The 230,686-nt window shown below is 68.7% G+C and carries 207 protein-coding genes, 11 tRNA genes and 8 pseudogenes (2 of these 226 only partly in view); 114 read left to right on the top strand and 112 right to left on the bottom strand.

Going from position 1 to position 230,686, the window contains the following annotated elements:
- From EV382_RS14500 to EV382_RS14480, 5 genes are all read right to left on the bottom strand, one after another.
- Positions 1-165, bottom strand: partial view of an ABC transporter ATP-binding protein gene (locus tag EV382_RS14500; RefSeq protein ID WP_130402296.1) — the 5' end (the start) only. It extends 573 nt beyond the left edge of the window; the window shows 165 of its 738 coding nt (coding positions 1-165); the start codon lies at positions 163-165; its stop codon lies beyond the left edge, outside the window.
- The gene (locus tag EV382_RS14495) at positions 141-782 is read right to left on the bottom strand and encodes an ABC transporter permease (RefSeq protein ID WP_244236687.1); all 642 of its coding nucleotides are present in this window, start codon (positions 780-782) and stop codon (positions 141-143) included. The genes EV382_RS14500 and EV382_RS14495 overlap by 25 nt, the downstream gene beginning before the upstream one ends.
- 191 nt (positions 783-973) lie before the next feature.
- Complete coding sequence (locus tag EV382_RS14490; RefSeq protein ID WP_130402292.1) at positions 974-2,038, bottom strand: ABC transporter substrate-binding protein; 1,065 nt, start codon at positions 2,036-2,038, stop codon at positions 974-976.
- Entirely contained in the window at positions 2,039-2,551 is a 513-nt protein-coding gene (locus tag EV382_RS14485) for a flavin reductase family protein (RefSeq protein ID WP_130402290.1), read from the bottom strand. It abuts the gene before it with no gap.
- A 357-nt stretch (positions 2,552-2,908) separates the two neighbouring features.
- Positions 2,909-3,232: a hypothetical protein gene (locus EV382_RS14480; RefSeq protein WP_130402288.1), complete on the bottom strand. Its 324-nt coding sequence runs from the start codon at positions 3,230-3,232 to the stop codon at positions 2,909-2,911.
- Between the two features lie 104 nt (positions 3,233-3,336).
- Between EV382_RS14480 and EV382_RS14475 the strand changes: the two genes are divergently transcribed.
- The 3 genes from EV382_RS14475 to EV382_RS14465 all read left to right on the top strand — a co-directional run bounded on the left by EV382_RS14475 (position 3,337) and on the right by EV382_RS14465 (position 5,045).
- Positions 3,337-3,771, top strand: a complete 435-nt coding sequence (locus EV382_RS14475; protein WP_130402286.1) for an RrF2 family transcriptional regulator — start codon at positions 3,337-3,339, stop codon at positions 3,769-3,771.
- Between the two features lie 11 nt (positions 3,772-3,782).
- Positions 3,783-4,736: a sulfite exporter TauE/SafE family protein gene (locus EV382_RS14470; protein WP_130408813.1), complete on the top strand. Its 954-nt coding sequence runs from the start codon at positions 3,783-3,785 to the stop codon at positions 4,734-4,736.
- A gap of 99 nt (positions 4,737-4,835) precedes the next feature.
- Complete coding sequence (locus EV382_RS14465; RefSeq protein ID WP_130402284.1) at positions 4,836-5,045, top strand: hypothetical protein; 210 nt, start codon at positions 4,836-4,838, stop codon at positions 5,043-5,045.
- Positions 5,046-5,324: 279 nt separating this feature from the next.
- On the opposite strand, the gene EV382_RS14455 is transcribed toward EV382_RS14465, so the two are convergent.
- Complete coding sequence (locus EV382_RS14455; RefSeq protein ID WP_130402282.1) at positions 5,325-6,245, bottom strand: NmrA family NAD(P)-binding protein; 921 nt, start codon at positions 6,243-6,245, stop codon at positions 5,325-5,327.
- 105 nt (positions 6,246-6,350) lie between these two features.
- Here EV382_RS14455 and EV382_RS14450 point away from each other — a divergent pair, with 105 nt between their 5' ends.
- Positions 6,351-6,917 carry a TetR/AcrR family transcriptional regulator gene (locus EV382_RS14450; protein WP_130402280.1) on the top strand — a complete coding sequence of 189 codons (567 nt, stop codon included), beginning with the start codon at positions 6,351-6,353 and terminating at the stop codon, positions 6,915-6,917.
- Between the two features lie 131 nt (positions 6,918-7,048).
- On the opposite strand, the pseudogene EV382_RS33970 reads toward EV382_RS14450, so the two are convergent.
- A pseudogene (locus EV382_RS33970) lies at positions 7,049-7,294 on the bottom strand (aldo/keto reductase); the annotation flags it as partial.
- Between the two features lie 35 nt (positions 7,295-7,329).
- Here EV382_RS33970 and EV382_RS14440 point away from each other — a divergent pair.
- Positions 7,330-8,295, top strand: a complete 966-nt coding sequence (locus EV382_RS14440; RefSeq protein ID WP_130402278.1) for a hypothetical protein — start codon at positions 7,330-7,332, stop codon at positions 8,293-8,295.
- A gap of 380 nt (positions 8,296-8,675) precedes the next feature.
- Here the strand turns inward: EV382_RS14440 and EV382_RS14435 are convergent, their stop codons facing one another.
- Positions 8,676-10,193: a recombinase family protein gene (locus EV382_RS14435; RefSeq protein ID WP_279636474.1), complete on the bottom strand. Its 1,518-nt coding sequence runs from the start codon at positions 10,191-10,193 to the stop codon at positions 8,676-8,678.
- 778 nt (positions 10,194-10,971) lie between these two features.
- Here EV382_RS14435 and EV382_RS14430 point away from each other — a divergent pair.
- The 6 genes from EV382_RS14430 to EV382_RS33130 all read left to right on the top strand — a co-directional run bounded on the left by EV382_RS14430 (position 10,972) and on the right by EV382_RS33130 (position 18,738).
- Positions 10,972-11,436 carry a winged helix-turn-helix domain-containing protein gene (locus tag EV382_RS14430; RefSeq protein ID WP_244236577.1) on the top strand — a complete coding sequence of 155 codons (465 nt, stop codon included), beginning with the start codon at positions 10,972-10,974 and terminating at the stop codon, positions 11,434-11,436.
- Complete coding sequence (locus EV382_RS14425) at positions 11,415-12,023, top strand: transposase (RefSeq protein WP_130400751.1); 609 nt, start codon at positions 11,415-11,417, stop codon at positions 12,021-12,023. The genes EV382_RS14430 and EV382_RS14425 overlap by 22 nt, the downstream gene beginning before the upstream one ends.
- Positions 12,024-12,058: 35 nt before the next feature.
- Positions 12,059-14,218, top strand: a complete 2,160-nt coding sequence (locus EV382_RS14420; RefSeq protein WP_279636535.1) for a tellurite resistance TerB family protein — start codon at positions 12,059-12,061, stop codon at positions 14,216-14,218.
- Positions 14,215-15,657, top strand: a complete 1,443-nt coding sequence (locus EV382_RS14415; RefSeq protein WP_130402272.1) for an ATP-binding protein — start codon at positions 14,215-14,217, stop codon at positions 15,655-15,657. Before EV382_RS14420 ends, EV382_RS14415 begins: the two co-directional genes overlap by 4 nt.
- Positions 15,658-15,739: 82 nt before the next feature.
- Positions 15,740-17,659 (top strand): DEAD/DEAH box helicase, encoded by a 1,920-nt coding sequence (locus tag EV382_RS14410; RefSeq protein WP_208758416.1) that lies wholly within the window; start codon positions 15,740-15,742, stop codon positions 17,657-17,659.
- Entirely contained in the window at positions 17,656-18,738 is a 1,083-nt protein-coding gene (locus EV382_RS33130; protein WP_208758415.1) for a 3'-5' exonuclease, read from the top strand. Before EV382_RS14410 ends, EV382_RS33130 begins: the two co-directional genes overlap by 4 nt.
- A gap of 1,100 nt (positions 18,739-19,838) precedes the next feature.
- Here EV382_RS33130 and EV382_RS14400 read toward each other — a convergent pair.
- The 4 genes from EV382_RS14400 to EV382_RS14385 form a co-directional block, all read right to left on the bottom strand.
- Positions 19,839-21,725: a UvrD-helicase domain-containing protein gene (locus tag EV382_RS14400; RefSeq protein WP_130402270.1), complete on the bottom strand. Its 1,887-nt coding sequence runs from the start codon at positions 21,723-21,725 to the stop codon at positions 19,839-19,841.
- Entirely contained in the window at positions 21,722-23,914 is a 2,193-nt protein-coding gene (locus EV382_RS14395) for an ATP-dependent endonuclease (protein WP_130402268.1), read from the bottom strand. The genes EV382_RS14400 and EV382_RS14395 overlap by 4 nt, the downstream gene beginning before the upstream one ends.
- 495 nt (positions 23,915-24,409) lie before the next feature.
- Positions 24,410-25,060, bottom strand: coding sequence for a hypothetical protein (locus EV382_RS14390; protein ID WP_130402266.1), 651 nt, complete (start codon positions 25,058-25,060; stop codon positions 24,410-24,412).
- A complete protein-coding gene (locus EV382_RS14385; protein ID WP_208758414.1) occupies positions 25,057-26,244 on the bottom strand; it encodes an AAA family ATPase in 1,188 nt (395 codons plus the stop codon). Before EV382_RS14385 ends, EV382_RS14390 begins: the two co-directional genes overlap by 4 nt.
- Positions 26,245-26,558: 314 nt before the next feature.
- On the opposite strand from EV382_RS14385, the gene EV382_RS14380 reads away from it, so the two are divergent.
- Together EV382_RS14380 and EV382_RS14375 are read left to right on the top strand one after the other, a co-directional pair.
- Positions 26,559-31,010, top strand: a complete 4,452-nt coding sequence (locus tag EV382_RS14380; RefSeq protein ID WP_130402262.1) for an AAA domain-containing protein — start codon at positions 26,559-26,561, stop codon at positions 31,008-31,010.
- Between the two features lie 9 nt (positions 31,011-31,019).
- Complete coding sequence (locus tag EV382_RS14375; protein ID WP_130402260.1) at positions 31,020-31,838, top strand: hypothetical protein; 819 nt, start codon at positions 31,020-31,022, stop codon at positions 31,836-31,838.
- A gap of 345 nt (positions 31,839-32,183) precedes the next feature.
- Here the strand turns inward: EV382_RS14375 and EV382_RS14370 are convergent, their stop codons facing one another.
- A complete protein-coding gene (locus EV382_RS14370; RefSeq protein WP_244236685.1) occupies positions 32,184-32,591 on the bottom strand; it encodes a Fic family protein in 408 nt (135 codons plus the stop codon).
- Between the two features lie 284 nt (positions 32,592-32,875).
- Positions 32,876-33,421 (bottom strand): TetR/AcrR family transcriptional regulator, encoded by a 546-nt coding sequence (locus EV382_RS14365; protein ID WP_130402258.1) that lies wholly within the window; start codon positions 33,419-33,421, stop codon positions 32,876-32,878.
- A 177-nt stretch (positions 33,422-33,598) separates the two neighbouring features.
- Between EV382_RS14365 and EV382_RS14360 the strand changes: the two genes are divergently transcribed.
- The 3 genes from EV382_RS14360 to EV382_RS14350 all read left to right on the top strand — a co-directional run bounded on the left by EV382_RS14360 (position 33,599) and on the right by EV382_RS14350 (position 36,963).
- On the top strand, positions 33,599-34,441 hold the full coding sequence (locus EV382_RS14360) for an SDR family NAD(P)-dependent oxidoreductase (protein WP_130402256.1): 843 nt from the start codon (positions 33,599-33,601) through the stop codon (positions 34,439-34,441).
- Positions 34,442-34,564: 123 nt separating this feature from the next.
- Positions 34,565-35,455 (top strand): SDR family NAD(P)-dependent oxidoreductase, encoded by an 891-nt coding sequence (locus EV382_RS14355; protein ID WP_130402254.1) that lies wholly within the window; start codon positions 34,565-34,567, stop codon positions 35,453-35,455.
- Positions 35,456-35,514: 59 nt separating this feature from the next.
- Complete coding sequence (locus tag EV382_RS14350) at positions 35,515-36,963, top strand: aldehyde dehydrogenase (protein WP_130402252.1); 1,449 nt, start codon at positions 35,515-35,517, stop codon at positions 36,961-36,963.
- Positions 36,964-37,303: 340 nt separating this feature from the next.
- Here the strand turns inward: EV382_RS14350 and EV382_RS14345 are convergent.
- Positions 37,304-37,794: pseudogene (locus tag EV382_RS14345) on the bottom strand (transposase); the annotation flags it as partial.
- Positions 37,795-37,845: 51 nt separating this feature from the next.
- Between EV382_RS14345 and EV382_RS33445 the strand changes: the two are divergent.
- From EV382_RS33445 to EV382_RS14330, 3 genes and pseudogenes are all read left to right on the top strand, one after another.
- Positions 37,846-38,099 (top strand): annotated as a pseudogene (locus tag EV382_RS33445) (IS630 family transposase); the annotation flags it as partial.
- A 305-nt stretch (positions 38,100-38,404) separates the two neighbouring features.
- Positions 38,405-38,734 carry a PIN domain-containing protein gene (locus tag EV382_RS14335; RefSeq protein ID WP_130402250.1) on the top strand — a complete coding sequence of 110 codons (330 nt, stop codon included), beginning with the start codon at positions 38,405-38,407 and terminating at the stop codon, positions 38,732-38,734.
- Positions 38,734-38,931 carry a hypothetical protein gene (locus EV382_RS14330; protein ID WP_130402248.1) on the top strand — a complete coding sequence of 66 codons (198 nt, stop codon included), beginning with the start codon at positions 38,734-38,736 and terminating at the stop codon, positions 38,929-38,931. The genes EV382_RS14335 and EV382_RS14330 overlap by 1 nt, the downstream gene beginning before the upstream one ends.
- 230 nt (positions 38,932-39,161) lie before the next feature.
- Here the strand turns inward: EV382_RS14330 and EV382_RS14325 are convergent, their stop codons facing one another.
- The 3 genes from EV382_RS14325 to EV382_RS14310 all read right to left on the bottom strand — a co-directional run bounded on the left by EV382_RS14325 (position 39,162) and on the right by EV382_RS14310 (position 42,133).
- Complete coding sequence (locus EV382_RS14325) at positions 39,162-39,434, bottom strand: hypothetical protein (RefSeq protein ID WP_130402246.1); 273 nt, start codon at positions 39,432-39,434, stop codon at positions 39,162-39,164.
- A gap of 312 nt (positions 39,435-39,746) precedes the next feature.
- Positions 39,747-40,579, bottom strand: a protein-coding gene (locus EV382_RS14320) for an IS5 family transposase (RefSeq protein ID WP_425271896.1) whose coding sequence is annotated in 2 segments (ribosomal slippage) — positions 39,747-40,237 and positions 40,237-40,579 — 834 coding nt in all. Because the reading frame shifts where the segments join, the coding sequence is not laid out codon by codon here.
- A gap of 174 nt (positions 40,580-40,753) precedes the next feature.
- The gene (locus EV382_RS14310) at positions 40,754-42,133 is read right to left on the bottom strand and encodes an SMI1/KNR4 family protein (RefSeq protein WP_130402244.1); all 1,380 of its coding nucleotides are present in this window, start codon (positions 42,131-42,133) and stop codon (positions 40,754-40,756) included.
- Positions 42,134-42,326: 193 nt separating this feature from the next.
- Here EV382_RS14310 and EV382_RS14305 point away from each other — a divergent pair, with 193 nt between their 5' ends.
- The gene (locus EV382_RS14305; RefSeq protein WP_130402242.1) at positions 42,327-43,364 is read left to right on the top strand and encodes a DUF808 domain-containing protein; all 1,038 of its coding nucleotides are present in this window, start codon (positions 42,327-42,329) and stop codon (positions 43,362-43,364) included.
- A gap of 410 nt (positions 43,365-43,774) precedes the next feature.
- On the opposite strand, the gene EV382_RS33440 is transcribed toward EV382_RS14305, so the two are convergent.
- On the bottom strand, positions 43,775-44,134 hold the full coding sequence (locus EV382_RS33440; protein ID WP_244236684.1) for a recombinase family protein: 360 nt from the start codon (positions 44,132-44,134) through the stop codon (positions 43,775-43,777).
- 71 nt (positions 44,135-44,205) lie between these two features.
- Between EV382_RS33440 and EV382_RS33435 the strand changes: the two genes are divergently transcribed.
- Positions 44,206-44,748 (top strand): hypothetical protein, encoded by a 543-nt coding sequence (locus tag EV382_RS33435; RefSeq protein ID WP_244236683.1) that lies wholly within the window; start codon positions 44,206-44,208, stop codon positions 44,746-44,748.
- Between the two features lie 263 nt (positions 44,749-45,011).
- On the opposite strand, the pseudogene EV382_RS14295 reads toward EV382_RS33435, so the two are convergent.
- Positions 45,012-45,343 (bottom strand): annotated as a pseudogene (locus tag EV382_RS14295) (IS701 family transposase); the annotation flags it as partial.
- Positions 45,344-45,484: 141 nt separating this feature from the next.
- Between EV382_RS14295 and EV382_RS14290 the strand changes: the two are divergent.
- The gene (locus tag EV382_RS14290) at positions 45,485-45,955 is read left to right on the top strand and encodes a hypothetical protein (RefSeq protein WP_130402240.1); all 471 of its coding nucleotides are present in this window, start codon (positions 45,485-45,487) and stop codon (positions 45,953-45,955) included.
- A gap of 68 nt (positions 45,956-46,023) precedes the next feature.
- Here EV382_RS14290 and EV382_RS33125 read toward each other — a convergent pair whose 3' ends face one another.
- Positions 46,024-46,353 (bottom strand): hypothetical protein, encoded by a 330-nt coding sequence (locus EV382_RS33125; RefSeq protein WP_208758413.1) that lies wholly within the window; start codon positions 46,351-46,353, stop codon positions 46,024-46,026.
- Positions 46,354-47,113: 760 nt separating this feature from the next.
- On the opposite strand from EV382_RS33125, the gene EV382_RS33120 reads away from it, so the two are divergent.
- Positions 47,114-47,554 carry a hypothetical protein gene (locus EV382_RS33120; protein ID WP_208758412.1) on the top strand — a complete coding sequence of 147 codons (441 nt, stop codon included), beginning with the start codon at positions 47,114-47,116 and terminating at the stop codon, positions 47,552-47,554.
- On the opposite strand, the gene EV382_RS14275 is transcribed toward EV382_RS33120, so the two are convergent.
- The 3 genes from EV382_RS14275 to EV382_RS14265 all read right to left on the bottom strand — a co-directional run bounded on the left by EV382_RS14275 (position 47,508) and on the right by EV382_RS14265 (position 49,355).
- A complete protein-coding gene (locus tag EV382_RS14275) occupies positions 47,508-48,104 on the bottom strand; it encodes a TetR/AcrR family transcriptional regulator (RefSeq protein ID WP_165435793.1) in 597 nt (198 codons plus the stop codon). The two genes, EV382_RS33120 and EV382_RS14275, sit on opposite strands and share 47 nt — an antisense overlap.
- A gap of 288 nt (positions 48,105-48,392) precedes the next feature.
- On the bottom strand, positions 48,393-48,866 hold the full coding sequence (locus EV382_RS14270; RefSeq protein ID WP_130402236.1) for a hypothetical protein: 474 nt from the start codon (positions 48,864-48,866) through the stop codon (positions 48,393-48,395).
- A gap of 153 nt (positions 48,867-49,019) precedes the next feature.
- Positions 49,020-49,355, bottom strand: a complete 336-nt coding sequence (locus EV382_RS14265; protein ID WP_244236682.1) for a HEAT repeat domain-containing protein — start codon at positions 49,353-49,355, stop codon at positions 49,020-49,022.
- A 52-nt stretch (positions 49,356-49,407) separates the two neighbouring features.
- Here EV382_RS14265 and EV382_RS14260 point away from each other — a divergent pair, with 52 nt between their 5' ends.
- The 3 genes from EV382_RS14260 to EV382_RS14250 all read left to right on the top strand — a co-directional run bounded on the left by EV382_RS14260 (position 49,408) and on the right by EV382_RS14250 (position 52,052).
- Positions 49,408-50,757, top strand: coding sequence for an IS701 family transposase (locus EV382_RS14260; protein ID WP_425271899.1), 1,350 nt, complete (start codon positions 49,408-49,410; stop codon positions 50,755-50,757).
- 575 nt (positions 50,758-51,332) lie between these two features.
- Complete coding sequence (locus tag EV382_RS14255) at positions 51,333-51,686, top strand: PRC-barrel domain-containing protein (protein ID WP_244236681.1); 354 nt, start codon at positions 51,333-51,335, stop codon at positions 51,684-51,686.
- Positions 51,687-51,773: 87 nt separating this feature from the next.
- The gene (locus EV382_RS14250) at positions 51,774-52,052 is read left to right on the top strand and encodes a BON domain-containing protein (protein WP_130402234.1); all 279 of its coding nucleotides are present in this window, start codon (positions 51,774-51,776) and stop codon (positions 52,050-52,052) included.
- Between the two features lie 25 nt (positions 52,053-52,077).
- Here the strand turns inward: EV382_RS14250 and EV382_RS14245 are convergent, their stop codons facing one another.
- From EV382_RS14245 to EV382_RS32725, 9 genes are all read right to left on the bottom strand, one after another.
- Positions 52,078-52,314, bottom strand: a complete 237-nt coding sequence (locus EV382_RS14245) for a hypothetical protein (RefSeq protein WP_130402232.1) — start codon at positions 52,312-52,314, stop codon at positions 52,078-52,080.
- 42 nt (positions 52,315-52,356) lie between these two features.
- Positions 52,357-52,608, bottom strand: a complete 252-nt coding sequence (locus EV382_RS14240; protein ID WP_130402230.1) for a hypothetical protein — start codon at positions 52,606-52,608, stop codon at positions 52,357-52,359.
- A 715-nt stretch (positions 52,609-53,323) separates the two neighbouring features.
- Positions 53,324-54,574: an MFS transporter gene (locus EV382_RS14235; protein ID WP_130402228.1), complete on the bottom strand. Its 1,251-nt coding sequence runs from the start codon at positions 54,572-54,574 to the stop codon at positions 53,324-53,326.
- Positions 54,574-55,992, bottom strand: coding sequence for an FAD-dependent oxidoreductase (locus EV382_RS14230; protein ID WP_130402226.1), 1,419 nt, complete (start codon positions 55,990-55,992; stop codon positions 54,574-54,576). The genes EV382_RS14235 and EV382_RS14230 overlap by 1 nt, the downstream gene beginning before the upstream one ends.
- Positions 55,993-56,069: 77 nt before the next feature.
- Complete coding sequence (locus tag EV382_RS14225; RefSeq protein ID WP_130402224.1) at positions 56,070-56,567, bottom strand: GNAT family N-acetyltransferase; 498 nt, start codon at positions 56,565-56,567, stop codon at positions 56,070-56,072.
- On the bottom strand, positions 56,567-56,893 hold the full coding sequence (locus EV382_RS14220) for an ArsR/SmtB family transcription factor (protein ID WP_425271898.1): 327 nt from the start codon (positions 56,891-56,893) through the stop codon (positions 56,567-56,569). Before EV382_RS14220 ends, EV382_RS14225 begins: the two co-directional genes overlap by 1 nt.
- A 13-nt stretch (positions 56,894-56,906) precedes the next feature.
- Positions 56,907-58,157, bottom strand: coding sequence for a M28 family metallopeptidase (locus EV382_RS14215; RefSeq protein WP_165435792.1), 1,251 nt, complete (start codon positions 58,155-58,157; stop codon positions 56,907-56,909).
- On the bottom strand, positions 58,154-58,414 hold the full coding sequence (locus EV382_RS14210; RefSeq protein ID WP_130402222.1) for a hypothetical protein: 261 nt from the start codon (positions 58,412-58,414) through the stop codon (positions 58,154-58,156). Before EV382_RS14210 ends, EV382_RS14215 begins: the two co-directional genes overlap by 4 nt.
- Before the next feature lie 22 nt (positions 58,415-58,436).
- Positions 58,437-58,586 (bottom strand): hypothetical protein, encoded by a 150-nt coding sequence (locus EV382_RS32725; protein ID WP_165435791.1) that lies wholly within the window; start codon positions 58,584-58,586, stop codon positions 58,437-58,439.
- Positions 58,587-58,670: 84 nt separating this feature from the next.
- Here EV382_RS32725 and EV382_RS14205 point away from each other — a divergent pair, with 84 nt between their 5' ends.
- Positions 58,671-59,048: an ArsR/SmtB family transcription factor gene (locus tag EV382_RS14205; RefSeq protein WP_130402220.1), complete on the top strand. Its 378-nt coding sequence runs from the start codon at positions 58,671-58,673 to the stop codon at positions 59,046-59,048.
- Here the strand turns inward: EV382_RS14205 and EV382_RS14200 are convergent.
- On the bottom strand, positions 59,020-60,129 hold the full coding sequence (locus EV382_RS14200; protein WP_208758411.1) for a flavin-containing monooxygenase: 1,110 nt from the start codon (positions 60,127-60,129) through the stop codon (positions 59,020-59,022). The genes EV382_RS14205 and EV382_RS14200 overlap by 29 nt on opposite strands.
- A gap of 63 nt (positions 60,130-60,192) precedes the next feature.
- Here EV382_RS14200 and EV382_RS14195 point away from each other — a divergent pair, with 63 nt between their 5' ends.
- The 5 genes from EV382_RS14195 to EV382_RS14175 all read left to right on the top strand — a co-directional run bounded on the left by EV382_RS14195 (position 60,193) and on the right by EV382_RS14175 (position 63,680).
- Complete coding sequence (locus tag EV382_RS14195; RefSeq protein WP_130402218.1) at positions 60,193-60,537, top strand: ArsR/SmtB family transcription factor; 345 nt, start codon at positions 60,193-60,195, stop codon at positions 60,535-60,537.
- A 216-nt stretch (positions 60,538-60,753) separates the two neighbouring features.
- Positions 60,754-61,455, top strand: coding sequence for an arsenate reductase/protein-tyrosine-phosphatase family protein (locus EV382_RS14190; RefSeq protein WP_130402216.1), 702 nt, complete (start codon positions 60,754-60,756; stop codon positions 61,453-61,455).
- Positions 61,448-62,110 (top strand): arsenate reductase ArsC, encoded by a 663-nt coding sequence (locus tag EV382_RS33875; RefSeq protein WP_130402214.1) that lies wholly within the window; start codon positions 61,448-61,450, stop codon positions 62,108-62,110. The genes EV382_RS14190 and EV382_RS33875 overlap by 8 nt, the downstream gene beginning before the upstream one ends.
- A 47-nt stretch (positions 62,111-62,157) precedes the next feature.
- Positions 62,158-63,255, top strand: a complete 1,098-nt coding sequence (gene arsB, locus EV382_RS14180; RefSeq protein WP_279636472.1) for an ACR3 family arsenite efflux transporter — start codon at positions 62,158-62,160, stop codon at positions 63,253-63,255.
- Positions 63,256-63,272: 17 nt separating this feature from the next.
- Positions 63,273-63,680, top strand: a complete 408-nt coding sequence (locus EV382_RS14175) for an arsenate reductase ArsC (protein WP_130402210.1) — start codon at positions 63,273-63,275, stop codon at positions 63,678-63,680.
- Positions 63,681-64,118: 438 nt separating this feature from the next.
- Here the strand turns inward: EV382_RS14175 and EV382_RS14170 are convergent.
- A pseudogene (locus tag EV382_RS14170) lies at positions 64,119-64,632 on the bottom strand (transposase); the annotation flags it as partial.
- 430 nt (positions 64,633-65,062) lie between these two features.
- Between EV382_RS14170 and EV382_RS14165 the strand changes: the two are divergent.
- A complete protein-coding gene (locus tag EV382_RS14165; protein ID WP_130402208.1) occupies positions 65,063-67,855 on the top strand; it encodes an AfsR/SARP family transcriptional regulator in 2,793 nt (930 codons plus the stop codon).
- 73 nt (positions 67,856-67,928) lie between these two features.
- On the opposite strand, the gene EV382_RS14160 is transcribed toward EV382_RS14165, so the two are convergent.
- From EV382_RS14160 to EV382_RS14150, 3 genes are all read right to left on the bottom strand, one after another.
- Complete coding sequence (locus EV382_RS14160; RefSeq protein WP_130402206.1) at positions 67,929-68,300, bottom strand: hypothetical protein; 372 nt, start codon at positions 68,298-68,300, stop codon at positions 67,929-67,931.
- A gap of 645 nt (positions 68,301-68,945) precedes the next feature.
- Positions 68,946-69,440: a GNAT family N-acetyltransferase gene (locus EV382_RS14155; protein WP_165435790.1), complete on the bottom strand. Its 495-nt coding sequence runs from the start codon at positions 69,438-69,440 to the stop codon at positions 68,946-68,948.
- Positions 69,441-69,556: 116 nt separating this feature from the next.
- Positions 69,557-71,518 carry a hypothetical protein gene (locus EV382_RS14150; RefSeq protein ID WP_130402202.1) on the bottom strand — a complete coding sequence of 654 codons (1,962 nt, stop codon included), beginning with the start codon at positions 71,516-71,518 and terminating at the stop codon, positions 69,557-69,559.
- A 188-nt stretch (positions 71,519-71,706) separates the two neighbouring features.
- Between EV382_RS14150 and EV382_RS33805 the strand changes: the two genes are divergently transcribed.
- Positions 71,707-71,838, top strand: a complete 132-nt coding sequence (locus tag EV382_RS33805; RefSeq protein WP_279636471.1) for a hypothetical protein — start codon at positions 71,707-71,709, stop codon at positions 71,836-71,838.
- Between the two features lie 112 nt (positions 71,839-71,950).
- Here the strand turns inward: EV382_RS33805 and EV382_RS14145 are convergent, their stop codons facing one another.
- The 6 genes from EV382_RS14145 to EV382_RS14120 all read right to left on the bottom strand — a co-directional run bounded on the left by EV382_RS14145 (position 71,951) and on the right by EV382_RS14120 (position 78,318).
- Positions 71,951-72,451, bottom strand: a complete 501-nt coding sequence (locus EV382_RS14145; RefSeq protein WP_130402200.1) for a MauE/DoxX family redox-associated membrane protein — start codon at positions 72,449-72,451, stop codon at positions 71,951-71,953.
- A gap of 3 nt (positions 72,452-72,454) precedes the next feature.
- The gene (locus EV382_RS14140) at positions 72,455-72,766 is read right to left on the bottom strand and encodes a S24/S26 family peptidase (protein ID WP_130402197.1); all 312 of its coding nucleotides are present in this window, start codon (positions 72,764-72,766) and stop codon (positions 72,455-72,457) included.
- Positions 72,763-74,541 carry an ABC transporter ATP-binding protein gene (locus EV382_RS14135; protein WP_130402195.1) on the bottom strand — a complete coding sequence of 593 codons (1,779 nt, stop codon included), beginning with the start codon at positions 74,539-74,541 and terminating at the stop codon, positions 72,763-72,765. Before EV382_RS14135 ends, EV382_RS14140 begins: the two co-directional genes overlap by 4 nt.
- Before the next feature lie 3 nt (positions 74,542-74,544).
- On the bottom strand, positions 74,545-75,027 hold the full coding sequence (locus tag EV382_RS14130) for a thioredoxin domain-containing protein (protein WP_130402193.1): 483 nt from the start codon (positions 75,025-75,027) through the stop codon (positions 74,545-74,547).
- A 70-nt stretch (positions 75,028-75,097) separates the two neighbouring features.
- Positions 75,098-75,334: a hypothetical protein gene (locus tag EV382_RS14125; protein ID WP_130402191.1), complete on the bottom strand. Its 237-nt coding sequence runs from the start codon at positions 75,332-75,334 to the stop codon at positions 75,098-75,100.
- A 65-nt stretch (positions 75,335-75,399) separates the two neighbouring features.
- Positions 75,400-78,318 (bottom strand): AfsR/SARP family transcriptional regulator, encoded by a 2,919-nt coding sequence (locus EV382_RS14120; protein WP_130402189.1) that lies wholly within the window; start codon positions 78,316-78,318, stop codon positions 75,400-75,402.
- A gap of 344 nt (positions 78,319-78,662) precedes the next feature.
- Here EV382_RS14120 and EV382_RS14115 point away from each other — a divergent pair, with 344 nt between their 5' ends.
- The gene (locus EV382_RS14115) at positions 78,663-79,121 is read left to right on the top strand and encodes a hypothetical protein (RefSeq protein ID WP_130402187.1); all 459 of its coding nucleotides are present in this window, start codon (positions 78,663-78,665) and stop codon (positions 79,119-79,121) included.
- 58 nt (positions 79,122-79,179) lie between these two features.
- On the opposite strand, the gene EV382_RS14110 is transcribed toward EV382_RS14115, so the two are convergent.
- The 3 genes from EV382_RS14110 to EV382_RS14100 all read right to left on the bottom strand — a co-directional run bounded on the left by EV382_RS14110 (position 79,180) and on the right by EV382_RS14100 (position 82,821).
- Positions 79,180-79,764, bottom strand: a complete 585-nt coding sequence (locus tag EV382_RS14110; RefSeq protein ID WP_130402185.1) for a DoxX family membrane protein — start codon at positions 79,762-79,764, stop codon at positions 79,180-79,182.
- Between the two features lie 641 nt (positions 79,765-80,405).
- On the bottom strand, positions 80,406-82,130 hold the full coding sequence (locus EV382_RS14105; RefSeq protein ID WP_244236680.1) for a sensor histidine kinase: 1,725 nt from the start codon (positions 82,128-82,130) through the stop codon (positions 80,406-80,408).
- 100 nt (positions 82,131-82,230) lie between these two features.
- Positions 82,231-82,821, bottom strand: coding sequence for a DoxX family membrane protein (locus EV382_RS14100; protein ID WP_130402183.1), 591 nt, complete (start codon positions 82,819-82,821; stop codon positions 82,231-82,233).
- 233 nt (positions 82,822-83,054) lie between these two features.
- Between EV382_RS14100 and EV382_RS14095 the strand changes: the two genes are divergently transcribed.
- On the top strand, positions 83,055-84,056 hold the full coding sequence (locus tag EV382_RS14095; RefSeq protein ID WP_165435789.1) for a universal stress protein: 1,002 nt from the start codon (positions 83,055-83,057) through the stop codon (positions 84,054-84,056).
- A 195-nt stretch (positions 84,057-84,251) separates the two neighbouring features.
- Here EV382_RS14095 and EV382_RS33965 read toward each other — a convergent pair whose 3' ends face one another.
- The 8 genes and pseudogenes from EV382_RS33965 to EV382_RS14050 all read right to left on the bottom strand — a co-directional run.
- Positions 84,252-85,769, bottom strand: a complete 1,518-nt coding sequence (locus tag EV382_RS33965) for an Acg family FMN-binding oxidoreductase (protein WP_425271897.1) — start codon at positions 85,767-85,769, stop codon at positions 84,252-84,254.
- Between the two features lie 60 nt (positions 85,770-85,829).
- Entirely contained in the window at positions 85,830-88,067 is a 2,238-nt protein-coding gene (gene pflB / locus EV382_RS14080) for a formate C-acetyltransferase (RefSeq protein ID WP_130402179.1), read from the bottom strand.
- Positions 88,068-88,289: 222 nt separating this feature from the next.
- Complete coding sequence (gene ppdK, locus EV382_RS14075; protein ID WP_130402177.1) at positions 88,290-90,947, bottom strand: pyruvate, phosphate dikinase; 2,658 nt, start codon at positions 90,945-90,947, stop codon at positions 88,290-88,292.
- Between the two features lie 276 nt (positions 90,948-91,223).
- The gene (locus EV382_RS14070; protein ID WP_130402175.1) at positions 91,224-93,626 is read right to left on the bottom strand and encodes a phosphoketolase family protein; all 2,403 of its coding nucleotides are present in this window, start codon (positions 93,624-93,626) and stop codon (positions 91,224-91,226) included.
- A gap of 114 nt (positions 93,627-93,740) precedes the next feature.
- A complete protein-coding gene (locus EV382_RS14065) occupies positions 93,741-94,187 on the bottom strand; it encodes a nitroreductase/quinone reductase family protein (RefSeq protein ID WP_130402173.1) in 447 nt (148 codons plus the stop codon).
- 26 nt (positions 94,188-94,213) lie between these two features.
- The gene (locus EV382_RS14060) at positions 94,214-95,314 is read right to left on the bottom strand and encodes an Acg family FMN-binding oxidoreductase (RefSeq protein ID WP_130402171.1); all 1,101 of its coding nucleotides are present in this window, start codon (positions 95,312-95,314) and stop codon (positions 94,214-94,216) included.
- A 44-nt stretch (positions 95,315-95,358) separates the two neighbouring features.
- On the bottom strand, positions 95,359-97,923 hold the full coding sequence (gene adhE / locus EV382_RS14055; RefSeq protein WP_130402169.1) for a bifunctional acetaldehyde-CoA/alcohol dehydrogenase: 2,565 nt from the start codon (positions 97,921-97,923) through the stop codon (positions 95,359-95,361).
- A 319-nt stretch (positions 97,924-98,242) separates the two neighbouring features.
- Positions 98,243-98,431: pseudogene (locus EV382_RS14050) on the bottom strand (universal stress protein); the annotation flags it as partial.
- Between the two features lie 160 nt (positions 98,432-98,591).
- Between EV382_RS14050 and EV382_RS14045 the strand changes: the two are divergent.
- Positions 98,592-99,251 carry a response regulator gene (locus tag EV382_RS14045; protein WP_130402167.1) on the top strand — a complete coding sequence of 220 codons (660 nt, stop codon included), beginning with the start codon at positions 98,592-98,594 and terminating at the stop codon, positions 99,249-99,251.
- 30 nt (positions 99,252-99,281) lie between these two features.
- Here the strand turns inward: EV382_RS14045 and EV382_RS14040 are convergent.
- The 4 genes and pseudogenes from EV382_RS14040 to EV382_RS14025 all read right to left on the bottom strand — a co-directional run.
- A pseudogene (locus EV382_RS14040) lies at positions 99,282-99,545 on the bottom strand (IS630 family transposase); the annotation flags it as partial.
- A 104-nt stretch (positions 99,546-99,649) separates the two neighbouring features.
- On the bottom strand, positions 99,650-100,045 hold the full coding sequence (locus EV382_RS14035) for a hypothetical protein (protein WP_130402165.1): 396 nt from the start codon (positions 100,043-100,045) through the stop codon (positions 99,650-99,652).
- A 31-nt stretch (positions 100,046-100,076) separates the two neighbouring features.
- Positions 100,077-102,086 carry a hypothetical protein gene (locus EV382_RS14030; protein ID WP_130402163.1) on the bottom strand — a complete coding sequence of 670 codons (2,010 nt, stop codon included), beginning with the start codon at positions 102,084-102,086 and terminating at the stop codon, positions 100,077-100,079.
- 226 nt (positions 102,087-102,312) lie between these two features.
- Entirely contained in the window at positions 102,313-103,446 is a 1,134-nt protein-coding gene (locus tag EV382_RS14025; protein ID WP_130402161.1) for a DUF1996 domain-containing protein, read from the bottom strand.
- A 424-nt stretch (positions 103,447-103,870) separates the two neighbouring features.
- Between EV382_RS14025 and EV382_RS14020 the strand changes: the two genes are divergently transcribed.
- Together EV382_RS14020 and EV382_RS14015 are read left to right on the top strand one after the other, a co-directional pair.
- Positions 103,871-104,479, top strand: coding sequence for a hypothetical protein (locus EV382_RS14020; protein ID WP_130402159.1), 609 nt, complete (start codon positions 103,871-103,873; stop codon positions 104,477-104,479).
- 219 nt (positions 104,480-104,698) lie between these two features.
- On the top strand, positions 104,699-104,950 hold the full coding sequence (locus EV382_RS14015) for an FCD domain-containing protein (RefSeq protein WP_130402157.1): 252 nt from the start codon (positions 104,699-104,701) through the stop codon (positions 104,948-104,950).
- An 11-nt stretch (positions 104,951-104,961) separates the two neighbouring features.
- Here EV382_RS14015 and EV382_RS14010 read toward each other — a convergent pair whose 3' ends face one another.
- From EV382_RS14010 to EV382_RS14000, 3 genes are all read right to left on the bottom strand, one after another.
- A complete protein-coding gene (locus EV382_RS14010; RefSeq protein ID WP_130402155.1) occupies positions 104,962-105,435 on the bottom strand; it encodes a MerR family transcriptional regulator in 474 nt (157 codons plus the stop codon).
- A gap of 19 nt (positions 105,436-105,454) precedes the next feature.
- On the bottom strand, positions 105,455-106,327 hold the full coding sequence (locus EV382_RS14005; protein WP_130402153.1) for an SDR family NAD(P)-dependent oxidoreductase: 873 nt from the start codon (positions 106,325-106,327) through the stop codon (positions 105,455-105,457).
- A 226-nt stretch (positions 106,328-106,553) separates the two neighbouring features.
- On the bottom strand, positions 106,554-107,210 hold the full coding sequence (locus EV382_RS14000) for a nuclear transport factor 2 family protein (RefSeq protein ID WP_130402151.1): 657 nt from the start codon (positions 107,208-107,210) through the stop codon (positions 106,554-106,556).
- Positions 107,211-107,767: 557 nt separating this feature from the next.
- On the opposite strand from EV382_RS14000, the gene EV382_RS13995 reads away from it, so the two are divergent.
- The 4 genes from EV382_RS13995 (at position 107,768) to EV382_RS13980 (ending at position 111,052) form a co-directional block, all read left to right on the top strand.
- The gene (locus EV382_RS13995; RefSeq protein WP_165435788.1) at positions 107,768-108,403 is read left to right on the top strand and encodes a TetR/AcrR family transcriptional regulator; all 636 of its coding nucleotides are present in this window, start codon (positions 107,768-107,770) and stop codon (positions 108,401-108,403) included.
- A 71-nt stretch (positions 108,404-108,474) separates the two neighbouring features.
- A complete protein-coding gene (locus EV382_RS13990; protein ID WP_130402147.1) occupies positions 108,475-109,212 on the top strand; it encodes a DsbA family oxidoreductase in 738 nt (245 codons plus the stop codon).
- A 22-nt stretch (positions 109,213-109,234) separates the two neighbouring features.
- Positions 109,235-110,218, top strand: a complete 984-nt coding sequence (locus tag EV382_RS13985; RefSeq protein WP_130402145.1) for an NADP-dependent oxidoreductase — start codon at positions 109,235-109,237, stop codon at positions 110,216-110,218.
- A 69-nt stretch (positions 110,219-110,287) separates the two neighbouring features.
- Positions 110,288-111,052, top strand: coding sequence for an SDR family NAD(P)-dependent oxidoreductase (locus EV382_RS13980; protein ID WP_130402143.1), 765 nt, complete (start codon positions 110,288-110,290; stop codon positions 111,050-111,052).
- A 235-nt stretch (positions 111,053-111,287) separates the two neighbouring features.
- On the opposite strand, the gene EV382_RS13975 is transcribed toward EV382_RS13980, so the two are convergent.
- Positions 111,288-112,571, bottom strand: a complete 1,284-nt coding sequence (locus tag EV382_RS13975) for a hypothetical protein (RefSeq protein ID WP_130402141.1) — start codon at positions 112,569-112,571, stop codon at positions 111,288-111,290.
- Between the two features lie 476 nt (positions 112,572-113,047).
- Between EV382_RS13975 and EV382_RS13970 the strand changes: the two genes are divergently transcribed.
- A complete protein-coding gene (locus EV382_RS13970) occupies positions 113,048-114,268 on the top strand; it encodes a COG1361 family protein (protein WP_130402139.1) in 1,221 nt (406 codons plus the stop codon).
- Positions 114,269-114,643: 375 nt separating this feature from the next.
- On the top strand, positions 114,644-114,793 hold the full coding sequence (locus tag EV382_RS33115) for a hypothetical protein (RefSeq protein ID WP_208758409.1): 150 nt from the start codon (positions 114,644-114,646) through the stop codon (positions 114,791-114,793).
- Positions 114,794-114,868: 75 nt separating this feature from the next.
- On the opposite strand, the gene EV382_RS13960 is transcribed toward EV382_RS33115, so the two are convergent.
- Genes EV382_RS13960 through EV382_RS13945 form a run of 4 tightly spaced genes read right to left on the bottom strand, consistent with a single transcriptional unit; the run spans position 114,869 to position 117,431 of the window.
- Positions 114,869-115,072, bottom strand: coding sequence for a hypothetical protein (locus tag EV382_RS13960; RefSeq protein WP_130402137.1), 204 nt, complete (start codon positions 115,070-115,072; stop codon positions 114,869-114,871).
- Positions 115,073-115,124: 52 nt separating this feature from the next.
- On the bottom strand, positions 115,125-115,805 hold the full coding sequence (locus EV382_RS13955; protein ID WP_130402135.1) for a GOLPH3/VPS74 family protein: 681 nt from the start codon (positions 115,803-115,805) through the stop codon (positions 115,125-115,127).
- Positions 115,802-116,521, bottom strand: a complete 720-nt coding sequence (locus tag EV382_RS13950; protein WP_130402133.1) for an ABC transporter permease — start codon at positions 116,519-116,521, stop codon at positions 115,802-115,804. Before EV382_RS13950 ends, EV382_RS13955 begins: the two co-directional genes overlap by 4 nt.
- A 28-nt stretch (positions 116,522-116,549) precedes the next feature.
- On the bottom strand, positions 116,550-117,431 hold the full coding sequence (locus EV382_RS13945; protein ID WP_130402131.1) for an ABC transporter ATP-binding protein: 882 nt from the start codon (positions 117,429-117,431) through the stop codon (positions 116,550-116,552).
- Between the two features lie 107 nt (positions 117,432-117,538).
- On the opposite strand from EV382_RS13945, the gene EV382_RS13940 reads away from it, so the two are divergent.
- From EV382_RS13940 to EV382_RS13850, 19 genes and pseudogenes are all read left to right on the top strand, one after another.
- Positions 117,539-118,681, top strand: a complete 1,143-nt coding sequence (locus EV382_RS13940) for a sensor histidine kinase (protein ID WP_130402129.1) — start codon at positions 117,539-117,541, stop codon at positions 118,679-118,681.
- Positions 118,678-119,280 carry a response regulator transcription factor gene (locus EV382_RS13935; protein ID WP_130402127.1) on the top strand — a complete coding sequence of 201 codons (603 nt, stop codon included), beginning with the start codon at positions 118,678-118,680 and terminating at the stop codon, positions 119,278-119,280. The genes EV382_RS13940 and EV382_RS13935 overlap by 4 nt, the downstream gene beginning before the upstream one ends.
- Positions 119,281-119,446: 166 nt before the next feature.
- Entirely contained in the window at positions 119,447-122,185 is a 2,739-nt protein-coding gene (locus EV382_RS13930; RefSeq protein WP_130402125.1) for a Clp protease N-terminal domain-containing protein, read from the top strand.
- Entirely contained in the window at positions 122,182-122,520 is a 339-nt protein-coding gene (locus EV382_RS13925; protein ID WP_130402123.1) for a CATRA system-associated protein, read from the top strand. Before EV382_RS13930 ends, EV382_RS13925 begins: the two co-directional genes overlap by 4 nt.
- Positions 122,513-123,976: a CATRA conflict system CASPASE/TPR repeat-associated protein gene (locus tag EV382_RS13920; protein WP_130402121.1), complete on the top strand. Its 1,464-nt coding sequence runs from the start codon at positions 122,513-122,515 to the stop codon at positions 123,974-123,976. Before EV382_RS13925 ends, EV382_RS13920 begins: the two co-directional genes overlap by 8 nt.
- On the top strand, positions 123,973-124,812 hold the full coding sequence (locus tag EV382_RS13915; protein ID WP_244236678.1) for an effector-associated domain EAD1-containing protein: 840 nt from the start codon (positions 123,973-123,975) through the stop codon (positions 124,810-124,812). The genes EV382_RS13920 and EV382_RS13915 overlap by 4 nt, the downstream gene beginning before the upstream one ends.
- Positions 124,813-125,062: 250 nt before the next feature.
- Positions 125,063-125,476: a hypothetical protein gene (locus tag EV382_RS32720; protein WP_165435787.1), complete on the top strand. Its 414-nt coding sequence runs from the start codon at positions 125,063-125,065 to the stop codon at positions 125,474-125,476.
- Complete coding sequence (locus tag EV382_RS13905; protein WP_244236677.1) at positions 125,473-126,486, top strand: HesA/MoeB/ThiF family protein; 1,014 nt, start codon at positions 125,473-125,475, stop codon at positions 126,484-126,486. The genes EV382_RS32720 and EV382_RS13905 overlap by 4 nt, the downstream gene beginning before the upstream one ends.
- Before the next feature lie 38 nt (positions 126,487-126,524).
- A complete protein-coding gene (locus EV382_RS13900; protein WP_130402115.1) occupies positions 126,525-128,021 on the top strand; it encodes an effector-associated domain EAD1-containing protein in 1,497 nt (498 codons plus the stop codon).
- Positions 128,021-129,010: a JAB N-terminal domain-containing protein gene (locus tag EV382_RS13895; protein WP_130402113.1), complete on the top strand. Its 990-nt coding sequence runs from the start codon at positions 128,021-128,023 to the stop codon at positions 129,008-129,010. Before EV382_RS13900 ends, EV382_RS13895 begins: the two co-directional genes overlap by 1 nt.
- Complete coding sequence (locus EV382_RS13890; protein ID WP_130402111.1) at positions 129,007-129,861, top strand: hypothetical protein; 855 nt, start codon at positions 129,007-129,009, stop codon at positions 129,859-129,861. The genes EV382_RS13895 and EV382_RS13890 overlap by 4 nt, the downstream gene beginning before the upstream one ends.
- Positions 129,862-129,935: 74 nt before the next feature.
- Positions 129,936-131,915, top strand: coding sequence for an ATP-binding protein (locus EV382_RS13885; protein WP_208758408.1), 1,980 nt, complete (start codon positions 129,936-129,938; stop codon positions 131,913-131,915).
- Positions 131,916-131,920: 5 nt separating this feature from the next.
- A complete protein-coding gene (locus tag EV382_RS13880; protein ID WP_130402107.1) occupies positions 131,921-133,108 on the top strand; it encodes an AAA family ATPase in 1,188 nt (395 codons plus the stop codon).
- Positions 133,101-133,673 (top strand): hypothetical protein, encoded by a 573-nt coding sequence (locus EV382_RS13875; protein WP_130402105.1) that lies wholly within the window; start codon positions 133,101-133,103, stop codon positions 133,671-133,673. Before EV382_RS13880 ends, EV382_RS13875 begins: the two co-directional genes overlap by 8 nt.
- Before the next feature lie 14 nt (positions 133,674-133,687).
- Entirely contained in the window at positions 133,688-135,250 is a 1,563-nt protein-coding gene (locus EV382_RS13870; protein ID WP_244236947.1) for a hypothetical protein, read from the top strand.
- 40 nt (positions 135,251-135,290) lie between these two features.
- Positions 135,291-135,506 (top strand): annotated as a pseudogene (locus EV382_RS13865) (transposase); the annotation flags it as partial.
- A 61-nt stretch (positions 135,507-135,567) separates the two neighbouring features.
- Complete coding sequence (locus tag EV382_RS13860) at positions 135,568-136,272, top strand: hypothetical protein (RefSeq protein ID WP_165435786.1); 705 nt, start codon at positions 135,568-135,570, stop codon at positions 136,270-136,272.
- A 914-nt stretch (positions 136,273-137,186) separates the two neighbouring features.
- The gene (locus EV382_RS13855; protein ID WP_130402099.1) at positions 137,187-138,407 is read left to right on the top strand and encodes a hypothetical protein; all 1,221 of its coding nucleotides are present in this window, start codon (positions 137,187-137,189) and stop codon (positions 138,405-138,407) included.
- Positions 138,407-139,129, top strand: a complete 723-nt coding sequence (locus EV382_RS13850) for a class F sortase (protein WP_208758407.1) — start codon at positions 138,407-138,409, stop codon at positions 139,127-139,129. Before EV382_RS13855 ends, EV382_RS13850 begins: the two co-directional genes overlap by 1 nt.
- 75 nt (positions 139,130-139,204) lie before the next feature.
- On the opposite strand, the gene EV382_RS13845 is transcribed toward EV382_RS13850, so the two are convergent.
- The 4 genes from EV382_RS13845 to EV382_RS13830 form a co-directional block, all read right to left on the bottom strand.
- The gene (locus tag EV382_RS13845) at positions 139,205-139,636 is read right to left on the bottom strand and encodes a DUF4260 family protein (RefSeq protein ID WP_130402097.1); all 432 of its coding nucleotides are present in this window, start codon (positions 139,634-139,636) and stop codon (positions 139,205-139,207) included.
- A 1-nt stretch (position 139,637) separates the two neighbouring features.
- Positions 139,638-139,907 (bottom strand): (4Fe-4S)-binding protein, encoded by a 270-nt coding sequence (locus tag EV382_RS13840; protein WP_130402095.1) that lies wholly within the window; start codon positions 139,905-139,907, stop codon positions 139,638-139,640.
- A 31-nt stretch (positions 139,908-139,938) separates the two neighbouring features.
- Complete coding sequence (locus EV382_RS13835; RefSeq protein WP_130402093.1) at positions 139,939-140,247, bottom strand: GNAT family N-acetyltransferase; 309 nt, start codon at positions 140,245-140,247, stop codon at positions 139,939-139,941.
- A 296-nt stretch (positions 140,248-140,543) separates the two neighbouring features.
- Positions 140,544-140,927 (bottom strand): MerR family transcriptional regulator, encoded by a 384-nt coding sequence (locus EV382_RS13830; RefSeq protein ID WP_130402091.1) that lies wholly within the window; start codon positions 140,925-140,927, stop codon positions 140,544-140,546.
- A gap of 109 nt (positions 140,928-141,036) precedes the next feature.
- Between EV382_RS13830 and EV382_RS13825 the strand changes: the two genes are divergently transcribed.
- Positions 141,037-141,744 carry an SDR family oxidoreductase gene (locus tag EV382_RS13825; protein WP_130402089.1) on the top strand — a complete coding sequence of 236 codons (708 nt, stop codon included), beginning with the start codon at positions 141,037-141,039 and terminating at the stop codon, positions 141,742-141,744.
- Positions 141,745-141,846: 102 nt separating this feature from the next.
- On the opposite strand, the gene EV382_RS13820 is transcribed toward EV382_RS13825, so the two are convergent.
- On the bottom strand, positions 141,847-144,003 hold the full coding sequence (locus EV382_RS13820) for a hypothetical protein (protein ID WP_244236676.1): 2,157 nt from the start codon (positions 144,001-144,003) through the stop codon (positions 141,847-141,849).
- Between the two features lie 227 nt (positions 144,004-144,230).
- The gene (locus EV382_RS13815; protein ID WP_208758406.1) at positions 144,231-145,931 is read right to left on the bottom strand and encodes a carboxylesterase/lipase family protein; all 1,701 of its coding nucleotides are present in this window, start codon (positions 145,929-145,931) and stop codon (positions 144,231-144,233) included.
- A gap of 876 nt (positions 145,932-146,807) precedes the next feature.
- Between EV382_RS13815 and EV382_RS13810 the strand changes: the two genes are divergently transcribed.
- Positions 146,808-149,714, top strand: coding sequence for an immunoglobulin-like domain-containing protein (locus tag EV382_RS13810; protein WP_130402083.1), 2,907 nt, complete (start codon positions 146,808-146,810; stop codon positions 149,712-149,714).
- Between the two features lie 76 nt (positions 149,715-149,790).
- Here the strand turns inward: EV382_RS13810 and EV382_RS13805 are convergent, their stop codons facing one another.
- The gene (locus EV382_RS13805) at positions 149,791-151,476 is read right to left on the bottom strand and encodes a family 43 glycosylhydrolase (protein ID WP_165435785.1); all 1,686 of its coding nucleotides are present in this window, start codon (positions 151,474-151,476) and stop codon (positions 149,791-149,793) included.
- A gap of 704 nt (positions 151,477-152,180) precedes the next feature.
- Between EV382_RS13805 and EV382_RS13800 the strand changes: the two genes are divergently transcribed.
- The 6 genes from EV382_RS13800 (at position 152,181) to EV382_RS13775 (ending at position 156,358) form a co-directional block, all read left to right on the top strand.
- Positions 152,181-152,591 (top strand): hypothetical protein, encoded by a 411-nt coding sequence (locus tag EV382_RS13800; protein ID WP_130402079.1) that lies wholly within the window; start codon positions 152,181-152,183, stop codon positions 152,589-152,591.
- Positions 152,592-153,031: 440 nt separating this feature from the next.
- On the top strand, positions 153,032-153,349 hold the full coding sequence (locus EV382_RS13795; protein WP_130402077.1) for a carbohydrate-binding protein: 318 nt from the start codon (positions 153,032-153,034) through the stop codon (positions 153,347-153,349).
- 169 nt (positions 153,350-153,518) lie between these two features.
- Positions 153,519-153,950: a YbaB/EbfC family nucleoid-associated protein gene (locus EV382_RS13790; RefSeq protein ID WP_130402075.1), complete on the top strand. Its 432-nt coding sequence runs from the start codon at positions 153,519-153,521 to the stop codon at positions 153,948-153,950.
- Complete coding sequence (locus EV382_RS13785) at positions 153,940-154,263, top strand: hypothetical protein (RefSeq protein WP_165435784.1); 324 nt, start codon at positions 153,940-153,942, stop codon at positions 154,261-154,263. The genes EV382_RS13790 and EV382_RS13785 overlap by 11 nt, the downstream gene beginning before the upstream one ends.
- Positions 154,260-156,044, top strand: a complete 1,785-nt coding sequence (locus EV382_RS13780; RefSeq protein ID WP_130402071.1) for a WXG100-like domain-containing protein — start codon at positions 154,260-154,262, stop codon at positions 156,042-156,044. The genes EV382_RS13785 and EV382_RS13780 overlap by 4 nt, the downstream gene beginning before the upstream one ends.
- A 44-nt stretch (positions 156,045-156,088) precedes the next feature.
- The gene (locus EV382_RS13775; protein ID WP_130402069.1) at positions 156,089-156,358 is read left to right on the top strand and encodes a hypothetical protein; all 270 of its coding nucleotides are present in this window, start codon (positions 156,089-156,091) and stop codon (positions 156,356-156,358) included.
- Positions 156,359-156,414: 56 nt separating this feature from the next.
- Here the strand turns inward: EV382_RS13775 and EV382_RS13770 are convergent, their stop codons facing one another.
- A complete protein-coding gene (locus EV382_RS13770; protein ID WP_130402067.1) occupies positions 156,415-157,272 on the bottom strand; it encodes a helix-turn-helix domain-containing protein in 858 nt (285 codons plus the stop codon).
- Positions 157,273-157,437: 165 nt separating this feature from the next.
- Here EV382_RS13770 and EV382_RS13765 point away from each other — a divergent pair, with 165 nt between their 5' ends.
- The 3 genes from EV382_RS13765 (at position 157,438) to EV382_RS13755 (ending at position 161,403) form a co-directional block, all read left to right on the top strand.
- Entirely contained in the window at positions 157,438-158,466 is a 1,029-nt protein-coding gene (locus tag EV382_RS13765) for an aldo/keto reductase (RefSeq protein WP_130402065.1), read from the top strand.
- A gap of 172 nt (positions 158,467-158,638) precedes the next feature.
- Positions 158,639-160,594, top strand: coding sequence for an elongation factor G (locus EV382_RS13760; RefSeq protein ID WP_130402063.1), 1,956 nt, complete (start codon positions 158,639-158,641; stop codon positions 160,592-160,594).
- 86 nt (positions 160,595-160,680) lie between these two features.
- Positions 160,681-161,403, top strand: a complete 723-nt coding sequence (locus EV382_RS13755; RefSeq protein WP_130402061.1) for a class I SAM-dependent methyltransferase — start codon at positions 160,681-160,683, stop codon at positions 161,401-161,403.
- An 85-nt stretch (positions 161,404-161,488) separates the two neighbouring features.
- On the opposite strand, the gene EV382_RS13750 is transcribed toward EV382_RS13755, so the two are convergent.
- Together EV382_RS13750 and EV382_RS13745 are read right to left on the bottom strand one after the other, a co-directional pair.
- The gene (locus tag EV382_RS13750; protein WP_130402059.1) at positions 161,489-161,869 is read right to left on the bottom strand and encodes a transposase; all 381 of its coding nucleotides are present in this window, start codon (positions 161,867-161,869) and stop codon (positions 161,489-161,491) included.
- Positions 161,866-162,768: a DMT family transporter gene (locus EV382_RS13745; protein ID WP_130402057.1), complete on the bottom strand. Its 903-nt coding sequence runs from the start codon at positions 162,766-162,768 to the stop codon at positions 161,866-161,868. The genes EV382_RS13750 and EV382_RS13745 overlap by 4 nt, the downstream gene beginning before the upstream one ends.
- Between EV382_RS13745 and EV382_RS13740 the strand changes: the two genes are divergently transcribed.
- Positions 162,767-164,194 carry an aminotransferase-like domain-containing protein gene (locus tag EV382_RS13740; protein WP_130402055.1) on the top strand — a complete coding sequence of 476 codons (1,428 nt, stop codon included), beginning with the start codon at positions 162,767-162,769 and terminating at the stop codon, positions 164,192-164,194. The genes EV382_RS13745 and EV382_RS13740 overlap by 2 nt on opposite strands.
- Here EV382_RS13740 and EV382_RS13735 read toward each other — a convergent pair.
- The 8 genes from EV382_RS13735 to EV382_RS13695 all read right to left on the bottom strand — a co-directional run bounded on the left by EV382_RS13735 (position 164,181) and on the right by EV382_RS13695 (position 172,498).
- Positions 164,181-165,089: an ATP-grasp domain-containing protein gene (locus tag EV382_RS13735; protein ID WP_130402053.1), complete on the bottom strand. Its 909-nt coding sequence runs from the start codon at positions 165,087-165,089 to the stop codon at positions 164,181-164,183. The two genes, EV382_RS13740 and EV382_RS13735, sit on opposite strands and share 14 nt — an antisense overlap.
- 13 nt (positions 165,090-165,102) lie before the next feature.
- Complete coding sequence (locus EV382_RS13730) at positions 165,103-165,849, bottom strand: SDR family oxidoreductase (RefSeq protein ID WP_244236675.1); 747 nt, start codon at positions 165,847-165,849, stop codon at positions 165,103-165,105.
- A gap of 13 nt (positions 165,850-165,862) precedes the next feature.
- Positions 165,863-166,987 (bottom strand): homoserine O-acetyltransferase MetX, encoded by a 1,125-nt coding sequence (gene metX, locus EV382_RS13725; protein WP_130402051.1) that lies wholly within the window; start codon positions 166,985-166,987, stop codon positions 165,863-165,865.
- Between the two features lie 12 nt (positions 166,988-166,999).
- Positions 167,000-167,977 carry a cysteine synthase A gene (gene cysK / locus EV382_RS13720; protein ID WP_130402049.1) on the bottom strand — a complete coding sequence of 326 codons (978 nt, stop codon included), beginning with the start codon at positions 167,975-167,977 and terminating at the stop codon, positions 167,000-167,002.
- 21 nt (positions 167,978-167,998) lie between these two features.
- A complete protein-coding gene (locus EV382_RS13715; protein WP_130402047.1) occupies positions 167,999-168,808 on the bottom strand; it encodes an arginase family protein in 810 nt (269 codons plus the stop codon).
- The gene (locus EV382_RS13710) at positions 168,808-169,584 is read right to left on the bottom strand and encodes a YqcI/YcgG family protein (RefSeq protein WP_208758405.1); all 777 of its coding nucleotides are present in this window, start codon (positions 169,582-169,584) and stop codon (positions 168,808-168,810) included. The genes EV382_RS13715 and EV382_RS13710 overlap by 1 nt, the downstream gene beginning before the upstream one ends.
- Positions 169,585-170,391: 807 nt before the next feature.
- The gene (locus tag EV382_RS13705) at positions 170,392-171,348 is read right to left on the bottom strand and encodes a hypothetical protein (protein WP_130402043.1); all 957 of its coding nucleotides are present in this window, start codon (positions 171,346-171,348) and stop codon (positions 170,392-170,394) included.
- A gap of 949 nt (positions 171,349-172,297) precedes the next feature.
- Entirely contained in the window at positions 172,298-172,498 is a 201-nt protein-coding gene (locus EV382_RS13695; RefSeq protein WP_130402039.1) for a hypothetical protein, read from the bottom strand.
- A gap of 309 nt (positions 172,499-172,807) precedes the next feature.
- Between EV382_RS13695 and EV382_RS32715 the strand changes: the two genes are divergently transcribed.
- Positions 172,808-172,948: a hypothetical protein gene (locus EV382_RS32715; protein WP_165435783.1), complete on the top strand. Its 141-nt coding sequence runs from the start codon at positions 172,808-172,810 to the stop codon at positions 172,946-172,948.
- 91 nt (positions 172,949-173,039) lie between these two features.
- Here the strand turns inward: EV382_RS32715 and EV382_RS13690 are convergent, their stop codons facing one another.
- Positions 173,040-173,969, bottom strand: coding sequence for an NADP-dependent oxidoreductase (locus tag EV382_RS13690; RefSeq protein ID WP_130402037.1), 930 nt, complete (start codon positions 173,967-173,969; stop codon positions 173,040-173,042).
- Between the two features lie 50 nt (positions 173,970-174,019).
- On the opposite strand from EV382_RS13690, the gene EV382_RS13685 reads away from it, so the two are divergent.
- The 4 genes from EV382_RS13685 (at position 174,020) to EV382_RS13670 (ending at position 178,084) form a co-directional block, all read left to right on the top strand.
- Entirely contained in the window at positions 174,020-174,655 is a 636-nt protein-coding gene (locus tag EV382_RS13685; protein WP_130402035.1) for a TetR/AcrR family transcriptional regulator, read from the top strand.
- A 76-nt stretch (positions 174,656-174,731) separates the two neighbouring features.
- Entirely contained in the window at positions 174,732-176,243 is a 1,512-nt protein-coding gene (locus EV382_RS13680) for a hypothetical protein (RefSeq protein WP_244236673.1), read from the top strand.
- Between the two features lie 105 nt (positions 176,244-176,348).
- A complete protein-coding gene (locus EV382_RS13675) occupies positions 176,349-177,212 on the top strand; it encodes an alpha/beta fold hydrolase (protein ID WP_130402033.1) in 864 nt (287 codons plus the stop codon).
- A gap of 284 nt (positions 177,213-177,496) precedes the next feature.
- Positions 177,497-178,084 (top strand): hypothetical protein, encoded by a 588-nt coding sequence (locus tag EV382_RS13670; RefSeq protein WP_130402031.1) that lies wholly within the window; start codon positions 177,497-177,499, stop codon positions 178,082-178,084.
- 70 nt (positions 178,085-178,154) lie between these two features.
- On the opposite strand, the gene EV382_RS13665 is transcribed toward EV382_RS13670, so the two are convergent.
- The 3 genes from EV382_RS13665 to EV382_RS13655 form a co-directional block, all read right to left on the bottom strand.
- On the bottom strand, positions 178,155-179,363 hold the full coding sequence (locus EV382_RS13665; protein ID WP_130402029.1) for a PucR family transcriptional regulator: 1,209 nt from the start codon (positions 179,361-179,363) through the stop codon (positions 178,155-178,157).
- Positions 179,364-179,526: 163 nt separating this feature from the next.
- On the bottom strand, positions 179,527-180,015 hold the full coding sequence (locus tag EV382_RS13660; RefSeq protein ID WP_130402027.1) for a hypothetical protein: 489 nt from the start codon (positions 180,013-180,015) through the stop codon (positions 179,527-179,529).
- Positions 180,016-180,126: 111 nt separating this feature from the next.
- Positions 180,127-180,315, bottom strand: a complete 189-nt coding sequence (locus tag EV382_RS13655) for a type 1 glutamine amidotransferase family protein (protein ID WP_208758404.1) — start codon at positions 180,313-180,315, stop codon at positions 180,127-180,129.
- A 96-nt stretch (positions 180,316-180,411) separates the two neighbouring features.
- Here EV382_RS13655 and EV382_RS13650 point away from each other — a divergent pair, with 96 nt between their 5' ends.
- The 4 genes from EV382_RS13650 to EV382_RS33420 all read left to right on the top strand — a co-directional run bounded on the left by EV382_RS13650 (position 180,412) and on the right by EV382_RS33420 (position 182,803).
- The gene (locus tag EV382_RS13650) at positions 180,412-180,840 is read left to right on the top strand and encodes a hypothetical protein (protein ID WP_130402026.1); all 429 of its coding nucleotides are present in this window, start codon (positions 180,412-180,414) and stop codon (positions 180,838-180,840) included.
- Positions 180,834-181,061, top strand: a complete 228-nt coding sequence (locus EV382_RS13645) for a helix-turn-helix transcriptional regulator (protein ID WP_130402025.1) — start codon at positions 180,834-180,836, stop codon at positions 181,059-181,061. Before EV382_RS13650 ends, EV382_RS13645 begins: the two co-directional genes overlap by 7 nt.
- The gene (locus tag EV382_RS13640) at positions 181,058-182,035 is read left to right on the top strand and encodes an NAD(P)-dependent alcohol dehydrogenase (protein ID WP_130402024.1); all 978 of its coding nucleotides are present in this window, start codon (positions 181,058-181,060) and stop codon (positions 182,033-182,035) included. The genes EV382_RS13645 and EV382_RS13640 overlap by 4 nt, the downstream gene beginning before the upstream one ends.
- A gap of 147 nt (positions 182,036-182,182) precedes the next feature.
- Positions 182,183-182,803 (top strand): hypothetical protein, encoded by a 621-nt coding sequence (locus EV382_RS33420; protein ID WP_244236672.1) that lies wholly within the window; start codon positions 182,183-182,185, stop codon positions 182,801-182,803.
- Between the two features lie 53 nt (positions 182,804-182,856).
- On the opposite strand, the gene EV382_RS13630 is transcribed toward EV382_RS33420, so the two are convergent.
- The gene (locus tag EV382_RS13630) at positions 182,857-183,564 is read right to left on the bottom strand and encodes a GNAT family N-acetyltransferase (RefSeq protein ID WP_165435781.1); all 708 of its coding nucleotides are present in this window, start codon (positions 183,562-183,564) and stop codon (positions 182,857-182,859) included.
- A 408-nt stretch (positions 183,565-183,972) separates the two neighbouring features.
- On the opposite strand from EV382_RS13630, the gene EV382_RS13625 reads away from it, so the two are divergent.
- The 10 genes from EV382_RS13625 to EV382_RS13575 all read left to right on the top strand — a co-directional run bounded on the left by EV382_RS13625 (position 183,973) and on the right by EV382_RS13575 (position 185,176).
- Positions 183,973-184,045 (top strand) — tRNA-Trp (locus EV382_RS13625).
- Between the two features lie 247 nt (positions 184,046-184,292).
- Positions 184,293-184,366: transfer RNA gene (locus EV382_RS13620), tRNA-Glu, on the top strand.
- Positions 184,367-184,470: 104 nt separating this feature from the next.
- Positions 184,471-184,545, top strand: a tRNA-Met gene (locus tag EV382_RS13610).
- Position 184,546: 1 nt separating this feature from the next.
- Positions 184,547-184,630: transfer RNA gene (locus EV382_RS13605), tRNA-Leu, on the top strand.
- Positions 184,631-184,700: 70 nt separating this feature from the next.
- A tRNA-Ala gene (locus EV382_RS13600) sits at positions 184,701-184,773 on the top strand.
- A 25-nt stretch (positions 184,774-184,798) separates the two neighbouring features.
- A tRNA-Asp gene (locus EV382_RS13595) sits at positions 184,799-184,873 on the top strand.
- 1 nt (position 184,874) lies between these two features.
- Positions 184,875-184,937, top strand: a tRNA-Met gene (locus EV382_RS13590).
- A gap of 9 nt (positions 184,938-184,946) precedes the next feature.
- A tRNA-Val gene (locus EV382_RS13585) sits at positions 184,947-185,018 on the top strand.
- 6 nt (positions 185,019-185,024) lie between these two features.
- A tRNA-Glu gene (locus tag EV382_RS13580) sits at positions 185,025-185,098 on the top strand.
- 1 nt (position 185,099) lies between these two features.
- Positions 185,100-185,176 (top strand) — tRNA-Asn (locus EV382_RS13575).
- A gap of 168 nt (positions 185,177-185,344) precedes the next feature.
- On the opposite strand, the gene EV382_RS13570 is transcribed toward EV382_RS13575, so the two are convergent.
- From EV382_RS13570 to EV382_RS13535, 8 genes are all read right to left on the bottom strand, one after another.
- Complete coding sequence (locus EV382_RS13570; RefSeq protein ID WP_130402021.1) at positions 185,345-186,160, bottom strand: Ig domain-containing protein; 816 nt, start codon at positions 186,158-186,160, stop codon at positions 185,345-185,347.
- A gap of 209 nt (positions 186,161-186,369) precedes the next feature.
- Complete coding sequence (locus EV382_RS13565; protein WP_130402019.1) at positions 186,370-187,617, bottom strand: iron-containing alcohol dehydrogenase; 1,248 nt, start codon at positions 187,615-187,617, stop codon at positions 186,370-186,372.
- A 60-nt stretch (positions 187,618-187,677) separates the two neighbouring features.
- A complete protein-coding gene (locus tag EV382_RS13560; protein WP_130402017.1) occupies positions 187,678-189,138 on the bottom strand; it encodes an NAD-dependent succinate-semialdehyde dehydrogenase in 1,461 nt (486 codons plus the stop codon).
- A 214-nt stretch (positions 189,139-189,352) separates the two neighbouring features.
- Positions 189,353-190,429 carry an ABC transporter ATP-binding protein gene (locus EV382_RS13555; protein ID WP_130402015.1) on the bottom strand — a complete coding sequence of 359 codons (1,077 nt, stop codon included), beginning with the start codon at positions 190,427-190,429 and terminating at the stop codon, positions 189,353-189,355.
- Entirely contained in the window at positions 190,429-191,496 is a 1,068-nt protein-coding gene (locus EV382_RS13550) for an ABC transporter ATP-binding protein (protein WP_130402013.1), read from the bottom strand. Before EV382_RS13550 ends, EV382_RS13555 begins: the two co-directional genes overlap by 1 nt.
- Entirely contained in the window at positions 191,496-192,407 is a 912-nt protein-coding gene (locus EV382_RS13545) for a carbohydrate ABC transporter permease (protein WP_130402011.1), read from the bottom strand. Before EV382_RS13545 ends, EV382_RS13550 begins: the two co-directional genes overlap by 1 nt.
- Entirely contained in the window at positions 192,407-193,273 is an 867-nt protein-coding gene (locus EV382_RS13540) for a carbohydrate ABC transporter permease (protein ID WP_244236671.1), read from the bottom strand. Before EV382_RS13540 ends, EV382_RS13545 begins: the two co-directional genes overlap by 1 nt.
- Before the next feature lie 80 nt (positions 193,274-193,353).
- Positions 193,354-194,739 (bottom strand): extracellular solute-binding protein, encoded by a 1,386-nt coding sequence (locus EV382_RS13535; protein ID WP_244236670.1) that lies wholly within the window; start codon positions 194,737-194,739, stop codon positions 193,354-193,356.
- Positions 194,740-195,005: 266 nt separating this feature from the next.
- Here EV382_RS13535 and EV382_RS13530 point away from each other — a divergent pair, with 266 nt between their 5' ends.
- The 4 genes from EV382_RS13530 to EV382_RS13515 all read left to right on the top strand — a co-directional run bounded on the left by EV382_RS13530 (position 195,006) and on the right by EV382_RS13515 (position 197,905).
- A complete protein-coding gene (locus tag EV382_RS13530; protein ID WP_130402005.1) occupies positions 195,006-195,749 on the top strand; it encodes a GntR family transcriptional regulator in 744 nt (247 codons plus the stop codon).
- 87 nt (positions 195,750-195,836) lie between these two features.
- Positions 195,837-196,406: a DJ-1/PfpI family protein gene (locus EV382_RS13525; RefSeq protein ID WP_130402003.1), complete on the top strand. Its 570-nt coding sequence runs from the start codon at positions 195,837-195,839 to the stop codon at positions 196,404-196,406.
- A 19-nt stretch (positions 196,407-196,425) separates the two neighbouring features.
- Positions 196,426-197,247 carry an alpha/beta fold hydrolase gene (locus EV382_RS13520; RefSeq protein ID WP_130402001.1) on the top strand — a complete coding sequence of 274 codons (822 nt, stop codon included), beginning with the start codon at positions 196,426-196,428 and terminating at the stop codon, positions 197,245-197,247.
- An 82-nt stretch (positions 197,248-197,329) separates the two neighbouring features.
- Positions 197,330-197,905: a dienelactone hydrolase family protein gene (locus EV382_RS13515; protein ID WP_130401999.1), complete on the top strand. Its 576-nt coding sequence runs from the start codon at positions 197,330-197,332 to the stop codon at positions 197,903-197,905.
- 101 nt (positions 197,906-198,006) lie between these two features.
- On the opposite strand, the gene EV382_RS13510 is transcribed toward EV382_RS13515, so the two are convergent.
- From EV382_RS13510 to EV382_RS13500, 3 genes are all read right to left on the bottom strand, one after another.
- Positions 198,007-198,996 (bottom strand): hypothetical protein, encoded by a 990-nt coding sequence (locus EV382_RS13510; RefSeq protein WP_130401997.1) that lies wholly within the window; start codon positions 198,994-198,996, stop codon positions 198,007-198,009.
- Between the two features lie 166 nt (positions 198,997-199,162).
- On the bottom strand, positions 199,163-200,482 hold the full coding sequence (gene tnpB, locus EV382_RS13505) for an IS607 family element RNA-guided endonuclease TnpB (protein ID WP_244236669.1): 1,320 nt from the start codon (positions 200,480-200,482) through the stop codon (positions 199,163-199,165).
- 1 nt (position 200,483) lies between these two features.
- Positions 200,484-201,119, bottom strand: coding sequence for an IS607 family transposase (locus EV382_RS13500; RefSeq protein WP_130401995.1), 636 nt, complete (start codon positions 201,117-201,119; stop codon positions 200,484-200,486).
- 311 nt (positions 201,120-201,430) lie between these two features.
- Here EV382_RS13500 and EV382_RS13495 point away from each other — a divergent pair, with 311 nt between their 5' ends.
- Positions 201,431-201,835: a DUF1062 domain-containing protein gene (locus tag EV382_RS13495; protein WP_130401993.1), complete on the top strand. Its 405-nt coding sequence runs from the start codon at positions 201,431-201,433 to the stop codon at positions 201,833-201,835.
- 227 nt (positions 201,836-202,062) lie between these two features.
- Here the strand turns inward: EV382_RS13495 and EV382_RS13490 are convergent, their stop codons facing one another.
- Positions 202,063-202,782 (bottom strand): VOC family protein, encoded by a 720-nt coding sequence (locus EV382_RS13490; RefSeq protein WP_130401990.1) that lies wholly within the window; start codon positions 202,780-202,782, stop codon positions 202,063-202,065.
- Positions 202,783-202,897: 115 nt separating this feature from the next.
- Complete coding sequence (locus tag EV382_RS13485; protein ID WP_130401988.1) at positions 202,898-204,190, bottom strand: serpin family protein; 1,293 nt, start codon at positions 204,188-204,190, stop codon at positions 202,898-202,900.
- Positions 204,191-204,437: 247 nt separating this feature from the next.
- Between EV382_RS13485 and EV382_RS13480 the strand changes: the two genes are divergently transcribed.
- Both EV382_RS13480 and EV382_RS13475 read left to right on the top strand, forming a co-directional pair.
- Complete coding sequence (locus EV382_RS13480; protein WP_130401986.1) at positions 204,438-204,794, top strand: hypothetical protein; 357 nt, start codon at positions 204,438-204,440, stop codon at positions 204,792-204,794.
- Positions 204,795-205,029: 235 nt separating this feature from the next.
- A complete protein-coding gene (locus EV382_RS13475; RefSeq protein ID WP_130401984.1) occupies positions 205,030-206,919 on the top strand; it encodes a heavy metal translocating P-type ATPase in 1,890 nt (629 codons plus the stop codon).
- Here EV382_RS13475 and fdhF read toward each other — a convergent pair.
- The 5 genes from fdhF to EV382_RS13450 form a co-directional block, all read right to left on the bottom strand.
- Positions 206,891-209,575 (bottom strand): formate dehydrogenase subunit alpha, encoded by a 2,685-nt coding sequence (gene fdhF, locus EV382_RS13470; RefSeq protein WP_244236668.1) that lies wholly within the window; start codon positions 209,573-209,575, stop codon positions 206,891-206,893. The two genes, EV382_RS13475 and fdhF, sit on opposite strands and share 29 nt — an antisense overlap.
- Positions 209,572-211,293, bottom strand: a complete 1,722-nt coding sequence (locus tag EV382_RS13465; protein ID WP_208758402.1) for an NAD(P)H-dependent oxidoreductase subunit E — start codon at positions 211,291-211,293, stop codon at positions 209,572-209,574. The genes fdhF and EV382_RS13465 overlap by 4 nt, the downstream gene beginning before the upstream one ends.
- Before the next feature lie 231 nt (positions 211,294-211,524).
- Positions 211,525-212,310 carry an ABC transporter permease subunit gene (locus EV382_RS13460; RefSeq protein ID WP_130408783.1) on the bottom strand — a complete coding sequence of 262 codons (786 nt, stop codon included), beginning with the start codon at positions 212,308-212,310 and terminating at the stop codon, positions 211,525-211,527.
- A 5-nt stretch (positions 212,311-212,315) separates the two neighbouring features.
- Entirely contained in the window at positions 212,316-213,932 is a 1,617-nt protein-coding gene (locus tag EV382_RS13455; protein ID WP_130401982.1) for a DUF1349 domain-containing protein, read from the bottom strand.
- Positions 213,929-214,888 (bottom strand): ABC transporter ATP-binding protein, encoded by a 960-nt coding sequence (locus EV382_RS13450; protein WP_130401980.1) that lies wholly within the window; start codon positions 214,886-214,888, stop codon positions 213,929-213,931. Before EV382_RS13450 ends, EV382_RS13455 begins: the two co-directional genes overlap by 4 nt.
- A gap of 155 nt (positions 214,889-215,043) precedes the next feature.
- On the opposite strand from EV382_RS13450, the gene EV382_RS13445 reads away from it, so the two are divergent.
- Together EV382_RS13445 and EV382_RS13440 are read left to right on the top strand one after the other, a co-directional pair.
- Positions 215,044-216,318 carry a sensor histidine kinase gene (locus EV382_RS13445; protein WP_130401978.1) on the top strand — a complete coding sequence of 425 codons (1,275 nt, stop codon included), beginning with the start codon at positions 215,044-215,046 and terminating at the stop codon, positions 216,316-216,318.
- Positions 216,315-216,992, top strand: a complete 678-nt coding sequence (locus EV382_RS13440) for a response regulator (RefSeq protein ID WP_130401976.1) — start codon at positions 216,315-216,317, stop codon at positions 216,990-216,992. The genes EV382_RS13445 and EV382_RS13440 overlap by 4 nt, the downstream gene beginning before the upstream one ends.
- Positions 216,993-217,051: 59 nt before the next feature.
- On the opposite strand, the gene zwf is transcribed toward EV382_RS13440, so the two are convergent.
- Positions 217,052-218,545, bottom strand: coding sequence for a glucose-6-phosphate dehydrogenase (gene zwf, locus EV382_RS13435; protein ID WP_130401974.1), 1,494 nt, complete (start codon positions 218,543-218,545; stop codon positions 217,052-217,054).
- A 289-nt stretch (positions 218,546-218,834) separates the two neighbouring features.
- Between zwf and EV382_RS13430 the strand changes: the two genes are divergently transcribed.
- A complete protein-coding gene (locus EV382_RS13430) occupies positions 218,835-220,064 on the top strand; it encodes a trypsin-like serine peptidase (protein ID WP_130401972.1) in 1,230 nt (409 codons plus the stop codon).
- Positions 220,065-220,353: 289 nt separating this feature from the next.
- Here the strand turns inward: EV382_RS13430 and EV382_RS13425 are convergent, their stop codons facing one another.
- Positions 220,354-221,232: a hypothetical protein gene (locus tag EV382_RS13425; RefSeq protein WP_244236667.1), complete on the bottom strand. Its 879-nt coding sequence runs from the start codon at positions 221,230-221,232 to the stop codon at positions 220,354-220,356.
- A 61-nt stretch (positions 221,233-221,293) separates the two neighbouring features.
- Positions 221,294-221,851 (bottom strand): nucleotidyltransferase family protein, encoded by a 558-nt coding sequence (locus EV382_RS13420; protein WP_244236666.1) that lies wholly within the window; start codon positions 221,849-221,851, stop codon positions 221,294-221,296.
- Between the two features lie 141 nt (positions 221,852-221,992).
- Here EV382_RS13420 and EV382_RS13415 point away from each other — a divergent pair, with 141 nt between their 5' ends.
- Both EV382_RS13415 and EV382_RS13405 read left to right on the top strand, forming a co-directional pair.
- Entirely contained in the window at positions 221,993-223,504 is a 1,512-nt protein-coding gene (locus EV382_RS13415) for a hypothetical protein (protein ID WP_130401970.1), read from the top strand.
- Positions 223,505-223,680: 176 nt separating this feature from the next.
- A protein-coding gene (locus tag EV382_RS13405) for an IS5 family transposase (protein WP_425271896.1) occupies positions 223,681-224,513 on the top strand; the annotation gives its coding sequence in 2 pieces (ribosomal slippage) (positions 223,681-224,023 and positions 224,023-224,513; 834 coding nt in all).
- On the opposite strand, the gene EV382_RS13400 is transcribed toward EV382_RS13405, so the two are convergent.
- A complete protein-coding gene (locus EV382_RS13400; protein ID WP_130401968.1) occupies positions 224,482-224,970 on the bottom strand; it encodes a GNAT family N-acetyltransferase in 489 nt (162 codons plus the stop codon). The two genes, EV382_RS13405 and EV382_RS13400, sit on opposite strands and share 32 nt — an antisense overlap.
- A gap of 162 nt (positions 224,971-225,132) precedes the next feature.
- On the opposite strand from EV382_RS13400, the gene EV382_RS32710 reads away from it, so the two are divergent.
- The 7 genes from EV382_RS32710 to EV382_RS33105 all read left to right on the top strand — a co-directional run.
- A tRNA-OTHER gene (locus tag EV382_RS32710) sits at positions 225,133-225,264 on the top strand.
- A gap of 52 nt (positions 225,265-225,316) precedes the next feature.
- The gene (locus tag EV382_RS13390; RefSeq protein WP_130401964.1) at positions 225,317-227,476 is read left to right on the top strand and encodes a TerD family protein; all 2,160 of its coding nucleotides are present in this window, start codon (positions 225,317-225,319) and stop codon (positions 227,474-227,476) included.
- A 386-nt stretch (positions 227,477-227,862) separates the two neighbouring features.
- A complete protein-coding gene (locus tag EV382_RS13385) occupies positions 227,863-228,636 on the top strand; it encodes a hypothetical protein (RefSeq protein WP_208758401.1) in 774 nt (257 codons plus the stop codon).
- Positions 228,637-228,813: 177 nt separating this feature from the next.
- The gene (locus EV382_RS13380) at positions 228,814-229,218 is read left to right on the top strand and encodes a hypothetical protein (protein ID WP_130401960.1); all 405 of its coding nucleotides are present in this window, start codon (positions 228,814-228,816) and stop codon (positions 229,216-229,218) included.
- A gap of 219 nt (positions 229,219-229,437) precedes the next feature.
- A complete protein-coding gene (locus EV382_RS13375; protein ID WP_130401958.1) occupies positions 229,438-230,049 on the top strand; it encodes a TetR/AcrR family transcriptional regulator in 612 nt (203 codons plus the stop codon).
- Complete coding sequence (locus EV382_RS33110) at positions 230,046-230,363, top strand: DUF3159 domain-containing protein (RefSeq protein WP_208758400.1); 318 nt, start codon at positions 230,046-230,048, stop codon at positions 230,361-230,363. Before EV382_RS13375 ends, EV382_RS33110 begins: the two co-directional genes overlap by 4 nt.
- Positions 230,332-230,686, top strand: the 5' portion of a protein-coding gene (locus tag EV382_RS33105; protein WP_208758399.1) for a DUF3159 domain-containing protein. Its footprint extends 41 nt past the window's final position; the window shows 355 of its 396 coding nt (coding positions 1-355); the start codon lies at positions 230,332-230,334; its stop codon lies off the right edge, out of view. The genes EV382_RS33110 and EV382_RS33105 overlap by 32 nt, the downstream gene beginning before the upstream one ends.

Genomic DNA, 230,686 nt, shown 5'->3' with positions numbered 1-230,686 from the left:
CAGGGTGCTCTTGCCCGAGCCGCTGCGTCCCAGCAGCGCGACGAACTCGCCCGTGCCGATCTCCAGGTCGAATCCGTCGAGAACCACCCGATCCCCGAAGCCGCGCGCCAAGCTGTGAACGCGTACGGCGCGGGATGTGGTCAGTCCGCCAGCGTGCGTCGCCACGACAGTGCCCTCCTCTGTGCGAGCCGGACGGCGCCGTCAGACAGCAGCCCGAGCAGCCCGTACAGCACGAGCCCGACGATGATCACGTCGGTCTGGCCGTACTCCCGGGCCAGCTCCATCATGTAGCCGATGCCGCTGGTCGAGTTGATCTGCTCGACGACGACCAGGGACAGCCACGCCCCGACGACCGCGAACCGCATGCCGAGCAGAAAGCCGGGCAGCGCGCCGGGCAGCACGATCCGGCGGATGAACGCCGCCCTCCGTAGTCGCAGCGACTCGCCCAGTTCGACGTACCGGCTGTCGATGGTGCGCAGGCCGTTGTGGGTGTGGATGTAGACGGGGACGAACACGCCCAGCGTGATGGTGATGACCTTCATCTGTTCGCCGATGCCGAACCAGAGGACGAGCAGCGGTAGCAGCGCGAGCGCGGGGATGGCCCGCTTGATCTGGATAGGGCCATCGAGGATGGCCTCGCCCCACCGACTCAGACCAGCGACCAACGCCAATACCGTGCCGAGGACGGTGCCGATGGCGAGCCCCAGGCCGGCCCGTCGAGCTGAGATGGCCAGGTTGTCCTGTAGTCGGCCGTCGGCGATGAGATCGCCCGCCGTGCTCACCACGGTCCAGGGAGCCGACAGGGTACGAGGGTCAATCCAGCCGGCCGCCGAGCCCACGGCCCACACCGTCAAGAGTAGGAAGGGACCGATCGCCGCCCCGAACGGGATGGGGCGGCCGGGCCTCAGGCGACGCCTCGGCCGGCCGGCAGGGATGGCCGCCGTGGGCCGGTAACGGGTGACCGTCGAGGCGGTCATCGGGATCCCACCGCGACGAGAGCGTCCGCGGCGACGGATTCGTACCGCCGGTCATACAGGTCCTCGGCCTTGAGGGGCTTGTTCCCGGTCTCCTTCGCCAGCAGGTCGATGGTCTCCTGGTGCCGGGCGATGGCCTCGGTCCAACTCGCCGGTATGTCGGCCACCCCGCCGTTCTCCACCAGCCACCTGCCGTCGTCGGCGGTCAGGCCCTGATCCTTGACGTAGTAGCGCTCGATCCACTCGTCCGGGTTGGCCTCCCGCCACCGCCAGGCCCGCGCCCACGCCTGCACGTACTCACGGATCGCGGCCGCCTTCGCCGGATCGGCCAGGACGGTGACCGGCACGTACAGGTGTCCGGGGTCGTCCCGCAAGCTGTGTGCGATGGTGGTGGCGCCGTCGCGGCCGTACTTCGTCTCGTAGCGTTTGATCTGCACGCCGCCGATCGGGGCGACGTCGACCTGGCGGCTGGCGAGCGCGGTCGCATACACGTCGCCGGTGCTCGGCAGCTCGACCAGCCGGACGTCGTTCTTGGTCAGTCCGGCCTGCTTCAGGACGCGGAGTACCAGAGCGCCCTGTGCCTGACCCGGGCTGTACGCGACCTTTTTGCCGCGAATGTCCGCGAGGGTGGCGACCGAGACGCCCGGCGCGATGCCAAGCCGGTAGATGGCGTGGTTCAGCGGATCCTGGCGGTACTTCGATGCGACGATTTTGGTGGGGATGTTCGTCCACTGCGAGTGGATGGGCGGGATGTCGGCGACAGCCCCGACATCCAGGGCGTCGGCCCGGAACGCCTCCAGTGTCTGCGGACCACCGCTGATGTTGGCCCACTCCACATCGAAGGTGAACTTCTCGGCCTCGCCGGAGAACTCGATCGCCTTCTGATGCTCCTTGTCGCCCACGACGAGCTTGGTGCCCTTCGGTATCGACTCCGGCAGCGGCGCGCCCGCGGCCAGCGCCGCCCGAGGTGCGTCGTCCCCGGCGCATGCGGTCGCGCCCAGCGTGACCGCGCCCAGCGTGGCGGTCAGGAACGCCCGTCGGTCCAGGATGATTGGCGACTTCACCTACGGCTCCTTCGTGGTTGGGTTCAGGGCGGCGTACTCGCCCATGTGGTACAGCAGGGGTGCGCCCTCGCCGTGGCTCCCGGTCAGCGGCTCGGCCAGCACGATCACGTGATCGCCGGCGAGAACCCGCTGGGTAACCCGGCACAGCAGCCAGGCGACCGGCTCGTGCAGCAGCGGCACGCCATACGGGCCGTACTGCCAGCCGGAGTGCGCGGCGAACCGGTCGATGCCGCTGGTCGCGAAGGTCCGTGCGACGTCCTGCTGGTCCTCACCGAGCAGGTGCACCGCGACGTGTTCCGCGCCCTCGATGGTCGGCCAACTCGACGATGACCGGGCCAGGCAGAACGACACCAACGGCGGACGTAGCGACACCGACGTGAACGAGGTTGCGGTGAACCCCACCGGAGGCTCGCCAGCGGTGGTGATCACCGCAACCGACGCGGCCTGGCGGCGCAGCAGGGCTCGGAACATGGTCGGTTCGACCGGTGCGGGCGGTTTGTCGATGACAGTCATGACGGTCCTCCTGATCGAGAACGACGTGCAGCGGCACCCGGGCAGGGGTCGGCGCAGCGCGCGTCGAGCGGCCAAGGATCGGGACGCGGAGAAGGCTGCCGATCGTCGTCGAGTCGGCGAAGCCACATTGGGGAGGGGCCAGAAATTGGGCGCTCAGCGGCAGCAGCCGCACGAGGCGGTCCAGCCGCGGCAACATCCGCGTGACACCGCGAGCGCGGTGCCATCGAGCGGGGTCTGGTGGCTGGCCATGCGATCGACAGTATCCCAGTAATCCTACCTGTCAAGTAGGAGTTCTACCCGCTGAGACAAGCCAAATACTTCGATGCGTTCAAGCCGATGCCCCACCGTCTGATGTAGTCAGCGCAGACAGTGCTGCGCGGCGTCGCTCTCGGTCAGCCTGCGGTGAGTGCCGGTCAGTCCCCGCGTGCCGAGCACGTCAGCGAAGGGCATGCTTCTGTCTGGTTTTACGAGGGTGCCGCGGCGTACCCCGACGTCGGTGTGGCGGATCAGATAGTTGCTGGTCAGGATTCCGAGCAAGTCCACCAGGCCCTGGTCGAAGCGCGGGTCGATCGCGCTGAACCCGCCGAGGTTAGATGCCCCCGGCGCCCGACGCGCCGTCCTGAGCCTCGGCCGGTTGTGCTGAGTGTCGGGACGGATGGGGGTTGTCGCCGACAACGCCAACTCGTATTCTCGACCAAACCAGTAGGAAATATGGGACAGGTGCGATCACGTGGATCGTCGGGTCCGGTGGTCCGACCTCGGGCCGTGCGGAGGGGAGCCTTGCGATGCACATCTCGGCGCGTGCCGACTACGCCGTGCGGGCGATGGTTACCGCTGCCAGCTACCCCGACGGGCCTGTCAAGGCCGCGAAGTTGGCTGAGGACCAGGACATTCCCTTGAGTTTCCTGCACGGGATTTTGTTGGACCTGCGTCGTGCGGGTCTGATGTTCAGCCAGCGAGGTGGCGGGGGCGGTTACGCCCTCGCGCGTCCCGCGGGCGAGATCAGCGTTGGTGACATCCTCCGCACGTTGCAGGGCTCGCTGAGCACCGTGCGGGGAATGCCGTCACAACAGGTCGCCTACGAAGGCGTCGCCGCTGGCCTGCCCGAGTTGTGGCGGTCCATTGAGGCGGCGATCGCGGAAGTGGTCGATCGCGCCACCCTGACCGATGTGCTCGTCGGACAACGAAGTCCGGTCGACCTGCCACCACCCCCTTCATGACTGCGGTAGAGATGCGAAAACTGCTCCTCCTCGCACTGGTGGGCCTGGGTGCCCAACTTGTCGATGGAAGTCTCGGCATGGCATATGGCGTCACGTCGACAACGTTGCTGCTGGCCATCGGCACCAACCCGGCGGCGGCCTCAGCGACCGTTCACCTCGCCGAGATCGGCACCACCCTGGTCTCTGGCGCGTCGCATTGGCGGTTCGGAAACGTTAACTGGAACGTCGTCTGGAAGATCGGTATCCCCGGCGCGGTCGGTGCCTTCGCCGGTGCCACCTTCCTGTCGAGCTTGTCGACCGAGACCGCCGCGCCGCTGATGTCAATCATCCTGCTGGCGCTCGGGCTGTACATCCTGATCCGCTTCACCGCGTTGGGCCTGCCCAAGGGCAACCTCGGTAAGCCGCTGCGGAAGCGTTTTCTCGCCCCGCTTGGCGTGGTCGCCGGCTTCGTCGACTCCACCGGCGGCGGCGGCTGGGGCCCGGTCGGCACCCCCGCGATCCTGGCCAGCGGTCGACTCGAACCCCGCAAGACCATTGGCTCGATCGACACCAGCGAGTTCCTCGTCGCCGTCGCGGCGAGCATCGGGTTCATCATTGGTATCGGCTCCGAAGGCGTGAATTTCGCCTGGGTTGCCGCGCTGCTGATCGGTGGCATCATCGCCGCGCCGATCGCCGCCTGGCTGGTCCGGCACATTCCGCCGCGCGTCCTCGGCTCGGCCGTCGGCGGCCTCATCATCCTCACCAACACCCGCACCCTGCTCCGCAGCGATTGGATCGACGCGTCCGACAGCGTCCGCTACACCTTCTACGCCGTCATCTACGTCGTCTGGGCCGCCGCCCTGGCGTACTCCATCCGCCAGTACCGGGCAAACCGCGACGAAGAACGACGGATCATCGCCGAGGCCGAAGCAGCAGCCGAGGCTGGTGACAAGCCAAACGAGAAGAGCACCGCCCCGGCCGTGTGAGCCCAGCGCCTACACCACATCAAGTAGAAGTGATCAGTCCCGCCGAACCCTGGCGGGGCTGATCACTAACCGCGATCATCCTCGACAAGCAGCTCGCTGGTGACCCGGACGATCTCGACAGGTACGTGCAGCAGGTGCCCGGGGGCACTCACCGAGAAGGCGATCTACGACGAAGCCCTGCGGCGTGGTCTCATCGACGCGAAGTTGAAGGCAGAGGTCGTCGAGCTGTACGAGCACCGTAACGCCGTTGTGCACCGGTTCTTTCTGACCGGACTGCGATACACCGACCTGGAGCCACAAGGTCCATAACGTCAGAGATGTCACGTTCCGTGAAGACCTGCATCAAGCCCGGACCGGCACCGGACCCGCCGTCATGGCGACCCTGCGTAACACCGCAATCGGCTGGCAGGCACCTACGGCGACACCAACATAGCCCGCGCCAACCGCCGCTCCGACCGCCGATCACACGACTTCATCGACGCGGTGACCAGCAGTTACACCAACACGCAATGGCCCTGGCAACCCTCACCCAACCCGCATCTTGTTCACGCGGTCTGCGACCCTGCGGGACAGATGCGTCCAGTCCTCTCAGTCGCCCAGATTTTGGCGCGTCCACTCTGCGAAGCTCGTGAGTGGAATACCGAGGGCGCGCGCGTACTCTGGGCGGGCAGGTTGCCCGGCCACGTTCATCTGCTCGTGGGAGATGCCGGCCCATGTCGGCATCCCTGCGGCGACCGCTTCCTCCTCGGTCATGTCCGGCGCGCTCAGCTCGGTGCCCAGAGCGTCGGAGAGGATCTTCGCGATTTCCGTCATCGTCAGGTAGTCGCTCGCCAGCTCCAACTCGACCCGGTCGAACCGATCGGGCTCGGCGATGGCCGCGGCGGCCACCGTGCCGATGTCGTCGACCGCGACGAGGGAGAGTGAGGTCTGGGGCTTCAGGACGGTCGCCAGGCCGCCGGCGACGCCACGGGGGAGCAGGTACGCCACCGAGAGCAGGAAATTGTCCATGAAGAAGCCCGGCTTGATGAGCATCCAGTGCGGGAAGCCCGCATCGCGTACGCGGTCCTGGATGCCGGCCTTGGTGGCGTAGTAGGGCTCCATTGCCGCCCAGCGGCCCTCCGCCCACCCGGCGGTCTGGGTGTGCTGCCCGGCGCCGGACACCGACGTGTGCACGAACTGCGGCACCTCCGCCGCCAGCGCGCTCTCGATCAGGTTGACCGCCTGGGCCAGCTCGCCGTCGAAGTCGATCGTGTTGCCGTTCATCGCGGGCATCTGCACCGAGAAGACAGCTCGTGCTCCCTGCGCGGCCCTGATCAGCGAGTCGCGATCCGCGAGGTCGCCGGTGACCAGCTCGGCGCCGAGCGCCTCGACCGTCCTTGCGCGCTCGGTCGCGGGGTCGCGGACCAGCGCCCGGACGGGAACGCCGGCTGCGAGCAGGGCGCGAGCGGTGGCGCCGCCCTGCCTTCCGGTGGCGCCGGTGACCAGGACGGGTGCGGAATCGGTGGACATGAGGCATCTCCTGTCGCAGGACAACATTAAACGGCGGGGGTCGCCGTTTCTGCTCCCGCTAAGATACGGCGGACCCCGCCACTTAGCAAACTTGGAGGTGACGCCATGCCCAGTCAGCGAGCGGACGCCCGGCGCAACTACACGCGCCTGCTTGCCGTGGCCGAGCAGGAGATCGCCGCGCACGGCGCCGACGCCTCTCTGGAGCAGATCGGCCGCATCGCCGGAGTCGGCTCGGCCACCGTGCGCCGGCATTTCCCCAGCCGCCACGCGCTGCTCGACGCGGTGTTTCACGGACTGATCGAGACCCTGGCCGCCCGCGCCCGCGACCTGTCCGATGCACCCGACGCCCGGGCCGCGCTGTTGGAGTGGCTGACCGCCCTCAACGGGTACGTCGCCACCATGCGAGGGCTGGCGATCGCGTTGACCCGCGACTGCGCGGCCGAACCCACCGAGGCGCACGAGCACTGCGCCTCGGCGCGGCTCACCGAGGCAGGTGAACCACTGGTACGTCGCGCCGCCGAGGACGGTGCGGTGGCCCCGGACGTGACAATCAGTGATCTGCTCGCGCTGATCACCGGCATCGCCCTGGCGACCGAGCACCACCCGGATCCCGCCGCCGACGCGAACCGACTCCTCGGCCTGGTATTAGCGGGAGTGAGCCCTGGGCGATGAGGGGCTCGCTGCCCTCGACACGATTGCCGCGTTGAACAGAGCAATGCCCCCGCCGCCCAGAGTTGACCGACCGCGAATGATCGCGGCGGCCGCATGGGTTTCCCCTGCAGGGCAGCCTGGTTGTAGGCGTAGAACCGGACGCCGAGTCGGCGTAGTTCGGGCAGCAGTTCGATCTGGGCCGCGCGACTGAGGGCGTTGTGCAACCCTTGGTAGACCGTTGGACGGATCCACGAGTGTTCTTGCGCGATCGATGCGTATTCGGCGACGTCGGCCGCACTCACGTTACTGAGGCCCAGTTCACCGAACACGCCTTCGAGGTGCAGTTGCTGAGCTGCGGCCAACGTCGCTTCGATCGGCGTGACGGGGTCGCGGTTAATACCCCCCCGGTTGTGCGTCTTGGTTAGACTGAATCGTGCCCCGCAAAAGAGACGTAGAGAGCCGCTCCAAAACGAACTTCTTCCTCATCGGCGCTACGCTGACCATCGGACTTGTTATCGCGACCGCCTCCTGGATGCTCCGCGATAAAGACGAATGGTGGAGCGCGATGCTCACCAACATTGCCGTGGTGGCTCTTTTGCTTGCCCCAGGTGAGTATCTCCTCGCGCGGCTAAGATCTAGCTTCGCGCGAGTCAAGAAGGCTGTCGATCAGGCGCAGGTAACGGCCGACTTCGCCAAGAAGACGGCCGAGGATGCCGCGCGATCACTCGAAGACGTTCGCCAAACGCTGATAGCCCGGCAGCGCAATGAGCACGAATCAGAGCTAGACATCTACCGCAACATGACGCGGGTCCCCTCCCGCGAGACAATGCTGCACGGCCTGCGGCACGCGACCGAATCCTATGTGATCACCTCGGCCGGTGTGAGATCTCCTGTCTGGGAAACCAGCCTTCACTACCGATACCTAGTTGACAAACCATCCGTGCTAGAAGTGCGCCTGGAAACGGACGACGGTGAGGTGATCTCGTCACACCGCTGGCACGACGGCACGTCAGCAGAGGACTTCTACCAAGAGCTTGTCTTGGCGGTCCGACATGCGGGCAGCGACCTCGGAGTGGGCCTGAATGATCCGACGGAGTCAGTTCAGAGCCTGTCCGAGATGCTGATCGAGGTCACGCAACTCCGATCGCAGGAGCTGCTTGGCCATCGATACAGTCTTCGCCTGATCATCGAGAGAATCGACGGATGGTATTACACCGAAGAACACGTCGTTCCGGCAGACGATCTGCACTACACCATTGGTATCGGCCGGCTCGACGAAGTGGACTGGGAAGAGCATTTACGTCTGAAGGGGTGGCGGGGAGCTGGCACCGCCATTGCGTTCGCGCGGCGAATGTACAAAACATCCGAATTGCCTACGCAAAGTGCGAGTGGCAGCTAACGCCGGCTCCTGCTTTGACCAAAGGTGGTGAGTTTCGTGCGCTCAGCGGTGACGAACGCGAGCGATACGGCCTGCCGTTAACGCCAACCGGCTGGAAGTCGCCAGCGTGCAAGGCCACTCTATTCTTGGCTCGTCGACGTGAGATAGGGCCGCCATAAAAGGCTAGCTCCAAGTTGATGGCTGCATGTTCATCTCGGTCAGTCGACGACGGAGCGATCCGGCTGGCAGGCTTCGAGCCCTTGTGGCTGAACTGCTGTTTATGCTTACGAGCGGTGATAGTGGAACAGGCTTGAGCCAATCCAAGCCGTACCGTAATCTATGAGCATGCGCACCCCAGAATGGTGCACATGTGATGCGTACAAGAGTTCGATTCGGACACATTATTTCCACACGAACTGTGATGGTTGTTCGTGTTTTGCGTGATCCCCGTCCCGTTGGGCGGGGATTTTTGCTGTCGTGGCGAGGAAGCTCCCCGCCGGGGTGAGCGGGTAGGTCGCGGTCTCGGCTTCGATGGTCCACGCGTGGTGGTCACACACAATGATCATGTTGTTGGTGAATAAGTAGGCGGCAAGCCTTTCCGGGTCGGGGCTGCGCAGTGCGGGATGGCGACGGTGTAGCCCGCGGTCGTGTCGGATGCGGTCGAGCAGGTGTTCTTCCCGGATGTAGAGGATCTTCGGTTGGGCGGAGGTCCTGGCGCGGGTGCTCGTGTGTCCATGGCGGCAGCGGTAGCCAGGTCGGCCGTGGACCCAGTGGGAGTCCATGATCCGGCCGCACACGCCGCAGCAGATCACTCCGGCCAACAAGTAGCAGCGGGGGATGCCATCGGCTGGGGTCGGCGCGGTATGGATTGCCTGGACGGCGACGAAGTGTTCTTCGCTGACCAGCGGAGTATGCGCGATCTCGCGGGAGATGACCCAGTCAGTGGAGGCGCTCCACCGTTGAATCTCGTGGTGTCGATCGAAGGGCTCCTCGTCAGGGAGGGCATCGCGGTCGGTGCGTTGACGGTTCCAGACCTGCCGGCCGGTGTAACGGGGGTTGGCCAGGATCGCAGCGACGGTGGTGAGCATCCACTGGCGGCCGGTGCGGTGGGGGTTACGCGCTGGGTCGGCGCCGGACGGGCACGGGACGCCGTTGTCGTTGAGGGCGCGGGCGATGCTGGCCACGCTCCGGCCGGCGAGCCGCTGCTCGAAGATCCACCGGACGTGGGGTGCGGTGGCAGGGTCGGGGTCCAAGCGGTGTAGGCGCCGTCCCCAGGCGGCGTGGGCGCGGTTCGGATGGGGGCCGGCGTCGGCGAGCCGGTAGCCGTAGGGTGGCCGGCCGCCGAGGTGTCGGCCCTGCAACTCTGCCTGAGCGCGCATGGCCGCGGTCGTGCGATGCCGGGCTCGGGACACCTCCCGCTGGGAGTGCACGCCGAGCAGGTCCAGCAACGCCAGCTGCCGCGGGTTGTCGAAGTCCACCGGCCCATAGGTTTCCGGCAGCCACAGCTGAACGCCGTGCCGAACGAGGGTAGGGGTCAACTGTTCAAGCTGTTGGCCGTGGAAGGCGCGTTCGTATTCACCGACGACGATCGCGTCGAATCCGCGTGCCGAGTCCGTCACGGCGTCGAGCAGCCGTGACGCCTGCGGCCGGTCCGACCAGGCCACTCGGCGAGAGATGCCCTCGTCGAAGAACTCGACCACGATCCGACCGTGGTCGGCGATCAGGTCGTCAGCGTAGTCACGCTGCCACCGACACGAGGACGCCCGATCCTGAAAGTCAACGGTGGACATCCGTCCATAGAACGCAAAGCGCAGTCCATCCGCGGACGGGGTGAACCGTTGTGGCCGTAACTTGCGCTGCCCGGCGGCCCAGGCCGAAAGAGTGCTCCGTCCCGGTTCTGCCGCCGCCCTCGTCGCCATAGGACCTCCACGGTCGGTGCGTCTACCCCGTCCTGGTTCCCACATCCAGGGTAAGAGGCATCGGACGACCCGTGCCGACCAATCATCCTTTTGGGTGATATCTATCAGATCTAGCTGACCCGGCTGACCGGCAGCGCCAAGCGGTGCAGCGTGACAACGGAGCTAGCCGTCGGCACGATGCTTGCTGGTTCAGCAACGCGGCACCCGCCGGCGGGCGCCGCCGGGAAGGGCGTTAGCTGCGTCTCGCAGGTGCCACTGTGGTTTCCGCGCTTGGCTGGTGAGCCATGCGTTCGCTGCTCCCCCTGGCGTACCCGGCTTACGCCGTCGGCCGATCATCCCTGATCCAACAGTGCCACTTTCCGACCGAAAGTACGGTCCTCGCCACGAAGGGTCACAACCTAGGCTTTGGTCCGCTCTGTTCGGGGGCGCCGCGACCGGGCGGAAAGGTGCGAGGTCGGGCGGGCCAGGTCAGGCGGTCGACACCAGACCTGCGCGGCGACAAGAGTCGCTGGTCATGGGGGAGTGGGGGTTGTGTGGGCATCTTCGACAGGCTCCGACGTATTGCGGCGCAGGATCAGGGATCCGGCCCGGCCGGTCGTGTGGTGGCGGGTCAGCCTGCGCCTGCGTGGCACCAGCCGGCGACACCTAGACAGGTGGCTCCGCCGGTCCGGACCGCGAGCTACAGAGGTTGAAAGGCTGACGTCCGTCGGCGTGTTGGCGTGACCGATGTCGATGGGTTTGGTAGGCCGGGGGTATGAGGTATCCGGCTGGTGGTGGCATGAACGCGGCAGCCCGGGTCCGGCGTGAGAAGGTCCGGATCCAGGCCGCGGCGATGTTCGAGGAGTCCGTACCGACCGCGCAGATCGCTTCTGAGCTGCGGGTTTCGGAGAAGTCGGTGCGTCTGTGGCGGCGACAGTGGACTGCTGGCGGAACGGAGGCTCTGGCGTCGGCCGGGCCGGGCGGCTCGGACTGCAAACTCTCCGTTGAGCAGCGCAAACAGTTGGCCGAGATGCTCGATGAAGGTCCGATCGTGCACGGCTGGGCCGATGCCCGTTGGACTCTCACCCGGGTGGCCGAGGTGATCGAGCGTCGTTTCGGCGTCTCCTACACGCTGCGCGGGGTGTCCTACCTGCTGCATCGCCTCGGGTACAGCCAGCAGGTTCCCACTCGTCGGGCGATCGAACGCGATCCGGAAGCGATCGCCGGCTGGCATCGTGGGCGGTGGCCGTCGGTAAGAGGTTAGCGGCGGCGCAGGGCGCCTGGATCTGCTTCCAGGACGAGGCAGGGCAGGTCATGCGACCGCCGGTGGCCAAGACGTGGGCCCGGCGCGGGCACACGCCGGTGGTCGAGGTCTCCGGCAAGGGCTCCGGCCGGATCTCGATCGCCGGCCTGGTCTGCCTCAAGCCCGGACAGCGAGGCCGGCTGATGTGGCGAACCCGGCTGCACCGCGGTCGCGCCGGGGAGCGCGGCAGCTTCAGCGAGGACGACTACATCGCCTTCCTCGACCAAGCCCACCAGCGCCTGCACGCGCCGATAGTGCTGATCTGGGACAACCTGAACACCCACGTCAGCCGCCGCATGCACACCCTGATCGCCGCCCGGCCGTGGCTGACCGTGATCCGGCTACCCCCCTACGCCCCGGACCTCAACCCCACCGAAGGCGTCTGGCGCTGGATGAAACGCGGCCTGACCAACACCGCCGCCCGAGGCGTCGACCACCTCGCCCAACTGGTCAAACGCCGACTACGCGCTTGTCAGCAACAAACCGATCTCCTCGCCGGCTTCTTCGCCAGCACCGGCATGACCCTCGAACCCGAACCACCGAGATAGCCCGAACCTCGACCTTTCAACCTCTGTAGCAGACGATCTGGGTTCCGGCCGGACAGCCGACGACCGTCGCCGGATATCCGATTCCGGGAGGTTTGATCTATGTCGGCAGGCATCTGACGGCTCCCAATGGCGGGACCGAGCCTGCGCTCATCGACCCGACGCTTCGGATTGACAGGAATCGGCCCGACTGGGACGGGAAGGGGCTGGACTACTGGCCGTCGTACGGCTCGCTCCCTGCGAACAGTAGGGCTGCCTACCTGACGTGGCTAGCCGATGGGCGTCGCTTCGGCGCCGTGCCCATTGGTTACGTCTTTCTTTTCTTCTATGGCCTTGAGCGGCGCGTTCTGGTCGACATGCCGAACGACCGGGCCCTACGTCGAGAGTTACCGGCGATCGCAGCCGAGGTCCGTCGGCTCCTGGGCATCTATGGTGCCAACGGCTCGTTCCGCTCCTACGCTCGCGAATTTCTCGAGGTTCTCGAGTTGATCGGCGCGGCTGAAACCGGCGCCAGCGAAGGACGACCACCTGAGCTCGTGCCTGACCGGTGGCCCATCCCGATGCAGCTACGGCTTGCGTTAGGTGAGTTAGCCGCCAGCGGCACTCCCGTGCCAGCCGAGTGGGCCCGTGCCTGGGCGTGGTACTTGCCGTCGCTTTACCCACGCACCCCGCAGACCCGGTGCCCTGAAGAGTTCGACCGTCTGTTCGCCAGGCGGTACGCGGAACGGTTCAAGGACGGCTTCCGTATCAGGCCGGGTAAGGCGCGAATCGGGGTGACCTACCGGGCGGCCAGTGCGGGTATCGATAGCGCTAGCGTGCAGCTCGACCTGCCTGACGTCGTCGAACTCGCTGGACCGGCCCGCAAGTTGACCGAGCTCGTCGATGCGGTCACTGACGACCTGGACGCCTACAGCCGATGGCTTGGCCGCAACCCAGATGGTCGTGGGTCGCTCGCCGCAGCCGCCGTGCTGCCTTCCGAGCTGCTTGACCAGCAGGCAGGGCAGGTCGGCGTGCTGCGCGCTTGGTGCGACGCGCGTCTCGCAGACGAGCACCATGTTGTCGTCGATGCGCCGGAACTCGTTGCCTTCTGGCCGACTGCTCAGCCCGAGAAGATGACCAAGGCTGAGGCGGTGTCCCTCGCTCAACTCCTTGGGCGTTTCGGCGTCGGCGTGGAGCCAGACGTCCGGCTCGGCGGATCAGCACTGTCGGCCGGACCTGCCGTTATGTTCCGCGTCTCCGCCGATGCCCCGCATACCGCAACGCCCGCCTACACCGCCGCTGCCACCCTGCTGCACCTGGCGGTCGCGGTCAGCGCTTCGGACGGCACCATCAGCGACCAGGAACAGCAGCACCTGACAGCCCACCTCCAAGCCGCGCTGCATCTGACAGCCCCCGAAAGAACCCGCCTGCAGGCGCACCTACGGTGGCTGGCTGTCACCGGCGTCAAGCTCACCGGGCTGAAGAAACGCCTCGATCTGCTTCGGGCAGACCAGCGTGAGAGCATCGGCGACTTCCTGATCACGGTAGCCGCGGCCGACGGAGTCATCTCGCCGGAAGAGGTCACGAGCCTCACGAAGATCTACAAGCTCCTCGCCCTTGACCCGGACCTCATCTACGGTCGCCTCCATCAACAGGTCGCTGGTCCCGCGGCTTTCGCGGTGAATCAACCCCCAGCCGCAATGCCCGTCGTCGTGCGTGCGGCGGGGCCCGCACCAGCGGGATACACGCTGCCGCCCGCAGCGGCAGCTCGCCGGTCATCTGCCTGGGGCAACGGTCAACGAGTACCAGCAGGGGCTTCCGGCGTTGTTCTCGACGAAGACGTCATCGCCGTGAAGCTGGCCGAGACGGCGGCCGTCTCGGCGCTGCTGTCGACCATCTTCACTGACGACGAACCGCCTTCACCGCAGATGGCCGCGATGTCGGCTGCCCCCAATGGTGGGCCGGCAGCTCAGCCCACCACGCAAGCCCTCATTCCCGGTTTGGATGCCGTGCACAGCGAACTCCTGCGGTCCCTGGCGACGCAGCCGACGTGGACCCGCTCGGCGTATGAGGACCTTGCCGAGCGGCACGGCGTGATGCCGGCTGGAGCGTTGGACCTGCTCAACGAGGTCGCCCTGGATGCTGCGGGGGAACCTGTCGCCGAGGGCGACGATGATATTGGGATCAACAACTATGCGCTTCAGGAGCTACTGCGATGAGCGTTACTACCCCCACCGGCCAGGGCGCCCGTATCAGGCCCCGCGAGCGCGACGCGATCATCCAGTCGTTGCGCGCGGGAGTGGTGCCCCGCGCCGGGCAACAGCACGTCCAGGTCGGTCGGGCCGCGGAGGTGCAGGCTCTTGTTGCCGACACCACCCGCATCGCTGACGGTGGGGCCGGCAGTCGTTTTGTGATCGGGGAGTACGGCTCGGGCAAGACGTTCTTCCTGCACCTGATTCGCTCCATCGCGTTGGAGAAGCGTCTGGTCACCGTTCACGCGGACCTGTCGCCCGACCGTCGGCTGCATGCCACCGGCGGGCAAGCACGCAGCCTGTACGCCGAACTGATGCGCAACATGGCCACTCGCGCCAAGCCCGACGGTGGTGCGCTGGCCAGCGTCGTCGAACGGTTCGTGACCCAGGCGCTGACCGAGGCACGCGACACTGGCCAGAATCCACAGGTGGTCATTCGTGTCCGCCTCGACGCGCTCAGCGAGTTGACGGGCGGCTACGACTTCGCCGATGTCATCGCCAAGTACTGGCAGGGCCACGACACCGGCAACGAGCAACTCAAGATCGACGCCGTCAGGTGGCTGCGCGGCGAGTTCTCCACCCGCACCGACGCCCGCAATGCCCTCGGCGTGCGCACGATCGTCGACGACGCGTCCTTCTACGACCACCTCAAGTTGATGTCCCGGTTCGTCCGCCTGGCCGGCTACGACGGCCTGCTCGTCTGCCTCGACGAGATGGTCAACCTGTACAAGCTGGCCAACTCCCAAGCCCGCAACGCCAACTACGAGCAGATCCTGCGCATCCTCAACGACAGCCTGCAAGGAACCGCGTCGGGCCTCGGGTTCCTCTTCGGCGGAACACCCGATTTCCTGCTCGACACCCGCCGCGGCCTCTATTCCTACGCCGCGCTGCAGTCCCGCCTAGCTGAGAACACCTACGCCACCGCCGGGCTCGTCGACTACTCCGGTCCCGTTCTGCGCCTGGCCAACCTGTCACCTGAGGACTTCTACGTCCTGCTGGCCAAGCTGCGTCACGTCTACGCCGCCGGCGATCCGGCGGCCTACCTCCTGCCCGACGAAGCCTTGCATGCCTACATGAACCACTGCGCTTCCCGCATCGGGGACGCCTACTTCCGCACGCCGCGAAACACCATCAAGGGCTTTCTGGATCTGCTTGCGATCCTCGAACAGAACCCTGGACAAGACTGGAGGTCCCTCATCGGCGCGATTCACATCGCCGCCGAGACGGACCCGGACCTGGAACCTCTCGACGACGCCGGCGACCCAACTAGCCAGACCGCCGAGGAACAACACCAAAAACTGTCCGCTTCCACGGGAGGGCACAACTTCTCTCACACACCAGCCGTAACGGTGACCGCCAGCCAACTGCCTCCCGATGACGACGAACTTGCCTCCTTCCGCCTCTGACCCTCAGCAGCAGGTCACGACAACAGCCGAGCCGCGACGCGCTGCCGGCTCATCGTCGGCATATCACCTACTGCATCCGAAAGTGCAGCGGTGGATTCACGATCAAGGCTGGGACCAGCTGCGGGACGCGCAGGAACGCGCCGCTCGACCGATCCTCGCAGGCGACACCGACGTCATCATCGCTGCCGCGACCGCCAGCGGGAAGACGGAAGCAGCCTGGTTGCCAATCTGCTCAGCCATCGCAGCTCGGCGGGACGCGAGCGACGACGTTGCCGGAGTCTGCGCGCTCTACGTCGGGCCACTCAAGGCGCTGATCAACGACCAGTATGAGCGGCTCGCCCACCTGTGCGAACGGTTCGACGTTCCGGTCCACCGGTGGCATGGCGACGTGGCGGGATCGCGCAAGTCGCGCGTTCTGCGCGAGCCGGACGGCATTCTGCTGATCACGCCCGAATCGCTGGAGTCACTGTTCGTAAACCACGGCGACAAGGTCGCTCGCATCCTCGGCGACATCAGCCACGTCGTCATCGACGAGCTGCACGCGTTCATCGGCACCGAACGCGGCGCTCAACTGCAATCGCTGCTGCATCGGGTGGACCTCGTCCTGCGGCGCAGAATCCCGCGGATCGCCTTGTCCGCCACCCTCGGCGACTTCACCGCAGCGGCAGAGTTCCTGCGCGCGGGCCGCGGCGACGCCGTCACCGTGATCGCATCCGACGATGACGCCCGAGAGATACGACTGCAGCTTCGGGGCTACGTCGCCGCCGCCCCGTCCCCCTCCGGTAGGGCGCCCGCCGCACCTCCATCCGGCACCGCCACCGCTGAGTCGGACGACGAGGATGAATCGTGGGACAAGGCTGGGATCGCCGACCACCTCTTCCGTACCCTGCGGGGAAACGACAACCTCGTCTTCGCCAACTCGCGCAGCGCCGTCGAGCTCTATACCGACATGCTCGACCGGCGGTGCAAGAACAACAACGTCCCCAGCGAGTTCCTCCCGCATCACGGCAATCTCTCCAAAGAGTTCCGTGAGCACGTCGAAGCGCGACTCAAAGACCGCACCACGCCAGTCACCGCGATCTGCACGTCGACCCTGGAAATGGGAATCGACATCGGCTCCGTCGACTCGGTGGCCCAGATCGGAGCACCAGCCAGCGTCGCGGGAATGCGGCAGCGGCTCGGCCGCTCCGGACGCCGAGCCGACCAGCCCGCCGTGCTGCGGATGTACGTCTCGAAGCCCGAACTCACCGACCGGACACCCCCCGCCGACACGCTGCGCAGCCAGCTCGTCCAGAGCGTCGCGATGGTCGACCTGCTGCTCGCCAAGTGGTACGAGCCACCGGACACCGCGAGCATGCACCTGTCGACCCTCACCCAACAGATCCTGTCGGTCATCGCCCAACGCGGCGGTGCACAACCTCAGCAGCTCTACGACGCATTGTCCGGACACGGCCCGTTCGCGCGCGTCGACAAGAGCACCTTCATCGCTCTCCTGCGCTGCTTGGGCAAGCAGGACCTGCTCACCCAAGACTCGCAAGGCCTGCTGCTGCCCGGCGGCGTCGGCGACCGCCTCGTCAACCACTACAGCTTCTATACCGCCTTCACAAGCCCAGAAGAGTTCCGCCTCGTCGCGGACGGCCGCACCATCGGATCGCTGCCTGTCGACAACCCGATCACCCCTGGAATGCTGCTGATCTTCAGCGGCCGACGCTGGAAGATCGTCGCGATCGACACAATGCAGAAATTATCGACCTGGTCAGATCCGGTGGTGGCCGCCCCCCGAGCTTCTCAGGAAGCGGCGGCGAAGTCGCCGACGCCGTCCGACAACGCATGCGCACGATCTACACAACAACCGAGATACCCCGCTACCTCGACCGCCAGGCCCAAACACTCCTCCAAGAAGGACGTGCAGCCTTCAACAGGTACGCGCTGGACAGCCACGCGATCCTCGGCTGGGGCAACGACACCCTCCTGTTCCCCTGGCGAGGGGACAAAATCATGAACACCCTCGCCGTAGCCCTCACACGAGAAGGACTAGAGGTCGGCCACGACGGCGTCGCCCTGACCATCCGAGGCACCGACCCTGCCGGGCTATGGGAAACCATCAGGCACCTCGCCGACGAGACGCCACCCGACCCTCCGGTACTCGCCGCAGCGGTGCCGAACAAGGCGTCAGACAAATACGACCAGTACCTGACGGACGATCTGCTCACCATCGCCTACGCAGCGCGGGCCCTCGACGTACCAGAAGCCTGGCACGCGCTGCGGTCGATGGCCGCAATGCCCCGCCCCGAGCAAGCCTCTGTGCTCGCCACCGAGACCATGAACCACGATCGCAGCAACGCACCGCCCACACCCCGCCCCGCACCTGACCGATCAGCAGCACAGCCTGTTATACGGCCGCTGGCTCAGCTCGGACAGACACCCTTCGCGGTCGTCGACCTGGAAACCACCGGCTTCGCCTCACACCGAGGCGACCGGATCATCGAAGTCGCGGTCGTACGACTGTCTCCCGCTGGACAGATCGAACATCGATGGACCACCCTGATCAACCCCGGCCGAGACCCAGGACCCACCCGCGTACACGGCCTCACCGCCGCCGACCTTGCCCTCGCTCCGCGTTTCAGTGACATCGCCGGCGAACTCGCCAACCAGTTGCGCGGCGCCATCGTCGTTGCGCACAACTCACGCTACGACCTCAGCTTCCTCGACGCCGAGTTCCACCAGCTCGGCTACCCCGCCCCGGCCTGGCCCGCACTCTGCACCCTCAGCATGTCCCACCGGTATGGCGGCGGGGCAACCCGCCGACTCGCAGATCTCTGCATTGCCGAAGACATTCCCTTACAAGCAGCGCACTCCGCGCTCGGCGACGCAACGGCCACCGCACAGCTACTCAAGAAGTACCTGAACCGCGCCCGGCAAGCCGGCGTCACCGCCCTCGCCGAACTCGGCTGCCGTCCACTCGAACTCCCTCTCACTTGGACAGCGCCGACCGGCGACGGCGCTACCCTGGCGCGTCCGTCGACTGGCGTCGCCACGGTACGTGCAAGCCCGGCCTCCGCATCAGTCTTGCCGGCGTAGCCGCCCGCGTTCAGACCGCAACCACCGGCGACTCCCGCGCCGACGCATACCTCGACGTACTCGACCGTGCCCTTGCCGACCATGTCCTCAGTCACGCCGAGGTGGCGGCCCTTATCGAAGTGGCCCGGACATGGGGACTCTCCGGCGACCGAGTACACCTCCTCCACCAGCAATACCTCGCCGCTCTGCGTCGCGAAGTGGCGGCAGCCGGAACTCCGGGGCAATTCGCTGACCTGGAAGCGCAGCTACGCGAACTGACCCAAGCCCTAAAATCCGCTGCATCAGCCACCCAGGAATTCCGGCCAGATCCAGTCGGTGGACTTGAACGTCCCCTCTGAGGGCGTGCCACCGCCCGTGACCATCGAATCACCCAAGCCTTGGAGAAGGAGTGGGGCTTGCTCCTTAGATCCGAGGGGCGATCGTAATCAGCGCGTTGGAGGACTCGGGCGGCATTTCCTGAGGAAGCGGTCGCTGTACGAGGCAGTTGGCGCGGGGCTGGGTAGATGTCGAGCGGCCCCGCACGAGCTTGGCGCGCCGCTCCCGCTGCCTCGCGCTACCGACGGCCGCCTGGTCTTGGCAGTGGGCCTCACCTGCTGGCTTCGGCCGGACATGCACACCTCGGAGGAGCGGATCCTGTGCCACACCTACGGCTGCGCTATGGATCAGCACGTGTTGGTTCCTGGCTGGCCATACTCGCTCGTCACGGCGTTCGAAACCCGGTCGCAGCTTTGGGACCGCGTCGTTGGACGTTCAGCGGCTCAGGCCATCGTCATCGCCGGGTAGTGCACAACTTGTGCGGCGGCTCCTCATGGCGGGACAGTGGAGCGTCGGTGACCCCGAAAACCCTCATCGTCGCTGACCTCGGCTACGACACGTCCCGGCCGGCGTACTTGTTGGGAACATACCGGTGCAGGTGCCGGGCCGTATGCGCTCCGTTCGCGTGCTGCGTCGCGTGACCCCGCCCCCACAGCCCCGGCACGAACGGTCGATCACCCCGCCACGGCGGCGAGTTCATCCTCGGCCTTGCTGCCAGCGCCACCCACCGGGACGAGTCTTCGAAACAGGCGCGGACCAGCAGCTACAGGTCTGCGCTGCATCCTCTATGGGATGCTGGGATACGCGCCACGTACGCTGGCGAGGTCGCTCAGAGTCAGTGGTTCGTCTGCTAGGCCGGACACCTTGAGGGACAGAATCGCGGCTTCGACGTTGTCCGCGTAGACGATGACGGCGAGTTCCTCCCGGGCGCGTGAGACGCAGACGTACAGCAAGCGCCGGCTTCGTTCGACGGTGGTGTCTTTGCCGTTCGCCTTGTTCTCGCGGTCAGTTTGCGACAGTGCAGTGAGTCCGAGGAGTTTGTCGTAGGAGTATGCCGGCAGGACTCCTTCGGAGTCGTCCAACAGGACGATGACCCGCGGGAACTCGGCACCTTTCGTCGCGTGTTGCGTCGAGTAAGGCGACTGACGGCTGACATAGCGAAGATAGCCCTGGAGCTCCCGCACGTCGCAGGTCATAAACGCGTCGAGGATTTCTCGGGCCTTTTCGGACAAGACCTGGTCGCCGTGGGGTCCGTCGGGGTCCAGGTAGCGGGCGAGTTGCGGAACCGGGTCGATGAGCTTGGTGTGGTGCGCGAACCGTAGCGTCTTCCCGACAGAGCCGGGGCCGCCGGCGGCGACGAGGTCGCGTAGATCAGTCACGGCTTTGCGCGCGGACGTTAGTCGCTCCCGCACGACACCGGCTCCGGTGAGGTCGTCGCGGATCAGAGCACTGTGCTTGCGCAGGATACGGAGCGTGGCGTGGTCGTTCGAGGGGTCGCACAGGGGAAGGATCACGTTGGCGAACGGCGTGATGGGCCAGGCTGTGCCTTCGATGAACGCGGTGGCCAGTGCGGGCGGGTTCTTCGGGTGGAACGCCGCGTGCAGGTCGGCGAAGCCGAGTCGCCGGGCCGCGAGCTTATGCATGGCGACGAGGATCTTCACACCGTCGGGCCCGTCGGCGGCCCAGGCGTCGTTCGAGGTGCGGTGCGCGAGCCAGCGGCGTACGGCGTCCATGCTGGCGACACGGTCGGCGTCGGTAGGTAGAACAATGAAGTATGCGTCTCCATCTGGGGTGAGGGCATCAGGTCGGCCCGGTGTCTGCTTGTTCCCGTCGGCGCCGGCTCGCACCCGGTTCACGACCTCGAGCACGCGGCGCGAGGAGCGGAAATTTTCGGGCTTGTTGATCAGTGCCCAATCCGGTTCGGCCGGTACCTGGCCGATGCCCGTGGGGTAGATCTGCTGCATCGGGTCGCCGAAGAATCCCAGGCAGAAATCGCTCTTGACGGTTTTGTACGTGTGGATGAGGCTTGCGACGACGTTCGCCTCTGTATCTTGGCTTTCGTCGACGAAGACGATCGGGAAGCGCGTTGCGATGACCTTTGCTAGCAGCGGTTGCTCGATGAGCATCCGCGGAACCATCTTGAGGACATCCGCGTGGCCGATCTGCCCCCTGCCGTAGTCGGGCCCGACGCTATATGTGAACTTGCGGACCGAGCGGAGCGCGGCTAGCTGACGTTGGTAGCGAGTCCAGTCTTGGGTCATCGTGTCACGCTTGGCGGGTGTCTTCGCCTTCTCGATCTTGCCGCTAAGCTCGTCGAGCTTGGCTGTGAGTTGGCGTTTGATCCAGGCACCGATGTCGGACTGGAACGGTGCGATGGCTTCCCAGAGGAAGCTATGAATCGTCGATACATAGACCAGAGGGTCGTCTTGGACATCGCCGTGGATCTCGGCTACGGCGACCTCGGTGTAGGTGATGCAGGCTATCCGCTGGGTGCGCGCTCGGAGCTGGGCACGGCGGGTTGCTGTCACATGAGCGAGCGCCTTGACGAGTGAGGTGGTCTTGCCGGAACCCGCCCCGGCGGTAACGATGAACCCGGCTTTGCCCTTGCTGCCGAGGACGTCGCGGATCCGTCGATCGGCGTCCGTGTCTTGGGCATCGATCCGGCGGGTCATTCACCGACCTCGGCTTCGATCGAAGTCAAGGGTGCGGTTTCGGGCGCGACGACAGTTATCCGGTCTCGTAGCCAGTAGAGACCGTCTGCAATGTACTGCGGCGCAGTCCATTGTTTGTGGTCCTTGGTGATGAGTGCGAGGGCGAAGTCGGTCTTGTCGAACGACTTGACGCGCTTGTGGATTTCCTCGTGTATGCAGTCCAACGTCATCGCCGCTGCTCCCGCAACGCGGAGCCGGAGATCGGCCTGTGCCTCATCCTGGCACCACGCGAGGTTCTCCATGGCGAATGCTTCCTCGAAGGTGCGACCAGCTAAGGCTGCCTGGTGCTCACCCCACGTGATCGGCCGGCGGGTTTGGTATGCGACCCGGATGCATCCCGGAGTGCCGGCAGCGGTCAACGGGGACTTCGTAGCCTCGTCCGCATCGAGAAGCTGATCGATCAGCCGCATACGGGGAATCCATGAGGCCAGGGTTTCGTTGCTCGTAACCGCGCCCGCCTGCGTCGTCATACACGACGACCTAGCTGCAGGCACGTCGGCTGAGTCGGTCGTAGCAGCGGCGGGGTTCGGCCCTCGCACGCTGTCGACGTCGGTGATGACCAGTGCGGGAAGTTCCAGGAAGTTGATCAGTTCCTGGAACTTGTGGGCATAGGCCCCGCCGACCTCAAGGATCGTGAGGTGGCTTGACTGAAGCTCAGGCGCCGCCTTCTGAATGATCAGTGGCAGCAGGAGCCTTTCGACATTGCCCTCGACCAGAATCGCAGCGTCAGCGAAGAACAGGTCGCAGTGAGTCAGCTTCAGGTACTGCCGAAGGAACTGCCTCGTATCGACCTCCGCCGTCTCCCGGAATGTCATCAGATCCTTCACGTCGGTGTGATGGACATTGCCGTCGACGCCGGTCCGCTTGAAGTATCGAATTGGCTCAAACGACTTTTCGTAAATGACGTGAGCGGAGTGTGTTGTGACGATCATTTGAGTGACGAAAGCAGGCTCAACATGGGGAAGGATTTCACGGATTTTACGGATGAACACTTGTTGCAGTTGAGTGTGCAGATGCGCCTCAGGTTCCTCGATGAACACTAGGTGGATTGGGGGCCGTTCACCTTCGGCGTCGATCCATCGATGGTGAAAGTCCAAAACCTCGACGACCATATAGATCAGGTTCTTGAAGCCGAGTCCGTTGTACTGGTCGGGCAGCGTTCGCTCAGCTGCATCCATCGAGCCGTCGGCCGCAGGTAGAGCGTAGTGAACCCGGGCACCGCTGTTGAGGACGCTCTGGGCGTTGAAGGCAGCCTTCACGACCAACCGCGGATGGGCGAAGCCTGGATAGCCGAGGTCGGCAAGCTTGTCCAAGGTCGACTCAAAGACTTTCGCGAAGTGTTCGTTAAGGTGGCGTTCCGAGTCCGCGATTGCCGCGACGGCCGCGAGATCATTCTCCCGCTGTTCGAGATTGCGGGCGTAGAAGCCGCTCAACTTGCGAGACAGGTCTTCGGCTCGACCCCGGCTGTCGCCGTCGACCAGGTGACGCTGAGCGTCAAGGAAGTCAACTTTGATCAACGAGTCGAGCTTGACGCCGAGGCGGCTCGCGTTGCCGGGCGCAGTGTACGGGTCGTATCCCGCAATCGGCTCAAGCCGCTCGTCGCAGTGGCTGGCGTCCAAGATCGCGTATGTGATCTCGTACTCGTGCCGCAGTTCCCGGCTTAGATAGTCAGTCAGCGACCGCGGCCATGGTTCGTAGTTGGAACCCTCTGGGCGTTCGACGGCCAGCGCCCTGTTGCGGTACTCCTCGAAGTTCTCGATGAGGGCCTTGGCGTTCCTGGGCATGTACGAGAGGCGGATCCCCACCAGGCCGGAATCCCAACTCAGATTGGGTAGGAAGTCGACCACGCGGTGCAGGTTGTCATCATCACCGTTCAGGTCGAGCCAAATGTCCAAAACGATGCGCGGAAGTCGCTCGTGGGGATCATCCGAAGCCGCGTCGAACGCGTCGAACTCCGCCCAGCAGTCGGCAGTGAAGTCGTAGAGCCGGAACCGCTCTTTCTCGGCACCAAGGAACAGTCGGAATACTTGGGCGGCCGAGGTCTTCCCACTATTGTTCGCGCCAACGAAAACCGTCGTCTCGGGGTCCAGATCGATCCTGACGTCGCGCAGCCGCCGGAAGTTCTTCACGCGGAACGTCTTGACGTACACGCCGCTCCATTCGCTGCAAGGGCGCGCCGCGAAAGAGCGCGCGTTCAACCGTCAACGTTCAGCCTTCTGCCGAGCGTCACATTCAAAATCCTGCTAGGGCCCCTTATGGCGGCCGGCTTCACCTCCGCTGCCCGGCCCAATCCAGCCAGGCAAGACGTCGTCGCGTTGAAACCAAATGGCCCGAATGTGTCCTAAACGAGTGCGATGCTGGTGAGATCCAATGAGGATCTACCACCAGATGTGGAAACGCCAACACCGATAGTGTCAAGTAGGCGACTGAGCCTAGGGGGCCCTGGAGCCATTGGGCCATCTCGAAGCCCCACTTCTTGTCGTCGCGACAGGCGGCGGAGGCCCACGCCGCCCTCATCGACCAGGCAAGCGGAGGAGGTGTCGACGCGCCAGGACGAAGGCAGAGAGGCCAGCCGACGCCTCGTTGCTGTGCTGTCTGATGCGGGTAATCGGCGCGCCAAGCGAACCGGCGACGAACGACGCTGCCTACAACTGCTTGACCTTGTCGAGGAACGTCTCCCAGCTGGCGCTACGGGCGAACCAGGGGGCCGTCAGCTGACCGAGGGTCACGATCTTCTCGGCGATCGCGATGCTGTCGGCCTCCGTGTAGGTCTGGAACGATGGCCGCGCGCCCGGTGGTGTGACTGCCTTCTTGAGTTCTTCCTTGGCGTTACGGATCTTGCCGACGTCCCGTCCGGCGAACTGGTCCGGGCGGCGCCAGGTAGGGCGGATCGCGTGTACCGCGTCGGGGAACAGGAACCACCACGTCTCCATCTCCCATGCCGGCACGACCGCAAGGACGGGCCACCGCAAGGACCGGTGGCTGTCCTCGATCTTCGTGATCAGCTTCTCGTGCGCTGGCTCCACCTCGTCGGCGTCCTCGTGCATGAGGACCGCGCGGATCGGTGTGTTGACATCTACGGCCCGCAGCAGGGCCGCAGCTTTGCTCGATTGGCTCGGCAGCCGCTGCAAGGGGACGTTACGCACCAGCGACATTGGCTTGCGCAGCGGCTTCAGGGACCCGCGAGGGATGTCGGTGCGCAGCGCGGCCACCAAGATCTGAATCGTCTTGCGGTCGTTGTCGTCTTCGCCGAGGATCACCACTACCGAGCGATGCTCACCCCGCTTCGCCGTCATTCCGGGCAGCCCCCGAGAGCGCCGGAGAACCACAGCTCGCCCAGTCCAAGCTCGCCGTTGAGCTCCTGCTCCATGGCCTTCACGGCCTCCGGGTCGATCGCAGGGATCCTCGACGCGGCATCATCTCCCCGCTCGCACACGATGAGCTCGTCCGGCGTCAGCCGATTCACCAGCGCGGGGGAGTGAGTGGCGATTAGAAACTGCGTGCGGCTGGACGCTTCGCGCAACAGTTCGACGAGCCGGTCAAGGATGTGCGGGTGCAACCCGTGGTCGATCTCTTCGATGCATGTCAGTCGTGGGGGAGACGGATCGTAGAGCAGCGCGAGCAGCGCCAAGGCGCGGATGGATCCATAGGAGGCCTCTTGCAGCGTGGTGGCCCCGGACAGGCCTCGCTCGACCAGGGTGAGGACCGTTCCTTCACCGGCTCCACCGATCGCGGTGAATTCCAGACGGTCGAGACCGGGAATGAACGCACGGGCGTCGCGTTGCAGAGCGTCGAACCGGTCGGCATGTCGCTCGGCAAGGAACGCGAGGAACGCGGCGAGGTTACTCGCGTCGTTGTGCAGACGCTCACTTGCGCGTTCCTGCGACGGGCGGCGCGCGGCAGCGACGTCAACGTCGAACACGCGGAAGCCGGCGAACAGGTTCGCCAGCGCCTCCACCTGCTCGCCGCCGTCCTCGGGGCTGAGCTTCGGCAGTGTGGACAAGCCGAGGGATCCTTCCCGCAGACTCGCGGTGTCTTCCCCACCTTCCGGCTTGTGGAACGTGATTAGGCCACCCTTGACCGTGATGCGTCGGCCAGGGCCAGCGGTCCGTTTGAACGCGAAGCTCTCCGCGCGCCGCAGGTAGTACCGTTCCCTCTCGCTGCGACCTGACTTGAGCTTGTCGGAGGAGAACTCGAGCGTGTAGGTGTCGGTCGCCTTCAAGGAGCTGTTCTTCGTGACCGCAGCCTCAACTTCGATGCTGATCGTCTGCCGAGACCCCTTCGCAGCCCGAAACACCACCCGATCGAACCCTGCCCGGCGGTCGAGCGCCGGTGCCAGGTCGTCACGGGTGGCATCGCCAAGGAACGCGATGACGTCGAGGAAGTTTGACTTCCCCGCGCCGTTCGGGCCAACGAGAACGTTCAGCGCCCTCAGGTGAACCTCGACATCGCGAAGGCTCCGGAAGTTGACTACCTTCAACCGGAGTAGGTATGGGGGACGCCGGACAGCCACGCCCGCAGCGTACCTGGTTGATCACGGTCGAGATGAGCGACGCGCGACCCGCGCAATAGCGCGTCGTCAGCCCTGGGACAAAGATGATCGCCCAACGACGCCTGCCATTGCCGCCGTATCCCATCACCCAAGATCAAGGGTAAGCATCCGAACACCGCCCGGTGAGCCAGGCCAGCGGCATGGACCGGGTGGCTTAACTGGTGTCGTTCATCTGTCACGAGGCTGCGTGCTGTGACTGTTTGCATGCATCCTGTTGGGCTGGGCGAGCCAGAGGAGGCGCAGTGCCGGACCCCGTTTCCCCGACAAGTCCGACCGTCAAACGGCTGACCCAAGGCCTTGTGGCGCACCTGCTTGCGCAGGTCAAGAGCAGTGAACGCCAGGACCGCGATGCTATCGATGACTCGAATGCCTTCTGGTTTCACGCGCCACCTCAGAAAGCGGCGAGGTCCAACGGGCCCGTAGTCATGCAGGTCGCCTACCCCCCACCGCCAGAACCGCCCATGCCCCCGGCGGCGCTCCGAGAATTACTGGACACGACGGACTACAGCAACGCCAGCGCACCTCCGCCGCGACTCCCCGCTCCTGCCGACGAAGACCCAGCTGACTCCGCGACTCAGGATGAGTTGACACGCGACTACGAGAGGTGGCTTGCCGCGTGGACAAAATGGGCCGAGCACGAACGCCGCATGGGGGAGCAGCGTGCGACCTACACCCACCTGGAACGGCTTCAGCGGCAGGTACAGCAGCGTGGCGACACCGAGGAGTTGGTCCTCGGCGTCGGCCTTGTCAGCTCCGGCATTGACGGTCGCTGGGATATCCGCCGTCACGTCCTGATCTGGGGCGCGACGATCGTTGGCGATCCTGCCACCGACACTCTGCAAGTCCACGTCTCTCTCGACGAACGCATGAAGGTCGAGGATCAGGACTTCCTTACCTCTCGAGACGGCTACCGCACCAATGGATCTGGGTCGCCGTGGTACGACGGCGACGTGCAGATACGCCCCTTCTCGCCGGAGGTGGTGAACTGGTTGCAGCGGTGGAAGCGCCGCCGGTGGGATCGTGCGCTGCCGTTCACCGAGGATCCGTGGGGTCCGCCGTCTCATGAAGAGCCAGGCGCTGCACAACTGACACTGGCGCCTGCTCTCTTTCTGCGCCGCCGCAATCGCAAGGGACTCGAACGCGTCTACGACGCCATCGCCGGTAGCCTTCAGGAACCGAGCGTTCCCACGCCCCTCGGGCTCGCGCAGCTCGTGGCCCCCATCGAGCCCACACAACGCCGCGCCTGGCTCACCAACACCCAACATGATCGACCCGTGAACAGCGCGGACCCACTGTTCCCGCTTGCCAGCAACCGAGAGCAACGCAGGGTGCTGGCCAAACTCAGCGACGACACCACCGTCGTCGTGCAGGGTCCTCCTGGCACAGGCAAGACCCACACGATTGCCAACCTCATCTGCGCACTACTCGCAGACGGTCAGCGATTGCTGATCACGAGCCAAAAGGATCAGGCGCTACGAGTGCTCCGCGAGAAGCTACCCGAGGAGGTGAGACGACTGTGCGTGCTCATGACCGGCATGCAACGGACCGAGACCGACGAGCTCGACCGGAGCATCACCGCGCTCTCGGAACTATCCTCGACCGTCACCGCAGACGAACTCGGCCGAGAAATCACCAAGCTTCGTGACCAGCGCTCGGACCTCACCACCGCACTCCAGCAGGCAATCCGTGACCTGCGGATCGTCCGCGAGCAGGAGTACTCGCAGCACCCCCCCTTTGCCCACGGCTACGGTGGCACGCTGGCGCAGATTGTTGAGCAACTCAACGCAGGCCGCGAACAGCACACCTGGATCGAACCGCTACCAGCCGGCGCCCCTGGTGACCCTCCGTTGTCCAACGATCAAGCTCGACAACTGTGGCAGCTACTCACCTTGGCCACGCCACACCGTTCCACGCGTGTCCGACAGCTGATTCCCGGCCCTGACATGGTTCCGCCCCCCGCCGACATCGCGACCATGGTCGCGACCATTACTGAAGCCGAACGGACCCTGGGCCCCGATCGCACCACCACAGCCTGGTCACTGGCAGCCCTCGACGACGCCACGCTGGCGGGGATCCAGCGGCACATCGAGGGCGCCGCCGATGCGCTCGCCACCTGCGGCCTATCCGACACCATCAACGACTGGGACGGCACGGACTGGCGCCGCACTGCTGCCGAAGCGCTCCTGGCAAGGCGCAGCCCGGCCTACTGGGAGGCACTGTTCAACGAGCTACGCGACGTTGAACCTCACGTCCGCGCCCTGGGAACCCTCAACGGTGTCGACATCGACCTCGGCACCATGCCCCTGACCGCAGTGAATCTCACCCGCCTGACCGGCCAAGCAAAGCGCCTGCGAAAGCACCTTTCCAGAGGCGGTCGCCTACGACGCTACTGGCAGACCAAAGCTCAACTCGAAGCCACCGACCTGCTACAAGCCTGCACGGTCGACGGTGCCCCACCTGCCACCGTGGCAGAGCTGACCGCGCTAACCACCCACCTTCAGGCAGAGGCAGCTGTCAGCGCCGTTCTGGAGGCATGGGCACCGGCCGGCGTGCCGACCGTGTACGGGCCGCTACGCCGACGAGTAGCGCACCTCAATGACATCTCGCACAACGCATCAGCGCTCCGTGCCCTCACCACAGCCCGCGACGCCATCGAGCAACTGTTGCGCCGTCACCAGATCCGCTTCGCGATACGCAGCCCCGACCACTGGGACCTTTTAGTCCGCGTCAGCCACAACCGACAGACCATCGCCGCGGCTCGGCACGCAACCGACGTCATGACTGAACTCACCAGCACCATGCAGGCATGGTCCCGCAATCCTGACGTCGCACCCGAAGTCGCCGACATCGCGGCTGCCCTAGCCAGCAGCGATATCGACCGCTACGCCGCCACCCGCACAAACCTCGATCACGCCAGGAACGACAAAGACCTCCAACAGCGCTGCGACGCGTTGCTCAGCATCCTGACCGACGCTCACCCGACGCTTGCTCAACAGATAACCGACAACCTCGACGACCCGACCTGGGCTCAACGCCTCGGCGACATCGAAGCCGCGTGGGCCTGGGGCGTCGCAGCCACCTACTACCAACTCGTCCGGCAGCCGAACGCCGAGCAAATCCACGAACTACAGATCGACGACCTTGAACTGGCACTCAACCGCATCACCGCCGAGCTCGCCGGGAAACAGGCTCTGCGGCATTGCCTGGAACGCATGACCGAACGGCAACGACAGGCCCTCCAGTCCTACAAGACCAACATGGGCAGCTACGGCCGAGGACAGGGCAAAAGCAAGGACCGCTACCTCAAGGCAGCGTTCGATGCAATGAGGGACGCCCAGCAGGCCGTCCCCGCCTGGGTCATGCCGCTGTCAGCCGTGACCGACACCATCCCACCGCAGCACAACACCTTCGACGTCGTCATCGTTGACGAAGCCAGCCAAGCCAGTATCGACAACCTCTTCCTGCTATGGCTGGCACCACGCGTCATCGTCGTCGGTGACGAAAAACAATGCGCCCCCGGGGCCAACTATCGAAACAACGACTCAGACGCCGTTCAAGAGAGTCTGGACCGCCACCTAGCTGACATGCCCATGAACCTCCGCAACGGCTTCCTCCCGAGCTCCAACCTCTACGAACTCCTAGCCTCCCGCTTCTCCGACGTGGTCAGACTCTCCGAACACTTCCGCTGCATGCCTGAAATCATCGGATGGTCCTCCGAGCAGTTCTACGACAAGAGACTCATACCGCTCCGCCAGTTCGGTGCCGACCGCCTCGATCCGCTCCGGGTTGTATACGTCGATGGCGCCGCAGAGGAAGGCCAGAAAGCCACTCTGCGCAATCAGGTCGAGGCGAACACGATCATCGACCATGTCCAGAAAATCATCGACGACCCCATGTGCCGCAACAAGAGCATCGGCATCATCGCCCTGCAGAGCGGCAGACAAACACACACCCTCGAGAAACTACTCAACGACCGCATCGACCGAGCTGACATCCGCCGCCGGCGGATCCGAGTTGGCCAACCACCCGACTTCCAAGGCGACGAACGCGACATCATCCTGCTGTCCATGGTCGTCACCAAAGCCAGGAGAGCACTCACCAGCCGCACTGAACAGCGCCGCTACAACGTCGCAGCCAGCCGCGCCCGCGACCAACTGTGGCTCTTCACCTCCGTGCCCGCTACCAGCCTCAACCCCACAGACCTTCGTCACTCCCTACTGAGCTACATGCTCCACCCCCCAGCGACCCTCACCATCGATCCCGACCTCGACGACATCACCCCCGACACCCGCACCGAACCCTTCACCTGCCTCCTGCAGCAACGTGTCTTCCTGGAACTGCGCCGCCGCGGCTACGCCGTCGTCCCGCACCACCCCGTCGACCAACGCGCCATCGACCTCGTCATCGTCGGCGACAACGGACGACTCGCCGTCGAGTGCGACACACCCACCCGGCCCCGACAACCAGAGCAAGTCCAGCAGGAACTACACCGCGAACGAGAACTACGGCGCGCCGGCTGGCAGTTCATCCGCATCCGCGACAGCGAGTACCTCTACGACCGTGACGCAGCCCTCGAACCGATGTGGCAGCAACTCAAGCAACGAGGCATCGAGCCTCGCTCATTGCCCGCAGCACCCCGTCAGCAACCGCAATGGAGACCCACCACGCTCTCCGACGACGAAGACGAACTCTAGGAGACCCGCGTGCTCGAAGGCATCGACGACAACACCCTTGACGAGATCGCCCGCATCGCCTGCGGCGGCGACGACTACCCCGTCTACCGCCGCGGGGCCGAGCTACCCAAACTTCTTCAACAGGCTGGCTGGGACAACGCCGCCCCATACAACGGAGAACAACGCCGCAACTGGCTCACTAGCCAACTCCTCCAACGGCGCAACACCCCCGGTGCCATCGACGCACTCGTGTGCCGCCTCGCCGACCGACGCGAGTACATCCACCGCAACGAGCCCCTCGCGGCCGCCGAAGTTACCAACCTGCTCAACGGCATCCTGGTCGTAGAAGGGTTCGAGGTTGCCCATAGCCAGGGGCGACCCGCCATCCGCCCGTGTAAACAGCCAGCCGACCAAGAGCAACAGTCACCAGACGTCATGCTCCACGTGACCATGGCCGACCTCGTCCGCGACGCCGACCTCGCCACCATCCTCGACAGCCGACTCAACGAGGCGCGGGTCTGCGACCGCAACGGCGCCTACTCTAGCGCCGTCATCATGCTCGGCAGCCTCCTCGAAGGCGTTCTGCTCGACGCCGTCAAGGCCCGCCTGCCCGGCTCGAGCGAACCACTCAAGAAGTGGAATCTGCACAACCTCCTTCAGACCGCCCACGACAACGAGTGGATTCAAGCCGACGTCCACGGTTTCGCCACCACCCTGCGCGAGTACCGCAACCTTGTTCACCCCAACGCGCAAGTAAATATTGGCCATGCTCCTGACCAAGACACAGTCAGCATGTGCTGGCCCGTGATTAACGCTGCCCTTAACGACTTGGCGGCGACGGCAAGCTAATCGCCACGGCCTCTATATGCTTCTCAACGCGCCACTCAATGGGGACGCGTCTTTGAACCAGGCGCGCGAGCTGGTACGTTAAGCGCATGAACACCCACGCTAAGCGTGGATGCTCTAAATATGTGTTCAGATCCCCCCTCGGACACCAAACTTCGTGGAAAATCACGATAAATAGGACAGGGTGGCTGTCCTATTTGGGATTACTTAGAACCAAATGTGGTAAATCTTGGAAGCGGCTGTCCGGCTAGGATTGGCCGCATCTGTCCAATTCGGTGACAGGAAATGGCGTCTCTTCGGCGCGCAGACGTCGCAGATTCATGGTGGTGAGCGTGCCGGAGTTGCGGCTCACCGTCGGTACGGGTCGATGATTTCCTTTGGGCGCAGCGCGGGGGCTGCGAGGTCGCGCAGTATCGGCGAGGTGAGGTAGAACCTGCCTCGGGTTTCGCCGTGTTGTTCGAGCATGCCTGCCCGGGCGAGGGCGCGAAGGTCGCGGGTTGCTTGGTCGTCGGTGAGGCTCTCATCGCGCTGATAGACAGTGCGGCGCACTCGACCGCCGGTGGCGGCCAGGTAGAGGGCGCTGACCGCCCGCTCGGGTAGCGCCGCGCGTCGGACCCAGGTGTCGAGCAGTTCCCAGAGCTGCGCGGCCTGATCGAGGCGTTGTCGGACCAGTTGGGCTTGTTGGTGATGAGCGCTTAGGCAGAATCGGATCCACCTGCTGGTGTCGTTGTCAGGCTGCCAGGTCGGACCGCCCACCTCGCCGAAGCGCGGGTCGAACTACACGCAAACGCTCCCGACGAAGCCGGTGCACCGGGCCGGTGGAGCTCTCGCGGGTCACAGTGAGGGCATCGAGCTGCGGCTGCGCCGTCGCCTTGGGCGCGATCCCAGGTCGTGTCGCCGCCGCAGGTGCGGCGCTGGCGATTGAGGAAGCGGCCCACCGCAACAACCAAGATCAGCCGTCAATGTGACACCGCCGACCCCTGGTGCCGGAGAAGCGGGATCCCGGACCGAGGCCGAACTTCGGTGGCGGCTCCCGGTTGTCACGACGGGCCGAGGCCGTTGAGGAAGGTCTCCACGACCAGGTCGGCCGCCCGTGGGGGAGCCGTTTCGGGGAAGTGATGGGCGGCGGTCTCCACCAGTTGGTTGAGGACCGCCCGCGCCCAGGCCGGGGAGGTGTCGGGGCGAAGGTAGCCCTCATCGGAAGCGCGTTTGAGGAAGTCATTCAGTCGCTGACTCTGCTGCTGACGTCGTCTGTCGGCGGCGGGATCCGCGCGCATCATGCGGCGCGTGTCGACGGGCCAGTCACGGCTGACCGGAATGATCCCTTCCACGTAGCGGTGCAATGCGACCGCTACCGGAGCCTCCGTAAGCCGCGAGTCGTCGAGGACTCGCTCCGCCGAGTCGAGCTTGGCCTGGAAGACGGCGCTGAGCAGGGCTTCGCGATTGGCGAAGCGGCGGTGAACGGTGGTGCGGTCCACTCCCGCCGCGCTGGCTATGGCGGAGATCGAGGTGCTCGGGTCCTCCGCCAGCAGGCGGGCCCCGGTGCGCAGGACGGCAGCGAGGTTGCGGGCGGCGTCAGCTCTCATGATAGCTCCAAGCGTAACAGTGGTAGTAGATAACCTCACGATCCTCCTCACCGAGGAGCTGTTCGAGTCCGTTAGTGCTACAGTCAAGTCGTGGTTAGGTGAAGATCTACCACGCATATCTCGCGGCACAGGCGGGCTGAATCCGAGTGGGTTCAGTTCTAGACAGAAGGAGGTGCCATGGCACGCACATGGCTGATCACCGGCGGTTCCCAGGGTCTCGGAAAGGCCCTCACCCTGGCAGCACTCGGGGCAGGCGATCGAGTCGCGGTGACCTCGCGCAACCCACATTCGCTGACGGACCTGACTCGGGAATACCCGGAGCGACTCCTGCCCCTGCTGCTGGACGTCACCTCGCCTGAGGCGTGCCGCGACGTGGTCGCGGCGACCGTCGACAAGTTCGGTTCCCTCGACGTGGTGATCAACAATGCCGGTTACGCCGCCAGCAGTTCGGTGGAGGACTTCCCGGAGGATGAGTTCCGGGCACAGGTCGACGCAAACCTGTACGGAACCATCAACGTGACCAGGGCGGCGCTGCCCGTCCTGCGCCGCCAGCGCGCCGGACACATCGTGCAGATCTCGTCCATCGGCGGGCGGGTCGGCGGCACCCCAGGCCTCAGCGCCTACCAGACGGCGAAATTCGGCGTCGAGGGCTTCTCCGAGGTGCTGGCGAACGAGGTCGCCCCGCTGGGCATCAAGGTGACGATCGTCGAGCCGGGCGGCATCCGTACCGGTTGGGCCGCCGGGGCCGCGACCGCCTCCGGCCAGCTCAGCGAGGGCTACGAGCAGACCGTCGGCGCGTGGTTGGAACGGTTCGCGGCCTACGCCGGCAACGAGCCTGGTGACCCGGCCCGGATGGCCAAGGCGATCGTCGACATCCTCGACGTGCCGGAGCCCCCGCGCCGACTGCTGCTCGGTAGCGACGCCCTGGAGATCGCGTTGAACTCGGGCGAGGAGCGCAACACGGAGGCCCGGACGTGGGCCGAGGTCAGCCGTTCCACGGACCACCCGGTTAAGTCCTGACCGCCAGAGCCCGGCGACCTGCGGACTGTTCGTGGCCGAGCATGCGCTCAGGTCGCTTGTCGCGGCTCGGTGTGGAGGGCGCAGCCGTGCCCCGAAATTCCGTGAAAGTGTGGGTGAGACGCAATGACAAAGACACTCTTGGTGACCGGAGCGGGCGGAGGCCTGGGTCGGCACCTGGTCGATGTCGGGCTGCAGGCCGGGCACAACGTGCTTGCGACGGATTTGACCACCGACGTCCTGCCGGTGCCGGACCAACAGCAGGACCGGTTGCGCGTACTCGCCGTCGACGTGACCTCCAGCGCTGACGCACGGACGGCGGTCCAGTACGCGGTCAGCGAGTTCGGCCGCCTCGACGTGCTGGTGAACAGCGCCGGATACCGCAGCGTCGGCTCGATTGAAGACATGCCGGAGGACGAGTTCCGCCGGACCGTCGAGATCAATTTCTTCGGTGCGGTCAACATGGTGCGGGCCGCCCTGCCGGTGTTACGCCCACAGCGCTCCGGCAGCATCGTGAACGTCTCGACGATTGGCGGCCGACGCGCCCAGGCCGGCCTGGCGGCATATCAGGCGGCCAAGTGGGCGCTGGGCGGTTTCACGGAGATCCTCGCACGCGAGGTGGAGACGATCGGCATCCACGCCACCCTGGTCGAGCCGGGCGGCATTCGGACGCCGTGGGCGGCTGCCCCGATGTCCGTGCCGCCCATGCAGGACGAGTACGACGAGACAGTTGGCGCCTTCGTACGGACGTACCGTGACAATCAGGACGTACAGCGCGGCGATCCAGCAAAGATGGCGCGTGTGATCCTGCGGATCACGGAGGAGCCGCAGCCGCCGGTTCGGCTACTCCTGGGCTCGGACGCGGCCTGGCTCGCGCCGCTGATCGCCGAGGCCAGGGCCACGGAGGACGCCGCGTGGCGTGAGGTGAGCCAATCCACGGATCTCGACGGTCTCGGCGACTTCGCCGAGACCTCGGTCGCCAAGATGGTCCGCCCCCCAACTTTCCCAATCAGCTAGGGCGCACGCCCCACCGCCTGATGCCCGATTTCCCTCCCCTCACTAGAAAGACGTGACTGATGATTGTCCGCGACAAGCTCTACATCGGCGGTACCTGGATGACGCCCAGCAGTTCGAAGCTGCTGGAGATCCGCTCCCCGCACGACCAGTCCGTGCTCGGCCAGGTGGCCCAGGCCGCCAACGCCGATGTGGACGCGGCTGTCGCCGCCGCCCGTGCGGCGTTCGACAACGGGCCGTGGCCGCATACGATGCCGGAGGAGCGCCAAGAGGTCATCCGCCGCTACGACGCGTTGCGCGCCGCGCGGGCCGACGATATTGCGGCAGCGATCTCGGCCGAGAACGGATCGGCCGGCTGGTTCACGAAGGCCGGTCAGCCTTTCCTGACCCGGCAGGTCAACGCCTACCTGAAGGCGGCCGAGGAGTTCGGCTGGGAAGAGGTCGTCGAGCCCTCCGATCCCACGGTGGCTTTCGACACCATCGTTCGGCGCGAGGCGATCGGCGTGGTCGCCGCGGTCATCCCGTGGAACTCGCCGTTCTCCGCCGCCACCGCCAAGCTGGTGCCCGCGCTGCTGGCCGGTAACACCGTGGTACTGAAGGTCTCCCCGGAGAACTCGCTGAGCATGATGTTGCTTGCCGACCTCTGGCACGAGGCCGGCCTGCCCGATGGCGTGCTCAGCATTCTGCCGGCGGACCGGGAGACCAGCGAATACCTCGTCTCGCACCCGGACGTTGACAAGATCTCGTTCACTGGGTCGACCCGGGCCGGCCGTCGTATCGCCTCGATCGCCGGGGAGCACCTCAAGCGGGTTGGCCTGGAGTTGGGCGGCAAGTCTGCCGCCATCATCCTGGCCGACGCCGACCTGCCCGCGGTGATGCAGGGGCTGCGCTTCGGTTCCCTGGGCAACAACGGCGAGGCCTGCATCCTGCAGACCCGGATCCTGGCTCCGCGTAGCCGCTATGACGAGGTCGTCGCGGCGCTCAAGGAGATGGTGGAGTCGCTGAAGGTCGGAGATCCGTCCGAGCCGGACACCTTCGTCGGCCCGATGATCCGGCCGGACCAGCAGCAACGCGTGATCGACTACATCAAGCTGGGTATCGCGGAAGGCGCCCGCCTGGTGACCGGTGGCCCCGAGGTGCCCCAGGGCCTGGAGCAGGGCAACTACGTCACCCCGACCGTCTTCGCCGATGTCAAGAACAGCATGCGCATCGCGCAGGAGGAGATTTTCGGCCCGGTCCTGGCTGTGATCGCCTATGACGACGAGGACGAGGCAGTGCGGATCGCCAACGACTCCGACTACGGTCTCTCCGGTGGAATCTGGACTACGAGCCCCGAGCGGGCCCTGGACATAGCCCGCCGGCTGCGTACTGGCACCGTCACAGTGAACGGCTCGCCGATCAGCTTCGACGGCCCGTTCGGCGGTTACAAGGCCAGCGGCCTCGGTCGCGAGTACGGCAAGGTCGGCCTGACCGGCTACGTCGAGCACAAGACGGTCACCCGCCTGCGGTGACAGCCGACGGCGGGCTTTGAATCGCTGGTGCGCCCCGGTCCCCGCCGGCCGCATCCGTGGCGCTCACCACCTGCGCCCCCGCTCGGCCGCAGGCAAGGTGCCCCAACTCCTCGCGACTTTCGTCGGGCAGGAAATCCAGTGCCAGGCCCCGGAGGATATAGCCCAGCGGCGGCGCGCAGGTCTCCTTCGAGGATTAGCCTCGGTCTTTCACTCGAGTGGGAATCCATAGCTGCTGTTCGATGAAGTTGGTTGCGTTTCTGTTGCCGCTTTGTTGGCATGCTGAGGGCCCGGCGCGGGGCCGGGTTCCTCCGTGTTGCTGGTTGGGGCGTGGGTCTCGAAGTCAGCCGGTGGGTCGGGGTAGTGCGGCGAGCTTGTTGAATGCGCTGGTCAGGGCGTCGGTCCAGGGCCAGTTGGCGGCGATGGCGAGTCGTGTCCGGCGGGCGGTGCGGGTGATTCGGGCTGCGACGTGCAGGAGCCGGTAACGCAGCTTCTTGGGCTCGGCTGTGGCCAACTCGCCGTCCAGGAGCAGGTTCTGGGTCCAGGCGAGCAGGTCGATACCGGTCAGGGCGAGTTGCAGCCAGGCCTGGTTGATAGCGAACACCCGGGACGGGAACCGGCCGAAGCCGGTGTTCTTGCCGGTGCGGATGCGGTCTTCGACGCGGGCGTGCGCGCGGTGTCGGGCCTCCAGGTGCTGGATGCTGCCGCCGCCGGGTGGGGTGTCGGTGGCGACGACCTGATGCCGCCAGCCTTCGATGGTGTCGAGGACAGTTGGGCGCCGGGGTGCGGGCGTTCTCAGCGGACCAGGAACCGGATGCCCTCCGGCCAGCCGGCGCCGGTGCCGGTTGGGCACCGGCAGGGCGTTTTCGCCGGCTGCCCGCGAACTGCTTCACCCCGTCCTACGCCTCCTGGGCCAACCCAATCGAGCCCAGTTCGGGCCGAAAGGGACCCTCGTCATCGCCGGCTCGAACCACCCCAACCACCCCGTTCTGACCCGGCGATTGCAGGCATACCTACCCTGGCGCAACGCCAACCTTCGTCACTCCGACGTCCTGGCCGCCCAAGGCCGAGAACGAGCCCGCATCCGCAGCGAACGACAACGACGCCGGGGCCAACCCGCCACTGACTCAACACAGTGAACGTTCGTGGTGACGGCAGGGACTTAGGAGTACCGCTGGGAACCCGCCGAAACCAGGGTCGACCTGCTCAGGGATGAGCCCGGGCTGACCGCAGACCCACGGTGGGACGCGCTGCTTGCCGCGCTCGCGGAGCACCTGCTAGCGCAGGCAGATCTTGCACCGCCCGCATGGGTCGATGCACGTGTTCTGCGCCGGGCATGGTTCCCGGCCGAACTGGCCATCCACCGGGCCGGCGCCCTGGCCTGGGCCCCGGCTGCATTCCGGAAGCACGGTGTGTACCTGTCCGTTCACGACCTGGCCGCGGCGTGAGCGGATCAGACAGCGTCCTCATGGGGCGCGCGGAACTCGAACGCGCGTTCACTCACCTGGGCGACCGGCTTGTCCGCCGCGGAGTCGTCGCTGACATCTTCATTGTCGGTGGTGCCGCGATGGCGCTCGCCTACGACGCGAAACGGGTCACCAGGGACGTCGACGCAATGTTCGTCCCGCACGGAGTCGTCCTCGATGAGGCGCGTGCAGTCGCCGACGAACTGGGCCTGCCGCCGTGGTGGCTCAACGAGCAGGCCAGCGTGTATGTATCCGGCAAGGACGACCCGGGCAAGCGGCGAGTCTTCGACCACCCGGCCTGCGCGTGATGGCTGCCTCTCCGGAGCACATCTTCGCGATGAAAGCGCTCGCGGCGCGAACCCGCGACGTGGACGACCTTCGCGCCCTGGCGGCGCTGGCCAAGGTAACGACGGTGGACGACGCTATACGTCTGTGCGCCGACTTCTACCCCGACGAAGCGATCTCGCCACGAGCATTGGGAGTTATCCGCGAACTTTTCGGATGATTCGGACCCCTGGCAGCGCGGCGGTCAATGTGATCACTTCCGATGGCTCAGGCGCGCTTGCTACCGAAGAACGCGAGCGGCACGGGTTGCCGTCAGCGCCGGTCGACTGAAACCCACCAGGACCCCTGTGGTCGCCCGAGTGAGTTGCCAGCTTCGGGACGATTCGGGGTCCTGGTTGTCTTAGGTCGACACGCGACCGTAGAAGGCGAAGGGCGTCGGTTGAGGGGTGGTCATCCGTCCTCCTCGATCGAGTTGTCCGTGCGATGGTCGTTGACCCGTCTGAGCAGTTTCAGCAGCGCGGCAGCGGCGCCGGGGTGCAGCTCGGGCGGTTGGCGGGGAGCCTCCACGTTGATGAAGTGGGTCGTTGTGCGGCCGTCGATGTTGCCGACCATCCATGAACCGTTGTCTTGCCTCGGCTGGTCAAGTCGCTTGTCCGGTGCCGCGCCCGTTGGCGGGTCGGGCTCCTTGCGTTGCTGATGTTGGTGATCGAAGGGCAGGATCATGCACCTCCGTCCGGTGGTTGACCCGCCCTCGACAGCGGCCGGTACTCCTGCATCGTTCGCTCCTTGGCCTCGCCGAACCTGATGTGAAAGAAGGCGGGCTGGTGTGAGATGCGGGTACTGGCGTCGTGAGTGGCCCGGGTGGCGCTGCAGCTTGATGTGCCGGCGGCTCGCGCCGTGGCGGATAGCTGGGTTGTCATGGGAGAGGCCCTCCGAGGGCTGGGCGTGTGCCGGTTGCTCCGGCGGGCATGAAGAAGCGGCCGGTGCCGTCAGGCACCAGCCGCTGGTTGAGTGGGGCGGAGTTAAGACCGTGTGTCAGTTGGGCTTGTTGCTGGTCAACAGGTTGAGTCGGTCGGCGCGGCGGTAGCAGATGAGAGCGCAGGCCAGGCGCAGGAATCCGAGGTAGTGGGAAGCCTTCCGGTCGTAGCGGCGGACCAGCCGCCGGGACCGGGTGGTCCATTCCAGGCAGCGTTCGATCACGTAGCGGTGCCGGCCGAGCCGCTTCGATGACTCGATGCCCTTGCGGGCGATCCGCGCGGTGATGTTGCGCTCGCGGAGCAGCTCGCGGCATTCGCGGTAGTCGTAGCCCTTGTCGCCGTGCAGCTTGGCCGGTCGTTTCCGGGGCCGGCCGACCGGCTGGCGGATCGGCTGGATGCTGTCGACCATGTCCTCGAGCAGCTTGTGGTCGTTGATGTTGCCGGCAGAGATATCCACATGCAGCGGCAACCCGCCCCGCTCACCGACGACGTGAATTTTGGAGCCGGGCTTGCCCCGGTCGACCGGGCTGGGCCCGGTCAGGTCCCCCTTTTGAGCGCACGAACGTGCATGCTGTCGATACTCGCCCTTGACCAGTCGATCTGCCCGGCGACGCCGAGCACGTCAAGCGTCGCCTGGTGCAGCGCGCTCATCACTCCCGCGGCAACCCATTCGGCGAAGCGGCGGTGAGCGGTACGCCAGTGCACAGGGAACGACCCCGGCAACTTACGCCACGAGCAACCCGACTCCAACACGTACACAATCGCCGCGAGCATCGCCCGGTCATCGGTCCGGCGCCGCCCACCGCCTTGATGCCTTTCCGGGTGCGCTGGCAACAACGGCTGCGCGAGGTGCCACAACGCGTCCGGGCAGTACTTCTCCACGTCACTCACACCAGCTCAACGAATGACCTTGCACCTCAACAACCCCAAACGACACACGGTCTAAGGCTCTGCGGTTGTCAAGCAGTACTCGTCATACGCGGAGCCGCTGGCGCGCGCTGTCCGAGTACCCATCTTGGGTCCGGGCGTCCTTCAGCCCTCGTATCCGCCGGCCATTACCGTTGATCACACCTCGGGGTCGAGTTGGCGTTCGAGGATGGTCTGGGTGATCGAGGGGCGGTCCCAGAGGGCGAGGAGTTCGTTAGCGATGGCCACGATCGGAAGTGGATGTCGGTTGCCGTGCGCCTCGATGGCCGCCGCCGACAGGCTGCGCGGGACGGCGCCGGCATCGAGGAGAACGCGCCACTCCTCCGGCCCGAGTTCCAAATACTCCAGCCCGCTCAGCTTGGCGATCTCCAGCGGGTCGGCGAGCGTGCCGGGGTAGGCGGTGAGCGTCCGCAGGCGAGGCAGCCCGGTGATGGGGCTGAGGCAGAGCGGCTCACCGTCCCAGACGCCGATGCTCAGGACCTCCAGCCCGGGATGGGCGGCGGCCTGGACGCTTGTCAGGCTCCGGATGTTGACCCTGGCCACGGCCGGCGGCTGATCCTCGCGGTGGCTGGCGTGCCAGTTACTGCGCCGATGCATCACCAGGTCGGTGAGGGAGTCGGCGAGCAGGCTGGCGCCGATGTTCTGCTCGTGGTCGACCATGATGATCTGTCCCACGTGTCCGCGCGGGCCTGGTGTCAGGTCGACTGCGATCCGGTCGCCGCCGCCGTTGTCGCCGAAAGCGATCCAGCCGGGCGAGCCGACCACCCCCTGCACCGCGGCGTCAGGCGGGGTGACGACCGCCTCCGTTGCCGCGAACCGCCACGGGCATGGACGGGATGGCGCATCGACGATGCACAGCTCGTCGAGCGGGAAGAGTTCGCAGCCGACCGCACGCGCGACGCGCTCCGCTGCCGCGTAGTCGTCACCCCAGTCCTGCCACCGCCCCCTCGTCACCCGGTAGAGCGCCTTGAGCTCGTCGGGCAACACAACGCCGAGGCGCGCTTCCGCAGCAGCGATCTCCGCCTCGGTAGCGCCGGTAGCGCCGGGGATCCGCTCGCGGAGCGTCTGCTCCAGTAACGCCGGATCCACTGACGAGGCCGGCACCGCCCCGGGCGCCAGGTTGGGAGAGCGGCGCCAGGGCTCTGGGACGGCGCCCTCGACCAGGAGAAGCGAACCCGGGTACGGCCCGATGCCTGCCTCTACGGCGGGGCCGAAAGTGAGCAGGTAGAGCACGGTCCGCCCGGTCGCCGACATCTCCACCACGAACGAGATGCTGTCGAGACCGACGTCGGCCAGCGCGCTCTGCACCCGCTCCACCGCGTCGACCTCGTCCTGCATGTCCTCGACCTGGAAGGCTCGACCGGGCGGCGGGAACCGCGGCGGCAGCGGCAGACTCCACGCACGGTGGCCGATCTGTCCCGCAAGGTAGCCGCCGGGGATGGCGAGGCCCTCCGCGTTACCCGCCCGCAAAAGCCTCAGCAGCGGCTCCCAAGTAGCAAAATCATGGATTGAGGGCAACGCTGGCCTCCCGCCGCTCAGGGATCGTGGTGAAGGTGAGTATCACGGAACCACCACCCTATGGGCGGCTCTCTGTGGGCCAAGCACACCGGCCCTGCACCGCCTGCTGGTCGCGGCGCCCGCTGGCGTGCCGCGCGCAGAGACCTGAGCGAGAATGGGCCAGTTCGAACCGCAACCCTGGAAGGACTCTCCCTTGGCCGGTGGACTCGTAGCCCTGCTGGATGACGTGGCGGTGCTGGCCCGGGCCGCTGCCGCGTCGATCGATGACATCGGGGCGGCCGCCGCGAAGGCCGGCGCCAAGGCTGCGGGTGTCGTCGTCGACGATGCTGCCGTCACGCCGCAGTACGTGCGGAGCCTGGCGGCCGAGCGCGAGTTGCCGATTATCAAGCGCATTGCCGTGGGGTCGCTGCGCAACAAGTTCTTCATCATCCTGCCGGCGGTGCTGCTGCTCAGTCAGTTCGTGCCTTGGCTGCTCACTCCGATCCTCATGCTCGGCGGCGCCTACCTCTGTTATGAAGGCGCGGAGAAGGTGTGGGCCAAGATCGCCCATCACGGTGCCCCCGGCGCGGGCGAGGAGAAGGTGCAGGACGAGACGACACTGGTGTCTGGGGCGGTACGAACCGACCTGATCCTCTCGGCGGAGATCATGGTCATCAGCCTTAACGAGGTGATCGATGAGGCGTTCTGGTCCCGCCTGGTGATCCTGGCTGTCGTCGCCGTCCTCATAACCGTCCTGGTGTACGGCGTGGTGGCCCTGATCGTGAAGATGGACGACGCCGGGCTGCGCCTGTCGCAACGTTCCGGCGCCGTCGCCACGTTCGGCCGCGGTCTGGTGAGGGCGATGCCGGTGGTCCTCACCGTGCTGACGGTGGTCGGCACCGCGGCGATGCTGTGGGTGGGCGGGCACATCCTGCTGCTAGGCACGAACGAGCTGAACCTGCACTTCCTGTACGAGGCCGTGCACCACGTGGAGGTCGCCGCCCACGACGCCACGGGTGTCCTCGGCGGGCTCATCGGCTGGCTCGTCAACACGGTGGCCAGCGCGATCCTCGGGCTGATCGTCGGAGCGCTGGTCGTACTGGTCATGACTCGCACGCTGCACCGCCGCACATCCAAGGCTGCGGCTGCGACTGCGGCGGCCACGACTCGTACTGACGGCACCATCCCCGCGCCGTCAAGCCGTGCAGCTCGGCGTCGCGACGCCCCTGCGGACCGAGCGCAGCGCGGTTGACCGCGAAATCACCGCAACTCGACCACGGGGGTCAGGCGTTCTGGTGCTGAACCCCTTTGGTACTCCAGCCGCACCCGGTGGAGTCGGATGACTGGTCGGCTGTTGCTCACCTGGGTCGCCACCGGTTCGGTTCGAGGCGACCCGACTGGACTCCCCGGGGGAGCCGACGTGCCGTTATCCGGGACGCCCACCTCACGGGCATCGACGCGACCAGCCCTTTCTGGCTGCTGACCTCTTCGGTTTACCCGAAAAGGCCACCACAGCTAGGCTTGCGCGAGTCGGACACGTTAACCCCCACGGGTGGTCTTCACGGTCAGTGAAGCGCTTCGGTGGGGTTGCCGCTGTTCGGCGCTGGTGCGGGACCGCGGATGCCCGGTGCGCCGGCACCCGGGCAGGGATCTCGGTGATGGTCAGTGTTCCGCCGATTGCGCAGGTGACGTGCAGATCGTGCTCGAGTAGTGCGTCTGTGACGGCATGGGGGTCGGTGGCCGGGATGCCGATCCCATTCGGCGAGTTGTGTGATCGCTTTGGTTTCGTGGATGTAGACGTTGCAGGGCGTTGGCCTGCTGGGCGGCGATTAAGTCGTGTTCACTGACCAGCGGTGGATGCGCTATGTCCCGGGAGATCACCCACTGTTGCACCAGGCTCCAGCGGCGTACCTCCGATCGACCGAGGAGATCATCGGCGGCGTCGAGTGGGCCACGGTCGGTGTGTTGCCGGTTCCAGACCTGCCGGCCTGTGTAGCGAGGGTTGGCGAGGATCGCCGCCACCGTGCGTAGCGTCCATCCCGTGCCGCTGCGGTGCGGGTTGCGGCCGGATCGACGCGGGACGGGCAGGGCACATGCCGATCGTTGAGGTCGCGGGCGATTCCGGCGACGCTGAGGCCGGCGAGGCGCTGGGCGAACATCCACTGCACATGCGGTGCAGTGGATGGGCCAGGTTCCAGCCGGTGGGCCATGCGTCCCCATTTGGCGTGTGCCCGGTTCGGGTGCGGGCCCGCGTCGGCCAGCCGGTAGCCGTAGGGCGGTCGGCCACCGAGATGACGGCCTTGCTCGACCACCTGGGCGCGCATCGCCGCCTTGGTCCGAAACCGGGAGCGCTGGACCTCTCGTTTGGAGTGCACACCGAGCAGGGCCAGCAGCGACAGGTGGAACTCGTTGCTGGCGTCGACCGGGCCGTTGAGTTCGGGCAGCCACAGCTGCACGCCGTACAGGTTGAACAGCGGCGCGAGGTCGCGGAACTGGTTGCCGTAGAACGCTCGCCGACGTCGAAGAACTCGGCGACGATTACGCCCCGGCCGTCGATCACGTCCTCGGCGAAGTCACGTTGCCACCGCGCCGACGACAACCGGTCCTGGAACTCCCGCGTCGACATCCGGCCGTAGAACGCGAACGGGATACCCAGCGGCTTTGATGTTGCCTGGTACCGCGTCCGGGGGCGGCCCCGCCGGGGCGGCTGCCGTATCCACCAGCCGAGCAGGTCAGGGCCGTCGAGGTCCGGCGTGTACTGCACCAGGATCTCCCACACCGAGGCTTACGGTCAGCCCTCGGCATGGATGGACAACGATGTAGCGGTTGGGTTGAACTCGGCCACTCACCACATCCGTGGGCGCGGAGGAGGGGTCAAGGCTATTACTCGCGGCGCGGTGCGGGCGGGGTCGTCGCACCAGCGGCGGGGCAGATACAGCTCCCAGTCGATCAGCGTGCGCCCGGCTGGGCTGGTGTAGGCCAGGAACACCCCGAGTTGGCAGTTCTCGTCCGCCCGGCCGTGCCCGAGTACTGACGCTTCGCCCCCGCCGACTTGATGCCCTTCTTCAGGAATCCGGTCTCATTGACGATCAGCACCCCGGCGTCATGGCCGAGGTGCTCGGTGACGTAGGCAAACAGGTCGTCGCGAACAGCGTCCGGGTCCCACGCTGACTTGTTGAGCAGCCGTTGCATCCGGTCCGGTGTCGCATCGCCGGCGGCCTCGGCCAAAGTCCGAGTCCTTGGCGGACCATCGATCGCACCATTGTGGAAGGACGATGCGAAAGTGAGGCATTCCCTGACCATCCGTCCAGTGCATAGCGTCCTCAGCAGGTCGCGGCAAACAACGCCGCAACTCGACGAGGGGAAGCATCTATGCAGAAGCTTATGAGGACGGTCCTGGCGACGTTGATCGTCGCTGCGGGAGTCGTCGCACCTCAGGCCTCGAGCGCCGCAGCCGCGGCGCCGGCCGGCAACATCACCACGAGCCACGTGGCAACCACCAGCACGGTCCCGGCTCCTTCGGCTCCGTTGGCGATCCAGACCGGGGAGTACGAATACAACTGCATCGGAACCGATGGCAGCAGCTTCTGGATCGGCCCTGGAAGGCCGACCACCGACTGTCACGGTAGCTACCTGCAGAAGTACCTCGACGGAAACCTGCTTGCGACCTACAACCTCGCCTACGGCGGCGGAGCAGCACAGAATCCCCCGTGGAACACCGGATGCGTCCTGGCGATCGCCGGCGGGGTTGCGCTCTTCGTCTTCCCTCCGACCGGCGTCGCGGCGTGGGTCACATTGAGCGGCCTGGCGGCCGCTAGCCTTCTCGACTCGTGCGTGGTCTAGCGCGTCGCGCCGGAAATTCGCCGACAAAATGGTGTGAGTGATCCGAGGATCTCCTCGGCGATCTTGGTTCAGATGGATGGTCGTGGATCGCTGCTCCAGTCGGCGATCCACGACCGGAGGTCGGCTTCGAGGGACCGCACCGATTTGTGGACGCCGCGGCGGACCTTCTGGTTGGTGAGGAACCCGAACCAGCGTTCGACCTGGTTGATCCAGGAGGATCCGGTTGGAGTCAATGTGTCGGTCCGGTGCGGGCCCGGCTGCTGCTCATCGATCAGCCCACCGAGAGGTTTGACCAGGACCTGCGACGCCAGCCGCCCACAGTGGACAGGATGCATCCAACTCGTGCGGATCCCGTAGATCTTGACACAAAATAGAGCGAGGTGTTGACTTGTGGTCATGGGCCCGGCTTCAGCAGGAGACCAAGGATCGTTCGCCAGTTCGGATACGGCTGACCGCCAGCTTGTCGTTCCGAGGTGGTATTACGCGATACTCGGACTAATCGCGGGCGTTGCGGTCGTGGCATTTGCGCTTCTGCCGCAGCCGATCGCGGGCCCCTCTCTCGTCGTCGCAGCCCTGCTTGTGGCAGTGACGAGCCGTATCGCGGCGAAAGCCTCGGGAACTCGTCTGCCCATACCGGCCAGCGCTGTCGGCGTCGGTTATCTGGTAGCCCTGGCGGTCGCCCTGGTCGGGTCCTTGGTCGTGGTATGGACCGTGGTGCGTCCTGACGGTCCTTCCTGGCTCGCCTGGATGCTTGGCGCTCTTGTGTTCATGGTCGCACTCAGCGGGACCTGGGCGGCCAGGACGGGGCGTTCGGCATAGGCCTCAGTGGTCCTCGGCCCTAACGGGTCAGCATGCACCAATCGCGTCTGCGAGTGCCCTCTGACCCGAGGATGACGGAACTCTGGAGAGCTCCCATCATCCAAGATCAGCAGCCTCATGATCCCGCTCGCGGTCTCGCCCAAAGATGGGTGAGAATGAGACCGGCCGTGCGGTGACGTCGTCCCTCTGTGGTGCCGCAAGCCTGTAGATCAGCATGATGCTGGGAACCGCGTGCCAGGTGCTTCAAGTTGTTGCCCCGAGCACGAGAGTCAGACCTCTTCGACCTGTTGGTTCCCCTGCACAGCCACCTGATCGAACTCGGCTGCGGGGGAGGGCTTGATGGACCTCATCCACGAACGGTGTGGAGGGATCGACATCGGCAAGGCCGACCTGAAGGCATGTATTCGGGTTCTCACCGCGGGTAAGCGCCGCCGCAAGGAGGTACGCACATTCGTGACCACCACCAACGCGTTGCTGGCGCTGCGGGACTGGCTGACGAGCGAGGGCATCACCATCGTCGGGATGGAAGCCGTGCTCAACGCCCGGCACATGCACAACGTCCCCGGCCGCAAGACCGTTCGGCCGGCAACGACGCGGCTACAAAAGACCCCTCGTCGCCGTCGCCCACACCATCCTCGTCGCCAGCTGGCACATACCCACCAACGACGCCACCCACCACGACCTCGGCATGTCGGTGCAGCGGACCCGACTCACCCGACCGCTACGCCCTCATTCAGGAAGAGCCCGTCGTGCGGAGAAACGCAAGACGATCGCGAGTGATCTGGACGGCGTCATCGATCAGCGAGAGACGAGACCCCGTCTCCATCGCCACGGCAACGAGGCCCACGATGCCGCAGAGGAGGAATTTTGCTTCCACAGTCGGATCGACGTTCGGCGAGATCAAACGCTTCTGCCGAGCCTCTTCGAGGTAGTCGGTAAGCCTGACATACCACCCGGACAAGCGACCGCCGAAGCCCTTGTCGCCGGAAACCTCCTCACCGAGTTTGATCGCCACCCGAGCCAGAGGGCTGTAGAGCACGTTCGTGGTCACGTGCTTGGCAACCCACACGATCGCGTCGATCGGATCGCTGGCGGCACGAGGGGACCCCATGAAGACGCCCCCCGGGTACGCGAGATTGATCACAGCAGACGCCAGCGTCTGCTTGGTAGGGAAGTAATAGGTGACCAACGACTTGGAGGTGCCGGCCAGCTCCGCGATGTGTTGGATGCTCGCCCGCTCGTACCCCGACTCTTCGAAGGCCCGAACCGCGGCCTCAAGGATCTCAGGCGCCGCATTTTCCTCGCGATTGTCACTCAGGCTGATCTCCACCGCTCGCAGAGCGGTATGCCTAGGTGACTCATTCTCGGTGACTCTCATAAATCCCCCGTTCGTCTCCGGTGGAACGAAGTGCGGGCAGGTCCCACGCCTCCACCACGGCGACGCCGTCGATGAGGGCGAATGTATTGATCTTAGGCCCTGGACAAGCGGTCAGGGCAACACCTCCTGGCGCCGCAGCCTCCAATAAGGGGTTTGCCCTGCTCGGATGCGTGGCGAGACCAGCCCATGTGGGCGAGCCTCACGCTGCGTGACCTTCGGGATCCTGGTCGGACTGCCAGGTCACATTGCAGCTACTCGCAACGTGGAGACCAGTCTTAACCGATGGGAGTTCATCGATGATGAGTGCAATTTGATCCGGAGTTCCGCGCCGGCGGGTACCCACGGCGTTGCTCCGGCTTGATCCGGTCCGCCCGGTTCGGTGAGGTCCGCGAGACGCAGCAGCCTGCTCTTCGCCGCAGAGGGCAGCCGGAGGGACCGATCCTCAATCGGTTGCTCCAGCTCCGCGGCGGTGGCGACCCGCAACCCCGCTCGGCGACAATTCTCGCCGCCTGGGACGTCGGCGAACAACAGGGTGATCAGATGAGGATCTCGCTGTTGAGCTGCAGCGACCAGGCCGGCGGCGGAGTTGAGAAGAACGCACAACGGCGTGCCGTCACTGAGCCCCAGACCGATCCGGTAGTAGTTCCGGCCGACTGTTGGTTCCTCGACCGAGGTGGTGACCGCACCACCTGCTCCTCTGATGCTCTCGTACACCGAGGCCAGCCATGTGGCACACACGCCGCCGGGTCGGGGCGCGATGTGGTCGCTCCGGCTCTCAGCAGATCGACGATGGGCACGCAGGCATCGTTCTGTATCACAGCCGTGCCCTAGTACTCCAGTGACACTTCGAGATCTTGCCTGGTGAAGTCAGCGGATCAGACCCGCAGACCGCGCTTGATATAGCTGGTGACGTGCTGGTTTGGTGTCAAGTTGTTCGAGGCCTTTGACGGCCCAGAACCGTAGCGGCTCATCGGCGCCGTGGAGTTGGGCAACGAGGACGGGCAGCGCGTCTTCCGAGCGTGCTTCGCCGATGAGTTCAAGCATCCAGCAGCGTAGGCCGTGGTTGGGTTCGCGGTTGAACTCGGTGATCAGCTCTTCGAGGTGCTGCGCGGCGTGGGGTCGCAGCAGGTGGAATCCGTCTTCCTGCTTTTGCGGGTCGCGGCTGCGCATCAACCGCATGGCGTGCTGGAACTGGTTCGCCACGTCGTCTCCCGTGGGCCGCCGCAAGGGAAGCGCAGCCACCGCGTGATCATCGATGTTTGTGAAGACAACCGACGATCGTGCAGTGGCTGCGGGCCATAGCGTAGACGTTAGTGGGTGGCTGGCGGTGTTCGAGGATGCCGTGCAGCGGATCGCGGGCCGGTTCACCCGGCGTGAACCGCGGCTGGCCGCGCGGGCGTTCGTGACCGGTCTGTTGTCGCAGGCCGAGCGCAAAACGTGCTGGCAGCTGGCGGAGCAGGCCGGTTATCGGCAGCCGGCGCCGTTGCAGCGGTTGCTGCGCACTGCGGTGTGGGACGCCGAGCGGGTCGTCTCCGACGTGCAAGGCCTGCTGGTGGAGCGGCTCGGCGATCCGCAGGGCGTGTTGATCCCGGACGAGACCGGGTTCGTCAAGAAGGGCACCACGTCGGTGGGTGTGCAACGGCAGTACACCGGCACCGCCGGGCGGATCGAGAACAGTCAGGTCGCCGTGTTCCTCGCCTACACCGGTGCCGGCGGCCGGGCGCTGCTGGACCGGCGTCTCTACCTGCCCGAACAGGCGTGGTGCGCCGACGCGTCGCGGCGCATCAGCGCGGGCGTGCCCGACGAGATCAACTTCGCGACCAAACCTCGCCTCGCCCTGGACATGATCGACGCCGCGGTCCGGGCCGGGATACCGGCCGGCTGGGTAGCCGGCGACGAGGTCTACGGCGCCGACCCGGAATTGCGTGCCGGGATCCGCGCCCACGGCCTGGGCTATGTCCTCGCGATCGGCTGCAACGGGCGGGTGACCGTCAACGACGGGCGCACCCGGATCCGCGCCGACGAGGCGGCCGCCCGGCTCACCGCCCGTTGCTGGCAGCGCATGTCCGCCGGGATCGGCGCGAAAGGGCCCCGCGACTACGACTGGGCACAAGTCGTCATCGGCACCTGCGGCAACGAACATCTGCTGATCCGCCGACGCCCAGAAACTGGTGAACTGGCGTTCTACCTGTGCTGGTCACCACGCCAGGTGCCTCTCGCGACGCTGGTCCGGGTCGCCGGCAGCCGATGGGCAGTCGAGGAATGCTTCCAGAGCGCCAAGAACGAGGCCGGCCTGGACCACTACCAGGTCCGTGGTTGGACTGGCTGGCACCGCTTCACCGCACTGGCGATGCTCGCTCTCGCCATCCTCGCGGTCTGCGCCACTACCCAGCCGGCCGAACCCGCCGACCCGACCCGGCCAGCCCGATCACGCGCACCGATCCGGCTTACCCTGCCCGAGATCCGCCGACTGCTCAACACGCTGACCGCCAGAGCAGCGCCCAACGTCCGGCACGCCCTGCATTGGTCTACCTGGCGTCGCGTCCACCAAGCCCGCGCACGGCAAGCCCACTACCAGCGACGACTCCGGCTACCAGTCACCTAGATCGCGAAGTGTCACTGGAGTACTAGGTGTACTCGGTCATGACCTTGTCCGTGCTGTTCCCGAAACCGGATCGTCATGTTGCTGCGGGTGCGGCACGCGCGCCTCCCTTGGCTGCTCAGCGGCCGCGCGCAGTGCGGCGGCCTCCTCTCACTGTCAGTTCAGATATGGGCGTGACGGTTAGCGGCAGCGCTACCGCTGGTTGCCGGCCTCCCGCTACCGCCCGCAGCGCATCGGCCGAACCACCAGTGGATCCGGCTGCGCCGTCCGCGACTCCCGCCGACAATTAGGTCTTCGGAAGCCTTCCGACCAGACATCAGCGCCACGGGAGTGTCCGTCCTAGGCGGAAAGTGCCTGATCCGCTACCCGCACTTTCGGCGGTAGTTGCGGGAGGGCCCGTCAGCCGTCACGAAAGTGGGCAGGAACCGTCATCGTTTCGTCGTCTAGTCCGGGACGTCATACGGGTAGCGCAAAGGGAGCAGACGCTACGGAAGGAGCAGTTCACGCCACACGACATCACGGCGACTCTGGTCAAGCTCGGTGACTCCGGGCAGACGATCGCGGCTGCCGAGCAGGACGTGCGCGGCCGGCACGTCCTCGACGCTGACGGTGACGACCTGGGCAAGGTCGACGACCTGCTGATCGATCGCGAGGAGCACAAGGTGCGGTTCCTGCGAGTCGAGCACGGGGGAGTTCTCGGTATCGGCGCCACCGCCACCTTCATCCCCGTCGAGGCGGTCAGCGACGTCACCGACGACACGGTGCGGGTCGACCTGACCCGGCAGAAGATCGAGCAGGCCCCGACGTACGACCCGGAGGTTGTCGAGGAGATCGGCTACTACGAGGACGTGTACTGGTACTACGGCTATGCGCCGTTCTTCAACGCGAGTGGAATCGCTCCGCCGTACCCGGTGCCCCCGACCCGACGCTGACTTCCGGCTCCCCCCACCCCCGACCGGCCGGTGTTTCGGCGACCGCGCGTGACCGCCGAAACACCGAAGCGACTCTGAGCAGACACCGTGACCTACGTCCCCTGGTTCCTTCCCGACGACCCTCCGCCGCTGTTTCCAACCGCGCCGGCATCGATTGATGCCCGTCTGGCCCTGCGGCTGCTTGAGCTTATGCAGCGGGATCCCCAGCTGCGTCACGAGCGCATCTGCATCGAGGTGCAGAACGGCGTGGTCATCCTGCAGGGCACTGTCACCTGCACCGACGTGAGCAGGGAGGCCAACGCCCGCGCCTGGAGCATTCCGGGGGTGCACGACGTCAACAACCGGCTGTGCCCCCTCAAGGGGTGAACGGCGGTCGCGACGGCGACCCCGCTCAGGCGCACAGGTCACGCCGACGGTAGCCGATGATTCCGGCGACCACCCCTGCTGCGGCGATGCCGGCCATCACCGACGCGGCGGCCCGGTCCGGTGCGGTGGCCGGCACCGCGGCCAGGAGCGCGAACGGGGACAGCGTACGGATCCAGGAGGGCGCGTCGACGGTGTCGGCGATGACCTGCCACATGAACCCGCCAGCGGCCGGAAGAGCGCCGATCGCCGCGACCGCGCGCATTGGCCGTCCGAGCGCCAGGACGGCAGCTCCCAGACACAGCAGCTAACCCTCCACCGTGGCGAGTGCGGGGAAGCCGGCCTGGGCCGCCATGGCTGCGAACTGGGGGTTGCCGGTCAGGAACGTGGTCATGGACTGGGCAATCAAACCCAGGAGCAGGAAGTACGCGCCGATGCCGGCAGACCATGCGGCCAGCGGTCGCATGGTGCGCCGTACCGCGAAGGCCAGCACCGAACCGAGCCACGCGGTACGCGCCGGCCGGCTGTCGGCCGTCGCAAGAATCCCCGCGCTCGGCACCTGCGCGAGCGGGCCGACCGGCTTGCCGTCGTGGATCTGCCCAAGCCCTCCTTCCCGATGACCCGGGCCAGAGACGCGACCTGACCGCCGACCACCGTCAGCTGGTAGGTGACGGGGATTCGGCACGGTATGACACCGTAGGCGCGTCGGGGGTGGGTGGCTGTGCTGGTGTCGGCGGCGATTCCGAACGTCTGGAACGCGCTGCTCCCCAAGCACCTGATCAGGCCCTTGCTTGGTGACCTCCTCAGCGGTGCCAGGGGAGTAGCCAACGCAGCTAGACCTGCGTGAGCTTCAGCGTCGCGATGAGCGTCATTGGCGGTGAGGCAATGGGTCGTGTCGCTCCTCGGACACAGATTTGCAGCATCCCTGCCGTACTTGACGTACTGGTGGTCAAGCTTGCTTGACCACGCGGATCGTATCTTCGCGACAGCCTTGACGGATGCGACGCTCGGCGGCGGTGATCGCCGTGGCTGATGTGAACGTGGCCCCTCCCATCCCACCGTTGACGCCTACCGCGCACAGCCAGGGACGGGCCGGCGGCTAGTACTCCAACGTCACTTGGCCTGTCTGGGGTCTGTGGATCTAACGGAGACCTCTCTGCTGCCCGCGGGTTGACAAGAGAGGTGCCGTTAGCGAGACACGCCCGAGCACGGTGGCGGCGAAGCTCGCCCATCCTCGCTCTGGTGGCAAGGCGCCGGCGTCGTGCGTACACCGTCTAGCTGACAGGGCTGGGTGACCTGGTGGTGCGAATGAGCATGCCGATGGCGGCGAGGGCGCAGCATCCGGCGACGGCGGTGAGCAGGGGTGTGTAGCCGGCGGTGGTGTGCAGGAGGGTGGCGGTGGCGAGGGGTGCGATGGCTTTGGCGATGGTGACGGGTGCGGTGAGTCGGCCGGCGATGGTGGCGTAGGCGGTGGTGCCGTACCGGTCGGTGAGCAGGGCGGGGGTAGCGAGGCTGGTGATACCGAAGCCGAGTCCGAAGCCGACGACGGTGATGACCGCGCCAGTGCGGGTGCCAGCGAGCAGCGGCATGGCGAGCACGGCGGAGGCTTGGATGGCGAAGACTGCGGCGACGATGGTGGTGACGCGCAGGTGTCGGCGGGCGGCGGTGAGGACGAGTCGTCCGGTGACGGACAGGACGCCGAGCAGCCCGGTCATGGTGGCGGCGACGGTGCCGGGGTGCCCGCGGCTGATGAGGTAGCCGATGAGGTGCACGGTCATGGTGCTGGTGGCCGCGCCATGCGCGATCAGGGCCGCGGCGAGGATCCAGAACCGGGCGTCGCGCATCGCGGCCCGGGCGACCGCCCGCCGCTGGGCGTGTCCGGACCGTTCGGTGCCGGTGGGTCCCGCCGTCGCTGCCAGTCGGGGCCGGCGGATGGTGAGCGCGTGCAGCGGCACGGTGACCGCACCGTGGATGGCGGCGAGGACGAGCAGTGCGTCACGCCAGCCGAGGTGGGCGGCCAGGAGGCCGGTCAGGGGCATGAAGATGGTGCTGGCGAACCCGGCGACGATGGTGACGGCGAACAGAGCGGTGGGGCGTCGGTCGGGGGTGAACCAGGCGACGATGACGGCGAAGGCGGGTTCGTAGAGGACCATCGCGCCGGTGATCCCGACGCCGATCATCACCGCGTAGAGCTGTTCGATGGTGTGGACCTGGGACCAGGCGATCAGCAGGGCGGTGGCGGTGATCGAGCCGGTGGTCATCAGCGCGTGTCCGCCGTGGTGGTCGAGCCACCGTCCGACGGGGAGCGCCGCGAGGGCGCCGGCAAGGACACTCGCGGTGAGGGCGCCGGTGACGGCGGTGGTGGAGGTGCCGAGGGTGGCGGCCATCGGGGTGAGCAGGACGGCGTAGGCGTAGTAGAGGGTGCCGTAGCCGATGGTGGAGGTGACGGCGAGGGCGGCGACCATGCGCCACCCGTGATGCCCGCCGACGGCTGCGTCGGCGGGCACCGTGATGATGGTGGGCATCAGCTGGCGCAGCAGCCGCCGGTCTGCGTGTCAGCGGGTGCGGCGTCGAGGGTGAGCAGACTCAAGGGCGCGGCGAGCAGCCCGCCGGAGATGCCGGTGGCCAGACCCCGTCCGGAGCTCTGGACGGCCGGGGCCGGCCCGCAGCAGCTGTCGGCGTTGGCGGACTCGTCCGGGTTGCTGTTGCACACCCCGGTCTCAGGTAGGTCGAGTTGGACGTCGCGGGCAGCGGCCCAGTCGCCGGCGAGGGCGGCGGCGACGGAGCGGACCTGCTCGTAGCCGGTGGCCATGAGGAACGTCGGTGCCCGGCCGTAGGACTTCATCCCGACGGCGTAGTAGCCGACCTCGGGGTGGGTGAGCTCGTTCACGCCGTGCGGGGGCACGGTGCCGCAGGAGTGCTCGTTCGGGTCGATCAGCGGGGCCAGGGCGCGGGTGGCGCCCAGGACCGGGTCAAGGTCCAGGCGCAGCTCCGCGGCGATCGAGTGGTCGGGGCGGAACCCGGTGGCCGCGACGATGCGGTCCACACTGGTCTGCTCCTCGCTGCCGTCGGCGTGGCGCACGAGCACGGTGACCCGGCCGTCGGTGGGGGTGAGGGCGTGCACGGAGAACCCGGTGAGCAGCCGGATCCGGCCGGCGTCGACGTGCGCGCGTAGCCGCGAGCCGAGCGCGCCGCGGGCGGGTAGGGCGTCGGCGTCGCCGCCGCCGTAGGTGCGCGCCGGTGAGGTGGTGCGGATCGCCCAGGTCACGGCGGTGCCCGGATGTTCGGCGGCGAGGTCGGCGAGGGAGAGCAGGGTGTTGGCGGCGGAGTGGCCAGCTCCGACGACGAGGGTGTGCCGGCCGGCGAAGCGGTCCCGGTCGACGCCGAGGACGTCGGGCAGCGCGTGCTCGAGGTGTGCTGCGACGTCGGCCTCACCTCGGGCGGGCAGCCCGGAAGCGCCGAGGACGTTCGGGGTGCCCCAGGTGCCGGAGGCGTCGATGACCGCCCGGGCGAGCACCTCCTGGCCGTCGGCGAGGCGGATCAGGAACGGCGTGGTGTCGCGGCCGGCGGTGCGCAGCCGGTCCAGTCCGACGCGGCTGATCGCCTCGACCCGGGCGCCGTAGCGCAGGTGCGGCTTGAGCTGCGGCACCTCTGCCAGGGGCTGGAGATAGTCGCCGGCCAACTCCGCGCCGGTAGGCAGGGCCTCCAGGTCGGGGGCGACCCACCCGGCGTCGTCGAGGAGCCGGCGGGCGGCCGGATCGATGTTGTAGCGCCAGGGGGAGAACACCCGCACGTGCCCCCACTGCCGCACGGCGGCGCCGGGGACGTCCCCAGCTTCCAGGACGGTGAAGGGCAGGCCGCGCTCGTGCAGGTGCGCGGCGGCGGCCAGGCCGACCGGTCCGGCGCCGACCACCACGACGGGCAAATCGTTCAGGGTGCTCATCAGATATCTCCTCTGTGTCGAGAGTTGTCGAATCAAACAGGTGGACGGCGGCCATGCGCCCGGGGGTGAGGGTCCGGTCAGGTGATGATGGGGCTGCGGCGCTCCAGCAGGATCACGTCACGCCACCGGCCGTGATGGCGGGCGACCCGCTCGCGCACGCCGATGACCCGGAAACCGGCCCGCTCGTGCAGGCGGAGGCTGGCGGTGTTCTCGCCGAAGACACCTGACTGAATCGTCCAGACGCCGGCTGCTTCGGTGGAGGCGATCAGTGCGTCCAGCAGGAGGCGGGCGACGCCGCGGCCTCGGGCGGTGGGGTCGACGTAGACGGAGTGCTCGACCACGCCGGCGTAGACCGCGCGGGCGGAGGTGGGCGAGACGGCGACCCAACCGATCACCGTGCCGTCGCCGCCGACAGCGACGAGGCGGTGCGCGGGGAGTTTGCCGGCGTCAAACTGTGCCCAGGTCGGCGCGGTGGTCTCGAAGCTGGCGTCGCCGCTGTCGAGACCCGCCTGGTAGATCGCCAGGACCTGTCCGGCGTCGCCGGCCGTCATGGGGCGAACGGTGATGTCGGCCATCAGCAGGCTCCGTTCGGATTGGGGGCGGGTCGGCCCATGACGACGTCGGCGGCGGAGGGGAAGCAGTCGACGCAGGCGTCGTTGATGCGGTAGTGCCGGGCGGTGCCGACCGCCTCGACGAGGACGAACCGCACGTCGGTGAGGACCTTCAGGTGCTGCGAGACGGTGGACTGGGCCAGGCCGATGGCGGCGACGACCTCGCCGACGCTCATCGGTCGGGCGTGGCGGGCGAGGTACTCGACGATCTGGACCCGGGTCGGGTCCGCGAGGGCCCGGAACCACGACGCGTACTGCTGCGCGGTGTTCCGGTCGAGCAACTCGCCCACACCCAGCCTCCTTCTATCGTTTATCGCCGATAGGCGATGAAACTGTATCGGGTGCGGAAGCGGCGAGACAGACGGTGGCGACAACGAGGCGGGCGATCGCGTCGAGGGTGTGCGGGTCGACGCGGTCCGGGGTGTCGGCGGGGCTGTGGTAGCCGCCCATGCCGGCGCCGATGCCCACCGCCGCGAGACCGGCGGTGGCGTAGCGGCGGTTGTCGGATGCGACCGGCCCGGCGGCGAGCGCAAGGCCGGTGTGCCGCCCGGCCTGATCGAGTAGGGCGAGCAGCGCGTGGGCCGGTCCGCCGGCCTCGACCGTTGCGGCCTGGTCGAGCAGTCCGGCGCCGTCGACGTTGATGACCAGCGGCCGAACGTCGCCCGCGTGCAGTTGCTGGCTGTGGTGGGCCGAGCCGAGCGCGCCGACCTCCTCGGCGTCGAGCAACGCGACCGCCAGCCCGACCCCCGCAGGGCGGTCGGCGGTCAGGATTCGGGCGGCTTCCAGGATCACGGCGACGCCGCTGGCGTTGTCCGACGCGCCGGGCTGACGCAGGCCGGGATGGTCGCCGACGCCGTCGTAGTGGGCAGTCAGCAACACCTCGATCCCATCCGGCGCCGCCGCCGCGAACCTCGCGTGGATGTTGGTGCCGGTGACGTCGCGGCGGCGCAGCGGGGTGTTCGCGCTGCACCAGCCCTCACCGGTGGTGGCGGCGACGAGCATGGCGTGGTGGGTGCTGGCGTTGAGGGTCAGGATGGGCAGCGGTCCCGGGTCCGGGCCGGCGAGGACTGTGTACTGCCAGCCGTCGGCGTCGACGGCGCGGCTCACCAGCAGACCCGCGGCGCCCTGGGCGGCGCGGGCGGCGTCGAGAGGGTTCACGCCCGTGGGCACTACCAGCCACCGGCCGCTTGGGTCGCCGCTGCCGGCCACGCCCAGCGGGCCGCGCCTGGTCTGAAGGGTGTCGGTTGAGGCCGGGTGGACAGCGACCTCACGGCCGAAGGTCAGCCGCGTCGAGGTCGCATCCTCGCCCCAGACGACGGTCGGCGTCGTGTAGACCTCGGGCACGGCGCGGACCGGGAAGTCGTCAGTGTCGACCGCCGCGCCCAGGCCGCAGAGGTGCGCGACGAGCCAACTGCGGGCGGCGGCACCGCCGGCCGTGCCGACCCGCCGGCCGGTGCAGTCATCCGCGGCGAGAGCGGAGACCGTGGCGGACATCCGCTCGGCTGACACCAGGGGCAGGATCGCGTGCAGGTGGGCGGCCGATTCCGAGCTCATCCGCAGCACCCCTGACCCGTGGTGACGGCTTCGGTCTTCGCCTCGGTGCCGCAGTAGGAGCCGGCCGCTTCGGTGGCCTGCTGGCTGCCGCAGCACAGTCCCGCCGTCGGCGACTGCCCAGCGGGCGGGAGGATCGAGCCGACCGCCTGCGCGGGGCTGCCACAGCAGGAACCGGAGCCGGTCACGGCCAGGGCGGCGCCCGGATCACCGGCGAATCCGCCCGCCGTCGCGGGGCTGGTCTGGGTGTTCTCGCTCATCACACAACCTTTCGATCAGGGGTTACCGGGCGCCGATCAGGGCGTAGGCGTTGTCACGGACTTGGTCGAAGCGCCGCTGCGCCCGCTGCGCCGCCGTGGACACCCGCGCGCAGGAGTCACAGAACCGCGCCCCCGCCTGGGCTTTCGCCGTGCGTCGTGCTGTGCCGAACATGACAATCCCCTTCCACGACGCCTGTCTTGATATCTGTCGAATCAGAGAGTTGCACGCTGCTTAGACACCTGTCAACCTAGAGGCATGTCAAAGCAAGCCGGGTTGCTTCCCGTCATCGACCTCACCGCCGACACGCCGTGCTGCCCGCCGCTGGCGCAGAGCCGGGTGTCGGCGCAGACCGCTGCGGTGCTCGCGCCGGCGTTCAAGGCGCTCGGCGATCCGGTGCGGCTGCAGTTGATGTCGATGATCGCCTCCGCGAAGGGCGGGGAGGCGTGCGTCTGCGACCTGACCCCGGCGTTCGACCTGACTGGTCCGACGATCTCGCACCACCTCAAGACGCTGCGCGAGGCGGGCCTCGTCGACGCCGAACGCCGCGGCACCTGGGTGTACTACCGGGCCCGGCCGGCCGTCCTGCGTCAGCTCGCCGGGCTGCTCAGCGTCGAACCGGCCGCCGTGGCCTGAGGCCTGGCCGGCGACGTGGGCCGGGTAGGCGCTCGGCCAGGGCGGTGGCGACGTGGGTGGCGTCGCGGCCGACGCCGCGCAGGGTGTTCGACGAGAACGAGCGTTGGAACTCCAGCCCCAGGTAGGCCAGCGCGGGGTGGGTGGTGGAGATCCCACCGACGTGTGCGGGCATGCCGTCAGCCGTGAGGGCGCCGAGCGCGGCGAGGTATCCGAGGTCCGGCCGGTAGCCGGTCGCGAAGATCACCGCGTCGACCGGCTCGGACGTGCCGTCGGGCCACCTGACGCCCTCGGGGGTGAAGGCGGTGACCATGTCCCGGCGGTTGAGCAGGCCGCGGGCGATGGCGTCGCGGTAGACGCCGGTGTCGAGCACCGCGGCATGACGGATCAGGCGGGTGAGTACCGCGCGCGGGAGGCGGTCCGCCCCGGTGGCATCCAGCCAGTGGTGCAGGTCCCGGCCTCGGATGCGCTGCGGCACGAATTGGATCGGCGCCCGGGTGGCCAGGGTGACCCGGGCGATCGGCGCCAGTTCGTGGGCGACCTGGACGGCGGAGTTCCCGGCGCCGACCACGATGACCCGTTTGTCGGCGTACGGGTCGGGCCTGCGGTACTGCGCGACGTGCCGCACCTCGCCGGTGTAGTCGCCGAGACCAGGCAGCGCCGGCAGGTGCGGATTTCCGAACGAACCGCTGGCCGCGATGACACCCGCCGCCGCGACCTCGTCACCGCCGTCGGTACGGACCAGGTAACCGCTACCTGGGCGTTGACGCACGGCGGCGACACGGACGCCGGTGCGGATCTCGGCGTCGATGCTGCTCGCGTAGCGGCGCAGGTAGGCGACGACCTCGTCGCGTGTCGGGTACCGCTGCGGATCGCCCCCGTCGAACGCCAGGTCCGGCAAGGCGCTGAAGCGGGCAGGGGAGAACAGCGTCAGGTTGTCGTAGTAGTCCGGCCACGAACCAACCGGCTCGGCGCCTGCCTCCAGGACGACGGGGCGCAGGCCGGCAGCCAGAACGGCCCGCGCGGCGGCCAGGCCGGACTGGCCGCCGCCGACGATGATCACGGGTACTCCAGGGATGGTCACACCTGCATCGTATCGTCGTTTCGTTGAATGACAATATGAAGGTCGTGCGGCAAGGTGGCAGACATGGATGAGCCCACGCCCTCGCAGGTGACCCCGCCCGCGACGGCGACTCCCGCGGGCCCGAGCGGGCTGGCACCGGACACGCAGGAGTTCCTCAAGGCGCTGGGCAGTCCCACCCGCCAGCGGATCATGATGCTGTTCGCCCAGGGCGCCGAGTTGTCCGTCGGGCACGTCGCCGAGCGCGTCGGGATCAGCCAGGCGACCGCGTCGCAGCAGTTGACCCTGCTACGTCGAGGGCGGGTCGTGACCTCGCGGCGTGACGGCAAGACGGTCTACTACCGGGCGGACCGCGACGGCGCCCAGGCAGCGCTGGCTGAGCTGCAGTCCTACCTCAAGACCTGCTGCTAAACCGACCCCTGCCCAATGAGGGGCGGACAACCGCCGACTGACCAACCGTCACCGGCAGCCAGCTGTCGATCAAGGGCACCACCGCCCCCGGGCTGCCCGACAGTTCCGGCCCGAGGCACGGGTCGGCGCAACGGCCGACTGTCCCACGCGCCGCTAGGCGTTTCCCCCCTCACTCCCGTTTGACAGTCGCGCGACCACTCAGTAATCATTGAGTCAATGAATACTGAGCTTGTGTCCCTGCAGGGGCGCGCCCGAATCCACGCCGCGCTCGGCGACCCGGCGCGCCTGGCGATCGTGGACACGCTCACTCTCGGCGACGCCTCCCCCGGAGAGATCGCCCACGACCTTCAGATGCCGACGAACCTGGTCGCCCACCACGTCAAGGTCCTCACGGACGCAGGCCTGGTCGTGCGCGGCCGGTCCGAGGGCGACCGCCGCCGCACCTACCTCCGTCTGCGGCCTGAGGCCCTCACGGCCCTGACCCCGCCACCGCTGGCCCGAGTGGGTCGGGTGGTGTTCGTGTGCACACACAACTCCGCCCGCTCACAGCTCGCCGCCGCCCTCTGGTCCGAGCGCACCCACACCGGCGCTGCGTCGGCCGGGACGCACCCCGCCGACCGGGTCCACCCGCGGGCCGTGGCCGTGGCCCACCGACACGGGCTGGCGCTGGACCCAAGCGCCACGTCCCACGTCGCCGACGTAGTGCGCGACGACGACCTGGTCATCGCGGTCTGCGACAACGCCCACGAGGAACTCACCGCCCCAGTACGCCCCCGACTGCATTGGTCGGTGCCCGACCCGGTGCGCCTGGACACCGACGACGCGTTCGAAGCCGCGTTCGCCGACCTCGCCGCCCGCGTCGCGCGCGTCGCGCCCGTCATCACCCCCGCCATGAGCTCGGGAGACCGCCATGACTGACACCCAAGCCCACCCGCACCCGCAGATGTCGATCGACCAGCAGCTCGCCCTACGCACCGCCGCCACCCGATTGGCCGAGGAGTTCACCGGCGTCTACGGCGCCGAAACCATCGAACGGTTCCTGCACACCAGCTACGACCAGTTCGCCACCACCGGCAGCATCCCGCACTTCCTGCCGCTCCTGGCCGAACGCTTCGCCCGCCAGCGCCTACAGGCCCTCGCCCGCGTCGAGGGACATCACCACGACGGCCGTCCCGTCGCCCTGTTCCTCTGCACGCACAACGCCGGGCGCTCGCAGATGGCGCTGGGATTCTTCACCCACCTCGCCGGAGAGCGGGCGGTGGCCTGGTCCGGCGGCAGCGAACCCGGCATCGAGGTCAACCCGGCGGCGATCGCGGCGATGGCTGAGCGTGGCATCGACATCGCCGCGGAGTTTCCCAAGCCGTGGACCGACGAGGTCATCCGCGCCGCCGACGTCGTCATCACCATGGGCTGCGGCGACGCCTGCCCGGTCTTCCCCGGCACCCGCTACGAGAACTGGGACCTCGACGACCCCGCCGGGCGCGACCTCGCCGACGTCCGGCCGATCCGCGACGACATCGAACGCCGCGTCCGGCGCCTCCTCGACCAACTCCACGTCGCCCGCCCGTCATGACAGACCCGACCCACACCACCAGCGACCGAGAACCGACGGGAGTGCCCGTGAGCACCCGCACCACCCTCCACACCGACCCCGGCGAGAACGCCGTCGTCGGCCGCCTGTCCCGACTCGACCAGTTCCTCCCGGTGTGGATCGGGTTGGCCATGATCGTCGGACTCTTCCTGGGCCGCCTCATCCCGGGCCTGAATAGCGCCCTGGACGCGGTGCAGATCGGCGGGATCTCCCTGCCCATCGCGATCGGCCTGCTGATCATGATGTACCCGGTGTTGGCGAAGGTCCGCTACGACCGGCTCGACACCGTCACCGGCGACCGCCGGCTGCTGATCTCCTCGCTGGTCCTCAACTGGCTCGTCGGCCCCGCCGTAATGTTCGCCCTGGCCTGGATCTTCCTGGCCGACCAACCCGCCTACCGCACCGGGCTGATCATCGTCGGCCTGGCCCGGTGCATCGCCATGGTCATCATTTGGAACGACCTCGCCTGTGGTGATCGGGAGGCCGCCGCCGTCCTGGTCGCCCTCAACTCGGTCTTCCAGGTCGTCGCCTTCGGCGTGCTCGGCTGGTTCTACCTGTCCGTGCTCCCCCAGTGGCTGGGGCTCTCCGGGGCTGAGCTCAACGTGTCAGCGTGGGACATCGCCGGGAACGTGCTCATCTTCCTCGGCATCCCACTGCTCGCCGGCTACCTCACCCGCCGCCTCGGCGAACGCGCCAAGGGCCGCGCCTGGTACGAGGCCCGCTTCCTGCCCCGCATCGGCCCGGCCGCCCTCTACGGGCTGCTGTTCACGATCGTGATCCTGTTCGCCCTGCAAGGCGACGCCATCACCAGCCGACCCCTGGACGTCGTCCGCATCGCCCTGCCCCTGCTTGTGTACTTCGCCCTCATGTGGGCCGGCTCCTATGCCCTCGGACGCGCCATCGGCCTCGGCTACCAACGCACCACCACGCTGGCGTTCACCGCTGCCGGGAACAACTTCGAACTCGCCATCGCCGTGGCGATCGGCACCTTCGGAGTCACCTCCGGCCAAGCCCTAGCCGGGGTCGTCGGCCCGTTGATCGAGGTGCCCGTCCTGGTCGGACTGGTCTACGTCTCGCTGTGGGCGCGCCATCGCTTCTTCACCTCCACGAACTCCGCAACCTCGTAACCCGGAAGGCACCCGCCGTGAGTGACAAACCCAGCGTCCTTTTCGTTTGCGTCCACAACGCTGGCCGTTCGCAGATGGCCGCCGGCTGGCTGCGCCACCTCGCCGGCGACACCGTCGAGGTTCGCTCGGCCGGCTCCGCGCCGGCCGAGACGATCAACCCCGCCGCCGTGCAGGCCATGCGCGAGGTCGGCATCGACATCACCGACCAGACCCCCAAACTCTTGGAGTACGCGACCGCGGAGTCCTCCGACGTCATCGTGACCATGGGCTGCGGCGACACCTGCCCGGTCTTCCCTGGCAAGCGCTACGAGGACTGGAAGCTCGACGACCCCGCCGGCAAGGGTGTCGATGCCGTCCGCCCGATCCGCGATGAGATCCGCGCCCGGGTGCAAATGCTCCTTGTCGACCTCATCCCCGTCCCCTGAGTCATGCTTACTCGCGACTGCCGGGGCGAATTGGCCCGGCCCGCGCACGACACCCGACGGAAATAGTTCAGCTCTGCTGCTCCGGCTGTTGCCGGAGCAGCAGCTTGGCCCGGGTCGGGCCAACAGGAACGCGGGCACGTCGTCGTCGCTCTGCTTTCGAACGAATGTTTCCTTATGTGCGGCGGCGGTGAATCTCGGCTAGGCGCTCTTCGTAGCTTGTCACGCTGCCTCGCCTGAGCCAGTAGACGTTCGGCTGGCGGGCTGTCGCCAGGGCGCAGATCCGGGCTAGGTTCAGCCGCACGAGCTCGATGATGTGGTCGCGAGCCGCGTCGCCGGGGAACAGGAACATGTGCACCTTGGCCTTGAGGAAGGCTTGCAGCTCCAGGTCCGCTTGAGGATGTACTGGTCGCGGCCGAACACGACCCAGCCTTTATCGCCCAACCAGCCGGCGCCGTCCTCATCCGAGGCGACATCCACGCCGAGGACTTCACGTTGGCCGTCGGCGCTGACCCCGACCGCGACGAGCGCGTGGACGTTGACCGTCCGCCCATGCTCGCGGACCTTCATGGTCAACGCGTCCATCCACACGAACGGGTAATGCGCGGCGTCCAGCGGCCGGTTACTTCTCCACCCGACAAGTCGACACCCCGAGCAGGTCACTCGTGGCCACGACTGAGACCAAGGCCTGCTCGGCCCGCCGGCGGTGCGTCAGCAGCCAGTCCGGAAAGTAGCTGCCGTGCCGCAACTTCGGGATGGCCAGGTCGATCGTGCCCGCCCTCGTATCCCACTCCCTCGGCCGATAACCGTTGCGGGAGTTGACCCGCTCCTCGCTGCGCTGCCCGTAACCAGCACCACAGATCGCGTCCGCTTCCGCGGACATCGCCGCCTACGCGAACGTCTTGATCATCGCCTGCAACACATCCGGCGACGCGCCCTCGATCTGCTCGCGCAGGAGGTCAGCAGGGTTCGCACTCTGATGCGGCCATCGCGTTCTCTCTGACCCAGCGTCACTGACAGAAGGGGGTGGAGACGAAGTCGGTTCCGTCGCGGTAGGGCGCCTGGCCGATGCCTGCCGGGTGACCCCGCACGTCGACCTCGATCGTGGTACCGCGTGGGCCCGGGCCGGTCCAGGGGCCGTCCGAACCGAGGTGCGGCTCACCCTGCTCACCGCCATCCTCCGCGCCGGCCCCACCCCCGCCGACCTCACCCGTCCCGCCACGACCATCGGCCTGACCAGACACCCTGACGGGGTCAACCCACGTCCCGAGCCGTGGACCGGGGACGCCGCGTAGCTCATCAACCTTGGACAATCCTTGAACAAGCTTGAATCGCTCCGGCTGACGCGGCCTCCGGACGCTGCGTCCGGGTGAGGAACGGTGTTGATGCCCACAGAATTCGGCCTGCTCGGTGATCTCCAGGCACGGGTGGACGGCCAGCCGCTCGACGTGGGGCACGTCCGTCAGCGCTGCGTTCTGGCCGCGCTGCTCGTCGATGTCAACCAGGTCGTCCAGGTCGGACAACTCATCAACCGGGTGTGGGGCGAGCTCGCCCCGGCGGGGGCCCAGGCCACGCTCTACAGCTACCTGTCCAGGCTGCGCACCTGCCTCACGCTTGCCGACGACATCCAGATCATCCGCCAGTCCGGTGGCTACCTCCTCGCCGCCGACGCCGCCTCGGTGGACCTGCACCGGTTTTACCAACTGGCGGGGCTGGCCCGGGCGACGCCGGACGCCGGTCAGGCCCTACGAATCTTCGAGGAGTCGCTGAACCTCTGGCGCGGCGACCCGCTCACCCCGCTGGACACCCCCTGGGCGAACAGCCTGCGGACCGCCTGGGAGCGCGACCGGGTCGCCGTCGACCGGGACCGGACGGACCTGGCTCTGCGCCACGGTCAGCACGCCGCGCTGGCGCCCTATCTGATGGCGCGCGTCGAGGATCACCCACTCGACGAGCGGCTCGTCGGTCAACTGATGCTCGCGCTGAGCCGCTCCGGTCTACAGGCGGAAGCGCTCGACCAGTACGACCGGCTGCGGTGGCGTCTCGCCGACTCCCTCGGTGTCGACCCGACGCCGGAGCTGCAACGGCTGCACACGGACGTCCTCAAGGGCGACACGGAGCTGCGGGAGCCAGCCGGTGCGATCGCGGCCGGTGAGGCGACTGTTCCCCGCCAACTACCTGCGCCGCCGCCCTACTTCGCTGGCCGCGCCCGCGAACTGGCGGAGCTGACCCGGGTGCTGTCCGTCCGCGACGGTGCCGACCAGACGGTGGCGATGTGCGCCGTCGGCGGGCCCGGCGGCGTCGGCAAGACCTCTCTCGCGCTGCGTTGGGCCCACGACAACCTGACCAGCTTCCCGGACGGCCAGCTGTACGTGAACCTGCGCGGCTTCGACCCGGCCGGCCCGATGGCCCCCGAGGTCGCGCTGCGCGGGTTCCTCGACGGGTTGCGGCTGCCGGCCGCCTCGGTCCCGGCGGACCTGGACGCCCGCGCCGCGCTCTACCGCAGCCTGGTAGCCGGCCGGAAGATGCTGATCCTGCTCGACAACGCGCACGGCATGGAGCAGGTGGTGCCGCTGCTACCGGGTGGTCCCGGCTGTGTCGTGCTGATCACCAGCCGGGTACGGCTCGGCGGGCTGATCACCAACCACGGCGCGCGGTGGTTAGGGTTGGACGTCCTCGACGGCGAGGAAGCCCACGAGCTGCTGGCCCGGCTGCTCAGCCGAGGCCGGACGGACGCCGAGGCGGACAGTCTGCGGGAGATCGTCCGGCGCTGTGGCGGGCTGCCGCTGGCGCTGAGCATCATCGCCGCACGGGCGGTGATGCAGCCGGACCTGCCGCTCGACGCGGTGACCAGGGAACTGCGCGAGGAGGCGACCCGGCTCGACGCGCTGAACGCCGGCGACCTGACCGCCGACCTCCGGGCGGTGTTCGCCGCTTCCCAGCACCGCCTCGCCGCCGCACCGAACCGGCTGTTCCTCCTGCTGGCGCTGGCTCCCGGGCCGGAGATCGGGCTCGCCGCGGCAGCGCGCCTGGCCGATCTGTCGCCGTCCCGGACCCGACTGCTGTTGCAGACGTTGCAGGACCACCACCTGGTCCAGCAGCACCGACCGGAGCGTTACCGCCTCCACGACCTGGTACGCCTGTACGCCGCCGACCGCGCGCACCGCGACCAGCCGCCGGAGCTGCTCGCCGCCGCCCTGCGCCGGCTCGTCGAGCACTACCTGGACACCGCGCGGCGGGCCGCGCGGGTGCTCGACCCGCAACGGGAGCCGGTGGTCGCGGATCCCGCGTCGACCGAGGAGACAGCGGAGGAGTTCACCGGCCAGGACGAGGCGCTGGCCTGGTTCGCACGCGAGCACCCGATGCTGCTCGCCGCCGTGGAGCACACCGCCACGCAGGGGCTCGACCAGCACACCTGGCAGCTGGCGTGGACGCTGGAGACCTTCCTCGACTACCAGGGTCACTGGCGGGACTGGGCGCAGACCCAGCGGTTGGCACTGGATGCGGCCCGGCGACTCCACGACCCCCTGCGGCAGGCACACGCCCACCGCAGCCTGGGCCTCGCCGGCACCCAACTGGGGCTGCTCGACGACGCGTACGACAATCAGCGGCGCGCGCTCGAGCTCTTCGGTGAGCTGGGCGACGAGGGCAGACAGGCGGACATCGCGCGAGGGCTGGGCTGGATCTGCCACCAGCGTGGCCACTGGGCCGAGGCACTCGACTTCAACCAGCAGGCCCTGACGCTCTACCAGCACCTCGACCATCGGCCCGGGCAGGCGATGGCGCTGAACAACCTCGGCTGGCTACACGTGATGCTCGGCGAGCACCGGCGGGCGCTGGCCTTCTGCACCCAGGCGGTTGCGGTCCACCAGGAGATCGGCGACACGAACGCGGAGGCCGGCGCGTGGGACAGTCTCGGCTTCGCCCACCATCACCTCGGGGAGTACGCGCAGGCCGTCCGATGCTACGAACGCGCGCTGGAGCTGGTCCGCGGGTTCCACGAAGGGTTCAACGAGGCAGACATCCTGCGCCATCTGGCCGAGACCCGTCAGGCGGCCGGCGATCCCGACGGCGCCCGGGGCTGCCTGGAGGCGGCGCTGAGCCTGCTGGAGCAGCTCGACCATCCGGCTGTCGAGCAGGTCCGAGGCGACCTCGACCGGCTCGGCGAGGCACCGTAGCGCCGGTGCCCGGACGGACAGGCCGTCCGGGCACCGGCGCCGCGTAGGTCAGCTCGCTGATGGCGTCCGGCCGCTAGACCGCGAACGGCCACCAGGAGAGGCTGCTGTCCTCGTAGTAGTCCTTGTTGCAGACCCCCCAGGTGCCGACCGGGAGGTAGCTGACGCACTCGCCGTATCGGTACAGCGAGCCGCTGCGGTAGTTCTCCCACTCGATGCCCACGCCGCTGTAGGAGTTGGTGTCCCGGCGCAACCACCACTTGTCGCCGTAGGCCTCGAAGCAGGCCTGCATCACCCCGCTGACCGGCTTGCAGGACAGGCCGGACGACGGCGGCGTGCCACGTACGGCGTAGTTCGTCTCGTACGCCGGCGCGGCGCTCGCCGGGGTAGCCATGACGAGGGTCGCCGCGACGGCCGCGGCGGGCATCAGGACGGTCCGTAGCTTCATGGAGCCTCCCAGGTCCGTGTCGCCGTGGTGGCGACGGTGTCGGTGCCGTCGTTGCCGGTCGGCCTCTGCAGCCAGCACCGGCGGTTTCGGCGTTGGGACCACCGTGCCGAGTCGACCGTGAACGGACCTTGGATCCACCTTGGACGCCGGCCTCGCCCCGCCCGCGATGCTCGTCGTATTCGTCTTCATCGAGGGCGGTGCTGCTGCTGGTCGCGCTGATGAGGTGGCGCAGGGTGTCCGGTTCGCAGGAGAGGACGGTGGTCAGGCTGGCGGCGTGGGCGGCGGTGGGCAGATGACGGCCGGCGAGGATGTCCATGGTCACGGTGGTTGCGATGTCTGCCCGGGTGGCGCCTGCGTGTCGATCGTGGCGACGAGGAGTACGTTCAGGCGCCTCGCCGACCCAGCTGCGGTGGGTTGTGGCCGGGCGGGCTGAACCATTTCTGAACGACCAGGGCGAGCACGAAGACACGCTGGGCCCTGCCGTGCTGGCGTCGGCCGGGATCCCGTTACCTGAGAGGCGAATCTCACCTGCAACCCTCTGACCAGGGATTCCTGCTTGGTGAACTCTTCGGCGTGCCCGGAAGCGTCAGAACCGTGGCTCCGCTTCACAGGCCGACGACGTCCGCTCATGCCCATGAGGGTGCGTCATGCAGTGACCCTCCTACCCAAGAGTCGACCCGAATCCGCATACCCGTGCCGACCATAGAACCGCACGGCGCCAGCGTTCCGGTGATGGATCCCGGCGGACAGATAGCCAATCCCTTGGGCCGCAGCCCAATCCTCCGCCGCCTCGAGCAACATCGAACCGATCCCTTGGTTCCGCGCCTCATCCGTTACCACCGTGTGGATCTGCGCCGAGGGCTCAGGCCGCAGGATCTGATGGTCCGGCGGGTCCGGGTTGCGTACCACCTCGACCATGCCGACCAGCCGGCCGGCGACCTCCGCGACCAACACGGCATGCCGTGTCGTGTCCTCGGTCAGCACCGCCGAGAAGTGGCGCACCACCGCTTCCGTCTCCGGTATGCGGTAGACCTGCGGATCTAGGACGAGATGCGCCTCAGCGTTTGACTCACGCATCCGTACGAGCGACCCGACGTCGGCCAGAACTGCCGGTCGCACCGTGATCTTCTCGCCTCCCATCCCTGCGAACCTACGCGATCGCAGTGCGGGTGCGTCGTCCGCCACCGCAGCATTCCGATGCATGGATCTGTCGCTGTTTGAGGGCGCCTGTCGAGAGTTGGCCGAGGAGGAAAGTTCTACCTACGCTGTATCGGGCGGCCTTCCGGGGTCAAGCCGAAGCGCAGGATGGTTTCGCGTTGCGTATCGTCGAGGCCGGCGACCGGCCAGTCTCGCAACGCCCGGAGGGCGAAGCCGTCGCCGCACACCACCGCTCGTAGCAGCTCAGCAGGGTCTTCTTCGCGGGCCAGCATTGCCGCCCAGTGCCGGGCACCCCGCCGGCTGAACGTCGCCAACTCTCGCAGGGCCCGTCGATCGCCCCGCCGTTCGTAGAGCATGGCCAGCCGCCGCCGGACGTAGGTGTCGTTCGAGTTGATTGCGTGGTGCAGCAGTCCCTCAAGGTCGTCGGCTTCGAGTAGGGCGTCCGCGCGGTTCCGGGACGGGCTGCTGAGGTTGAACTTCAGCGTCGGCGTTGGCGGCGACGGAGGTGTTCGAGGAGGCGGCGGCAGAACCCGGGGCGGTTGGCGTGGCGGCACAGACAGCCGGGACTCAGCCTGTTTCGCCCGCTGCGCGAAAGCCGACGCCTGCGGGAAAAGGAGCCGATCGCGGGCCTCTTGCGCCAGTCGGCTGAATTCTTCCCGGCCGAAGTCGGCCTCTGCCAGCGCGGTCCACACCCCTGCGGGGAGCGGCTCGTAGTGCCGCTGGAGGCGGGCGTAATCCAGCAGTGGATCGAACAGCCGGTACCCGGTAGCGCCGGGCAGCGGCGGCGCCAGCGCCCACACGGCGTCTTCCAGCGGAGTTGTCGCCTTCCGTAACGCTGGCTCGAACCAGTCGTCGGTGCTCGGCGGCCGTGTGAGGTAACACGCCGAACAACTCGTTAGCAGGTCACGGGTCAGCGGCGCGCCGCCCGGCACGCCGATGCCGAGCCGAGCCAGATCGATCGCGGCGGTCAGCACGGCACTCGTCTGCCGCTCATGCGCGTTACGCCACAGCCCGAGCGCCCACTTGGCACCCGCGAGTATCTGCGACGGGCTGAAGCCGGTCTGCTGGAGTGCGGCGGCCAGCACCCGGTCGGCGGCGGCGAGACGGGCAGCTTCATCGAGTTCCGCCCCGGTCCAGTCCTCACTGACGTGCACCACAGCGCCAGTCCTTCTGGCGAGTTCCCGGAGTTGCCGGGGCGACTCGGTCTCCGGCTGATGCCACATGGTGACAACAACGATGCGCCGTCCGACCGCTCCGCGCTGGTCGAGCACCGCGAGGGCGGTCTCGGCGAGCTGAGGAGGGTTGTCCGTGAGATCCAGATTATCCAGCCATAGGACGCAGTCTCCAGTCGGCTCGTCCCCGTCGTTCAGTCGTTGGATCTGGCGTCGGTCGCGCAGATCCACAAGAAACCAGTCGCCTAGTTCTCGCGACACCGCCTCCCACGCCGAGCGTGACTTGCCGGTGCACGACCGCCCCACCACGAGGACCGCACCCGATTCTCGCTGCACCGCCGCGCGCAAGGTGCCCAGCAACGCGTCGTCGTGCTCCCGCGTGACATAGGTCGGAGGCAGCTGCGGCTCGCGCTGGCCCTGCATCCATAGCGTCAGCGGCGACGTCGATGGCGGCAGGAACACGGCCGGGTGGACACCCATGTCCACGGCTGTGCGGTCACGCACCAGCGGCCAGGGCGCAGCGCCAGCCGGTCGGACGGGCGTGTCCAGTACCTGGCTCCGCGGCCGTCCCGCCTCCTGCGGCCGATTCGCCGCCCGGGCGGCCTGAAGCAATTCCCGCCACCAGGGCCACAGGCGTTGCGGGCGCTGAGCCCTGCGCTCAGCGATCGGCTGCAGGTACTCGATCAGAAACTTGATGGCAGGCTCACTGCGGGGCACCGACCTGCCGCGGAACCAGTCGCTCAGCGTCTTCTCGTTGAGCGTGATCCCTTGCTCGTCCGCCGCTCTGATCAGCACCTGGCGTCCCGGTAGCCGGGCACCGTCGTACAGGGCTTGCAGTTCCGCGGCGAACCGGACGACCCCGGCCGGCGCCTCCCTGACGATCTTCACGCGGCCGGTTCCTGAACATCAGCGCCGGCTCCGGATCGGATCCGGACTGGATCGAATATCGCCATGCCTGGCCTGCGCATACGTGAACCGTAGCGGAGAGAACCCAACCGGAAAACCTCCCGAAGAGGAGAACAGAAGACGCCAGCCGGCCGGCTTGCTCCCTGTTCCTCCGACTACGGGAGACACCCATGCCCAGCAATACCGGCAACACCCCGAGCACCAGGTGTCAGCTGCTGCTCGCCGCAGTCCGCGGCCTTGCGGCTGGAACGGCCCGCGCGATCGCGGGCTGGGTCATCGAGCAGATCCTCGGCGGGCACTGAGTCGTGCGCGGCGCCGCCCACTCCGGCGGCGCCGCGCGCCTTCAACTCGGCAAGCAGGCCGTTGGGCCACTCTGCACCTCGCGCCGCGGCCACGCCCGAGGCCCCTGCGAGGTCACGTGCGGCTGGCGGCGCCGAACAGGTAGCGCAGCTCGTCCAGCATGACGACCAGCACGCCGACGGCCAGCGCGGCGGCACCGGCCAGGACCGCCTCCCCGGGGCGTACCGCACCGGCCGGCGCGAGCGCGCCGGCGACGGCACAGGCGACGAGGAACGCGTTGCGCCACACGTGGTGCCGGCCCAGGGGCGCGGTGGTGCGGCCGAAGCAGCGGCAGGTGCCGCCGCCGCGCCGCAGGTTGGCGACGATGGCGGCGGTGAAGGTGAGCAGCAGGGCGCCCGAGGCGAGGAACCCGGCCAGCGGGAACACCGCCAGCAGGACCACGGCGGTGAACTCGGTGGCGACCACGGCCGCGGCGAGCGGGCCGGCGGGCCGGTAGCCCATGTCGCGCACGGAGCGCGTGAACTCGCGGTAGGCGTCGCGGCCGGAGACCTTCCCGACCGCCGCCGCCAGCAGGACCGTGCCGAGCAGCACCCGGCACCCGATCTCGACGTACATCTGTCATCGCCTCCCTCTGACCACGCCGAGGACCGCCTCGGGTGGCACCGCGCCGAAATGCCGCGAGTCCTGGCTGTGGGTGTTGTCGCCCCGTACCGTGACGGCGCCGTCCGGTTCGATCCGGTGCACCCGTTTGACCATCCACGTCAGGTCCGCGGCGGGGACGACGTCGCGGGCCCGGAAGACGACGAGGTCACCGACGGCGGGCGCCCGGCCGACGCGGACGATGAGCCGGTCGCCGTCCCGCAGCGTCGGCGCCATGCTCTGCCCGCTCACCACCACCAGGCGCCAGCGGCGGCGCAGCCAGCCGGTCATGTCGCCGCCAGCTGATAGCCGTCCGCCTGCAGGCGGAAGAGCCGGGCGTACTCACCGTCGGCCGCCATCAGCTCGTCGTGCGTGCCCGACTCGACGACGCGCCCGGCGTCCAGCACGACGATGCGCCGCGCGTCGCGCAGGGTGCTGAGCCGGTGGGAGATCAGCAGCCCGGTGCGGCCGTGGCGGATCCGGGTCAGCGAGGCGTGCACGCGGGTCTCGGCGTCCGCGTCGAGCCCGGAGCTGGGTTCGTCCAGGATGAGCAGGTCGGCGTCGGCGCGCATCAGGGACCGGGCGAGCGCGACCCGCTGCCACTGCCCGCCGGAGAGCGTCACGCCGGGCTCGCCGTCCTGGCCGGCGAAGGTGCGGCTGAGCAGCGTGGCGTACCCGTGGGGGAGGGCGCGGAGGCGGTCGTGGATCTCGGCGCGCGCGGCGGCCTCGGCGACCTGCTCGGTCGTGTGCGGCAGTCGGCCGATGCCGACGTTCTCCTCGGCGGTGAGGTCGTAGCACATGAAGTCCTGGAACACCGCGCCCATCCGCCGGCGCACCGTCTCGATCCGCAGCTCGCGCAGGTCCACCCCGTCCCACGTGATCCGGCCGCGGTCCGGGTCGTAGAACCGGCAGAGCAGCTTGACCAGGGTGCTCTTGCCGGCCCCGTTGAGTCCGACGAGCCCGACGGCCTGCCCGGCGGTGATCGTGAGGTCGACGCCCCGCAGGACCCAGGGGCCGTCCTCGTCGTAGCGGAACCACACGTCCTCGAACCTGATCGCGGTGCGCAGCGGCGGCGCCGGCAGGGTCCCGTCGACCAGGTCGGTGGGGCTGTCGAGGACGGCGACGTAGTGCCGGAACAGCCGCATGGCGGCGCCGGCCTCGCCGAGCTGGGCGGCGATGCCGGCCAGGCCGCTGTGCGCCGCGGCGAACGCGGCCAGCAGGAGGGTGAGGTCGCCGAGGCTGAGCCGGCCACGGACCGTGGCGTTCACCGCGAACACCGTCGCGGTGAGGGTCACCGCGGCGCCGGCCAACGCCCAGCACGCCTGCACCGTCGTGGTGTGCCGGGCGGCGGCCAGCTCGATCCCGGCGGCCGAGCGCACCGCGCGGATGAGCCGGTCGTGGAAGAACCGGCCGAGGTGGTAGAGGCGCACCTCCCGGGCGGCGCGCAGGTCGGTCAGCACGGTCTGGAACAGGAACCGGGCCCGGAACAGGCTGGCGCTTTCCTCCACGGCCCGCGCGGTCCGCCGGGACAGTCGCAGTTGGATGAGGAAGTCGGGCACCGCCACGGCGAGCAGGAGCAGACCGGCCGGCGGCCAGAGGGACGTCAGGATCACGGCGAAGCCGCCGATGGTGACGACGTTCTGGGCCGCGTCGACCGCGAACATGACGACCACGTACGGCGCCTGGGTGGCGGCCTGCTGGGCCAGCGCCAGCCGGTCGCGCAGGGCCGGCTGCTCGAACGGGCCCAGCCCGACGAAGGTGTTCAGTTTCCGGTACAGCCGCACGTCGGCGGCGATCGTGATCGCGTTCTGCAGGGCCGTGGTGAAGTATCCGGACACCCGGCTGGCGATCGCCGCCAGCGCGCCCAGGACGGCGATCGCCACGGCGTACCAGGTGGCGGTCGACGGGTCGGCCGAGCGGCCCCCGCCGACCTCGTCAAACAGCAGCTTGGTGAACCACGCGACGCCGATCGGGGGCGCCGCGCCGATGACGACGAGGGCGACCGTGGCGGCGAGCGCCCTGCGGTCCGCGCAGCCCAGTCGCAGGGCGGCTCGCAGCGTGGCCACGTCTCAGGCCAGGACCGGTAGCTGGTGGCTGGAGGTGACGACGACGCCGTCGACGACCGACAGCACGGCGGGGAAGCCCTTGACCCCGAACTCCTTCTCGGCCTGGTCCTCGTTGATGGTCGCCGTGTCGAAGTCGGCCAGGCGGGGCGCCATCTCCACCGTGTCCTCCGGCATGCCGATCATGAACACGAAGGTGTCGTGGCGGTAGCGCCGGGCGTCCGCGGTGAGGGTGTCCAGGATGGTCTGGCACGGTGGACAGGTGGGGGTCAGCATGACCACCGTGCGCCGACCGGCGGTCAGGTCGACGTGCGGGAAGCCGGTGACCTCCAGGCCCGGGGCGGGCAGCACCTCGGGGGCGGCCCCGCCGTCGTGGGCGGTGGCGGTCTGCGTCTCCCGGAGCCGCCGGGCGAGGGCCAGGGTCAGGACGAGGTTGAGCACGGCGACAGCGCCGATCACGGCGATGGCGGCGTAGGCGAAACCCGGCATGGAAACTCCTCAGCGAGTCAGCGGGGGGTGGGGGCCGCGCCGACGGCGCGGCCCCCGAGGATGAGCCAGGTCAGCAGGCGCCGACCTTCTTGGTGTAGCAGATCGGCGACGACGTCGTGACCGAGCACACGCCGGTGCAGGACAGGGTGCTCCGCCGGTAGTAGCGGAAGTACGAACCGCCCGAGCAGTAGCCGTTGGACACCGCGCAGCACGACTGGCCGTGCTCCGGCACGCAGGCGCCGGCCACCTCGCGGCCGAGCACCTTGCTGAGCATCGCGTCGCCGACGCGGTTGATGAGCTTGGTCATGGCAGACCTCCTTGGTGGGTGACTGCCATCACTGTGCTGGGTGCCGCTGCGCGCGCCCTGCGCTCCTACTGCGCGCCGGCTGCGCTCCGCCAACGCGTCAGCGATTCGCGCAGGTCGTCGGCGTACGCGGAGTCGAAGTGCTCGAAGATGTGCAGCGCCTCCTCGCCCAGCGCGACGGCCCGGTCGTGCCTGCCGAGGGTGGCCTGCGCCCGCGCGAGCAGGTGCAGCGAGTTCGCCAGCGGGAACGGCTGCCCGACGCCGCGCAGCATCGCCACCGAGCTCTCCAACTCCACCACCGCCCGGTCCGCGTCGCCCTCCTCGAGGTGCGCCTTGCCGAGCAGCCGCCGGGAGATCGCCTCGCCCCACTCGTGACGCAGCTCGTGGAACGCCAGCACCGTACGCCGCAGCAGCCGCCGTGCCGCCTCGCCGTCGCCGGCCGCGAGGTGCGTCGCGGCCAGCGCCTGCTCGGCCGTGGTCATGCTCATCCGGTCGCCGAGCCGGCGCGCGGCGGCCACCGCCTGCCGAAGCTGCTCCACGGCTGGCGGCCACTGCTCGGCGTGCCGGTGCAGCAGCCCGATGGTCTCCCGCGCGAGCGCCTCGCCCCACAGGTCGCCGTCGTCGACGAAGACCCGCAGGGCCGCGGCGCAGGCCTCCAAGGCGAACGGGGAGGTGAGCCGGTACTGCCCCTGCTGCATGCCGAGGGCCAACAGCACGTGCCCACCGACGCGGCCGACCGGCCAGTGCGTGGCGCACAGCCGCACCATCACCAGCAGTGCGGCGTCCGCCTCCCGCAACCTACCGAGGTGGCGGCAGCACAGCGAGTAGCCCTGCAGGGCGACGAGGCGGTGCACCACCCACCGCCCGCGGCCGGCCCGCTGCGCCGCGCGCAGCAGCGGCACGGCTTCGGCGTGCCGGTTCAGCGACCGGTACGCCGTGCCCAGGTGCAGCCGCAGCGACATCCGGGTCGCCGACGGCAGCTCGGCATGGTGGTCGAGCACGGCGCGCAGACAGTCGACCAGTTCGGGCAGGTGTTGGCTGCGCATCGTCGCGAAGTTGCCCATCGTGCAGGCCAACCGCCCCGCTAGGTCGACGGCGCCCAGCCGCAGCAGGTCCTGCACCGCCGCGACCAGGTTCTCCCGCTCCGCCTCGAACCAGTCGACGGCCTCCCAGGCGTCGAGCGCCGGCCCCGCGTCGGCCACCGGCAGAGCCCCGCAGGGCAGCGACGCGTCGGCCCGCTCGGCGTACGCGTGCAGCCGTGCGTACCAGGCGACGACCTCGTCGACGGGGACCTCGGTGCGTTCCCGGGCGACGAGCCTGACCAGGTCGTGCATGCGTACCCGGCCGCTGGCGTCGTCGGTCAGCAGGTGGGCCCGGCACAGCTGCTCCAGCAGCGGCTCCGTGGTCTCGTCCCACATGCCGAAGCTGCGCAGCGACGTGCGGCTGAGCACCGCGAGCAGCCGCGCGGCGGGCTGCGGCAACCGCTCGAACCCGACGGTGAAGCTGCTGCGCACGTCGAGCCCGTCGAGGGAGAGTTCGTCGAGGCGGCGTCGCTCGTCGCGCAGCCGCTCGCGCAACCGCGCCACGGTCATCGCCTCCCGCTCGGCCAGCCGCACGCCAGCGATTCGCAACGCCAGCGGCAGGCGACCGCACAACTCCACGACGTCGGCGGCGGCCCCGGCCTCCCGGTCGATTCGTTCGCCGCCGGCGAGCCCGGCCAGCAGGTCCAGGCCGTCGTCGATCGGCAGCACGTCGAGCGGGACGACCTCGGCGCCCGCCAGCCCCGGCAGCGCCCCCGTGCTCGTGACGACAGCGCTGCCGCCAGGCGGCAGCAGCGGACGCACCTGCGCCGCGTCCGCCGCGCTGTCCAACATCACCAGCAAGGTCTGGTCGGCGAGCACGGAGCGGTACAGCGCCGCACGCTCCTCGGCTGCCGCCGGGATGGCCTCGCCGGCCACGCCGAGGGCGCGCAGGAACGCGCCGAGCACCGTGCCGGGCTGCGCCGGTTCCGGGGTGTTGCCGCGCAGGTCCGCGTAGAGGCACCCCCCGGGGAAGCGGTGCCGGCTCTCATGGGCCGCGCGCAGCGCCAGCGTGGTCTTGCCCGTTCCCGCGAGCCCGGTCACGACGATCACCTGGGCGACCCCGGCGACCGTCGGGGTGCGCCCCAGCAACGACAGCAGCAGCCCCAGCTCCTTGTCCCGCCCGACGAAGTCACCGGTGACTCCGGGAAGCTGGTTGGGGCGCACCCACCCCCGCGGGGGCGTCTCCTGCTCGCTGCCGAGGATCTCCCGGTGCAGTTGCCGCAGCTCCGGCCCCGGGTCGATGCCGTGCTCCTCCGCCAGCACCCGGACCCCGGCCCGGTACACGGCGAGCGCCTCCGCCTGTCGGCCGCTGCGGTGCAGGGCCACCATCAGCTGGCCGCGCAGCCGCTCCCGCAGGGGTCGGTCGCGGACCAGCGTGGTCAGCTCCGGCACGAGTTCCCGGTGCAGGCCGAGCGAGAGCAGTGCCTCGGCGCGCAGCTCTGTCGCGTGCTCGCGCAGCTCACGAAGCCGATCGCGCTCGTACTCGACGAGCCGCGACCCGACGTCGACGAACGCGTCGTCGCGCCAGCGCGCCAGCGCCCGGTCGAGCAGCTCCACGGCGCGGCGGGCATCGGCGGTGGCCGCGGCGGCCCCTACCTCGGCGGCGAACTCCGCCGAGTCGACGACCGCCACGGGGTTCAGCTGGTAGCCGGGCGAGCGGGTGAGGATCAGCTCCGGCTTCGCGCCGCGGCGGACCGAGGCGACGACCGCCTGGACCCGGTTGCGCGCCCCCGTGGGCGGATCGTACGGCCAGAGCCCGTCGATCAGGCGGTCGACGGAGACGATGCGTCCGTGGTGGGCCGCCAGGCTCGCGACGAGTGCCCGCTCCAGCGGGGCGAGCGACACGGCCACCCCGTCGATGCTCACCTCGATCCGCCCGAGGATGCCGATCCGATACCCGCGCACCGCGCAAAGCTAGCGCGGTCTGCGCCCTTCGTGACCGGACGTCCGGAACCCTCCCGGCGCGGAAAGCGCTTGTCACGACGTTCCGGCCCGAAGATCGTGACCAGAGCCACTGTCGGCCCGGTCGCGGGTGGCCGGTCCGGCGCGGTCACCGCGACGGGACCCTCACGCACCGTGCCGACCGGGTGTCATGCCGGGCCGGCGTCCCGTGTACTGCGGGGGCGGGGTCGTAGCGCGAGCCGTCGTCAGGACGCCGTGCGGATCCGGCGATCTTGGGATTCGTCCATTGTGGGATGATGGCGGCCCGTGCGCGCGGTCTCCGCGCGCCAGAGCAATTGGAGGTACGGGTGCGCGGATCAGCGCGACGACTGGCCGTCTCGATCGTTGCCGCTACCGTCGCGGCGGTGGGGCTCGCCTCGCCCGCCCGGGCGGCGACGAACCCGTTCACCGCGGCGCAGGCGTGCAACAACGACTTCGGTGGCTCGTGGGCGTACGCGAGTGACGGCCACCGGTCGATCAACGCCTCCGACGGCACGAAGGTGGGCGACGTCTACCTGTTGTACAACGGCGCGACCGGCTACAACTGCGTCGTCACCCTCAAGCGGGTGGCCCTCGGCTCGACGACCGGGCTGGCGGCGGGCATCCGGGTGGAGGGCGGTTCCTGGGTGGAGGACTCCGGGAACTACAAGTACTACGCCGCCATCCAGCGCTCCGCCGTCGACAAGTGCGTGATGTACCGCGGCGAGGTCATGTACTTCACCAGTTGGCAAATCGCCGGCCGGTACAGCTGGGGCAACTGCGGCTGAGCCCTGGACACGACCATGCCCGGCCGGTGCACCGGCCGGGCATTTGTGATCGCTTCGGTCAGATCAGCCAGCGGTTCTTCTGCACGAAGGGCAGCTTGGCCCACTGCCGACCCAGGCCCCAGGTGTGCCCGGCGTAGGTCAGGGCCAGCACGACGGCACCGATCGCGTAGACGAAGTGGTAGTCGGTGACCGGGTTGGTGGAGCCGCTCGGCTTGCCTGCGCTGGTGTGCTGGGCGAGCGGCCATTCAGCTGCCCACATCATGGCCATCATGACGCCGGCCGCCGCCGCGGCCAGGCGCATACCGATGCCGAGGAGGAGCGCGAGGCCGATACCGAGCAGGCCGAGCATGAACGCCCAGTTGGCCCAGGCGTCGCCGGCGATGCTGTGGAAGAAGCCCTGCAGCGGTCCCACCTCGACATTGGCCAGGAAACCCTTGGTCGGTGACCCACCGTTGACCCACGACTTCGCCGCAGGCGTCGCGTAGCCAAAGCCGAAGGTCTTGTCCAGGAACGCCCACAGGAAGACGAACCCGGTGGAGATTCGCAGCACGGCGAGGGCCCGGGCGGCGGTCTTGGTGAGCATGGCCCCGGGCGCCTCGACGTGTTCGAGGTGCGCCGCGTGGCGACGGTCGATGGTGGTCATCGTTCCTCCTCCATTGTTTCTTCCGCCCCTGACTCTGCTCCGGTCGACGCTTCGCCGCCCGGGTCGAACCACCCGACTCGCACGGGACCAAAGTCCTGACCGCTCGGCCGAGGTGCGAGGGTGTCACGGCAGCGGTTGCGCGTTCCCGGACACGGCGGCACTCCGTTCGGCGAGATGGCGTTTGATAGGTATGCGGTACAGCAACCTGGTGGCGCTGGGCGGCCCGACGTCGTCGAATCCTTCTGTTGTCGGCCCCCGGCACCACCGACCCGGGGCAGCACGGACAAGCCGGAGTGTCCTTGGGGACCTGAGTTGAGAAGGCTTTATGAGTGGCCGCATCAGCCACCGGCTGGAATGGACGTTCGCCGAGCCTCGGGTGCGGGGCGTCCGAAGCGGCCGGAAGGATCACAGGATGACGTCCCGCACGATGCGCGCCGTGGGTGTGACGAGCTGATTGAGGGCGGCGATGTCGGGCAGGTCGCCCAGAATCGTGGTCACCACGGCCGCGGCCGGCAGCGGAGCCACCAGCGGGCCGGCAGCGGAGCCACCAGCGGGCCGGCGGACTGGAGGCTGGTCCGGCCGACGAGGCGGCGTCGGCTGCGTGCCGCCCTCCGGCGATCGCCCGGATGGGGTAACCGTTCTCAACCGCCGGTCGGGACCCGCCAGGTCAATGTTGTCCCGGTACCTTCGCGTGCGGCGCTTACCTCGAAGCTGCCGCCCAGATCTTGGGCTCGTTCGCCCATGTTGACGACACCGCCGCGGGCGAGGGTCGGGTCGAAGCCTTTGCCGTCGTCCTCGATGCACATGACGACTTCGCCGTCAGCGGCCCGCAACGAGACCCGGGCATTGGTGGCTTCGGCGTGCCGGGCGATGTTCGACAGGGCTTCGCGGAGTACGGCGATCAGTTCGGGCTTGATGTCGTCGGGAATGGCGCTGTCCACCGGTCCGGAGGTGTCCAGGACGGGCCGGAATCCGAGCGTCTCGGCTGCCGTGGCCACCGCCTCGTTCACTTCGGCGCGCAGGGACGGGCCGGTCGGGGTGCGAAGTTCGAAGATTGAGCGGCGGATGTCCCGGATGGTGGCGTCGAGGTCGTCGACGGCGGCGTTGATGCGCTTGGCTACCTCCGGCCTGACGGCCTGGTGCACAGCGCCCTGTAGCTGCATGCCGGTGGCGAACAGCCGCTGAATGACCACGTCGTGCAGGTCCCGGGCGATGCGCTCCCGGTCCTCGAGTAACACGAGCTGCTGACGTTCCTCCTGAGCCCGGACCCGTTCGAGGGCCAGGGCCGCCTGCCCAGCGAAGGTCGACAGCTGTGCGGCGTCCTCGTCGCCGGATGATTGCCCGGGTGGTTGAGCCACGATGAGCACGCCGTGCAGGGTGTCCGGGCCGGCGAGCGGGACGGCCATTGCCGGACCGTCCGGCACCGGCCACGGCCACTCGATGGCGGCACGAAGGTTTTCCACGGCCCGGAACTTCTCCTTCCCGAACGCTGCGGCGGTGGCCGGCTCCACGGGAACGAGCTTGCCAGCGAGTTGGCCGTACGACGGATCGGCGCCGTCGGCCACCTCGATTGAGTATCTGGCGTTGATCTCGTCGTAGAGCATGACCATGACGAGCTGGGAGCCGGACACCTCACGGGCGCGCCGGGCAATCAGCCGTAGCGCCTCGGTGCGCTGGACGGTGCCGAGGAGCACGCTGGTGATCTCAGCGGTGGCGGCGAGCCAGCGTTCGCGGCGCTGGGCCAGTTCGTAGAGCCGGGCGTTGTCGATGGCCACTCCGGCTGCCGCGGCCAGCGCGACGACGATCTCCTCGTCGTCCTGGCTGAACTCGTCGGCGCCCTGTTTCTCGGCGAGGTAGAGGTTGCCGAAGATTTGGTCGCGGGTGCGAACCGGCACGCCGAGGAAGCTGTGCATCGGGGGGTGGTGCGGCGGGAAGCCGTACGAGTCGGGGTGCTTGGTGATGTCGGGCAGCCGCACCGGGCGTGGGTCGGTGATCAGCAGGCCGAGGATTCCGCGGCCGTGCGGCAGGTCACCGATCCCGGCGTGCACCGCCGGGTCGATGCCGTGGGTGATGAAATCGCTCAGGTCGGTGCGATCGGCGCCGAGTACGCCGAGCGCGCCGTAACGGGCGCCGGCGAGTGCGCACGCTGCCCCCACGATGCGCTGCAGGGTGCTGCGCAGGTCCAGATTCGTGCCGATGCCCACGACAGCGTCGAGCAGCGATCGCAGGCGCTCCCGGCTCGTCATCACCTCGCCGACCCGGTCGAGCATCTCCTGCAAGAGTTCGTCGAGCCGGACACGGGAGAGCGGGCTGAGCCCGAGCGACGGCCGTTCGATCCGGTCTTCCGCCGATGGATGGTCCACCATGACGCTGAGACTAGCGCGGACCACGGAACCGGCCGGACGGCCACGTCCGGCCGCGGGGGCGTGGCCGGACGTGGTGTGGCGTTCACAACTGCGCCTGGCGTCAGATGAGCCAGCGGTTCTTCTGGACGATGGGCAAGGAGGCCCACCACCTGCCTAGTCCCCAGGTTTGGCCGGCATAGGTCAGCGCCAGGACGATGCCGGCGAGGCCGTAGATGATGTGGTAATCCACGATCGGGTTGGTCGACCCGCTGGGTTCGCCACCGCTGGTGGTCTTGTCGAGCGGCCACTCGGCGGCCCACATGAGCAGCATCATGAGCGCGCCGCCGCCGGCAGCGAGGCGCATGCCGATGCCCAACGTGAAGGCGAGGCCGATGGCGAGCAGGCCGAGCATGAACGCGCAGTTGGCCCAGGCGTCGCCGGCGATGCCGTGGAAGAAGGTCTGCAGCCAGCCGGGGCCGACCTCGACGCCGGACAGGAAGCCCTTGGTGGGCGAGCCGCCGTTGATCCAGGCCCGTTCCGTGGTGGTGGCGAAGCCCCACCCGAACAGCTTGTCGAAGAACGCCCACAGGAAGACGAAGCCCGTGGCGATGCGCAGCACGGCCAGCGCTCGGGCCGCGGTCTTCGGGAGCATGGCGCCGGGGGCCTCGACGTGCTCCAGTTGAGTGGCGGTGCCCCAGCCGATGGTCCTCATGGTGCCCTCCTTCATCGATGTCTGTGCCTCGAGAATGCACCGGTTCAGGGCGCGCATCCCGAGCCCATCTACCTGATGTGAACGGGACGAAGGTCCCGTCCTGCTGTGCGCCGGGCGGCGTATTCATCGACGGTGGAGCGCGACGTGGCCGGCGGCCGACCGGGACCAACAGCCCGGCCGATGGTGCCCGGAGACCGTGCCACCGGCCGGTGCCGTGGGCCTACCGTGCTGTCATGCGTAGCGACGTGTCGAATCCTCGGAACCCGCCGGTCGTGGTCGCCGTGAACGGCTCGCGCATCGGGCCGGCTCTGGTTGATCTCGCGGCCGCCGAGGCGGCCCTGTACCGAGCCCCGCTGCTCATCGTGCATGTCTGGCCCGGCCGGTACACCGGCGCCTATCGCGGACGTGGGGCCGTGGCGTCACGGGCCGACGCGCAACGGCTGCTCGACTTGTCGGCGCGCCGGGCGCGGTTGCTGCGGGCAGACATACCGGTCACGAGCTACCTCTTCGACGGCGGTGCCGCCTTCGTGCTGACCGAGGCGTCCTGGTCCGCCCGCCTGCTCGTGCTCGGGCACCGAGATGAGTCGTATGCGCGGCCGACGTGGGGCTCGACGACCGCGTACCTGGCACACCACACCGCTTGTCCGCTGATGATCCACGGCGGCGCGGCCCCGTCCCAGGGGCCGGTCGTGGTGGCGGTCTCGGCCCGGCCGGAGGGCAACGCCACGCTCGGATACGCCTTCGCGCGGGCCGCCCTGGTGGGCGCACCACTGGTGGCGATGCACATGTGGACGAGGCCCGGCGCCGTAGACGGAGTTCCGCCCGCTGTTCGCCCAGGAGCGTACGTCGAGGAACGTGCGGCTGCGGAAAAGGCGCTGGCCGAGTCGTTAGACGACTGGACGGCACGCTTTCCCGACGTGGCTGTCGAACGCGTGGTCGTCAATGACTCCGATATGGAGTACGCCGTCGGACGCGCCCTGCGGCGCGGTCGCCTCATGGTGGCCGGAATCGGGCTGAGCGGCAGCTTCGCCGAGCTCCTCTGCAATGCCCGGGAGGCCCGGGCGGGTCTGCGCAGGACGAGCCCGACCATCCTGATCCCACGAATGGGCGTTGCCGCGGACACGGTCGCCACATCGTCGCGGGCGCATGTCCGCAGCGTGCTCGATGCCATCGACACATCCGCCATAACCGGGTCCAAGGGTCCGGGGAACGGTGCACGCGCCGCGACAGTCTGAACGCTGTTTCGGATGGCTGAGGAGCACCGCCCGGTTACCGCGATGGGGTGCCGCGCTGCTGGCTACGGCGGGGCCGGTGGTCCTCCCGCTGCAACGGGACCCCCAGGGTCCACCGCGGCCGGTGCATCAGTCGCACTGTGCTCGACGAAATCTGCGGGCTGGACCCGGTGCCGTTCGAATACCGCCGCCGGTCCGTCAGCTCTGACGGACGACGACGTCGGCGACGTCCCGTCGCGGGGTGGGTCGTCCGGGCGTGCCGTAGCCGATGCGCAGGGCGAGCTGCGGGTATCCGGTCCGGCCGAGGGAGCGCCGTAGCTGGTCGCGGGCGGCCGGTACCTCGATCGGTTGGGAGATCATTGAGGTGGCCAGGCCGGCGTCGGTCGCGGTGAGCAGGACCTTCTGCAGGGCCTGGCCGGCGTTGATCTGGTCCGCCGGCCCGTCGCCGGCCACGCCGAGGACGCCGAGCAGCGGTTCGGGTTCGTGCTCACGGCCGGGCGCGCGGCGCCGGTTGCCGAAAGCCCGTTGCGGCAGCAGGTCGTGCGGCTCGGGCAGGGGTGCGCCAGCGCCTACCGGAACGCCGTCGGACGCGTCGTCGGCCTGGATCCAGCTGATCAGCTCGGCCTGGTACCGGGCGTCGCGGCGCAGCACCCGGTCGGCGCTGCCGGCGATCTCAGCGAAGCCGGCCAGGGCGGTCATGCCGACCAGCAGGTCGAGCCACGCGGATTCGCTGCGCGCGGCGTCGATGAGGCGGATGCGAGCGTCGGCCGGCACGGGATCGGGCCGAAACGGCGCCCGGTTGCTGTGCCGGCGGCCGATGGCAGCGTACAGATCCTGCTCGGTGTAGGTCGGTGGCCTTTCCGGGCCGGGGATGAGTCGGGCGATCACGGCGGATTCGACGGAGTGGGGGCGCGTGTGCACCTCGGCGGGCCGGCTACGCATGGCGAGGGCGAGGCGGGCGTTGTAGGTGGCGGCGCCGCATGCCAGGCGGATCGCCCAGCCGGACCGGTCTGCGACGGCGAGCTGCCGGTCCCGGTCGGCGACGACCTCGATGGTGCCGTCACGCAGTCGGAACAGCCACGGCTGGCTGTTGTGCATCGACGGCGCGCGGATGCCGGCCTCGGCGGCCGCTTGCAGGTCCGCGTCGCGGTAACCGTTCATAGCGGGTCTCCTTCGCGTTGGTCGAGGGGAACGACGACAACCGGGCACGCTGCCTCGGTTGCCACGGTCAGGGGGTACGTCGTCGCGACGCGACGGTCTTCCTCGGACCCAGATCGGCATGCCACGGTCGGCCAGGCGGTGCGCGAACCGCACGGTCGGCGTCAGCCTCCCGGTGCGGGTCACGGCCCGGTAGGTGGCCGGGTCGCCGGACTTGATGTCGAGTAGTACCAGGTCGGTGGCGTCGAGCAGTGCGTCGTCGGTGCGGTCGCCGAGCAGACCGCTGGTGTCCAGGGCGGTGTGCAGCCGCATCTCTTTGCACTGGCGCAGCACCTCGCGGGTGAAGGCGGGCTGTTGCAGCGGTTCGCCGCCGCTGAGGGTGACGCCGCCGTGGGCCACCTTCAGGAAGCGTTCGTAGCGGCGGATCTCGGTGAGCAGGTCGTTGACAGAGGTGGGTCGGCCGAAACGGCGGTACTGGGTGTCGGGGCTGTGGCAGTAGAGGCAGCGCAGCGGGCAGCCGGCCAGGAACGCGACGAACCGGGTGCCCGGCCCGTCCACTCCGAGTGGAGATGTCGAAGGAGTGGAGCGAGCCGGTCACCTGCGCCGTGACGGTGGTCATCACAGCGATCCGTGGAAGGTCCGGGAGATGACGTCGCGCTGCTGATCGGGAGTGAGCTTGACGAAGTTCACCGCGTACCCGGAGACCCGGATGGTCAGCTGCGGGTACTTCTCCGGGTGGACCATGGCGTCTTCGAGCGTCGCCCGGTTCAGCACGTTGACGTTCATGTGGAAGCCGCCGCTGTCGGTGTAGCCGTCGAGCACTCCGGCGAGGTTGGTGATCCGTTCGTCGCGGGCGTGGCCGAGGCCGTCCGGAGCGACGGTGATCGTCAGCGAGATCCCGTCGCGCGCGCGGCGGTACGGCAGCTTGGCGACCGACAGCGCGGCGGCGACCATGCCGTGCCTGTCGCGGCCGTTCATCGGGTTCGCGCCCGGCGCGAACGGCTCACCCGCGCGCCGCCCATCGGGCGTGTTGCCGGTGTGCGTGCCGTAGACCACGTTCGAGGTGATCGTGAGAATCGAGAGCGACGGCTCGGCACCCCGGTAGGTGGGCTGGCGCCGGATCTTGGCCATGAATCGTTCGACCAGATCGACGGCGATCGCGTCGACGCGGTCGTCGTTGTTGCCGAAGGCAGGGAAGTCGCCGTCCACGGCGTAGTCGACGGCCAGACCGTTCTCGTCGCGCAGGACCTTGACGTGGGCGTGCCTGATGGCGCTCAGGCTGTCCACGGCGACCGACAGGCCCGCGATGCCGGTGGCGAGGAAGCGGTGCACCGGGTAGTCGTGCAGGGCCATCTCGATGCGCTCGTAGGCGTACTTGTCGTGCATGTAGTGGATGACGTTGAGCGCGTCGACGTAGGTCTCGGCCAGCCAGTCCAGAGTCCGGTCGTACGCGGCCAGGACCTCGTCGTAGTCGAGCACGTCGTCGGTGATCGGCTCGGCGACGAAGACCCGCTCGCCGGTCATCTCGTCGCGGCCGCCATTGATCGCGTACAACAGGGCCTTGGCGAGGTTGGCGCGCGCGCCGAAGAACTGCATGTCCTTGCCCACCCGCATGGCGGACACACAGCAGGCGATGGCGGTGTCGTCGCTGTACGCAGGCCGGATCAGGTCGTCGTTCTCGTACTGGATGGCGCTCGTGTCGATCGAGACCTGGGCGCAGAACCGCTTGAACCCCTCGGGCAGCGCCGGCGACCACAAAACGGTCAGGTTCGGCTCCGGGGCCGGACCCAGGTTGTACAGGGTCTGCAGGTAGCGGAAGCTCGTGCGGGTGACCATCGGTCGGCCGTCGCAGCCGATCCCGCCGAGCGCCTCGGTCACCCAGGTCGGGTCGCCGGAGAACAGCTGGTCGTACTCGGGCGTGCGCAGGAACCGGATGATCCGCAGCTTGATGACGAAGTCGTCGACCAGCTCCTGCGCCTCCCGCTCGGTGAGCCGGCCCTCGACGATGTCGCGCTGCAGGTAGACGTCGACGAACGTGGCGGTCCGGCCCAGCGACATCGCCGCGCCGTTCTGCTCCTTGGTGGCCGCCAGGTAGGCGAAGTACAGCCACTGGATCGCCTCGCGGCCCGTGCTCGCCGGGCCCGAGATGTCGCGACCGTACCGGCTGGCCATGAGTCGCAGCTCCTCCAGCGCCCGAATCTGCTCGGCCAGCTCCTCACGGTCGCGGATCACGTCCTCCGACGACAGATGAGCGTCGAGCGACGCCTTGACCGCCTGGCGCTCGGCGATCAGGTGGTCCACCCCGTACAGCGCGACGCGCCGGTAGTCGCCGATGATCCGGCCCCTGCCGTACGCGTCCGGCAGCCCGGTGATGATGTGCGAGCGGCGGGCGGCCTTCACGTCGGCCGGATAAGCGTCGAAGACCCCGTCGTTGTGCGTCTTGCGGTACCGGCTGAAGATCGCTTGCACGGCCGGGTCGAGGGTGAAGCCGTACGCCTCGAGACCGGCCTCCACCATCCGCAGCCCACCGTTCGGCATGATCGCGCGGCGCAGCGGCGCGCTGGTCTGCAGGCCCACGATGAGCTCATCGTCCTGGTCGAGGTAGCCCGGCTCGTGCGCGGTGATCGTGGATGGGGTGTGGGCATCCACGTCGTAGACCCCGCGACGGCACTCCTCGACGAACATGTGCCGCAGTTGCCGCCAGATCCGCTCGGTACGGTGCGTCGGCCCGGCCAGGAACTCCGGCCCGCCGGTGTACGGCTCGAAGTTGTCGTGGATGAACGCGCCGACGTCGATCGTCTCGCGCCAGCCGGTGCCGTGGAACCCGCGCCAGGCTTCGTGGGATGTGGTGGCCATGGTCCCTCCTTCGTCTCCTCCAGCCTCGCCGAGTGACAACCTGTGGTTTAAGGGCCAGAGGTCCCGGACGGGTCGGGACCGTCCGGGACCTCCGGGTGTGGGCGCGATCTCGTCGGCCCTGTGGGTGGTCTACGTGGTGGCATCCACGGCCGGCACGAAGCGTCCGTCGATGTAGGCGCCGATCTCCCGATCGCCACGGCGCACCGGTGTCACCGTCGTCGTCTAGCGGCTGTCCGAGCCGGCCACCGCGCTCGCGGCACGACCGGCCTCGAGCCGGGCGATCGGTACCCGGAACGGCGAGCAGGAGACGTAGTCCAAGCCGGCGTCGTGGAAGAATCGCACAGAGGCCGGATCGCCACCGTGCTCACCGCAGACCCCGACGGTGAGATCGGGCCGGACGGCTCGGCCCCGCTGGACGGCGGCGCGGACCAGCTCGCCCACGCCGTCGCGGTCGATGCTCTCGAAGGGTGAGATCGAGAAGATGCCCAGCTCGAGGTACCGGCCGAAGAACGCGCCTTCCACGTCGTCGCGGGAGAAGCCCCACGTCATCTGGGTCAGGTCGTTGGTGCCGAACGAGAAGAACTCGGCGACGGTGGCGATCTGCCCGGCGGTCAGTGCGGCCCGGGGCACCTCGATCATGGTGCCGAGCCGGATCGGCGGAGCGCCGGGCACGCTCGCCAGCACCGACTCCGCTTCCGCGCGTACCGTCTCGAGTTCTTGAACCGCTCCGACCAGCGGAACCATGATCTCCGGCCGCGGGTCGCCGCCGGCGGCGACCCGGGCGGCCGCGGCCTGCGCGATCGCGCGGACCTGCATGGCGAACAGACCGGGGATCACCAGGCCCAGGCGTACGCCGCGCAGCCCGAGCATCGGGTTCTGCTCGTGCATCCGCCGCACCGCCGTCAGCAGCGCACCGTCATGGCCCGGGTCCACGCCGAGCGCGTCCGCGCGGGCCACCCGGGCGGTCAGCTCCTGCAACGGGGGCAGGAACTCGTGCAGCGGCGGGTCGATGAGCCGCACGGTCACCGGCAGCCCGTCCATCGCGTCGAACAACTCCTCGAAGTCGGCCCGTTGCAAGGGCAGCAGCGCCTGGAGGGCGCTGGCGCGCGCGGCGTCGTCCTCGGCCAGGATCAGCCGCTCGACCAGCCGGCGGCGCTCGCCGAGGAACATGTGCTCGGTGCGGCACAGGCCGACTCCGGTGGCGCCGAAGCGGCGGGCACGGGCGGCGTCGGCGCCGGTGTCGGCGTTGGCGTGCACCTCAAGCCGGGCCTGGTGATCCGCGTGGATCATCAGCCGCTCCATCGCGGAGAGCAGCGGGTCGTCGTGCGCCGTCAGTTCGCCCTCGAAGTACCGCACCACCGCGGAGGGCCGCACGGCGACCGACCCGGGGTAGACCTTTCCGGTGGTGCCGTCGATCGAGATGACGTCACCAGCGTGCAGGGTGCGGCCCGCCACGGTGACCGAGTCGCCGTCGACGCGCAGTTCCTCGACTCCGCAGACGCACGTCTTGCCCATGCCGCGTGCGACCACCGCAGCGTGCGACGTCTTGCCACCGCGCGAGGTCAGGATGCCCTGAGCAGCGATCATGCCGGGCAGGTCGTCGGGGGTGGTCTCCCGGCGCACCAGGATGACCGGCTCGGTCGCCGCCACCGCGGAGGCGGAGTCGAAGACGATCGCGCCGACGGCCGCGCCCGGAGAGGCCGGCACGCCGGTGGTCAGGGGCGGGGGAGCGGCGGTGGTGTCGAAGTTGGGAAACATCAGCTGGGCCAGTTGCTCGCCGGTGACCCGCTGCAATGCCTCGTCCAGGGTGATGCAGCCCTCGTCGACCAACTGGGCGGCGATGATGAACGCGGCGGCTGGCGTGCGCTTGCCGACCCGGGTCTGCAGCATCCACAACGTGCCATTCTCGATGGTGAACTCGATGTCGCACAGGTCGCGGTAACGCTGTTCGAGCCGCTGCATGATCAACAGTAGCTGCCGATAGCTGGCTGGATCGACGGCGGCGAGCTCGGCCAGCGGCACGGTGTTGCGGATCCCGGCGACCACGTCCTCTCCTTGGGCGTTGCGCAGATAGTCGCCGTAGACGCCGCGCCGGCCGGTGGCCGGGTCCCGGGTGAAGGCGACCCCGGTGCCGGAGTTCGTCCCCTGGTTGCCGAAGACCATCGCCATGATGTTGACCGCCGTGCCCAGGTCCTGCGGGATGCGCTCCTGCCGGCGATACAGGACGGCGCGTTCGGCGTTCCACGAGCGGAACACCGCGCCGATCGCCAGGAACAGCTGTTCGTGCGGTGCCTGCGGAAAGGCTCGACCGGTGTGCTCGTGGAACACCTTTTTGTACGCGTGTACCAGGTCCTGCAGTTGAGCCGTGTCGAGTTCCGGGTCCGTCCCGACGCCCGCGATCGACCGCGCGGCCGTCAGTTCCTCCTCGAAAGCTTCGCCTGGAACGTCGAAAACCGTCTTACCGAACATCTGGATCAAGCGCCGGTACGAGTCCCAGGCGAACCGCTCATCCGCGCTCTGCTGGCCGAGGCCGACGACACTCGCGTCGTTCAGGCCGATGTCGAGGATCGTCTCCATCATCCCTGGCATCGAGAACTTGGCACCGGAGCGCACCGACAGCAACAGCGGATCTCTGGGGTCGCCGAAGGTCTTGCCCATCCGATTCTGCATCTGCCGTAGGTGGTGCTCGACCTCGGTGAGCAGGCCCGCGGGCATCGTGCCGGTGCGCAGGTAGGCGCGGCACGCCTCGGTGGTGACGGTGAACCCTGGCGGCACCGGCAGGCCCATCAGGGTCATCTCGGCCAGGTTGGCGCCCTTGCCGCCGAGCAGGTCCTTGAGGTCCTTGTTGCCGTCCGTGAAGTCGTACACGTATCTGGTCATGGCCCTTGGCACCCCTTCCCCTCGCCTCCTTTGTAGACCGGTCGGCGCAGCTCGTCGTAGGGTCGGAGGTCCCGCATCGACGGGCCGCGGCGGGACGCGCTCGGGTAACGGGGTTTGCGGCTCTGAGCTGCGCAATCCGGCTGCCACCGGCACCGGTGGGGAAGCAGTCCGGTGCTCCGGGTCGCCGCCGCGACATGAGGTGACGGATCGGCTGTCGTCCGAAGCGATGATGGAGACGGTGGCGCCGGCCGGCCGGCGCCACCGTCTCGGTGAAGCTCAGCCGCGTGCGGCCCAGTCGCCGAGGGCCCAGTCGCGGACCTCGGGCATGTCCTCCAGGTGCTCCACCACGTACGTCTCGTGGCGGTCGAGCTGACTCTGGCACCACGCCTTGAGGTCCGCAGCGCCGCGTGGGAGGTGCTTGGCGTTGTTGATGGCGTCCATCACCAGGTGGTACCGCGACGCCCTGTTGCGCACCGTCATGTCGAACGGAGTGGTGGTCGTGCCCTGCTCGATAAAGCCGCGGACGCGGAACCGGTCCGCATCGGGGCGGCCGTGCACGAGCTGGTGGATCGCGCCGGGGTAGCCGTGGAAGGAGAACACCACGTCGACGGTGTCGGTGAACAGTTCGGTGAACAAGGTCTCGCCCATGCCGTGTGGGTGGTCCTTGGGCCGGGCCAGAGCCATCAGGTCGACCACGTTGACCACACGGACCTTGAAGCCGGGCAGCCGGTCGCGCAGGATCCGTGCCGCCGCGACCGTCTCCATGGTGACGACGTCGCCGGCGCAGGCGAGGACGATGTCGGGGTCGCTGGTGCCGTCGTCGGTGCCGGCCCAGTCCCAGACGCCCGCGCCGCGGGCGCAGTGCTCGATCGCCTCGTCCATGGAGAGGTACTGCAGTTGCGGCTGCTTGTCGATCACGATCAGGTTGATGTACGACCGCGACCGGAAGCAGTGGTCGGCCACCGACAGCAGGGTGTTGGCGTCCGGCGGCAGGTAGACCCGGGCGACGTCGCCGCGTTGGGTCAGCACCACCTGGATCAGGCCCGGCCCCTGGTGGGAGAAGCCGTTGTGGTCGTTGCGCCACGCCGTCGAAGTGAGCAGCACATTGAGGCTGGGCACCTTCTCGCGCCACGGCAGGTGCTTGGCCTCCTGCAACCACTTGCCGTGCTGCACGGTCTGCGAGGCGCTGACCATGGCAAATGCCTCGTAGGTGGCGAACATGCCGTGCCGGCCGGTCAGGTTGTATCCCTCCAGCCAGCCGTGGCAGTTGTGCTCGCTGAGCACCTCCATGACGCGGCCGTCGCGGCTGATCGCCACATCTTCTGGCGTCACTCGTTCCATGAAGGCGCGGTCAGAGACCTCGAAGACGGAACCGAGCCGGTTGCTGTTGGTCTCGTCTGGGCAGAACAACCGGAACCGGTCGGCGTTGCGGGTGTAGATGTCGCGCATCATCTCGCCCAGCTTGCGTGTCGACTCGGTCCGCTGCTGCGCGGGCCGGGGCACGTCGACCGCGTAGGTACGGAAGTCCGGCAGGTCCAGATCCCGGGTCAGCACGCCGCCGTTGGCGTGCGGGCTGGCGCTCATCCGTAGGTCACCGTCGGGAGCCTGGTCCCGGATCAACGCCACGGGCGCGCCGGCGGAATCGAACAGCTCCTCCGGACGGTACGACTTGAGCCAGCGCTCGAGCAGTGCGAGGTGCTCCGGGTTGTCTTTGACGCCGGACAGCGGCACCTGGTGTGACCGCCACGTCCCGGTGACGGTGATCCCGTCGACGGAGTCCGGCCCGGTCCAGCCCTTCGGCGACCGCAGGACGATCAGCGGCCAGACCGGGCGGGTGCCGTCCCAGGAACCGTCACGGGCGGCGTTCTGGATGTCGCGGATCCTCGTCCAGGCAGTGACCAGGGCGGCGGCGAAGCGGTGGTGCATGCCGGGCAGGTCGGAGCCCTCGACCTCGATGACGTCGTAGCCGTGGCCGCGCAGCAGGGCGCGTACCTCCTCGGGATCCTTGCGCCCCAGCACGGTGGGACCAGAGATCTTCGCGTCGTTGAGGTGCAGGATCGGCAGAACCGCGCCGTCGCGCTCGGGATTGAGGAAGGACACGCCCTTCCAGGAGCCCTCAAGGGGCCCGGTCTCGGCCTCACCGTCGCCCACCACCGCGATGGCCAGCAGGTCCGGGTTGTCCATGACCGCGCCGAACGCGTGGACCAGGACGTAGCCCAGCTCGCCGCCTTCGTGGATGGAGCCGGGGGTGGTCACCGACACGTGCGACGGGACGCCGCCCGGGCTGGAGAACTGCCGGAACAGGCGCAGCATCCCGGCCTCATCCTGGCTGACGTCCGGGTAGATCTCGCTGTAGGTGCCTTCCAGGTAACCGGCGGCCACCAGTGCCGGACCGCCGTGACCCGGACCGGCCAGGTAGATCGCCTGCTGACCGGTGTGCCGGATCAACCGGGAGACGTGCGCGTAGATCAGCGACAGGCCGGGGCTGGTTCCCCAGTGACCGAGCAGGCGTGGCTTGATGTGCTCAGCCGACAGGGGTTCGCGCAGCAGCGGGTTGCCCTGCAGGTAGATCTGCCCGATGGTCAGGTAGTTGTTCGCCCGCCACCACGCGTCCAGACCGGCGAGCTCGGTGTCGTCGAGTTCGGCGAGCGTACGGGATTCGGATACGACCGCGGTCACGTGGTTCCTTTCACAGATCTTGGCTTGTCGGACTTACGCTAGGCCCAGCCGAGGCCGGCCACCCAGGGCCGGAAGCCGTCCGTAAAAGGACTACCGGCCCCCAACTCCGGGACCTCAGGGCCCCACCGGTGTGATCAGGAATATCGGGTACTCCGACGCTATCGCAGCGAACTGCGCTAGTGAAGAATGTCGATCGATCGGGAAATGCGGCCGGGCACCGGGCGCCTTCGCGAGATATTCGCGCAGGATCGGCGCTCGTTGCGCCACGTCGATCTCGACCAGCCGGACCGGCTCGCGCCGGCCACAGCGCAGGGTGGCCGCACCGCCGGCGGCCCGGACGTTGGCTACCCAGTTGGCGCGCCGCCCGAGCATCGAGACCAGGTAGCGCCGCCCGTCATGAATGGTCATCACCAACGGGAAGGCCACTGTCCGCCCGCTCCTGCGGCCGACCACTTCCAGAGTCACCCAGGTTGACGGCGCCAGGAATCCGCTGCTGTGCTGGGCGGCGGCGATCCGGTTGAGTACCCGCGCGAGGCGACCGGGGCGACCGCCCGGGTACATCCGGCTGCGCCATGCTCGTGAAAAGATCACTGGTCGTTCCTCTCCAGTACCTCGGAGAGCGGCCGGCGAGGTGTCACCGCGGCCTGCGGTCCGTATCCGATCCGGATGATCATCTGCGCCCAACGGCCGGCTGCGGTGTCGGTGAGCAGGTCGCGCACCGACGGAACCTCGAGCGGTTGGCTGATGGGTGTGGTGGCCAACCGCAGCCGGGTGGCCGCCAGCAGGACGTGCTGCAACGCCTGACCGGCGCGGACCCAGTCGTTCGGGCCGTCACCGAGCGTCGCGAGCACCGCGATGGTCGGGTGTGCCTCGAAGAGCTCACTTGTCCGCCAGGGTTGCGGATGGACGAGGCCGAAGTCCCGGATCGGCATCCGGTCGAGGGCGTCCCCCGGTCCGATGGCGGCCGCGGGGACGCCGTCGTGGCGGCCCGGCGCGGGCCTCGTCCAGCGGCCCAGCTCGCCGCGGTAGCGGCCGCTCGCGCGCAGCCGGCGCTCGGCCTGGTGCCCGAGTCCCAGGATGGCGTTACGGGTGACCGGACCGGCGATCGTGAGTGCCGTTCCCTGGTCCCGGGCGGCCAGGGTCAGCTCCTCGACCGCGTCGGCGGGCACGGCCGAGTCGGCGAACGGCCACCGGTTGGTGTGCCGCCGGGCGATCGCTTCGGCCAGCGTCGTCACGGTTTCCGGCGGTGCGGCTTCGCGGTCGAGCAGCACCCGGGCCACCAGGTCGGGCGAGTCCGGTTCCGGAAAGAGGAGGTAGGTCGTCCGCCATCCCTGCGCCCGCAGAGCCAGCCGCAAGGTGAACAGGGCCGCACCGACACTGATCAGGAGTTCGCGACCGGACGGGTCCAGCGCGTCGAGTCGGCGGCTGTGGTCCGCGTACACCCGCACTTCCCGGCCGGTGACCCGGAAACGCCATGGCTGGCTGTTGTGCAGCGAAGGGGCGAGCGTCGCCGCCGCCACGCACCGGGCGAGCACGTTGTCGGGTGGCGCGTCGATGGTGACTGCCCGGGTGGAGACGATGTCCGGGTCGGCGAGGAGATCGTCGCCGGGCAGCGTGGCCGCCACCTCGCCTGCGGTGGCTCCCCACGTGAGCCACCGCCCGGGCAGTGGGAGCACTGTTGCCGTCATGGCGTTTCCTCTCTGAGCGAAAGCGGCACCTTCCGCCGGCTCGGTCAGCCGGCGGTCGCTGGTTGGTAGTACGCGGCGCGTATCAGTTCCTGCATGTCGGCGAGCATCGGCATCCGGGGATTCGCGGGCGCGCACTGGTCCTCGTACGCGTTGAGCGCCTGCTGCGGCAGCGCCGTGAGGAAGGCCCGCTCGTCCACGCCGACAGCCGCGAACGAGGGTTCGATACCGACCTCGTCCCGCAGCTTCTCGATCGCCGTGGCCAGAGCTTCGACCGCTTCGGCGTCCGTCGCCGTGGGCAGCCCGAGGGTGCGGGCGATGTCGGCGAAGCGTTGCGGCGCCCGGTAGCTCTCGTACCTGGGCCAGCCGGTGAGTTTGCTCGGCACGGCCCCGTTGTAGCGGATGACGTGCGGAAGCAGAATCGCGTTGGTGCGCCCGTGTGCGATGTGGAAGGTGGCGCCCAGGGTGCGCGACATGGCGTGCACGATGCCGAGGAAGGCGCTGCCGAACGCCATACCGGCGATCGTCCCGGCATTGTGCATCTTGTCGCGAGCCTGCGGGTCCGCAGCGCCGTGCCGCACAGCGCGGGCGAGGTTGCCGAAGATGAGCCGGATGGCGTGCAGGGCCAGGCCGTCGGTGAAGTCGCTGGCGTAGACGGACACGTAGGACTCGATCGCGTGGGTGAGCGCGTCGAAGCCGCTGTCCGCGGTGACCACCGCCGGCAGGTCGGCGGCCAGCACCGGGTCGACGATCGCCACACTCGGCGTGAGGGCGTAGTCGGCGAGCGGGTACTTCTTGCCGGACGCGGTGTCGGTGATGACGGCGAACGGGGTGACCTCGGCCCCGGTGCCGGAGGTGGTCGGGATGCACACGAGTTGGGCCAGCGTGCCGAGGGTGGGGAACTTGAACGCGCGTTTGCGGATGTCGAAGAACTTTTCCCGTAGATCGGCGAAGACCACCTCGGGGTGCTCGTAGCGCAGCCACATCACCTTGGCGGCGTCCATCGCCGAACCCCCGCCGAGGGCGATTATGGTGTCCGGCCGAAACGAACGCATCAATTCGGCGCCACGGTCGACGGTGCCCACGCTGGGCTCCGGCTCGACGTCGTCGATGATCTGCAGAGCCACCTGCTCGCGGCGGCGGTGCAGCACGGACAGCACGCGGTCCACGTACCCCAACTTGGTCATGGTGTGGTCGGTGACCATCGTGACCCGGTGCACGTCGGGCATGTCGGCGAGGTAACGGATCGCGTTCGGCTCGAAGTAGATCTTCGGCGGAACCTTGAACCACTGCAGATTGTTCGTACGCCGGGCGACCCGCTTGATGTTGATCAGGTCGACGGCGGTGACGTTGTGCGACACCGAGTTGTGACCGTAGCTGCCGCAGCCCAGCGTCAGCGACGGCAGGAAGGCGTTGTACATGTCGCCGATGCCGCCCTGCGAGGCCGGCGCGTTCCAGATGATCCGGACGGCCTTGACCCGACGACCGTACGCCTCGGCCAGATCGGCGTCCCGCGTGTGGATGACGGCGCTGTGGCCCAGACCGTCGAACTCGACCATCTGCTCGGCGTAGGCGAAGGCCTGGTCGTGACCGGTGGCCGGCAGGAGGGCGAGCACCGGGCAGAGCTTCTCCCTGGTCAGCGGCTCGGCCGGGCCGACGCGGGCGACCGGGGCCAGGATGATCGAGGTGTCCGGGGCGACCGGGAAACCGGCGTGTTGGGCAATCCAGGTCGCTGACTGCCCGACCACGTCCGGGTTGAGTTTTCCGGAGCCGAAGAGCAGCGTCTCCAGCAGCGACTTCTCCTCCGGCGTCGCGACGTGGGCGTGTAGTCGCTGGAACTCGGCGAGGGCGGCGGGCCGGATCGCGTCGTCGACGATGACGGCCTGCTCGGAGGCGCAGATCATGCCGTTGTCGAATGACTTGGACAGCACCACGTCGTTGACCGCGCGGGCCACGTCGGCCGAAGCCTCAAGGTACGCCGGGACGTTGCCGGGGCCGACGCCGAGCGCCGGTTTGCCGGTGGAGTAGGCGGCCCGGACCATGGCGTTGCCGCCGGTCGCCAGGACCACCGAGACACCGCGATGCTGCATCAGTTCGCTCGTCGCGGCCACCGACGGTTGCTCGATCCACTGGACGCAGTGCTCCGGCGCTCCGGCGGCGACGGCGGCGTCGCGGACTGTGCGGGCGGCCTCCTGGCTGCAGCGTTGCGCCGCCGGGTGAAAGGCGAAGATCACCGGGTTGCGGGTCTTGAGGGCCAGCAGCGCCTTGAAGATGGTGGTCGAGGTCGGGTTGGTCACCGGTGTCACCGCGGCCACCACCCCGACCGGCTCGGCGATCTGGGTGATCCCGGTGATGTCATCGCGGGCGATCACCCCGACGGTGCGGACGTCGGCCATGTGGTTGGTGACGTGTTCACAAGCGAAGATGTTCTTCACCGCCTTGTCCTCGAACACGCCGCGGCCGGTCTCCTCGACCGCCAGCACCGCGAGCTCGGCGTGCCGGCTGAGCGCGGCCACCGACGCCTTCTTCACGATCTCGTCGACCTGTTCCTGGTCGTAGGAGTCGTAGTCGGCCAATGCCTTGAGACCGTTCTCAACCAAGGTCTCGATCATGCTTCTGCCCTCCGTCGGTCCGTCCTCTCGAACGTAGGTATCCGTCGATCGGTAGTGGCACGGCCGATGGGCCCGCGAGGACGGGACCACCGGCCCGCGCCCGTACCGGGTGGCCGTCGGTGGCGTCATCGTCCTGCGTCGACGGCCTCTGCCGTATCGGCCGCAACTCTCTGCGATGCCCGTGGGATCGGACCTGGGTGGCGTCGGCCTGTCGGCGGTCACCGGCGACACTGTCGCTCACACACGCACTGGTGGCCATCGATGCAGACGGCTGGACCGCCCCGGCCGGCTGAGGCGGTCCAGCGTTCACAGCCGCGGTTCAGGCCTGCGGAATCTCCCGGACCACCGCCACCGTGCACGGCGACCGGTGCAGCAGGTGCTGGCTGACCGAGCCCAGCAGCATCCCGCGGAGAGCACCACGCCCGCGGCTGCCGACCACCACCAGTTGCGCTCCGGCGGCCGCCTCGGTGAGCGCATCGGCCGGGTGCTCGGCCCCATCCCGAACGCTATTTCCGGTGCCCGCGGAAGGGCTCGATGACGTGACCCACCGACGGCCACCGCACCAGGTGCTGACTTCCGCCTCGGCGCGTTACCGGGCGGTCTCCCGGCCTGGGCGGGGAAGGACGCCGCCGTTGGTGTCAAGGCGCACGGCAGGGTAGGAAGGACGCATGATCCGTGTCTTTCTGCTCGACGACCACGAGGTCGTCCGTCGCGGCCTGGTTGACCTGCTGCAGGCGGCCGGTGACATCGAGGTGGTCGGCGAGTCCGGTCTGGCGCAGGAGGCGACCAGCCGGATCCCAGCGCTGCGGCCCGACGTCGCGGTGCTCGACGCCCGGCTGCCGGACGGCAACGGCATCGACGTGTGCCGCGACGTGCGGGCTGTGGATTCGACGATCAAAGGGCTGATCCTGACCTCGTACGAGGACGACGAGGCGTTGTTCGCGGCGATCATGGCTGGCGCCGCAGGATATGTGCTCAAGCAGATCAAGGGCACCGACCTGGTCGACGCGGTACGCCGGGTGGCGGCCGGGCAGTCACTGCTCGACCCCGCGGTCACCCAGCGAGTCCTGGAGCGCATTCGCAACGGCGTCGAGCAGCCGCGCGAACTCGCCGGTCTGACCGACCAGGAACGCCGGATCTTGCAGTACGTGGCCGAGGGCCTGACCAACCGGGAAATCGCCGGCCGGATGTTCCTCGCCGAGAAGACCGTCAAGAACTACGTGTCCAGCCTGCTCGCCAAACTCGGTCTGGAACGCCGCACCCAGGCTGCGGTGCTGGCAACCAAGCTGCTCGGTGAGCGCCCGCCCAGGGGTGCAGGACCCATCTAGTGCCCGGACCACAAACGTTCGCCGGGTTGGTTAGGCGGCCTTGGCTGCGGGGTGGCCCCGGCGGTGTCGTCGTTCGCTGCGCACGCGTGCGCGTTCGCGGCGATGAGCGGCCAGGACGTCGGGGTGGCGGGCGTTGGCCTTGCGCCAGCGCAGGTATCGGTGCAGGTGACGGCCAAGTGTGACGAGGTTTCGGTGGTCGGATCCGGCGATCACGAACGTGCGTAGCGGCCCGAAGTGGGCCTCGATCGGGTCGGCCCAGGACGCGTAGGTCGGCGTGAAGCAGAGCTGGACCTTGAGGCCCTTCAGGCTGGAGACCTCTTCGGCGAGCCCGAAGAGGTCTCCAGCCTCCCGACTGGCTGAGCCCCGGCCTGGCCGCACAGGCCCTGCGTGGCGACTGGCTACAGGTTGTTGATTCGGGCCAACAGGTCCGCCTCGGTCAGGTTTTCCAGGGCCGCGTCCTGCTTGCGGCCCAGGACCGCCAGCAGCTTCTCCTTCTCCAGCTTCTTGGCCGCCGCGGCCTTCGCCGCCTGGTCCTCGGTGAGGCGGACGGCTATGACGTGCTTGACGACCTCCAGCTTGGTCTCCAAGGTTGCCTTGGCCGGATTTGCCTCGGTGGACACGAACGACTCAGTGTCGACGGCCTTGAGTTCGGCGTTGACCGCCTTGGCCACATCATCGAGGCTGAAGCCGGACCTGGCGGTCAGCGGAAGCTCCCACAGCTGTTCCGTGGTCAGCAGTCCCTTGGCCGACGGATAGCGGAACTTCTCCCGTGTGGCCCTCTCGAAAATGGTCACAGTCGCCTCTCTGGGATAGCTGGACAGGGAATCAGAACTGAATGCTGATGAGGCGGCGCCGGCCGCCTGTCATGGTCACCTTGGCGACCACTGAGCTGCGGACCGTGGAGCTGAAGCCGAGGCCGGAGAGCTGATCCGGAGACGGCTCGCACTTGGTACGGTCGCCGAGAACCTCGAACACCTTGCGGTGCGGTTGCAGGTCGCTGCGGAGGAACTCGTTGTAGATTCCCCGCGTCGGCTGGTCGTTCACGCACCCCTTCAGCATGAAGAGGTAGTGCCGGTTGCCGACCTCGTTGTCGTCGAAGTAGTTCGGCGAGTACATGATGGTGGACACCGCTACGAACTGTTCGGTGGTGATGCCCCACAACTCCTTGCCCGCACTGCCCGGCTGCACGTCCTTACCCGGCCGGAAAGCGGTGATCATCCCGCCGGCAACCGTCATCCGGCCCACCTCGACGGTCTCCTTGTGGCCGACCGCGCGCTCGTGGCTGTAATGCTCGATCTTCCCGTTGCTCTCGGTCTCGATCACGAAGCCGACCTGGGTGCTGTCCCGCTTGCGGTACTGGTTCACCTCGATCCGGTACTCACCGTCGGGGACACGGTCGGTCCAGGTGACGTTCTCCACGGGCTCGCGGGAGAGCGTCCCGCCGGCGTTCATGTCGACGTCCAGCTTGTTGCGCTTCTCCTGGTACCAGATGTGGTCGCCGTTGGGTTCGTACACATGCAGGTCCAGGTCGTCGTGGTTGAACCAGGACAGGCTCACCCGCAGCTTGCCGGTGACGTTGCCGCCGGCCCGCTTGACCTTCTCCCTGATCGAGTCGGTGACGTTGCCGCCGTACGACCAGCCGAAGTCGTTGTCCCACTTGAACAAGCGCGGAGCAGCCGGGTGCCGGCCGGTGGTGAGGCTGACGAGGTGCGGCTCGTGGGTGTTGGCGACCCACAGGTCGATGCTGGCGGCACCGGGCAGGATGTCCTTCATGAAGGAGACCACGGGAACCTCCTCCGGCTTGGCGTCGCGAAGGAGCGCACCTGACGACCGGGTCGTGGCCGCCTGCATGAGCAGCCCTTCGATGCCGTCCTTCATCCGTGCCTGGGCGTCGTTGTCGACCCACAGCACGTTGGTGACCGACACGTCGGACAGCCGGGCGAACCTTCGCTGCAACGACTCCTCGATGCCCAGGTCGGCAATGGTCCGCATGGCGGCCTTGACCATGCCCGGGGTGATCAACGCCGTGGGGCGCTGGTAATTCTGCGGCGCCACCTTCGCCTCGAACGACCGGACCGCCTGTTCCAGGTCGACGCCCACGGAGAGATCCTGGACGAGGGTGCCGATCACCGTGTTGCGCAACCGGGCCGCAGGGCTCATGGCGTTGGCGAAGACGAAGGCACGTCGGTCGGTCGCCTGGGTCCACCGGTTCTGCAGCGAGCGGAACTCGGTCACCGCCTGGCGATGCTCAGCGCCACGGTAGAGGGCATTGTCGTCGACGAGGCCGACGACGGTGTCCAGAGCGTGCCGGGTCAGCTCGGCCAGGCCACGCTGGAAGACCTGTACCGCAGCGTCAAATCTGCCCTGTGCCGCGCCGACGTCCTCGGTGCGATGCCGCTCCTCCACCCGACCGTGCAGGTGCTGCCACACCTCGACCTGCCCGTCGCGCAGCGTTCGGGTGGTCTTCGTCCCGTACTGCGCCTGAGTGGACCGAAAGATGGTGGACAACGGCAGCGAGAGAACGAACTCGTCCAGAGCGGCAGCGACGACGGAGAAGACCGGGTCGGATGGCGACACCCCGGACCAGACGGTGCGGACCCGACCATTGTGGATCTCGACGACGTTGCCGAAGTGCTTGATGAAGCCGCGGCAGGTCGAGCAGTCGTACTGGGATCGCTCACGGAACCGCAGATTGGTTCCGGCAGGGAAGGAATCGAGGAAGGTGAGCCAGAGCGAGTCCCGGTCGAGACCGTCGCCGACGGCGTACAACTCACCACTGGACATCGTCGACAGCCGCGAAGTCACATCCTTCACGAACTGATGAAAATCGCCCATCATTCATCCCCCCTGATCGCCGGAGATCCTACGCATCGAACGCCAATCGGAGAACCGCGTTTCCGGCTGGCCACACAGTCATGGACGTGCGCCGGTGGCCTGCGGTCGGTCGACCGGAGCGGCCGACCGGGCCTGCTCACACCGCAGCGCTGACGGGGCGGGACACCCGAACCAGCGCGGCGAACGGGGCGGGCTCGGCACACGGCCGGGCGCGCCCCCGTTCCGGCTACCCGTCGTAGCCGTCGTTGTCGCAGGTCTTGCGCTGCAGAATGCAGTTCTTGGTCTGCTTGTTCATCGTGCGGACGTCCCACATCACGAAGGCGTCACCGTGCATCGACGACGCGCTCTTCCCCTGCTTGTCCGAGGAGAGGTAATAGCCCGCCGGGGTGCCCTTCACCCCGTACTGGATGTCGAAGGTGATCGCCGGGATCCGCACCGGGTGGCTGGACGGGCAGCCCTCGTTGCTGCCGTACGCCACGTGGGTTTTGTGATTGGGGCTGTCCAGGTGCTTGCCGTCCCAGCAGTCCGGAAACTGCATCATGAAGTGCAGCGTGGCGTTTCCACCGCAGATCGGCCAGTTGCCGTTGGTGCTGCGGGCGATGCCGTCGAGGTCACCGGGCCCGTAGTGGGCGCAGTAGAACTGGCCGCTCGCGCCCCGCGGCGTCGGCGCCTTCTTCTTGGCGTCACCACTGATCATCCGCATGCCGTTGGGCATCGGCATCTGGCCGCTCGAGTTGTTCCGCAGGGAGCGGTAGTAGACCCGGAATCCGGTGGTCTCCACCGGCTTGCCGGTGGCGTTGTCGTAGAGCGTCGGCACCCAGTAGGCGGAGTGGTCCTGCGCTGGCTTGCAGGTGCTGGCCGTGAACATCATCAGATCCTCGGCCACGGTGTCCGCGTCCACACCCTTGTTGCCGACGAAGGAGTGCATGTGCGATGCCCCCGGCAGGCCGGGGGCGACGATCGGGTCGTCCGGCCGTCGGTGACTGTACTGGCAGTCCGCCCGGAACTCCGGAAGATTGCCCACGCCGGCCGGAACGGGGTCGGTCTTCATGGCCTTGTACGCGGCGGCCTGCGCCTTCCAGGCCGCCGGGTCGACCGGAATCCAGCCGCCCTTGGCGATCGGCTTCGCGGCACCGGTCGGGCCCGCCGAGGTCGACGGCTTCCCGGACGGGGAAGCGGCGGGTGACGGCGTCGCGGACGTGGCCGCCGGCGAGCCGACCGGCCCCGTCAGTGCCGTCGGCGGCGCGCCGTCGGCGAGCGCGCCCACGGCGTTCGTCGCCTGCTGCCCGGTGGGAGCGTCGGCCAGGTACACGGCCGTGCCCGCGACGACCGTCACGGCGAGCGCCGCGCCGGCGGCCACGCCCCACCAGCTTCGGACGGCCCGTGCCAGAAGACCCGGGCGTGACGGCGGCGGGCTCGCGGCGGGTTGACCCGACGAGGGGTACGACACGGAACTCTCCCAGGGGAAGCGCAAGGCACGACAAAGCCGGCCGGACGGCAACGGCCCAGGTATGTTAGGTGCTTTTTCCTCGCGCCTGACAGGCCTTTAATCGTTCTTTAAGAGAGCGCGCCGAACGGGTCGGCTGAATGTCGCCGAAACCCCGCTGCGCCATCTCCGCGACGTTTTCTCCGCGATCGGATTACCATTTTCGCCGCACAATTTTTCGTCGGCCGGGGCCGATCTCGAAGCCTGTCTCCCCGGCGACCTCCCGCGCTGCGCCACCACACCGAACGGAAGGCCCCGCTCCGCCAGCGCTGACCGTCAGGAGGCGTCCGGCGTCGGCGTGTCCGTGGGGCTTGCCGGTGGCGACGCCGGCCTGGTCGAGGGGGAGCCGCTGGGCGTCGGACTGCTCGGCTCCGGCGTGCCGCCCGACGGGGTCGGATCAGGTGTGGACGGGGGTGTGGTGGGGCTGCCGGACGGGCTGGGAGTGGTGGTCGGCGGCGGCGAGGGGGTGCCGGTGGCTCCGGGCGTCGGGCGCACCGTCGGTGTCGCGGTCGGTGGCCTGGTGGTCGGGCGGGTGGCTGTCGGCTTCGGTGCGCCGGTCGCGGGGTGGGCGGTCGTAGGGTCGGTGCTCGACCGGGGCAGCGACTCGGTCTGGGCCACCGGAACGGCCGGTGGGGCGATGTCGACGGGAGACCGGCCGGAGACGACGTCCGCGCTGGATGTCGCCGGAAGCCCCGGCGTGGACGTGGTCGGTGCCGACCACCGTTCCTGCCTGTCGGCGGCCCGCGCCGGCAGCGCCCCGCCGGAATCGGTCCCGGCGTCGCCGAGCACCGCGAAACCGACGCCCGCCGCACCGAGCAGCAGGGCGGCGAGGGCTCCGGTCGCGACGGGCAGCGCGGCCGAACGGGGTTGGCGGGGACGCCGGTGGGCGGGCAACGAACGCTCCTGACCTGCTCGAACGACGAGGTCGGCGAGATGACGCCGACCCCCGACCCTGCCGCCCGACCTCGGCCACCGCCAATGGCCTGATGGCGGAGGTGACCGGGATCACCACCACCGGGGCACGCGGCGTCCGAAGCAGCCATCAGACCGACATGTCGGATGACTCCCCCGACGGGGCGGGTGCCAGACTTCACCGTTCGGGCCAGGATCAGGCGGGGAAACCACCGTGATCCAGCTGCCGCTCGTCTGGCGTACCTTCTCCCGCTACAGCCCGGCCGCGCTGCGCCGTAGCCTGGCTCACCATCACGAACTGGTGGCGGCCCTGGCCGCGCCCGACCCCGACTGGGCGGAGTCGGTCATGCGCAGCCACGTACGCGCGGCATGGCATTCCATCCGGCTGCGAGACGGCGACGACCGGGCGTCCGGCCCGGAACTACCGGACCAGGTCAGCCCGACCGCAGATCAACCGCCACTCTGATCATGGGTGCGTCAGCCTTCCGGGTGCCCGTTGTAGACGCGGATCTTGTACTCGGTGGTCTCCAGCGCCAGGCTGAGCTCACGGATCTGCCGCGTGATCCGGTCGTGCTGGTCGCGCATGATGCGTCGGCGTTCCGTGACGGTGCTCGGGCCCTGCTCGACAAGCGAGATGTAGCGCTTGAGGTCGGTCATGGTCATGCCGGACAGGCGCATCCGGGTGAGGAAGACGAGGCGGCGCAGGTCGGATGCGGAGTACTCGCGGTAACCGGAGGCGTTGCGGGCGGGCCGCACGAGTCCCTCCTGCTCGTAGTACCGGAGGGTGTGCGTCGACAGGCCGACGAGCCGGGCCGCCTCGGCGACACCCCTGGGCACCGTCGAGGCCTCGATGGCGGCGTCGTCGAGCAGCTCGTGCAGCGCGTCGATCGTCGACGAGGACGACCCGTCGCTGGCAGCGAGGATGCGTTCGATCAGCGCTTCGGTGGCCATGGCCATCAGCGTACGGCGATCAGAACGCGCGAACCGCGGGTGGCATGCCTGGGAAGTCCGCCGACTCGCTCACCGACGCCCACTTCTCGACGTCGTCGAGCGCCCCACGGTAGACGCGGGTGAGGTTGCCTACCGCCTCGGCACCGAGCGGGAGCCGGAGCGGCGCGTCGGGTGTGTCGAGCATGTCGCGGATCACCCGGGCGGCGCGTGCCGGGTCGCCCTCCTGGATGCCGTCTGCCTCGACCATGTTCGCGCGCACGGCACCGGTGACCTCGTCGTAGATCGAGCTCTGCCGCGCTGTGTTGAGCACGTCGGCGGCGTTGAACGCGGTGCGGAAGCGACTGGGTTCGACGATGAGGACGCGGATGCCGAACGGTGCGACCTCGCCCGCCAGCGCCTCCGACCAGCCCTCGAGCGCGAACTTGCCGGCTGAGTAGCTACCGACGGCGGGAAACGACATCCGCCCGCCTTGGCTGCTCATCTGCACGATCGCACCAGAGCGACGCTCCCGCAGGTGGGGCAGCACGGCACGCACATAGGCGGCCGGGCCGAGCAGATGCTGCTCGAGCATGGCCCGTAGAGCAGCGTCCGTGATCTCTTCGGCGGCGCCGACCTGTCCGGCGCCGGCATTGTTGACGAGCACGTCGACGCGCCCGAACACCTCCAGCGCCCGCTGCACGACCCCGGCCGCTCCGGCCGTGTCGCGCACATCGTGCTCGATGGCGAGGAGCCCATCCCCGTACCGCGCCTTGAGCCCGTCGAAGCGGTCGGCCCGCCGCGCGGTCCCGATCACCTGCTCGCCAGCCTCGAGTGCCGCCTCGGCGAGCCCCAGACCGAGGCCTGAACTCGCACCCGTGATAATCCATGTCTTCGTCTTGTTCGCCGCAGTCATGGCGCCGACGCTAGAGCTTCGAGCGCGCTTGAAAGCAAGCCGCGCTCAGTGCTTCGGAGGCGACGAGCGGTCCCGCCCGCTTGATCCTCTGCGATGACCTCTTTGGCAGATCCGAAGAGGTCACCACCGCAGCTAGGTTTGCGTGAGCTTCAGAGTTGCGCCGAGCGTCAACGGCGGCGGGGCGAAGGGTCGTGTCGCCTCACGCAACCCGACACGGCCACGTGTCTCACCTGCCGTTCGTGTTTGCTGGCTGGGTGCTGGGGCCCGAAGGGGTCGTGGTCGCCGGAGGAGTCCAGGCGGGCAGCGGATCCATCCAGAAGCGGGTCAGCAGTACCGAGTCGATAAGCCACTTACCGTTGACCTTCTTGTAGGTCTCGCGGTACTGCCCGTAGCCGTTGTGCCCCTCGGGAGCGTTTGGGCCGGCCGGGAAGGTAAGGATGTCTTCCATCGACCAGATTCCGGACGCCGTGTCCGGTCCCGTGATCGTGATCTCTGGCATAGCTCCCGAGTGAGCTGACGGGGCTGCGCCGGTGAGGTCGCGGATCGTGGTGGCGAACTCCTTCGGTGATTTCCAGGTGATCCCGTCGGTCACGAGCTTGGCATCGGGCGTGAACAGCGCGGCCAGGTCATCGTGCTTCTTCTCGTCCACAAAGCGGAAGTAGCGGGCCTTGAGCTGGTGGATTTCCTCGATGTCCTCCAAGCGCTGCACCCGATCAGCCAGTGACGTGGAGGAGGCACTCGTCGAGTGGTCGTGCGCGCTCGCCGCCTGGGAGGTGAGGGCTGCTGCGCCCACCCCACCGCCGACCAGCAACGCAGCCGCCGCGGCCGCCGCGCTGACCCGCAAAAGCAGCGTCGCTTCCCGACGGGCTTCTTGCTTGCTCATGACGTGGTTCCTTTCGTCTCGGTGACGGTCTCGGACGGCTCGGATCTTGTGCTCCGTAAGGCGAAGGCCCAAGACCGGACAGTCCGCGCGTTGCGCCACAACCTGTATACGGACGAGATGCGTCCGCTTCTGCCTGACAGTGAGCCTAGCTCAACGGGACGACGGTCGTCCGCTTCTGCTGGCGGTCGACCAGGTGACCCTGGCCACCCCTGGTTGAGGCACCGGAGCGGGTCGCCGGTCGTTGATGCGGCGACCTTCGGCCGAGGGGCAGCAGGCAGTGGGGGGCGAGGTCGGGCCGCCGCAGCCGAAGCGCCGCTCTTGGCGAGAGGGTGGCCAGGGTCACGTTGCCGCAGGCCTAAGAAGCGGACGACGTCCGTCCTGTTGCGTTAGAGTCAGATGCGGACGATGTTCGTCCGCCTACTGGTGCTCGATTTGAGTGATGGATGCGCAGGGAGGCTCTGTGAGTCAATTCAATGAAACTCTCCGTCTGCGGGACGCGTCGGAGGCGATCGGAAGCAGTGACGAGCGCCGGATTCCACATGTCTGGCCTCGGCCCCATGTCTGACGTCCGGGCGGACGCTCGCCGAAACCGACGCCAACTGATCGTCGCGACACGGGAGGCGATCGCCGCCCGTGGACTCGACGTGTCGGCTCTAGACATCGCCACGGCCGCGGGCCTGGGAGTGGGCACACTGTACCGCCGCTTCGGCACCAAAGAAGCACTGCTCGACGCCGTGGTCCTCGGCCTCTATGACGAGCTGTGCGAGACCGCACAGATCTGCATCGACCGCCCGGACCCATGGAACGGGCTGGCCGAGTTCGTCATGGAGTTGGCGGGGGCACACCGGGACAGTCGCGGCCTGGCCGAGGTCACCGCAGCGTGCGAACGGCCGCCGTCACCCGAACTGGCGCAGCGGACCGCCGCACTGCAGGACGCCGTCATCCGTCTGACCGAGCGGGCGCACGCCGCCGGCGAGCTACGTGCCGACGTGACCTGGCAGGACATCATGATCTGCTCACGCGCACCGCTGGACACCGACCACTGCCTCGGTGTCGACGCGGGACCCGACGGATGGCGTCGAGTCGTCACCATCCTGCTCGACGGCCTGCGCGCACCCGGGCGAACACCCCTTCACGGGCCCGGGCCACAGGTCAGCCCAGCAGGATCATCGGAAACGTCGCCCACGAGGTAGCTCCGCACTCCTCGGAGCCGGAGCGGCAACCTCCCAATCGAGACAAGCCCCTCACCGGACGGAAGAAGATCATGCATGTCGAAATCTGGTCCGACCTATCCTGCCCATGGTGCTACATCGGCAAAGCCCGGTTCGATCAGGCGCTTGCCGCCTTTCCGCACCGCGTCGAGCTGACGCACCGCTCCTTCGAACTCGATCCCCAGCTTGCCCAGACCGGCCCGACGACTGGCGCGGAACACGCGAACAAGTACGGCTTGACTCCGGCCGAGGCCCGGGCGGCAGAGGAGAACCTCGCGGGCATCGCCAGGGAGGAAGGCCTCGACTACCTCGTCGACTTCCGGGACCACGGCAACACCTTCGACCTGCACCGGCTGCTGCACCTGGCCGCGGCCCGGGGTCTGCACGATGAGCTGCTGACGCTGTTCTATCAGGGCAACTTCGCCGCGGAACGGAGCATCTACGACTCCGAGCACCAGGTGGAGATCGCCATCCGCGCCGGACTCGACGAGGCCGAGATCCGCGCCGTGCTAGCCGACAGGCGGGCGTACGCCGACGAGGTGCGCAGGGACGAGGACGAGGCCGCGCAGCTGGGCATCACCAGCGTGCCGTTCTTCGTGATCGACCGGAAGTACGGCGTCTCCGGCGCCCAGTCGGTCGAGGCCTTCTCCGAGGTCCTGAAGCGGGCCTGGGCTGAACGCCAACCGGAGCTGACAGTCCTCGGTACGGGCGACGAAGCCGGGTGCGACGCGCGCGGGTGCGAACTGCCGAACGTGGGGAGCACCGGCGGAACCAGAACACCAGCTATCTGATGAACCACGAGAGGAAGATGTGATGCGAGCAGTTGGTCTACATGAATTCGGCGGGCCGGAGGTGCTGCGCGTCATCGAGCTGCCGGAACCGCATGCGGGCCCCGGCGAGGTTCGGGTACGCGTACACGCGGCGGCGGTGAATCCGTCCGACACCCTGCTGCGCTCGGGCGTGCACGCGTCGGCCCTGGCCGGGGTGCCAGGGCCCTACGTGCCCGGAATGGACGTCGCGGGCGTCATCGACGAGATCGGGCCGCGTACGGTCACCGATCTGTCCGTCGGTGACCAGGTGATGGCGATGCTCCTCCCGGTGACCCCGACTCCCGAAGGCACCCTGGAGAACAGCGGTGGCGGTTACGTGGAGTACGTGGTGCGTCCGGCTAGCTGGGTCGTGCGCGCGCCCGCCGGCGTCAGTCATGAGGCGGCGGCGACGCTGCCGATGAACGGACTCACCGCACTGCTCGCACTCGACCAACTGGCGCTCGCGCCAGGGTCGACCCTGGCCGTGGTCGGAGCCGCCGGGGCGCTCGGCAGCTACCTGGTCCAGATGGCCAGCAACGCCGGGCTGACCGTGGTCGCCGACGCCGCCCCGGCCGACGAGGCCCTGGTCCGGGAGTCCGGTGCAGCCATCGTGGTGGCCAGGGGATCCGAGGTCGTCAAGGGTATCCAGGCGCACTTCCCGGACGGTGTGGACGCCGTCGCCGATGTGGCGCTGCTCGGACCGGCGCTGTTCGATGTCGTACGTGACGGTGGCACCCTGCTCCGGATCCGCCATGCGGACGAGCCCGGCGGCTACCAGGCCGAGAGCACCCGGGACATCAGGGTGTTGACGCCGTTCGTGCCCGACTACGCCGGCCGGACGGACAAGCTGGACGAGATCCGTCGGCTCGCCGAGGCGGGTGTCCTCATTCCGCGGGTGGCGAAGACCCTGACCGCCGCCGAGGCACCCGACGCGCACCGCCGATTCGCCGCCGGCGGTGTCCGCGGCCGACTCGTGCTCACCTTCTGAACCACGCACCGACCACCCGACCTGAACTAACCACTCAAACACTCCATTGACAAGGAACAAGGATCAACTGTGTCCACCCGATTCGCAGACAAGGTCATTCTGATCACCGGTGCCACATCTGGCATGGGCAGGGCCACCGCCCAGCGGGTCGCCGCCGAGGGAGCGAAGGTCGTCCTGGCGGCCCGCAGCAAGGACGCCGGCGAGGCGTTCGCCGCCGAACTGCGTTCCGCCGGGCGTGACGCCCTCTTCGTGCCGACCGACGTGACGGTCGAGGTCGAGATGGCGCGGCTGGTCCAGCAGGCGGTCGACCACTACGGCCGGCTCGACGGCGCCTTCAACAACGTCGGCGCGGCCACCGCGTACGGGCCAGTAACCGAAATCAATGGTGACGCCTGGGGTGCCGAACTGGCACTCAACCTCAACAGCGTCTTCCACGGTCTGAAGCACCAGATTCCCGCACTGCAGGCCTCCGGCGGCGGTTCGATCGTGAACAACGCCTCCAACGCCGGTGTCACCGGCATGGCGGGCATGGCCGCCTACAGTGCGGCCAAGCACGGCGTTGTCGGGCTCACCCGGTCGGCGGCACTCGACGTGGCCGCGACGGGTGTGCGGATCAACGCCCTCGTCACCGGTGGTGTCGACACCCCTCTGCTGCGCGGCAACATGGGCCCGAACCCGGAAGAGGCCCTCCGAGCTGCTGGTGCCATGCACCCCGTGGGCCGGATCGGAAGGCCCGAGGAGATCGCCGCGTTCGCGGCCTTCCTCCTCAGCGACGAAGCCCCGTTCGTCACCGGAGCCGCGCTCGCGATCGACGGCGGCCTGACCGCCGCCTGACGGGTCGCCGGCCGGGTCTTCGGCGCACACAGAGCTGGGACCAAGGGTGCCATCGCCTCTCACGCATCGCAGGGTCCTCCGATCCCACGGTCCACTGCTGGCGCCCGCTCGGGTCGGACGTACTGTCGGCAGCGGCGTCACGCCCGTCGGTAGCTGGCGTCGATGCGATACGTGGGTCCGCCCTGGGCTGCGTGCAGCCGTTAGTGGCGCGCAGGTTCACGTAGGTGTTCGCGGTTCAACGAACGATGAGCACGTCGCCGATGCGTAGAAACCTGCCATCGTGGTGAATGTGCTGACCGTCGTCGAACGCGGTGTTGGTTATTCGGAACTGCGAGGGTTGGGTGATCTCCTCGCTGGCGAGAGTCCAGGGCGCTGCGGGGTGTGTGCCCGGCGCAGCAGCGAGTAGGACGGCACTGCCGTGGTGTGGGACGTCGCGGTCGTCGTGGGGTTCGTCGTACCGGACGTGACGCAGCATGGCCGGGCCGGAGCGGATCGCCTCGGGCGGCACCTTGGGTGGTACGTGACGCCACCGTTGTTCCAGCTCCGCGAACGCCGTCTGGCGCGCCGCTCCACGGCGCGCGCTCGCGGCGAGAATGGCGCTGCCCGCATCGGCCATGACACGGCAGATGTCGAGGATCGGGACGCCGGCGGCCAGGTTCGGATAGTGATGGACAAGCCGAGCGTGGCTCATCAACATGACGAGCGATCGAGCGGCGGCCCGCTGCGATGCGGTCAGGGTCGGCGTCGGTATCGGCTTCCGCCGTTGCGGCCTTTCGTGTGGCGTGGTGAGGTCGGCCGCCTGGCCGGCCGTCGATTCGTGCCATAGTGAATCGTAAGGCCAGACTGAAGCCTCGTTGGCCTGCAGGCGACCGCTGCGCCCGATCACCACGGTCGAACCGGCGCTAGTGCGGATTACGGCCATCCCAATCCGGTCCTCGGCGTCGAACTGCAAGTCGCTGACCCCATTGAAGGTGAACCTTAACGGCGCGGCTGGCCATGGCATTTCGGACCCGTCCCGCGAGACTCGTCCGGTACTGGGTGTGAACCGTCGTGGAGTGGCCAGAATCAGGTGTATCTGCAATCCCTCATCCGAGGGTCGTGCCGTGAGCGAGCGCACGCTGCCGTTGGCGAGGTCATAGTCCTTCGCCAGCGCATCGACAACTTCCGCGGTCAGCCTGAAGGCACCCGGGAAGACGCGCCCTTGGTAGTCCCGGTGTACGGAACGTTGCGGCCGTGCGGTGGGAAGCACCCGGTCCAGGCTCGGGTCCAGGTCGACCATCAGCCTGCGTCGGTCGGCCCCGAGGTCAGTCATCCAGCGGAGGCCGCTGCTGGCTCGTCTGGATCGAAGTGGCCAGGGAGCGCATGCGGCGCCCACCAGAGGCAGAGTGTTGTTGTCCCAGATGTCGGCGATGCGGCCAATGCGAGTCGCGTCGAAGCTCCGCGCGTCCGTGGCGAGGGCGGCGATCTCCCGGATGGAGCGATCGAGCAGCCCGGCGAAGGTTTCCAGCGGCGAACTCACGTCGGCGAGTATGGCACCCGCGCGAAGAGGAGGGCCGCGTCGATCACGAGGCGACTTGCCGGCAGGGTGCAGCGCCACCGTCGCAGCTCGTCTCAGCTGAGCGAAGACCTTACCTGCCACGGTGACCGGCGGGACGCATGCCATGAGTGAGTCACACATGACGTCGGTGACAGCCGTAGAAAGAGCGACCCCACCAGTCAGCTCGCCGACGACAGCGCGTCTGGCCGTCCTGGACTTACCGCCGCCGTGCGTCGTATCGGAGGCACTTTTCGGAGGCGGAAGCCGAGGGCTGGGTATGAACGTCCGGTGGTAGCCCCCGGGGCCTGCGGCGCACGCCTCAAGCCGTTGCCGCATTCGGCTGGCAAGTGAAGGTCAGCCGCACCGGCACGGCAAAATGCGCGGCGTCGAAGTGGTCAGGGTCGATTGCCGATAGTGTTCCCAACCGCGCTGTCCGCGCTTACTGAAAGGGTGCTGGCATGAGCTGTGATCATCGTCGGCGGCTGTTGCGAACTGTTGCCGCCGCGCTGTTCCTCGTCGCCGGGTTGGCTGTCTTCGCCGCCCCCGCCGAGGCGGCGAAGAAAGGTCCAGACCTCGCGGTGGCCGCGTCCGGGACACGGATCGCGCTGGGGGTCGAAAGGAAGGTTGTCTATCTGAAGATCAGCAACCTGGGGGACGAGACCCCGAGCGACGTTGTGGTCAATGTCCGTCAGCCACCGCAGGGCCCTGATCTCATGCCGGTCTCTCTGCTGTGGCATTCCGGGGGTGGCGTGGGGGAGTGCGACGGTGATGTCGGCGGGTTCTACTGCCGACTGTCGCCGGAGTTGATTCCGGGGCCGGGCGAGACCGTCGACGTTCCCATCGACGCGCTCGTCTATGGGACGATGCCCTACGAGGGCACGTTCGAAGCATCGGTCAGCATCCGGCCGGACGAGGACGCGAACGTGGCCGACAACACCAGGTCTTTCCCGCTGACGCTGGTCGACGAGCCCGAGGCGGACCTCTCGTTGGTCGCTCGAGACGTGCAGCAGTCCGTGCGGGTCGGTGCCGACGGCATGCCGACGCCCACCGGGACGCTGCACCCGGGCGACACGGGCGCCGTGTGGCACACCGTCGCCAACCAGGGCCGGAGAACGGTCAGCGGAGTGCGGGTCACGCTGCGTCTGCCCGAGGGTGTGACCTTCACCAGGCAGCCGGAACAGTGTGTGCTCTCCGACGCCGGGAGATCGGCCGTCTGCACCTACCAGCGCCTCACACTCGTTCCGGCCGCCGAGGACACCGACCCGAACGACACGATCTACTCGGCGGTCGAGCTGTACAACCTGGTGACGACTGCGTCATCCGCCAGCGCGCCGGCGACGTTGCGGGGCGGCACTGTGCGGGTGCAGGGCCTCGCCGAGCAGGCGACGACCAACCGCTCCACGCCTGCGCGAACGGACCTGCCCGCGAACGCCGTCGCCGTCCGGGTAGCCGACGTGGACCCCGGTGACAATCAGGACGGGTTCGCCGTGGTGCTGGCCGCGAAGGGCGGCGGTAGCGGTGGCGGTGACGGCGGGTTGCCGGTCACCGGACCGCAGGCCGTGTTGCTCGGCGGGATCGGCATCACGGCGTTGGCGGCCGGAGGCGTGTTGATCCTCGCTGCCTGGCGTCGCCGGATGATCCTGGTGCCGCCAGAGGACGCCGGGTCCACCCGTAGCTGAGACACCAGGCGACCGTGCCGCCTCCGCGATGCCCACGGAGGCGGCATGGTTGCTGGTGTTCGACTTGGTCTCGGGCGCTCCGCTGCACCTGTTGGGGCGACGTCTGAAGCCTGCCGTTGCCCACCTGGCCCGGCCCCTGTAGTCGCGTTCCGCCGATGAGGTGCGGCTCCAGATTCCCACAGTTCAGAGTGGGTACGGCGTCCGTCAACCGGTGAGGTCTCGACGCTTCGCATTTACTACAACAGCACGAACGGTGGCACCAATAGCGCCTGTCTGTACCACCGTGGTGCGGCGTACGGGAAGGCCGCACGTACGTCCGTTCAGGCTTACCGCTGCACCCAGAAGTCGGGTGAGAACAAGACTTGCACGCCCGCCGTGTCGTCCACCGTTGACAACGCGAGCTACGCGTACTACGCCGGTCCGCGCGGTGTCACCGGCACCGCCAACTACTGTGTGGCGGCGTACGGCGAGATGGACTGGAACGGCACCACGTACTGGATCAACAGCGGCACCCAGGGCTGCTGACCCCTGCTGCGGTGACCGCTAGGAGCGGGGTACCGCAGCCGGTGCGGGCGGGCGATCCATGGGCGTCCGCCCGCATCAGCTCTTCGTCTTCTTGGCGGCTCCCCAGAGCGATCCCGGGTTCACGCGGCGCGGATACCTCTCGAGCATCGTGGCGTACAGTTCCTCGGCCGTCGTGGTGCGGGCGGCGAGGTCGCCGAAATCGCGCAGATGGGCCCCGGTCTCGGTGAGGATGGCCGGGGCGTCGGCCCGGTCGGGGTTCTTGCGGGCCGATCGCAGCATGAGCACGAACGGTGCCGGTTCGTACCAAAGTCCTGTGGGTACGACCACCGGGCTAACCTCGCGGGAGCACGGTGATGGCCGCGGTGGCGCTGTTGACGACGGTGGCCGTCACGGTGCGGGTCACGGCTGCCCCCGCGGCGTCGGCGCCCCAGTTGCCCTGCTCGAGTTCCTTGGCTCGGCTGATCACCGGTGAGGTCCACGGGATCTCGCGGTGAAACTGCGGGAGTGTTCCGCTCGCCGAGAGCAGCGCCGCGAGCGCGGCGACCCGGGCTTGCGGCTCCGCACCGTCCACGAGGACCCGCCGAACGTCGGCGAGCAGGCGGGACCGCCGTTCGGTTCTGCCCTCGCGCAGGGCGGTCGTCCGGAACAGGCCGAGCACCTTACGGGGCTCCTTGTCGATGTCGCTGCGCGCGATGAGCCGCTCCAGAACCGGCCCCCGCAGCGGGGGACCGATCGCGGCCAGTGCCGTCTGCGCCCCTCGGGGTTTCTCGGCGAGGTAGTCCCACGCCGGGCGCAGGAGGCCGTCCGACGGCGGGTGATCCGCCACGCTGCTGACCCGCCCCCGGTCCGACGTGGTCAGGTGGCCGCCGAGGGCGAGGTCCGCGAGGACGGCTCCGCCGAGGACGTAGAAGAGGGTGTTCTCGCCGGCGATGGTCCCGGATGCGGGTTGGAACAGAAGCAGGAGGAGATCCTCGACGAGGGTCGGTGCGTCCGACCGCGGTTCGGTGGTCATCGGCGGGGCTCCCAGCGGAAGAGGCGGGTAGCGAGGGTGACGGCGACAGCGACCCAGGCGAGCGTGGGCGCGAGCAGGAGCAGGGAGTCGATCACGGCGACGCCGCCGTTCCAGGCGTTCATCGTCAACTCGGTGGCCGCTCCGCCGGGCAGCAGCCGCTTGAGCCAGGCGAGGTTCTCGGTGCCGGAGATGCCGATCCAACTGGCCACGGCGATCACACCGAGGGTAACGGGCAGGGTGGTGACCTGGGCGTGTTCGGGGGAGTTCGTCAGCCCGGCCGTGGCCAGCGCCAACCCGATCATCATGGCCACGGTCGCGAGAATCGCCACCACCAGCAGGGCGATGTTGTCCGGCCCGCCGGCGACCACGGCCAGGGCGGTCAGGATCGCTGTCACCTGCACCACGGTGAGCAGGAGTACGGGCAGCAGCAGGCCGGCGAGGATGCCGGCGTCGCCTTCGGCGGTGGAGCGCAGCCGCTTGAGGAAGAGATTCTGCCGCCGGGAGGCCAGGGTGGTGACGGCCGTGGCGTAGAGCCCGAACGCGGCCACGGTGAACAGCACGATCGCGGCGATGTAGCCGAGGCTCCCGAGGGCGGCGTAGGTCTCGTGCTGACGCACGAAGAACGCGGACACCGCCGCCGGGATGATGAGGCTGGTGATCAGCACCAGCCGGTTGCGGAAGATCTGGATCAGTTCGCTGGACGCGATGGACAACACGGGGTGAGGCTCCTTTGGGATGCGCGGATCAGTTGCTGATGGCGCGGAACACGTCGTCGAGCCGGGTCGGCCCGGCCGCCAGGTCGCGCAGCTCCACGGCGTGGGCCTGCGCCCAGCCGAGCAGGAGGTGCAGGTCCTTCTGCAGTTCGAAGGATTCGACAGTGACGTTCCCGTCGGCGTCGACGGCCGCTTGCAGCGGTAGCGGCGGAACCGGCGCGGCAAGGGAGAAGCGGATCACGCCGGGGAGGGTGCGGGTCAGCTCGGAGACGGTGCCCTCGCGGTGGAGGACACCCTGGTGCATGAGGCCGATCCGGTCGGCGCGCTGTTGCGCCTCCTCCAGGTAGTGCGTGGTGAGCACGATGGTCGAGCCGTTCTCCCGAAGCCGGTCCACGGTTGCCCAGACGGCGTCGCGGGACTGGATGTCGAGGCCGGTGGTCGGCTCGTCCAGGAAGATCAGCTCCGGGGTGCCGTAGACCGCGGTGGCGAAGTCCAGCCGCCGCTTCTCCCCGCCGGACAGCTGCGAGACCTTGCGTCCGGCCCGGCCGGTGAGGTCGACCAGGTCGAGCACCCGGTCGACGTCGTCGGCGCGTCGGGTGAGCCGGCCGATCAGGCCGACGGACTCACGGACGGTGAGGTCCGGGGAGAAACCGCTCTCCTGGAGCATGACGCCCATTCGGGGACGTGTCGCCGGCCGGTCGTCGGGCCTGTGCCCGAAGACGCGTACCGAGCCGGAGGTCGGCTGCCGGTGGCCCTCGACGACTTCCAGGGTCGAGGTCTTGCCGGCTCCGTTGGTGCCGAGCAGTGCGTAGAGCTCTCCGGGTCGTACCTCGAAGGAGAGGTCCTTCACGGCGTGGAAGTCGCCGTAGGTGAGGTTCAGCCGTTCGACTTCGATGACGGGTGTGGTGGACATGCACCAATGACAGCGCGGACACGGCCGACCCGTCAGTGGCGCCATGTCATCACCGGATGTGACGTGGTGTCACTGTTCGTGATCCCCAACTGCCCGATACTGGTGTGGTGACCGCGAGATCGCCGCGCTTCACCGAGTCGACGCAGGGAAGGCTGCGCCGGCTCAACCTCGCCACGTCCTTACCGCCGGTCGTGTTCGCCGCGGTGATCCTGGTCTACACCGACGCGGATACCTGGTGGCACCTTGTCGTCCTGGCGCCGGGGGCCGTGGCGGGCGTGGTGGCCTTCGAACGGTGGACGGCCAACGACCTGGCTCGGGTGGCGCTGCCGTGCCTGGTCGTGGCGGGAGTGGTGTGGCCACTGGGGGTCCTGGTGACCGGCAGCCCCAACGCCTACTGGGGGTTCTGCGCGGTGGGCTCCCTCGCCATGCGCGAGGTGCGACGGCACCGGAAGCTGGCGCTGGCCGGGCTCTTCACCTACGTCGCCGTCGTCGGCGCGGCGCGGTTGCTGGTGCAGCGGGACGACATCGGCCACGTCCTGGTCACCTACGTTCTCATCCCGACCGTCCTCACCATCGTCGTGACGGTCTTCACCATCGTGGGCGAGCGGTTCTTCGACCTCATCCGGGAACTCGAACAGACCCGGGAGCGTGCGGCGGAACTGGCCGTGATCCGCGAGCGCGTCCGCTTCGCCAGCGACCTGCACGACATCCAGGGCCACACCCTGCACGTGGTGAAGCTGAAGATCGCCCTGGCGCAGCGACTGCTGCTCCGCGACACCGCTCGGGCGGAGAAGGAGCTGCGGGAGACGTACGCGCTGGTCAGCGACACCATCGCGCAGACCAAGGAGCTGGCCTACGCGCAACGGCGGCTCAACCTCACCGCGGAGATCGAGAACGCGAAGAACCTGTTCGAGGCCGCCGGCATCCGGGTCCGGGTGACCCGGGAGGCCGAGGTCGATGCACGCGCCAACGAACTGCTCGGTCAGGTGCTTCGCGAGACGACCACCAACATCCTGCGGCACGCGCAGGCCACCCAGGTGCACATCACGCTCTCCGAGTCGAGCATCACCATCGTCAACGACGGCGTCACCGCCACCACGCCGCCCGAGCTACGGGGACTGGCGGCACTCCGGCAACGGGTGGCGGGCGACGGAGGAGAGCTGACCGTGGAACAGCAGCAGGGACGCTTCCGGACGGCGGCGACGTTCCCCGCCGTGCGTGCCAGCGCGGAACGGAGTGACGGCCGATGACCACCATCGTGCTTGCTGACGACGAAGCGCTGCTGCGTACCGCTTTAGCCGCGCTGCTGCCGATGGAGGGCGATGTCACCGTTCTCGCCGAGGCGTCCGACGGTGCGACAGCGGTCGAGGCCACCCTGCGGCACGAGCCCGACGTGCTGGTCATCGACCTGGAGATGCCAGGCGTGGACGGTCTCGGCGCGGTCGCCGAGATCCGCCGCACGCGCCCGGAGCAGGTGGTCCTCATGCTGACCCGGCACGCCCGTCCCGGTGTGCTGCGCAAGGCGCTGAAGCTCGGCGTTCAGGGCTTCGTCAGCAAATCCGCCGAGCCGGCGCACATCTCGTCCGTCATCGCCACCCTGCACGCGGGCAAACGCTGGATCGACCCGGACGTGTCCGCGCTCGCCGTCACCGAGGACAACCCCCTCACCGACCGTGAGGCCGACGTCCTGCGGGTCACCGGCGAGGGCTACTCGGTCGCCGACATCGCCGCGCGCCTGCACCTCGCGCCGGGCACCGTCCGCAACTACCTCTCCAACGCGATGCGCAAGACCCAGACTCGGACCCGCCATGAAGCGGCCCGCTACGCCCGCGAACACGACTGGCTGTGACCAGTAGGTCGTCAGGTGCATTCGGCATGTCGGCCCCGGCTGTGCACTCAGAAGGGACCGGCCCATCGGAGGAGTGCACGGTGTCGTTACCCAACTACCATCCGTGGAACGGGCTTGGGTGGCGTCCACTGCGGAGCATGTTCGCGAGGATCCGGAGGTCGGCAGGATGTTCGAGCGGTTCACCGACCGAGCGCGGCGGGTCGTCGTCCTGGCCCAGGAAGAGGCCAGAGGGCTCAACCACAACTACATCGGGACGGAACACCTCCTGCTCGGTCTGCTCCACGATACCGAAGGCGTCGCCGGGATGGCTCTGGCGCGCTGCGGGGTGTCCCTGGAGTCAGCCCGTAGGTGGATCGAGGAGATGATCGGAATCGGTGTGGTATCACCAGGCGGGCACATCCCGTTCACGCCGCGTAACAGAAGGGTGCTTGAACTCGCCCTGCGTGAGGCACTCCATCTGAGACATTCCTATATCGGCACCGAACACCTCCTACTGGGTCTGATCCGCGATGGGGAGGACGTCGGCGTCCAAGTCATAGCCCGGCATGGCGTCGATCTGCGCCGGCTCCGCCTCGAGGTGATCGAGCTTCTCGACGAGCGTGAGTCTGGCACCGGCGAGCAGCGTTCCACGCCTGCTCAGCAGCCTCCGGCCGCCGAGCGGACGCCGGGCGCCCCGCCGCGGTCCGTGACGACTGGTGGCGTGTTCGAGCGGTTCACCGACCGAGCGCGGCGGGTCATCGTCCTGGCCCAGGAAGAGGCCAGGATGCGCAACCACGACTACATCGGCACCGAGCATCTCCTCCTTGGCGTGATCGGTGAGCGCGAAGGCCTCGGGGCCACCGCGATTGTTCGCCAGAACGTCGCCCTGGAGTCCCTACGGATGCACATCGAGGAGATCATCGGCCGGGGGCAGAGTCAGGTGAGCGGTCATATCCCGTTCACACCCCGCTCGAAGAAGGTGCTCGAGCTCTCCCTGCGTGAGTCACTTGAGCTGGGCGACACCTATATCGGGACCCAGCACATCCTGGCCGGGCTGATCAGCGAGGGAGAGGGCGTGGCCGCGCTGCTGCTGACCCGCTTCGGCGTTACTCGGGACGCCACACGTTCGGCGGCATCACAGCTGCTCGACGAGGCTGAGACCGGGGCTCGGGAGACAATCCCGAGTCCGCGGAGCTTCAGGAGCGGTCATTTCGAGCGGTATACCGCCGGCGCACGCCGGGTTATCGTCCTGGCCCAGGAAGAGGCTCGGCTTCTCCACCACACCCACATCGGCGTGGAACACCTGCTGCTCGGCCTGCTCCACGAGGGCCAAGGCGTCGGTGCCCGCAGCCTGATCAGCCTGGGCGTCACGCTGGAAAACTTCCGGCTTCAGATTGACGAGGTCACCGACCGCGGCCCCACCGAGCCGACCGGGCACATCCCGTTTCACTCCGGCACGAAAGACGCGCTGTTCGCTGCCGAGGACGAGGTACAGCAACTCGGCGTCGAGCACATCGACACCGAGCATCTCCTCCTCGGAGTGACCCACGTCGGCGACGACATAGCACTTCCCGCGCTGCTCCGACTCGGTGTCGACTACCAGCGCATCCGCCGACAGGTCATGCAAACCCTCGCTCAGAACCAGGGGATAGCGCCGGCTGAGCCCGCGGAGACGGCCGCGACGTGCGGCGACGCCGTCGAGAAGTGGGCGCGACGGCAGGCCGGCTCGGTGGCGCGCGGCCCTGACCAGTTCGCCGACATCTTCGCGGTCGTGTCGGGGCTGGTATTGCTCGGGCAGTCCGGCGTGTACCTTCCGCTCGGCTTCGTTGCCGACGTGGTGCGGCTCACCCACTGCGCATCCCGGCCCGACGAGCGCCTCGCTGCCGTACACGCGCTCCCGGACATCCGGCGGCTCCGCGAATTGAACTGGCCGCCGGCGGCACGGGTCGGCTTCGCCGCGCTGCTCGGGGCCGACGCTCCGCCCGATCCCGGCGATGTCCCTCCGCCGGTCTCGGCGGCCGAACTGCGGTCGTCGCTCATCCGCGCCATCAGCCTGCCCGAATCGGACCTGGAACCCGTGCTACCGGACACCGGCGTCATCCTGAACGCCGGCCGTCGCGTCACCGATGGCACGGTCACCGGCCTGCTGGTGGTCGGGCCGGGCTCGGTCGCGGTGGATCCCGCCTTGCCGCTGCGGATGCGGCAGGACTCGGTCGCGCTGCCCGCTCTCACCGGACCGCAACGGAGCCTCCTCGAATGGTCCGGTGCCCGTCCGGCGGTCGAGGCCCGCTCCCGGAGCGGGTCCACCGCCCGGGGGCCCGGGATGACCGGGGTCAGCCGGCGCGGGCAGCTCACCAACCTGCTTCCTTCGCAGCTGGCGCTGCCGCCGGAGCTGCTGGTGCACCGGTTCGCCGAACGCAGCCTGCTCTATCGGCTGCACGAAACGCAGACCGAACCGCCGCTCGGCTCGGTGCGGATCGTGCTGGACACCAGCCCGCCGACGTTTGGGTCCGTCGGCGTGGTGCTCCGTATCGTGGTGCACGCGGTCGTCTCGACGCTCTGGTCGGCGCGCCAGGTGCCGACGCTGGTCTTTCTCGACCAGCCGGCCGTCGAGATTACCGTGCACAAGCCGTCGGACCTGGGCAACGCCTGGGCCCATTACAGCCTGGACCCGGCCGACGTGTCCGCGGCGCTTGCGTCCTGCCAGCGTGCGGACCGCCCGTCGGTACTACTCACTCAGCACCACCTGGTGGCTGACCACGCGATCACCGGCACGCCCTGGTTGCGGCTGATCACCGCGCAGCTGCCCGGAGACGCGCCGGCGAATCCGGCCGTCCGGCCGTTCCACACCCACCTCAGCGATCAGCCCAGCGAGACCGAGCTCGCCGCCGCCGTCTGTACAGCCCTCGCCCTGGAAACCCGATGACGACAGCGCGCGAGATCATCTTCCGGGCGGTTGCCGAGGAGACCGACCTGCTGCTCTCCAGGGTTGAGACCTGGCAGCTGCCGCCGGACCGATGGCCGGCCGTCGACGCCGCGCTCGCCGAGGTGGCCGGCGCGATGGCGGCCGGCGACGCGGCCGCTCTGCGGAGCGCGGCCGCGTTGCTCGAGTCCACCGGGCCCGGACGCATCACCCGGCTCGGCGCGGAGCCGCCACAAGGTCCACCACCGCCGATACGTGATCGGATCGTTCGGATCGCGCACCGTCGTAGCGAACCGCCTCCTCCCTCGCCCGAATCGGAATCCGATGGAAATGACTGAACGGCAAGCAGTGCTTCAGCTGTTCGCGCCGCTTGACGGCCCGGACGCGGCCGAGGCCTACCGACAGGTGGGCACGGTGTGGCAGCGGTGCGCCACCACGTTGGACATCACCGAGCCTGCTCTCGGCCTGCCCGCCGGTCTGCCGCCGGAGGTCCCCCGGCTCGTGACTGGCCCCCTTGCCGCCGCGTCTGGCCCTGGACCGGGGGTCATCCAGGCGTTTGTCGGGTGCGAAGCCGGGGTTCTATGCCTGTCGGTGGCGAACGCGCCGCAGTTTCCGGCCAGCCCGTGGGCGGATCTGGCCGTCGTGTGGGACGACCTCCTGACCGGCGTCGACGCGGGACTGTTGGGCACTGTGCGACTTTATGTGGGTTTTTATCCGTTGGGAGTGACCGAGTCGTCGATCGGGGCCGCAGCGCGGGAGGCCCTGCCGGAGGCATGCCATCGGTGGCCGGCGCCGACACGGGTCGCCAAACATCGGCTGGTGTGGGAGAGCGGCGCGGGCGAGGACGGGCGGGCCGACCGGACCCTGGTGGTGGCGGCACCGATCGGCACCGACGAGACGCTGAGCGCGTGGCTGTTCAGTCCCGGGGCTGGCGCCCGCGCACCGCTCACCCGATACCTCGTCGACGCGGCGAAGGTACACGCATTGGCGCGTGTGTGGCGCGACGAGCGCCGCACGATCGATCTGCTGGCCCGCGCGGACAACGGGATCGACCGGCTGCTCGACGTGCTGGGCCCGGCCGCGACGGAAGAGGAACTGCGGGCCGCACGGGGGAAGGTGGTGATCACCCAGGCGGAATCGGCCGGGACTGTCGACACACTCGCCTGGGTCCGCCGCGCCGGGCAGGCCGCGACGGCGGCCGCCGCGAACCTGACGGCGGCCCGCGGTGCTCATCTGGACGGTGCTGCGCCGGCTGGGCCGTTCGCCGACGACCTGGCCTTGGCCGAGAGCCTGCGGGCACACCTCGACGACGACCTGATCCACCTCACCATCACCCGGGACCGGGCGCAGCAGCTCACCGACCTGGCCGGCAGCGTGTTGGCAAGCCGGCTGGAGGAGCGGCAGGAGGCGAGCCGGCGGCGCATGGAACGTTTCGGGCTGCTCCAGGCGGCCCTGATCGGTGCCGTCCTGATGGGATTGACCGCGATTCAGTCGCTCCAGTACGCCGTACCGATGCCGAACTCGGCGAAGCCGGCTCTGGTCGCGTCGCTCGGCGCGTTCGCCCTCTACCTGGCGGCGATCTCGATCCGGCTGGTGCTGCCGGCGGGCGCCTGGCTGGCGGACGCGGCGCTCGCGCTCGTGTCCGGGTCGGTGCTGTGGCTGGCCGCCGCCTGGATTTCCCGCCAGGCGTTCGGCACGGTGCTGCCGGGCCGGTTCACGGCGCTTGCCTTCGGGGTCGGCGTGGCGGTTGCCGCGATAACCGCGATCACCCGACACCACCGGAGGGCCGCATGAACGAGGCATTCAGCGAACTGGAGCTGGCCGCGCTCGCCGAGGCCTACCCGCTGGGGCCGCCCGCCACCGTCCTGCTGGAGCGGGCCGGCTTCCCCCGAGCCCATGTCCCCAGCATGATCGGCGTGTCCGCCGCAGTCTTCTGGCGGCTCGTCAACGCCGAAATCGCCGCCGGTGTGCTGGAGAACGGGAGCGAGCGCATCCTGAAGATCGCCGAGGCGCAGTATCCGGCGAGCCCGATCTTCGGATCGACCGGAATCCGCCGCGTCATGCTGGTCGGCGCCGCACCCGACGGCCTGCCCGCGATGCGGCCGGACCGGGATCTCGCCGAGGCGGTGCGGGCCGTCGAGCGCGCTGGGATCTCAGTGACCTACCGTCTCGCCGCCGACGTCACCGACCTCGACGTCCTCGGGGTCGAGCGGCCCCACCTGCTGCACCTCGCCTGCCACGGCGACGGCGAGTTCCTGATCTTCGAAGGGCCGTCCGGTCCTCGGCCCGTTGCCATCGACGACCTCCTCGGTCTGCTTGACGGGTATGCGCGGACCAGCCGGCATCGGCTGCGCGGCATCTACTTGGCCTCGTGTGACGGCGCGGCCCAGGCACAACGGTTCCTGTCCGTCGCCGATCGGGTGGTCGCGTTCGCCGGGGAGCTTGCCGACGGGTGCGCGCCGGCGTTCACCGCCCACCTGTATCGCGCGCTGATCACCGCCAAAGACCTGCACGAGGCGGCCGGCCTCGCACTCGACCGGATGACCTCGGTCCAGCCGTCGTGCCGATGGCTGGCGAACCGCTTGATTGCGCTGCCGAGGAGGACGAGTCTCAACAGGACGGACGGTTGATGAGTTTCACCCTCCGTCATTCGACGATGGCTTGAAGTCATATACCGTTGCGGACAACCGAGTGGGGTGGGCCCTGAACTCGCATGATGAGGAAGCGGACTTCGAGGCCGGTGTGGCGGCTGCCGTCGACCCACAGCGATACCTTCAGGGTGACGTCAGCGGACTGGCCGTCACCGGACTGCACTCGTGGTGGAACCACCTGTCGTGCGATGGTTGCGGGCACAGCTTCCGCCGGGGCGAGCGCGTAAAGGTGTCCGTCACACCCCGCGCCGCGTACCACGCCGACCTGCCTGGCGAGTGCCCCAGACCGGCCGGCGGCGAGGCGTCCGTCGAACTGCTGGACACCGACGTCGCCGAATTCGCCGATGGAGTGGAAACGGCCTGGCCGGCCGGCCACACCGTGCTCCGGCTCGCGCCCGGCGACTGGCGGGTTGCCCGCCCACCGGCGCCCTTGCAGCGCACCCGTTGCCTGGTCTGCGCCCACACCCTGCGGGTCGGCGAGCGCGTCGTGGTCTGTCCGTGCAGCCCACAACGGCCGGAGTGCGCCGCGACCGTCCACCGTGACCCGGCCGCCGGCCTGACGTGCTGGGAGACGTGGCGTCCGAACGGAGTTGTCGGTGCCTGCCCCATCACCATGGCCCGCCGGGCAGGCGTGCGCCCGTGACCGGCGACGACCGGTACGCCCGGCAGCGTCTGATCCCCGGCTGGGACCAGGACCGGCTCGCCGCGGCCACCGTGGTCATCGCCGGAGTCGGCGCACTCGGTAACGAGGTCGCCAAGAACCTCGCGTTGGCCGGCGTGGGCCATCTGCTGCTCTGCGACCCGGACACCGTCGCACCGTCCAACCTCAGCCGCTGCGTGCTGTTCAGCGCCGCGTCTGGTGATCCGGTCGGCCGGGGCAAGGTCCAGGTCGCGACCGAGGTGCTGCACCGGCTCGCTCCGCAAACCCGGGTGACCGGTCGTACCCGCGACCTGACCACCGGTATCGGCCTGGGCGAGCTGGCGGACGCCGACGTGGTGGTGGGCTGCCTGGACAGTGTCCGGGCCCGCCTGGACCTCCTCAGTCGTTGCGCGCTGGTCGAGGCGCTGCTGGTTGACGGTGGCACCGGGTCCTGGGGCGGTGAGGTGCGAATCCGCCGGACGACCGTAGAGGGCTGCTACGCGTGCACACTGACAACCCGCGAGCGTGGCCGCAGCGATGTGCCGTGGAGCTGCGCCGACGCCACCGGCGACCATGCGGCGGCAGCAATGGTGGCCACCACCGCCCTGATCGCTGCCCAACTCAGCCTCGCCGTGCTGGGCGAGGTCGTCGGCCGGCCGGCGGATTCAGGAATCATTGTCTTCGACGGCGGCACGGGGCAGACCCGGCGGGTGGAGGTCACCCGAGACCCGGGATGCCTGCATCACCGGCCGCTCGGCACGCGGGAGCCGGTCGTGGCGGGCAGTCGGTCCACGGTGGCCGAACTCGCCGCTGAGCTGCCGCCAGGCGCGGAACCACAGGCCTGGACGGAGTTCATCGTGCCCGGCGCGCCCGGTGAACGGCCCCGGACGACCAGCCGGATCCTCGACGCCGCTGGCGACACTCGGCTATGTGACCTGGGCATCGCACCAGCAGAGGTTCTGCCCGTCCGTACGACAGAAGGGGATTACCGGTGGATGAGGCTGAGTTCCTGAGGGAACCGGGCGGACAACCGGATCCCACGGAGAGCGGCGTGGAGATCCCACTGAACGAGGGCGAGCGTGAGGATCTTCTGCGGGAGATCGCGGAGGCGTTCAGCGACGAGGCGGGTGCCGGAAGCGTCCTCAACCTGATCGGCTTCCCCCGAGCCCAGCGCCCCAACTTCGCCGCGCACACGCCCAACCAGTACTGGGCCCTGATCGGGCAGCAACTGCGGCTTGGCGTGGTGCACAACCCGAACCGGCGGCTGATCGAGGCGGCGCTGCGGGTGTACGCGTACAACCCGGTGTTCCGCGGCCTCGCCGTGCGCTACGGCCTCATCGCCACCGGCGGCCAGCCCGCGTCGCCGCCGGCGGCTGATCCCGCGGCTTCCGAGGCCACCTCCGCGCCCGCCGAGACCGCGCCCGAATCATCGAGCGCGACTGAGCCGGCCACCTGCCACGTGATCGTGCGGGCCAGTTCCGAGGATGACCGGGCCGAGGCGACCAAGGCGCTGCAGCAACTGGGCCTGGATCCAGAGGATGTCTGGGCAACCGCGCACGCGGTGTCGTTCCGGGTCAACACGGCCGAAGTGAGCGCCCTGCGGCGCCTTCTCGATCGTACGGACATCGGCTGGACCGTGGTGCCGCCGACGGCCCGCGATTATCTGATCGGTGAGCTGTTCGTGGACGGGCCAGACGGCCGCCGGTTCCGGCTGGTCGACGCCCCCGCTCAACAGACAGTCGGCAACGTCGCGCAGGAGGTTGTCAACCAGTACGGCATCAGCTTCGCCGACCGGGCTCGGCCGACCGTCGTCGATCACGTCGAGGTGGATGGCAAGGGCCGGCGGCTGGATCCGGAGCAGACCCTGCACGACGCCGGTGTCAGCGAGCGCAGTTACCTGCGGGTGGGTTTCCAGGCCACGGCGGGTGCGGTCAACCCGCTGATCCGGCAGGACGCGCTCAGCCGGGCCCGCAACGAGATCTTGGAGGCCGCCGAGAGTCGGCCCGACATGGTCGTCGGCGCGGCGCCGATCACCCTGCCGACCGAGTACCAGATCGAGTTTCAGCAACCGAGCTTCGGGCCACCTGATGTCGCGGGCGGCGAGCCACGCCCGCAGTCGGACCACGTCGTCCTGATTCGGTTGCGTCCCGACTTTCCCGAGATCGCCCCGGTCGCCTACTGGCTGACGCCGATCTTCCACCCGAACATCTACCCGAACTATGACAGCGACGCCGCCCGAGAACGCCCCTACCAGCGCGGACTGGTCTGCCTCGGTGAGCTTGCCGAGGCGTACACACCGGGTCTGCACTTCGGAAAGCTTCTCGAAACTCTGATCGACATGGTCGCCTTTCGCAACTACGCCGTGTTCCAGCCCAGCGGAGACGTTGGCCCGGACGGACGGCCCGAGCTGCTCGGCGACTTTTACGACGCTGCGGCCGCCCGGTGGGTGCTGGCCAACCAGAACCTCATCGTGGCGATGGGCGGCCGCCCGGTGCGACCCGACAGGCCGGCCAAGACGGCCTACCGCAACGTCATCGAGGCTCTCTGATGACCCACGCCGCGGTGGAGCTCTACCGGACCGACACGCTCACCAAGTTCGGCAGTGTCGGGCTGACCGACCTGCTGACACCGGTCTTTGAAGCCCTGCTGGGCCGGCCGCTGGACGGGGCGGAATTCCACCTGACGCTGCTGCCGATCCAGGACCGAACCACCTTGCGTGGCAATCCGACGCTCGTCAACCTGCGCGGCAGCCACGGGTACCTACAGGTCCGGATCCGGCACGGTGCCACGGTGGTCTACCAGCACCCGCACTCGGTACGCGAAATCGTCGGCTACCCGCTGCAGCAGCTGCTCGGCAAGAGCTTTCCTGAGGAGCACGAAATGGGCTTCGGAATCATCGCGGACGGCCTGGCCGGGCTGTCACTGAGCCGCCCCACACCGGCCAACGAGGGAAGTATCGAAATCCAGGCGCGGCGGCGGCAACCGGTGTTCCACCTCGAGGAGATCGCCGAACCTCCGCCTTCGGCGACGGCGGCAAGTCTGGGCGCGCCCGAGGATGACGCCTCCGGGCGGGTGGGAGTCATTCTCACCCGAGAGGTACGCGACCAGTTGCTTTACGACATGGAATTGTCCCGCGAGGTGGAAGAGGGGGGGTTTCTCGTCGGCCGCCCGTACCGCGACTCCGAGCATCCCGACCGTCACATCGTGCTGATCACCGCCGTGCTCACGGCCGAACGGACCGGCGCCTCGCTGTTGCACTTCACGTTCACCGGCGACAGCTTCGTCCGGGTCAGCGAAACCGTGGCGGCCCGACGTCAGTCTGAGAAGCTGGTCGGCTGGTTCCATACCCACCTGTTTCCGGCGACGGTCGAGATGGGGTTGTCCACGATCGACCTGGAACTGCACGCCTCCACCTTCCGGCGCCACTGGCAGATCGCCGGCCTGATCAACCTGCACGGAGACAAGCGCGTGCTGCGGTTCTACGCCGACCAGCAGGGCGTCATCGGCTCGGCGCCGTACCAGGTGCAGGCCGCGTGACCGCGGAGACCACAGCGCGGGCTGTGCTGCGCTGGGCGATCCGCGCCGAGGGGCCGATCCCCAGCGGCGACCTGACGGCGGCGGGCGACCTGGCTACGCCCAGCGAACAGACCCGGCACGGCCTCGCCGTGCTGGCCGCTGCCTGCGCCGCCCGGCTTGGCGCCGGCTCACCACCGTTCGGCGACGACACGCCCGCCGACACCGGCGGTGTGCTGCTCGCCGCGGCGCTCGGTGCCCGCGCCGAGGCCGCCACGCGGCTGGTCGGTCTGGCCGAGCCGCTGCCGATCACCGGGCCGGCCGGCTGGTCGGCGGCGCTCGCCCGGCACGCGATCACCGAACGCGCGCTGGTGCAGGCGGCTCCACTGGCGGAGAGCTTTCTTGCCGTGTCGCCGCTGTCCCGGGTCCTGCACCGGCCCACCCTGGAGGCCCTCGCGGCGGAATCCCACGAGACGGAGATGGCCCTCGCCGGCCAGCTCCTCGACAGGCCCGGCGGTGAGCGGGTCCTCCGGCACGCCTGGGCCGCACCGTCGTCCGACCCGGACGCGTTGCGATGGCGCAGTCTGGTGCTGGACCGGCTGGTCACCAACCGTACGGGCTGGCTTCTCGACCTTTACGTTCTAGCCCGGCTGCGGCACGGGCCGGCCTGGGACCGGCGGATCCGCATCGCGATCCGCGAGGCGAGCCGAATGCGCGCCCGGCCGTCGGATGCGCTCGCCGTTCTGCGGTTCTGGATCCCGCTCGCCCGGCTCGACTGCGACCAGCCCGACCTGCTCCGGTCGCGGCCGCTACTGGACGGTCACCGGCCGGTCCTCGACGCGATTCTGCGTCTCGGCCTCCTGCCGAAGGGATAACCCAGCCGATGCTTACCCTCGCCTTAGCCGCAGTTCACCCCAAGGCCCTCAGCGACCGGTACTCGATCGCGCGAATGGACGAACCGGACCTCACTCTTGGCGACCTGCTGCGGGAGCATCCGGCATTCGGGCTGCAGCCCCTCGACGAGGAACACCTGCAGGTGCCGGTGAAGTCGCTGGCGTTGCGCGTCGAGCCGCTCGGCGCGGCCGCACTGTACCTGCCGCCGGGCATCCCGCTGCCGCTCGCGAGCTCCGAACCGGCGCCGGAACCGGAGCAGGTCGCCCCCTCCGCTTCGGCGCAGCCGGCGGCCGGACCGTCCCTGGGTGTTCTGCCGAACGGCAACCCGGAACGAGTCAGCGAGCGCGAGGCTGTGCTCACCGCCCACCATGTCGAGATCAACCGAGCGGCTGCGTACCTCAACAGCGGGCTGTCGGTGCTCATCCGGTGTGACAAACTGCTGGTCGAACACCTCGTCCGCGAGGTGCCGGGGCGGGCAGGGCGCGAGCCGCTGCTCGGCGAGCTGCCCGCCGTGGCCGTTGGCGACGTGATGAGCATGGGCACCGGCCGCCGGGCCGCGCTGCTGGCCACGCTGGCCCGCATGGTCAGGGAGGCGAAAGACCACCAGGTCGTCGTTGTTCCGCATCTCGACCTGCTGGCCGGTGGCAGCGACGCGGCGCTGACGCTAGAGGGCCGGGAATTGACCGACGTGCTCTATTCGCGCAGTGAGTGCATCCTGCTCGGCTTCACCGACCCGTCGCTCATGGTTCCCGAGGTCCTGGCGAACCGGTTCGGCGTGCAGATGCCGATCGACATCCTGCCCCGCGAGGTGACGACGTCCGGCGGAGGCCGGACCCCGATCGGCCAGGCCCTCGTAACCCGGGAGGAGGCAGACCTGTTCGACGGGTTCGACGCACCGGAGCTGTACAAGCACATCGCCGGCATGAACGCGGTCCGGCTGCGGCATGCGCTGCGCTTCGCCTTCCACCAGCACCGGCCGACGACTGGTGCCGGTTCGGAGCGCCCCCGCTTCACCGACCTCGTACAGGAGTTGCGGGTGTTCAAGGCCCGGGCGTCCAGCTCGTTCGAGATGCCGACGGTGACATTCGAGGAGATCGGCGGGTACGACACGGTCAAGGACGAGCTCAAACGCGCCTTGAAGATCGTCAGCGGCGCCGTCGACCTGCCCGAGGACCTGCGACACGACCTGGTGCCGCGCGGGTTCATCTTCCACGGACCGCCAGGCACCGGTAAGACGCTGTTCGCAAAGGCTGTGGCGAACAAGATGGACGCCACTATCCAGGTGATCTCCGGGCCGGAGATTACCGATATGTACGTGGGTGAGAGCGAGCGCAAGGTACGCGAACTGTTCGCCGAGGCCCGCCGCAACGCGCCGACCGTGGTGGTCTTCGACGAGTTCGACTCCATCGCGGGGCGCCGGTCAGGCCGTAGCGACGGCGGCAGCCGGGCCGGCAACGCGATCGTCGCCCAGCTGCTGACCGAGCTCGACGGCTTCCGTCCCGAAGTGCCGGTGCTGATCATCGGCACCACGAACCGGATCGACATCATCGACGACGCTCTTCTGCGGCCGAGCCGATTCCGCCCGATCCGGATCGACCTGCCGGACGAGCTCGCCCGGCGGGAGATCGCCAAGGTGCACGCCCGGCACTTCGGCATCCCGGTCTCCGACGGGCTGCTCGACCGGATCAGTCGCGCCACGGACCGGATGAACGGCGACGAGATCCGCTCGATCTTCCGCGACGCCCGCGCCGACGAGCTGGTCGGCGAGCCGCGCCGCCGAGCCGACGCCCGCCGGCTCGGCGAACTGGTCGGCGCCCTCCGGCTCGGCCAACAGGAACACGAAATTGACAGCCCCGAGGTAGTGGGCACCAGACCGGGGCGGCGGGCAACCTTCACCGTCCTCACTCCGTTACGACGACCGGCCCGGCGTTCCTCGCCCGAGCGCGAACTGACCGTCATCGAAACCGTTCCGACTGGCGGATCGGCTCCCGTGATCCGGCCGAGTGAGCCCAGCACCGACCCCGAAGAGGAGTAACCGTCGTGACCGTGGTCCAACTCGACCGTGACATCCGGATCAAGGCGGCGACGTACGCGACGCGGCTGGCCGAGGTGAAAACTCAGTTCGTGGACCGGGACGACGTCATCGACATCGTCGCCATGGCCACCCTGTGCCGCGAGCATGCCCTGCTGATCGGGCCGCCGGGCACCGCCAAGAGCAGCGTCATCGACCGCCTGCGGAAGCTGCTCGACGTGCGCTATTTCGCCTACCTGTTGACCCGCTTCACCGAGCCGGCCGAGTTGTTCGGCCCGCTGGATCTGGCGGCCTTCCAGCGCGGAAGCTACCGGGTGAACACCGACGGGATGCTGCCGACCGCACACATCGCCTTCCTGGACGAGGTCTTCCAGGGCAGCAGCGCGATCCTCAACTCGCTTCTCACGATCGTCAACGAGCGGCGGTTCTACAACGGCAGCGAAGCCGTCGAGCTCGACCTGATCTCGCTGTTCGCCTCGTCCAACGAGATCCCGGACGACCCGCTGCTTGCCGCCTTCTCCGACCGGTTCCTGCTGCGGTGCAACCTCGACTACGTCGCCGACGACCTGATCGAGGACGTGCTCGACATTGGCTGGCGCGGTGAACGGGACCGGATCCGCACGGCGGCGGCCGAAGTCGAGCCGGTGACCGCCCGTACCGAGGTGACATTTCCGTTGACCGAGCTCATCCAGTTGCAGAACGCGGTGGCCGATGTCGACGTCAGCGGCGTCCGGGACACCTTCGCCGAGATCCTGCGGACGTTCCGCTCCGAGGGCGTCGTGTTCTCGGACCGCCGCGCGGTCAAGGCCATGAAGACGTTCGCCGCCTCGGCGCTGCTCTCCGGCCGTCCGCGGGCCGAGCTGTCCGACCTGGGGCAGCTGGTGCACCTGTGGACACTCCCGCAGGACGAGGTCTCGATCCGGCGCATCCTCGCCGACCATCAGGTGTCGGTGCTCGAGCGGGGCCGTCAGGTGCGGGACATCACGGAGATCAGCCTCGACGTGCGCCACATCATGCGGCTGCGGGAATCGGCGCAGACGGCCGACGAATGGCGCGAGGTGATCCGGCGGCTGCACCGCCTGACCACCGAGGTGCAGCGGGACCATCCCGCTGGGCAGGAGGTGCTCGGGCAGCTGCAACAGGCCCAGCGCGAGACGGTGGCGGCGTACCGCGAACGTTTCGAGCCGAATGGCTGACCGCGCTCTGATGCTGGCTGCGGCGGAGTGCTACCTGGAGGCCGCCGCCCCCGCGGATGCCGCACGCTGCTTCCTCGCCGCGGGCGAGCCGATACGTGCCGCCGTCGCCTATGTCGAGCAGGCGATGTACCGGGAGGCGGCCGACGCATACCTGTCCGAAGGACAGTTCCTCTGGACCGCTTGGCTCCTGGCACACCGGGTCGACGACATCCAGTCGGCTCGCGCGCTCGTCGAGCAGCGCGGGCAGTTGGACGACATCCGCTGGCAGTTGGTTCGAGCTCGATGCGACGCAGCGCAGGACATACACGCCGAACGCATTCTCCTGGTGCTCGGTGACGTTCAGCGTCTGCAGGCCTGGCCGGATGGCGCCGCCGATCCAATCGAGGAGTGGGCGGTCGCCGTGGCGACGGCCCTACGCCGGCCCGACCAGGCTGCCCTGATCTTCGCGGCCTCGGCGCGCGGGGGGAGCGCCGGTGCGGTGGTGCGCTGGCGCGACTGGTTCAAACGGGAGTACGGCGAAGAACTCGTGCTCCCGCCCGGACTCGGTGAAGGGAATGGCCAGTGACCGGTCCACGACCGATGCAACGCATCGAGCCCTTGAGCCCGGAGCCGGTACCGACCGAGCCGGGCGTCCCGTCGCCGAGCGAGCGGGCGCCAGAGCCGGTCGCGCCGGAGCGCCACGACGTCCTGTTCGCCTGCTGCTTCCCGGCGGCCGCCGGCGCCCTGGCGTTCGTCGGCGTCCTCCGGGCGACCAATGCTGCGCCGGACCTGTCCGTTCTGAGCGATGGTGAGACCGGCGGATGGTGGGTGACCACCGAGGTTGACCTGCAACTCGGGCGGCAGCTCGCCCGGATGGTCTCGGCTGCCGCGTACGTGGCGGCCGGCGATCATCTGCTACCCGACCCCGGCTTCGGCCCGCCACCGGTGGGCGTCTCCGAAACGAAGTCCGCCGTACCGCGGAACACTCTCGTGAGCAGCGACGTCGTGACACTGATCCGGACCGCGGGGGTGCACCGCGTGCCGGTCCGTCCGGTGGAACGGCTCCGAATCCTGCTCGACGGTGCGGCCGCCGCGCACATCATCCAGCGCGCCATCGATCTGGGCCTGAACGTGCGCCACCGGCCAGTCCGCCTCAGTCCGCTGTTCCCCGGCCCGGCTGGCACCACAACCCTGATCGAGCTGGCCGTGTCCGGGCATCGGGGCAACCTGCCTCCGTCCTTGGTCAACGCCCTGACCCGGGATCCGGCCGCGCTCACCTGCCGCATCGCGGGCAGCCAGGACGACCTGCTGATCGAACACACCGTTGCGGCCCCGCTCGACGACCACCTGCTGGCCGGTCTCGTCGATGCCGGAACGTGGGTCCTGGCCGCCTCGCCGTTCGGCTGTCGCCGCCTCGACGCGCTCGGCGAGTTCGCCGACAGCGCCGGCCTGGTCCAGTTGGGCGAGGACTACCCGCTGATCGAGGAGGAAGCGCCGGCCGCGCTGCCAGACCTGCAACTGCCAGCGGTACGGATCGTCCCGCGCCGCACCGAGGGCCAGGCTCTGGACGCCGTGCTGGTCGACGATGCCGAGCTGTCAACCATCCGTTTGCTACTTGAGGGCGATCCGCTGGCCGAAACCGCCCGGATCCTCCTGGGCCGCGACCGGCACCTGCTGATCGCGCCGGGCGGCATCCTGGTGCGAATCCCGGTCGGCCAGCCGCTGTATGCCCTCGGGCCCGGCCCGCTCTATCTGCCTCTTGGTTGTTCGCTGCGCCCCCAGGTGCCGCCGTCAGCCCGTCGCGAGCTGTTCCATGCCGGGCAGAGTCGCGCAGTGGTGCTCACTCCGCGCGGCTGCTGGGTCTTCGATCCGGGCACCGCGATTCCGGTCTGGGCGTTGTGGGTGGGCGAGCTGCCGGAACTGGTCCCCCAGTCGGCGAACGATGACCTGCGTCAGTTGCTCGACGATCTGCGGCTGGACCAGGACCAGCCGGGCCCCAGTGCTCACTCGCCGGACGACGAGGCGGCATCGTGGCACGAACGCGCCATGGAAGCGGAACTTGCCGGGCGCCTGAAGGAGGCGGCCGATCTGCATCGCGGGAACGGATCCCCGCTGCGTGCGGCCCGCCTGTATGAACGGGCGGCGGCGGAAGCTCAACCGTAAATCGCAGCGGTCAGCTGAGGCCGTCGGGTGCACTGTCGATGGACAGCACCTCGACACCTCGATCCACCGCGCCCGCAATGCCGCATACCCCGAGATCCGCGGCTTCGCCGCCGGCCTGACCAGCGACCGCGACGCCGTCGTCGCCGGCCTCACCCCACCCTGGAGCTCAGGCCCGGTCGAGCGCCACGTCAACCGCATCAAGACGATCAAGCGACAAATGTACGGCCGCGCGAACCTCGACCTTCTCCGCAAACGCGTCCGGAGCCGACAACGGTCCGACGCGCCTACCTTGCCTGCGGGCAGCTACTCTCCGCGCCATGAGCAACGTGACCGGGACGAAGGCAAACCGCGAAGAAGAGATCGCCTTCTTAGCTATGGAGCAGGTGCTCGGGGTCGACATCAAGCTCGCGGATGCCGGCACCGGTGACAAGATGCCTGATGGCTCCTGGGCGTACGGCGATGGTCAAGAGCGGCGGGGCGTCGTTGAGGTTACGTCACCCCCTGCCACGAGCCTGATGGCTGATTGGGCTCGCGCCAAGAAGGCAGGGCGCCCTCAGGCTGAGAGTGGGTCGATCCCCCTGCGTCTGAACGAGCTCGCGCAGGTGTGTTCCGAGATGCTCGCGGAGGAATGGGCTTGCGAGAACGTCGACAAACTCCTGGCCCAAGCGGCCGATGAGCGGCACCTCTTCCTATTTGCGCGGGCTTACCAGGACGGTAACTACTTCTACCGACTGTCCGATTCTTACGACGGCGCAGAAGCTGAGCACGTCGATGACATCGTGCTCCCACCGGGGATCTCGGACATCTGGTTCCGGGGCCGGGCACGACGGGATCGTGAGCAACCACTGGGCGCATGGGATCTCTGGTTGGCGAGGTTTCACGCAGAGTCGGGGTGGTACCGCTACGTAGTGCAGATTGAGGAACGGCACCTGCCGCCCACCAATCCGAGTATCGCTGACGATCGGGTTCCCGCGGGTTGGCGAATTCCAAAGGATCGTGCGCTCGATCCGGTCGGTGACTGAGACCGTCAGCGGCGGATTTCAATCACTGAGCTGAGAGCCGCGCTAGATCTCCAGCCACAGTCCGGCCTATCGGTCGAGCCATTCCTTGGCATCCACACGGCGCCGTACCTTCGTGCGGCCGGCCGCGTTGTTGAAGGCTGGAGAGGGACGGACTCGACACGAGCGTTCGGCCACGGGAAGTCGCCACCGGTTGCCACGAGGCCAGCACATACGCGGCCGTCGTCGCGCCGGTGCAGCGCCCAAGTGCCGCGGTGATGATCGCTCGATGTCTAAAACTACGTTGGATCCCGATTTATGCGGGACCTGACAAAGCCGCTGGTACGCGCCTCGGCGCTGGGGGTCCGCCTCGTACACGGGTCCAGCGAGGTGTTCCGGGGGCGCCGGCTGACGGGCGTTTTCACCGTGGACGTGGCCGCCGCGAGATCCTAGAGAGTTACCCGATGTCAACGCCGCCAGTTTTCAGGCGGAGCCGACAGGTGCGGCGTCCTGTTTCCCGCGGAGTGCTGCGCGCCACTCTGACCCGGCTCGGCTTGTCAGGCCAGGTCGGTTCATGATCGACAGGGTAAAGGCCGGTCTGGGGCAGAGCCCGCAGCGTGGCCCGATCGGTAGCCGGTCGCCGCAGGTGGGCAGGCGGCAGTCGTGAACGTCCCCGGTGTGACGGGCTCGGCGCGGCAGGGGAGGCCCCGCCATCGATCCGAGCTCTTGCCTCGGCGCGACAGCTCGCACGTGACGTGTGTACGACTGTTCGCCTTTTCGGGTTATTAGTGAGTGTTTGTGCAGTTTTGGGGCCGCTGTCATTGCTTGACTGCTTGCGACTGCCTTCGCTCGGCGTGCCGAGCAGGGATCGCCGGCCGGTCACGCGGTCCGGCGCCGATGCCTTCCACGCGTAGAGGAGTGACTCGATCATGCGCCGAGTGGCGAGCACGCTCATCACCGTCGGGGTCGCCCTGGTGGCGGCCGGCGTACCTGTACCGGTGTCGGCCGCTGACGGTAAGCCGCGTGGCGGCGGCAAACCCTGTCCTGCCGAGCGGGTGCTGGCCCAACCGCCGTTCCCACCGACGAACGTGGACCTGTTCACGCCGGAGACCTATGCGCAGGCGTCGCCGATGGTGCCGGCGCCACCGCGACGGATCACCGAGGCGCAGTTGCGGGTGCAGTTGGCCAAGGCGTTGTCGCCGCGGGCGAAGCGGCATCCAGGGGTGGTGGCGCGAGGTCTCGCTGTCTTCGACGACCGGAAGATCAAGAAAATCATTCCGGACCCGAACCTGCGGGCGGCGTTGGCATCACTGGTCGGCGGGCCGTCCGAGGTCAGCGTCGAGACGATCCGCTCCGGTGTGTACACCGAGGTTGTTTTCGCGAAGTTGCCGGGAAATAACACTGCCGAGGTTCGGCCGCCGGGCCCGCGGATTCTGTTCAACGAGCGGTTCCGGTTCGAAAACTTCAGCTTGCTGGGGGGCGTTCTGGCGCATGAAACCCTGCACCAGGACCCTGCCATCAGTGCGATGGAGGAGTACATCGGCGCGGCCCTCGACAGTGGGTACTACGGGCAGGTGCTGCTGGAGCAGCCGAAGCTGGGGGTCAGTGGTACGGAACTGACGCGGATGTATAACACCCGGGTGTTGGCGCTGCTCAACACCCGGGACGCGAAAGGCCGACAGAGCCTGACGGCGAACCCGGGCAACGTGTTCCCGGGAGGAAAGCCATTGGCCAACTTTCGGTCGCTCTTTCCCGCCAACCTCGGCCCTGCTACTCCCGGGAATCCGACTCTGAACGCCTTCCTCAGTGCGATGACGAAGACCCGGCAACGCAACGCCAACTTCGACCAGGCCACCGCCGACCTCCTCGACGTCCGGCTGCTCTGGGCCCCGCCCGAGGGCCGGTTGCGCGTGGCCAAGCTGCTCCAACTCAAACTTCCCAAGGGTTGCCCGCCCTGGCCGCAGCCGACGGTTCCCACACAGATTCCCGCCGGCGATCAGCCCGCCGAAGCCACGACCGCTGCCAGCCCTGCCGAACGGCCAGCAGCGAGCGGTCCAGCCTCGCCCCTGGCGGCGTCGGCGACCGTGCTCTCCCTGCTCGCCCTGCTGCGGCTGCGACGCCGTCAACCGGCGTCGAGTGAGCCGCGCCGACTGCCCTGATGGGCGCACGGTTCACGATCCGCCGTGTCGGATTGCTGACGGCGGCGGTGGCCAGCATGGTCACCGCCGCCGTCCTGGTGGTCTCCGCGCCCGAAGCACCGCCATCGCCTACCACCGAGCTGTCCCACCAACAGCTGACAGCGGGCAGCCCGCCGACACCGAGGCCCATCGACCCGACGGCGACACCGTCCGGGTCCGTCACGCCCACCGCATCGGCCGGTCCGGGACCGACGGCCGTGGCTACGGCCGGCACGGCCGTCACCGTGCCGTCCCAGCCGGTCCTGCTGGCGGCGGGATCCGTCCGGCTGCCGCGGGGCGGCACGGCCCGGCTCGTCCGCCGAGATATCCGCGCCGACGGCACGCTGCCCGTACCCGACGGGGTCACCGAGGTGACCTGGTGGGGATCGGAGCTCCCCGCCGCACGCGGAGCGGCGGTCTTGGCCGGGCATGTGAACTGGCAGGGCCAAGTCGGACCGTTCGCCGAACTGTGGCAGGCCGGACAAGGCGAACGCATCGAGGTCACCGACCGGCACGGACGTCTGCGCCGTTATCGCATCACCGAGGTGCACACCGTGGCGAAGAACGACCTGCCACGCCGTGCCCCAGACCTGTTCGGACAGTACGGGCCCCACCGGATCGTGCTGGTCACCTGCATTGGCCGCTGGGTAGGCGGACTACTCGGCTTCGAGGCCAACCGCATCGTTGTCGGCCAGCCGGACTGACCGAACGTGCTCCTCCCACCGGCCGAAGCACTCACCATCGGGCCACATCACGAGAGCGTGCACCCGGAGCATGGCTCACGGGCTGACTGGGGGCCGTCGGTCCGGTGGTCCGCCCACTCGCGCGCGGGCCTTGCCGATCAAGCCGAGGTGGGTGTGGTCGAATCCTTCAGCCGTCTTGAGGCCGTAGCCGAGGCCGCGATCGACGGCGATGTGGAACACCCAGGCGAGGGCCAGCACTCCGAGCCAATCGATCCGGTCGCCGAACCCGGCCGCGGCCACGGCCACCGCGCCCAGCGCCACCGGCAGCGTGTAGGAGTGCGCCAGGTTGTAGCAGGAGGCCCCGAGGCGTGGCCCGCGCAGGTAGCCGAGCATGGACAGGTCGAAGACGAGGAAGAGGGCAAGCAGCGACCACCACGGGTACCCGGCGGTGACGGTCACGACGACGGCGAGAGCCGCGACGACGACGCCCTCGACGCGCTGTACTACGACCGGACTCAGATACGGCATGTCACACCTCGATGTCGGCCAGATGAGGGTGGTGGGTGTCGGCCCCGCCGTCCACGAGTTTGTACTGCAGTGCCCCCGAGGGGCAGCGCCGCACTACTTCGGCCAGGCGTTCGGCCTCGGCGCCGTCGGGCCGGATCCACGGACGCTGGCCCGTGTCGAAGACCTCCGGCAAGCCGCGAACGCACTCGGCGGCGTGCCAGCAACGCCCCGCCTCGAATGTGACGGTGATCTTCTGGCCCTCGTACGTCTTCTTTCTGGTTTCGCTGGTCATCGCGGCCTCCGTCGTCGCCGTGCTCGGCCGTTCAGTCACTGACCCGGCTGTAGGCCTGGTACACCAGGTCCTGGTACTCGGGGTGCCTGGCGATCCACCCCGCGATAAATGGGCAGGTGGCCAGGACCAGCAGGTTCGCGGCGCGTGCCTCGTCGAGGGCGGTGCGGGCCAGCGCTGCCCCTACTCCCTTGCCCTCGTACTCCGGTGAGACCTCGGTGTGTACGAGCGCGATGAGTTCGGTGGTACGGATGTACTGCGCGACGCCCGCGACCATGGACTCTCCGTCGACGCGGGCCTCGTATCGTCTGGCCTCGGGGACGTCACTCACTCGTACTGCCATGTGTCCTCCAGGTGTCGTGCCGTGGATCTCAAGCCACGGTGGTGCGGTCTAGTTGATGCGTCACTTGGTGTCACCGGCCTCTTGCGCCGAGGACTTGGTGGACAACGCGCGGCTGGACGTCGCCACGTTGTGCGGGCGCGACCATCTCCGCGTCGTCTCGGTGAAACGCGGGGATCCCGCGCTCACCATCCAGTGTGCGTCAGCAACGGGCCGCGACCAGTGACACCGCGTCACATGCGGTGATGACACCGTGCCACTACCGGTTGGCGACAACGGCGCCGGGAGGACCTTCTGCGCTATGGCGTCGCGGTGACGCTGTCCACTGTGGTGCAGCCACTGGCCGGGTTCAGGCTGAGCGCAATGACCGCGTTGAGCCGGTCCCGGACTTCGACGAGTTGGGCGATCTGCGCGTCGATGCGGTCGCGCTCGCTGTTCAACATGGCTTGGGACTGCGGTGTGGTGACCTTCGCGTCGATGCAGGGCAGGAGGTCCAGGATGGTTCTGCTGGACAGGCCCGCGCCGTACAGCATCTGGATCAGGTGCACCCGGTCGACCGCCGTGTCGGCATAGTGACGCTGACCGCCGCTGCTGCGTGTGCTGGTCAGTAGTTCTTGTTCCTCGTAGTAGCGCAGCGCTCGCACCGACACCCCGGTCCTGGTGGCGAGTTCACCGATCCGCACGACTTCTCCCTCTCAGCTGGTGATGCCAGACACAGCATTTGCCTCTGACGTCAGCGTCAGGTTCTAGCGTAGCCCGGGCAACGGAACGTCTTGAGCTGTGGAGGCACCCATGCGTATTTCTGGTTCGGTCGCGCTCGTCACCGGCGCCAACCGTGGACTCGGCAAACACTTCACCCAACAATTGCTGGCGCGGGGCGCGACCAAGGTGTACGCCACGGCCCGTAATACGGAACTGATCGACATCGCCGGCGTTGAGAAGCTGCGCCTGGACATCACCGACCCGCAGTCGGTCGCGGACGCGGCGGCCGCCGCCCCCGACGTCACCCTGCTGATCAACAACGCCGGGCTCGCCACCGGGGCGAACTTGGTCAGCGGCGACCTGAGCAAGATCCGGTTGGAGATGGATACACACTTCTACGGCACCCTCGGCATGGTTCGGGCGTTCGCGCCGGTGCTCGCCAGCAACGGCGGCGGGGGGATTCTCAACACCCTGTCCGCTCTCTCATGGTTCTCCTACGACGGGGCCAACGCCTACAGCGCGGCGAAGGCAGCCGCGTGGAGTCTGACCAACGGCATCCGCATCGAACTCGCCGGGCAGGGCACCCTCGTGACCGGGCTGCACCTGGGCGCTGCCGACACCGACATGGCGGCCGGCTACGACGGCGACAAGATGGCCCCCGCCGACGTGGTCTGTGCCGCACTCGATGGCATCGAGGCCGGCAAACTCGAGGTCATTGCCGACGAATGGAGCGCCTACGTCAAGGCATCCCTCGCCGGGGACCCGAGCGCGTTCTACACCGCCGCCTCGGCGAGCTGACGAAGCAGGTCGACGGGAGGCACCGGGCACGGCGGCCAGGTCTGCGCGGCCCGTGGGGACGCGCAGGCCCGCCGTGCCGCGGGAGCCGACGGCTGTCCCGGCTCAGCCGGTCCGGAGCCGCTCGGACAGCTCGCAGACCGCCGCCTCGTATCGGTCGTCCGTCACGCACGGCTGATGACCGCACATCGGGGGCCAGACCGTGTCACGGCCTCGGGCATCGAGATCCTGCGGATCCCGAAGCCGGCGGTCCACCGCGGACCGCTGCCGCAGCGCGTCGTCACCCTTGCGTCCCGGCGTGAAGATCCAACTGCCGATGGGATCGGTGTCTCGCCACAAGTTCACCCAGCGCCAGCCCAACCGGCTGCCGGCCTCACTCAGCACATGCGTGCCCACGTACGCCGGGAACAGCGTGCTGTAGAAGCGTCTCAGCGGGGACCCGTGCGTCAGCAGGGCAACCCTCGAGACCACAGACGGCTCTAGTTGCAGGACGCTCGCCAGAGCGAGTATCGACCCGTGGCTGTGCGCCGCTACCAACACGTACTTCCCCTGCCGGACCAGCATGCTGATACGGCACGCGAGTTCGGGCACGGCGCGTTCGGCGTAACACGGTGGGGCGAAAGGGTGAGCGGCACGCGGCCAGAACATCCCGAGGTCCCAGAGCGTACCGATGTAGCGACGAAAAGCGGTCATACGGTAGGCGAACAGCCCTCCGAAGAACAAACCGACGAACAGCAACGCCATCAGGTAACTGCCCAACTGAGTGCCCGCACTGACAAAATCGGATGGCAGGCTGACCAGGCCCTCCACGGCGACGCTCGGCTGCAGTTCGTCCAGGGCCAGGGCTGTGAAACCCAGGCTCAGCGCGACGAGGCAGCAGTAGGTCACTGCGAGTGGACACAGTCGCTCCGTGAATCGCGCCCGTGCGATCGCGTCGCGGACTTGTGCCCGCCGTCGGGCCGTCCTCGCAGCTACCTCAGGAAAGTCGCGCGCGACGATGCCGTCCGCTGTCCGCCGTCGGTGCCTCCGCGTGAACAGCACCATCACCGCACCCGCGACCGCTGCGCCAATGACCGACACGAAGAAGCCGAACATCGTCCACTTGTACGCCAGAACAGGGCTGGTGGGCAGCACATCGGCGGTGGGTAGGTCGCGGTCGAGGTAGTCCGATACGCGGTAGTTGAATTCGGTGGCGAAGCTGACCCCCAGTCCCACCGCCAGACACGCGAACAGCGGCGGACCCGACCAGCGCAGCCTCCCAAGGCTGCCCTCCCGGCCCACCATTGCCGCGATCCCGAGCAGCGCGAGCAGGACGACCTGCGCCCCGACGAGCAGGACGACCGCGACGTCGTGACCGGGCAGTCCGTTCTCGGCGGGCCACTCGTTGCGGTCGAATGCGACCCGCCCGATGACGGCGATCGTCACCACCACGGCAGTCGATCGCAGGGCATGGACCACCCCGTCAACCACGGGGGTGCCGGCGACGGCGTCGATTACGGAAGGTACGCACAGCAGTACCACACTGGCGACAAGGGTGAGCACGGCGCAGAACGTGAGCAGGACGGTGAGGAGGTTCGGTCCACGCCCAGCCCACAATGCCGCGATCAGACTGAGATCGAGCACAGCGAGACCGGTCGCCACATGGATGGAGCGAAGTCGCACCACTCCCGGCTTGGCGTTGTGTGTCCCGATCGAGCCCAGTGGGGTGTCGGCCGGCTCACCCGTAGGTGGTATGAAGTTGTCGTACCAGCGACCGCACCGGGAACCCACCAACCACAACACCCAGATCGCGGCGATGGGCACCAGCGCCAGCAGCGCAATGCGCAGTCCGACCGGTTGACCGCCGAGCCAGGACAGCCACGTCCGGCCCCCGAGGCAACTATCCAGGGACATGCACTTGCAGGCGAGCAGGTCCAACGCCACGCCGACGAAAGACAAGACGTACAGGGCCGTGAGGCTCAGGCCGACCAGCCGGCAGCCTACCCAGACCACACCCCCGCTGACCTTCGCCCGCGGCCGCATCCATGCCGCCGCGTTGCATGCCATGAACGGCAACAGCAACACCAGCGACAGCGTCCTTGCGGCGGCTCCGCTCCGCAGATCGCTCCATCGGTATGTCTCCAGCACCACGCCGCAGGCGCCTCGGGAGTCACCATAGCCTCGGCGAGGCCGGTAGAAGCCGCCCTTGCTATCGCCGGCGACCCGCTGCACGTGCGGCCGATCCAGGATGTCATCCGCGCTGGCACCAATCACGCCGTGCACCCGCAACTCAACGACGTCACCCGGCGAGGGCGGGTGGCACCCACCCCGCGCACGGCAGCGCGATGATTCCGGCATTCGTACCTCGCAGGCTGGGACATTCTCGGAGCGAAGCGCTGGCCAGCCGCGCATACCCGAACGAGCCCGTTACAGACGGGACCGCCTAGATTTCGTGTTTGACCAGGTGTGGTCCTTTGGGCAGGACGTCGACCTTGGGGCTAACGAGATGTCTAGGGGATCGGCCCGGCGTAGTCCATCCAGAAGTCGACGGCGTCGGGGCGTGGGCGGGGTGCCATCCCGCTGCCGCCAGCGAACTCCATGACCTGGTCGGGCGCTTGCTCGACCGTCGGCCAGGCCGGCAGGCCCGGTGCGTTGGGGTCGCCGGTGCGGACGAAGTTGACCCAGTACGCGCTCATCTGGTCACGGAGCCGGTAGTCGGCCTCCGTGTAGTCGGCGGCGCTGTCGGCGCCGAGGTTGTCGTACGCGTACGCGACCTCGGCGCCGTGGTAGGCGCCGTACTTCTCCAGCCCCTTCTCGGGAGGGATGTGTGCGAAGAAGTAGAGGTAGGCGTCCGACTCACCCGTCTGCGTCTGCAACTGAGCCCAGCGCCGCACCGCTCGGGTCATGATCCTGTCGGTCTCGGCTCGCAGGAGCGACTCGAGAACCTGTTCCGTTGTCTCCCCTGGATACAGATCGAGGAACCGGTCCGCATCCGCACCGTATGTCTCGCGTGCGGACGACCGGTACTCGTCGACGTCCGTGTCCGGTGGGCTGGCCAGCGCGAGCGAGGCCTCGTCCGCGTTGCTGCCCACCAGGGTCGGCACGTCCAGTTGCTGCCCGGACGCGTAGGTCTCCGCCGGCGATCGTTCGAGCACGTGGCCGTCGACCGAGGGCTGCCAGTGCGCATCGAGCGCGCCCGCCGCGTCCACGACGCGCTCGACGGGCATGTCGCGCATCTCCTCGATGGTCGCCCCTCCCAGTCGCTCGCTCAGGCGGCGACCGGCATCCTCTGCCGCCTCGCGCGTGTCAGTCTGGTCACCGCGCTCAGTGTTCCCCGTGGTGCCCATGCACGCTCCGCTGCCGGCGATGATGCCGTCCACGAGGTCTTCGGCGAGCGGTGTCGCACCGAGGATGCAGACGCTCTCGCCCCCGGCGGATTCGCCCGCGATCGTGACCTGGTCGGGGTCGCCGCCGAATGCCGCGATGTTGTCGCGCACCCACGCCAGGGCGGCGATCTGGTCGAGGATCCCGTAGTTGCCCGACGCGTCGTACGCGGCCTCGGCGGACAGTTCGGGATGGGAGAGGAAGCCGAGCACCCCGAGCCGGTAGTTGATGGTGACGGTGATCACCTGGCCCCGGGAGGCGAGCGCCTCGCCATCGTAGAGGGGGAGGGCGCCGGAGCCGGTCGCGAAGCCGCCGCCCGGGATGTAGACGAGCACGGGAAGGCCGTCCGAGGCGGGTGTCGTGCTCCGCCAGATGTTGAGGGAGAGACTGTCCTCGCTCACGGGATACGGATTGAGGAGCGTGCCTTCCAGAGGCACCTGCACGATCTGCGAGAGCGCCCGCGTGGAGAACGTGGAGGTGCCCTGAACCGGAACGGCGGAGAACCGGTCTGCGGTGAACACGCCCTCGCGCGGCTTCAGCGGCTCAGGCGCACGCCAACGCAGATCCCCCACCGGAGCCTGCGCGTACGGGATGCCCGCGAAGACCTCGACTGTGCGCTCGTCGTTGTAGACGCCGGTGATCGGGCCCTGCTGCGTCTGCACCGGGCCGGACGGCGAGCGGTCCTCGCCGCCCGCCATGCGGGTCTGCGGCGGTGGATAGGCGACCACCGCCGCCGCGAGAACGAGCGACCCGGCGAGCAGCCACGCACCTATCCGGAGCAGCGCGTGTCCTCGGGCCCACGAGCGCACGGTCGCACCGAGCGCCACGAGCAGCCCCACGACAAGTACCCAACCCCACCACGGACTCCGGTTGAGCCACGCGAGCACGAACGCGACAGCCGTCAGCGGGAACAGGGGGACCCTGGGGCGCAGAGACCTCGCAAACCGTCGGGGCCCGCCAAACCTGGCACCCTCCCGGACGGCCCCGATCGGGCGCTTTTGCTGCTCGCTTCCCACTCTTCACTCCTGTTGCTGAATTCAGAACCGACACATGTTCGCGCGAAGCGCTTCACTGGCGGGCACACAGTGACGCGTCGCCTATCAGCGGACATCCTGCCCCCGGAGCGGGGTCAGGCGCGGCGCCGCAGCATTCGACAGCGGGGGATTCACGAACGGCGCAGCGCTCGTCCGACGGTGCGCGGTGGACATCGGCGGGGTTGCCAGTCGCCGTAGGGGAGGTTCAGCCGGTCGACTTCGATGACAGGTGTGATGGACATGTACCCATGACAGCGCGGGCGCCGCCGACCCGTCAGTGGCGCCATGTCACGACCGCCTGTGACGTGGTGTCACTGGTGGTGGCCCCGAGCTGCCGGATACCCGACTTCGGCCCCGGCGAACGCGTGCTCTCGGCGTACCACCAAGGATGCTCTCTCGCGACGACGCCGCAGTTGCCCTGATGGCCGACGTCGGCAGGGTGTCCGCCAGTCCGCGCTGTTGTGCGAGCACACCCGCCTCGGGTGACCAGCTTTTCCAAGTTCGCGTGCAGCAACGCACTGCGTTGACCTTGCTGCACGCCGTAGTTAGCGTTAACAAGCACCGTCCACTTCAGAAGGAGTTCCACCACCGGTCGAGGAGGATCAATTGAGACTGCGACAGCGAAGGTCCCGTCCCAGGCTGAGTCGGAAGGGCAGAGGTGTCGCGGTTGTGGCACTGGGTGCGCTTCTCTCGGCCTCCTTCGCCGCGACACCCTCGTACGCTGCCGATGAGCAGCTCACCGAGGGTCTGGTGCACCACTTCGCCCTCGACGAGACCAGCGGAACGACACTGGTCAACTCGGGTAGCGCGGGCGCGGCGGCGAACGCCACGCTCGTGAATCCCGCAAAGGCGACCTTGACCGGCGAGGGGGTCAGGTTCAATCCCGACTCCTACGAGGGTGCCCTCGACGGCGCGTACGTGAGACTGCCGGACGACATCACCGCCGGCATGTCCAACCTCACTGTCGACTACGACGTGTGGGTCGACCCGGCGAACGTCGGCGAGCACCAGATGTGGGGCTTCGGTCGCAAGTCCGGCTCGTGCGACGTCGACAGCGGCGCTCAGGGCTCCATCTTCGCGTCGAACACCCAACGGTTCCGGGTCGCGGTGGGCTCCGTGAACCTGCAACAGAACCGGGTGCGGATGACCGAGGGGGCGTGGACGCACGTCACCTACACCCAGTCGTTGAACGCGAACGGGACGAGCTGGACCGGTCAGCTCTACCTCGACGGCGTGCTGCACGCGACGTCGGCGAACCTGACCACACCGCCGTCGGTGAACGCGGCGGGGACCAACTGCAACTTCCTCGGCCGCTCGCAGACGTCGGGCCACTACTCGTTCCGCGGCACGATCCGGGACTTCCGGGTCTACGACCGGGCGGTGAGCCTCGACGAGACCCTCGCCCTGGCACAGCGGACCGTCGCCGATGGCGTTCGTGCCGACGCCGCCGCCATCGACCTCGGCCTGACCAGTGCGGTCGTCCGCGACATCACCCTGCCCAAGGTGGGCTCCGTGGCGGGCTCGGCCATCACATGGACGAGTTCGGACCCTTCGGTCGTCGAGGTCTACACCCCGCCTGCCCTCCCCAGCGCACGCAAGGTTGCGGTGACCGGCAGGATCACCCGACCGGCGCAGGGGCAGCCAGACGCGACCGCCACGCTCACGGCGACCGTGCGCAAGGGCGCCCAGGAGGTCACCACCCGGGAGATCCCCGTCGTGGTGAAGGCCGAGTTCGACGACGCCCAGGCCGTCGACCGGGACAGCTTCGACCTGATCCTGCACGCCACCGACGACGTACGCGGAAACCTCAGCCTCCCGGCCCGCGGCGAGTTCGGATCCACGATCACCTGGCGGTCGACCACCGACCTCGTCACCCCGACGGGTGAGGTGACCCGCCCGGGCTTCGGCCATGCGGATGTCGCCGCCACCCTGACGGCGACCATCACCAAGGGATCCGCCTCGCAGACGAAGTCGTTTCCGGTGACCGTCACCGCCCTGCCTCGTTCCGAGGAGTACGAGCGGTACTTCATGGGCTACTTCAAGGGCGAGGGAATCGCCGACGGCGAGCAGATCATGTTCGCCACGTCCAACGGAAACACCGCTCTGGACTGGACCGGCCTGACCGGAGGCCGGCCGTCGCTCATCTCCCAGCTGGGCGACCAGGGGCTCCGGGACCCGCACATCGTCCGTTCACCCGACGGCGACACCTTCTACATGATCGCCACCGACCTGAACTGGTACGACCAGGGCGGCTACGCCATCAACGACACCCAGTACATCGAGGTGTTCGAGTCGCACGACCTGGTGCACTGGACCCCTCAGCGGCACGTCAAGGTCGCGCCCGACAACGCGGGCAACGCCTTCGCGCCCGAGTCGCTGTGGGTCGAGGAGATCGGCGCCTACGTCGTGTTCTGGGCGCAGTCGCTGTGGAACGACCCGGTGAACCGCACCGGTCAGGGCAACGCGCAGATGTGGTACGCCACAACGCGCGACTTCCAGACGTTCTCCGCTCCCCAGGTCTGGCAGAACCCGGCCCCACTGTCACGGATCGACACGACCGCGATCCGGGTCGGTGACCACTACTACCGCGTGACCAAGAACGAGGCCGGCAACCAGGGCTCGGACATCTTCTCGGAGAAGCACACCGACTTCCTGGACAGCAACATCGACAACTGGACGTTGGTCGCGCCGGCTCTGGGGCGTACGACGTGGGTCGCCAACCAGGGGTACGAGGGTCCGGTCATCTTCAAGGCCAACCCCGGTGACACCTCCTGCCCCGGCCAGTTCTATCTCTGGGGCGACCGGTACACCAACGGTGGGGGATACCAGGCCGCGTGCCACGAGAACATCGAGGCGCCGACCTGGAACGCCAAGGCGATCACGATGACCAACGCGGGTGTGGTCCGTCCACGCCACGGCACGGTGATCCCGCTGACCGTCCGGGAGTGGAACGACATCCGCGGGATCCCGAACAGCGACGTCACGACCACCACCGAGGTGGCTGTCAAGCCGTACGCGGGCGGGGCCCGGACGACCACGGCCACCGCCACGGTCACGGCGGCCGACGGGTTCGAGACCGGCGGCCAGGTGCGCTTCAGCGTCGGCTCGTGGTCGACGCTCGCCCACCTGAGCGACGGCGCGGCCACGGTCACGCTGCCGGCGGGTCTGCCGGCGGGCACCCGGACGGTGAAGGCCGAGTACCTCGGGTTCGACTACCTGAAGGCGTCGGACGGTACGGCGTCGTTCGAGGTGCCCTCCGGCTCGGCAGCCGTCAAGGTGCACGCCAAGGCCGCGCCGGCGTCGGTGGTCCAGGGGGACACCTTCCGACTGAACGTGACGGTGCGGCCGGCTGGTGGGCACAAGCACGACGCGGCAACCCCGACCGGCGAGGTCACCGTCACCTTCGGCGGTGCCGTGCAGGTCGTGGCACTGGCCGACGGTAAGGCCGTCGTCGACCTGCCGACCGCCGACCTGCAACCCGGGAACTACCGGGTCCACGTCGCCTACTCCGGCAACCCGACCTACCGGCCCCACGCCGCCAACTACCAGACGTTGACGGTGCGCAAGCGACGATAGGCGTTTGATCGCAGGAGAGAGCGGGCGAGATCCGGTGATCTCGCCCGCTCTTGACGCTACGGCCCCGCAAGCGGCACTACCGAGTGAGCATGCCCTTCTCGACGGCCAGGTTGTAGTTCTCCCCGAACACGTTGAGCTCGTGGACGCCGACCTTGACGTTCTCGGTCGTACCCAGGACCTTCAGCCGCACGGCGTTCGTCAGCACCCGGTCGAAGGTGACGTAGTCGGCCGTGTACGCGGTGGTGTTCGTGCTCCTGTCGACCAGGGGCCGCCACGTGTTGGTGGGGATGTCCTTGTACTCCAGCGTGTACCGCACCGCGTTGTCCCTGGTGAACGTGCGCCCGAGTTCCTTCCACTGGATCTGCGCGGCGGAGATGTGGAAGACGGTCCCGAAGCCCCTGATGTACGTGGGCGCGGTGTCGCTGTCAGCCGGCTCCCACCAGGTGGACAGGGATCGGTCCCCGCCGTAGTACGGGTTGCGCCCGGGGGCGTAGCTGCTCGTCCAGTAGGCCTGGCTGTTGGTGGCCACGTTGTAGAGCCCGACGTCGTCCCGGCCTGAGATCTTCTGACCCGGGGCCAGTTGTGGCGTGTTGGACAACTCGCAGTCGATGGCCCCCTTCTTCGGGCCGGCGGGGACCACGCTGCAGATGTCCATGCCCAGTCGCCGCTCGAAGAACTCCTCGTACGCGATGACGTAGGTGTAGAAGAACACCAGGTTGCCGGACCTGTCGAGGACGAAACTGCCGTGCCCGGCGTTCGGATAGACCGCGCTCGGGTGGTTGTTGCCGTAGCCGATGGGGTTCTGCTGGGTGACCTTGAAGCCGGAGAGCGGTTTATCCGACGTCATCACGCCGGTCGCGTACGTGGTGAACTCCGTGCCACCGGACGCGACCGAGAGGTAGTACGTGTCCTTCACCTTGAACAGTTGCGAACCCTCCACGTATCCATGCGTGTAGGTCGCCTTGTTGTCGCCGATGTGCTGCCACTCCTGGCGCGGGTCGAAGGTCCAGAGCACGACCGGGTCGCTGATGAGCTGCCGAGGATTGTTCGGGTCGAGTTCGGCGCCCATGATCGGTGAGCCGATGTTGTACGTCAGGTACAGCCGACCGTCGGTGTCCAGGAAGAACTGCACGTCGCCGACGCTCAGGGTCTGGCCGGTCGGGCGCAGGAAACTCCCCATGCTGGTCCACGGCCCGGTGGGCGAGTCCGATTGATAGACCGGCGTGTTGTTGCCGGCCATGTAGAACGTGTCGCCGATCTGCACGACCGTCGGTGCGACCAGGCCCAGGTTCATCTCATGCGGCGTCCAGGTCAGGTAGTCGGTGGTCGACCAGACGGTGCGGTTGTTGTTCGGTGCGTTCTGCATCGCGCCTGATGCGTAGAGATAGATGGTCCCGTCGACGTTCAGCGCGGACCAGTCCGCCCCGGTCCGGGCGGAGTTCTCCGAGATCCTGGTGAAACCGACGGTGGATCGGCCCGCGAGTGTCCGCCCGGACGTTGCCGTCCACGTCTCCAGGTTCAAGCTGGCCGGGATCTGCGAGGTGTTGGCGACGTTCGCGTCCGTCGGCGGCATCGTCCCGACGATGTTGCGCACAGCCATCCCGGGCAGGTTGATCGGGTTCACATAGGTCTGCGTCATGTCGACACCGGCCAGCGGCACCTTGGCGGCGGGGGTTTGCGGCCCGACGCCCGGCGCTGCCGGGGGCGGCGGGGGCGGGGCCTTCTCTGCCGAGGCCGCCACGATCGGTGTCAGTTGGCCCACTGCCACTCCTACCAAGAGCGCAAGGCCAACACTCGCTATACCTCGACGTCGTTTGCCGGCGGTCCTCTCGACGACCATCAGGTCCTACCTTCCGTCTGGGTAGCGTTAGCGCTAACAAAGGGCGGAAACGTGCGATTTCCGGGGCAACCGGCCCGGCGAGGTTGATTGCTGAGTGTGAGGCGTCCATCCGGGGTTGCCACGAAGGAGGAAAGCTTGTCCTCGACCGGTTGAGCATCCAAGGCGCGCGTGCCCCGGCCCGGTTCGTCCAGTGGGGGTCAGCGATCGAGCGGCTGTTAGCGCTAACAATGTTGCGGTGATGTTAACGTCACTGTTCGGAGTGTGTCAAGAGCATCAATGGCTCGTGACTCGTCGGGGACGTCTGCGGCCATGGTTGCGGCGCTGCCGCGGCCGGACACCCGGCCGGTGGCGGCGACACCGGCACCACCGCCACCTCCGGTCGGGGGCAACGATGCATCGAGGTGCCGCGGCGGGGCGAGGGCACGGACCAGCCCGCGCAGGGAACGGGTCGGCTTCTTTTGAACTGGAGCGAGGACGTGCGCGTCGTGCAGTCCGGGGTGTCGTGCCTTTACCCAAACCCACCATCGGCTACCCGAATTGCCGCTTGAACCGGAGACAATCGAACCGCAGTGTCGACCCATAAGCAATTGACAACAACACGGGCTTCCCGACCACGCCGACGGTGGGTGGCGGCGTTCAGCAGAAGCCTCCCCCCGTTCTTCGCCGTCCTGCTGCTGGCGCCGATCGCGGTCCTGCTCCTGCAGGCCAGGTCGACCGTTGACGAGGACCTGGTGCTGGTCCGGGGCGAACGGCACGGCGTCGAGTATCTGCAAGCTCTCAACCAGGTCACCGTGGCGTTGGTGGACGCGCAGTCCGCCGTCGTGACCGGAAAGCCGGTTCCGGCCGGACCGCTCGACGAGGCGGCCGCAGCGATGACTGCGATCGACGCCCGCCTCGGCACCGAACTGTTGGCGCAGGACAGGTGGGGCGGGCTCCAGGCGAAGATCGGGACACTCGTCCGGCAACGGCCCGCCTCCGCCCAGGAGGCCGTTCTCGGCCGACGCGTTCCCGGGCGACGCGGACGATCACGAGCCTGATCGCTACCGTGGCTTCCGACGGGCGCGGAACCGGCTGGGACGGCGTGAGCGGTGGCTGCTGCTGGCCTGCCTGCTCGGCGCGGCCCTGGTGCTGCTCATCGGCGTCGGCCCGCGAGCCGTCGTGCCGTGGAACCCGAAGGGGGCGCCGGCGTGGTCCGGCGTCGATCAGCCGGTTGAGGCCATGATGAGTCCCGGCGGAGTGCCGTCCGACACGCGGTCCTCCGCCTCGTCCACGCCCGGCACGAGCGCCACACCGACGCCAACCCCAACGCCGTCGCTGAGCGGCACCCCCTCGCCCACGATCCGTCCGACGGTCACCGCCAGTGCGGTGGTGGCCCCTGCTCAGTCGACCTCCACCCACCCGGCCCAGCCCCAGCCGTTCACCCCGATCGTCATCCAGGCCGAGGATCCCCGCAACGACCCTGCGGGGCGGTGCCCAGGTGGTCGCGTGCGGGCAGTGCGACGCAGGGGCCCGGGTCCGCTACATCGGCGGACCCAACCAGTTGGTCGTACGCGCGACGATGCCGGTCGCCGGGCTGCGCACGGTCACCGTCACGTACGAAAGCGACGGCCGCCGGTCCCTGTTGATCAGCGTGAACAACGCCGCCCCGATGGTCTGCTGGGTCAACGGCGGCGGCGATTGGGAGACCCCGGCGACCTTCTCGTTCTCCACCTACCTGCCGGCCGGCCCGGCGGAGCTGACGTTCTATCAGGAGGGCGACCCGGCCCCGGATGTGGACAGCATCGCCATCGGTTGACCTGGTGGCGGGCCAGCGGGGTCGGGGATGCCGCCGCGAAGCACCGCCGCGACGTGTCTGACCGACGACACAGGGCCGATCGTCGGACGGCGATGACGTACGGTAGCTCCGTCGACCGCCTGCGACATTCGCTGGCGGCGGTCGGCGGCCATCACACGGGGGAGGTCTGGTGGCAGAGTTTCCGTTGGGTGAATTCGGTGCGTCCACCGAGCAGTTCGTGGCGTCCTGGGCGGCGGGCATCTCCGAGCATGCCGCCAGGACGCAGGCACTGTCGGAGCGGGTGGCGTCGATGTCGGCGACCGCCGACGGCGCGCAGGGCGCGGTGCGGGTGACCGTCGCCTCGACCGGTGCCATGACCGATCTGGTGCTCGACGACCGGGTGCTGCACTGGCGGGCGGGCGAGATCGCCGCCACCGTGCTGGCGGTGATGCGACAGGCGCAGGGCCGGCTCGCCGCGCAGGTGGCGGAGGCCGCAGCGGAGACCGTCGGCGCCGACTCCGAGACCGCCCGAGCCGTCGTCGGCAGCTACGCGACGCGCTTCCCTGAGGTGCCCGAGGATGACGACCCCGGGTACGCCGGCTGGGGCGGCCGTGGGCGCTGAGGCACGCGGCTTCGAGGTCACCGCGACGGCGTTGACCGGGCACGCCCGCTCGGTGGGCCGGATCGCCGCCGAAGTCGGCACCGCCCACGACGCGGCGGCCCACGTCCAGGTGGGGGCCGACGCGTACGGGCAGTTGCCCGTCTGCCGGGCGATCCCGTTCCTGCTGGACTTCCTGCAGGAGCCGGCGGTGCAGGCGCTGGCCGCCGCGCAGGAGGCGCTGCTCAGCGCCGCCCGAGCGCTCGAGGACACGGTGGATTCCTACCACCGGACCGAGGCGAAGGTGTCCGCGTCCTTCCATCGGCTGCACGCGTGAGCACCGACGCGGCGAACCCGCTGATCGCGGCCCGACAGGACACCACCACCGGGTACAGCGGCATCGGCATCGTCGAGAGCATCGTCGATCTGCGCAACGGCATCGTGAACGGGTCGTGGATCGACCTGACCATCGGCGGCGTCGGCACGTCGATGGAGGTTCTGGTGACCTGCGTCGACCCGATCGGGTCGATCGTCTCCTGGGGGGTCGCCTGGCTCATCGAGCACGTCAAACCCCTCTCCGACGCGCTGGACTGGCTCGCCGGCGACCCGGACCAGATCACCGCGTACGCGCAGACCTGGCACAACGTCTCCCGGCACGTCGCCGCTCAGGCCACCGCCCTGTCCGAGGCGGTACGCACCGAGCTCGCCACCTGGACCGGTCCCGCGTCCGAGGCGTACCGCCGCTACAGCGAGCAGCACTTGCGCCACCTCACCGGCATGGCGGACTCCGCCGACCTCATCGGCACCGTCGTCGAGGGCGCGGGCCTGCTGGTCGCCCTGGTCCGGGAACTGGTGCGGGACCTGATCGCTGACTTCGTCTCGATCCTCGCCGTGCGGCTCTGGGAGTGGCTCGCCGAAGCCGGCCTCACCCTGGGCCTGGCCACTCCGTGGGTGGCCACACAGGTCTCCGCACTGGTCGCCAAGTGGGCCACGAGGATCGGCGAGCTGCTCCTCGCCCTGGCCCGCAGCATCGAGCGGCTGCGACCCATCCTGTCCAAGCTCGGCGAACTGCTCGACACCCTGCGGTCGGCGCTGCACGGCCTGCGGCGTACCCCTGGCGGAGCCGACACCCCCGACCCGTCCACGCCGACCCCGCGCCCGGGCGGTTATCCCGATCCCGCCGGTGGCGGCTGGCCGCCACCGGCGCGCACCGGGCCGGGTGGGCCCGGCGGGCCAGGTTGGCCAGGCGAGCCGGGTGGGCCGGGTGGGCCGGGCGTGCCGGCCGGCGGCCCCGCGCACGGCGGACCGTCGGGGGATCCGAGCCCCGACACCGGCCCCGCGCACCACGCCGACGAGCCGGCCGAGCCCGACGGCTCCGACGCGCCGGGGGGCGGTTCCAACACCGAGCCGGGCGTGCCCGATCATGCCAGCGAGGCCGAGCTGCGACTGCTCGGCAGGGAGGTGCAGAGCATGGTCGAGCTCGACCCCGGTAGGCACGTCAACGACGCCTACGACGTCACGTTCACCGACGGCACGCACGGCGTGTACAAGCCCAACGTGCCGGAGAACGAGTTCGTCCAGGTGCGCTCTTCGATCCCCGAGAACGAACTCGCCGCCCGGGAGGTCGCCGCCTCCCGACTCAACGAGGAGCTCGGCTTCGACCTGGTGCCCACGACCGCCGCCTGGGACGGCCCGCACGGGCCCGGCTCGATGCAGGAGTTCGTGGACAACGCTGAACCGGACCTTCCCATCACCGACTACACCGTCTCCGAACAAGAGCAGATGGCGGTGCTCGACTACATCAGCGGCAACACCGACCGGCACGAGGGTAACTATCTGACCGCCCCCGACGGTCGTCTGGTCGCCATCGACCACGGCTATTCTTTCCCCGAGTCGAACGCCGAACCGCTGCGCTCGGAATTCGTCCAGCAGCTGACGAACCAGCAGCTCAGCCCGGAGACGATGGCCCGGATCCAGGCGACCGACCCGGCCGTGCTGGCCGACCGGCTGCGCGCCACCGGGCTGAGCGACCAGGCGGTGGCGGGCGCCATGGACCGCTTCAACGAGGTCCGCAGTCGCGGCATGATCACCGGCGAGGCGTGGCGGGCGTTCCGTTAGCCCGCGACGACCGAGGACGCCGTGGTACGACAAGGGAGGCAGGCATGACCGAGCAGGCACCGACCCGGGTGGCGCTGTACAGCTTCGCCCGGCACACCAACAATCGGGTGGCCGAGTTCCGTTGGCAACCGGGCCAGCCGGTGTCGCTGGACATCTTCGATCCGAAATGGGGTGCCCTGGCGCAGAAATTTTACGACAACGGCGTTCCGGCCGGCGCGGAGCGCGTGTCGCCGGAGGCCGGCCCGGACTTCATGCGGGCTCTGCTGCAGCGCTTCCGGATGAGCTACTACAAGTTCGTCGACGAGAGTGACTGAGTGACGCCGTGTCGGTCTTCCGGTCGGTGCGGTTGACGTCGGTGTTGACGCGGACGTCACCTGTCCGTTCCGGCGCCCGTCAGCGCCTGGACGCCGATGACGTCCAGCAGCCGCAGCCGCTCGGCGGTTTCGCTGCCCTCCGCCGCGCTGAAGGCCAGGATCCGCAGGTCGGTGCCGAGCGCGGCGAGGATGTCGCAGTCGAGGGTGAGCTCACCGACGCTCGCGTGCCGGACCGTTTTCGTCAGGGACTCGTGCACACCCACCACGCCGGAATCCCACAGGGCCGCGAAGTCAGCGCTGCGGGTACGGAGTTCATCGACCAGTGCGGTCAGCCCAGCGTCTTTCGGATAGCGGGCTGACGCCGCTCGCAGGTCGGACACGAAGGCCGCGCGGTGACCCGTGTCCCGGCTCACCGCCTGAGGGTATCCGGCGGGCGGTGCGACGAAGGACCACCACACCGCATTCCTGCCGAAGCCGCGTGACGGTGGCGGGTCACCGAACAGTGCCGCCCACAACGGGTTCCACGTGATGAGGTTCCAGGTGGCGTCGTACACACTCAGCGGTGTGCTGGTCAGTCGATCGAGCAGGCGCTGGACGCCTGCCGGCACATGATCGGAAACCTGCCCGGCGCTCGGCACCGCCTGACCGGCGAGCACGAAAAGGTGCTCACGCTCCGCCGTTGCCAGCCGCAACGCCCGAGCCAACGCGGACAGGACCTGCGGGGACGGATTCGTCGACCTGCCCTGTTCGAGCCGCACGATGTAGTCGACGGACAAGCCGGCGAGCAGCGCGAGTTCCTCACGCCGCAGGCCGGGTGCGCGCCGGCCTCCGCCGTCCGGCAGGCCGACCTCGGCCGGTTTGGTGCGATCCCGCCAGACGTGCAGAGCCCTACCGAGACCCGTGGCTCCGGTCATCTCCCGAGTATCGCCGATCGGCCGCGTCCGATCCTGGTACTGCGGGTCCACCGGCTGCGGCGGGTACTGGTCCATGCCCGCGCAGCCGTGAACGGTGGGTGTACCGGCCGAGGGCCGGTGGCCGGCGGGGGCCCACCCGCCGCTCAGCGCCGAAGGAGCACGTTCATGAAGTACCGCAACCTCGGGCGGACCGGGATCAAGGTCAGCCCCTACGGCCTCGGCACGCTGATGTTCGCCAGCCAGATGGGCAACGACCCGGGCGAGTCGGTCCGGATCATTCACAAGGCGATCGACGCCGGGATCAACCTCATCGACACCGCCGACCGCTACGCCGACTCGGAGGACATCGTCGGAAAAGCCCTGAAGGGCCGCCGCGACGAGGTGGTCCTGGCCACCAAGGTCGGCCTGCCCATGGGCGAGGGCCCCAACCAGAAGGGCGCCTCCCGCCGCTGGATCACCACCGCCGTCGAGAACTCCCTGCGCCGGCTCGGCACCGACCACATCGACGTCTACCAGCTCCAACGGCCCGACCCGGACACCGACCTGGAGGAGACCCTGTCCGTCCTGACCGACCTCGTCAGGGCCGGCAAGGTGCGCGCCATCGGCTCGTCGACCACACCCGCCTCGATGATCGTCCAGGCCCAGTGGGTAGCCGAACGCGCCGGGCTGCAGCGGTTGCGCACCGAGCAGCCGCCGTACTCGATCCTGAACCGCGGCATCGAGCGGGAGGTCCTGCCGCTCGCGCAGGAGTACGGGATGGGGGTCATGGTGTGGGGCCCGTTCGGCCAGGGCCTGCTGACCGGCCGGGTGCGCAAGGGCGGTGACAACGACCTCAAGCGCGTCCAGTTCTCCCGTCACCTGTCCGACGAGCGCCGCATCGACGTCGTCGAACAGCTCGTCCCGCTCGCGAAGGAGGCCGGCCTGCCCATGACCCACCTGGCCATGGCCTTCACCACCGCCCACCCGGGCGTCAGCGCCGCGCTCCTCGGCCCGCGCACCATGGAACACCTCGACGACCTTCTGGCCGGGGCCCACGTCGAACTGTCCGACGACCTCCTCGACCGGATCGACGAGATCGTCGCGCCGGGCACCGATGTCACCGCGCTCGACCAGGAATACCGGCCCCCGGCCTTGCTCGAGACCGCTCTCCGGCGTCGTCGCGCCGGGCTCCGGTCGGCGGCATCGGAACGCTGACTGCCCGGCACACCGAATTCGGTGGTGGCGGTCGTGGCGGGTGTGCGAACCTGGCGACGGCTCACCGCCGCACGTCCGTCATCGGCGTCGGCGCCGCGACCACGACGAGGAGCGACAATGCGAGCAGCTTCCACGCTTCGGACCCTTGACCGTCCTATCGTGGAGTTCTGCTGTGGCATTGGTGAACCTCGGAATCGTCGCCCATGTTGATGCCGGAAAGACCAGCCTGACCGAACGCCTCCTCTACGAGGCTGGTGCCGTGTCCCGGTTGGGCAGCGTCGACGCCGGCACGACGCGGACCGATTCGATGGAGTTGGAGCGTCGGCGCGGCATCACCATCCGGGCGGCCGTCACGTCGATCGCGATCGGTGATCTGACCGTCAACCTGCTGGACACCCCCGGCCACCCCGATTTCATCGCGGAGGTCGAGCGGTCGCTGGCCGTGCTGGATGCCGCCGTGCTCGTGGTGTCGAGCGTGGAGGGCGTGCAGCCGCAGACCGTGGCGATCTGGCGGGCGCTGCGCCGCATCGGCGTACCGACGGTGTTCTTTCTCAACAAGGTGGACCGCCGCGGTGCCGACGTCGACCGGGTGGTGGCCCAGGTGGGCCACCGGCTCGGGGTCCGTCCGGTCGTGCTCACCACGGTCGTCGGCCAGGGTACGCGCGACGCCCGGGTGCGCGCGGTGGGCCTCGACGCCGAATCGGTGGTGCAGGCGGTGGCGGAGGTCGACGACGCGGTGGCGACGCGGTGGCTGGCGGACGAGCCGGTCCGCGCCCGCGACGCCCGGCGGGCGCTCCGCAACGCGGTACGCCACGCCCGACTCAGCCCGCTCGTGTGCGGCTCGGCGATCACCGGTGCCGGGGTGCGGCAGCTGTGCGACCTGCTCGCCGACCTGCTGCCGCATTCCCCGCAGCGGGAGGGCGCCCTCTCGGGGACGGTCTTCGCCGTTGATCGGGACGGGCAGGGCCGGCGAGCCTGGCTGCGGTTGTGGTCCGGGCGGCTGAGCGTGCGGGACCGGGTGCGCCTCGCCGACGCCCACCCTCAGACGGTGACCCAGATCGCCGTCGTCGAGCCCGCGGGCGCCCAGGTGCGTCCGTCGGTGTCCGCCGGGCAGATCGCCGCGGTGCGCGGCCTGTCGGCCCGGATCGGCGAGCACGTCGGGGACCCGCCGCGGCGGGACGTCTACCGGTTCCCGCCGCCGACCAGGCAGGCGGTCGTCGAGCCGGTGGACCCGACGCAGCGTCTGGCGATGTTCGCTGGTCTGGCCGAGTTGGCCGACGAGGACCCGTTGGTGGATCTGCGCCTCGACGAGCAGCAGGCTGAGGCGGTGGTCCGCCTGCACGGCGAGGTGCAGAAGGAGGTGCTGGCCGCGCTCATGGAGGACCGGTACGGCGTGCGGGTGCGGTTCTCCGGCACGCTGACGGCCTGCATCGAACGGGTGGCCGGGTCCGGAACCGCCGAGGAGCGGGTGCGCGAGCGCGGCAACCCCTACCTCGCCGGGCTGGGACTGCGCATCGATGCCGCCCCGGTCGGGCACGGCGTCGAGTTCCGCCCCGGCGTCGAGCCCGGTCGGCTCCCACCGGCCTTCGTCGCCGCCACGGAGGAGGGGGTACGGGCGGCGCTGCGGCAGGGCCGGTACGGGTGGCCGGTCACCGACTGCACGGTCACCATGACCGCCTCCCGGTACTGGCCGCGACAGAGCAGGCCGCACCAGAAGTTCGACAAGTCCATCTCGACGGTAGCTGCGGACTTCCGCAACCTCGCCCCGGTCGTGGTCGCCGCGGCCCTGTGCCGGGCCGGCACTCGGGTGTGCCAACCGATCGAGCGGTTCGACGTGAACCTCCCCTCGTACGCGGTGGAGACGGTGATGGCGGCGCTGGGGCGGCTCGGCGCGGTCGTCGACGCCACCGCCGTCGCCGGCGGGTACCTCGAGGTGAGCGGCACGCTGCCGTCCGCGCGGGTGCCGCAGGTCGTCGCCGCCCTTCCCGACCTCACCGGTGGCGAGGCCGTCCTGACCACCAGCTTCGACCACCACGCGCCGGTGAGCGGCGAGGACCCGCCGACGTTGCCCCGGCGCGGACCCGACCCGGGCGACCGGGAGGCGTGGTTTCGCGCCGTACCCCGGTAGGCCGGACCGGGCGTCACGGCGTGGCCGCCGATCCACCCGAGGGTCGCGCTCGGCGTTCGGGGCCCGGCCGGGGGTACCCTCGGCTGGTGTTTTCGCCTCAGGGTCCGTCGCTGCGGGAACTCTGCGTCCAGGCGTTCTCTTCGGTCGAGCGCGGCTATGACCTGCTGGCCCCGAAGTTCGACCACACGCCCTTCCGGACGCCGGACAGCTACCTCGGCGCGAGCGCCGACGCGCTGTCCGAGCTCGGGCCGTTCGACCGAGGGCTGGACGTGTGCTGTGGCACCGGCGCGGGCCTGATGGTTCTGAAGTCCGTGTGCCGAGCAGGCATCACGGGCGTGGACTTCAGCGCTGGCATGCTCGAGCAGGCGCGCAGCGCCCAGCCGGACGCCACGTGGGTCCAGGCCGACGCTCGGGCCCTGCCCTTCAGCGAACACTTCGACCTGGCGGTCAGCTTCGGGGCGCTCGGGCATTTCCTGCCCACCGAGCGACCGGCGCTCTTCGAGGGGGTCTACCGCGCGCTGCGGCCCGGCGGGATCTTCGCCTTCCCGATCGGTGCGCCGCCGCCGCTGACCTCGACCGCGCACTGGGCCACGCTCGGATTCGACCTGGCGATGCGGGTCCGCAACGCCGTGTGGCGACCCCCGTTCGTCATGTACTACCGCACCAGCCCGCTGCCCGCCGTCCGCGACGACCTGACAGCGGCCGGCTTCACCGTGACGACACCCGCCCTGACCGTTCTGGGACAGCGCCGCGATGGCAGCCCTCGGTGCCGGCTCATCCTCGCGCGCAAGCCGACAGACCCGCACTGATGCCCGGCCCGCCCACCGTGTCGCCGCTTCTGGTCCGGGATGAGCGCCATAGCCACGTGGAGACGTCTCCGGGCCGAGCCACGCATCAACGTCCGTCCCGTGCCGCTCGCGAGTACACCGCCCCGATCACCCGCCGCGCCCAGTTGAATTCGTCGTTGTCGTGGTGGCGCTCCGCCACCAACTGCAGCAGGCGGGTCCACACCTGAGCCTGACGCCATTCCGCGAACCGCCGATAGACGGTCGGCCAGGACACCCCGAAGCTCTCGGGGATCTGCCGCCACGCACGGTCGGTGCGGGCGACGTAGACGATCGCCGCCAGCACCTGCCGGTCGTCCGCGCGGCGCCGGCCGCCACCCTGCGGCCGGCGTACGACCGTGACCGGGACGATCTGCCGGAACAGCTCCCACAGCGCATCCGGTACGAGATGGTGGACGAGCTCCGGTCTGGTCTGCTTGAGTGAATTCATGCTGTCCTGGCCCGTTGTGTGACGACGATGCAGCAGAGAACGACGGCCGCGGTCAGCGGCACCATGGCGCTGAGGTGTTCGCCCAGCAGCAGGACCGCCCACACCAGGGTCAGCAGCGGCTGGGCGAGTTGGAGTTGGCTCGCGCGCGCTACCCCGATGAGGCCCATGCCGCGATACCAGACCACGAATCCGCCGAACTGAGAGATGGCCGCGATGTACGCCATACCGCCGATGGCCTCGGCCGTCAGGCGCACCGGTTCGTGCGGAAGCGCGACGGCGCACACGGCGAGGCTGACCGGTGCCGCGAGGACGACGCCCCACGCGATGACCTGCCAGCCGGGCATGTGCGCGGAGAGCCGCCCGCCTTCGGCGTAGCCCGCGGCGCAGACCAGCAACGCGCCGAACAGGTAGAGGTCGGCGATCGTGGGCCGGCCGTGGTTCTGCGAGATGGTGAACGCGATGACCGTGGCCGCGCCGATCGACGCCGCCACCCAGAACGGCTTCGACGGGCGGCGCCCGGTGCGCAGCGCGGAGATCGTCGCGGTGGCCATGGGCAGCGCCCCGATGACAACGGCGGAGTGGGCCGTGGTCGAGGTCTGCAGAGCGAACGTGGTGAGCAGCGGAAAGCCGATCACGCAGCCGGCTGCCACCACGGCGAGGGCTGGCCAGTCGCTGGTGGCCGGCAACGGCGCGCGGGTGGCGAGGAGAGCGATGAGCGCGATGACCGCGGCGAGCACACCGCGAACCCCCGTGGCGCTCCACGGCCCGAACCCGTCGAGCGCCCAGTGCGTCGCCGGGAAGCTGAACGAGAAGCTCAGCACGCCGAGCGCGGCGAACACCGTCCCGCTCGCGAGTGGTGATATCCGGACCAGGGTGATAGCGCTATTCTCCGTACTCATGTCAAACAGTAGCAGTTCCCGACTCCTGGCGGAGTCCATCGCCCAGGAGATAGCGCTACTGCCGGAGGGCACCCGCATCGCGACCCACCGCGAGCTGGTGCGGCGCTTCGCCGCGAGCGGCACCACCGTCTCCGCGGCGCTGGCGCTGCTCGCCCAGCGCGGACTCATCGCACCCCGTCCCGGCGCCGGGACGTACCGCACCGCGGCCCGCCCGGTAGCCCCCATCGGGGACACGTCCTGGCAGGAGGCGGCCCTCGACGCGGCGGGGACGGAGATCGGTGCCCTGCGCGACTTCCAGGCGCCTGCGCTGCTGCAGACGCTGTCGACGTCCGGGCCGGACATCGTCGACCTCAACGGTGGCTACCTCCATCCCGGGCTACAGCCGCTGGGCACCCTGGCCACGGCGATGTCACGCGCGGCCAGACGTACGCAGGCGTGGGACCGCCCGCCCGCCGGCGGCCTGGCCGAGCTGCGCGACTGGTTCGCCGCCGACATCGGTGGCGGCCTCGGTCGTCATGACATCCTGGTGTGCGCGGCGGGGCAGAGTGCGCTGGCCATCGCGCTGCGCGCGCTCGCTCAGCCGGGAGATCCGGTCCTGCTGGAGTCGCCGACCTATCCGGGCGCCATTGCGGCCGCCCATGCGGCGGGCCTGCGGCCGGTGCCGGTCCCGATGGACGCCGACGGTCTGCACGCGGATCATCTCGACCGCGCCCTCGCTCGTACCCGGGCGCGTGTCATCATCGTCCAGCCGCTGTTCCAGAACCCCACCGGGGCGAGCGTCTCGGTGGCCCGGCAGGAGGAGATCCGCGCCATCGCCCGCCGTCACGGCGCTTTCGTCATCGAGGACGACTTCGCCCGGCACATGGCGCATGTCGACGCCTCCACCGTGCCGCCGCCGATGGTCGCCGACGACCCGGACGGCACGGTCGTCCACATCAGATCGCTGACCAAGGTGACGTCGCCGAATCTGCGCGTCGCCGCGATCGCGGCCCGCGGCCCCGTCCTGGCCCGACTGCGTTCCGCCCACGTCATCGACACGCTGATCGTGCCCGCTCCGCTGCAACTGACCGCGCTGGAGGTGGTGACCGCCCCCGGCTGGAGGCGGGCGCTCAAAGCGCTCAGCGTCGCCCTGGCGCACCGTCGCGACGTGGCCACCGAAGCCGTAGTGGCGGCCTTCGGCGACCACTCGCTCGCCCGTCGCCCCCGCGGCGGTTACCACCTTTGGGTGTCGCTGCCGGCGCACCTCGACGAGCATCAACTGGTCCCCGCCGCTCTCGCCACGGGCGTCGCCATCACACCCGGCACGAACTTCTCCGCCACCGGCAACAGCCTCCGACATGTCCGGCTCAGCTACGTCGCGGCACCGTCGGCCGCCGACGTCGACGACGCCATCCGCCGGCTCGCACCGCTGCTCATCGAGCACTGATCCCCAGTCGATCGGCGATGGCCTCCGCGAAGCGCGTCGGCCCGTGGTCGCTGAACGGCAGGTTCAGCGACGGCTCGCACAGCTCCAGCTCCAACACGACAGGCGCACCGTCGGCGCTGCGGATCACATCGACCCGGGCGTAGACCAGCGGACGGTCCAGCCCGAGCTGCGCGCCGGCCGCTGCCAGCGCCGCCGAGGCCACGGCGCGTTCGTCGTCCTCGGCTGTCCGGGGCGTGCGGCTCTCGAACGTGGGGACGTTGACCGTGCCGTCCGGCATGAGCATCGGGCTTTTGCGGATGGCATGGCTGTAGACCCCGCCGAAGTAGATCAGGTCCGTCTCACCGTCACGGTCGACCGATTCGAGGTACGGCTGGAGCAGCGCGACCAGGCCCTCGGAGTGCAACTGCGCGACGTGGGCGGCAGCATCGGCCGCGCGGGAGCGCGAGAAACGCTGGACGTTCTTCGAGTAGGCACCCACCGTGGGCTTGACGACGAACTCCGCGGCCTCGCGATGACCGTCGAGGAACTGCCGCACCGCCTCCGACGGGTCACCCCCCGACCGGACGAACGTGCTCGGTACCACCGGCACGGCGCGGGCGGCGAGATCGGCCATGTACAGCTTGTCGAGGCTCCACCGCACCACCGGCAGCGGGTTGTGGAGATCCGTCACCGCCGCGACGCGCTCACACCAGGTGAGGAAGGCGGGCAGGCGGTCCACGTATGACCATGGGGATCGCAGCAGCACCGCGTCGAACCCCGACCAGTCGACGGCCGGATCCTCCCAGTCACACACCTCGGCGACGAGCCCGGCGGCTCGGCAGGCGTCAAGCAGCAGAGCCATGTCGTAGTCGATCGGAAGGCTGGTCTCATCGGTGACCAGAGCGAGTCTGCTCATTGTCGGAACCCCTTCACCATGGGAGTGATTCGCCGAGGTGGACATAGCTGCCGGTCGGCCCGTCGGCGCCGATCAGGGCCATGTCGACGCTCGTCTTCGCGCCGACGGCGACCTCCAGGTCGCCCGCACCGTCGTTCAGGTCCGTCTTGGTGTAGCCCGGATGCACCGAGTTGACCTTGATCGGCGTGTCACGCAGCTCGTACGCCAGGTGCACCGTCCAGGAGTTCACCGCGCTCTTCGAGGCGCTGTAGGCCGGCAGCGACTTGAAGGCATCGCTGTACACGTACGAGGTCGGGTCGCTCTGTTTGGTCAGCGACCCCAACAGACTGGAAACGTTGACGATGCGGCCCGCCGAGGATCGACGGATGAGCGGCAGGAAGGCCACCGTCACCTCGACGACACCGAACAGATTGGTGTCGAAGGTTTGACGCCACTGCTCCATGGGCTGCACGGAGGGCAGCTTGCCGTACTCCTCGACGCGGATGCCCGCGTTGTTGACCAGGATGTCCAGCCGGCCGTACCTCTCGCCGACCAGGTCGGCGGCCGCGGCGATGGTGTCCGGCGCGGTGACGTCCAGGACGAGCGGCGCGACGTCGAGACCCATGTTGCGCAGGCTCGCCGTGGCTTCCGTCACCGCCTCCCGGCGGCGGCCGGCGACCAGGGTGTGGACGCCGTGCTCCGCGAGCTGCCGCGCGATCTCGTGGCCGATGCCGCGGTTGGCGCCGGTGACGAGCGCTATCTTCGAGGGGATCAGGGACAAGGGTTGCTCCTCACTACCAGATCAGTGACAGGAACTTGGCGATCGGTGGGCCGAAGCGGGCGACGTCCACCAGGAAAGCGTCGTGCCCCTCGTCGGACTCCAGCGCCTTGAACTGGACCTCCGTGCCGCCCTTGCGGAGGCCGTCCGCGATCTGGCGTTGTTGGTGCAGCGGGAACAGCGTGTCGGTCTCCACCCCGATCACCAGTGCGGCGTCCAGGCTCAGCCGCGCCAGCGCAGCGTCCTGGGTGCCACCGCATGATTCGCCGAGGTCGAACAGGTCGATGCACCTGCTGAGGTAGAGGTAGCTGTTGGGATCGAAGTGGTGTGCGAAGCGGTCCGCGTGTGCCTGGAGATAGCCCTCGACCCGGAATTCAGGGTCGAAGGGGCGGTTCTCCGATCGGCGATTCCCGGTGAGCCGGGCACGGCCGAAACGCTGATCCCACTCCCGGGCCGAGCGGTAGGTCATCATGCCGAGCTTGCGTGCGAGACGCATCCCGGACCGCGGATAGTGCAGGGCGTCATCGCGGTAGCGCCCGTGCGACCACCGGGGGTCGGAGCGAATCGCCTCACGCTGCAGTGAGCGGACGGCGATCGCGTAGGGCAGCGCGTGCACCGCCCCGGAGATGTTGATGAGGTTGCGCGCCAGGCCGGGATGGCGAACCAGGAGGGAAAGCGCGCTCATCCCGCCCATGGACGCCCCAACGACGCAGGCGAGAGTGTCGACCTCCAGGGCGCGGACCAGAATCGCGGCCGCGTCGGCGACGTCCTCGATGGACAACTGCGGGAACCTCATCCCGTAGGGCTCACCGGTGGTGGGGTCGACCGAGGCCGGCCCGGTGGAGCCCTTGCAGCTGCCCAGGGCGTTCACGCAGATCACGTACCACCTGTCTGTGTCGATCGGCCGGCCCGGCCCCACCATGTGCTCCCACCATCCGGGAGTGGCGTCCTCCTCGTGCGCGGTGATGTGCGCGTCGGGGGACATACCGGTGAGGACCAGCACGACGTTGTCGCGCGCCTCGTTCAGGCGACCCACGGCCTCGTACGCGACCCGCGCTCCGTCGAGCACACCGCCACGCCTCATGGTGAAGCCGTCGGGCAGTGTGATGAAGCGCGTGGCCGGCGGAATGAACTCCCTCATCCGCGGTCCCGATCAGGAGTTGCCGGAGCCGGCGCCCTGGGCGGCGAGCCACTCGTCGTCCGACTCCTCGTTCATGCCGTCGAACAGGAAGGTGGACAGATAACGCTCGCCGGTGTCGGGAAGCATCGCGAGCAGCACGGAACCCTCCGGCGCCGTCTGCGCGGTCCGCAGCGCCGTGGCCAGGGTCGCGCCGGCCGATATGCCGACGAAGATGCCCTCCTCGGCGGCGAGGCGGCGTGCGGTGTCGCGCGCCACGACCTCGTCCATCGTCACGAGTTCGTCGATGACGGTCTGGTCGAGGACGCTGGGCACGAAGTTGGGGGCCAGCCCCTGGATCTGGTGCACGTTCCATTCCTTGCCGGCCAGGACGGCGGCGTTCTCGGGCTCCAGGACGACGACGCGTACGTCGGGGCGCGCCAGCTTCAGCATCTGGCCGACGCCGGTCAGCGTGCCGGTGGTGCCGAAGCCGGTGACGAAGTAGTCCAGGCGCTTGCCCGCGAAGTCGCCGAGGATCTCGGCGGCGGTGGTCTCCCGGTGGTATGCCGGATTGGCTGGGTTGTCGAACTGCCGGGCCCGGAACCAGCCGTGTTTCTCGGCCAGTTCGTCGGCGATCTGGTTGCCGCCGCTGCTGCCGAGGGCACCGGGGAAGAGGATCACCTTCCCGCCGTACGCGCGGATGAGCTTGCGCCGCTCCCTGGAGTAGGTGTCGCCCATGACCGCCACGAACCGGTAGCCGCGGGCGGCGGCCACCATCGCGAAGGCGATGCCGACATTGCCCGAGGTGCATTCCACGATCGTGTCGCCGGGCTTGAGTAGACCCTTGGCTTCGGCGTTGAGGATCACGCCCAGGGCGAGGCGGTCCTTGACCGAACCCCCGGGGTTGAACGACTCGACCTTCACGTACACCGTGGTGTGCGCCGGGGCCATCCGGTGGAGCCGGACGATCGGGGTGCGGCCGATCGTGTCGAGGATGCTGTCATAGAGGGGCATTGCGCGAACCGTCCTTCGACGTCAGGCCGCGACGAACGCGGGAGAAACCATGTCAAGGATCACGGCGAGGGCCTGCTCGATCTGCTTCTCGTCCGTCGGGGCGTTGAACTCGGCCAGCTCCACGCCGATCAGGCGTTCCCTCGGGATGGCGTCGAAGATCGCCCGGATCTGTGCGGGCAGCAGGCCATCGGCCACCGTGTAGTCCGCAGGGACCGCGCCCGGGTCCATGACGTCCCAGTCGATGTGCACCCATACCGGTGCCTCGGCGACGGCGGCCAGGACGTTCTCCGCCGTCGTCTGGTTCGGAGGGATGACACGCACCCCAGCGGTGTCGATGAGCTTTCGCTCGCCCGGGTCGACGTCGCGGGTGCCGACCAGGATCGCCTGCTCGGGCTTCAACCCGGCGCCATGGCCGCTGTCCCACAGGCCACACGTGCCGGACAACACCATGCCGCCGAGGTAACCGGTCCCCGTCGTGTCCGGCGTGTTGAAATCGCCGTGGGCGTCGATGTAGAGCACGACGGCGTCCGGATACCGTCGGGCGACGACGGGCAGCGTGGCGAGACTGACAGAGCACGTGTTGTTCAGCAGCACCGGAAGGTTCCCGCCGTCGAGGCTCGCACTGACCGCGTCCGCCATCGACTTCAGCGTCTGGTGGGCCTGGGGCAGGCTCTGAGTCCAGTCGTCGTTCACCGCCGGGGCGGGTGTTCCGATGTACTGCGCGGAGAGCCCGTAGCGCTCCGCCAGGGCCCGCGCGGTACGAGCAGCGCCCTCGATCATTCGTGCTGCTCGGTCCGCCACCCGTCCCTGGGAGACGATGAGGTCGATCATCAAGAATCATCCTTTCGTGCGGGGTTATGGTCGTGGGCGCCGGCGAATGAGGCGGTGTCGTGCCGGCCCGACGCGAACGGGCACCGATCTGCCCGCACGTCGGCGTCCTCGGCGAGGCTGTACTGAAGCCACTCGAGCGCACCGCTGCCGTAGGAACTCAGGTGCGGCGAGTGGGGAGTGCCGTCGTAGCGGTCGATGCGGTCGCGGATGTTGGCGCGTACCTTGCGGCCGCTGGGCGTGTCACCGGCGAAGACGTCGAATCGCGCACGTGGATTGATGACGATGACGAAGTGGCCGCCGAGATTGCGACTGCGCCGCTTCCGGTATGCCGGGGTGCTCATGTTGCAGAAGAGGGGCATGCCGTTGAAGCACATCGACCACCCGGCTGAGTCGGGCTCCGCCGGCACCTCCTCAGGCCAGGGGGCGGGGTCGAGGTCGTGGAGGTGGTTGAGGATCCGCCAGCCGAAGGCGTGGTAGCCCTCGACGGTGCGCGCCCGCACCGCATCCGCCGCGAACGCCACCACCAGCGGGCTCGCGGTGTCGAGGCGGCCGTCCCAGCAGCTGGCGAGATCGACGTAGCGCTTGAGCCCTTCGGCAAGGCGTCTGATGCCCTTCTTGTCGGCGCTGTCGACGAAGATGAAATCGACGATCCCTTTCTTGAATGCATTCCGCGAGAAAACGCAGGGAAAGTCGGGATCGTTGAGTCGGGATGTGAGATCGTCGAATGCGGAGCGATGCCAGCCTTGGGCCTGATCGGCCACATGCTCCTGCGTCAACAATATTTCTTCCCCGTTAGACATGTCCAATCCGGACGGTCCTTCCCCGTGAATGGTCCAGGCGCACGCCATCCCCGCAGCCCCCGATTCTGCGCATGCGGAATCGGCGCCTGCGGCGAGTCGATCTACGGCCGTCGCAAAGGCAATGAGAAGCAAAAGGTTCAGGTGGAGGCGACTGGTGGAGGTCTTGAGGCCGACACCGTCGTCGGTTCGGTGCCAGGTCGACGCAGGTCGTCGACCGGATGTGCGGCACTGTATGAGACACAATCATTGGGCCGCGTCCACCGGGGGCGATTAATCGACTTCCGGAGGGTGGGCGATTACAGGACGGTTTCGTCGTTGCCTTCGACAGAAGAAATCCTGTCCCATCTGACCCGTGCCGTCAACCCGTTCGGGTGCCGCCGGGCGTGTTGATTTTTGTTGGCCGGGACGCGATGCCCGGTTCCTTCAGGCATCGGCACCGGTCATCGCAGTCGATCTTCGAGGTGGGCGTTCATCGCGGCCAAAAGGGCTATCTTGGCGCAGGTCGGCAACCGGTACGCCAGCGATGGAAGCCTGATGAATCGGGCACGGCAGTTACGTGATCGGGCGTGTCGGCGCGCGGTACGGTGGGATTTGCGGGTTCGTCAATTATCGAGTAGTTGTGGACAGTCCCCGCCGGGCGCCAGCCCGTCCACCTGGTGGTCCGCGCGGCCACCGGGAATCGCCGCCGCCGGTGGCCCGTTGATGGTCGTTTGCGGGCGGGACGGTGGCGGTCACTGGCACGCCCAGCGGGACTGTTCGGACCTGGCCGGGCTGGGCCGGCCCTTACCAGATTTCGATGCTGCTCCTCCGACTGTCGGGTACGTCCCGGTCGGGGCCGGTCAGGAGCGCCGCTGTCGGTGGTGTCGGCGTCGGTTCCTCGCGCCCGTTGCGCCGGGCGATTTCCCTCAGTTGGATCAGGGCGTCGTCGTCGAGGATCGCGCACTGCTCGTCCAGCAGGGTGCCGTCGGGGTCCACGGCGTCGTACCGGTCCCACTGCTCGAAGCGGAAGAGGAACAGAGGCAGCAGACTCGGAGACCCCGGCTCCTGGCCACTGTCCCTGACGGCGGCCAGTGCCTCAGCGTCGCCCTCGACGGCGAGCACGCACAGTCGCTCGCGGCCCGGGCCGGGTCCCATCTCACGCAACCACTGACGGCACACCGCGGCGACCGGCGCCGGGAACGTTCCGCCTGCGAGACGCACCAGCGTCGACACCAGGTTCGCCGGATCGTAGCTGTCGAGCAGGTCGAGCCGTCCCTTGAGGATCGCGACGACGGCGAGCCCGGTGTGGTACCTCCCGAGCGGCGCGGGCAGACACAGATAGGGGTTGTCCAACGCGAGATCGACTACCGCCTGGGGCGGCATCGTGTCCTCGCCGCGTAGGGCCTCCTCGAAGTCACCCAGGAGAACCGGATGGTCGCTGGCGCGCAACACGTCGGCCATCGCCTCGCGCATGTCGGGGTCAGGGCAGTCCTGTGCGGTCCGCAGCACCCGGCCGCCGTTCGGTGGTGCGGTGACCAGCCGCACCCGCGGCTCGTGCCGGCACTCCGGCGCGGACGCGAGCAGGAACCGCAACGCCGGCTTCGGCCTGCCGACCAGCGCGTCCCAGATGCGGTTGGGTGCCGCCCGGTCACTGGCCCAAGCCCTGGCGAGGGCCGCCTCGGCCATCGTCGAAACGCGTTCGTCCCGTGCGTCCGCCATCAGCCGGACCACCGTCTCGATGTAGTGGTGCCTACGCCTCATCCGCCTACACAGAATCGACGCAGCAAGCCGTGCCGTCGGTCCGACGGCAGTTACCGCCATCTGCTCCAGCATTCCCCCATTGTTCGCGCCACGCGCCAGTACTCCTGGGCTTGCGTGCAATCACGGACACCGACCCAGCACCGAAACCTTCCATCGTCGACACCACGATGTCGCCGGTTGCTGTGCTGGCAGCACCACCACGGTCTCGTCGCGAAGAGGCGTTCCGGCCCCCGAACGAGTCGTCAGGGCGAGGTTGATGTCGTAGGGGGTGGTGGTTCGGGCACCGGGGGCGGATCGAGGTTAACCAAGTCGGCGTCCAGCATCTCGGCTGCTGCCTCGACGGTGGCCACGAACTCGTCCGGTGCGTTCCCACAGGTCGATGACGCGGAGTTGGTGCGGCTCGACCTCGCCGATCTCCACCGCGAACGTGGCTCGATCACCGAAGCGCCGTGTCATCGGCCCCTGGGCACAGTCATAAGGAAGGCCGTGCGGGACGGGGTAGCTTGCCATCCCTCGGCCAATGCCGTGCGGACAATCGCGGCGACCGTCGACGGGAGTACGGGCACAGCCGACCCACCAATCCAGTTACCGGGATGCTCCTGGGGCATGCTGACCAGCAACACGCTGCCCTTGCGACCGACCTGTTCCACAGCGACGGCGAGCGGTCGCTCGCACAGCCCTTGGGCATAGGTCGGTCTGCCGCGCACTCGCCACCTGTAGGTGAGCCCGTCAACCGTGATCAGCCGAGAGCCCTTCTTGACCAACGCCATGACGATCCTCCTCGACGTCAGATGACCGTGCCCGTAGCGCACCCGATGCGGCGGTCAGTATGGGGCAGCGCGGGACGCCCGATCAGCGAGGCAGACACGCCGCGTGCCGCCTGCCCCCAGCATGTCGCCACGCCCCGTGTAGATCAACGCGATTCCCAAGCTGAGCGTGGGCGCACGCCCTAGTCACCTTGCTCGGGTTGGAAGTAGCGCTCGTTGATCCGTGCAGCGCCGTCGGGCTTCCCAGCCAGAATCTGACGCCCCTGCCACTCGACGGTCCGCTCATCACTCCAACCGACGCAGAAGTGCAGTCGCCCTCCGGCGTAGAGGTTGCCGGGTTGCCACAGCGTCATCGGTAGCAGATCAACCAAGAGGGCTCGCATGGCGTGAGGGTAGCCGTGGACCCGCCGTCGGCGATCCGGTCGGCGCCGATGACGACCGCGGTGGGCACCACAGCCGGGGCAACCGGATCAAGCTGGGTGACGCCGATGCCACTCCGCTCAACTACGGCGCCGGTGAGGTCCGGCCGGGCGACGCGTTCAACCCCGGTCTGGTCTACGACTCCACCGAGCTGGACTGGCGCAGGTACCTGTGCGGGTTGGCCGAGAAGGGCGGCCAGGTGCCGGCGGACAGCTGTGACGTGACCGGCGCGATCGCGACCAACGAGCTCAACTACCCGTCGATCGTTCCAGGTGGAGATCACCAACAAGAAGGGCGCGCTCGACACGCTGCGCTGGTCCGGGCTGACCCCGGGCCGCCTCTACGTCGGCGTGCTGGCCCTGAGCAACGGCAAGGAGCCGCTCAAGACCCTGCCGATCACCGTACGGTCCTAGCCCAACCCGCCCAGCAGGTCGGGCCGGCGGTGCGCACCAGGCACCCCGGACCGGCCGGTCGGCTGGGGTCGATCGAAAGTAAACGGGCACGCTACGCTTTCAGCACGATTTTTCCTCGTGCGTGGCGGGACTCACTCAGTTCGTGGGCAGCGGCCGCCTCTTCCAGGGAGAACACGGCGGCGACCGGCACCGTGAAACGATCCTGCTCGGCGAGGTTGCCGGCCGCGGCGATTCCTTCCAGAGCCGGTGCGTCCGCGCCGGGACCAGAGCCGCGCGACAGGTGTACGCCGTACGCCGCGGCGTTGATGTCGGCGATGCTCACCACCCTCTCCGGGCTGGCGACCAGGCGGACCAGGTCGGGTAGTGAGCCCGAGCCGGCGCAGTCGAGCACGACGTCCACTCCGCCGGGCATCAGATCTGCGACCCGCTCGGCAAGCCCGGACCCGTAGGTGGTCGGGACCGCCCCGAGCGAGGCGACGAAGCTATGGTTGCGGTCGCTGGCTGTGCCGATGACGGCCGCGCCCCGAGCGACCGCGAGTTGGATCGCCGTCGTACCGACCCCGCCAGCCGCACCCTCGATCAACAGCGTGGTTCCGTCCTTGACGCCCAGTAGATCGAGCACGCGCGTTGCCGTCTCGATGTTGCCGGCCGCGCCACCGGCCTGTTCCCAGCTCAGGGAGGCCGGCTTCGGTGCCCACGCGGCCAGGACGGCGTATTCGGCGTTCGCTCCGCCCATCTGGGCGTAGTCCGTGATCCCGAAGACCTCGTCGCCTACCCGTACCGTGGTCACTCCGTCACCGACCTCATCCACCACACCGGCAGCGTCGACGCCGGGCACGTGCGGCAGGCGGAGCGGAATCCATTCCTGGAATCGGCCAGCGCGGACGTACGTGTCGGCCGGATTGACACCCGAAGCCCGGACCGTCACCCGAACCTGTCCCGGTCCGGCGTGCGGTTCCGGTGCCTCCGATACCTCCAGCACACTCGCCGGACCATACGTGGAAAATTGCAGAGCTTTCATACGCGGGGACGCTACGCACCGTTGCCGTTCACCTCGCTAAAGTGAGAGCAGTGACCGCCCGTTTGCCTCACACCCTTCGCGCTGACGCTCTGGACAACCGCGAGCGCATCCTTGACGCCGCCCGCGCGGTCTTCGCCCGCGAAGGTCTGGACGTGCCGATGCGGGAGGTCGCGCGGCGCGCGGGGGTGGCTCCGGCCACCCTGTACCGCCGATTCCCGACCAAGGAGATGTTGGTCACCGAGGCATTCGCAGCGCAGATGTACGCCTGTCGCGCGGTTGTCGACGAGGGCCTTGCCGATCCGGATCCGTGGCACGGTTTCTGTCTCGTTATCGAGAAGATGTGTGAACTTAACGCACGCGATGGGGGTTTTACCGCAGCTCTCACCTCACGGTTTCCCCATGCCGTGGATTTCGAGGCGCGCCGCGAATACGCTCTCCGGTCGATCGCCGAACTGGCGCGCCGCGCCAAGGAAGCCGGGCGTCTGCGCCCCGATTTCGCCCTGGACGACGTCATCCTCGTGCTCATGGCCAACAGCGGTATCCAGGCGTCCTCGCCGACTGGCAAGATCACCGCTTCCCGGCGCTTCGCCGCGCTCGCCATCCAGGCGTTCCACGCCAACCCGGAAGCCTCGCCGCTCCCGCCCGTGGCGCGGCTGACACCCCCGGCATCGGTATCCTCCGGCTGATACTGCACCGGCCGTCGGCCTGGGACGGCGGGTCGTTGCCGATCCGGGCCGAGATTAGTTGTGTAGCCAGTAGGCGGTGCAGCAGAGACACAGCGCCAGTAGCGCGGCCGAGGTGGCGTCGGCCGCCGCGCTTGTCGCGTCGATCGCCTTGGTGCAGGGGATCACCGAAGGGCCGTCGCAGGCCGCCGTTTCGTGCTCGGGGACGGTCAGTTGGAGCTACCAGTTCCCGGTGAACAACCCGGTGATCGAGATGGTCATCTACTACAACAGCACGAACGGTGGCACCAACAGCGCCTGTCTGTACCACCGTGGTGCGGCGTACGGGAAGGCCGCCCGCACCGATCAGCTCGTCGCCTTCTTGGCGGCTCCCCACACCGATCCCAGGTTCACGCGGCGATTCGACAAGCTGGCCGTCTTGCTGAACGGTGCGCGAGGGTGGGATCATCGCGGTCATGATCGAAAGAATCGAGTCCTCCGTCCGCCGGTGAGCGTGACGACCGAGCCAGAACTGCTCGGACCCCAGGTCACTCTGTTCGAGCACGCTTTGCGTCTCCATCAGCAACATCCCGACGGTGCTCTGCCTCGCAACGGTGAACCGTACCCAGATCATGGCCGTCACCGCTCGCGGCCGTCCACTCGACGTGCGCGGGATCGGCGACTCCACGGAGCCGATGTTGCTGTCATCCTCGACAAGCACTTCAGTCAGCCTGACGCCCAGGCGAGTGAACTCGTTGACGGCTTCCGCGATGTCTACGTCCCGATCCATCGAAACGACCACATCGTGGCCGCGGCACTGCGCGCGGATCGGCAGCGCATGCGGCAGACCGGTCGGTGGTTGGTGCGGCGCAGCAACGACCGCAATGCCGCCACGGTCGGACTCGCGCTGCTGGCCGCTGATTGGGCCGAGGACGACATCCCGCTGATCCAAACCATCGGCCTGCTGTCGGACCATTTCGGGCCGTTGGCCGCCGAGGCGTTGCAGCGCCGCCGCGGAGGTGCAGAAGCGTTGCAGTGGCTTGCCGAGCGCGTCGCTGGCTGGGGCCGGGTCTACGTCGTTGAGGCGCTGTGCCGACTAGGCGCCGCCAACACCCGGGCATGGCTGCTGCGCCATGCCTGCGACGGCGACTACCTCAACGGCTACTTCGCTGGCACGGTCGCCACCACAGCGCACCTGTCCGAGGCGATCACCAGCACCGATGTCGACGATGAGCTGATCGATCACACCGGGCGGCTATTGAGGATCATGGCGGACTGCGGTGGCATGGGCGTGACTCTCGAGCACTACCCGCCGGCACCTGTCGTGTTGGCCGCGCATAGTGCTCACCTCGCCCAGCAGTCGCCAACCGCGGACCGGTACATGGATGCCGCGGTGATCGCCAATTATCTGGTGGCGAAGCCTCCGAACCGATGTGGCTGCACTGCCGAGCAGCGGGACCGCGTTGTGCAGCGTTACCTCGCGGTGCTCGACCGCCCGGATTGGCGCAACGTGGTCCGCGTAGGCCTCGGTCCGACCAGCGACTTCCTCGCCTGGTTCACGGACCACATAGCAGCGCGGCTGCGTCTCAGCGACGCTTTCCGGCCTGGCTGAAGGTGACGAGCGACGGACCATGCCTCCCTCGGAGGCAGCAGAGCGGCGTCCACGTACGCCGGGCAGTGGATGTTTCCCTTGCCAGGGCCTGGATAATTTCCGCGCATGTTTGACGGTTTCGAGGACGAGCGGGTCGACGTCGGGGAGGTGGAGCTCCGGGTCCGGTATGCGGGGCACGGGCCTCCGGTCCTCCTTATCCACGGGCATCCGCGCACGGGGTCGACGTGGCATCGGGTCGCGCCACAGCTGGTTGATCGCGGGTTCACCGTCGTCTGTCCCGACATGCGCGGCTACGGGCAGTCCGGCAAGGCGCAGATTCTCCCGGATCACTCGCAGCAGTCCAAGCGGGTGGTTGCCGCGGACCTGGTCCGGCTGATGGAGACGCTGGGCCATCCGACGTTCGCGGCGGTCGGGCACGACCGTGGGTCGTACGTGGCGTTGCGCCTGGCACTGGACCATCCCGACGCGGTCGATCACTTGGTGGTCATCGATGGTGTTCCCATCAGTGAGGCTCTCGCCCGCTGCGATGCGACGTTCGCCCATGACTGGTACCACTGGTTCTTCTTCGCCCAGCCGGAGAAGCCGGAGCGGGCCATCACCGCCGACCCCGATTTCTGGTACGCCAGCAGGGCGCGGCCCGAGAGTATGGGAGCCGAGAACTACCAGGAGTTCCGTCAGGCCATCCACGATGCGGCCACGGTGCGGGCCATGTTGGAGGACTACCGGGCGGGCCTCGGTGTCGACCGGGCGCACGAGGAAGCCGACCGGCGTGGCGGTCGTACTGTCCGCTGCCCAACACTCTTTCTGTGGTCGACCCGGGACGACATGGAAGACCTGTACGGCGACCCGCTAGCCGTCTGGCGCCGGTGGGCCCCCGATCTCCGGGGCCACCCGATCGAGTCCGGCCACCACGTCGCCGAGGAGAACCCCGACGACCTGACCGCGGCGTTGCACCGCTTCCTGTCCTGAGCCTCCCCGCGACACCTCAGGTTGCCCAGCGGCAGCCAGCTGACCAAATCCTCGCGCTCTGGAGTTGATGGTGACCGGTTCCGCGAACAGCACTTGAGCGGCCAGCACGATCCCGATCTTGGTGGCGATGGTGGCCGTTGTGCGGCATGACAATGACACGAACCGATCAAGGTGCAAGTTTGCGATCGTTCACGAAGACGCCGTAACCGCGTTCGCTGAATAGTTTCCTCACCATGTTTCCGATTCCCCTGCCGCTTCCGGGGGAACGACTTGTAGGAGGAGAGATGTTCAGACGTCGCGTGCTCGGGATCGGGTTTGCCGCCCTGGTGGCGGTCTCCGGGGCCGCTGTCGCTTCTCCAGCCAGTGCGGCAGGGTCTGAATTGGCTGCCGGGACGACCCCCCAGGCGGTGCTCGATGCGGCGGAGGCTCTGGCTGGAGACCGGGCCGCAGCGGTAACACCCACGTTCAGCCCGAAGCCGACCACTCGTGGACCGGCCCCGGCAGCCGCCGAGAATGTGATCACCTGCAACGCGCGGGCCCAGTATCCACATGCGTCGACCGGCGGCAACGGCATCCCGGGCAGCATCGACGGCAAGGCCGATTCGTGGTGTGACGCGCCCATTCCCTACATCGGTTCTCAGGTCGAGCTGTACCAGTACGTCCCGGGGAGCGGCTTCTTCCTGGTGTCGGTCGGAAGCCTGAATTCCGGTCCTGGGAACAAGAAGTACACCGGTGTCGCCTTCACGATCTGCCAGGGTGTGCCGAACTACTACGTCACCAAGGGGATTCACACGTTCACTGCTCCCGGCGGGTACTACCCGCCGTCAGTGACGCTCAACACGCAGTCGCCCATCGTGCAGGTCGCCTGCTGAGACTGCCGTACCGATGAGCCGACCGACTGCCGCAGGGCCAGCGGCGGTCGGTCGGCTACGCCCGGCCTCGTCATGCCTCCCGCAGCCGGTCGGCGAACGTCCAGGCGACGGCGGCGGTCAGAATCCGTACGCCGCGGGTCGAGGCGGGACGCAGCCCGGTCAGCTCATGTACGCGTCGCAGGCGATAGTCGAGCGTGCGGGGGTGGACGCCCAGCGCCCGTGTCGTCGCCGGTCGGGACATGTCGTGCAGGTAGTACGCGTCGAGGGTGCGGATCAGGTCCGGACCGGCTTCGAGTCGGGTGATGAGCTCCCGCAGCCAACTGTCCATGTGCGGCGAGTGGGCGGCTCCGAGTTCGACGAACCTGTCCGCGACGGAGTAGAGGCGCTGCGGTCTGCGCTCCGCCGACGTCAGTCGGCTGATCTGTCGAGCCTGCTCCAGCACGCCAGCCAGCTGGCCCACCGTTCCGACGGCCGTACCGGCAGCGCATTCACGGCCAGCGTCCACGGCGACGCCGCGGACCAGGTCCAGGGTGCGATCCGCCACCGGACCGTGGACGCCACCGTCGACGAGCCATGCCGACAAGGCCGCCTCGGAGTCGACCGATGCCGGTGTGACCAGTACCAACTCCCCCGGCCCGAGCCAGGACATCGGGATCCGCCAGGACGCCAGGGCCGTCGCGACGATGCGCTTGCGCTCCGGGGCGGCCAGGTCCGGCGGGTCGAACCGTACAACCGTCACCAGCCACCGATGCCCGAGGCGTACGCCGGCCGCTTGAGCGATGCCCATCGGCGGTGGATCGTCGGCCAGCAGCGACCGCGCGAGCAACTGGACCTGAGCCGACGTCGACCAGGTCTGTGCGACGCCAGCAAGGTACCCGTCCAGGTAGGCGCCGCGGGCTCGGTTGCCCTCCCGCCCGAGCCAGTGGGCCATGTGGAGCACATCCTCGGTGTTCGCCGGAGTAGCGGTCTCCACCACGTCGCGCAGCATCAGCGCGGTATGTGTGCTGAGCGCCTGCCGCTGCGACGCCAGCGAGAGCCGATCCTCGCCTCGTCGTCGACCGACGACGCCGATGGCCGCGAGGTCGTCCTCGTCGAGCGGCGTGTCGTCCCGTACCCGCTCCAGACTCACCCGGCGGATGAAACGCGCGAAGTCGAGCATGTGTGCGAGCTGCTCCGTTGACGGCGACGCGTACTCGGGCACCTCTCGCTGGTAGGTGTTGACGGCGCGCAGGGCATTGGCGTCAATCCGCCGCTGGAGAGCCACGATCAGGTTCGACACGACACCTCCGGTAAGGGACGTCGAACGCGTTTCATTGATGTTCGCCGATCATATCGTCGGGCTTCAACGCAACCGGCGACGTCGTGTGCCGCAGCCCAACGGACATGCGAATCGGCGGTGACCCACCGGGTGAGGGTCACCGCCGATTGCGTGGTTGAACCGGTCAGGCGGCCGAACAGGCGGCGTCCAGCTCCTTGATGGCGGCTTCCAGGGCCTTCTTGCTGGGCTTGGCGTCGGCGTCCTTGCTGTACGCGTCGCTCAGGCTCATCATCTCGTTCTGGATCTTCTCGGAGGCGGCGGTAACTGCCTCGTTGGCGCCGATCGCGTGCGCCAGGATCGCGACCGAGCCGGCGGCCCACTGGGCGCTGACCGCGAAGTGTCCGGCTGGCGGGCCGATCTTCTCGGCTTTGGTGATCTTCGCGGCGTTGTCCGTGATGTCCTTCTTGATGTCGGTGCAGGCCTTCACGGTGGCCGCGTCGTTTGCCGCGGCGCTGGTCGGGGTGGTCTCCGCACCGCCGGTCGGGGAGGCGCTCGCGGCCGCCGGGGACGGCGAGGTCGCGGCACCCTCAGACTTGGGCTGCGGATCGCAGCCGGACATCGCGATCGCCGCCGCAACGGCGAAGCCAGTCAGGACGAGTCGAGTTCGGTTCATCTAAATTCCCCCATGATCTTCATGTTCGGCGCACGCTACCAGCCCCGGTCGAACGGGTGGAATCGATTAGTGGCCGACAGCACCGCGCCGGGCGCCGGCACGGGGGCCCGGTCAGGGGTTGATCAGTTTCCAGTCGCCCTCGGAGATGACGTCAACACTGCCATCGACCACCTTGATGGCGGTGTTGTCGTCGATGGCGTAGGTCGGGACCGGGATCCTGGACGCCCACTTGTGGATGGCGGACAGTTCAACGCCCTCCATGTCCGGATGATTGAGGTGGGGATAGAGCGTGAAGTCCACCAGATCAGGGGTCAACGTCGGTGTAAAACTTTCTAGACACGATGTCAAAGGGGCAATACTATGGTCGTGTCAAGAATTCTTTACAGGGAGGCAGTCGTGACGCACGAGGAGAAACGCGCCTGGATCATGCTGGTGGTCAGCGTGGTGGGGTATTCCGTCTATGCCGCCGTCGTCGTGAACCGGACCGACGGCGGGCCGCTCACCGCCACCCCGTACGCCGGGGTTCTTCTGTGGACGGTTGGCGGGGGCGTCGTCGCGAGCATCGTGGCCGAGATCGTGATGGGCGTGGTTAACCCGCGCGCTTCCCGGGTCAGCGACGTACGCGACCGGGAGATCGGGCGGCTCGGCGATTACGTCGGCCAGGCGTTCGTGGCCATCGGCGCGGTGTCGGCGATGTTGATGGCGCTGGCCGAGTGGGACTGGTTCTGGATCGCCAACGTCATCTACCTGTGCTTCGTTCTGTCGGCGGCGGTCGGCTCCCTGGCCAAGGTGATCGTCTACCGCAAGGGTGTTCCGCAATGGTGAAGCCGACCCGCGTCACGAACAGCATCCGCGCGCTGCGCTTTGCGCACGACGAGATGACCCAGGCCGAGCTCGCTGACCGGATCGGCGTGACCCGGCAGACCGTCATCGCCATCGAGCAGAGCCGTTACTCGCCATCGCTGGAGATGGCGTTCAAGATCGCCCACGTGTTCGGCGTTCGGCTCGACGACGTGTTCCAGTACCCCGAGGAGGCGGCACCATGAAGGCCATCGTCCAGGAAAGCTACGGCTCGGCTGACGTGCTCCACCTCCGCGACATCGACCAGCCGGCCGTGGGCGACGAGGACGTCCTCGTCCAGGTCCGCGCCGCCGGCGTCGACCCTGGAGTGTGGATCTTCATGACCGGCCGTCCCTACCTGGCGCGGCTGGCCAGCGGGCTGCGCCGGCCCCGGGTGCCGGTTCGCGGCCGGGATCTGGCCGGGGTGGTGGTCGCGGTCGGCACCCGGGTGGCCCGGTTCCGGCCCGGCGACGAGGTGTACGGCACCTGTCTGAGCGGCTCGTACGCCGAGTTCGCGAGCGTGCCGCAGCGACGGCTGGCCCGTAAGCCCGCCAACGTGTCGTTCGCGCAGGCCGCCGCCGCGCCGGTCTCCGGGATGACGGCGCTGCGCGCGGTCCGCGACAGCGGCGCGGTGCGCCGGGGGCACCGCGTGCTGGTCATCGGCGCGTCCGGCGGTGTCGGGTCGCACGCCGTGCAGATCGCCAAGGCGTACGGGGCGACGGTCACCGCCGTCTGCACGCCGGCCAAAGCCGCGTTCGTACGCGCCCTCGGCGCCGACGACATCCTCGACTACACCAGCGAGGAGGTCGACCGCGACGGCCCGATCTACGACGTGGTCATCGACACCGGCGGCGACCGGCCGATCTCTCTCCTGCGCCGCGCCCTCACCCCACGGGGGACGCTGGCGGTCGTCGGCGGTGCGTACACCAAGGGGCCGGTGCTCAGCGGCTACGACCGGCAGATGGTCCGCGTGCCGCTGCTGTCCCTGTTCGTCGGTCAACGGCTGCGCAGCGTGAGCGCGGTCGAGCGGACTGAGGACCTGGGCGAGTTGGGGACCCTGATCGAATCGGGGGCGCTCACCCCGGCGGTCGACCGCACCTATCCCTTGGCCCAGGCTGCGGACGCGATCCGGCACCTCCGGGACGGGCACCCGGCGGGAAAGGTCGTCGTCACCATCTGACCCGGTGGCCGTCACGAACGCTTGATGCAAGCCAGGCTCGGCCAGCGCAGTCGAATGTTGGAGACTGAACCGGTGGCACACGTTCTTGAGGTAGCGGCTCCGCTCAGTAGCCGGGCCCAAGCTTTTTTGGCCGAGCATGCCCGCGTCGTGCTGGTCGACACCGGTCCGGACGACGACGAGTGCAGAGCGGCGATGAAGGCCATCCTCGGATACTGCGACGAACAGGCGTTGACCATGCTGGAACACATCCAGCGTCGATACTCCGGGCTGACCTACCACAGTGCGTTTCGCGACAGTGAGATTGTCTTCGCGCCGGTGTTCGACCTCGACCACGACGAGAAGCAGATCAGGTTCGACTTCGCCATCTCGGACACCGATCCGGACGGCTGCCGCAGTGGCTTTCTGCACCCGGACGGCACAGTGTGGTTCGGCTACATGGACACAGACGTCCCAGCCTTCCCATCGCTGGACCACTTCCTTGAATGCGACGCCCTCCTGCACCACGCCCGCCGCCAGAGCCGCCGGCCCGCCGAAGTGCCGCCCGACGCCAACGTCTACCGGGAAAGACTGCTGGACCGCCATCTACACCTCCGCCGCCTCGACATGGCGAGCGGGTTCTGCGTCGAGTGGTGGGCCGACGACACACAACTCGTGTACTTCGACGGGCTGGACGCACGGCTGGAAGCGGGCGGACGCGGCGCAAGCCGGACTCCGACCGTGGTGAGAACCTGGCTCCTCAATGAGCCCACTGACTGGCATCGGGCGTAGCGAGGTCTGTCACGACCTCTCGCTGTCGCGCTGCCGGCTTCGTGTTTGCGATGTCAGGCTTCCCGGATGTACGCCACCGCGATCTCGCATTGCACCGCCCAACCGAGAACGCCGTACAGGCTGCGTCCGTCTTCGGTGGCCACGAGGATGCCGGTACCGAGCCCGTTCCGCACGGCGTGGTCGCTCAGCATCCGCATGACAGTGGTGCCCAAGCCTCGGCGCCGATGCGCGGGAGCGGTTTCCACCTGGTCGATGACGCCGCATGACCCGGCAGGCGCCAAGCGTCCAGAGGCCGCCACCTCTCCAGAATCGTCGAGGACGGCCGCCACGACGACATCACCGTCTGTCGTGATACGGGTCTCGTACGGTGATGGGGGATCGTCGGTGCCTGCGGTGAACCGGGTGGTCATCAGGTAACCGGAGTTGTCCATGGCCCAGTGAGCTGGCAGGGCGCGACGCAGATCGCTGGCGCGACCTGCGGTTTTGATCCAGGTTCCAGGTGCGGCGGCTTGGCGGGCGATGGGCTCCAGCAGGTCGGCGTCCCACGTGTGCAGCACGTACCGGACTCGATGGCCGCGCAGTCCCACGTCGGCCCGGAAACCACCGGCGATTGCGACGGGATCAGGAACCCCACGGGAGACGGCCCAGCCACGGCCCCACGCCATGACCAGTTCGGGCACGGCGATCCGGGCGCTACGGGAGAGCGCCGGAGTCGTTCCCGCAACCTGGAGAGCTGCTGCCGTTTCGGTCTTGTCGATCACGAGGGCATTGTTGCAACTCATGTGCAACAAGGCCCAGGAGGGGGCGGGCACCCGCGGTTGCGGCCACGAAAGTGGTGTACGACCTGCCCCACGTCACCGCATTGGCGAGATCACCGTCATCCCGGAATATCAATTGCCATCCGATCGGCACAGCGCCTACTTTGATCGAGCAAGGCCGTTCCGACCAACCCAAGGAGTTCCCCGTGTTGCAGTACGCCTACACCGAAACCCCGCGGCTCATGCCGTGCGGCGGTGTCGTGCTGCCCTCGATTGAACGAGCTCACGATCTGTGCGCGAGTGAGCAGCACTGGAAGCCGGGGTGGCGGCGCGAATAGCGCCAGCGCAAGCTGCGAAGCCGCCCACCCCGACAGGGACAGGGCGGCTTTCTCGTTGCTGGAACAACTCGATAGGGGCGTAGCTCAACTGGTAGAGCACCGGCCTCCAAAACCGAAGGTCGCAGGTTCGAATCCTGCCGCCCCTGCTTCTCGTCCCGGCCGCGGCCGGCGGCGTTGCAGATTCTCAACTCCACAGTGGATGGCATGAGCACAAACCCCGGCCGACGCCCGCATGGGTCGGCCCGGGGGCAATACCTCCGGGACGAGGGAGACGGCTGACCCGCTCGCTTTGGGAGCGAGAGAGACGGGGTTCGACACCCCGGTCCCGGACCACAAGGTGGTAGCACGTTGGCGGCGATCGTGGGCACGTGGCCGCGATCCCCGCCGACTCAGGGGCCGTTGGAGCAAGCTGGCAGCTCACCTGGTTCTCAGCCAGGAGGTTACGGGTTCGAGCCCCGTACGGCCTACGCAAGCAATATGCCATGCGGTCGTGGTGAACTTGGCGACACGTCGGTCTGCGCGGTCGTGAGGCGGCCGTAGTTGCACGTTCGACTCGTGCCGAGGGCACCAAGCCGACGTAGCTCAACGGCAGAGCATCCGGCCCATAACCGGAAGGCCCCCGGATCGACACCGGGCGTCGGCACCACGCGCTCGTGGTGGAACTCAGGTAGACACACACGGCTCAGACCCTTGTGCCGAAAGGCGTGGGGGTTCGACTCCCCCCGAGCGTACGCAAGGCCGATGGCGGAGTGGAACCACCGCCCGGGAGCCGTTGAGGGAAACCCTGGTCGGCCACGCGATGGGGTCGTAGCTCAGTTGATAGAGCGCTGCTTTCGCAATGCAGAGGCCGACGGTTCGACTCCGCCCGATTCCACTCACCGGTTGCTGGCCGGTCCCATGCTGGCGTAGCTCGCGGCTTGAACACCTCGTTGTCAGCGAGGCGGTCGCGGGTTCGAGTCCCGTCGTCAGCGCCATGGAGAACGGCGATGCCGTCCTCGCCGGCCTCATAAGCCGGACATCGCGGGTTCGAATCCCGCCCCCGCTCCCGCCCCGGTAGCTCAGCGGGAGAGCGTCGGCTCGACAAGCCGAAGGCCGCTGGTTCGACACCAGCTCGGGGCACACGTACGCGCGTTCGGTCATGGGTAGGCCCCTAGCCTTTCAAGCTGGTGAAGCGGGTTCGAGTCCCGCACGCGCGACCATTCCGGCGTCGCCCGATCGGTAGGGCAGCGGACTGTTAATCCGTACAGGTACTGGTTCGGGTCCAGTCGCCGGAGCCATGGAGGGGGCCCGGTGGTCACGGGAACGCCGGCTCGATCCCGGCCACGACCTCACACGCCGTCCACTGTGGAGACCATCGGCTTCCTGTTCTGAACGCTGTACGTACCCTCGCAGGACGGCGTGCGCCCCGGTCGGGGCGCACGCCGTGATGTCGATGCCCTTGTCGGTCAGCAGCGTGGGCAGGGGGCGTCCTTTCTGACGCTCCAGGTGAAGGTGGTGCTTCCCTCTCCGCCTCCGACGGCCGTGACCGTGACGTTGTAGCTGCCAATGGTGGTGACTGTGCCGCTGATCCGGCCGGTCGAGGAGTTGATGGAGAGCCCAGGAGGCAGCCCGGTCGCCGACCAGGTGTACGACCCGCTTCCGCCGGTGGCCTGCATCTGCAGCGCCACGGTGTCCGGCTTGAGCGTGCTCTGGGTGCCCGGGTTGGTGACCGTCACGCCCCCGGTCGGCGGGGGTATGGGAATGTCCGGTGGATTGCAGGACAGCGATACCGGCTGAGACCCCGTCGATCTGGTGATGTATTCCGGAGAGCCCGACCGGAACTGGACGGTGGCGGTCGCTCGGCCCGAGTAGTAGCCGGACTCGCAGGCCGTGCCCGGGTTGGTGACGCCGAGCCCGAATGCGGTGTAGTTGGTGTTCTCCCACACCTCTGTCCGGCCGTTGATGGTCTGGCCCGGGCCGCTGACCAGTCCGTGGTAGATCAGCTCAACGGTGAGGTCGACGCGACGCACTATGCCGTCGCACTGGACACTTGCGGAGTAGTTGACGGTCCTGGCGTCAACCAAGCCCGGTGGCTTGTCCGGTGAGATCCACCCACAGTAGTGACCGTCGGAAGCTGCGGCGGACGCTGGTGCGGCGAAGCCCAGCGATGCGATGGACACGACCGCAGCGGTCATGGTCAGCAGCAGGGTTCTGGTGCGCTGCAACCTGGAGACCGCCAGCAGTGCGGCGAGCCCGTTACCGAGCACGCGACGTCTGAGCATCTTCCCTCCTACAAGTCGTTCCCCCGGAAGCGGCAGGGGAATCGGAAAACCTGGTGAGGGAACTATTCAGCGAACGCGGTGACGGCGTCTTCGTGAACGATCGCAAACCTGCGCCGTGATCGACGCTTGCCATTGTCACGTCGCACAACGGCTGGCACCGCCCACCGTCAGTAAGTGCTCATGCTCGCCGGCCGTCATGCCGCTCGTCGTCAGGTGAAAGGCCGGTCACCGTTCGGAGTCAGGGCGGGTCGCGCCCGATCCCCGGTCCAGGCCGCTTCGAGGATCGCGGTCAGGCTGGCGGTGTCGGTCGGGCCGGGATGGTTCTGGATCAGGCGGGTGACGCCACTGGCCATCTCCGCGAAGCGCGGGAGGTCCGCACGGGCCACGCCGATGTCCGCCAGGGTGCGTGGGATGCCGATGTCGGCAAGGAGCCCGTCGAGCCAGGTGAGGAACGTGTCCGCGGCCTCGGCATCGGAGGCGTCGGTCACGTCGAGCCCGCACACCCTGGCGAGGATGGCCAGCCGGTCGCTGATGGTGTCCCTGGCCGCGTCGAGCGCGTAGGGCAGGAGCAGCCCGACGCCCAGGCCGTGCGGCGTGTGCGTGGCCGCGCCGATGGGGTACTGGAGGGCGTGCGGGGCCGCGTTGCCCGCGTGGGAGAAGGCGATCCCGGCGAGCACGGACCCGTACGACATGTCGGCGCGCGCGTCGGTGTCGCCTCCGTCGCGCACAGCACGACGCAGGCTGCGGGCGATCCGCTCCGCGGCCAGGAGCGCGTAGTGGTCGGTGATCGTGTTGCGGCCGAGGAAGACCTGCTCCACCGGGTCGCGCGGTCCGTGGGGCCGGGGTCGCGCGGTGTAGCTCTCCACGGCGTGACAGAACGCGTCGATGCCGGAGTGGGCGGTGACGGTCGCTGGGCAGCTGTAGGTGAGTTCGGGGTCGACGATGGCGAAGTCGGGCACGATGTGAACGCTGGACACGCCCACTTTCAGCTCACGGTCCGGGTCGGTCAGCACCGAGACGGGGGTGAGCTCGGAGCCGGTGCCTGACGTCGTCGGGACCGCGATGAGAGGCATCGTCGGCCCGGGCACCTTCGACTCGCCGTAGAAGTCGCGCGGCGTCCCACCGTGGCGGCGGATGACGCCGACGATTTTGGCGAGGTCGATCACCGTGCCGCCGCCGATGGCGAGGATCACGTCGGCGTCCACCTCGGCGGCGACCGAGACGGCCAGGGCGACATCGCTGAGTGGCACGTCCGGCGTCGCGTCGGCGAACACCGCGACGACATCGACCTTTTCTCGTACGGCGGCCACGATGTCGGCCACGCCCGGCTGCCCCAGGAGGACCTGGTCGGTCACGATGAGGACCCGTGAGCCGCTCTCGGCCACCACCCGTGGGATGTTCTGCGCGACCCCTTCGCCCACTATCAGTTGGCGTGGTGCGCGGACGGTCTCAAGCATGTCGGTGCCTCTCCGGAGCGGCGGCGGTTTGCGGGGTGTACGCCTGGAGGTGCAGGCCGGTCACGGGAGGTCGATCGCCGCGTAGGTGAGGTCGAGGTACTCGAGGATGCCCTCGTGTGACCCCTCCTTGCCGATCCCGGACTGCTTCACGCCTCCGAACGGAGCTGACGGGTCGGATATCAGGCCGCGGTTGATGCCGAGCATCCCGGTGTCCAGCCCTTCGGTGAACCGGAGCGCCCGCTGAAGATCGCGGGTGAAGACGTATCCGACCAGGCCGTACTCGGTGTCGTTGGCCTTCGCTATCACCTCGTCGTCGGAGGTGAAGGAGATGATCGGGGCCACGGGGCCGAAGATTTCCGTCTTCAGCATCCGCGCGTCGTCGGGCACGTCGACGAGGACGGTGGGTGGGTAGAAGTGGCCCGGCCCGTCCGGGCGCGCGCCGCCCACCAGGACCCGCGCGCCGCGATCGACCGCGTCGGTGACGAGGTCGTCGATCGAGGTCACCGACGCCTCGTCGATCAACGCCCCGACGTCCACCCCGTCGTCGAGACCATGGCCCACCGACAGCGCGCCCATCCGCTCGACGAAGCGCGCGGTGAACTCCTCGCGCACCGGCTCCTCCACGTAGATGCGGTTGGCCGCGATGCAGGACTCCCCGATGTTGCGCATCTTGGCCACCATGGCACCGTCGAGCGCGACGTCCAGGTCAGCGTCAGCGCACACGATCAAGGCGGCGTTGCCGCCCAGTTCCATGGAGGTACGCAGCACGTTGTCCGCGGCCTGACGCAGCAGCACGCGCCCGATCTCGGTCGACCCGGTGAACGACAGCTTGCGGATCCGGCTGTCGGCCAGCAGCGCGGAGACCACCGTGCCGGATCGCTTGGTGGTCACCACGTTGACGACGCCCGGGGGAACGCCGACCTCCTCCATGAGGCGGGCCAGGAACAGCATGGTCAGTGGCGTCTGGCCTGCTGGCTTGGTGATGGTCGTGCAGCCCGCGGCCAGCGCGGGAGCGATCTTGCGGGCGCCCATGGCCAGCGGAAAGTTCCAGGGCGTGACGAAGAGGCACGGTCCGACCGGCTTCGGCACGGTGAGGACGCGGTATCCACCTGCGGGAGCGGTGTTGTAGCGCCCCTCGACGCGTACCGCCTCCTCGGCGAACCAGCGGAAGAACTCGGCGCCGTAGGCCACCTCCGCCCGAGCCTCGGCGAGCGGCTTGCCCATCTCCAGTGTGATCAGCCGGGCGACCTCCTCGGTTCGCTCGATCAATGCCCGGTACGTCGCGGTCAGCAACTCCGACCGCTTCCGCGGCGGGGTCGCGGCCCACTGGGCCATTGCCCTGCTCGCCGCGTCCAGGGCGGCGAGGCCGTCGACGACGTCGGCGTCCGCCACCTCGGCGATGGTCTTGCCGGTGGCCGGGTCCTCGACGGCGAAGGTGGCTCCGCTTGCGGCGTCGCGCCAGGCGTCGCCGATCCGGAGCCGCCGGTGTTCGGGGGCCAGGACGTCCATCGGGTCGCTCATTGCGTCGCCTCCTGTGATCTTCGTGGTGCTGTCCGGCGTGCCTCAGCGCGCGTGCTCTGCGCGTAGCCGGACGGGTGACCCGCCCTCGTCGGGGGGCGAGGTTGCCGAGCGGTCGAATCGGGCCGTGGCCGTGGCCGTGGCCGTGTCGGCCGGGCGACGTCCCACGGCACCATCGCCCGGTGCGGGCGCATGGTGCCGTGGCCGCCCGGCGCGGTTACCGCCCAGCCTCGGACAGCGACAGCCCGGTGTCCGCGTCGAACAGGTGCGCCCGGTCCAGGTCGACGCTGACAGAGAGTCGTTCGCCGGGCGTACCGGTGATGGTGGGTCGTGCCTTGACCTTGAGGATCTCGGTCCCCACCCGCACGTCGACCACCGTTCGGTCACCGAGCGGTTCAAGCCCGTAGAGTTCCCCCGACAACGACGCGTGCCCGCGCTGCTCGACGGACAGGTCCTCCGCGCGTACGCCCAGCATCAGCGCACGGCCGTCCTCGGCGGTGGTCCAGCGGGGGCGCGGTAGCGTCCAGCCGTCCGTGCCGACCAGACGATCCCCCTCGGCGCGGCAGGGGAGCAGGCTGATCGGCGGGCTCCCGACGAACCCCGCCACCCACTGGTTGGCGGGACGCTCGTACACCTCGGTCGGTGTTCCGACCTGTTGCACCTTTCCCTCCTTGAGGACCGCGACCTGGTCGGCCATGGACAGGGCCTCGACCTGGTCGTTGGTCACGTAGATGAAGGTCGCGCCGAGGCTGCGGTGGATGCGGGTGAGTTCGGTGCGCATCTCGACGCGGAGCTTGAGGTCGAGGTTCGTCAGCGGCTCGTCCATGAGGAACGCGCGCGGGCGACGGACCAGCGCCCGGGCCAGGGCGACCCGCTGCATCTCACCGCCGGACAACTGCGCGGGACGACGCTGCAGCAGCCGTTCGATGTGCAGCAGGTTCGACATCTGCTCGACGGCGGCGGTGATCTCGGACGGCGAGCGACGGCGGGCCCGCAGCGGTGAGGCGATGTTCTCGTACGCCGTGTGTCGCGGGTAGAGGGCGTAGTTCTGGAACACCATGGCCAGGTCGCGTGCGGCCGGCGCGTCGGCGGTCGCGTCTCTCCCGTCCAGGTGCACCGACCCGGCGTCCAGCTTCTCCAAACCGGCGATCGCCCGCAGGGTTGTCGTCTTGCCCGCCCCGGAGGGCCCGAGGACGACGAAGAACGAGCCGTCGGGCACGTCCAGCGTCACCCCGTCCAGGGCCTGGACCTTGCCGAAGGACTTGCGCAGCCCGTGTGCTGCCACGGTTCCCATCAGGCCACCAGCTCTTCCGTGCTCACGTCGTAGACCGCCGGGGTTCCGCCGGTGTGCCGCAGCCCGACCTTCGCGTCAGCGGCGAAACGCACAGTCGGTGGCATCCGAACCCGCACGTCGCGCTGGCCGCCGTGGTCGACCACGTAGATGATTTCGTCGCCCAGCCACTCCGCCGAGACCACGCGGGCCGGGATGGAGGCTTCCGCTCCTGGTGCGGTGACTTCCAGCGCCTCCGGCCGGACGCCGGCGATCAGGCGACGGTCGCGCGGCAGGCCCGGCGGTGGCGTGAGGACCAGCCCACCCTGAGCGTGCAGCTTGCCGTCGGTCAGCTCCACGTCGATCAGGTTCATCGGCGGGGAGCCGATGAATGCGGCGCAGAAGAGACTCGCCGGGCGGTCGTAGACCTCCAGCGGCGTGCCGATCTGCTCGACGCGACCCTTGTTGAGGATGGCGATGCGGTGACCGAGCGACATCGCCTCGACCTGGTCGTGGGTGACGTAGACCATCGTGGCCCCCAGCTCACCCTGCAGGTGTTTGATCTCCGTGCGCATGTCCGCCCTCAGCTCCGCGTCCAGATTGGTGAGGGGCTCGTCCATGAGGAATGCGCGCGGTCGTCGTACCAGGGCGCGCGCAAGCGCGACGCGTTGTTGCTCCCCGCCGGAGAGCTGGCGCGGTCGCCGGTCCATGAGTGAACCGAGCCGCATCAGCCGGGCGGCCTCCTCGACCCGTGCGTGCACCTCCTGCTTGGGCAGTCCCTCGGCCCGCAGGGGGAACGCCAGGTTGTCGCGGGTGCGCAGGTGCGGGTAGAGGGCGTAGAACTGGAACACCATGGCGATGTCGCGTTCGGCGGGCGGCAGGTCGTTGACCAGCGTGTCGCCGATGCGGATGTCGCCGGTCGTCTGCCTCTCCAGGCCGGCGATGGCCCGCAGCGTGGTCGTCTTGCCGCAGCCCGACGGGCCGAGCATCACGAACAGTTCGCCGTGGCCGATGGACAGGTCCACCTGGTCGACTGCGACCGTGCCGTCCGGGTAGCGCTTGTGCAGCGCGGTCACCTCGATGCCCGCCATCAGCGCCGCACCGCCCCGAGCGTCACACCGGCGATGAGGTGCTTGCGCACCAGGTAGGCGAAGACGAGCACCGGTAGGGCGAACACCACGGAGGCGGCTGCCACGAGACCCCAGTCCGTCGTGGTGCCGCCGATGAGGCCGGCGATGGCGGGTGGGGCCGTCCGCACGCTGTCGCTGGAGGTGAGGAAGATGGCGAACACGAACTCGTTCCACGAGAAGATGAGCGCGAAGACCGCCGTCGCGGCGATGCCGGGCACGAGCTGGGGGAGGGTGTATCGCCAGAACGCCTGCACCCGGGTGTAGCCGTCGAGCATGGCGGCATCCTCGTACTCGGAGGGCACCTCGTCGACGAACCCCTTCATCATCCAGATCGTGAACGGCACGTTGAACGCGGCGTAGATGAGGATCAGGCCGAGCTTGTTGTCGATGAGTCCGACCTGGCGGTACATGAGGAAGATCGGAATCACGACCACCACGGGCGGCATGAAGCGGGTGGACAGGATGAAGAACAGCTGGTCCTTCTTGGCCTTCATGCCGAAGCGGGAGTAGGCCCAGGCCGCCGGGACCCCCAGCACGGTGGCCAGCACCGTGGAGACGCCGGCGACCACGACGGAGTTGAGGAACGAGACGGACAAGGCGGAGCGACCACCGTCGGGGGCGACGAACACGTCCCTGTAGTGGTCCATTGTGACCGTGAAGCCGAAGAACTTGGCCGGGATGGCGTAGACGTCCCGGTTTTCCTTGATCGACGTCATGATCATCCACAGCACCGGGAAGAGCATCACGACGGCCAGCACGGTCAGCAGCGCGACCTCCAGCAGGGAGCGACCTCGGCGGCCGAAGCGGCGCGCGGGGGGCGTGTGATCGCGGGCAGGACCTGTGGACACGGCCTCGTCAACGGAGACGGCCATCAGCCCTCCTTGAGCTTGTTCAGGTAGCGCAGGTAGAGCTGCGTGAGGACGATGACGACGAGGACCATGAGGATCCCGTACGCCGACGCGGTTCCGGTGTTGAAGCCCAGGAACGCGACCTTGTAGATGTGGAACGACATCGTCTCGGTGGAGACGCCGGGGCCTCCGTTGGTGAGGATGTAGACGAGGTCGAACAGCCGGAACGCCTCGATGGCCCGGAACATCACGGCAATGAGGAGCAGCGGCCACACCAGCGGCAGAGTGATGGTGCGGAACCGGAACCACTCGGACGCCCGGTCGATCGAGGCGGCCTCGTAGAGGTACTTCGGCACCGCGCTGAGGCCCGCGAGTGCGATGAGCATGATGAACGGCGTCCATTGCCAGGTGTCCACCACGATCAGGGAGAGCAGGGCCGTCCGCTGCCGGGTGAGCCACTCCACCTGCCCCAGGCCGAGCGAGCCGAGCATGCTGTTGACCACGCCGAACTGCGCGTCGAGCATGAATCGCCAGAACAGCCCGACCACGACCGGCGACAGCATCATCGGGACCAGGAACATGGTGGTCAGCGCTCCCCGCCCGCGCGTGCGCCGGGAGATCAGGTACGCGATGCCGAAACCGAGCACGGTCTGCAGGGTGACCGCGCCGACCACGTAGATCAACGTCGTCAAGGCCCTCAGGTGGACCTGTTCCGACGTCAGGATGGCGGTGTAGTTCCCGAATCCGACGAACTCCGCGGGCCCACCACGGGTGGCCGAGTAGTCGGTGAAGGACAGGTACAACGCCCACAGCAACGGGAACACCGACATGGCGAGCAACAGCAGCAGCGCGGGGGAGGTGAAGACCACGGCGAGCCCACGGTCGCTCAACCGCCGGGACCGGCCCGGTGCAGGTGGCGTCGCGGACGCCACCTGCCCGGGCTGGTCGGTCGTCAGAGGGGCGGGGTTGCTCACAGTCCGCCGCCGCCCTTGCGGTTGCTTGAGTCGAGCACGCTCTGCTGCTCCTTGGCGATGTCGTCGAGCGCGTCCTTCGGCTTCTTCGCGCCGTTGAGGGCCGCGTTCACGTTGGTGTTCTCGATGTCGACGAGGCGCGCGTACTCGGGCACGTTCCACATGTCCCGCATGCGCGGAACCGAGTCGGCGTACACCTGGTTGAACGGCCCGGCGTTGAGGAACTCGGGCGACGCGAGGGCGTCGGTACGCGCTGGCACGCCACCCGCGGCGGCCCACTTCTTCTGGATGTCAGCCTGCTCGAACCACTTCATGAAGTTCAGCGCCTCGGCCTGGTTGGCCGCGGAGGAGTAGGCCGACACGTGCATCCCCATACCGCCGAGGGGGACCAGGTTCGTCTTCTGGCTCGGCAGGGTGGCGAAACCCAGTTTGTCGAGAATCTGCTCCCGGGAGGTGCCGAGCGTCGACTGCTTCGGATCGAGCAGGCCGCCGCTCGCGGCGATCCAGTTGAACGCGATGCAGGCCTTGCCCTGGGCGACCGCCGCGTTCACCTCGTCGATGAACCAGTTGCCGGAGCCCTTGGCGGTCAGCGGCTTCATCTTGTTGACCAGGACGTCCATCGCCTCCTGGCCCGCGGCGTCGTTGAGGACGCCCTCGATCTTGCGGTTCTTGGCGTCCCAGAGGTTGCCGCCGTAGACGCCGTTGACCGTGTTGTAGGTGACGGCCGCGGCGTCGGAGCCGTTTGCCTGGTGGAAAGCCAACCCGCTGACGCCGGGGTTGTCCGCCTGGCACTTCTCGGCGGTGGAGATCATCTCGTCCCAGGTCTGCGGCGGCTTGTCGCCGATCAGGTCCTTGCGGTAGATCATCGTCCAGGTGTCGCCGAGCAGCGGAAGTCCGTACAGGCTGGCGTTCTCGTCGCGCTTGCCGGTCTCGGCCTGGGGGAACTGGCCGTACGCCGCCAGGAGGTACGGGTTGTAGGCCGTGACATCGATGTTGTTCTTGACGAAGTCGGTGATGTCGAGGATGTTGCCGTTCGTCACGGCCTCGCCGATGTGCTGCGAGTCCAGGATCGCGATGTCGAAGTCGGTCTTGTGCGCGGCGAACTGGGTGAACATCGCGTCGTGCCAGTTCGCGTTCGGCACGGTGTTGACCTTGATGGTCGCGTTCGGCCGTACCTTCTTGTACTCCGCGTTCGCGAAGGCTTCCAGTGCCTGGGCGGGGGGCCACTCGAACCAGATGAAGCTGAGGGTCAGCGGGTCATTGGTGAGCTGCGGGATGGTCGCCGGCGCCTTGGGGGCGCTCGCCTTCTCACCGTCGTCCTTGCTGTCGCCGCACGCCGCCGCGGTCGTGGCCAGCAGCAGCATGGCGGCCGTCGCCAGCCGCACCTTTCGACCGGATGTTCGTCCTTTTTGCTGGGTATGCCGCATCGTGAAGCCTGCTTTCTGGTGGTGGGGACTTCTAGGGCCTCGCTATGTGCTTCGCCGAGCAGGTGCTGGGTTGTTCAGACGTGTTGCCGGGTTGTCGCGGGGGTGCCGGATGGCGGGCATCCGACACTTTTCCTATACGATCCGGTTGGGGGCGTCAGCATGTCGCAGCGTTGTGACGGATGTCAACAGGTTCCCGAAGACGCAGGAAAGGACCTCAGGTCACGATGGACGACGAAGCGATGAACGCGCGGGGCCGAAGGTCCGGGACGGGCGGAATGTCGCCGGGAAGATCCGGCGGCCGGCTTGCCGACGAGGTGTACGACACCCTGCTCGGACAGCTGATGTCGCTCCGGATCGAGCCTGGCTCCCGCGTCACGATCGACGTCCTGGCGCGAGAGCTGGGGGTCTCGCAGACACCGATCCGAGACGCCCTCAACCGCATGGAGGCCGAGGGCCTGGTCGTGCGTGTGCCCCATGCTGGCTACCGCATTCCTCCCCAGATCACCCGGCACCGATTCGAGGACATGCTCGAGGTCCGCCTGCTCCTCGAGCCGGCAGCGGCGCGCCGATCCGCCGAACGCGCGTCCCCGGAGCAGGTGGCCGGTCTGCGGCGGATGCTGGAGGAGATGGCGGAGCTGGAAGGGGGCAATGGGCTGATGGCCTACGGCGCCTTCGGCTTACGCGACGCCGCTTTTCACGATCTCGTCGCCCTGAGCGCCGAGAACCAGGTCATCCGTGAAACGCTCGCTCGCCTGCACAGCCACGTACACCTCTTCCGGCTTCACCACGACACCCAGGTCACTCACCTGGCCATGGCCGAGCACGAGGACATTGTGGCCGCGATCGCCGCGCGGGACCCGGACGCCGCCGCCTATGCGATGCGTCGACACATCCTGCGTTCGGGTGAGCGTTTTCGACGATTGTTCGACGAGGTCAAGGACGCGGACGCAATGGCGGTAGAGGCTTGACGGGCGGCTTGGGCCGAGGAATGCTAGCCCCACCGATCGGATCCGATTGGATCCACGCCACCCGCCATCAGATGCGAGGAGAAGCAGGTGCCCAGAGCGCTTCTGCTGACCGGCGACGCCGCCGAGGAACTCGACACCATGTATCCCTACTACCGCGTCCAGGAGGGCGGCTGGGACGTTGACGTCTCGTCGCGGACGACGCGTGACGTGCAACTGGTCATCCACGAGTTCGACCCCAACTCCGACGCCTATGTGGAGAAGAACGGCCGGAAGCTGCCGGTCGACGTGCCCTGGGCCGAGGTCGACGTCGAGCGCTACGACGCCCTCATCATCCCCGGGGGACGTGCACCCGAGTGGATCCGGGTCGACGCCGACGTCAGGCGCATCACCGAGCACTTCTTCGCGCGCAACCTCCCCATCGCGCTGGTCTGCCACGGCGCGCAGGTGCCAGCGGTGTACGGGCTCCTGAAGGGCCGGAAAACGGCGTGCTTCCCGCCCATCACCGGTGACATGGAGAACGCGGGCGCGACGGTCATCGACGCTCCCGACGTCGTCGACGGCAACCTCGTCTCCTGCCGGGGATGGCCCGACATGCCGCAATTCGGCCGGGCGATGATGGAGCTCTTCTCGAAGTCCGTCAGCTCCGCCTCGGCATGAACACACCCGGCCTGCTCCGGTGACGGCACTTCGGACCGTCACCGTCGACGGCTCTCCCGTCCACGTTACGGACAGCGGCGCCGGGCCTGCGGTGTTGATGCTGCACGGCTCCGGACCCGGCACGACCGGGTCCGGAGCCTGGGCAACGACGGCGCAGGCGCTGGGCGCGTCGTTGCGCCTGGTAGCTCCTGACCAGGCGGGGTTCGGCCGTACACCGCTCCCGGCCGGTTCCAGGGCTGGGCTGCGGCTGTGGACGGAGCAGGCCGCGGGCCTGATGGATGCCCTCGGCATCGAGCACTACGCGGTGGTCGGGCACTCCATGGGCGGTGCCGTGGCGCTGGCGTTGGCGGCCGCGCGCCCCCGGCAGGTCACCCGTGTCGTGGCGGTCGCCACGATGGGCGCCCCCGGGGCACCGCTCTCCGCCGACCTCGACGCGCTCTGGGCGGCCCCCGCCGGCCCGGTCGGGGCACGAGACATGCTGAGTCGCCTGTTCCTCGACCAAGCGCTCGTCACCGAAGCGGCCGTCGACGCCCGTGCCACCGCGATGCGAGCGGGGGCGGACGCATTCGCGTCGCTGTTCCCTCCACCCAGGGCACGGTGGGTCGAGGACCTCACCCTCTCGGCGCAGACGCTGGCAGCGATCCGCGCGCCCGTGCTCCTCGTTCACGGCGCCCAGGACCGCGTCACCCCGCTCGGGATGGCGACCCCGCCCCTGCTGGAGCACCTGGCCGATGTCCGTCTGCACGTGTTCGGCCGCTGCGGGCACGTGCCGGCGGTCGAGCACCCGCACGAGTTCCGGCAACTGCTGTCGTGCTTCCTCAGTCAGGAGCGAGGCCATTGATCGCCGCAGCTTCAGGCGTCGATGGCCCACCCGCAGTGTCGTAGAATGCCGCACACGGTGGGGCCCAGGATCGGGGGATCGCATGGCTGAGGTGTTGTTGTTCCACCACGCGCTGGGCCAGACGTCAGGGTTCCTCGCGTTCGCCGACGACCTGCGCCGTGCTGGGCACACCATCCACACCCCGGACCTGTACGACGGCCGGACGTTCCACACCCTGGACGAGGGCATCGCCCACGCTGAGGAACTCGGCTTCGGCACCATCATCGAACGCGGCACGCGGATGGCCGACGAGCTGCCCAGCGACCTGATCTACGCCGGCTTCTCTCTGGGCGTGCTTCCGGCGCAGAAGCTGGCCCAGACCCGTCCCGGAGCACGGGGGGCACTGCTGTTCTACTCCTGCGTGCCGGTGTCGGAGTTCGGCTCGTCATGGCCGGCCGACGTCCCGGTGCAGATCCACGGTATGGACGCCGACCCGATCTTCATGGACGAGGGTGACGTGGACGCCGCCCGCGAGATCGTCGCGTCCGCCCCGCAGGCGGAGCTGTTCCTGTATCCGGGAGACCAGCACTACTTCGCCGATTCCAGCCTGCCCTCCTATGACCCCCAAGCCACCGCCCTGCTCAGCAAGAGGGTGCTCGATTTCCTCGCCAGCCGTTAAATTTCCGCAGGGAGTTCTCGCCGACGCTGACGCCGTCAGCGGCGTCCGCTCATGTCGAGTCGACTCCGTTTCGGAGGCTGGCAGGCATGGAGAAAGCCGCGTCACTGCATAGCTGTCGCCGGTGGATGATCGAATGATTCGGGGCAGCGGAAGGTGTACAGCGAGTAGCCGCGCCCGATCTGCACGCCGACGGTGTCCGGGGACGCGGTCGGGTTTTCCTCAGACGGGCGCCAGCTGCAATTCATACCGTTCCAGTCGCCGGAGTCGACGGTGAAAATCAAGGTCATCGTGGTGCCGCAGGTTCCACAATCCATTGGGTAGGGATCGGTCAGTGACCAGTTCGCGTACCCGCCGACCTTCCACCCCGGCGCGAGCGACAAGTCAGTCTGATAGTGGGGACGGCTGTCGTCTTCGTCGTCATCCCACTCGTCGAGCCGTTCGCGGAGGCCATCGGGGAGCAGGTCGGCGTATTGGTGCTCGCGGACCTGCTCGGGGTGCACCACGCACGGAATCGGTAGATACATGTCGCTGATCACCGGCGGACAGGGAGGCGCAGCGAGTAGCGGGCCAACGGTGGAACTGTCGCGCCAGTACAGGAAGACGCGAGGGCTGTAGTGCCGGTCCGAGTGATCCACCGGGCACCACAGCACCTGGAGCAGGTCAGTGCCGTCCGGGCCGGCATAGTCCGGGATATCTTGTCGGTACAGCTGCGCGACCGGGACCAACGGGATGGGATCCTCGATCAGGTCGTCCAGCTCCAGAGCATCGGCCGCATCGAGCTCGGCTCGTTCCTCCGCACTCAAGAAGTCCCCGTCAAGCAGCGGTTCCCGGGCCCCTGCGGTTGCGAGGATCTCCCGCGTGCGGCGCAGCGCGGCCGGGGTGGTCAGGTTGTATGGCTCGTGCGCCCCGGCGTCGTCGCAGACCGGCCATGCCTCGTCGGCTGGCCACAGCAGCGGTCCGCCGACCGAACTGTCCGTGACGGTCGGAGTGCCGGGCCGGGGATGCAGCCGGGTAGCGGTGCTGGAATGTTCCCGCAGTTCGGGGAAGATCGCGGTGATGTCGAGGGGGCGCGGAGGCGTGGTGCGGGCCATAGAGGTGGATCATATGGCCCGCACCAGCGGGAAGCTGAGCTGGGCGCTCGGTGCTCTGCGTAAACTGCCCACGGCGGTACGGGTGACCTCGGCGACGAGTGGGTTCTCGCCGTCGGCCCGGTGCCGTCGGTCGCCGTCCATTACTGGGCTGTGCAGCCGTTACCTTTCAGTGCGCTGCAGTTAGCACACGTTTGGTAGTCCCGCCTTGCGGTGGGACGGTCCCGGTCTGACCGACTGATGTCGTGCCGGGTTCACGCTTCGTCGCCACCTGCCCGTGTACGTGGGTCTTCTGGTCGGCTCGACGTGCTGGCACCGGGCCACTCCCGGCGGTGTCGAATTTGGCCGCGAGAGCGGCCAGGTTGAGTGAGGCGTTGCGGTCGCGGTCGGTGACCAGGCCGCACGCGTTGCAGGTGTATTCGCGCTCGTGCAGGGCCAGTTTGGTTTTCACCGTGCCGCAGCCTGAGCAGGTTTTCGAGGATGGATACCAGCGGTCGGCAATTAGCAGCCGCCCACCGTTCCATCCCGTCTTGTACGCCAACTGCCGGCGGATCTCCGCGAACCCAGCGTCAGCGATGTGCCGTGCGAGCTTGCGGTTGGCGAGCATGCCGGTCACGTTCAGGTCCTCGACCACGATCGTGCCGTGTGTCGTGGCGATCCTGGTGGTGAGTTTGTGCAGGCCGTCGCGGCGCAGGTTCGCCACCCGGGCGTGCGCGCGGGCGAGCCGGGTCGCGGCACGCTCCCAGCGTTTCGAGGGGCGGCGGCCGGTACGCCGGTCGGGGCCGGTCTTGCGCGACAGAGCCCGGCCAAGCGATCGTATCCGCTGCTGCGCGGCCACCAGATGGCGTGGATTGTCGACCAGTTCGCCGGTGGACAGCACGGCGAGGTGCTTGATCCCGACGTCGACCCCGACCACCGAGCCGGGGTGGGCCGGGGTGCGTTCGACGCGATCGACTTCGACGGTGAACGACACGTGCCAGCGCCCGCCGTCAAGCCGCACCGTGGCGGACATGATCCGGGCCGTGCCGTTGTCGAGGCGGCGTGCCAGCTTGCGGGCGGACTCGTGCAGCTTCAGGCGGCCCAACCGCGGAAGCACGACGTGCATGCGGTCCGGTTCGACCCGGATCGCACCGGTGGTGAACCGCACGCTGGGCGTGGTGCGGCGGCGCGACCTGAATCGAGGAAAGCCGACTGGCCGCCCGGCGCGTTTGCCGTTGCGGGAGTCGGCCCAGTTCTTCAACGCTCGGGCCAGGGCGTCAAGGCCGGTGTTGAACGCCTCCTTGGACACCTCGGGCCACCACGGCGCTACCTCGGGCTTGGTCGCGTTCCACGCCTTCCGCAGTCCTGCGAGCGACCACGACAATGACGGCGTCAGATGTTCCTCGGCCACGCCGTAGGACCGCTCGGCGGCCCGCTGGTCCATAACCGCCTTGACCTTCGCGAGCGCCCAGTTATGGGCGACCCGGGCCGCCCCGGCATGCGCGAGCATGTCACGTTCCTGCCCGGCGGTGAGGTCGAGGGCGAACCGGTACGCCTGGATAGTCCTCAGGGGCGCCGTCCTCGGTGGCAGCCTCGACCGCCCGGCGGGCACGGTTCGCGGCAGCGCGCCTCCCGTACAACCGGGCGCACAGCGAGGTCAGGATCTCGCTCACGTCGTGGACCAGGTCGTCGTCGACCTCGGCCGGGTCGACGACCAGCAGCCGCCGTCCCTGCGCGGTCAGCGCGGCCTCGACATACTCGGCGCCGAAGCGGGCGAACCGGTCACGATGCTCGACCACGATCGTCGACACGCTGGGGTCACGCAGCAGAGCGAGGAACTTCTCGCGGTGCCCGTTCAACGCGGAGCCGACCTCGGTCACCACACGGTCCACGCCGAGTTGCCGGCCGGTGGCCCACACAGTCACCCGGGCGACCTGCCGGTCCAGGTCCGGCTTCTGATCGGCCGACGACACCCGGGTGTACACCACGGTCTGCCCGGCGTCACCGGTCACGCCAGTGACCGGCTCCCCGACCAAGATGAGACGACCGATCCGGTACGTGGGAACAGGCAGCGTCCCGGACTCATAACGCCGACGTGCCGTCGCGTACGAGATCCCGGTCGCCGCCGCCCATCCCTTCAAATTCACAACTCCGACCATAGTCGACTATCGATCACTCTTGAGTACCGACACACCAACAGCCGCATCCCTTCGTGCACGGCGGCTGTCGGTAGCCGCCTTGACCCTCAGTGCTCTGCACCACGACGAAATTGGGTGGCCTCGCCAGCCCGTCCCGCCCTACCTTTCAGCCGGACCCTTCTTCTCCGAACCGCTCACGAGAGGACTTCACCCCGCGTGACCCCGCCTGCTCTGTAAACCTGACACCTTCCCCGTGCATCGGTCGCCGACGTCGCCGTCGGCTTTTTTCCCATGCCTTCCGTCAGGTCTTCAGAGGGATCATGTCTACGCGTCCTCATATCGTTTCGTCCTGGGCCCTTCGGCGCACGCACCTTCCCCTGCTCGCGTTCCGCTGTGTCCACCGCCCGTTCGGCCTCGCCAGCACCGGCGACGGCACGTTCCGCATCAATGCCAACGGCAAACTCCTCGACATCCCGCTGTCGGTCGCCTGCGTTTCCTGCGACCGCAGCAGCAGAATCATGGTTCACGATCGCGTGGCGGTCCGGTACCTGGATTCAATCCGTGTGAAGGGCTGCCCCGGCAACTCCTGCCGCCGTGGCCCCGAGCTGGGGCGGGAGGCGCGGTGGCCCCGCCCCGGACTGCATCACGCGGCGGTCCGCGCGCGGTCACTCATGACCGGGCGCGAACGGAGATCAGGCCCGGCCCGATACCGGCGACGAGGCTGAACGGTCGAGTGCACAAGGCAGGTGGCCCGCTTCCGATGGGCCCGGGCTCATTTCTGACCGTACCGGCAGCGGCAGGGCCCTGGTTGAGCCGTTTCGGGAGCCCGCTCATGATGAGCGGGCTCCCCGGAGCCTGGCCCGGCTCGAACGGTGCTGCCATCCCTGGGGTCAGTGACGTGCGGTACCGGCGCCGCACGTTGGGCAGGTGAGGGAGGCGTTTGTATGGTGAGTCACCGCAGTGCTGCTGCGAGTTCGGTGGCGTTGTCGAACGCGGGTGCCGCCCTGTCGGATTCGTCGTCCGTGAGCGTGACGGACTGGGCGCGGGCCAGCATTTCGGCCGCGGTCTGTGGATCGTGCAGCACCATCGCGAGTTCGGCCCGGTAGACCAGGACTTCTACCTGCTCGACCGGGTCGTCGTCGGCTTGCGGGCGGGCCAACGCGCTGTCGAGGATCCGAACGGCCTGTCCGACGCTTCCCCTGGAATCGGCCTGTACGACCGCATTCGCCAGGGCCTTGGCCAGCCGCCCGGCAGGCGTGGCGGCCGGCATTGGCTCGGTGGCGGCGTCCCGAAAGACGCGGATCCAGTTGCCGCCCGGGTCGATGACGCTGAATCCGCCCAACCCGTCAGCGTTCTTCCGCGCCCTGGGCCGGGTCATCCGCGGCGTTCCGGACACCAGCACCTTGCCGTACGCGGCGCGCATGCCGGCGGCGAAGGCCCGATGTAGTCCCTCGATGTCCGCGGTGATGACGAGACAGGAGCCATAGGACTGCTCCGGGTCGAATCCGGCGATCTCGAAGAACTGCAGATGCAGGTCTTCCCGCTGTACTCCCACACAGGCGTTGGGCTTGCGTTGCTTGTAGGTGGTGCGAAAGCCGAGGACTCCGTAGAAGGCTTCGATGTCGTCAATGGATGCGCACGGCAGCAGGGGAACGGTCCGCTCGTTGGTCATGCCTCCTTCGTAGGCGTCGCAAGGTGTCCATCGCACATGGAAATAGCCGATCGTCGCCGTCGGTCATCCGATCGGCTGATGGCCCCGACCGCAACGCGTCCCGCTTGAACTGCGGTCAGGATGGGCCGGTGGCCAGGGGGTCGTGGACCCGGCCGATGAACAGCGGTACGCCGGTGAGCCGGTCGTGGATGACGTACAGGAATGGCCGGTCGACGAAGAACTGTGGGCCCTGTGGGATCGACGGCGGCCGGACGATGACGGCCGTCGCGGCGGCGGCTTCGGTGCCTTTCTCGTCCACGGCGATGAACGTCTCGTGGACCACGTCGTCGATGCGCAGGGTCGGTTCGGTGCTCATGCCGGTGAAGTTGGCCTGTGCGGTGAATGCCGTGGGCATGCCGAGGCCGCCGAGCGCGGCTGCCAGTTCAGCCGGTAGGCGGAACGTCCAGCGGGGCAGGCGTAGTTGGACATCGGTGATCTGGAACCCGGTCAGTAGCGCGCCCAGCCAGGTTGCGTTGAGGTTCGCCTCGACCGCGGCGAGATCGTCCCGGGTCGGCATGACAATGGCCATGGCAAGTCCGTCGCCCGCGTACGGGACGTCGACTGCGCGCCAACCGTCGCCCTCGAGGTAGCCCATCCTGTCGAACGGCCCGCGCATGATCGAGACGTCGACGACACTGCCGTCTTCCCGGGTGAATGGCCCTACCGCCGTGGCGGTCTCGGTGAACGGGTATTTCCAAGCTGCCTTGAGATAGATCGCGTTGGTGAGGATCAGGCGGGTGTCGGGGTTGACGGCGTTGGACGACAGCAGCTCCGGGATTTTCGCGTTGGTCCGATCCGACACCCAGGTGTTGATCTCCTGGCGGGCCGCCTCCGGGGCGTTGCCGAAGTCGACCGGGTGCGGCGCGGCACCGTAGTAGCCGGCCAGGGTGTTCCGGAACCTGGGCCGCAGGCACAGGTCGAGTCGCGTCCACAGCGCGTTGGCCGTGGTCAGCCGAGGCTGTTTGGTTCCGTCACCGTTCTGGTACTGGTCGGCGAGCATCTGATCAACGGTGTTGAACCCGCTGTCGAGCGCGCCGGGGCGCGGATGCGGTGCGTGGAGCACGGCATCCATCTCGTCCGCCGTGGTCGAGCCGGCGCCCGCTCTGGTCATCGCGAGCGCGAGCCCGACCGAGTACGGTGCGCACACCACATTGCCGCCTGCGTGGGTCGACGCCAGTGTGCGGTAGAGGTCGGCCGTGAAGCCGCGAACCGCGGTGGCGGCGGCCTGCGTCGTGGCCGGGTCCGGTGGTACGCGGTCGGTAGTCGTCGAGGTAGACGACGGGCCGAGCCAGCGGGGATGACCTGGGGTGGTGGTGAGGGCAGCGGCCGCAATCGGGACCGCCCCCAATACCAATCGACGTGTGACCATGTGTCGACCGTAGAGCAGCTCCACGGGGACCCGCCAGGCATAGAGAGAGATTAATCGAAGTTCGACAATGTGTGGGGCTCCTGGGAGGCGGGGAACGGCGTCCTACGAAGCCGGGATCCGTGCGCTCGATCAGGTCGGGGCGCGTTGCGGGACGCTGGCTGCGCGCCTTTGAACCAGGCACGGGGATGGGGTCTCTGGAAGCGGCGGTCCCCGCAGAGTGAGGTGACAGAACGTAGGCTCTGCGGCCATGCACAGCAGCCTGACCGAGCACGCTCGGTGCCTCTACGGTGACGAGTACCGGCCTGCGTCGCCGTGTGCCCTGGACCGCGATGAGCACTACTTTGTCGAAGAGCTGACCTTCGCGGACGCGGAAGCCATCCTTGCGATGCTTCGGGAACTCTGCCCGAACCTGGTCGACGGGCTTCTGCCGGTGTGGGTCCGCAATCTCGCGTACCGGCTCGTGCTCCTGCAGCGGCCGAACCAGCCGGCGCTCATGCGCGAGGCGGCCTACAGCCTGTACTCGCACGGTCCCGATTGGGACGACCGTGCGGCAGAGCTGCACAGCCAGGCCGACGCGCTGGAGGCCGCGGATAGAAACCAATGATGTACGTCTGAGCGTGGGCATTCCTGGCGTGGCGTGGATGTTGGTCTCTCACGAAAGAACAGGTCTTGTGGCCAGTTTCGACCGCATCGGCCTCGCGTGGTTGAGACCCTGTTGACGGCACCGTCGCCGTCCGGTGGCGGGCGAGCTCTCCGTCGCGGTCTGGGGCCGAGCCCGGCCGGTCGCCATCGTGTCGGCGGTCAGCGTGAAGGTTGCGCCTCGACCCGGGGGTGGGAACGTGGGCGGCGGGTCTACGGCGGGACGCTGGCGCAGGTGGCGCGACTTCGCGCCGCTGGCCGCGTTGACGGTGCCGGTACTGGTCGGTGCGGGGTTGTGGTTCGCCGACCGGCGCGGGGCCGCGAACGTGTGCTGGGCGGCGACGGCCTCGATCACGCTGGTGGTGACGCTGCGCTGGTTGGTGCAGTCGCTGCGGCGGGGTCGGATCGGCGTGGATGTGATCGCGACCCTGGCCCTGGTCACCTCCCTGCTGGTGGGTGAGTACCTGGCCGGCGCGGTGGTGGCGTTGATGTTGGCCAGCGGGCACGCGTTGGAAAGTTACGCCCAGGGGCGGGCGACGCGGGACCTGCACGAGCTGCTGGCGCGAGCACCCCGCCGGGCACGGCGGCGCGGTCCGGACGGCGGGATCCAGGACGTCGACGTGGGCGACATCCGCGACGGCGACTGCCTGCTGGTCGGTCCGGGTGAGGTCGTGCCGGTGGACGGCTTCGCCGAAGACGCGGCGATGGTGGACGAGTCCACCTTGACCGGCGAGTCCCAGGCGGTCGAGCGCCGGGCCGGGGACCGATTGGCCAGCGGGGTGGTCAACGCGGGCGCGGCGTTCGGATTGCGGGCCGCCGCCGCCGCGGCGGAGAGCACCTACGCGGGAATCGTCCGGCTGGCGGAGGAAGCGAACGCGGAGAAGGCGCCGACGGTGCGGCTGGCTGACCGGTACTCGGCGGCGTTCGTGCCGTTCACCCTGGTCCTGGCCGGTGTCGCGTGGGCGGTGTCCGGGCAGTTCGTGCGGGCGGTGGCAGTGCTGGTGGTGGCGACTCCGTGCCCGTTGCTGCTGGCCACCCCGATCGCGATCGTGGCCGGGTTGTCCCGGGCGGCACGGCGCGGCGTGCTGGTCCGCAACGGCGGCTCGCTGGAACTGCTGGGCCGGGCGCGGACCCTGCTGGTCGACAAGACCGGGACGTTGACGGCCGGGCGTCCGGAGCTGGCCGCGGTGGTGACCGCGCCGGGTGGTGACGGCGACGAGCTGCTGCGGGTGGCCGCCTCGGTCGAACAACTGTCCTCCCATGTGCTGGCTGCGGCGATCGTGCGGGGGGCGAAGGACCGAGGCATGCGGTTGGTGGTGCCCGCCGACGTGACGGAGGAGCCGGGCCACGGGGTGTGTGGCCGGGTCGACGGACGGCTGGTACGGGTGGGACAGCACGGGGGTGACCTGCCGGACTGGGCCGTACGCGAACGGCAGCAGGCGGAGGCGGACGGCGTGTCGACGGTGTGGGTGAGCCTGGACGACGTGCTGGCCGGGGCGGTGCTCCTCCGCGACCCGGTGCGGCCCGACGCGGGTGACACGGTACGGCGGTTGCGGCAGGCCGGCTTCCAGCGGTTGATCATGCTGACCGGGGACCGGCCGGAGGTCGCCGAGCGGGTGGCGCGGGCGGTGGGCGTGGAGGAGGTGGTGGCCCGCTGCTCGCCGCAGGAGAAGGTGGCCCGGGTGCGGGCCGAGTCCGACCGGGCGGTGACGGTGATGGTCGGCGACGGGATCAATGACGCACCAGCGCTGGCATCCGCCGGAGTGGGTGTGGCGCTCGGGGCGACGGGGGCGAGCGCCTCGGCGGACGTGGCGGATGCGGTGTTGTCGGTGGACCGGCTGGACCGGTTGGCCGACGCGGTGGAGATCGCGCGCCGGTCGCGGGCGATCGCGGTGCAGAGCGCGGGCGCGGGCATGGCGCTGGCGGTGGTGGCCATGGTCGTCGCCGCGTTCGGGGTGCTTCCCCCGGTGGCCGGCGCGTTCGTGCAGGAGGGCATCGACGTGGCCGTGATCCTCAACGCGCTTCGCGCCCTCGGTGGCGGTACCCGTGTCGGAGCCTTGGTTAGCCGGGGCGCAACGCGACGGCGGTGACCTTGTACTCGGGGCATCCCGTGGTGGTGTCGGCGCAGTCCGACGTGAGGGCGTTGGTGGGCTGGTCAGGGAAGGCGAAGGTGGTGAACACCTGTCCGGGGGCGACGCTGTCGGTGACGTTGACCGGGAAGGTGACCCGGGCACGCCGGCTGGCCACCTCGACCACATCGCCGTCGGCGAGACCGAGCCGGGCCGCGTCGTCCGGATGCACGTCCAGGGCCTCGCGGGGAACCAGGTCCAGGTTCGGCGTACGGCGGGTCATCGATCCGCTGTTGTAGTGCGCCAGCCGGCGGCCGGTGACGAGCACGAACGGAAAGCGCCGGTCGGGTTGTTCACCGGGCGGCAGGTACGGGCGGGCGGCCAGGGCGGCCCGGCCGTCCGGAGTGGCGAACCGGTCGAGGTAGAGCCTCGCCTCCCCGGGCTGGTCGGGTGCCCGGCAGGGCCAGTACAGGGGCCCGTCCCGGTCGAGCCGGGCGTGGGTGATCCCGGCGAACGTCGGGGTCAGGCTGGCGCACTCGGCCATGGCGTCGGCCGGGGTCGGGCAACCGAGGTCGGCGTCCATGGCGGCGGCGAGGAGGTGGAGGATCTCGAAGTCGGTCTTCGCCTGCCCGGGTGGTGGCAGCGCCGGGTGGACCCGCTGGACGCGGCGTTCGAAGTTGACGAAGGTGCCGTCCTTCTCCAGAAAGGAGACGGCGGGCAGGACCACGTCGGCGTGTTCGGCGGTGCGGGACAGGAACAGGTCGTGGCAGACGACGAGGTCGCAGGCGGCCAGCGCGGCCTGCACGCGTCGGGTGTCGGGGTCGGTCTGGGCGATGTCCTCACCGATGACGTACAGGGCGTGCAGCCGGCCGGTGGTGGCGGCGTCGAACATGTCGAGGATGCGCAGCCCGGGCCGGTCGGGCACCTCGACGCCCCAGGCGCGGGAGAAACGATCGCGGATGTGCGGGTCGGTGACGGATTGGTAGCCGGGAAGCAGGTCCGGTAGGGCACCCATGTCGGAGGCGCCCTGGACGTTGTTCTGCCCGCGCAGCGTGAGCACCCCACAGCCGTCGGTGGTGCCGACCGCGCCGGTGAGGATGGCCAGGTTGGCCAGGGTACGGACACCGTCGGTGCCGTGGGTGTGTTCGGTGATCCCGAGGCCGTAGACGATCGCCGGCCGCCGGGCGCTCCCGTAGAGGCGGGCCGCTTCCGCCAGGGTCGCCGGGTCGACTCCGGCCAGGTGGGCGGCGCGGTCGAGAGGATAGTCGCGGAGCACGTCGGTGAGCTCGTGAAATCCGCTGGCCCGGTGACGGACGAAACCCTCATCGACGTGACCGGCGTCGATCAGGGCGCAGGCGATGCCGTTGAAGACGGCCACGTTGGATCCGGGATGGGCCTGCACGTGGACGTCGGCGAAGCCGACCAGGTCGGTGCGGCGCGGGTCGATGACGATGAGCCGGGCACCGTCGAGGACGCGCTGTTTGATCCGGGCACCGACGACCGGATGCGCCTCGGTCGGGTTCGCCCCGGCGACGAGGATGCAGTCGGCCCGGTCGAGGTCGTCGAAGGGGTTCGTTCCGCCGGCCAGGCCGAACGAGGCGGTCAGGCCGGCCGCGGACGGCGAGTGGCAGAGCCGGGAACAGTTGTCGAGGTTGTTCGTGCGCAGGACGGTCCGGGCGAACTTCTGGGCCAGGTAGTTCTCCTCGTTGGTGGCCCGCGCCGACGAGATCAGCCCGATCGCCTCGCCGCCGTACCGGTCGCGGATGGCGCTCAGGCGGGCCGCCACCACGCCGAGTGCCTCGTCCCAGGTGGCCGGTCGCAGCGGCGAGTCCCGGCCGGCCGTACGGATCAGTGGAGTGGTGAGCCGGTCGCGGGAGCGGGTGAAGGCGTGCGCGAAGCGGCCCTTGACGCAGGCGTGACCGCGGTTGACCGGCGCGCCGTGGACCGGTGTGATCGCGGCGATGTGTTCGTCGCGGACGTGCACCCGCAAGGAGCAGCCGACCCCGCAGTAGCCGCAGGTCGTGGTGGTGGTGCGGTCAATCGGCGCCGGGTCCAGCAGCCCGGGCTCGGCCAGCGCCCCGGTCGGGCAGGTGTCGACACAGCCGCCGCAGCCCACACACGGCGAGGCGAGCCAGGACTCGCCGGCGCCAGCCACCACGACCGTGTCGAATCCCCGCCCGGCCAGAGACAACGCAAAGGTGCCCTGCACCTCCGCGCACATCCGCACGCACCGGCCGCAGGCGATGCACAGGTCACGGTCGAGCTTCACGTACGGGTGCGACACATCGACACCCCGGGCGTGGCCCGCACCGTGGAACTGGCTCCCGGTGACCCCGAAATGCGCGCAGGCGCGAACCAGTTCGCTGCGGTCGGCCGGGATCTGCAACGCCCGCGCCGGCTGCTCGGAGACGAGCAGTTCCAGCGCCAGCCGCGCCGCCCCGACCGCCCGCGGGTCGTCGGTGCGCACCGCCATCCCCTCGCGCACCGGCGTGGTGCATGAGGTGACCGGGTGACCGCCGTCCACGCTGACCAGGCATACCCGGCAGGAGCCCTGCGGCGAGATCCGGTCGTCGGAGCACAACCCGGGCAGGGTCGCCCCGGCCGCTCGCGCGGCGGCCAGCACACTGCTGCCGTCGCAGATGTCGACGGGGTTGCCGTCGATCGTCAACCGGATCATGCGGCCGGCCCTGGGAGTTCATCGGCGTACGCGCGGGTCACACTGCGGACGGCGCCGGCAACTCCACGCCCGAAGGCGCAGAGGCTCGCCATGTCCAGCACCTCCAGCAGCGGCTCCTGTTGTGCCAGTACCGCCGCCTGTCCCGGCTCGCCGATCCGCTCGGCAAGTTCGAGGCCCCGGCGGGTGCCGACCCGACACGGGGTGCACGCACCGCAGCTCTCCGCCGCGCCGAACGCCCACTCGTGCCGCAGGACCGCCGCCGCCGGCACCGCCGCGTCGAACGCGATCAGACTGGCGTGCCCCAGCGGCACGCCAGCCTGCGCCAGCGGTCTGGTCAGCAGCGGCAGGTCGAGCTGCTCCGGGGTGAGGAACCCCCCGAGCGGTCCGCCGACCTGCACCGCCCGCAGGCTGCGCCCGTCACGTAGGCCACCGCCGAGCTCCTGCACCAGGTGTCGTAGCGGGACACCGTACTCGACTTCGTACACGCCGGGGCGGCGGAACAGTTGGCTCAGGCAGACCAGTTTCGTGCCCGGTTCGTCGGGGTGGCCGAGCCGGGCGTACGCGGCCCCGCCGTGGCGCACCACCCAGGGGACGGCGGCCAACGTCTCCACGTTGTTCAACACCGTCGGCCGCCCGAGGAAGCCCTTGCTGGTCGGGTACGGGGGTCGGGGGCGGGCGTCGCCGCGCAGCCCGGAGACGGCGTGCATCAACGCCGTCTCCTCCCCGGCGACGTACGACCCGGCGCCCTCGACCACCTCCACGTCGAAGTCGAACCCGGAGCCGTGGATACGCCGGCCCAGATGCCCGCCCGCCCGCGCCTCGGCCACCGCGGCGCGCATCCGGTGGACGGCCGCCGGGTACTCCGAGCGGACCAGCACCAGCCCGTGGTGTGCGCCCGTCGCGAAGGCCGCGAGCGCGAGCCCTTCCAGGACCCGGTGCGGGTCCTGCTCCATCAACAACCGGTCACAGTACGACCCGGGATCGCCCTCGTCACCGTTCGCGATCACATACCGCGGCCCCGGCTCACTGGCGGCCATCGCCCACTTCTTCGCCGTCGGGAATCCGGCCCCGCCCCGACCCCGCAGTCCGGACGCCGCGATCTCACGGTTCACCCGCTCCGGCGAGCCGCCGGTCACCACCGCCGGCCATACCTCCCACTCGCCCTCGACGCCGAGCAGCCCGGCGAGAACAACCGGCGGGTCGACCCGGCTCTCGTACGGGATCGGCGGCGGGGTGCGCAGCGACGCGGCGGATCCGTCTGCGGCGCCGACCGACCCGTCGAGGAGACCGCCGAGGTCCCGGCCGGTGGCCGGCCGGTCACCGTCAAGCACCGCCGGTGAGTCGTAGCAATACCCCAGGCAACGCACCGCCTGCAACGACACCGACCCGTCCGAGGCGCAGGTGTCCCGGCGTACGCCCAGCACCCGCTCCAGATCCCGGACGTGCTCCCCACCGGTGCTGGCGAAACACGAAGTGCCCTCACACACCCGCACGTGCCGTCGACCGCGGCACCCCTGGGTGAAGTCCGCGTAGAAGGACGCCGCCCCGGCCACCGCCGCGACCGGCAACCCGAATTCGTCCGCGAGCCGCGTCAGGACGTCCGCGGTGATGCCGCCCCGCTCCCGCTGGACCCCGCGCAGCCTGTCCAGCAGCACGGTTCCCGGCCGGCCCAGACGCGCCTGCAGGCCAACGAACACCTCGCTCGGCTGCATCACCATGTCCCCCGCGTCACGTCGGCCTCCCGCCCGGAAGGTACGTGGCGAGGGCCGACCCGGGACGAACAATCAGCGGCAGGCACCCGAAGGGGGCTCGGCCCCACCCGGCCTCGCAGCCGGTCGCGACGAGTAACCGGCTCAACCGCCGGGGGGACATCGTCCAGGTCACCGCTCATCACGCCCAGCGCACGCATGCGCGGTGCCCGAGCGGGGCCGCACGGCTACCGCCCCGGGTCACGCGTCGCGCAGGTGCAGCGAGAGCAGGCCGGCCAGGAGGGCGCCGGCCGCCCACACGGCGAGGACACCCAGTCCCTGCCACGGTCCGATCGGCAGCGTGTCCAGTGCCGTCGTCGCTTGGATCTTCAGGCCGGCCAACATCGGCGAGAGCTGTTCGATCCGGTTCAGCCACTGAGGATCGGTGATGAACGAGGTCAGGATCGGCGCGACGTACAGCAGGAGGAGAATCGTGGCGATCGACCCTGCGGTGTCGCGGAGCACTGCGGCGACGCCGTAGCTCAACAGTGCCACCAGGGCGAGGTACAGCACGGTGCCGTACACGGCGCGTAGTGTCGGCTCGTCGGCGAGCGAGAGACGGTGATCGCCGTTGGCGGCGCCGACCGCCGCGCCGGGCAGAACCCGCCGGGCGGCGAGCAGCGAGCCGAGAGCGCCGAACGATCCGACGATGATCACCATGGCGGTGACGACGGCCGCCTTGCTCAGGTACAGCTGCCACCGGCGCGGTACCGCCGCCAGGGACACGCCGATCGTGCCGGTGGTGTACTCCTCGCTCATCACGAGGACGGCGAGCACGACGATGAGAGTCTGCCCGTACTGGGCGCCGGTGAGGCTGAGCTTCGGCAGGTCGTCCAGGCAGGTGGATGGCGTCGGGCAGAGGCGGTTGCCGGCGGTGGCCGTGACCGTCGCGCTGATGCCGACAGTCACGGCGACGGCGGCGAAGAGCAGCCAGGGCGTGCTGACGACGGTCCGCAGTTTTGTCCATTCCGCGTGGATGACGTGCATCGTGTTCACGCGTCCCTACGGCGTAGCAGCCAGAGTGCGACGGCCATCGTCACCACGGCGTAGGCGCAGATGACCCCGAACCCGGCCCACGGCTGGTCGTAGACGCAGCCGTTCTCGGGCGCGCAGATTCGTGGCACGTGCTCGTAGGTGGGGATCGTCTGCTGGATTGTGAACCCGGCGGCCGGGGTGAGCCGCATCAGCCACTGCCCGGCTGCCGGCGGCAGGCCGCTGGCGAGCAGCTGCGGCAGGACGATGAGCACGATGACGATCGTGACCGCGCTCGCGGCGCGTCGCAGCACCGTGCCGAGGGCCAGGCTGAACACCGCGATCGCGGCCAGCACGGCGGCGGTGCCGACGACGGCTCGCAGCACCGGGGGGTCGGTCAGCGACCAGTCCGGGTAGACGGGGGGCAGGTAGCCGTTGTCGCGCATGATCGGCCGGGTGATGAGCAGCGCGGCGACGGTGGCCACGAGCCCGAGGACGAACGTGACCACGCCGATGACCAGTGCCTTGGCCGCCAGAACACGACGCCGTCCGGGGCTTGCCGCGAACGTCGTGCGGAGCATGCCGCGCCGGTATTCGGTGGTGACGAACAGGACCGCTACCGCGACGATCGCCATCAGCCCCGCGTACACGCCGGTGAGGTTCTGTTTGATGACATCCTCTCCGGGCGTTCGCGGCGCGATGTCACCGACGCCGATCAGCGTCAGGCGGTCACCGACCCAGACCGCTGCCGGCGGCGGGGACGGGGACCTCTTGTCGCCCGACCGGTCGGGGGTCGGCGGTGCGCCGGGCTGACGGGCCGAGTCATCGATCTCGTCGTCCTGCCAGCCGTCGCGCGGCTCGCCGGGCCCGGTGCCCGGGGTCCCGGTCGGCTGCAGCGTTGGCCGCTCGAACAGCGCCCTCGTCGTGGTCGGGTACTGGCCGACGCGGATGCTGCCGAGTTGTCGCTGCGCCAGCAGGGCCACGGTCGGTGAGGCGACGAACGGCCCGACCTCGACGGTCTGCGGCAGGTCCGCGACGGTGACGGTGCCGACGGGCGTCCAGGAGATTCCGTCGGCCGACTGGAAGGCGCTGATCGTCGAGCCGGCGCGGGTGAGCCTGAGCCAGGTCGGTGCTGCGGCAGCGGGGCCAGCGATGTCGGTTGTGAAGTTCGACTGCAGCCGGACGCCGTGGCCGGGGGTGAGCATCACCGCGGCGTAGGGCGAGCCGGGCCGCAGTCCGTCCTTGATCATCAGCCCGGCCTTGGACCACACCCTCCGCTCGATGTCGGTGGCCCGCACGTCGCCGTCATCCTCTGGCGGCAGGCTGACCTCCAGGCTTGTCGAGACGACCCGGGTCGTCACGGTGCCGTCCCCGCTCAACGGGCGGTGAACGAAATGGAACCGGTCCTGCACCCAGACACCGTCCGGGCCGGCGACGGGTGCGTCGACGGCTCCGGGTTGGCTGCTCGCGGCGGTCACGAGGCCGACGAGGATAACCAGCACCGGCGCGGCCAGCAGGGCGATGGCCCAGCGGCGGACCGTACGCAGCTTCGTCCACTCCGACAGCAGGAGCCGGCCGAAACCGGGACGGCCGCCCTCCAGCAGCGAATCGGCGCCGCGGTGCGCGGTGGCGGTCATCGGGCAGCCCGCTCGTCGCGCTCGACAGCGCCGAACTCGATCGCGTCGCGGGTCAGCTCCATGTACGCCTCTTCGAGAGAGGCCCGGTGCGCGGACACCCCGCTGAACGTCACCCCATGGTGGGTGAGCAGCGCGACGACGCGCTCGATGGGCAGCCCGGCCACGGTCACCGTCTCGCCGTCGGCGATGGTGGTCAGCGCGCCTGTGTCGGCAAGGGCCGTCATCGCCTCGGTGCGCATGCCCGTCCGCACGGCGACCCGATCCCCGGATGCGCGCGCGACCAGATCCCGGACGCTCGTGTCGGCCAGGAGCCGGCCGCGGCCGATGACCAGCAGGTGATCGGCACTGTCCTCCAGTTCGCCCATCAGGTGGCTGGAGATCAGAACCGCCCGGCCCTCGTCGGCCAGGGACCGCAGCAGGCCGCGGATCCACTGGATGCCGTCGATGTCCAGTCCGTTGATCGGTTCGTCGAAGATGACCACCGCTGGGTCCCCGAGCAGCGCGGCGGCGATACCGAGCCGCTGCCGCATGCCGAGCGAGAACCCACCGACCGTCCGCTTCCCGACCGCCGCGAGTCCGGCGAGGTCGAGGACCTCGTCGACGCGGCGGCTCGGAACCGCGTTGGACTGGGCGAGCCAGAGCAGATGGTTGCGGGCGCTGCGACCGGGGTGCACCGCGGAGGCGTCGAGGAGCGCGCCGACCGTGCGCAGTGGGCGGGCGAGGGCCCGATACGGCCGGCCGCCAACCAGCGCGGTGCCCCCGTCGGCCGCGTCGAGCCCGAGGATGATGCGCATCGTGGTGGACTTGCCGGCGCCGTTCGGCCCGACGAAACCGGTCACCATGCCGGGCTCGACGGTGAACGACAGGTCATCGACGGCCACCGTCGACCGGTACCGCTTGCGCAGCCCACGCACCTCGATCGCCACGCCCGCGCCGCGCGGGGAAAATTCGGTCATGGTAGCGACGCTAGGCGGCCGGCGACGCCCAGTCGTCCCGCTGCGGAACCGTCTTCGGGGCAGTGCTTCGGGTGACGTCGCGGTGACGCCGTCCCCCGCGCGGGGGACGACCACCGGGGGACGCGGCGACCGGACGTTCCGGGGAGAATAGCGGCATGGAGGCAGACGCCCACCGCTGGCCGGCCGCCGCCAGACGGTTCGTCGGACGCGTCACGGGCCTGCCCGAGCTGCCAGCGGCCGCTGCGGCGCTGCTCGGGTTCACCGCGATGGGAGAAACCGTCCTGAGCGGCGTGGTCTCCGACGCGCTGCTGCCGGCCGCGCTGCTCCTCGCCCTCTGTGCCACCGCACCGGTGGCGCTGCTGGCAACCCAGCCGATATGGGCCACCACGATGACGACCGCGGCAACGTCGCTCCTGCTCGCGCTGCATCCCCGGCCACCGATCGCGGCGCTCATCGCCGAGGTCGCCGCGCTCTGGCTGCTGGGGCGGTGTCGCCGGGCCGTCGTGGCAGGCTGGTTCGTGCTGCCGTTCGTCGGCTACGCGATCCTCGGTCCGCCCGACGGCGGCCGCGACGGGCGGATCGTCGCGCTCGTCGTCGCGGCGGTGACCGTCGCGGCGGCCGGCGCAGGCGCCGCCGCGCGTGCCCGCGCGGAGGCCACGGCCCGCGACGAGTCCCGCGAGGCGATGGCGAAGACCCTGCTCGCGCATGCGGCACGAGGTGAACGCGCCCGGATCGCCCGCGAGCTCCATGACGTTGTGGCCCACCACATCTCGAAGATCGCAGTCCAGGCGGAAGCGGCCCGGTTGGCCACGCCAGGCCTGCCGCCGGACGGAGCGAAGCGCCTCCTCGCGATCGGCGACACGGCCCGGGCGGCGCTCACCGAAATGCGACGGCTCCTCGGAGTGCTGCGCCACGACGACGAAGAGCCCGACGCGACCGGCCCGAACCGTACCCCGCAGCCCGGCCTACGGCAGCTCACCGACCTGCTCGACGAGGCACGCGACTCGACCGGCGCCGGCGTACGACTGCTCGTATCCGGCCGAATCGTCCCGCTCGATCCGGGCGTACAGCTCACCACATACCGGATCGTCCAGGAGGCGCTGACCAACGTGCGCCGCCACGCCCCCGGCGCCGCGGTCGACGTCGAGTTGACGTACACCAACGACGCCCTGCGCGTGCGTGTGCGCGACAACGGCCCCGGCCCGATCCCCGGCCGGCCCTCCGGCACCGGGCACGGGCAGCTCGGCATGCGCGAGCGGGTCGCCACCCTGGGCGGCGAGCTGCGGACCGGCCCCGCGCCAGGCGGCGGCTTCCTGGTCGACGCCGTGCTGCCCCTCCCCGAGAACCCGTCAGCGGCACCGGCAACGACCACCGGCCCCCAGCATGCCCCACACCTGACCGGAGCGAGCGAAGCCATGGCGGACCGATGAGCGGTCCCGTGCGCGTCGTCGTCGCCGACGACGACGAGGTCGTCCGCGCCGGCTTCGTCATGCTCCTCGACACGCAGCCCGACCTCACCGTCGTCGGCAGCGCCGCCGACGGCGCCGAAGCGATACGGGTCTGCCGCCAGCACCGACCCGACGTGGTCCTCATGGACATCCGCATGCCCGTCATGAACGGCATCGAGGCCACCCGGCACCTAGCCGTCGGCGACGGCCCCCGGATTCTCATCCTCACCACATTCGACCTGGACGAACACGTCTACGACGCCCTCGGCGCCGGCGCGAGCGGCTTCCTGCTCAAGGACGTCAGCGCCGAACGGCTGTTCGATGCCGTCCGAGTCGTAGCAGCCGGCGACGCGCTACTCGCGCCACGGGTGACCCGCCGGCTCATCAGCGAATTCACGCGCCTGCGCCCCCGACCACCCCGGCAGCCCGTGCCGCTCAGCTCGCTCACGCCACGAGAGACCGACGTGCTGCGGCTCATGGCCGAAGGGTTGTCCAACCCCGAAATCGCCAAACGGCTCGTCGTCAGCGACGAAACCATAAAGACCCATGTCAGTCGCCTGCTGAGCAAGCTCGGCCTGCGCGACAGAACACAGGCGGTGGTCGTCGCCTACGAGACCGGACTGGTCATCCCACGCGCCAACCCGGACGGGCCCTGAACGACCCGGCGTCGCCGGACGTGTGGCTCAGCGGCGTGGCGACACTCGTTGTGGCTGGGTCACGCGGAGTTGCGCCACTTGCGGCCGTTTCGGCCGATGAGCCGGTCGGCGTCGGTCGGGCCCCAGGAGGCGGCCTCGTAGGTGGGGATCGGCGAGTTGTCCTTCTTCCAGTTCTCGATGATCGGGTCGACGATCCGCCAGCACTGCTGCACCTCGTCGCTGCGGATGAACAACGACGCGTCACCGATCAGCGCGTCCAGGAGCAGCCGCTCGTACGCCTCCGGGGACTCCTCGACGAACGTCTGGTCGTAGGAGAACTCCATCGTGGCGGTGCGGACCCGGAAGGAGTGGCCGGGCACTTTCGCGCCGAAGCGCAGCGAGATGCCCTCGTTCGGCTGGATCCGTAGGATCAGCGCGTCAGCGTCGAGGCCGGTGAGCTGGTCGGTCGGGATCGGCAGGTGTGGCGGCCGTTGGAACTGCAGGGCCACCTCGGTGAGCCGGGCCGGCAGGCGCTTGCCGGTGCGTACGTAGAACGGCACCCCGGCCCAGCGCCAGTTGTCCACGTTCAGCCGCATGGCGGCGTACGTCTCGGTCCGCGACAGGGGGTCGACGCCGGCCTCCTCGCGGTAGCCGGCCATCAGCTCCTCGCGGGTGCCGCCCCGGGTGTACTGTCCCCGGACCGCGGCCTCGGCGATGTCGCGGTCGGTGGGGAGCCGGATCGCCTGGAGCAGCTTCACCTTTTCATTGCGCAGGCCCTCAGCCTCGAATGAGGCCGGTGGCTCCATCAGTGCCAGCGCGAGGACCTGGAGTACGTGGTTCTGCACGATGTCCCGCATCGCGCCGGCGTCCTCGTAGAAGCCGCCGCGACTGCCGACGCCGAGGGTCTCGGCGACGGTGATCTGCACGTGGTCGACCCAGGAACGGTCCCAGATGGGCTGGAAGATCGAGTTCGCGAAGCGCAGCGCCAGCACGTTCTGGACGGTGTCCTTGCCCAGGTAGTGATCGATGCGGAAGACCTGGTGCTCGTCGAACGCGCTGTGCACGACGCTGTCGAGCTCGCGGGCCGTAACCAGGTCGCGCCCGTACGGCTTCTCGATGACCAGGCGGGAGAAGGAGCCTTCGCGTGGCTGGTTGAGCCCGACACCGGCCAGTCCGTTGATCACCGGCTCGAAGGCCCCGGCCGGGGTGGACAGGTAGAAGAGCCGGTTGCCGGAGGTGCCCCGCTGTGCGTCCAGCTCGTCGAGGGTCTCCACGAGCCGCTTGTACGTCTGCGGGTCGTCGTAGCCGCCGGCCACGTACCGCACGCCGTTCTGGAGTTGGCGCTTGCTGGCGAGGGCGCGTCCGCCGAGGGCGCTCTCGGCGAACTGCTCGTTGGTCATCGGTGTGCGCGCGACGCCGACCAGCGCGAACTGGTCCGGGAGCCGTTCGTGCCGGGCCAGGCTCTCGACCGCGGGCAGCAGCTTACGCCGGGTCAGGTCACCGGAGGCACCGAAGATCACCAGCGTGGCCGGCGGGGCACTCCGCTCCTGGATGAGCTGAGACGCGTGGTCCATGGTCTGCGTTCCTCCGGGCACAAGGGGTGTGGGGTGGGGGTGCGGCTATGGCGGTTGTGTCCGAGGGCCACGCGGTGTGGCCCGTTGGTCGTGGACCTTGAGCGTCGCATGCCGGGCTGCCGGGTGGGGCTTGCGGTGGCGATCCCGTCCGGTCTGTGGGCGTACGGGTGGCGGTACGAACGATCATGGCCAGGTAGCTATGACATAGATGGGATTACATGTCTTGCGTGGTCTCAGGTAGGAAGGCCGAAGGCACGTCTCGGTGCTGATTCCTGAGAAGGAGCGACAGATGACATCTGCCCTGCGCCACCTACGAACGGGGGCGGTCGCGCTCGCTGCCTGCACACTCGGGCTGAGCCTACTGTCGGTACCCGCCGCCGAGGCGTACTCGGTTGCCCCTCTCACGCCACAATCCGAGCGGGCACCGGAGTCGAACCAGTTTTCGGCGGAGGGTGTGACCACGATCGGTGAACTCCGCACCGTCGACGGCCTTCTGTCCTATGCCCCCAACGGCGGGACACAGATCATTCGGCACCCCGGTGCCACCTACATCAAGGTGCACTTCAGCTCGCTGCGTCTGGCCCACGGCGACTACGTCACGGTGTCGAGCCGCGACGGCAGGGAGAGCTACCGGTACGACCGCCACCTGAACCGGGCGGCCGGGTCGGACTACACCACCGACGGGCAGCCGGGTTTCTGGGCGATGTCGGTGGAGGGCGACACCGCCGTGGTGACACTGCACAGCAGCCGCCCCGCAGGTGGCAGCGCCGCCACCATTGACCGGTTCTGGCGCGGATACGACCGCACGGAGATCGCCGCGCACAACTTCTCCACCCAGTCCGTGTGCAGCACCGACGCCCGCCGGGACGTGGTCTGCTACCAGAACAGCCACCCCACCGAGTACGCCCGCGGCAGGGCGGTGGCACGGCTGCTGATCAGCGGCGGTGGACTGTGCACCACCTGGCGGGTCGGCAACACCAACCGGATGCTGACGAACAAGCACTGCTTCTCGACGCAGTCCGCCGTGAGCGGCAGCGAGATGCAGTTCAACTACCAGTGCGCCACCTGTGGCGGCGCGAACCCCGGCGCCGGCACCAAGGTCAGCGGTGCCACCCTCTACCGGGTGAGCAGCGGCGGCTCCAGCCAACTGGATTACGCGCTGTTCTCGGTCAACAACTTCGCCGCCATCCAGGGATTCGGCACGCTGTACCTGGCAACGAGCGCCACCAGCAACGGCACCCGGATCTACATCCCCGGACACGGCGACGGCAGCGCGAAGCGGCTGTCGATCTACGAGGACACCCAGAACGGCGCGACCTGCGCCGTCCGGAACGCGAACTACAACACCTGGAACATCAGCTACAGCTGCGACACCTCCGGCGGCAACTCGGGTTCACCCGTGCTGAACGCCAGCCACCGGGTGATCGCCCTGCACCACCTCGGCGGATGTCCGTCGAACCAGGGCGCGAAAGCGCACCTGATCTACAACGAGATCGCCAGCCTGATCGACAACGGCTGAGACGGTGGGCCGCCGAGGCGCGCTCTGCGCCTCGACGGGCCGCCCGGTGCAGCGCGGTGGTCTTGCCATAGCCGGTGGCTACGACGCAGCAGATGCCCCGCTGGTGACCTGCCCGCAACGGATGCACCGCGTTCCTCCCGGCTGTGCCGCGCAAATCCGGACGACTGGCGTGCCGCTCGCCGTGGATTAAGGTTCACCGGCGACGTCCGGGGAGGCAAGACCCCGGTTGGTCGCGTACCCGATCCAGGGATGTGCGCGACGTGCTGGTTCGGGGCAGGGTTGGGAGGGGTCAGGTCTGACGGGTGGTGGTCGGCCGGCGCAGTTCGGTCACCAGCGACCGTACCCATGGCTGGCGCATGGTGGGTTCGCCGGTTATCGCGGCGGCGAGCCCGGCTCGCCCCTCGGGCGAGCGACCGTACGCGACGATGGCCACGGCTTCGGCGAGGGCGGCCAACGCCTTGGGATCGCGTGCCGGGACGTGCGTGTCCTGGTCGAGCCACCGTGCGACGGGGAACGAGCGGGTGATCTTGGGCTGTAGGTCGCCGAAATACTCCCATAGCCCTGCGCGCAGGGACACCCCGACCAGGGCTCTGCGTGGGAGCTGGGTGGCCCATGGGGCGGCCTGGTACCAGCGCCAGGTGTTCGGGCTGGTCTTTGTGCGAGCGGTGATGCCGATGAACCGCACCTTCGTACGGATCACCGACCAGGCGGCTCTCTCCTCGCTGATCCATTGTCGGAGCAGATGGAACAGGTTCTCGTAGGTGCGACCGCCGTAGACGAGGTCGACGAACGCCACCGGCTGCCGGCGGTGGGCCAGACCGTGCGGGGTGATTCCCAGGTGACTGAGGTTGCTGCGGAACTGGGCGACCTGCGCCGGAGTCAGCACATCCGGATCGGCCCACAATGACAGCGGAACCTGGTGGCAGCGGTCGCGCCACGTGGTCGCGGCCAGCGCGCCGCTGAGCAGGTCGAAGATGCTGTCGGGGGAGCGGCCGACGAAGTAGAGGTCCGCGTTGGCGCTGCGGGCAAGGACCTTGCCGGCACACTCGAGCAGTTCGGGTAGGAACCACAGATCGGGCTCGGGGACGGCGTCGAGGAGAGCACCGAGCTGGGCCGGAGAGACAAGGTCCCAGCGGAATGGGCCTGTTGGTGCCGGTACCGCTGTCACGGTCGAGACCCTATCCTGACGGGCTGCTGAGATCAGTTGAGCCGCTGAGGTGACGTCCGCGCTAGATCTCCAGCCGCAGTCCGGCCCATCGGTCGCACCATCCCTTGGCCTCCACGCGGTGCCGTACCTTCGCGCGGCCCGCCGCGTCACTGAATGCTGGAGAGGGGCGGACCACCATCCCCACCAGGTCAGCCAGCCCGTGGCAGGACACCAGGCGGACAGCGTCACCGCGCAGGGTGACCGCGACGCAGGTCGCCGTTTCGGGCCAGCGCGACATCGCGTCCAGGGTCGACGTGTAAGGCTCGTCGCCATTGTGCTGATGCATCCGGGCCTGATTGCGGATCTCCCACGGCACTCCGGGGAGAACCACCCGGGCGCGGGCTTCGGCACGGGCGTCCTCGCGCGGGTCCAGCTTCTCCGGATCGAAGTAGGCGACATCCACGTCCCGCTCAGGCGAGACCGGAAGGTTACTGATCGCGTCCCAGACGCGGTTGCGAACGAAGCCGGCACCGATCCACCAGTCGGGTAACCCAAGGTCGGCGGCGGCCCGAAGGACTCTCATCGCCTCCGGGTCTGACTCGATCACGTTCACCACGTCGTCCAATGCGCTGATGACCACACCAGCGACCGTAGCCCGGCGCGCGGGCGGGGCTCGAAAAATGTGGTTCGGTTCGGTTAGTTGGTTGGGCAGGATGTCAGCATGATCCGGGGCAGACGCGACAACGACGGTCGGCCGCCCTCGGGGGCGGGGGATGGTGGGTTGCTCGGCGCGGTGCGGGTCGCGGTTCACGAGGCCCGCGATGGCCGGTGGGAGGCGTTGAACAGCCTGGTCGAGGTGCTGCTCAAGGTCGATGCTGTCGGCGATGAGGTGGTGGCGCGGTCGGCGTTGGCGTTGGTCGCTGGGTCGCCGGGGTTGGTGGTGCGGCTTGACTGGCACGCGCGGTCGGCGCCGTGGCACGGCCGTTACCAGCAGCCTGCGATGCGGCGGGCCTCGGAACGGTTCTCCGGTGTGTCGTCGGGGCCGGTAGTGACGGTGTTGGCGAGCATGCATGGGGACGGGCGGATTCGTGAGCGTGCGGTCGCTGCGATGGTGAGTCGTCCGTGCCGGGAGGTGATGCCGTTTCTGGTGCTGCGTACCGCTGATTGGGTCAAGCCGGTGCGGGACCGGGCGCGCGCCGGGCTCGCGGTGCTGCTCGCCGACGACCCTGCTATCTGCCTGTCTGCCGTGTTGCCGATGGCGCTGCGCCTTGACGCGCGTCAGCGTGCTGCCTTCGCGGTCACCCAGGTGCAGGCGGCGGTGCTGGCGGCGACGGAGCAGGTGTGGCGTGCTCTGCTCAGCGAGGGTGGCCGTCGGGAGCGGTGGTTCGTCTTCGACATCGTTCTGGCGCAAGGCTGGCTGCGTGTGTCGGATCTCGTGACCTTTGCCGAGTCGGATCCGGATGTACGGCTGCGGACGCGGGCGGCGCAGGCGGCGTGCCGTGAGGCGGTGTGGACCCGTCGGCTTGATGTCCTGCAGCGTCTGGCTCGGTCGGCTCGGGCCGAGGTGCGGGTTATGGCGTTGACCGGGCTGGTCCGCGCCGGCAAAGACGCCGACGTCGTTGGATACCTGAACGATGATGCGCCGCTGGTGCGGGCGGTGGCCCGGGATGCGGCTCGCCGCCTCGGTATCGACGTGCGGGAGCACTATCGGAGCGGCGTCGACACCGACCGACCGGCTTCGGGGGCCATTGCCGGACTCGCCGAGGTCGGCTCCGCAGCGGATGCCCGACTGCTCCAACGACTGCTGAGCCATGAGCGGGCAAGGGTCCGTGCTCAGGCGGTACGGAGTCTGCGGCTCCTGGACGCGGTGGTGGCGGGGGAGATGGCGGCATTGGTGCGCGATCCGTCACCGGCGGTGGTGCGGGAGGTGACTGCGGCGCTGCGCCCGGTGGCTGGCGCGCTGCCGCCGGACCTGCCTTGGGAACTGCTCCGGGACGAGCGAACAGAGTTGCGTCGGGCCGGTTACCGACTCTTACGCGGTCGCGGTGTCGACGTCGAGTTGCGGGCAGCTCTGTTACTGGCCGTTGACGCTAACCCGCGCCTGGCCGAGCGCGGTAAGGCCGATGCCACCCGCATCACCCGTGACATGACGCGGACGACGTGGCGCCGGAGCCCGAGACCGGAGTTGCAGGTCACTGAGGCGGAACACGCTGAGCTTCTGGCGTCGACGGCAAGAGCAGCAGCGGCGCTCGGCGAGGAGATCAGCCAGCAACTCGGGCTGGCTGGCGAGTAGCCGTCCCAGCGCATGACGACGATTGAGCCATTTGGGCACCTGCGTCAGACCGGCGGCACGATGCACCCGGCAGATTGGGTGGGCCGACGCTGGAGGCGGCTCTACGCCTCAGAGGCCCAGCTAAGACCGTGTGTCGTTTGGGGTTGTTGAGGTGCAAGGTCATTCGTTGAGCTGGTGTGAGTGACGTGGAGAAGTACTGCCCGGACGCGTTGTGGCACCTCGCGCAGCCGTTGTTGCCAGCGCACCCGGAAAGGCATCAAGGCGGTGGGCGGCGCCGGACCGATGACCGGGCGATGCTCGCGGCGATTGTGTACGTGTTGGAGTCGGGTTGCTCGTGGCGTAAGTTGCCGGGGTCGTTCCCTGTGCACTGGCGTACCGCTCACCGCCGCTTCGCCGAATGGGTTGCCGCGGGAGTGATGAGCGCGCTGCACCAGGCGACGCTTGACGTGCTCGGCGTCGCCGGGCAGATCGACTGGTCAAGGGCGAGTATCGACAGCATGCACGTTCGTGCGCTCAAAAGGGGGACCTGACCGGGCCCAGCCCGGTCGACCGGGGCAAGCCCGGCTCCAAAATTCACGTCGTCGGTGAGCGGGGCGGGTTGCCGCTGCATGTGGATATCTCTGCCGGCAACATCAACGACCACAAGCTGCTCGAGGACATGGTCGACAGCATCCAGCCGATCCGCCAGCCGGTCGGCCGGCCCCGGAAACGACCGGCCAAGCTGCACGGCGACAAGGGCTACGACTACCGCGAATGCCGCGAGCTGCTCCGCGAGCGCAACATCACCGCGCGGATCGCCCGCAAGGGCATCGAGTCATCGAAGCGGCTCGGCCGGCACCGCTACGTGATCGAACGCTGCCTGGAATGGACCACCCGGTCCCGGCGGCTGGTCCGCCGCTACGACCGGAAGGCTTCCCACTACCTCGGATTCCTGCGCCTGGCCTGCGCTCTCATCTGCTACCGCCGCGCCGACCGACTCAACCTGTTGACCAGCAACAAGCCCAACTGACACACGGTCTAAGCCACTCGGGATCGTGACCCCAGCCGTTGCGCTCGTAGAAGGGCACCGCCCGGGTGCTGGAGTGCACCGTCACATGCTCTAGCTCCAAGCGACGGGCCTCTTCCAGCACGGCCGACATCAGCAGGGCGCCGACCCGGCGGTCGCGCAGCTCAGGGACGACGAACACGGACTGCACGTCGCCGCCCCGCCGGGCGTACTTGTTTGCCGTGGGCACACGGTCTAGCACTGCGAGCCAGGCCATCCCGATCACCTCGCCGGCGACCTCGGCCACGAACGCCCGGTGCTCGGGGTGGTCGCGCATCCAATCGCCGAGCGTCGCGACAAACTCGTCCAGGTTGTCGCCCTGGTACCCGCGCTCCTGGATGGCTCGCCTCCAGCGCAGCCCGGCCAGGGCGGGCGCGTCCGCATCGGAAGCCCGACGCACCGTCACCTCGATATCGATCACGCGATGATCCTAAAGTCACTCCCATCCTGCGTAGCGGCTCATGACCTAGACGAAGCGATGGGCGGGCAGGGCCCGGGCGTACGAGCCGGGATCCTGCCCGACGGCGGTCCGGGGCGAAACCGGATAGCCTCGCCATCCCGGTCGGTGCGATGATCGACTTCTGGGTCGCTAGCTCAACTGGCTAGAGCATTCGACTGAGTAGCGCGTCCGCTCTCCGCTTGCGCGGTGATGGGTGCGCTTCCTTCTCCTAGTTGGATCGAAGGGTTCGGGGTTCGAGTCCCCGGCGACCCACCATGCCGCGGTTGCGTGGCGGCAACAGCCGGAGTTGACCGGAACGAGGAACGACGTGCTCGAGAAGCTGATCATTCAGAAGAGCCTGTGTGTGCCGGCCAGCACGGGCGCGGTCGGCGATGGCACGTCGGTGGCCCGGCAACTGGATGCGGCCCTGCTCGGTGTCGGGTTCTCGGCGTCACGGGCTCTGCTGGAACACATCGGCAGCCTGGCCCCCGCGCCGGCGATGGACCTGGCCGCCATGGTCGTCTCGGCGGTACGCGAGCTGGTGGGCGATCACGTCCAGCACAACGCCTACTTCATCGGGTTCCCGGATGACGTGCCGGACACCGTCGAGTTCTGGACGGACCGGCTTCGGGCGGCCGTACTCACCGGTGGGGGCACGGCCACTGACGCACAGTTGCGCGACGCCGTCACCTCGGGTGGGGTGAACCTGCTCGACCTGCCCGGTTACGGGACCTACCAGCACACCTACGCCCAACTGTTGGCCGCGCATGACGAGCTCATCACCGCTGCCGGTGACCGGCTGACCCTGCTGCGTCTCGGCGACACCGTCGACGTGGAGGCAGCGCGGCTCTATGTCGCCTTGGCGGGTAGCTCGACGCCACTCGGTGAGGCGGACCTCGCGATCCTCAGCGAGCTCGCGGTCGCCTGCGTGGACGGGGTGCAGCCGGCCGAGATCCCGGTCCGGGAGAACCGTGCCGTGCTCAACGGGATCCGGCTCGTCCTCGGTCGGGCCCTGGTCGGCGTGGACACGACGACCGACGTGCTGCGTGTTGCCTGCCAGGCCTCCGGCGGGGACGTCGCACTCGTGACGCCCACGCGATTCCGCGCCTTCCGGCGCCCGGAGCGGCGGGTGCTGCTTGCCGCCCTGGACAACGTCGTCGGCGCGAGTCCGGACAAGCTCGGTGACGTGGTGCGCTACGCGGAGCGGTGGAAGCGGCTGGCGGAGCGGTTGCATCCGCACGAGTACGACCAGTGGCCGCACGCGCAGGAGGTCTTCGCGGTCGCGCGTGGCGAGCGGCGGGTACACAATCTCGCCGGCCGCGCCGAGGCGGCGATCCGTGCCGGCGCCATCGGCCCGGCCGCGTCGGTACTGTCGGCGGCGCCGGGCCTGCTCCTGCGATCGGCGGACCGGCTGCTGCGGCTGGCGTCGGCGTCGGAGCGGACCGCTGTCGTCGACGCAGTCACCGGTGCGCTCGCGTCGGCGTCGGGCCGAGTGCTGCTCTCGCTGCGGGAGCATGTCGACAACCGGTTGACGCCCGCGTCAGCCCGGATGTACGCGAGCCGTTCACGCACCGCGTGGATCGGCCCCGACCGGCGGCCGCCGCTGCCGGCTGAGCTGGTGGCCGAGCTGTCGTCGCTGCTCGACGCCGAGATCAGCGCGCGACTGCCGAAGCCGGATCGGCCGCTGCTGGTGGATCCGGAGGTGCTCGACGTCTCCCTGCCGCTGTCCGGCAAGGCGGCAGAGGGCGGCTTCGCGGTCCTGCCACGGGGATCGCGCGCACCGGTGTCCGGCGACCTGGTGCGGTTCTTCATGTACTGGCGCCAGACCAGTCGTTCTACCGACTACGACCTGTCGGTACTGCTGCTCGATGAGGAGTTCCATGGTGCAGGCCAGGTGTCGTGGACGAACTACCACCACAACGGCGTGGTGCATTCCGGCGACGTCACCGACGCGACGAACGGTGCGACCGAGTTCATCGACATGCCCCTGACGACCGGTGGGCACTATGTCGTTCCGCAGGTCCACATCTACGCGGGTGAGTCGTTCGACGAGGTAGCCGAGTCGATGTTCGGCTACCAGACCCGCACACAGGATCAGCTCGGTGCCCCCTTCGACGCACGGACGGTCCGGGCGCGTTCGCACCTGCGCGGTCAGGGGCGGATCGCGCTGCCGATGGTGTTCGCCAGGAGCGACAGCGGCTGGCAGGCCGTGTGGCTGCACCTGTACCTGCGGGGAAGGCCGTCATTCAACCGCGTGGAGGACAACACGTTCACCACGTCGGACCGCGTACGAGCACTGATGCAGAGGCGCTACCTCACCGTCGCCTACCTGGTCGAGCGGTGGCGCGCCGGGGCTGAGGTGATGATGTGGGACGGTCGGCTCCCGGATGAGCCGGTCACGTTCATCGGCGTTCAGGCGCCCGAGGGTCTGCCGGACGGGTCGGAGGCGTATACATTGGATCGGCTCAGTGAGCTGATCCCTGAGTAGGTGTGCGACAGCCGAGGCCATGCAGGCGCTTCCTTCTATTTCCGTTCGACTCGGAAACCTCCGCGCCAGCGGAGGGTGTGGCTATTCCAGCTCCTGCGCTCTCCTCGGCCCTCGCGATGAGGCCACCGGGTTCCGGTGGCCTCATCGCCAGGAACCCTTCCTGTGATGACCTTCGATGTTGTCGGATCGTCGCAGGTGTGCTGGAATGGCGAGCATCGCTGCAGCGCGGGGGCAACCGCGCTGGGAACGGTCAGCGCGGGAGCCTCGTAGTGCGGGCACAGCGCCGCTTCGGCGGACGCGCGCCGCACCGCCGAACCGTCTCCACGACGACAGCACTGATCCGGCCCCAGCCCGCTCGGTAGGGCCCAACGCCATGAAGGATGACCATGCGCCGTTCCCTCGCGGTGATCACCGCCGCCCTGATCCTCGGCACCACAGTTGGTAGTGTCCCGGCCGGCGCGTCGGGTGCCTCCCACGGTTCGTGCACCCGTGGCCTGCTCTTCTGTGAAGACTTTGAGCGTCTGCCGCGGGGTGGTGCGAGCACGCTGGACTGGGGCGTCGACACCCGCAACGGCACGCTGACCGTCGAGCGTGCCCGCCACGGCAACCAGGTGCTGCACGTGCACACGGTCGACAACGGCCGGGCCTTCCTGCGCGTCGACGATTTCGCCGCGCCGGGCAACCGCTTCTATGGTCGGATGCGGCTGCGCGTGGATGCGTTCCCCACCGCCCCCGACTGGGCGCACTTCACGCTGGTGGAGGCGACCGGCACCGGCAGTTCGGAGGTCGTCCGTCCGATCGGCGGGCAGTACGCGCCCACCGTCCCCGGAATCTTCTGGGGGGTAGGCGCCGACGGTGGCCCGACCGGTGACTGGACCAACTGGCGGGAGACCGCCCCGGTTACCGAGGACACCTGGCAGTGTTTCGAGTGGAAACTCGACCCGGCCGACAACCGTGTGGCGGTGTGGATCGACGGTGTGGCGATCCCGGGGCTGACCGCGTCGACGACCGACCACGGCGGCAACGACGTGCCCTTCGTCCTGCCGACGGTCAACACCGTGAAGGTCGGCTGGCAGCTCTATCAGGGCGGCACCACGCCGGCTGAATTCGATCTCTGGATCGACGACATCGCTCTCTCGACCAGGCGGCTCGGCTGCTGACGTCGTTCACCACGTTCCACCGCGTGCCCGCACCGGGCGCAGCCTGCGGCCCTCCGCTGACAGTGCGCCCACCCAGCCCTCCCGGAAGTCAGCCGACCGCGGCGTTCTTGCGTACGGCACGGGGTGTGGGCACGCGGTGGCTGATGGATGAGGGAGCTTGAGAATTTAGGAGCTGGCATGAAGCTGCGCATCGTCCTCATCGCCGTCGGCGCGATCACCGCCACCCCCGCGATCGCCTTGCTCTCCCCAGGGCTGCTGGAAAGCAGCTATGGCTTGACCAATCCCGATCGCATGACCATCGCGCTGCTCCAGCATCGGGGCGTGTTGCAGGCCGCGCTCGGCGCGGCCATCATCTGGGGGGCCTTCTACCTGCCGGCCCGCGTTCCAGCGGCGGCGACCGCCATCGTCACCAAGACCACATTCCTGGCCTTGACAGCTGTCGATGCCGGAATGCGGGCCGAGATGAACGTCATCTCACTCGTGTTCGACCCGATCGCCATCGTCATCCTGGGCCTGGTCATCGGGCTCCAGGTCCGCCGATCCCGGCGCCCGGTCGCCGCGACGGCGGTCACCCGTCCCTAGTGTTGCGGAGGTTGGCGATCCCGGAGGCGGCCTCGGCCAACGTGTGGGCGGGGCGGCGGGATTCGCGCAGGATCTTGCCGGCGAGTCTCCTGATGGTCGCCTCGTTCGAGGCGGTGCCATGGGGGCGTGACGATCCGAGCAGAATTCTTTACCACCGATATATAACGCTGGTATGTTATCCGGGTGAGTCCTCGAGCTGCCGACCCCAGGGTGCGGACGATGCTGGTCGAAGCAGCTGCACGGGTGTTGGCTGAGGAGGGTGCGGCCGCACTGACCAGTCGCCGGCTCGCCGCCGAGATTGGTTCCTCCACGATGGTCGTCTTCAGTCGGTTCCAGAGCATGGCGGAGATCCACTGGGCGGTCCGAGAGGAAGGCTTCGCCCGGCTCAACGCCCGGCTCGACGCGCTGGCAGCCTCGGACGACCCAGTCGCCGACCTCGTCGCGGCCGGCGCGGTGTTCTTCAACAGTGGCCTGGCAAACCCACACATGTACAAGGCGATGTTCATCGACCGCCCGCCCGAGGACGACAACCTCGGCGCCGAGACGTTCGAGCGGCTGGTCGCGCTCATCCAGCGGTGTGTGGCCGCCGGGCGCTTCCCTGCCGCGCGGGAGTCTCTGGTGCCGGTCTGGGCGGCCCAGTTGTGGAGCATGCGACACGGGCTGGTCACCATGACGGTGGCCGAGCTGCTGCCGAGCGAGCAGGCCCGGTTCGTCCTTGACGACATGACCTACCGGCTCCTGGTCGGCTACGGCGACGACCCGGGTCGAGCCAAGCAGTCGATTGAGCAGGGGACCCGCGCTACGGCCGATGCAGAGGAGATCATGTCATGACCGGAGAGCCTGTGCCGCCGGGCAGCGCGGAGAGCGATCCTCCCGCCGGGGCCGGGTCGCCGACCACGATGACGACGCTGTGGGAGCGCACCGGTGGCCTGACCGGGTTGATCCAGTCGTCCCTCCCACCCACGGTGCTGGTGATCTCCAACTCGCTGTGGGGCGTCTACCCCGCGATCGCCGCCGCCGTCGCCGCCGGCGTGCTCATCACGGCGCTACGCCTGGTGCGGCGACAACCCTTGCGTCCGGCGTCCGGCGTTCGGCGGCTTCGTCGGCGTGGCGGTGGCCGGCACCCTCGCCGCACGCAGCGGTGAGGCCCGCGACTTCTTCTTGGCCGACATCTGGTGGTATGGCGTGGCGGCCATCATCCTGACCCTCTCGATCCTGGTCCGCCGGCCGCTGGTCGGCGTGATCTGGAGCGCCATGAAGGGCGCCGGCCTGTGGTGGCGCCACGACGGTCCGTCGCGGCGGCGATACGACATCGCCACCGCCGTGCTCGCGGCCGTGTTCGCGGCCCGGTTCGTCGTGCTGCACGGGTTGTACGCGCAGAACGAGGTCGGTTGGCTGACGTTCTCGAAGATCGCGATGAACTATCCGCTGTGGGCGCTCGCGCTGGTCGTCATCGTGTGGGCCGTGC

The organism is Micromonospora violae (assembly GCF_004217135.1).
Taxonomy (GTDB): Bacteria; Actinomycetota; Actinomycetes; order Mycobacteriales; family Micromonosporaceae; genus Micromonospora; species Micromonospora violae.
Note: the sequence above shows the minus strand (reverse complement) of the source record. Positions and strands in the feature narration are given on the sequence as shown.

Bases quoted from the DNA above. Each gene is read 5' to 3' on its own strand.
- EV382_RS32725 (WP_165435791.1), bottom strand. From the start codon at position 58,586: ATGTTCGGCACAGCACGACGCACGGCGAAAGCCCAGGCGGGGGCGCGG.
- EV382_RS14210 (WP_130402222.1), bottom strand. From the start codon at position 58,414: ATGAGCGAGAACACCCAGACCAGCCCCGCGACGGCGGGCGGATTCGCC.
- EV382_RS13440 (WP_130401976.1), top strand. From the start codon at position 216,315: ATGAGCGGTCCCGTGCGCGTCGTCGTCGCCGACGACGACGAGGTCGTC.
- EV382_RS13510 (WP_130401997.1), bottom strand. From the start codon at position 198,996: ATGGCCCGCACCACGCCTCCGCGCCCCCTCGACATCACCGCGATCTTC.
- EV382_RS14125 (WP_130402191.1), bottom strand. From the start codon at position 75,334: ATGACCAAGCTCATCAACCGCGTCGGCGACGCGATGCTCAGCAAGGTG.
- EV382_RS13490 (WP_130401990.1), bottom strand. From the start codon at position 202,782: ATGACCAACGAGCGGACCGTTCCCCTGCTGCCGTGCGCATCCATTGAC.
- EV382_RS13375 (WP_130401958.1), top strand. From the start codon at position 229,438: ATGCTGGTCGAAGCAGCTGCACGGGTGTTGGCTGAGGAGGGTGCGGCC.
- EV382_RS13870 (WP_244236947.1), top strand. From the start codon at position 133,688: ATGCAACGCATCGAGCCCTTGAGCCCGGAGCCGGTACCGACCGAGCCG.
- EV382_RS14145 (WP_130402200.1), bottom strand. From the start codon at position 72,451: ATGTACGTCGAGATCGGGTGCCGGGTGCTGCTCGGCACGGTCCTGCTG.
- EV382_RS14010 (WP_130402155.1), bottom strand. From the start codon at position 105,435: ATGGCCACCGAAGCGCTGATCGAACGCATCCTCGCTGCCAGCGACGGG.
- EV382_RS13715 (WP_130402047.1), bottom strand. From the start codon at position 168,808: ATGATCGACCTCATCGTCTCCCAGGGACGGGTGGCGGACCGAGCAGCA.
- EV382_RS13915 (WP_244236678.1), top strand. From the start codon at position 123,973: ATGAACGAGGCATTCAGCGAACTGGAGCTGGCCGCGCTCGCCGAGGCC.
- EV382_RS13750 (WP_130402059.1), bottom strand. From the start codon at position 161,869: ATGAATTCACTCAAGCAGACCAGACCGGAGCTCGTCCACCATCTCGTA.
- EV382_RS13690 (WP_130402037.1), bottom strand. From the start codon at position 173,969: ATGAAAGCTCTGCAATTTTCCACGTATGGTCCGGCGAGTGTGCTGGAG.
- EV382_RS13835 (WP_130402093.1), bottom strand. From the start codon at position 140,247: ATGGCAGTACGAGTGAGTGACGTCCCCGAGGCCAGACGATACGAGGCC.
- EV382_RS13955 (WP_130402135.1), bottom strand. From the start codon at position 115,805: ATGACCACCGAACCGCGGTCGGACGCACCGACCCTCGTCGAGGATCTC.
- EV382_RS14105 (WP_244236680.1), bottom strand. From the start codon at position 82,130: ATGGTGGACCATCCATCGGCGGAAGACCGGATCGAACGGCCGTCGCTC.
- EV382_RS14195 (WP_130402218.1), top strand. From the start codon at position 60,193: ATGGATGAGCCCACGCCCTCGCAGGTGACCCCGCCCGCGACGGCGACT.
- EV382_RS13935 (WP_130402127.1), top strand. From the start codon at position 118,678: ATGACCACCATCGTGCTTGCTGACGACGAAGCGCTGCTGCGTACCGCT.
- EV382_RS13515 (WP_130401999.1), top strand. From the start codon at position 197,330: ATGGCTGAGGTGTTGTTGTTCCACCACGCGCTGGGCCAGACGTCAGGG.
- EV382_RS13555 (WP_130402015.1), bottom strand. From the start codon at position 190,429: ATGGGAACCGTGGCAGCACACGGGCTGCGCAAGTCCTTCGGCAAGGTC.
- zwf (WP_130401974.1), bottom strand. From the start codon at position 218,545: ATGGACCACGCGTCTCAGCTCATCCAGGAGCGGAGTGCCCCGCCGGCC.
- EV382_RS13550 (WP_130402013.1), bottom strand. From the start codon at position 191,496: ATGGCGGGCATCGAGGTGACCGCGCTGCACAAGCGCTACCCGGACGGC.
- EV382_RS13450 (WP_130401980.1), bottom strand. From the start codon at position 214,888: ATGACCGAATTTTCCCCGCGCGGCGCGGGCGTGGCGATCGAGGTGCGT.
- EV382_RS13920 (WP_130402121.1), top strand. From the start codon at position 122,513: ATGACTGAACGGCAAGCAGTGCTTCAGCTGTTCGCGCCGCTTGACGGC.
- EV382_RS14330 (WP_130402248.1), top strand. From the start codon at position 38,734: ATGGCTGCCTCTCCGGAGCACATCTTCGCGATGAAAGCGCTCGCGGCG.
- EV382_RS13845 (WP_130402097.1), bottom strand. From the start codon at position 139,636: ATGCCGTATCTGAGTCCGGTCGTAGTACAGCGCGTCGAGGGCGTCGTC.
- EV382_RS13445 (WP_130401978.1), top strand. From the start codon at position 215,044: ATGGAGGCAGACGCCCACCGCTGGCCGGCCGCCGCCAGACGGTTCGTC.
- EV382_RS13990 (WP_130402147.1), top strand. From the start codon at position 108,475: ATGCATGTCGAAATCTGGTCCGACCTATCCTGCCCATGGTGCTACATC.
- EV382_RS13735 (WP_130402053.1), bottom strand. From the start codon at position 165,089: ATGAGCAGACTCGCTCTGGTCACCGATGAGACCAGCCTTCCGATCGAC.
- EV382_RS33120 (WP_208758412.1), top strand. From the start codon at position 47,114: ATGGACCTCATCCACGAACGGTGTGGAGGGATCGACATCGGCAAGGCC.
- EV382_RS14030 (WP_130402163.1), bottom strand. From the start codon at position 102,086: ATGGGCGATTTTCATCAGTTCGTGAAGGATGTGACTTCGCGGCTGTCG.
- EV382_RS13645 (WP_130402025.1), top strand. From the start codon at position 180,834: ATGGTGAAGCCGACCCGCGTCACGAACAGCATCCGCGCGCTGCGCTTT.
- EV382_RS33805 (WP_279636471.1), top strand. From the start codon at position 71,707: ATGCCCAGCAATACCGGCAACACCCCGAGCACCAGGTGTCAGCTGCTG.
- EV382_RS13765 (WP_130402065.1), top strand. From the start codon at position 157,438: ATGAAGTACCGCAACCTCGGGCGGACCGGGATCAAGGTCAGCCCCTAC.
- EV382_RS14000 (WP_130402151.1), bottom strand. From the start codon at position 107,210: ATGAGCAAGCAAGAAGCCCGTCGGGAAGCGACGCTGCTTTTGCGGGTC.
- EV382_RS13740 (WP_130402055.1), top strand. From the start codon at position 162,767: ATGTCAAACAGTAGCAGTTCCCGACTCCTGGCGGAGTCCATCGCCCAG.
- EV382_RS13850 (WP_208758407.1), top strand. From the start codon at position 138,407: ATGGGCGCACGGTTCACGATCCGCCGTGTCGGATTGCTGACGGCGGCG.
- EV382_RS13885 (WP_208758408.1), top strand. From the start codon at position 129,936: ATGGACGAACCGGACCTCACTCTTGGCGACCTGCTGCGGGAGCATCCG.
- EV382_RS14415 (WP_130402272.1), top strand. From the start codon at position 14,215: ATGAGCGTTACTACCCCCACCGGCCAGGGCGCCCGTATCAGGCCCCGC.
- EV382_RS14400 (WP_130402270.1), bottom strand. From the start codon at position 21,725: ATGACCCGCCGGATCGATGCCCAAGACACGGACGCCGATCGACGGATC.
- EV382_RS13660 (WP_130402027.1), bottom strand. From the start codon at position 180,015: ATGAACCGAACTCGACTCGTCCTGACTGGCTTCGCCGTTGCGGCGGCG.
- EV382_RS14430 (WP_244236577.1), top strand. From the start codon at position 10,972: ATGAACGCGGCAGCCCGGGTCCGGCGTGAGAAGGTCCGGATCCAGGCC.
- EV382_RS13775 (WP_130402069.1), top strand. From the start codon at position 156,089: ATGACCGAGCAGGCACCGACCCGGGTGGCGCTGTACAGCTTCGCCCGG.
- EV382_RS13465 (WP_208758402.1), bottom strand. From the start codon at position 211,293: ATGGTGATGCAGCCGAGCGAGGTGTTCGTTGGCCTGCAGGCGCGTCTG.
- EV382_RS14455 (WP_130402282.1), bottom strand. From the start codon at position 6,245: ATGTCCACCGATTCCGCACCCGTCCTGGTCACCGGCGCCACCGGAAGG.
- EV382_RS14355 (WP_130402254.1), top strand. From the start codon at position 34,565: ATGACAAAGACACTCTTGGTGACCGGAGCGGGCGGAGGCCTGGGTCGG.
- tnpB (WP_244236669.1), bottom strand. From the start codon at position 200,482: ATGCTCGCGCATGCCGGGGCGGCCCGGGTCGCCCATAACTGGGCGCTC.
- EV382_RS13745 (WP_130402057.1), bottom strand. From the start codon at position 162,768: ATGAGTACGGAGAATAGCGCTATCACCCTGGTCCGGATATCACCACTC.
- EV382_RS33875 (WP_130402214.1), top strand. From the start codon at position 61,448: ATGACTGACACCCAAGCCCACCCGCACCCGCAGATGTCGATCGACCAG.
- metX (WP_130402051.1), bottom strand. From the start codon at position 166,987: ATGAGGGAGTTCATTCCGCCGGCCACGCGCTTCATCACACTGCCCGAC.
- EV382_RS14140 (WP_130402197.1), bottom strand. From the start codon at position 72,766: ATGACCGGCTGGCTGCGCCGCCGCTGGCGCCTGGTGGTGGTGAGCGGG.
- EV382_RS13825 (WP_130402089.1), top strand. From the start codon at position 141,037: ATGCGTATTTCTGGTTCGGTCGCGCTCGTCACCGGCGCCAACCGTGGA.
- EV382_RS13430 (WP_130401972.1), top strand. From the start codon at position 218,835: ATGACATCTGCCCTGCGCCACCTACGAACGGGGGCGGTCGCGCTCGCT.
- EV382_RS13860 (WP_165435786.1), top strand. From the start codon at position 135,568: ATGAGCAACGTGACCGGGACGAAGGCAAACCGCGAAGAAGAGATCGCC.
- EV382_RS13895 (WP_130402113.1), top strand. From the start codon at position 128,021: ATGACCCACGCCGCGGTGGAGCTCTACCGGACCGACACGCTCACCAAG.
- EV382_RS13495 (WP_130401993.1), top strand. From the start codon at position 201,431: ATGTCTACGCGTCCTCATATCGTTTCGTCCTGGGCCCTTCGGCGCACG.
- EV382_RS14260 (WP_425271899.1), top strand. From the start codon at position 49,408: ATGTTTGTGAAGACAACCGACGATCGTGCAGTGGCTGCGGGCCATAGC.
- EV382_RS13640 (WP_130402024.1), top strand. From the start codon at position 181,058: ATGAAGGCCATCGTCCAGGAAAGCTACGGCTCGGCTGACGTGCTCCAC.
- EV382_RS33125 (WP_208758413.1), bottom strand. From the start codon at position 46,353: ATGACCACAAGTCAACACCTCGCTCTATTTTGTGTCAAGATCTACGGG.
- EV382_RS13530 (WP_130402005.1), top strand. From the start codon at position 195,006: ATGGACGACGAAGCGATGAACGCGCGGGGCCGAAGGTCCGGGACGGGC.
- EV382_RS14365 (WP_130402258.1), bottom strand. From the start codon at position 33,421: ATGAGAGCTGACGCCGCCCGCAACCTCGCTGCCGTCCTGCGCACCGGG.
- adhE (WP_130402169.1), bottom strand. From the start codon at position 97,923: ATGATCGAGACCTTGGTTGAGAACGGTCTCAAGGCATTGGCCGACTAC.
- EV382_RS14005 (WP_130402153.1), bottom strand. From the start codon at position 106,327: ATGACTGCGGCGAACAAGACGAAGACATGGATTATCACGGGTGCGAGT.
- EV382_RS13770 (WP_130402067.1), bottom strand. From the start codon at position 157,272: ATGACCGGAGCCACGGGTCTCGGTAGGGCTCTGCACGTCTGGCGGGAT.
- EV382_RS13675 (WP_130402033.1), top strand. From the start codon at position 176,349: ATGTTTGACGGTTTCGAGGACGAGCGGGTCGACGTCGGGGAGGTGGAG.
- EV382_RS13545 (WP_130402011.1), bottom strand. From the start codon at position 192,407: ATGGCCGTCTCCGTTGACGAGGCCGTGTCCACAGGTCCTGCCCGCGAT.
- EV382_RS13455 (WP_130401982.1), bottom strand. From the start codon at position 213,932: ATGACCGCCACCGCGCACCGCGGCGCCGATTCGCTGCTGGAGGGCGGC.
- EV382_RS14190 (WP_130402216.1), top strand. From the start codon at position 60,754: ATGAATACTGAGCTTGTGTCCCTGCAGGGGCGCGCCCGAATCCACGCC.
- EV382_RS13385 (WP_208758401.1), top strand. From the start codon at position 227,863: ATGCGCCGTTCCCTCGCGGTGATCACCGCCGCCCTGATCCTCGGCACC.
- EV382_RS14130 (WP_130402193.1), bottom strand. From the start codon at position 75,027: ATGCCGGGTTTCGCCTACGCCGCCATCGCCGTGATCGGCGCTGTCGCC.
- EV382_RS13460 (WP_130408783.1), bottom strand. From the start codon at position 212,310: ATGCACGTCATCCACGCGGAATGGACAAAACTGCGGACCGTCGTCAGC.
- EV382_RS14360 (WP_130402256.1), top strand. From the start codon at position 33,599: ATGGCACGCACATGGCTGATCACCGGCGGTTCCCAGGGTCTCGGAAAG.
- EV382_RS14060 (WP_130402171.1), bottom strand. From the start codon at position 95,314: ATGACGGCAACAGTGCTCCCACTGCCCGGGCGGTGGCTCACGTGGGGA.
- EV382_RS14435 (WP_279636474.1), bottom strand. From the start codon at position 10,193: ATGGCGACGAGGGCGGCGGCAGAACCGGGACGGAGCACTCTTTCGGCC.
- EV382_RS13485 (WP_130401988.1), bottom strand. From the start codon at position 204,190: ATGGTCACACGTCGATTGGTATTGGGGGCGGTCCCGATTGCGGCCGCT.
- EV382_RS14155 (WP_165435790.1), bottom strand. From the start codon at position 69,440: ATGGGAGGCGAGAAGATCACGGTGCGACCGGCAGTTCTGGCCGACGTC.
- EV382_RS14230 (WP_130402226.1), bottom strand. From the start codon at position 55,992: ATGAGCACCCTGAACGATTTGCCCGTCGTGGTGGTCGGCGCCGGACCG.
- EV382_RS13985 (WP_130402145.1), top strand. From the start codon at position 109,235: ATGCGAGCAGTTGGTCTACATGAATTCGGCGGGCCGGAGGTGCTGCGC.
- EV382_RS33110 (WP_208758400.1), top strand. From the start codon at position 230,046: ATGACCGGAGAGCCTGTGCCGCCGGGCAGCGCGGAGAGCGATCCTCCC.
- EV382_RS14205 (WP_130402220.1), top strand. From the start codon at position 58,671: ATGTCAAAGCAAGCCGGGTTGCTTCCCGTCATCGACCTCACCGCCGAC.
- EV382_RS13970 (WP_130402139.1), top strand. From the start codon at position 113,048: ATGAGCTGTGATCATCGTCGGCGGCTGTTGCGAACTGTTGCCGCCGCG.
- EV382_RS13380 (WP_130401960.1), top strand. From the start codon at position 228,814: ATGAAGCTGCGCATCGTCCTCATCGCCGTCGGCGCGATCACCGCCACC.
- pflB (WP_130402179.1), bottom strand. From the start codon at position 88,067: ATGGCCACCACATCCCACGAAGCCTGGCGCGGGTTCCACGGCACCGGC.
- EV382_RS14245 (WP_130402232.1), bottom strand. From the start codon at position 52,314: ATGCGCGCGGTCGCGGCGATCGGCGCTCTTCCGGCCGCTGGCGGGTTC.
- ppdK (WP_130402177.1), bottom strand. From the start codon at position 90,947: ATGACCAGATACGTGTACGACTTCACGGACGGCAACAAGGACCTCAAG.
- EV382_RS14165 (WP_130402208.1), top strand. From the start codon at position 65,063: ATGCCCACAGAATTCGGCCTGCTCGGTGATCTCCAGGCACGGGTGGAC.
- EV382_RS14390 (WP_130402266.1), bottom strand. From the start codon at position 25,060: ATGACGGCGAAGCGGGGTGAGCATCGCTCGGTAGTGGTGATCCTCGGC.
- EV382_RS13480 (WP_130401986.1), top strand. From the start codon at position 204,438: ATGCACAGCAGCCTGACCGAGCACGCTCGGTGCCTCTACGGTGACGAG.
- EV382_RS14100 (WP_130402183.1), bottom strand. From the start codon at position 82,821: ATGAGGACCATCGGCTGGGGCACCGCCACTCAACTGGAGCACGTCGAG.
- EV382_RS33435 (WP_244236683.1), top strand. From the start codon at position 44,206: ATGCCGATCGTTGAGGTCGCGGGCGATTCCGGCGACGCTGAGGCCGGC.
- EV382_RS13995 (WP_165435788.1), top strand. From the start codon at position 107,768: ATGTCTGACGTCCGGGCGGACGCTCGCCGAAACCGACGCCAACTGATC.
- EV382_RS14475 (WP_130402286.1), top strand. From the start codon at position 3,337: ATGCACATCTCGGCGCGTGCCGACTACGCCGTGCGGGCGATGGTTACC.
- EV382_RS13560 (WP_130402017.1), bottom strand. From the start codon at position 189,138: ATGAGCGACCCGATGGACGTCCTGGCCCCCGAACACCGGCGGCTCCGG.
- EV382_RS13705 (WP_130402043.1), bottom strand. From the start codon at position 171,348: ATGAGGCGTAGGCACCACTACATCGAGACGGTGGTCCGGCTGATGGCG.
- EV382_RS13925 (WP_130402123.1), top strand. From the start codon at position 122,182: ATGACGACAGCGCGCGAGATCATCTTCCGGGCGGTTGCCGAGGAGACC.
- EV382_RS13875 (WP_130402105.1), top strand. From the start codon at position 133,101: ATGGCTGACCGCGCTCTGATGCTGGCTGCGGCGGAGTGCTACCTGGAG.
- EV382_RS14095 (WP_165435789.1), top strand. From the start codon at position 83,055: ATGCGTAGCGACGTGTCGAATCCTCGGAACCCGCCGGTCGTGGTCGCC.
- fdhF (WP_244236668.1), bottom strand. From the start codon at position 209,575: ATGATCCGGTTGACGATCGACGGCAACCCCGTCGACATCTGCGACGGC.
- EV382_RS33130 (WP_208758415.1), top strand. From the start codon at position 17,656: ATGAACACCCTCGCCGTAGCCCTCACACGAGAAGGACTAGAGGTCGGC.
- EV382_RS14235 (WP_130402228.1), bottom strand. From the start codon at position 54,574: ATGCCCACCATCATCACGGTGCCCGCCGACGCAGCCGTCGGCGGGCAT.
- EV382_RS14290 (WP_130402240.1), top strand. From the start codon at position 45,485: ATGCAGAAGCTTATGAGGACGGTCCTGGCGACGTTGATCGTCGCTGCG.
- EV382_RS13570 (WP_130402021.1), bottom strand. From the start codon at position 186,160: ATGCTCAGACGTCGCGTGCTCGGTAACGGGCTCGCCGCACTGCTGGCG.
- EV382_RS14160 (WP_130402206.1), bottom strand. From the start codon at position 68,300: ATGAAGCTACGGACCGTCCTGATGCCCGCCGCGGCCGTCGCGGCGACC.
- EV382_RS14470 (WP_130408813.1), top strand. From the start codon at position 3,783: ATGCGAAAACTGCTCCTCCTCGCACTGGTGGGCCTGGGTGCCCAACTT.
- EV382_RS13960 (WP_130402137.1), bottom strand. From the start codon at position 115,072: ATGCTGCGATCGGCCCGCAAGAACCCCGACCGGGCCGACGCCCCGGCC.
- EV382_RS14110 (WP_130402185.1), bottom strand. From the start codon at position 79,764: ATGACCACCATCGACCGTCGCCACGCGGCGCACCTCGAACACGTCGAG.
- cysK (WP_130402049.1), bottom strand. From the start codon at position 167,977: ATGCCCCTCTATGACAGCATCCTCGACACGATCGGCCGCACCCCGATC.
- EV382_RS14215 (WP_165435792.1), bottom strand. From the start codon at position 58,157: ATGAGCTCGGAATCGGCCGCCCACCTGCACGCGATCCTGCCCCTGGTG.
- EV382_RS13930 (WP_130402125.1), top strand. From the start codon at position 119,447: ATGTTCGAGCGGTTCACCGACCGAGCGCGGCGGGTCGTCGTCCTGGCC.
- EV382_RS13695 (WP_130402039.1), bottom strand. From the start codon at position 172,498: ATGCGAGCCCTCTTGGTTGATCTGCTACCGATGACGCTGTGGCAACCC.
- EV382_RS14065 (WP_130402173.1), bottom strand. From the start codon at position 94,187: ATGTACCCGGGCGGTCGCCCCGGTCGCCTCGCGCGGGTACTCAACCGG.
- EV382_RS14350 (WP_130402252.1), top strand. From the start codon at position 35,515: ATGATTGTCCGCGACAAGCTCTACATCGGCGGTACCTGGATGACGCCC.
- EV382_RS13840 (WP_130402095.1), bottom strand. From the start codon at position 139,907: ATGACCAGCGAAACCAGAAAGAAGACGTACGAGGGCCAGAAGATCACC.
- EV382_RS14225 (WP_130402224.1), bottom strand. From the start codon at position 56,567: ATGGCCGACATCACCGTTCGCCCCATGACGGCCGGCGACGCCGGACAG.
- EV382_RS13945 (WP_130402131.1), bottom strand. From the start codon at position 117,431: ATGTCCACCACACCCGTCATCGAAGTCGAACGGCTGAACCTCACCTAC.
- EV382_RS14450 (WP_130402280.1), top strand. From the start codon at position 6,351: ATGCCCAGTCAGCGAGCGGACGCCCGGCGCAACTACACGCGCCTGCTT.
- EV382_RS14045 (WP_130402167.1), top strand. From the start codon at position 98,592: ATGATCCGTGTCTTTCTGCTCGACGACCACGAGGTCGTCCGTCGCGGC.
- EV382_RS14485 (WP_130402290.1), bottom strand. From the start codon at position 2,551: ATGACTGTCATCGACAAACCGCCCGCACCGGTCGAACCGACCATGTTC.
- EV382_RS13670 (WP_130402031.1), top strand. From the start codon at position 177,497: ATGTTCAGACGTCGCGTGCTCGGGATCGGGTTTGCCGCCCTGGTGGCG.
- EV382_RS13565 (WP_130402019.1), bottom strand. From the start codon at position 187,617: ATGCTTGAGACCGTCCGCGCACCACGCCAACTGATAGTGGGCGAAGGG.
- EV382_RS14325 (WP_130402246.1), bottom strand. From the start codon at position 39,434: ATGATCCTGCCCTTCGATCACCAACATCAGCAACGCAAGGAGCCCGAC.